197 protein-coding genes, 1 pseudogene and 2 riboswitches (2 of these 200 running past the window's edge) are annotated in these 230686 nt (G+C 70.2%); of the genes and pseudogenes, 100 read left to right on the top strand and 98 right to left on the bottom strand.

Annotation, left to right across the window (positions count from 1 at the left end; genetic code table 11):
- From IM777_RS12635 to IM777_RS12620, 4 genes are all read left to right on the top strand, one after another.
- Positions 1 to 101: the 3' portion of an AlkA N-terminal domain-containing protein gene (locus tag IM777_RS12635; RefSeq protein ID WP_228480799.1), read on the top strand. It extends 1423 nt beyond the left edge of the window; the window shows 101 of its 1524 coding nt (coding positions 1424-1524); the start codon falls outside the window, past its left edge; its stop codon occupies positions 99 to 101.
- Entirely contained in the window at positions 98 to 610 is a 513-nt protein-coding gene (locus tag IM777_RS12630) for a methylated-DNA--[protein]-cysteine S-methyltransferase (RefSeq protein WP_194383612.1), read from the top strand. Before IM777_RS12635 ends, IM777_RS12630 begins: the two co-directional genes overlap by 4 nt.
- Before the next feature lie 354 nt (positions 611 to 964).
- On the top strand, positions 965 to 2800 hold the full coding sequence (locus tag IM777_RS12625) for an ABC transporter ATP-binding protein (protein WP_194383611.1): 1836 nt from the start codon (positions 965 to 967) through the stop codon (positions 2798 to 2800).
- Positions 2797 to 4611 carry an ABC transporter ATP-binding protein gene (locus tag IM777_RS12620; RefSeq protein ID WP_194383610.1) on the top strand — a complete coding sequence of 605 codons (1815 nt, stop codon included), beginning with the start codon at positions 2797 to 2799 and terminating at the stop codon, positions 4609 to 4611. Before IM777_RS12625 ends, IM777_RS12620 begins: the two co-directional genes overlap by 4 nt.
- 155 nt (positions 4612 to 4766) lie before the next feature.
- Here IM777_RS12620 and IM777_RS12615 read toward each other — a convergent pair whose 3' ends face one another.
- The gene (locus IM777_RS12615) at positions 4767 to 5600 is read right to left on the bottom strand and encodes an endonuclease domain-containing protein (protein WP_194383609.1); all 834 of its coding nucleotides are present in this window, start codon (positions 5598 to 5600) and stop codon (positions 4767 to 4769) included.
- A gap of 371 nt (positions 5601 to 5971) precedes the next feature.
- Complete coding sequence (locus IM777_RS12610) at positions 5972 to 6424, bottom strand: GNAT family N-acetyltransferase (RefSeq protein WP_071044621.1); 453 nt, start codon at positions 6422 to 6424, stop codon at positions 5972 to 5974.
- A gap of 131 nt (positions 6425 to 6555) precedes the next feature.
- On the opposite strand from IM777_RS12610, the gene IM777_RS12605 reads away from it, so the two are divergent.
- Complete coding sequence (locus tag IM777_RS12605) at positions 6556 to 8775, top strand: NADP-dependent isocitrate dehydrogenase (RefSeq protein ID WP_194383608.1); 2220 nt, start codon at positions 6556 to 6558, stop codon at positions 8773 to 8775.
- Positions 8776 to 8869: 94 nt separating this feature from the next.
- On the opposite strand, the gene IM777_RS12600 is transcribed toward IM777_RS12605, so the two are convergent.
- Together IM777_RS12600 and IM777_RS12595 are read right to left on the bottom strand one after the other, a co-directional pair.
- Positions 8870 to 10360 (bottom strand): L,D-transpeptidase family protein, encoded by a 1491-nt coding sequence (locus IM777_RS12600; RefSeq protein WP_228480798.1) that lies wholly within the window; start codon positions 10358 to 10360, stop codon positions 8870 to 8872.
- Between the two features lie 105 nt (positions 10361 to 10465).
- The gene (locus tag IM777_RS12595; protein ID WP_194383606.1) at positions 10466 to 10945 is read right to left on the bottom strand and encodes a hypothetical protein; all 480 of its coding nucleotides are present in this window, start codon (positions 10943 to 10945) and stop codon (positions 10466 to 10468) included.
- 162 nt (positions 10946 to 11107) lie between these two features.
- Here IM777_RS12595 and IM777_RS12590 point away from each other — a divergent pair, with 162 nt between their 5' ends.
- The 6 genes from IM777_RS12590 to IM777_RS12565 all read left to right on the top strand — a co-directional run bounded on the left by IM777_RS12590 (position 11108) and on the right by IM777_RS12565 (position 17438).
- Positions 11108 to 12307: an ROK family transcriptional regulator gene (locus tag IM777_RS12590; RefSeq protein WP_194383605.1), complete on the top strand. Its 1200-nt coding sequence runs from the start codon at positions 11108 to 11110 to the stop codon at positions 12305 to 12307.
- Between the two features lie 69 nt (positions 12308 to 12376).
- The gene (locus IM777_RS12585) at positions 12377 to 13660 is read left to right on the top strand and encodes an extracellular solute-binding protein (protein WP_071044626.1); all 1284 of its coding nucleotides are present in this window, start codon (positions 12377 to 12379) and stop codon (positions 13658 to 13660) included.
- Between the two features lie 93 nt (positions 13661 to 13753).
- A complete protein-coding gene (locus IM777_RS12580; RefSeq protein WP_194383604.1) occupies positions 13754 to 14731 on the top strand; it encodes a carbohydrate ABC transporter permease in 978 nt (325 codons plus the stop codon).
- Positions 14728 to 15699, top strand: coding sequence for a carbohydrate ABC transporter permease (locus IM777_RS12575; RefSeq protein ID WP_071044627.1), 972 nt, complete (start codon positions 14728 to 14730; stop codon positions 15697 to 15699). Before IM777_RS12580 ends, IM777_RS12575 begins: the two co-directional genes overlap by 4 nt.
- A 43-nt stretch (positions 15700 to 15742) precedes the next feature.
- A complete protein-coding gene (locus tag IM777_RS12570; RefSeq protein WP_194383603.1) occupies positions 15743 to 16666 on the top strand; it encodes an ROK family protein in 924 nt (307 codons plus the stop codon).
- Complete coding sequence (locus tag IM777_RS12565; protein ID WP_194383602.1) at positions 16659 to 17438, top strand: glucosamine-6-phosphate deaminase; 780 nt, start codon at positions 16659 to 16661, stop codon at positions 17436 to 17438. Before IM777_RS12570 ends, IM777_RS12565 begins: the two co-directional genes overlap by 8 nt.
- A gap of 96 nt (positions 17439 to 17534) precedes the next feature.
- Here the strand turns inward: IM777_RS12565 and IM777_RS12560 are convergent, their stop codons facing one another.
- Genes IM777_RS12560 through IM777_RS12540 form a run of 5 tightly spaced genes read right to left on the bottom strand, consistent with a single transcriptional unit; the run spans position 17535 to position 22391 of the window.
- On the bottom strand, positions 17535 to 17933 hold the full coding sequence (locus tag IM777_RS12560) for an NUDIX hydrolase (RefSeq protein ID WP_228480797.1): 399 nt from the start codon (positions 17931 to 17933) through the stop codon (positions 17535 to 17537).
- Complete coding sequence (locus IM777_RS12555; protein ID WP_194383601.1) at positions 17930 to 19321, bottom strand: FAD-binding oxidoreductase; 1392 nt, start codon at positions 19319 to 19321, stop codon at positions 17930 to 17932. Before IM777_RS12555 ends, IM777_RS12560 begins: the two co-directional genes overlap by 4 nt.
- The gene (locus tag IM777_RS12550) at positions 19318 to 19710 is read right to left on the bottom strand and encodes a YrdB family protein (RefSeq protein WP_194383600.1); all 393 of its coding nucleotides are present in this window, start codon (positions 19708 to 19710) and stop codon (positions 19318 to 19320) included. Before IM777_RS12550 ends, IM777_RS12555 begins: the two co-directional genes overlap by 4 nt.
- Positions 19711 to 19719: 9 nt before the next feature.
- On the bottom strand, positions 19720 to 20898 hold the full coding sequence (gene nagA / locus IM777_RS12545; RefSeq protein WP_194385618.1) for an N-acetylglucosamine-6-phosphate deacetylase: 1179 nt from the start codon (positions 20896 to 20898) through the stop codon (positions 19720 to 19722).
- Positions 20895 to 22391: a beta-N-acetylhexosaminidase gene (locus tag IM777_RS12540; protein ID WP_194383599.1), complete on the bottom strand. Its 1497-nt coding sequence runs from the start codon at positions 22389 to 22391 to the stop codon at positions 20895 to 20897. The genes nagA and IM777_RS12540 overlap by 4 nt, the downstream gene beginning before the upstream one ends.
- Positions 22392 to 22437: 46 nt before the next feature.
- A riboswitch (ZMP/ZTP riboswitch) is annotated at positions 22438 to 22521 on the top strand.
- Positions 22522 to 22559: 38 nt separating this feature from the next.
- Here IM777_RS12540 and glyA point away from each other — a divergent pair.
- Positions 22560 to 23834, top strand: a complete 1275-nt coding sequence (glyA, locus tag IM777_RS12535; protein ID WP_194383598.1) for a serine hydroxymethyltransferase — start codon at positions 22560 to 22562, stop codon at positions 23832 to 23834.
- Positions 23835 to 23933: 99 nt separating this feature from the next.
- Positions 23934 to 24824, top strand: a complete 891-nt coding sequence (locus IM777_RS12530; protein ID WP_194383597.1) for a bifunctional methylenetetrahydrofolate dehydrogenase/methenyltetrahydrofolate cyclohydrolase — start codon at positions 23934 to 23936, stop codon at positions 24822 to 24824.
- A gap of 15 nt (positions 24825 to 24839) precedes the next feature.
- Here the strand turns inward: IM777_RS12530 and IM777_RS12525 are convergent, their stop codons facing one another.
- The 6 genes from IM777_RS12525 to IM777_RS12500 form a co-directional block, all read right to left on the bottom strand.
- Entirely contained in the window at positions 24840 to 26201 is a 1362-nt protein-coding gene (locus IM777_RS12525; protein WP_071044636.1) for an NtaA/DmoA family FMN-dependent monooxygenase, read from the bottom strand.
- 117 nt (positions 26202 to 26318) lie between these two features.
- Positions 26319 to 27338 (bottom strand): LacI family DNA-binding transcriptional regulator, encoded by a 1020-nt coding sequence (locus IM777_RS12520; RefSeq protein ID WP_176759413.1) that lies wholly within the window; start codon positions 27336 to 27338, stop codon positions 26319 to 26321.
- Between the two features lie 42 nt (positions 27339 to 27380).
- The gene (locus IM777_RS12515) at positions 27381 to 28175 is read right to left on the bottom strand and encodes an ABC transporter permease (RefSeq protein ID WP_194383596.1); all 795 of its coding nucleotides are present in this window, start codon (positions 28173 to 28175) and stop codon (positions 27381 to 27383) included.
- Positions 28172 to 28981 (bottom strand): ABC transporter ATP-binding protein, encoded by an 810-nt coding sequence (locus tag IM777_RS12510; RefSeq protein WP_071044755.1) that lies wholly within the window; start codon positions 28979 to 28981, stop codon positions 28172 to 28174. Before IM777_RS12510 ends, IM777_RS12515 begins: the two co-directional genes overlap by 4 nt.
- A gap of 7 nt (positions 28982 to 28988) precedes the next feature.
- Positions 28989 to 30068 (bottom strand): zinc-binding dehydrogenase, encoded by a 1080-nt coding sequence (locus IM777_RS12505; protein WP_071044639.1) that lies wholly within the window; start codon positions 30066 to 30068, stop codon positions 28989 to 28991.
- Complete coding sequence (locus tag IM777_RS12500; RefSeq protein WP_071044640.1) at positions 30068 to 31177, bottom strand: ABC transporter substrate-binding protein; 1110 nt, start codon at positions 31175 to 31177, stop codon at positions 30068 to 30070. The genes IM777_RS12505 and IM777_RS12500 overlap by 1 nt, the downstream gene beginning before the upstream one ends.
- Before the next feature lie 242 nt (positions 31178 to 31419).
- On the opposite strand from IM777_RS12500, the gene IM777_RS12495 reads away from it, so the two are divergent.
- Positions 31420 to 32070: a pyridoxine/pyridoxamine 5'-phosphate oxidase gene (locus IM777_RS12495; protein ID WP_071044641.1), complete on the top strand. Its 651-nt coding sequence runs from the start codon at positions 31420 to 31422 to the stop codon at positions 32068 to 32070.
- Positions 32067 to 32813 (top strand): SDR family NAD(P)-dependent oxidoreductase, encoded by a 747-nt coding sequence (locus tag IM777_RS12490; protein WP_194383595.1) that lies wholly within the window; start codon positions 32067 to 32069, stop codon positions 32811 to 32813. Before IM777_RS12495 ends, IM777_RS12490 begins: the two co-directional genes overlap by 4 nt.
- Here the strand turns inward: IM777_RS12490 and IM777_RS12485 are convergent.
- From IM777_RS12485 to IM777_RS12455, 7 genes are all read right to left on the bottom strand, one after another.
- The gene (locus IM777_RS12485; RefSeq protein WP_194383594.1) at positions 32788 to 34113 is read right to left on the bottom strand and encodes an MFS transporter; all 1326 of its coding nucleotides are present in this window, start codon (positions 34111 to 34113) and stop codon (positions 32788 to 32790) included. The genes IM777_RS12490 and IM777_RS12485 overlap by 26 nt on opposite strands.
- Before the next feature lie 53 nt (positions 34114 to 34166).
- Positions 34167 to 35522 carry an NtaA/DmoA family FMN-dependent monooxygenase gene (locus IM777_RS12480; protein ID WP_228480795.1) on the bottom strand — a complete coding sequence of 452 codons (1356 nt, stop codon included), beginning with the start codon at positions 35520 to 35522 and terminating at the stop codon, positions 34167 to 34169.
- On the bottom strand, positions 35498 to 36166 hold the full coding sequence (locus IM777_RS12475) for a cysteine hydrolase family protein (RefSeq protein WP_228480794.1): 669 nt from the start codon (positions 36164 to 36166) through the stop codon (positions 35498 to 35500). The genes IM777_RS12480 and IM777_RS12475 overlap by 25 nt, the downstream gene beginning before the upstream one ends.
- Positions 36163 to 37227 (bottom strand): LLM class flavin-dependent oxidoreductase, encoded by a 1065-nt coding sequence (locus tag IM777_RS12470; protein WP_071044644.1) that lies wholly within the window; start codon positions 37225 to 37227, stop codon positions 36163 to 36165. The genes IM777_RS12475 and IM777_RS12470 overlap by 4 nt, the downstream gene beginning before the upstream one ends.
- A gap of 184 nt (positions 37228 to 37411) precedes the next feature.
- Positions 37412 to 37873, bottom strand: a complete 462-nt coding sequence (locus IM777_RS12465; RefSeq protein ID WP_071044645.1) for a hypothetical protein — start codon at positions 37871 to 37873, stop codon at positions 37412 to 37414.
- Between the two features lie 155 nt (positions 37874 to 38028).
- Positions 38029 to 38484, bottom strand: coding sequence for a hypothetical protein (locus tag IM777_RS12460; RefSeq protein WP_194383593.1), 456 nt, complete (start codon positions 38482 to 38484; stop codon positions 38029 to 38031).
- A gap of 46 nt (positions 38485 to 38530) precedes the next feature.
- Positions 38531 to 39325 carry a transglutaminase-like domain-containing protein gene (locus tag IM777_RS12455; protein ID WP_194383592.1) on the bottom strand — a complete coding sequence of 265 codons (795 nt, stop codon included), beginning with the start codon at positions 39323 to 39325 and terminating at the stop codon, positions 38531 to 38533.
- A gap of 99 nt (positions 39326 to 39424) precedes the next feature.
- Between IM777_RS12455 and IM777_RS12450 the strand changes: the two genes are divergently transcribed.
- Complete coding sequence (locus IM777_RS12450; protein WP_194383591.1) at positions 39425 to 39724, top strand: hypothetical protein; 300 nt, start codon at positions 39425 to 39427, stop codon at positions 39722 to 39724.
- On the opposite strand, the gene IM777_RS12445 is transcribed toward IM777_RS12450, so the two are convergent.
- On the bottom strand, positions 39718 to 40134 hold the full coding sequence (locus IM777_RS12445; protein WP_194383590.1) for a hotdog fold thioesterase: 417 nt from the start codon (positions 40132 to 40134) through the stop codon (positions 39718 to 39720). The genes IM777_RS12450 and IM777_RS12445 overlap by 7 nt on opposite strands.
- Before the next feature lie 5 nt (positions 40135 to 40139).
- Positions 40140 to 40757: an SIMPL domain-containing protein gene (locus IM777_RS12440; RefSeq protein WP_194383589.1), complete on the bottom strand. Its 618-nt coding sequence runs from the start codon at positions 40755 to 40757 to the stop codon at positions 40140 to 40142.
- A 440-nt stretch (positions 40758 to 41197) separates the two neighbouring features.
- On the opposite strand from IM777_RS12440, the gene IM777_RS12435 reads away from it, so the two are divergent.
- The gene (locus IM777_RS12435; RefSeq protein ID WP_194383588.1) at positions 41198 to 42667 is read left to right on the top strand and encodes an NAD-dependent succinate-semialdehyde dehydrogenase; all 1470 of its coding nucleotides are present in this window, start codon (positions 41198 to 41200) and stop codon (positions 42665 to 42667) included.
- 44 nt (positions 42668 to 42711) lie between these two features.
- Here IM777_RS12435 and IM777_RS12430 read toward each other — a convergent pair whose 3' ends face one another.
- Entirely contained in the window at positions 42712 to 43599 is an 888-nt protein-coding gene (locus tag IM777_RS12430; RefSeq protein ID WP_194383587.1) for an LLM class flavin-dependent oxidoreductase, read from the bottom strand.
- A 60-nt stretch (positions 43600 to 43659) separates the two neighbouring features.
- Between IM777_RS12430 and IM777_RS12425 the strand changes: the two genes are divergently transcribed.
- The gene (locus tag IM777_RS12425) at positions 43660 to 44985 is read left to right on the top strand and encodes an amidohydrolase family protein (RefSeq protein ID WP_194383586.1); all 1326 of its coding nucleotides are present in this window, start codon (positions 43660 to 43662) and stop codon (positions 44983 to 44985) included.
- 11 nt (positions 44986 to 44996) lie between these two features.
- Here the strand turns inward: IM777_RS12425 and IM777_RS12420 are convergent, their stop codons facing one another.
- On the bottom strand, positions 44997 to 45983 hold the full coding sequence (locus IM777_RS12420) for a PDR/VanB family oxidoreductase (RefSeq protein ID WP_228480793.1): 987 nt from the start codon (positions 45981 to 45983) through the stop codon (positions 44997 to 44999).
- Positions 45984 to 46173: 190 nt separating this feature from the next.
- Between IM777_RS12420 and IM777_RS12415 the strand changes: the two genes are divergently transcribed.
- From IM777_RS12415 to IM777_RS12400, 4 genes are all read left to right on the top strand, one after another.
- Positions 46174 to 47433 carry an amidohydrolase family protein gene (locus IM777_RS12415; RefSeq protein WP_194383584.1) on the top strand — a complete coding sequence of 420 codons (1260 nt, stop codon included), beginning with the start codon at positions 46174 to 46176 and terminating at the stop codon, positions 47431 to 47433.
- Entirely contained in the window at positions 47430 to 48191 is a 762-nt protein-coding gene (locus IM777_RS12410) for an ABC transporter ATP-binding protein (protein WP_194383583.1), read from the top strand. Before IM777_RS12415 ends, IM777_RS12410 begins: the two co-directional genes overlap by 4 nt.
- Complete coding sequence (locus IM777_RS12405; protein WP_194383582.1) at positions 48188 to 49066, top strand: ABC transporter permease; 879 nt, start codon at positions 48188 to 48190, stop codon at positions 49064 to 49066. The genes IM777_RS12410 and IM777_RS12405 overlap by 4 nt, the downstream gene beginning before the upstream one ends.
- 92 nt (positions 49067 to 49158) lie before the next feature.
- Positions 49159 to 50358: a substrate-binding domain-containing protein gene (locus IM777_RS12400; RefSeq protein ID WP_194383581.1), complete on the top strand. Its 1200-nt coding sequence runs from the start codon at positions 49159 to 49161 to the stop codon at positions 50356 to 50358.
- Between the two features lie 8 nt (positions 50359 to 50366).
- On the opposite strand, the gene IM777_RS12395 is transcribed toward IM777_RS12400, so the two are convergent.
- Entirely contained in the window at positions 50367 to 50960 is a 594-nt protein-coding gene (locus tag IM777_RS12395; protein ID WP_194383580.1) for a cyclodeaminase/cyclohydrolase family protein, read from the bottom strand.
- Positions 50961 to 50992: 32 nt separating this feature from the next.
- Here IM777_RS12395 and IM777_RS12390 point away from each other — a divergent pair, with 32 nt between their 5' ends.
- Positions 50993 to 52048, top strand: a complete 1056-nt coding sequence (locus IM777_RS12390; protein WP_228480792.1) for a methylenetetrahydrofolate reductase C-terminal domain-containing protein — start codon at positions 50993 to 50995, stop codon at positions 52046 to 52048.
- 14 nt (positions 52049 to 52062) lie between these two features.
- On the opposite strand, the gene IM777_RS12385 is transcribed toward IM777_RS12390, so the two are convergent.
- A complete protein-coding gene (locus tag IM777_RS12385) occupies positions 52063 to 52662 on the bottom strand; it encodes a helix-turn-helix domain-containing protein (RefSeq protein WP_083336501.1) in 600 nt (199 codons plus the stop codon).
- A gap of 119 nt (positions 52663 to 52781) precedes the next feature.
- Between IM777_RS12385 and IM777_RS12380 the strand changes: the two genes are divergently transcribed.
- Genes IM777_RS12380 through IM777_RS12370 form a run of 3 tightly spaced genes read left to right on the top strand, consistent with a single transcriptional unit; the run spans position 52782 to position 55542 of the window.
- The gene (locus tag IM777_RS12380; RefSeq protein ID WP_194383579.1) at positions 52782 to 54104 is read left to right on the top strand and encodes an FAD-binding oxidoreductase; all 1323 of its coding nucleotides are present in this window, start codon (positions 52782 to 52784) and stop codon (positions 54102 to 54104) included.
- Positions 54101 to 54895 carry a creatininase family protein gene (locus tag IM777_RS12375; protein WP_071044663.1) on the top strand — a complete coding sequence of 265 codons (795 nt, stop codon included), beginning with the start codon at positions 54101 to 54103 and terminating at the stop codon, positions 54893 to 54895. Before IM777_RS12380 ends, IM777_RS12375 begins: the two co-directional genes overlap by 4 nt.
- Positions 54892 to 55542, top strand: coding sequence for a pyridoxamine 5'-phosphate oxidase family protein (locus IM777_RS12370; RefSeq protein ID WP_194383578.1), 651 nt, complete (start codon positions 54892 to 54894; stop codon positions 55540 to 55542). The genes IM777_RS12375 and IM777_RS12370 overlap by 4 nt, the downstream gene beginning before the upstream one ends.
- A 115-nt stretch (positions 55543 to 55657) precedes the next feature.
- Here the strand turns inward: IM777_RS12370 and IM777_RS12365 are convergent, their stop codons facing one another.
- Positions 55658 to 57094 (bottom strand): helix-turn-helix domain-containing protein, encoded by a 1437-nt coding sequence (locus tag IM777_RS12365; RefSeq protein WP_071044665.1) that lies wholly within the window; start codon positions 57092 to 57094, stop codon positions 55658 to 55660.
- Positions 57095 to 57232: 138 nt separating this feature from the next.
- Here IM777_RS12365 and IM777_RS12360 point away from each other — a divergent pair, with 138 nt between their 5' ends.
- Positions 57233 to 59101 carry a phosphoenolpyruvate carboxykinase (GTP) gene (locus IM777_RS12360; protein ID WP_194383577.1) on the top strand — a complete coding sequence of 623 codons (1869 nt, stop codon included), beginning with the start codon at positions 57233 to 57235 and terminating at the stop codon, positions 59099 to 59101.
- Between the two features lie 295 nt (positions 59102 to 59396).
- Here IM777_RS12360 and IM777_RS12355 read toward each other — a convergent pair whose 3' ends face one another.
- Both IM777_RS12355 and IM777_RS12350 read right to left on the bottom strand, forming a co-directional pair.
- The gene (locus tag IM777_RS12355; RefSeq protein ID WP_071044667.1) at positions 59397 to 61328 is read right to left on the bottom strand and encodes an ABC transporter ATP-binding protein; all 1932 of its coding nucleotides are present in this window, start codon (positions 61326 to 61328) and stop codon (positions 59397 to 59399) included.
- 113 nt (positions 61329 to 61441) lie between these two features.
- The gene (locus IM777_RS12350) at positions 61442 to 62785 is read right to left on the bottom strand and encodes an ion channel protein (protein WP_194383576.1); all 1344 of its coding nucleotides are present in this window, start codon (positions 62783 to 62785) and stop codon (positions 61442 to 61444) included.
- A 95-nt stretch (positions 62786 to 62880) separates the two neighbouring features.
- On the opposite strand from IM777_RS12350, the gene IM777_RS12345 reads away from it, so the two are divergent.
- The 3 genes from IM777_RS12345 to IM777_RS12335 are packed head-to-tail and all read left to right on the top strand — an operon-like array spanning position 62881 to position 65518.
- A complete protein-coding gene (locus tag IM777_RS12345; protein WP_194383575.1) occupies positions 62881 to 63822 on the top strand; it encodes an ABC transporter ATP-binding protein in 942 nt (313 codons plus the stop codon).
- Entirely contained in the window at positions 63819 to 64691 is an 873-nt protein-coding gene (locus tag IM777_RS12340) for an ABC transporter permease (RefSeq protein WP_194383574.1), read from the top strand. The genes IM777_RS12345 and IM777_RS12340 overlap by 4 nt, the downstream gene beginning before the upstream one ends.
- Positions 64688 to 65518 carry an ABC transporter permease gene (locus IM777_RS12335; RefSeq protein ID WP_194383573.1) on the top strand — a complete coding sequence of 277 codons (831 nt, stop codon included), beginning with the start codon at positions 64688 to 64690 and terminating at the stop codon, positions 65516 to 65518. Before IM777_RS12340 ends, IM777_RS12335 begins: the two co-directional genes overlap by 4 nt.
- 22 nt (positions 65519 to 65540) lie before the next feature.
- Here IM777_RS12335 and IM777_RS12330 read toward each other — a convergent pair whose 3' ends face one another.
- The 7 genes from IM777_RS12330 to IM777_RS12300 form a co-directional block, all read right to left on the bottom strand.
- A complete protein-coding gene (locus tag IM777_RS12330) occupies positions 65541 to 67004 on the bottom strand; it encodes an MFS transporter (protein ID WP_176759416.1) in 1464 nt (487 codons plus the stop codon).
- A 40-nt stretch (positions 67005 to 67044) separates the two neighbouring features.
- Positions 67045 to 67398 carry a Fe-S protein gene (locus IM777_RS12325; protein WP_194383572.1) on the bottom strand — a complete coding sequence of 118 codons (354 nt, stop codon included), beginning with the start codon at positions 67396 to 67398 and terminating at the stop codon, positions 67045 to 67047.
- Between the two features lie 62 nt (positions 67399 to 67460).
- Positions 67461 to 67937, bottom strand: a complete 477-nt coding sequence (ribH, locus tag IM777_RS12320) for a 6,7-dimethyl-8-ribityllumazine synthase (protein WP_071044673.1) — start codon at positions 67935 to 67937, stop codon at positions 67461 to 67463.
- Positions 67934 to 69211 carry a GTP cyclohydrolase II gene (gene ribA, locus IM777_RS12315; RefSeq protein ID WP_194383571.1) on the bottom strand — a complete coding sequence of 426 codons (1278 nt, stop codon included), beginning with the start codon at positions 69209 to 69211 and terminating at the stop codon, positions 67934 to 67936. Before ribA ends, ribH begins: the two co-directional genes overlap by 4 nt.
- Positions 69208 to 69849 carry a riboflavin synthase gene (locus IM777_RS12310; RefSeq protein WP_071044675.1) on the bottom strand — a complete coding sequence of 214 codons (642 nt, stop codon included), beginning with the start codon at positions 69847 to 69849 and terminating at the stop codon, positions 69208 to 69210. The genes ribA and IM777_RS12310 overlap by 4 nt, the downstream gene beginning before the upstream one ends.
- The gene (ribD, locus tag IM777_RS12305; protein WP_194383570.1) at positions 69850 to 70893 is read right to left on the bottom strand and encodes a bifunctional diaminohydroxyphosphoribosylaminopyrimidine deaminase/5-amino-6-(5-phosphoribosylamino)uracil reductase RibD; all 1044 of its coding nucleotides are present in this window, start codon (positions 70891 to 70893) and stop codon (positions 69850 to 69852) included.
- Positions 70894 to 70978: 85 nt separating this feature from the next.
- Positions 70979 to 71139, bottom strand: a riboswitch (FMN riboswitch).
- A 69-nt stretch (positions 71140 to 71208) separates the two neighbouring features.
- Positions 71209 to 72186, bottom strand: a complete 978-nt coding sequence (locus IM777_RS12300; protein ID WP_228480791.1) for a sugar-binding transcriptional regulator — start codon at positions 72184 to 72186, stop codon at positions 71209 to 71211.
- A gap of 83 nt (positions 72187 to 72269) precedes the next feature.
- Here IM777_RS12300 and IM777_RS12295 point away from each other — a divergent pair, with 83 nt between their 5' ends.
- The 3 genes from IM777_RS12295 to glpK all read left to right on the top strand — a co-directional run bounded on the left by IM777_RS12295 (position 72270) and on the right by glpK (position 77567).
- Positions 72270 to 73991, top strand: coding sequence for a glycerol-3-phosphate dehydrogenase/oxidase (locus IM777_RS12295; RefSeq protein WP_194383568.1), 1722 nt, complete (start codon positions 72270 to 72272; stop codon positions 73989 to 73991).
- A gap of 125 nt (positions 73992 to 74116) precedes the next feature.
- A complete protein-coding gene (locus IM777_RS12290) occupies positions 74117 to 75955 on the top strand; it encodes a dienelactone hydrolase family protein (protein WP_228480790.1) in 1839 nt (612 codons plus the stop codon).
- A gap of 61 nt (positions 75956 to 76016) precedes the next feature.
- A complete protein-coding gene (gene glpK, locus IM777_RS12285) occupies positions 76017 to 77567 on the top strand; it encodes a glycerol kinase GlpK (RefSeq protein ID WP_194383567.1) in 1551 nt (516 codons plus the stop codon).
- Here the strand turns inward: glpK and IM777_RS12280 are convergent.
- The gene (locus IM777_RS12280; RefSeq protein WP_194383566.1) at positions 77550 to 78485 is read right to left on the bottom strand and encodes a DNA-formamidopyrimidine glycosylase family protein; all 936 of its coding nucleotides are present in this window, start codon (positions 78483 to 78485) and stop codon (positions 77550 to 77552) included. The two genes, glpK and IM777_RS12280, sit on opposite strands and share 18 nt — an antisense overlap.
- A gap of 218 nt (positions 78486 to 78703) precedes the next feature.
- Positions 78704 to 79282: a GNAT family N-acetyltransferase gene (locus IM777_RS12275; protein ID WP_194383565.1), complete on the bottom strand. Its 579-nt coding sequence runs from the start codon at positions 79280 to 79282 to the stop codon at positions 78704 to 78706.
- 757 nt (positions 79283 to 80039) lie between these two features.
- Between IM777_RS12275 and IM777_RS12270 the strand changes: the two genes are divergently transcribed.
- The gene (locus IM777_RS12270) at positions 80040 to 80921 is read left to right on the top strand and encodes an endonuclease domain-containing protein (protein WP_228480789.1); all 882 of its coding nucleotides are present in this window, start codon (positions 80040 to 80042) and stop codon (positions 80919 to 80921) included.
- A gap of 549 nt (positions 80922 to 81470) precedes the next feature.
- Here IM777_RS12270 and trpS read toward each other — a convergent pair.
- The 8 genes from trpS to sdhC all read right to left on the bottom strand — a co-directional run bounded on the left by trpS (position 81471) and on the right by sdhC (position 90252).
- On the bottom strand, positions 81471 to 82475 hold the full coding sequence (trpS, locus tag IM777_RS12265; protein ID WP_075807111.1) for a tryptophan--tRNA ligase: 1005 nt from the start codon (positions 82473 to 82475) through the stop codon (positions 81471 to 81473).
- Positions 82476 to 82504: 29 nt separating this feature from the next.
- The gene (locus IM777_RS12260) at positions 82505 to 84424 is read right to left on the bottom strand and encodes an NHL repeat-containing protein (RefSeq protein WP_194383564.1); all 1920 of its coding nucleotides are present in this window, start codon (positions 84422 to 84424) and stop codon (positions 82505 to 82507) included.
- A gap of 139 nt (positions 84425 to 84563) precedes the next feature.
- Positions 84564 to 85415 carry an exodeoxyribonuclease III gene (locus IM777_RS12255; RefSeq protein ID WP_228480788.1) on the bottom strand — a complete coding sequence of 284 codons (852 nt, stop codon included), beginning with the start codon at positions 85413 to 85415 and terminating at the stop codon, positions 84564 to 84566.
- Between the two features lie 46 nt (positions 85416 to 85461).
- Complete coding sequence (locus IM777_RS12250) at positions 85462 to 86718, bottom strand: YihY/virulence factor BrkB family protein (RefSeq protein ID WP_336510674.1); 1257 nt, start codon at positions 86716 to 86718, stop codon at positions 85462 to 85464.
- Between the two features lie 32 nt (positions 86719 to 86750).
- A complete protein-coding gene (locus IM777_RS12245; protein WP_071044685.1) occupies positions 86751 to 87530 on the bottom strand; it encodes a succinate dehydrogenase iron-sulfur subunit in 780 nt (259 codons plus the stop codon).
- Complete coding sequence (gene sdhA / locus IM777_RS12240; protein ID WP_194383563.1) at positions 87530 to 89335, bottom strand: succinate dehydrogenase flavoprotein subunit; 1806 nt, start codon at positions 89333 to 89335, stop codon at positions 87530 to 87532. Before sdhA ends, IM777_RS12245 begins: the two co-directional genes overlap by 1 nt.
- A 36-nt stretch (positions 89336 to 89371) precedes the next feature.
- Positions 89372 to 89818, bottom strand: coding sequence for a succinate dehydrogenase hydrophobic membrane anchor subunit (locus IM777_RS12235; RefSeq protein ID WP_071044687.1), 447 nt, complete (start codon positions 89816 to 89818; stop codon positions 89372 to 89374).
- On the bottom strand, positions 89818 to 90252 hold the full coding sequence (gene sdhC, locus IM777_RS12230) for a succinate dehydrogenase, cytochrome b556 subunit (protein WP_194383562.1): 435 nt from the start codon (positions 90250 to 90252) through the stop codon (positions 89818 to 89820). Before sdhC ends, IM777_RS12235 begins: the two co-directional genes overlap by 1 nt.
- A gap of 206 nt (positions 90253 to 90458) precedes the next feature.
- Between sdhC and IM777_RS12225 the strand changes: the two genes are divergently transcribed.
- The 8 genes from IM777_RS12225 (at position 90459) to IM777_RS12190 (ending at position 99946) form a co-directional block, all read left to right on the top strand.
- Positions 90459 to 91574 carry a mannose-1-phosphate guanylyltransferase gene (locus IM777_RS12225; RefSeq protein ID WP_194383561.1) on the top strand — a complete coding sequence of 372 codons (1116 nt, stop codon included), beginning with the start codon at positions 90459 to 90461 and terminating at the stop codon, positions 91572 to 91574.
- A gap of 135 nt (positions 91575 to 91709) precedes the next feature.
- A complete protein-coding gene (locus tag IM777_RS12220) occupies positions 91710 to 92813 on the top strand; it encodes a BMP family lipoprotein (protein ID WP_194383560.1) in 1104 nt (367 codons plus the stop codon).
- A 78-nt stretch (positions 92814 to 92891) separates the two neighbouring features.
- Positions 92892 to 94424 carry an ABC transporter ATP-binding protein gene (locus tag IM777_RS12215; RefSeq protein WP_194383559.1) on the top strand — a complete coding sequence of 511 codons (1533 nt, stop codon included), beginning with the start codon at positions 92892 to 92894 and terminating at the stop codon, positions 94422 to 94424.
- Positions 94421 to 95746 carry an ABC transporter permease gene (locus IM777_RS12210; protein ID WP_228480787.1) on the top strand — a complete coding sequence of 442 codons (1326 nt, stop codon included), beginning with the start codon at positions 94421 to 94423 and terminating at the stop codon, positions 95744 to 95746. The genes IM777_RS12215 and IM777_RS12210 overlap by 4 nt, the downstream gene beginning before the upstream one ends.
- Positions 95743 to 97035 carry an ABC transporter permease gene (locus IM777_RS12205; protein WP_194383558.1) on the top strand — a complete coding sequence of 431 codons (1293 nt, stop codon included), beginning with the start codon at positions 95743 to 95745 and terminating at the stop codon, positions 97033 to 97035. Before IM777_RS12210 ends, IM777_RS12205 begins: the two co-directional genes overlap by 4 nt.
- 4 nt (positions 97036 to 97039) lie before the next feature.
- The gene (locus IM777_RS12200; protein WP_194383557.1) at positions 97040 to 97453 is read left to right on the top strand and encodes a cytidine deaminase; all 414 of its coding nucleotides are present in this window, start codon (positions 97040 to 97042) and stop codon (positions 97451 to 97453) included.
- Positions 97450 to 98760: a thymidine phosphorylase gene (locus IM777_RS12195; RefSeq protein ID WP_194383556.1), complete on the top strand. Its 1311-nt coding sequence runs from the start codon at positions 97450 to 97452 to the stop codon at positions 98758 to 98760. The genes IM777_RS12200 and IM777_RS12195 overlap by 4 nt, the downstream gene beginning before the upstream one ends.
- Positions 98761 to 98830: 70 nt before the next feature.
- On the top strand, positions 98831 to 99946 hold the full coding sequence (locus tag IM777_RS12190) for an adenosine deaminase (protein ID WP_071044696.1): 1116 nt from the start codon (positions 98831 to 98833) through the stop codon (positions 99944 to 99946).
- 447 nt (positions 99947 to 100393) lie between these two features.
- Here IM777_RS12190 and IM777_RS12185 read toward each other — a convergent pair whose 3' ends face one another.
- The 7 genes from IM777_RS12185 to IM777_RS12155 form a co-directional block, all read right to left on the bottom strand.
- Positions 100394 to 101236 (bottom strand): DUF559 domain-containing protein, encoded by an 843-nt coding sequence (locus IM777_RS12185; protein WP_228480786.1) that lies wholly within the window; start codon positions 101234 to 101236, stop codon positions 100394 to 100396.
- Positions 101237 to 101563: 327 nt separating this feature from the next.
- Positions 101564 to 102718 carry a mannitol-1-phosphate 5-dehydrogenase gene (locus IM777_RS12180; protein WP_194383555.1) on the bottom strand — a complete coding sequence of 385 codons (1155 nt, stop codon included), beginning with the start codon at positions 102716 to 102718 and terminating at the stop codon, positions 101564 to 101566.
- Positions 102715 to 103155, bottom strand: coding sequence for a PTS mannitol transporter subunit IIA (locus IM777_RS12175; RefSeq protein ID WP_194383554.1), 441 nt, complete (start codon positions 103153 to 103155; stop codon positions 102715 to 102717). Before IM777_RS12175 ends, IM777_RS12180 begins: the two co-directional genes overlap by 4 nt.
- A gap of 130 nt (positions 103156 to 103285) precedes the next feature.
- The gene (locus IM777_RS12170) at positions 103286 to 104845 is read right to left on the bottom strand and encodes a PTS mannitol transporter subunit IIBC (RefSeq protein WP_194383553.1); all 1560 of its coding nucleotides are present in this window, start codon (positions 104843 to 104845) and stop codon (positions 103286 to 103288) included.
- Positions 104842 to 106533: a phosphoenolpyruvate--protein phosphotransferase gene (ptsP, locus tag IM777_RS12165; protein ID WP_194383552.1), complete on the bottom strand. Its 1692-nt coding sequence runs from the start codon at positions 106531 to 106533 to the stop codon at positions 104842 to 104844. Before ptsP ends, IM777_RS12170 begins: the two co-directional genes overlap by 4 nt.
- A gap of 15 nt (positions 106534 to 106548) precedes the next feature.
- The gene (locus IM777_RS12160; protein ID WP_071044701.1) at positions 106549 to 106821 is read right to left on the bottom strand and encodes an HPr family phosphocarrier protein; all 273 of its coding nucleotides are present in this window, start codon (positions 106819 to 106821) and stop codon (positions 106549 to 106551) included.
- Positions 106818 to 107174 (bottom strand): PTS sugar transporter subunit IIB, encoded by a 357-nt coding sequence (locus IM777_RS12155; RefSeq protein WP_071044702.1) that lies wholly within the window; start codon positions 107172 to 107174, stop codon positions 106818 to 106820. The genes IM777_RS12160 and IM777_RS12155 overlap by 4 nt, the downstream gene beginning before the upstream one ends.
- 150 nt (positions 107175 to 107324) lie before the next feature.
- Here IM777_RS12155 and IM777_RS12150 point away from each other — a divergent pair, with 150 nt between their 5' ends.
- Positions 107325 to 109247, top strand: a complete 1923-nt coding sequence (locus tag IM777_RS12150) for a BglG family transcription antiterminator (RefSeq protein ID WP_228480785.1) — start codon at positions 107325 to 107327, stop codon at positions 109245 to 109247.
- A gap of 920 nt (positions 109248 to 110167) precedes the next feature.
- Here the strand turns inward: IM777_RS12150 and IM777_RS12145 are convergent.
- Both IM777_RS12145 and IM777_RS12140 read right to left on the bottom strand, forming a co-directional pair.
- Positions 110168 to 111916, bottom strand: coding sequence for a phospho-sugar mutase (locus IM777_RS12145; protein WP_194383550.1), 1749 nt, complete (start codon positions 111914 to 111916; stop codon positions 110168 to 110170).
- Positions 111917 to 111957: 41 nt separating this feature from the next.
- On the bottom strand, positions 111958 to 112791 hold the full coding sequence (locus IM777_RS12140) for a purine-nucleoside phosphorylase (protein WP_194383549.1): 834 nt from the start codon (positions 112789 to 112791) through the stop codon (positions 111958 to 111960).
- A gap of 82 nt (positions 112792 to 112873) precedes the next feature.
- On the opposite strand from IM777_RS12140, the gene IM777_RS12135 reads away from it, so the two are divergent.
- Both IM777_RS12135 and IM777_RS12130 read left to right on the top strand, forming a co-directional pair.
- On the top strand, positions 112874 to 114322 hold the full coding sequence (locus IM777_RS12135; RefSeq protein ID WP_194383548.1) for an NAD(P)H-quinone dehydrogenase: 1449 nt from the start codon (positions 112874 to 112876) through the stop codon (positions 114320 to 114322).
- Positions 114323 to 114547: 225 nt separating this feature from the next.
- Positions 114548 to 115597, top strand: coding sequence for an alpha/beta hydrolase (locus IM777_RS12130; RefSeq protein WP_194383547.1), 1050 nt, complete (start codon positions 114548 to 114550; stop codon positions 115595 to 115597).
- Positions 115598 to 115601: 4 nt separating this feature from the next.
- Here the strand turns inward: IM777_RS12130 and IM777_RS12125 are convergent, their stop codons facing one another.
- Both IM777_RS12125 and IM777_RS12120 read right to left on the bottom strand, forming a co-directional pair.
- Positions 115602 to 117371, bottom strand: a complete 1770-nt coding sequence (locus tag IM777_RS12125; RefSeq protein ID WP_194383546.1) for an acetyl/propionyl/methylcrotonyl-CoA carboxylase subunit alpha — start codon at positions 117369 to 117371, stop codon at positions 115602 to 115604.
- Between the two features lie 122 nt (positions 117372 to 117493).
- Positions 117494 to 118147 (bottom strand): Maf family protein, encoded by a 654-nt coding sequence (locus IM777_RS12120; protein ID WP_194383545.1) that lies wholly within the window; start codon positions 118145 to 118147, stop codon positions 117494 to 117496.
- Between the two features lie 31 nt (positions 118148 to 118178).
- On the opposite strand from IM777_RS12120, the gene IM777_RS12115 reads away from it, so the two are divergent.
- From IM777_RS12115 to IM777_RS12100, 4 genes are read left to right on the top strand one after another with little or no spacing between them, the layout of a single operon-like run.
- A complete protein-coding gene (locus IM777_RS12115; protein WP_194383544.1) occupies positions 118179 to 119465 on the top strand; it encodes a class I SAM-dependent RNA methyltransferase in 1287 nt (428 codons plus the stop codon).
- A 56-nt stretch (positions 119466 to 119521) separates the two neighbouring features.
- Complete coding sequence (locus IM777_RS12110; protein ID WP_194383543.1) at positions 119522 to 120187, top strand: response regulator transcription factor; 666 nt, start codon at positions 119522 to 119524, stop codon at positions 120185 to 120187.
- Complete coding sequence (locus IM777_RS12105; protein WP_194383542.1) at positions 120184 to 121452, top strand: sensor histidine kinase; 1269 nt, start codon at positions 120184 to 120186, stop codon at positions 121450 to 121452. The genes IM777_RS12110 and IM777_RS12105 overlap by 4 nt, the downstream gene beginning before the upstream one ends.
- Positions 121452 to 122531 carry a hypothetical protein gene (locus tag IM777_RS12100; protein WP_194383541.1) on the top strand — a complete coding sequence of 360 codons (1080 nt, stop codon included), beginning with the start codon at positions 121452 to 121454 and terminating at the stop codon, positions 122529 to 122531. Before IM777_RS12105 ends, IM777_RS12100 begins: the two co-directional genes overlap by 1 nt.
- 655 nt (positions 122532 to 123186) lie before the next feature.
- Here the strand turns inward: IM777_RS12100 and IM777_RS12095 are convergent.
- Positions 123187 to 123426 carry an acyl-CoA carboxylase subunit epsilon gene (locus tag IM777_RS12095; protein WP_228480784.1) on the bottom strand — a complete coding sequence of 80 codons (240 nt, stop codon included), beginning with the start codon at positions 123424 to 123426 and terminating at the stop codon, positions 123187 to 123189.
- Positions 123423 to 125012 (bottom strand): acyl-CoA carboxylase subunit beta, encoded by a 1590-nt coding sequence (locus IM777_RS12090; RefSeq protein ID WP_194383540.1) that lies wholly within the window; start codon positions 125010 to 125012, stop codon positions 123423 to 123425. Before IM777_RS12090 ends, IM777_RS12095 begins: the two co-directional genes overlap by 4 nt.
- A gap of 165 nt (positions 125013 to 125177) precedes the next feature.
- On the opposite strand from IM777_RS12090, the gene IM777_RS12085 reads away from it, so the two are divergent.
- The 10 genes from IM777_RS12085 (at position 125178) to IM777_RS12040 (ending at position 137470) form a co-directional block, all read left to right on the top strand.
- Positions 125178 to 125972, top strand: a complete 795-nt coding sequence (locus IM777_RS12085; RefSeq protein ID WP_194383539.1) for a biotin--[acetyl-CoA-carboxylase] ligase — start codon at positions 125178 to 125180, stop codon at positions 125970 to 125972.
- Positions 125973 to 126023: 51 nt separating this feature from the next.
- Positions 126024 to 126608, top strand: coding sequence for a PH domain-containing protein (locus IM777_RS12080; RefSeq protein ID WP_194383538.1), 585 nt, complete (start codon positions 126024 to 126026; stop codon positions 126606 to 126608).
- A 61-nt stretch (positions 126609 to 126669) separates the two neighbouring features.
- Positions 126670 to 127806, top strand: coding sequence for a 5-(carboxyamino)imidazole ribonucleotide synthase (locus IM777_RS12075; protein WP_194383537.1), 1137 nt, complete (start codon positions 126670 to 126672; stop codon positions 127804 to 127806).
- Between the two features lie 307 nt (positions 127807 to 128113).
- A complete protein-coding gene (purE, locus tag IM777_RS12070; protein WP_071044769.1) occupies positions 128114 to 128581 on the top strand; it encodes a 5-(carboxyamino)imidazole ribonucleotide mutase in 468 nt (155 codons plus the stop codon).
- On the top strand, positions 128578 to 130017 hold the full coding sequence (locus IM777_RS12065; protein WP_194383536.1) for an LCP family protein: 1440 nt from the start codon (positions 128578 to 128580) through the stop codon (positions 130015 to 130017). Before purE ends, IM777_RS12065 begins: the two co-directional genes overlap by 4 nt.
- Positions 130014 to 131141 (top strand): glycosyltransferase, encoded by a 1128-nt coding sequence (locus tag IM777_RS12060; protein WP_194383535.1) that lies wholly within the window; start codon positions 130014 to 130016, stop codon positions 131139 to 131141. The genes IM777_RS12065 and IM777_RS12060 overlap by 4 nt, the downstream gene beginning before the upstream one ends.
- Before the next feature lie 101 nt (positions 131142 to 131242).
- Positions 131243 to 133963 carry an SH3 domain-containing protein gene (locus tag IM777_RS12055; RefSeq protein ID WP_194383534.1) on the top strand — a complete coding sequence of 907 codons (2721 nt, stop codon included), beginning with the start codon at positions 131243 to 131245 and terminating at the stop codon, positions 133961 to 133963.
- 162 nt (positions 133964 to 134125) lie between these two features.
- The gene (locus tag IM777_RS12050) at positions 134126 to 135001 is read left to right on the top strand and encodes an ABC transporter permease (protein WP_194383533.1); all 876 of its coding nucleotides are present in this window, start codon (positions 134126 to 134128) and stop codon (positions 134999 to 135001) included.
- Positions 135001 to 135750: an ABC transporter ATP-binding protein gene (locus IM777_RS12045; protein WP_194383532.1), complete on the top strand. Its 750-nt coding sequence runs from the start codon at positions 135001 to 135003 to the stop codon at positions 135748 to 135750. Before IM777_RS12050 ends, IM777_RS12045 begins: the two co-directional genes overlap by 1 nt.
- The gene (locus IM777_RS12040) at positions 135740 to 137470 is read left to right on the top strand and encodes a glycosyltransferase family 2 protein (RefSeq protein ID WP_194383531.1); all 1731 of its coding nucleotides are present in this window, start codon (positions 135740 to 135742) and stop codon (positions 137468 to 137470) included. Before IM777_RS12045 ends, IM777_RS12040 begins: the two co-directional genes overlap by 11 nt.
- Here the strand turns inward: IM777_RS12040 and IM777_RS12035 are convergent.
- A complete protein-coding gene (locus tag IM777_RS12035; protein ID WP_194383530.1) occupies positions 137439 to 138530 on the bottom strand; it encodes a glycosyltransferase in 1092 nt (363 codons plus the stop codon). The genes IM777_RS12040 and IM777_RS12035 overlap by 32 nt on opposite strands.
- A 29-nt stretch (positions 138531 to 138559) precedes the next feature.
- Positions 138560 to 139492: a glycosyltransferase family 2 protein gene (locus tag IM777_RS12030; protein WP_194383529.1), complete on the bottom strand. Its 933-nt coding sequence runs from the start codon at positions 139490 to 139492 to the stop codon at positions 138560 to 138562.
- An 86-nt stretch (positions 139493 to 139578) separates the two neighbouring features.
- Here IM777_RS12030 and IM777_RS12025 point away from each other — a divergent pair, with 86 nt between their 5' ends.
- A complete protein-coding gene (locus tag IM777_RS12025; RefSeq protein WP_194383528.1) occupies positions 139579 to 141195 on the top strand; it encodes a DUF2142 domain-containing protein in 1617 nt (538 codons plus the stop codon).
- 20 nt (positions 141196 to 141215) lie between these two features.
- Here the strand turns inward: IM777_RS12025 and IM777_RS12020 are convergent, their stop codons facing one another.
- From IM777_RS12020 to IM777_RS11965, 12 genes are read right to left on the bottom strand one after another with little or no spacing between them, the layout of a single operon-like run.
- The gene (locus IM777_RS12020; protein WP_194383527.1) at positions 141216 to 143273 is read right to left on the bottom strand and encodes an acyltransferase family protein; all 2058 of its coding nucleotides are present in this window, start codon (positions 143271 to 143273) and stop codon (positions 141216 to 141218) included.
- 49 nt (positions 143274 to 143322) lie between these two features.
- Entirely contained in the window at positions 143323 to 144786 is a 1464-nt protein-coding gene (locus IM777_RS12015; RefSeq protein ID WP_194383526.1) for a sugar nucleotide-binding protein, read from the bottom strand.
- Positions 144787 to 144788: 2 nt separating this feature from the next.
- On the bottom strand, positions 144789 to 145787 hold the full coding sequence (gene rfbB / locus IM777_RS12010; protein WP_194383525.1) for a dTDP-glucose 4,6-dehydratase: 999 nt from the start codon (positions 145785 to 145787) through the stop codon (positions 144789 to 144791).
- Complete coding sequence (gene rfbA / locus IM777_RS12005) at positions 145787 to 146656, bottom strand: glucose-1-phosphate thymidylyltransferase RfbA (protein ID WP_194383524.1); 870 nt, start codon at positions 146654 to 146656, stop codon at positions 145787 to 145789. The genes rfbB and rfbA overlap by 1 nt, the downstream gene beginning before the upstream one ends.
- 25 nt (positions 146657 to 146681) lie before the next feature.
- On the bottom strand, positions 146682 to 147623 hold the full coding sequence (locus tag IM777_RS12000; protein WP_194383523.1) for a UDP-glucuronic acid decarboxylase family protein: 942 nt from the start codon (positions 147621 to 147623) through the stop codon (positions 146682 to 146684).
- Between the two features lie 31 nt (positions 147624 to 147654).
- Complete coding sequence (locus IM777_RS11995) at positions 147655 to 148536, bottom strand: glycosyltransferase family 2 protein (RefSeq protein ID WP_194383522.1); 882 nt, start codon at positions 148534 to 148536, stop codon at positions 147655 to 147657.
- A gap of 37 nt (positions 148537 to 148573) precedes the next feature.
- Positions 148574 to 149464, bottom strand: coding sequence for a glycosyltransferase (locus IM777_RS11990; RefSeq protein WP_194383521.1), 891 nt, complete (start codon positions 149462 to 149464; stop codon positions 148574 to 148576).
- Positions 149454 to 150725 carry a lipopolysaccharide biosynthesis protein gene (locus IM777_RS11985; RefSeq protein ID WP_194383520.1) on the bottom strand — a complete coding sequence of 424 codons (1272 nt, stop codon included), beginning with the start codon at positions 150723 to 150725 and terminating at the stop codon, positions 149454 to 149456. Before IM777_RS11985 ends, IM777_RS11990 begins: the two co-directional genes overlap by 11 nt.
- On the bottom strand, positions 150722 to 151861 hold the full coding sequence (locus IM777_RS11980; protein WP_194383519.1) for a glycosyltransferase family 4 protein: 1140 nt from the start codon (positions 151859 to 151861) through the stop codon (positions 150722 to 150724). Before IM777_RS11980 ends, IM777_RS11985 begins: the two co-directional genes overlap by 4 nt.
- A gap of 3 nt (positions 151862 to 151864) precedes the next feature.
- Positions 151865 to 153064, bottom strand: a complete 1200-nt coding sequence (locus IM777_RS11975; RefSeq protein ID WP_228480783.1) for a glycosyltransferase family 2 protein — start codon at positions 153062 to 153064, stop codon at positions 151865 to 151867.
- Entirely contained in the window at positions 153061 to 154266 is a 1206-nt protein-coding gene (locus tag IM777_RS11970) for a glycosyltransferase family 4 protein (protein ID WP_194383518.1), read from the bottom strand. Before IM777_RS11970 ends, IM777_RS11975 begins: the two co-directional genes overlap by 4 nt.
- Positions 154266 to 156218, bottom strand: coding sequence for a DUF6541 family protein (locus tag IM777_RS11965; RefSeq protein WP_194383517.1), 1953 nt, complete (start codon positions 156216 to 156218; stop codon positions 154266 to 154268). Before IM777_RS11965 ends, IM777_RS11970 begins: the two co-directional genes overlap by 1 nt.
- Positions 156219 to 156350: 132 nt before the next feature.
- Between IM777_RS11965 and glf the strand changes: the two genes are divergently transcribed.
- From glf to IM777_RS11930, 7 genes are all read left to right on the top strand, one after another.
- Entirely contained in the window at positions 156351 to 157487 is a 1137-nt protein-coding gene (gene glf, locus IM777_RS11960) for a UDP-galactopyranose mutase (protein WP_194383516.1), read from the top strand.
- Between the two features lie 129 nt (positions 157488 to 157616).
- A complete protein-coding gene (locus IM777_RS11955) occupies positions 157617 to 158741 on the top strand; it encodes a glycosyltransferase family 2 protein (protein ID WP_194383515.1) in 1125 nt (374 codons plus the stop codon).
- Positions 158742 to 158775: 34 nt separating this feature from the next.
- The gene (locus tag IM777_RS11950) at positions 158776 to 159849 is read left to right on the top strand and encodes a nitroreductase family protein (RefSeq protein WP_194383514.1); all 1074 of its coding nucleotides are present in this window, start codon (positions 158776 to 158778) and stop codon (positions 159847 to 159849) included.
- A 3-nt stretch (positions 159850 to 159852) separates the two neighbouring features.
- Entirely contained in the window at positions 159853 to 160827 is a 975-nt protein-coding gene (locus IM777_RS11945) for a lysylphosphatidylglycerol synthase domain-containing protein (RefSeq protein ID WP_194383513.1), read from the top strand.
- Positions 160824 to 162053 (top strand): polysaccharide pyruvyl transferase family protein, encoded by a 1230-nt coding sequence (locus tag IM777_RS11940; protein ID WP_194383512.1) that lies wholly within the window; start codon positions 160824 to 160826, stop codon positions 162051 to 162053. Before IM777_RS11945 ends, IM777_RS11940 begins: the two co-directional genes overlap by 4 nt.
- Positions 162050 to 163639 carry a DUF2142 domain-containing protein gene (locus IM777_RS11935; RefSeq protein WP_194383511.1) on the top strand — a complete coding sequence of 530 codons (1590 nt, stop codon included), beginning with the start codon at positions 162050 to 162052 and terminating at the stop codon, positions 163637 to 163639. The genes IM777_RS11940 and IM777_RS11935 overlap by 4 nt, the downstream gene beginning before the upstream one ends.
- A 173-nt stretch (positions 163640 to 163812) precedes the next feature.
- Positions 163813 to 165435 carry a hypothetical protein gene (locus IM777_RS11930; protein ID WP_194383510.1) on the top strand — a complete coding sequence of 541 codons (1623 nt, stop codon included), beginning with the start codon at positions 163813 to 163815 and terminating at the stop codon, positions 165433 to 165435.
- A 13-nt stretch (positions 165436 to 165448) separates the two neighbouring features.
- Here the strand turns inward: IM777_RS11930 and IM777_RS11925 are convergent, their stop codons facing one another.
- Both IM777_RS11925 and IM777_RS11920 read right to left on the bottom strand, forming a co-directional pair.
- Complete coding sequence (locus tag IM777_RS11925; protein ID WP_194385547.1) at positions 165449 to 166426, bottom strand: glycosyltransferase; 978 nt, start codon at positions 166424 to 166426, stop codon at positions 165449 to 165451.
- 2 nt (positions 166427 to 166428) lie between these two features.
- A complete protein-coding gene (locus IM777_RS11920) occupies positions 166429 to 168339 on the bottom strand; it encodes a glycosyltransferase (RefSeq protein ID WP_194383509.1) in 1911 nt (636 codons plus the stop codon).
- 128 nt (positions 168340 to 168467) lie between these two features.
- Between IM777_RS11920 and IM777_RS11915 the strand changes: the two genes are divergently transcribed.
- Positions 168468 to 169256: an ABC transporter permease gene (locus IM777_RS11915; protein WP_194385546.1), complete on the top strand. Its 789-nt coding sequence runs from the start codon at positions 168468 to 168470 to the stop codon at positions 169254 to 169256.
- Positions 169257 to 169258: 2 nt separating this feature from the next.
- The gene (locus IM777_RS11910; protein WP_194383508.1) at positions 169259 to 169999 is read left to right on the top strand and encodes an ABC transporter ATP-binding protein; all 741 of its coding nucleotides are present in this window, start codon (positions 169259 to 169261) and stop codon (positions 169997 to 169999) included.
- Here IM777_RS11910 and IM777_RS11905 read toward each other — a convergent pair.
- The gene (locus IM777_RS11905; protein ID WP_194383507.1) at positions 169987 to 171336 is read right to left on the bottom strand and encodes an O-antigen ligase family protein; all 1350 of its coding nucleotides are present in this window, start codon (positions 171334 to 171336) and stop codon (positions 169987 to 169989) included. The two genes, IM777_RS11910 and IM777_RS11905, sit on opposite strands and share 13 nt — an antisense overlap.
- Positions 171333 to 172733, bottom strand: a complete 1401-nt coding sequence (locus IM777_RS11900; RefSeq protein ID WP_194383506.1) for an O-antigen ligase family protein — start codon at positions 172731 to 172733, stop codon at positions 171333 to 171335. Before IM777_RS11900 ends, IM777_RS11905 begins: the two co-directional genes overlap by 4 nt.
- A 63-nt stretch (positions 172734 to 172796) precedes the next feature.
- Between IM777_RS11900 and manA the strand changes: the two genes are divergently transcribed.
- From manA to IM777_RS11880, 4 genes are all read left to right on the top strand, one after another.
- Entirely contained in the window at positions 172797 to 173960 is a 1164-nt protein-coding gene (manA, locus tag IM777_RS11895) for a mannose-6-phosphate isomerase, class I (RefSeq protein ID WP_194383505.1), read from the top strand.
- 224 nt (positions 173961 to 174184) lie between these two features.
- Positions 174185 to 174505 carry a WhiB family transcriptional regulator gene (locus IM777_RS11890; RefSeq protein ID WP_075807113.1) on the top strand — a complete coding sequence of 107 codons (321 nt, stop codon included), beginning with the start codon at positions 174185 to 174187 and terminating at the stop codon, positions 174503 to 174505.
- Between the two features lie 83 nt (positions 174506 to 174588).
- Entirely contained in the window at positions 174589 to 177438 is a 2850-nt protein-coding gene (locus tag IM777_RS11885; protein ID WP_194383504.1) for a glycosyltransferase family 2 protein, read from the top strand.
- A complete protein-coding gene (locus tag IM777_RS11880; RefSeq protein ID WP_194383503.1) occupies positions 177435 to 178844 on the top strand; it encodes a DUF5719 family protein in 1410 nt (469 codons plus the stop codon). The genes IM777_RS11885 and IM777_RS11880 overlap by 4 nt, the downstream gene beginning before the upstream one ends.
- A 16-nt stretch (positions 178845 to 178860) precedes the next feature.
- Here IM777_RS11880 and IM777_RS11875 read toward each other — a convergent pair whose 3' ends face one another.
- Positions 178861 to 179301, bottom strand: coding sequence for a metallopeptidase family protein (locus tag IM777_RS11875; RefSeq protein WP_071044746.1), 441 nt, complete (start codon positions 179299 to 179301; stop codon positions 178861 to 178863).
- A gap of 66 nt (positions 179302 to 179367) precedes the next feature.
- Here IM777_RS11875 and IM777_RS11870 point away from each other — a divergent pair, with 66 nt between their 5' ends.
- Both IM777_RS11870 and ahcY read left to right on the top strand, forming a co-directional pair.
- Positions 179368 to 179574 carry a DUF3499 family protein gene (locus IM777_RS11870; protein WP_194383502.1) on the top strand — a complete coding sequence of 69 codons (207 nt, stop codon included), beginning with the start codon at positions 179368 to 179370 and terminating at the stop codon, positions 179572 to 179574.
- Between the two features lie 57 nt (positions 179575 to 179631).
- Positions 179632 to 181104, top strand: a complete 1473-nt coding sequence (gene ahcY, locus IM777_RS11865; protein WP_194383501.1) for an adenosylhomocysteinase — start codon at positions 179632 to 179634, stop codon at positions 181102 to 181104.
- Positions 181105 to 181457: 353 nt separating this feature from the next.
- On the opposite strand, the gene IM777_RS11860 is transcribed toward ahcY, so the two are convergent.
- Positions 181458 to 182279, bottom strand: coding sequence for an RDD family protein (locus tag IM777_RS11860; RefSeq protein ID WP_194383500.1), 822 nt, complete (start codon positions 182277 to 182279; stop codon positions 181458 to 181460).
- A gap of 16 nt (positions 182280 to 182295) precedes the next feature.
- Between IM777_RS11860 and IM777_RS11855 the strand changes: the two genes are divergently transcribed.
- Positions 182296 to 183291, top strand: coding sequence for a stage II sporulation protein M (locus IM777_RS11855; protein WP_194383499.1), 996 nt, complete (start codon positions 182296 to 182298; stop codon positions 183289 to 183291).
- On the opposite strand, the gene IM777_RS11850 is transcribed toward IM777_RS11855, so the two are convergent.
- Entirely contained in the window at positions 183288 to 184097 is an 810-nt protein-coding gene (locus tag IM777_RS11850) for an aquaporin (protein ID WP_194383498.1), read from the bottom strand. The genes IM777_RS11855 and IM777_RS11850 overlap by 4 nt on opposite strands.
- 122 nt (positions 184098 to 184219) lie before the next feature.
- Between IM777_RS11850 and IM777_RS11845 the strand changes: the two genes are divergently transcribed.
- Positions 184220 to 184654 (top strand): Fur family transcriptional regulator, encoded by a 435-nt coding sequence (locus IM777_RS11845; protein WP_194383497.1) that lies wholly within the window; start codon positions 184220 to 184222, stop codon positions 184652 to 184654.
- Between the two features lie 51 nt (positions 184655 to 184705).
- On the top strand, positions 184706 to 187018 hold the full coding sequence (gene katG, locus IM777_RS11840; protein WP_228480782.1) for a catalase/peroxidase HPI: 2313 nt from the start codon (positions 184706 to 184708) through the stop codon (positions 187016 to 187018).
- Positions 187019 to 187106: 88 nt separating this feature from the next.
- Here the strand turns inward: katG and IM777_RS11835 are convergent, their stop codons facing one another.
- The 5 genes from IM777_RS11835 to IM777_RS11815 are packed head-to-tail and all read right to left on the bottom strand — an operon-like array spanning position 187107 to position 192622.
- A complete protein-coding gene (locus IM777_RS11835; RefSeq protein WP_194383496.1) occupies positions 187107 to 188411 on the bottom strand; it encodes a DUF58 domain-containing protein in 1305 nt (434 codons plus the stop codon).
- Between the two features lie 2 nt (positions 188412 to 188413).
- Complete coding sequence (locus tag IM777_RS11830) at positions 188414 to 189343, bottom strand: AAA family ATPase (protein ID WP_194385543.1); 930 nt, start codon at positions 189341 to 189343, stop codon at positions 188414 to 188416.
- Between the two features lie 38 nt (positions 189344 to 189381).
- Entirely contained in the window at positions 189382 to 190572 is a 1191-nt protein-coding gene (locus IM777_RS11825) for a DUF4350 domain-containing protein (RefSeq protein WP_228480781.1), read from the bottom strand.
- Positions 190569 to 191249 (bottom strand): DUF4129 domain-containing protein, encoded by a 681-nt coding sequence (locus IM777_RS11820; protein WP_194383495.1) that lies wholly within the window; start codon positions 191247 to 191249, stop codon positions 190569 to 190571. The genes IM777_RS11825 and IM777_RS11820 overlap by 4 nt, the downstream gene beginning before the upstream one ends.
- Positions 191246 to 192622: a glycerophosphoryl diester phosphodiesterase membrane domain-containing protein gene (locus tag IM777_RS11815; protein ID WP_194383494.1), complete on the bottom strand. Its 1377-nt coding sequence runs from the start codon at positions 192620 to 192622 to the stop codon at positions 191246 to 191248. Before IM777_RS11815 ends, IM777_RS11820 begins: the two co-directional genes overlap by 4 nt.
- A gap of 175 nt (positions 192623 to 192797) precedes the next feature.
- On the opposite strand from IM777_RS11815, the gene mtrA reads away from it, so the two are divergent.
- The 5 genes from mtrA to hpf all read left to right on the top strand — a co-directional run bounded on the left by mtrA (position 192798) and on the right by hpf (position 198393).
- Positions 192798 to 193478, top strand: coding sequence for an MtrAB system response regulator MtrA (gene mtrA / locus IM777_RS11810; protein ID WP_194383493.1), 681 nt, complete (start codon positions 192798 to 192800; stop codon positions 193476 to 193478).
- Positions 193479 to 193483: 5 nt separating this feature from the next.
- Positions 193484 to 195175, top strand: coding sequence for an MtrAB system histidine kinase MtrB (mtrB, locus tag IM777_RS11805; RefSeq protein WP_194383492.1), 1692 nt, complete (start codon positions 193484 to 193486; stop codon positions 195173 to 195175).
- Between the two features lie 5 nt (positions 195176 to 195180).
- Positions 195181 to 196860, top strand: coding sequence for an LpqB family beta-propeller domain-containing protein (locus tag IM777_RS11800; protein WP_194383491.1), 1680 nt, complete (start codon positions 195181 to 195183; stop codon positions 196858 to 196860).
- Between the two features lie 91 nt (positions 196861 to 196951).
- Positions 196952 to 197641 carry a ComF family protein gene (locus IM777_RS11795; RefSeq protein ID WP_228480780.1) on the top strand — a complete coding sequence of 230 codons (690 nt, stop codon included), beginning with the start codon at positions 196952 to 196954 and terminating at the stop codon, positions 197639 to 197641.
- Between the two features lie 89 nt (positions 197642 to 197730).
- The gene (hpf, locus tag IM777_RS11790; protein ID WP_194383490.1) at positions 197731 to 198393 is read left to right on the top strand and encodes a ribosome hibernation-promoting factor, HPF/YfiA family; all 663 of its coding nucleotides are present in this window, start codon (positions 197731 to 197733) and stop codon (positions 198391 to 198393) included.
- Positions 198394 to 198463: 70 nt separating this feature from the next.
- Here hpf and IM777_RS11785 read toward each other — a convergent pair whose 3' ends face one another.
- From IM777_RS11785 to IM777_RS11775, 3 genes and pseudogenes are all read right to left on the bottom strand, one after another.
- Positions 198464 to 199816 carry a hypothetical protein gene (locus IM777_RS11785; RefSeq protein WP_194383489.1) on the bottom strand — a complete coding sequence of 451 codons (1353 nt, stop codon included), beginning with the start codon at positions 199814 to 199816 and terminating at the stop codon, positions 198464 to 198466.
- Positions 199817 to 199909: 93 nt separating this feature from the next.
- Positions 199910 to 201709 (bottom strand): DEAD/DEAH box helicase, encoded by a 1800-nt coding sequence (locus IM777_RS11780; RefSeq protein WP_194383488.1) that lies wholly within the window; start codon positions 201707 to 201709, stop codon positions 199910 to 199912.
- 138 nt (positions 201710 to 201847) lie between these two features.
- A pseudogene (locus IM777_RS11775) lies at positions 201848 to 202429 on the bottom strand (PadR family transcriptional regulator); the annotation flags it as partial.
- Between the two features lie 188 nt (positions 202430 to 202617).
- On the opposite strand from IM777_RS11775, the gene secA reads away from it, so the two are divergent.
- On the top strand, positions 202618 to 205422 hold the full coding sequence (secA, locus tag IM777_RS11770) for a preprotein translocase subunit SecA (RefSeq protein ID WP_194383486.1): 2805 nt from the start codon (positions 202618 to 202620) through the stop codon (positions 205420 to 205422).
- Between the two features lie 80 nt (positions 205423 to 205502).
- A complete protein-coding gene (locus IM777_RS11765; RefSeq protein WP_194383485.1) occupies positions 205503 to 206729 on the top strand; it encodes a pyridoxal phosphate-dependent aminotransferase in 1227 nt (408 codons plus the stop codon).
- 4 nt (positions 206730 to 206733) lie between these two features.
- Here the strand turns inward: IM777_RS11765 and IM777_RS11760 are convergent, their stop codons facing one another.
- Complete coding sequence (locus IM777_RS11760) at positions 206734 to 207174, bottom strand: Rv3235 family protein (RefSeq protein WP_071045396.1); 441 nt, start codon at positions 207172 to 207174, stop codon at positions 206734 to 206736.
- Positions 207175 to 207301: 127 nt separating this feature from the next.
- Between IM777_RS11760 and IM777_RS11755 the strand changes: the two genes are divergently transcribed.
- Positions 207302 to 207901, top strand: a complete 600-nt coding sequence (locus IM777_RS11755; protein ID WP_194383484.1) for a hypothetical protein — start codon at positions 207302 to 207304, stop codon at positions 207899 to 207901.
- A gap of 8 nt (positions 207902 to 207909) precedes the next feature.
- Here the strand turns inward: IM777_RS11755 and IM777_RS11750 are convergent, their stop codons facing one another.
- Positions 207910 to 208191 (bottom strand): helix-turn-helix domain-containing protein, encoded by a 282-nt coding sequence (locus IM777_RS11750; RefSeq protein WP_194383483.1) that lies wholly within the window; start codon positions 208189 to 208191, stop codon positions 207910 to 207912.
- Between the two features lie 101 nt (positions 208192 to 208292).
- On the opposite strand from IM777_RS11750, the gene IM777_RS11745 reads away from it, so the two are divergent.
- From IM777_RS11745 to IM777_RS11735, 3 genes are read left to right on the top strand one after another with little or no spacing between them, the layout of a single operon-like run.
- On the top strand, positions 208293 to 208922 hold the full coding sequence (locus IM777_RS11745) for an SAF domain-containing protein (protein WP_194383482.1): 630 nt from the start codon (positions 208293 to 208295) through the stop codon (positions 208920 to 208922).
- A complete protein-coding gene (locus tag IM777_RS11740; RefSeq protein WP_194383481.1) occupies positions 208919 to 210202 on the top strand; it encodes a CpaE/TadZ family protein in 1284 nt (427 codons plus the stop codon). The genes IM777_RS11745 and IM777_RS11740 overlap by 4 nt, the downstream gene beginning before the upstream one ends.
- A 9-nt stretch (positions 210203 to 210211) precedes the next feature.
- Positions 210212 to 211696 (top strand): sensor histidine kinase, encoded by a 1485-nt coding sequence (locus tag IM777_RS11735; protein ID WP_194383480.1) that lies wholly within the window; start codon positions 210212 to 210214, stop codon positions 211694 to 211696.
- A gap of 9 nt (positions 211697 to 211705) precedes the next feature.
- Here IM777_RS11735 and IM777_RS11730 read toward each other — a convergent pair whose 3' ends face one another.
- Complete coding sequence (locus IM777_RS11730; protein WP_036295594.1) at positions 211706 to 211954, bottom strand: WhiB family transcriptional regulator; 249 nt, start codon at positions 211952 to 211954, stop codon at positions 211706 to 211708.
- A gap of 273 nt (positions 211955 to 212227) precedes the next feature.
- Here IM777_RS11730 and IM777_RS11725 point away from each other — a divergent pair, with 273 nt between their 5' ends.
- The gene (locus tag IM777_RS11725; protein ID WP_194383479.1) at positions 212228 to 212641 is read left to right on the top strand and encodes a histidine kinase; all 414 of its coding nucleotides are present in this window, start codon (positions 212228 to 212230) and stop codon (positions 212639 to 212641) included.
- 18 nt (positions 212642 to 212659) lie between these two features.
- Here the strand turns inward: IM777_RS11725 and bcp are convergent, their stop codons facing one another.
- From bcp to aroA, 3 genes are read right to left on the bottom strand one after another with little or no spacing between them, the layout of a single operon-like run.
- Positions 212660 to 213133, bottom strand: coding sequence for a thioredoxin-dependent thiol peroxidase (gene bcp / locus IM777_RS11720; protein ID WP_194383478.1), 474 nt, complete (start codon positions 213131 to 213133; stop codon positions 212660 to 212662).
- Between the two features lie 18 nt (positions 213134 to 213151).
- The gene (rsgA, locus tag IM777_RS11715) at positions 213152 to 214198 is read right to left on the bottom strand and encodes a ribosome small subunit-dependent GTPase A (RefSeq protein ID WP_194383477.1); all 1047 of its coding nucleotides are present in this window, start codon (positions 214196 to 214198) and stop codon (positions 213152 to 213154) included.
- Positions 214199 to 214211: 13 nt separating this feature from the next.
- Positions 214212 to 215567, bottom strand: a complete 1356-nt coding sequence (aroA, locus tag IM777_RS11710) for a 3-phosphoshikimate 1-carboxyvinyltransferase (RefSeq protein WP_194383476.1) — start codon at positions 215565 to 215567, stop codon at positions 214212 to 214214.
- Positions 215568 to 215687: 120 nt separating this feature from the next.
- Between aroA and IM777_RS11705 the strand changes: the two genes are divergently transcribed.
- Both IM777_RS11705 and IM777_RS11700 read left to right on the top strand, forming a co-directional pair.
- Positions 215688 to 216287 carry a sigma-70 family RNA polymerase sigma factor gene (locus IM777_RS11705; RefSeq protein WP_194385541.1) on the top strand — a complete coding sequence of 200 codons (600 nt, stop codon included), beginning with the start codon at positions 215688 to 215690 and terminating at the stop codon, positions 216285 to 216287.
- Positions 216284 to 216526, top strand: coding sequence for a zf-HC2 domain-containing protein (locus IM777_RS11700; protein ID WP_194383475.1), 243 nt, complete (start codon positions 216284 to 216286; stop codon positions 216524 to 216526). Before IM777_RS11705 ends, IM777_RS11700 begins: the two co-directional genes overlap by 4 nt.
- A 91-nt stretch (positions 216527 to 216617) precedes the next feature.
- Here the strand turns inward: IM777_RS11700 and IM777_RS11695 are convergent, their stop codons facing one another.
- Positions 216618 to 220289 (bottom strand): multifunctional oxoglutarate decarboxylase/oxoglutarate dehydrogenase thiamine pyrophosphate-binding subunit/dihydrolipoyllysine-residue succinyltransferase subunit, encoded by a 3672-nt coding sequence (locus tag IM777_RS11695; protein ID WP_194383474.1) that lies wholly within the window; start codon positions 220287 to 220289, stop codon positions 216618 to 216620.
- A 180-nt stretch (positions 220290 to 220469) separates the two neighbouring features.
- On the opposite strand from IM777_RS11695, the gene guaB1 reads away from it, so the two are divergent.
- The 6 genes from guaB1 to IM777_RS11665 all read left to right on the top strand — a co-directional run bounded on the left by guaB1 (position 220470) and on the right by IM777_RS11665 (position 227003).
- On the top strand, positions 220470 to 221927 hold the full coding sequence (gene guaB1 / locus IM777_RS11690; RefSeq protein WP_194383473.1) for a GMP reductase: 1458 nt from the start codon (positions 220470 to 220472) through the stop codon (positions 221925 to 221927).
- 241 nt (positions 221928 to 222168) lie between these two features.
- Positions 222169 to 223497, top strand: a complete 1329-nt coding sequence (locus IM777_RS11685; protein WP_194385540.1) for a hemolysin family protein — start codon at positions 222169 to 222171, stop codon at positions 223495 to 223497.
- Positions 223494 to 224549, top strand: a complete 1056-nt coding sequence (locus tag IM777_RS11680) for a hemolysin family protein (protein WP_194383472.1) — start codon at positions 223494 to 223496, stop codon at positions 224547 to 224549. Before IM777_RS11685 ends, IM777_RS11680 begins: the two co-directional genes overlap by 4 nt.
- A 50-nt stretch (positions 224550 to 224599) precedes the next feature.
- Positions 224600 to 225442, top strand: a complete 843-nt coding sequence (locus tag IM777_RS11675; RefSeq protein ID WP_194383471.1) for an ADP-dependent NAD(P)H-hydrate dehydratase — start codon at positions 224600 to 224602, stop codon at positions 225440 to 225442.
- Positions 225443 to 225469: 27 nt separating this feature from the next.
- Positions 225470 to 226678 (top strand): glycosyltransferase 87 family protein, encoded by a 1209-nt coding sequence (locus IM777_RS11670; protein ID WP_194383470.1) that lies wholly within the window; start codon positions 225470 to 225472, stop codon positions 226676 to 226678.
- A 16-nt stretch (positions 226679 to 226694) separates the two neighbouring features.
- Complete coding sequence (locus IM777_RS11665; RefSeq protein WP_194383469.1) at positions 226695 to 227003, top strand: thiamine-binding protein; 309 nt, start codon at positions 226695 to 226697, stop codon at positions 227001 to 227003.
- 64 nt (positions 227004 to 227067) lie between these two features.
- Here the strand turns inward: IM777_RS11665 and metX are convergent, their stop codons facing one another.
- Positions 227068 to 228270, bottom strand: a complete 1203-nt coding sequence (gene metX, locus IM777_RS11660) for a homoserine O-acetyltransferase MetX (protein WP_194383468.1) — start codon at positions 228268 to 228270, stop codon at positions 227068 to 227070.
- 186 nt (positions 228271 to 228456) lie between these two features.
- Between metX and IM777_RS11655 the strand changes: the two genes are divergently transcribed.
- Together IM777_RS11655 and IM777_RS11650 are read left to right on the top strand one after the other, a co-directional pair.
- Positions 228457 to 229494: a 3-oxoacyl-ACP synthase III gene (locus tag IM777_RS11655; RefSeq protein ID WP_194385538.1), complete on the top strand. Its 1038-nt coding sequence runs from the start codon at positions 228457 to 228459 to the stop codon at positions 229492 to 229494.
- Positions 229488 to 230686, top strand: partial view of an alpha/beta fold hydrolase gene (locus IM777_RS11650; protein ID WP_194385539.1) — the beginning only. It continues 1456 nt past the right edge of the window; 1199 of the gene's 2655 nt are visible here — the first part of the coding sequence; the start codon lies at positions 229488 to 229490; the stop codon falls past the right edge of the window. The genes IM777_RS11655 and IM777_RS11650 overlap by 7 nt, the downstream gene beginning before the upstream one ends.

Here is a 230686-nt window from a genome sequence, read left to right as displayed (position 1 = left end):
CGCCGTGGCGCAGCTACCTCACCGCGCACCTCTGGGCCGCCGCGCCGACTTCGCGGCGCGCATCCGTACCGACCGACAGCCCGCTCCAGGAGGCATCATGACCGCCACGCTGCAGACCCTCGACACCCCGGACGGCGCCTTCACGATCCTCGCCGACGACGGAGGGCGCGTGATCGCATCCGGCTGGACCGCAGATGCCGAGACGATCCTCGCGCGGCTGCGGCCGGTCCAGCGCCCCACCGACGTGCGCACCGTGGCGGGCGAGAGCCCCGCATCCGATGCCGCGGTCGCCGCCGCTGCCTACTACGACGGCGACGTGCACGCGATCGATGCGGTGCCGGTGTCGCAGACCGGCACGACCCTGCAGCGCGCGGGATGGGCGGCGCTGCGCGGGATCGCGCCCGGCCGTCCGCTCACGTACACGGAATTCGCCGAGGCTCTCGGCTCTCCCAGTGCCGTGCGCGCCGCCGCGGCGATCTGCGCCCGCAACGCGCCGGCGCTGTTCGTTCCCTGCCACCGCGTGCTGCGCTCGGACGGGACACTCGGCGGCTTCGCGTGGGGACTGGACGTCAAGCGCAGCCTCCTCGCCCGCGAGGCCGTCGCCGGCTGATCGCCGCACTCCGTGCACGCGGCGCCGCGATCGGCGGTCGAAGGAAAGCGCTTGCGGACGTCGCGCCGATCCCGATATTCTGAACGGCTGTCGCCGATCGCGACATTCCCGTGAACCCTAGGAGGATGCCATGTCCCACGCCGCCGTTGTGAAGAGCGCATCCGTCCTCGTCGCCGGGTTCGGGATCCTTCCCGACCGCGCCCGCTGAGTCTCCTCGCGCGCGCCCGGTGCATTCCGGGCATCTTCTGTCCCGTCCGTGCGTTCACCTGATCGCACGCCCTCCGATCTCTGCGCCATCCGGCGCCGCCCCACCGCTTCATCTGCGCGGTCCGCTCCACCACTCCCACAAGGATCATGACCACCACCGCTCCTGATCAGACCGATCCGACTCCGCACCGCCTCTCGACGCCGCGCGCGCTCGCGCGCCTCATCCCGTTCGCCAAGCCCGTCCTGCCGCGACTGGCGCTCGGCGCCGTGAGCGCTCTCGGCGCGAGCATCCTCGCCCTCATGATCCCGCTCATCCTCGAGGAGGTCGTGCGCGGCCCGATCGCCTCGGGCTCGACGGTTCTCATCGCGTGGGGAGCCGCCGCGATCCTCGGCCTCGGCCTGGCCGAGGCCCTCATGGTGTGGCTGCGGCGGTGGTTCGTGCTGGCACCGGCGACGCTCATGGAGTACGACATCCGGCAGACGTTCTACTCGCGTCTGCAGCGCCTGCCTGTCGCGTTCCACGACCGGTGGCAGTCGGGTCAGCTGCTCAGCCGCATGATGCAGGACATCAGCATGCTGCGTCGCTGGATCGCGTTCGGACTCGTGCTCCTCGTCGTGAACGTGCTGACGATCCTCGTCGGTGCGGCGCTGCTGTTCCGCTGGCACTGGGTGCTCGGCACGATCTTCCTCGTGACCTCGGCACCGCTGTGGTACGCCGGGTACCGGTTCGAGAAGACCTACGGGGTGCTCGCACGGCAGAGCCAGGATCAGGCAGGCGACCTGGCGACGAGCGTGGAGGAGAGCGTCCACGGCATCCGGGTGCTCAAAGCATTCGGCCGCGGCTCGCACGCGCTCAAGAAGTTCACCCGTCAGGCCGAGACCCTCCGCGAGACCGAGCTCGACAAGGCGCGCGCGGTGGGGTGGATCTGGTTCTGGCTCGTGCTGCTGCCCGACATCGCGTTCGCGCTCTGCCTCGGCGCGGGAATCTACCTGGTCGCCCTGGGGCAGCTCGGCGTCGGGGAGCTGGTGGCATTCTTCGCGATGACGACCATCCTGCGGTGGCCGGTCGAGTCGATCGGGTTCCTGTTCTCGTTCCTGCTGGATGCGCGCACCGCGACCGACCGCATCTTCGAGGTCTTCGACGAGCAGAACCCCATCGTCGATCCGGACGAGCCGAAGACGATCGCCGAGCCCCGCGGCGAGCTCGCGTTCGAGGGGGTCCATTTCCGCTACCAGGATGCGCGCGACCACGAGCGAGATCTGCTCGACGGCGTCGACCTCGTGCTGCGTCCGGGGGAGACGATGGCCCTCGTCGGCCTGACCGGTTCGGGGAAGACGACCCTCACGACCCTTCCCGGGCGCCTGTACGACGTCACCGCGGGGCGTGTCACCGTCGACGGCGTCGACGTGCGCGACCTCACGCTCGCGGAGCTGCGCACGCACGTGGGCATGGCGTTCGAGGACGCCACCCTGTTCTCGCAGACCGTGCGGGAGAACGTGCTGCTGGGGCGCGAAGACCTCGAGCCGGGCAGCGAGGAGGCCGAGCGCATCCTGCGCGAAGCGCTGCAGGTGGCGCAGGCGCACTTCGTCGACGATCTGCCGAACGGCGTGGACACCGTGATCGGCGAGGAGGGCCTGAGCCTGTCCGGCGGGCAGCGTCAGCGTCTCGCGCTGGCCCGCGCCGTTGCCGCACGGCCGTCGATCCTCGTGCTCGACGACCCGCTGTCCGCCCTCGACGTCGACACCGAGGCGCTCGTGGAGGATGCGCTGCGCGAGGTGCTGCACGACACCACGGCGATGATCGTCGCGCACCGCCCGTCGACGGTGATGCTCGCCGATCGGGTCGCCCTGCTCGAGGCCGGAAAGGTCACCGCGGTCGGGGCGCACTCCGATCTGCTGCGCGAGAGCGCCCACTACCGGCATGTGATCTCGAGCCTCGAAGACGACGAAGCGCGTGCGCGCGAGACGGAGGTGAACCTGTGAGCACCGGCATCATCGGAACCCGCGGCGAGGACCGCTCCGATTACACCCGCGAGGAGAGCCGGGCGATCCGGCGGCGCTCGCTGCGCCTGCTCGGCTCGCTCGTGAGCACCCTTCGCTGGCAGCTCGTGCTGGCCGCAGCCGTGCTCATCGTGTCGACGGTGCTGCGCGTGGCCGGCCCCGCTCTGATCACCTACGGCATCAACACGGCCCTCCCCGCAGCCGTCGATCGGATGGATTGGATGCCGACGGTGGGTGTCGTCGCCGTCTACCTGCTCACGGCGTTCGGAGGTGCCGGTCTCGTCGGCTGGTACGCCGTCGTCGCGGCGCGGCTGACCCAGGCGATCATGCTCGACCTGCGCAAGCGGATCTTCCTGCACACCCAGCGCCTGAGCCTGGAGTTCCACGAGTCCTACACCTCCGGCCGCATCATCTCGCGGCAGACGAGTGACCTCGACACCATCCGCGAGCTGCTCGACGGCGGTCTCAACGAGCTCGTCTCGGGGCTCCTCTACGGCGTGTTCACGCTCGCCGCGCTGCTGCTGCTCGATTGGCAGTCCGGCGTCATCATCGTGCTGATGGGCATCCCCCTCTTCTTCCTCATGCGGTGGTTCTACCTGCGCTCCCAGCTGGTCTACCGGGAGTCGCGTGTGATCAGCGCCCAGGTGATCGTGAAGTTCGTCGAGACGATGACGGGTGTGCGGGCGGTGAAGGCGTTCCGAAAGGAGCCGCGCAACGACGACGAGTTCGGCGGCCTCGCGATGCGGTACCGCGACGTCAACATGCGCTCGATCCGCCTCTTCGGCACGTTCGAGCCGGGACTCATGGCCATCGCGTCGGTGTCGCTCGCCCTCATCGTCTTCTGGGGCGGCGTGCGCGTGGCCGAGGGTGCGATGGCGATCGGAACCCTCGTGGGGGCGGTCCTCTACGTTCGGAACTTCTTCTCGCCGCTGCAGGAGGTGGCGTTCTTCCTCAACTCCTACCAGTCGGCCACCGCCGCGCTCGAGAAGGTCTCGGGCGTGCTCGAGGAGGAGCCGACGGTGCCCGACCCGGCGAAGCCGGTCGACCTGTGGCGGGCGCGCGGTCACGTGCGCTTCGACGACGTGCGCTTCGGATACTCCGAGGACCGGGTGATCCTGCCCGACTTCACGCTGGACATCCCCGCCGGACAGACCATCGCGCTGGTGGGAACGACGGGTGCGGGCAAGTCGACCCTGGCCAAGCTCGTCTCGCGGTTCTACGACCCCACCCGCGGCGCCATCACCCTGGACGACGTCGACCTGCGTCAGCTGCATCCGAAAGACCTGCGACGGGCCATCGTCATGGTCACGCAGGAGGCGTACCTGTTCAGCGGCACGGTTGCCGACAACATCGCGCTGGGCAAGCCCGACGCGACGATCGAGGAGATCCAGGATGCCGCGCGCGCCGTCGGCGCGCACGAGTTCATCGAGGCGCTTCCCGACGGCTACGCGACCGATGTGAACAAGCGCGGCGGCCGGGTGTCGGCGGGGCAGCGGCAGCTGATCTCGTTCGCCCGGGCGTTCCTGGCGAATCCGGCCGTGCTCATCCTCGACGAGGCGACCGCCTCGCTCGACATCCCGAGCGAGCGTCTGATCCAGGAGGCGCTCCAGACCCTGCTCGCGGATCGCACCGCGATCATCATCGCGCACCGGCTGTCCACCGTCGCGATCGCGGACCGCGTGCTCGTCATGGAGCACGGACGCATCATCGAGGATGACGCTCCCGCGGCCCTGATCGCCGGTGACGGCAAGTTCGCTCAGCTCCACAGTGCTTGGCAGCAGTCCCTGGTCTGACGCCCAGGGACGCCGGGCTTGGCAGCAGTCCCTGGTCTGATGCCCAGGGACGCCGGGCCCTCGCGGCCGCGCGGAGGTCGGAGAATCGGTCGGATGTCGGAGGATTCACGTCGGATTCCCCGACATCGGCTCGATTCTCCGACATCCGGAGTGGGTCATGCGAGGTGGGCGCCGGCGGCCATGGCTCGCCCGATCGTCCGCTCGACGGCCGGCCAGTCGTGGATCACCTGTGCGTAGCTGAATCGCAGCACCGTGTATCCGCGCAGACGAAGCTCGGCGTCGTGCCGCAGGTCGCGCGTGCGGTCCTTCGACGTCGAGTGATGCGCGAACCCGTCGAGCTGAACGACCAGGCGGTCACCGATCAGGAGATCGACCGGGTGCCCGGCGAGGTAGAGCTGCTGGCGGATCGGCACACCCCAGCGCGACAGGCGCACGATCGCGATCGTCTCGAGGCCCGAGTCGGAGAGCCCGTTGACCTCGGCGGCGCACTCGGCCGACGCGCGTGAGCGCCACCGCACCGAGCGGAGCGCGTCTGTCGAGAGGTTCTCGGAGCGGATGGCTGATTCCCACACCACGAGGGCCGCCTCGCGGTCGAGGCACGATGCGATGTGGGCCAGTGCATCCTCGACGGATTCGAGCAGCGATGACGGCGACACCGGGGAGAGCGGCTTCGTCCAGTGCGAGACGCCGTCGAACGGCACCGCTCGACCGTTGGGGCGGAAGTGCAGATGCGGCTGCACGTCGACCTGCTCCGGGATCCACCACCCCCGGCGTCGCGCGACCGAGAGGCACGCGACCCGTCCACCGAGTTCTGCGGCCCGGATCAGTTCGCCGTCGCCGCGCGGGAGGGCAATCCACACGCGGCGGATCCGGCGCACGCGCCCGGCCCGGACGGCGGCGGACACGGCACCCGTGGTGAATCCGGCCCGACCCACCTCGTCGCGATGGGCGATTCCCGCGCGCGCGGCCAGCCAGCTCTTCACATCCATGCCGACACGATGCCCGCTCAGCCGTCACTGCGGCTACCGGGCGCCGGAACTGTGGAGCGTGCGTTCCCGCGACCGGCCTGTGGAGGGTGCATCCCGCCGCCTCGTTCCGCCGATGTCGGAGAATCGCGCCGATGTCGGAGAATGACGGCCGAATCCTCCGACATCCGGCCGATTCTCCGACCTTGGGAAGGGGCGGGTGGGGGATGCGCGGCGGGCTCGGATGCGCGGCGGGCGCGGGCGGGCGCGGATGCGCGGCGGGCCGGGGTGATGCGAGGGCGACGGAGCCTCGGTGGGGGAGGGGAATCCGAGGCCCCGCCGCCGGAATGCGGCGACCGGGACCTTGTTTTGAGGGGTGGGCCGATCGCCGCCCGTCAGAGACGGATCTCGGCGATGACCTCACCGTACTCCGTCTCACCCACCGGGGTGAAGCCCATGCGCGTGAAGAACGCCTCGGGTCCGGCTTCGCCCTCTTCGTAGATGACGTTGAGCTTGTCGAGGCCACGGTCGCGCGCCTCGTCGAGCAGCTTCTCGATGGCGAAGCGGCCGATGCCGCGGCCCTGGTCGTCGGCGTCGACGTTGATGCGCCACAGCACGGAGCGGAAGTGCTCCTCGGGCGCTTCGGGATCGAAGCCGGCGCTGACGAAGCCGACGACCTCGTTCGCGTCGAGGACGACCCGCTGCCAGGATGTGCGCGGATCCGCGACCGTCGCGGCGATCCCATAGCTCACCGGAGCGAGGAACTGCTCCTGTCCGGGCTTGAGGGACATGTTGTTGACTGCGACGATCGTCGCGGCGGACAGTTCGACAAGTCGCAGCTCGGCCATACGCACAGGCTAGCCGGTAACCCCGTCGCCACACACGCACGCCGTCACGGGCCGCAACCGATTTATCTTGACGTCAAGATAAACAGGCGCCTGCGTTAGGCTGGAACGACAACCGAGCGAAAGACGAACAGGTGACCGACTCGACCATCATCTACACGTACACCGACGAGGCTCCCGCTCTCGCCACGGCGTCGTTCCTCCCGATCATCAAGGCCGTCACCGGCAAGGCGGGTGTCGACGTCGAGACCCGCGACATCTCGCTGGCCGGACGCATCCTGGCCGCCTTTCCGCAGAAGCTGACCGACGCGCAGCACGTCGGAGACGCGCTCGCTGAACTCGGCGGGCTGGCCACACTCCCCGAGGCGAACATCATCAAGCTGCCGAACATCTCGGCGTCGATCCCGCAGCTGAAGGCCGCCATCGCCGAGCTGCAGGCGCAGGGGTACGACATCCCCGACTATCCCGACGACCCGAAGACGGTCGAAGACAAGGATGTGCGCGCACGCTACGACCGCATCAAGGGCTCCGCGGTGAACCCGGTGCTGCGCGAGGGCAACAGCGACCGTCGCGCTCCCGGGGCGGTGAAGAACTACGCCCGCAAGTACCCGCACACCAACAAGCCGTTCCCGGCCGGCTCGAAGACGCGCGTGGCGACCATGGGCCACGACGACTTCAAGAGCAACGAGAAGTCCTGGGTGGCCGCCCACGACGACACGCTGACGATCCGCCACATCGGCGAAGACGGCGGCGAGACGATCCTCAAGAGCGATTTGAAGGTGCTGCCGCGGGAGGTCATCGACGCGACGTTCCTGTCGGCGGCGGCGCTGGACGCGTTCCTGGCCGACACGCTGAAGCAGGCCCAGGCCGACGACGTGCTCTACTCGGTGCATCTGAAGGCGACGATGATGAAGGTCAGCGACCCGATCATCTTCGGCCACGTCGTCAAGGCCTTCCTGCGGGATGTCTTCGCGACCCACGGTGAGAAGCTCACGGCAGCGGGGCTCACGCCCGACAACGGCCTCGGCTCGATCCTCACCGGGCTCGCGAGCCTCGACGGCGGTGCCGACATCGCCGCCGAGATCACCGCGGCGCTCGAGGCGGGCCCGCGCCTGTCCTACGTCAACTCCGACAAGGGCATCACCAACCTGCACGTGCCGAGCGACGTGATCGTCGACGCGTCGATGCCCGCGCTGATCCGCAACGGCGGCAAGATGTGGGGCGCCGACGGGGGAGAGGCCGACACGCTCGCCGTGATCCCCGACTCGTCGTACGCCGGCGTCTACCAGGCCGTGATCGAGGATGTCGTCGCGAACGGTCCCCTCGACCCGGCGACCATCGGCACGGTGCCCAACGTGGGGCTCATGGCGCAGAAGGCCGAGGAGTACGGAAGCCACGACAAGACGTTCGAGATCGCCGCTCCCGGCGTGGTGCAGATCGTCGACTCGGAGGGGACGGTGCTCATCGAGCACACCGTCGCCGCCGGAGACATCTGGCGTGCCACGCAGACCAAGCACATCCCGATCATGGACTGGGTGAAGCTCGCCGTCACACGGGCGCGCGCCACCGGTGCTCCCGCGGTGTTCTGGCTCGACGTCAACCGCGCCCACGACGCTCAGCTGATCGCGAAGGTGCACCAGGGCCTCGCGCTCCTGGACACCTCCGACGTCGAGATCGTGATCCTGCCGCCGGCCGAGGCGACGCGCTACACGCTGGAGCGGATGCGGCGCGGCGAGGACACCATCTCGGTCACCGGCAACGTGCTTCGCGACTACCTCACCGACCTCTTCCCGATCCTCGAGGTCGGCACGAGCGCCAAGATGCTCTCGATCGTGCCGCTGCTCGCCGGTGGGGGTCTGTTCGAGACCGGCGCGGGCGGCTCCGCCCCGAAGCATGTGCAGCAGCTGGTCGAGCAGAACTACCTGCGGTGGGACTCGCTCGGCGAGTTCTTCGCCCTGGCCGCGTCGCTCGAGCACCTGACCACGACGACCGACAACCCCCGCGCGCAGGTGCTGGCGGACACGCTGGATGCCGCGACCGGAACGTTCCTCGAGAACGACAAGTCGCCCGGCCGCAAGCTCGGTTCGATCGACAACCGCGGCAGCCACTTCTACCTCGCGCTGTACTGGGCGCAGGAGCTGGCCGGTCAGCAGGTCGACGCGGAGCTCGCGGAGATCTTCGCCCCCGTCGCCGCGGCCCTCGCGACGAACGAGCAGAAGATCGTCGACGAGCTCGCCGCCGTGCAGGGATCGCCCGTCGAGATCGGCGGCTATTACCGCCCCGACGGCGACGCGGTCGACAAGGTCATGCGTCCGTCGGCCACACTGAACGGCATCATCGACGCCCTCAGCTGAGTCCGGCTCGCACGAGAACGGCGCCTCACCCTCGCGGGTTGGGGCGCCGTTCTCGTGCGGTCGCGTTGTCAGCGGGCGGCGATGTCGCTCGGGCTCAGGCGTGGATCCACACGTCGGTGCCGTTGGCGGTCCAGTTGAAGATCTGCTCGGCCCGCCACTCGGGCATGCCGACGCATCCGTGGCTCATCGGCGTGCCCCAGTTGGAGTGCCAGTAGACGCCGTGGAAGGCCTGGTCGCCGTTGAAGTACATGACCCACTTGACGTCGGGGGTCGTGTAGGTCACCGGATCGCCGTTGGCATCACGGAGCACGTCGCCGTTGGCGTCGCGCTCGCTGCCGCGCATGGTCTGACTCGTGAGGTGCGCGTGAACCGTGTAGCGACCGGTGTAGGTCGGTGTGTTGCTCTGACCGCTCGAGATCGCCCAGCTGTCGACGACCCGGTCGTTCTCCTTCAGGTACAGCATCTGCGAGCTCAGGTCGACCTCGAGCAGACGCACCACCTCGGCAGTCTCGTAGGGGGTCTCGACCACCGGGAGCTGGTACGCGCCGTTCGCGGTGGCGACCTGCTCGGAGAAACCTGCGGCGATGCCGTCGGTGGTCTCCAGTTCGCGGCCGACGGTGCCCTCGTTCTCTTCCGCGAGGGTCGTGCCGGCCATGTTCACGAGGATCTTGTTGTTCACCGGGTCGCGGTTCACAGCCTCGGGCAGGGTGTCCACGACCTCCTGCACGGCGGACTCGTCGACGGCGATGTCGAGGGTGCCGCGCTCGCCGGGGGACAGCGTGATCCAGGAGGCGAGCGTCGAGGCCTCGATCGGAACGACCCGTTCGTCGCCGACGTAGAACCCGGCCTCGTCGAGCATCGTGTTCAGGCGCGCGGCCGTCGCCTCGGCGACGTAGGTCTCCCGTTCGGGCGAGACCGGCGAGGCGACGGCGTCGACCTCGATCGTGGTCTCGCCGGCCGCGAACGCGGTGGCGAGGCTCTCGCGCACCGCGCCGGCATCGACGCCGGTTCCGTCGACGCCGGGCGTCACGACGTAGGCGGTGCTGTCGGCGTCGAAGGCCACCTCGGCGTCGACGGGATCCGTGTACATCGCCGGGACGGCCGCGGCGAGGGCTTCGGCAGCGACGGCCTCGTCGATCGCCACGGGGGCGTCGAGGGGTTCGGGGAACCACGCCGTGACATTCCAGAGGGGATGCTCGGCGAAGGCGGTCTCGGCGAGAGCCTGTGCCTCGACGGTCGCTCCGAGGTCGGCGCCGGAGACACGGGCGTCGCCCCCGTCACCGGCGAGCACGACGGTCGTCTCGGCGAGTCGGCCGGAGATGGCGTCGGCGGCGGCGCCCTGCGTCATGAAGCCGACATGGACGCCGGCGACCGATGTGCCGGGCGCGATGAGCACGAGCGATGCTGCGGCCGCGCCGAGGGCCACGGCCCCCGCGCCGATACCGATCCACAGGCCGATGCGCCGTTTGCGCGGCTCCGGCTCGACCGGGGCCCACTCGTAGGTGGGATCGGTCGGAACCGTCGCGTCGTCGCCCGAGGTCGGTCCGCCCGCACCCTCGTCGACACCCGCGTCCGGTCGTGTCACGACATCCGTCACGCGCTCACCCCCGCCTGCTCTGCACGTTCATCCATGGTAAAGGAGGCCGGATGCGGGCGTGCTACGGATTGATCACGGTCTGCCGAGAATCGTTCAGCCCGCGCAGAGCTCCTCGAAGGCCGCGCCGGTCTCCTGGAAGCGGGTGCCGATCTCCTCCAGATCCTCGACCCCCGACGCGTCGCCCTCGCCGAGGGCGACGAACACCTCGCCGGCCTCCGCGAACATCTGCTGCAGATCGGGCACCAGCGCGGCGACCTCGTCGTTGGTGATCGCTCCGGCCTCGGTCGCGAGCTCCGCGGCAGCGGCCTCCATGGCCTCCGCGACCGCGGCCAGGTCGTCGGCATCGCCGCCTTCGAACTCGGCGGTCGCGTCGGTGATCGTCTGGGCGATCACGGCGCACGCGTCCTCGACGCTCTGGCCGTCGTCGCCGGGGGCGTCCTGCGACTGTCCGGTGCTCTCGTCCTCGGCCGTGGCTGCCGTGGCTGCGGTGTCGGGCTCTGCGTCGCCGGTGCATCCGACGAGCAGGAGCAGGGCCGCGGCGGTCATCGCGGCGGCGGGGAGGGTGCGGTTCATGAATCTCCTTCGCGGTGCTCCCAGCGTAGGCGAGGGGCATGCGCTCGGATTGTGAGAATGCGCTCACCGCAGCGTCACCGACGTGTAACGGTTTTGTAAATGCGCCGTGCAAAAGCGACGAAAGGGTTGCGGCGGCTTTGTTCGTAAGGTCTACTAACAAACATGTCTGCTCCGGACCTGCGGCCTGGCTCCTTCCTCTCGACGGATGCCACCCCCCTCGAGAACACCGCCCCCTCCGGCGGATTCGTCCGCGCCCGTGCCTCCCGCACCGGTGCGAAGGTGCTGCCCGAGCACGCGCGAGGGCACAACCGCTCGCTCGTCCTGCAGACCCTCTTCCACGGCGGCGCCATGAGTCGCGCCGACCTCGCGCGGGAGACGGGCCTCACGCGTGTGACGATCTCCGATCTCGTCGCGGGCCTCATCACCGACGGTTTCGTCGCCGAGCAGGGTGTCCGGGAATCCTCGCGGCCCGGAAAACCCGCGATCCTCGTCGATCTCGATCGTGACGGTCATCGCATCGTCGGTCTCGACCTGTCGGGCAGTGAAACCTTCCTCGGCGCCGTCCTCACGCTCGACGGCGACATCGTCGTGCGGTCGGAAGTGGCCGTGCCCGCCGACGCCGACGCGGCGCTCGGTGCGGTGATCGCGCTCGCCCGCGACCTCGTCGCCGACGCCCATGCGCCCGTGCTCGGCGTCGGCGTGGGCGCCCCCGGTGTGATCGACGCCCATGGCGTCATTCTCACCGCCCCCAACCTCGGCTGGGACGGCCTCGACCTCGAAGGCGAACTGCGCGAGGCGCTGGGGCTGCCGGTGCTCGTCGCGAACGACGCCAACGCTGCCGTGCTCGCCGAGTACACCTTCGGGGGCGCGAGCGAGGATGTGCTCCTCGTTCGGGTCGGTCGGGGTGTCGGTTCCGGGCTGCTCGCCGGGGGGCAGCCGGTGCGCGGCGCCCGGTTCGCCGCGGGCGAGATCGGTCACGTCACCGTCGGCACCGACGGTGGCCCGCGGTGCGCGTGCGGCAAGATCGGCTGTCTCGAGGCGTGGCTGGCGGTCCCAGCGCTGACCGCCCGGATCGCCGCGACCGCCGAACCCGCCGCCGGCGTGCTGCGCGACGCGGGCGAGCGCCTGGGGATCGCGCTCGCGCCCATCGTGGGCGTCCTCGACCTCCCCGAGATCGTGCTCTCGGGTCCTCGTGAACTTCTCGACGGTGCTCTTGCCGAGCAGGCCGTCGAGACCCTCCGCGCACGAACGCTCGCCACGCACCACGACGGCGTGCGGGTGCGGATGACGGAGCAAGGCCAGGACATCGTCCTGCGCGGCGCCGCCGTCATGGTCCTCTCGGCACAGCTCGGCGTCTCGTAGGGCCACGCTCCACCCTCCCCGGACGGGTCGCCCGGCTCGTCCTCACCAAGAAGAACGAAGGATGACACCATGAAGCACAAGCTCGGAGCGTTCGCGCTCGTGGGCGCCTCGGCTGTCGCTCTCGCCGGCTGCGCCGGTGGCAATGACGCCGCCTCCACGGAGCCCGAGACCGGCGACCTGACGGTCTGGCTCGTCGGCACCGACACCCCGCAGACGGCGCGCGACTACCTGACCGAGACCTTCGAGGCCGAGAACGAGGGCTGGACCCTCACGATCGAGGAGAAGACCTGGGCCGACGTCTCCGACACCTACACCGCGGCACTGTCGTCCAACGACAGCCCCGACGTCGTCGAGGTCGGCAACACCCAGGCGCTCGGCTTCGCCGACGCCGGACTGTTCCTCGACATCTCCGACATCCAGGAGGAGCTCGGCGGCGACGATCTGCTGAGCGGCCTGGTGGACGCCGGCACCTACGACGGCGCGCTGTACGCCGCGCCGTACTACGCCGGTGGTCGCGTCGTCTTCTACAGCCCCATGATGGTCGACGAGGTTCCCGCGACGCTCGAGGACTACGTCGCTCAGGGCGAGGCGCTCACCACCGACAGCGTCTCGGGCATCTACGCCCCCGGCAAGGACTGGTACAACGCGCTTCCCTACGTCTGGGCCTACGGCGGCGAGATCGCGGTGCAGGACGGCGACACGTGGGACGCGCAGTTCTCGAGCCCGGAGAGCATCGAGGGGCTCGAACTGCTGCAGCAGGTCTACCTCAACGCCTCGGTCGCCCCCGCCGATGGCAACGAGCTCATGGCGAACATCGCGTTCTGCGACGGCGAGGCCGGCTTCATCTCCAGTCCCGCATGGGCCGCCGGCAACCTCACCGGCGACTGGCCGTGGGGCGACGAGGCCGCCGGTGAAGAGGTCGAGGAAGGATGCCCCGACACCTACGCGAAGGACCTCGGCGCGTTCGCGCTGCCGGGCCTCGTCGAGGGTGAGACGGCGCCGATCTTCGCCGGCGGGTCCAACGTGGCCGTCGCCACCAAGAGCGCAGCGCCCGAGAAGGCCAAGGCCGCCCTGGAGATCATGCTCTCCGAGGGCTACCAGACGCTGCTCGCCGAGCAGGGCCTGACGCCCGGGATCGTGTCGGCCGCCGCATCGCTGCCGGACACCCCGGTCGCCCAGGCGCAGGCCGCCGCGCTCGCCAACTCCAAGGGCACCCCGGCCAGCCCGAACTGGGCCGAGGTCGAGGCTGCGCAGATCATCCCCGACGCCCTCGTCGGCATCGCCCAGGGCGGGGATGTGACCGAGATCGCGACGTCGCTCGACGAGCAGATCGAGGCCATCCTCAACGACTGACACCCGTCGGTCTTCGCAGGGGGTCCGGCCCCACCGGGCCCCCTGCATCCCTGTCCACACCCCCGCATCCGCACCACCGAGAGAGGAGGCGACATGAGCGAGACCCGTGCCCTCACCGTGGGACGCCCGGCCTCCGGGCGACGCCCGACCACGTCGCTCACCCCGCGCGAGCGCTCCCGGCGGCGCCGCGAAGCCCGCGGCGCGTGGTCGCTGCTCACCCCGTCGCTGATCATCCTCGGCGTCATGGTGGGCTACCCCGCCGTGCTGATGGTGATCCAGTCGTTCACCGACTACACGGTGAAGAACAAGGTGCAGGGCACCCTCCCCGCCTTCGTCGGTCTCGAGAACTACATCGACCTGTTCACCCAGTCCGACTTCCCGGCCGTGCTCATGCGCAGCCTCGGGCTCATGGTCGTGCTCACCGTGCTCAACATGGGTCTCGGCGTGCTGGTCGCGGTGCTCATGACCCGGCTCTCGCGTGCCTGGCGCATCGTCGTGTCGATCGGGCTCCTGCTCGCATGGGCCATGCCGCCCCTGACGGCAACGGTCGTCTGGGGGTGGATCTTCGACACCGAGTACGGCGTCGTGAACTGGGCGATGAACACCCTCACCGGCACGACCGACTGGACCAACCACTCGTGGCTGCTGAACCCGTGGTCGTTCTTCTTCGTCCTCACGATCATCATCGTGTGGCAGTCGGTGCCCTTCGTGGCCTTCACCACCTACGCCGGTCTCGGACAGGTTCCCGGCGAGGTGCTCGAAGCCGCCTCCCTGGACGGCGCGCACCCGTGGAAGCGGTTCTGGTTGGTCGTCTTCCCGTACCTGCGCAGCATCCTCACCGTCGTCCTCGTGCTGCAGATCATCTGGAACCTGCGCATCTTCACCCAGGTCTACGCGCTGCAGAGCCGCGGCGGCCTCGCCTCCGAGACGAACGTGCTCGGCACCTACCTGTTCCGCCAGGGCGTCGGCGAATTCGGGGCCACCGCGGCTATCGGCGTCGTCATGGTCATCCTGCTGCTCGTCCTCTCCTGGGGATACGTGCGCACCACCCTGAAGGAGGAGGAGCTGTGAGCACACAGGTCACCACCGCCACCCAGGTCGGCACCGTCGGCGTCGACGAGGTGCTCGGCGAGCCGGGTTCGCCGAACCGCCCCGCGCCCCGGTCCCTGCAGGCGCGGCGCCCCTCGAGCCGGCGCGTGCTCACCCGCACGCTCCTCAACGTCGCCGCGGCGATCGTCTTCGCCATGAGCGTGTTCCCGGTGTACTGGATGATCAACATGTCGCTGACGCCCAACAGCGAGATCATCACGCGCGAGCCGAGCTTTCTGCCCTTCGATTTCACGCTGCAGAACTACCTCACGGCGTGGACGCGCGAAGCGGCCCCCGGACAGACCGACTTCCCGCACGCGCTCATGACCTCACTCACGGTGACCGCCGGCGTGCTCGTGGCCACCCTGCTGTTCGCCTTCCTCGCCTCGATCGCCGTCGCGCGATTCCACTTCAAGGGACGCCGCGGGTTCATCGTCTCGGTCCTCATCGTGCAGATGATCCCCGGTGAGGCGATGATGTTCACGATCTACGGGATGATCGACGACTGGCAGCTGATGAACACCCTGCTCGGTCTCGGCATCGTCTACACCGCCGCGGTCATCCCCTTCACGATCTGGACGCTTCGCGGATTCGTGGCGGGGGTCCCCGCGGATCTCGAAGAAGCGGCCATGATCGACGGGTGCACGAAGTCGCAGGCGTTCTGGAAGGTCACCTTCCCGCTGCTGGCGCCCGGGCTCATCTCGACCGGCATCTTCGCGTTCATCCAGTCGTGGAACGAGTTCACGATGGCGCTGCTTCTCATGAGCGGCTACAACCTTCCGCTCATGCCGTGGCTGAACGCCTTCCAGTCCTCCAGCGTCGGCGGCTCCGTCGACTGGGGCGCCGTCATGGCCGGCTCGACGCTCATCGCCATCCCGGTGATGATCTTCTTCCTCATCGTGCAGGGCAAGATGACCGGAGGGCTCGTGGCCGGGGCGGTCAAGGGCTGATGGCGCCGCGCACCACCGCCGCCTTCGAACGGGAGCGCGGCCGATGAGGGTCGGGCTCGACGTCGGGGGCACCAAGACCGACGCCGTGGTCGTCGACGACGCCGCTCGCGTGCTCGCCCGCACGCGGCTGGCCACCGGCTGGGGCGTCGACGCGGTCGGCGCGACCATCGTGCGCGCCGTCGACCTGGTCGCCGCCGAAGCCGGCGTCGGCCGCGACGGGATCCGGTCGGTCGGGATCGGGATGCCGGGGCAGGTCGCCCCGGGCTCCACCCGCGTCGTGCACGCGGTGAACCTCGGCGTGCACGACCTCGACGTCGCCAGCACCGTCGAGCCGATGCTCGGCCTTCCCGTGCGGGTCGAGAACGACGTGAAGGCGGCTGCGCTCGGCGCGCACGCCCTGCACGGTGCTGGAACCGGGACCATGGCCTATCTCAACCTCGGCACCGGCGTCGCCGCCGGCATCGTGGTCGACGGGCAGCTGTGGCGCGGCGCCGGCGGAAGCGCCGGCGAGGTCGGGCACATCTCCGTCGACCCGGCGGGTCCACCGTGCCGGTGCGGACAGCGCGGATGCATCGAGGCGCTCGCGGGCGGGGGAGCCGTCGCGGAGCGGTGGGGGCGCCCCGGAGCGCTTCCCGTGCGCGACGTCTTCGACGCCGCCGACGCCGGAGACCCCCGGGCCGTCGCGCTGCGCGCGGACCTCGCACGCGGCGTGGCCTCGGCGATCCGCGTGCTCGTGCTCACCGCCGACGTCGACACCGTCGTGATCGGCGGCGGGCTCAGCGCCCTCGGCGAGCGGCTCACCGGCCCGGTGGTCGACGAGCTCGACGCCGGCGCCGCCGCGTCGGCGTTCATCCGCTCCCTCCACCTGCGCGATCGGGCGACCCTGCTGCCGCCGGCATCACCGGCCGCAGCGCTCGGCGCCGCTCTGGTCGGCCGGGCCAGCGAGGAGGTGCTTGCGCATGGCTGAAGTCGTCATCGTGCCCGACGCCCGCGCGGCCGGTGCGCTCGTGGCCGACGCGATCGCGCGGGTGATCGAGGCGCGGCCCGACACGGTGCTGGGACTTGCGACCGGTTCGACTCCGCTCCCGGTGTACGAAGCGCTGCGCGGGCGGCTGGCGGGCACCGACCTGTCGCTTGTGCGCGGCTTCGCGCTCGATGAGTACGTGGGGATCGATCCCGCCCATCCACAGAGCTACCGGTCGGTGATCTCGCGCGAGGTGGTCGACCCGCTCGGGCTCGACCCCGCGCGCGTGCACGTTCCCGACGGGAGCCCCGCGGGCATCGAGCACGCCGGGTCGGACTACGAGGCGGCGATCGAAGCCGCGGGCGGTGTCGACCTGCAGATCCTCGGCATCGGCACCGACGGGCACATCGGATTCAACGAGCCGGGGTCGTCGTTCGCGTCGGTCACGCGCGTGAAGACGCTGACGGAGCAGACCCGCCGCGACAATGCCCGCTTCTTCGACACGATCGACGATGTGCCGATGCACTGCATCACGCAGGGGCTCGGCACGATCCTCCGCGCCCGGCACCTGATGCTCCTGGCCTTCGGCGAGGGCAAGGCGGCCGCGGTGGCCGCGGCGGTCGAAGGCCCGCTGTCGGCGTCGTCGCCGGGCTCGGCCATCCAGCTGCATCCCCACGCCACGGTGGTCCTCGACGAGGCGGCGGCGACGGACCTCGCCCACGCGGACTACTACCGCTACGCCTACGCGAACAAGCCGGCCTGGCAGCGCCTCTGACGCCGCGTCGAGCCGGCCCCTTCCCGCCGAGCCGGCCCGTTCTTCGCGTCGCGAGAGGGCCGGCTCGACGCGAACGGGGTGGATCGGCGAAGGCGGTCAGCGCCAGGCAAAGCGGATGAGGTGGTTGCGGCTCAGGTTCGCCAGCGGTGTGTCGGGCACCTCGGCCGGCGTCAGCCAGCGGAGCTCCTCGATCTCTCCCGACGCGGTCGCCTCAGCCGGGCCGACCCGCAGGAGGAACGCGTCGCCGACGACGCGGTGGCCGGGCTCGTTCGCGGCGTCGTCGGCGAAGCGCCCGAGCGGCACGTAGTCGCCCGGGTCGGCGGCGATGCCGGTCTCCTCGGCCACCTCGCGCACGACGGCCGCCAGGGCGTCTTCACCCGCGTCGGGCTTGCCGCCCGGCTGCTGGAAGACCCGCGCGCCGCGCTTTCGCACCACGAGGGTGCGACCGTCGTCGGCGACGACCACCGCGGCCGCCACGTGGATCGTGCCGCTCACCGGGCGAACACCTTCCCCGGGTTCAGGATGCCGTCCGGATCGAACACGCGGGTGATCTGGCGCTGGATCTCCCACTGGTCGTCGCCGAGCTCGTCGGCGAGCCATCGGCTCTTCAGCACGCCGACGCCGTGCTCACCGGTGAGGGTGCCGCCGAGGGCGAGCGCGGCGCGGAAGAGCGCGTCGGCCGCGCGCCACACGACCGGGGGCACCTCGACGACGCCCGACGCGTCGGGGGAGGCGTCGAACACGAAGTTCGGATGCAGGTTGCCGTCGCCGGCGTGGGCGACGGTGGGGATGGGCAGTCCGTACTCGCGCTCGACGCGGGCGATTTCGTCGAACATCGCCGGGAGGGCGCTGCGGGGCACCGAGACGTCTTCGATGAGGGTCGTGCCGAGGCGTTCCATGGCCGGATGCATCGCGCGGCGCACCGCGAGCAGTCGTTCGCCCTCCATCGGGTCGCGCGTGACGGCGACCGTGCCGCCGGCGTCGGCGAGCATCCGCCCGATCGCCTCGGCGTCGGCTGCCGCCGAGATGCCGTCGGTCTGGATGGTCAGCTGCGAGGCGCCCGGTGTCGGCGCGGTCAGCCCGAGGTGAGCGTGCACGGCGGCGAGGGAAGCCGCATCCATGAGCTCCATGATCGCCGGCTGCACCCCGGACGCGGTGACGGCGGCGGATGCGGTCGCCGCGTCGCGCACCGCCGGGAAGGTCGCGGCGATCGTGCACACCTCGCCCGGCACGGTGCGCCGGAGCTTGAGGGTCGCCCCGACGATCACTCCGAGCGTCCCCTCGGAGCCGATCATGAGCGACGTGAGGTCGAGACCGGTGACGCCCTTGACGGTGCGATGGCCCAGGCGCAGCAGGCGGCCGTCGGCGAGCACGACGTCGACGCCGAGCACCGCATCGCGCACGACGCCGTACTTTGCGCACAGCAGGCCTCCCGCTCCGGTGGCGATGTTGCCGCCCACCGTCGAGATGGCGCGGCTGGCCGGATCGGGGGCCCACCAGAGGCCCTGCGGCGCGAGGGCCGCGTTGAGGTCGGCGTTGAGGATGCCCGGTTCGACGACGGCGATCAGGTCGTCGGGGCGCACCTCGAGGATGCGGTCCATCCCGCGCACCGAGAGGGCGATCTCGCCGTCGCCGGCGTTCGCGGCACCCGCGAGGCCCGTACCGGCGCCGCGGGTCACGACGGGCGTGCCGGTGGCGGTGGCGACGCGAAGGGTCGCCTGCACGTCCTCGACCGAGCCGGCGTGCACGACCGCGACGGGGATGCCCGCTGCGGCGTGCCCGGACTTGTCGGCCCGAGCGGCACGACGGGCGTCGAAGGAGACGTCGACGCGATCGCCGAGCTCGGCGGCGAGACGGGCGACGACCTCGACGGCGTCGGTCACGACAGGCGGCGCCGTCCGACCAGCACGCCGCACGTCACGGCGATCACGGCGAAGACGACGCCGATCCACGCGTAGCCGAGGTCCCACCAGGCGATCGTGGCCGACAGGTAGACCAGCAGCTCGACGAGACCCCGGATGAACGGGTGCACGGCGAAGACCGCGCGCGGGGAGACGAACAGTGCCCACACGACCAGGGCGAGGGTCGGTGCCCCGACGCCGACGACGATGTTCCACGGCAGGTCGAACGCGAGGAACCCCCACAGCGCCAACGAGCCGAGCGCGAACAGCTCGCATACGAAGGCGAGGATGTCGAGGCCGGTGAGCGGTGCGCGCATGCCGGGCGCGGGGGAAGCGGGCGCGGCCGAGGAGGGTGAGGCGTTCTCGGGCATGCTCCGATTCTACGCCGCGCCCTCTTCGGGGCCCGCGGACGCGCGTCCGCCCGTCCACACGCGGCGCACCTCGAGGTCACGGGTGAGCAGGACCGCGTCGGCGAGCATGCCGGGGGCCAGAGCGCCGAGGTCGTCTCGCCCGATCGCGCGAGCCGGGGCGGCCGTGAGGGCGTGGACGGCGTCGGGGAGCGATACGCCCGCCTCGATCGTGCGCCGGAGGGCGGCATCCTGCGTGAGCGTCGACCCGGCGATCGCACGCGTCCCCTCCGCGAGTCGGGCGACACCCCCCTCGACGTCGACCCGCTGGCTGCCGAGCTCGTACGCGCCGTCGGGGCGTCCGGTCGCCGCCATGGCGTCGGTGATCAGGGCGATGCGGTGCGGCGCGGCCGCGAATGCGATGCGCACGGTCTCGGGATGCAGGTGCACGCCGTCGGCGATGATCTCCAGCGTCACGCGGGAATCGGCCGCGGCGGCCGCCATCGGACCCGGGTGCCGGTGGTGCAGCCCGGGCATCGCGTTGAAGGCGTGCGTGAGGATGCCGGCGCCGGCGTCGAACGCCGCGCGAGCGAGGTCGAAGCCGGCAGCGGTGTGACCGACGGCCGGCACGACGCCCGCCTCTCGCAGGCGGGCGATGGCAGCCAGGGCGCCGGGGCGCTCCGGCGCGAGGGTGACCTGCCGCACGGTGCCGCGTCCGGCCTCGAGCAGGCGGTCGACCGCGTCGGGGGTCGGATCGAGGAGCGCGCGCTCGTCGTGCGCGCCTCGGCGGCCGCGGTCGAGGAAAGGTCCCTCCAGGTGCGTCCCCAGCACATCGGGATCGGTGCCGGCGACGTCGGCGACGACGCCGGCGCGCGCGGCGAGCACCTCGATCGGTGCCGACACGAGCGAGATCAGGCCGCGGGTCGTGCCGTGGCCGCGGTGCAGGGCGCGCGCGGTGCGGATGGCGTCGGCGCCCTCGTCGAACGACGCGCCCGCGCCGCCGTGGGCGTGCAGGTCGATGAAGCCGGCAGTGAGCACGGCGCCGTCACCCGCGACGGCCGACGCATCGACGACGTCGACCCCGGCATCCGTCGTCGCAGCCCACCCCGACCCGGTGCCGACGGCCGCCACCCGGTCGCCGTCGAAGCGCACCCACGCGTCGGCGGTCACCGCGCCGCCGGTGACCAGGCGCGCGGAGTGGATGACGGTCACGCCCACGGGATCTCCCCACTGGCGTGGAAGCGGATGCCCCGCGCGGCCCAGCGCGGGCCCTGCGCGCCGACCCGGTGCCGGAACGAGTCCCACGTGCGCTCCGGGGAAGCGTCGGTCGGCGGAGACCACGCGGCTTCGGCGGCCGCCGCGATGCGCGGGAAGGCGAGGGCGTCGATGTCGGCGGCGGTGCGCACCGTCTCCGTCCACAGCGGCGCCTCCACGCCGAGGATGTCGTCCTCGTCGAGACCGCCGATCACCGTGGACGGCTCCCATTCGTAGGCCCGCCGCACGCTCGTGGGGCCGTTCGCCCACGTGAGCCCGAGGGGGAAGTCGGCGTCCGGCTTCATATCGAGGTAGACCGCGTCGGCGGGGGAGAGGATGATGCGGCCGCCTCGCGCGACGAAGCTCCGTATCGTCTCGGCGGACCCGTCCACCGGCGTGGTGAACCCCCAGTACTGGCCGGTCGTGCCGGCGGCGAGGTGGTCCGCGGCGCCGGCCTCGTGCCAGGCGACGGGGGTCTTGCCGAGCCCCGTGATGATCTCGGTGACGCGGGCGACGAACGAGGCATAGCGCGCCGGGTCGGTGCCGAGGGCCTCGTCGCCGCCGAGGTGCAGGTACGGCCCCGGGGTGAGGGCGGCGAGATCGGTGAACACGTCGGTGACGAACCGGTCGACCTCGTCGTCGCCGATGCGCAGGGACGAGAAGCCGACCGCCAGCCCGCGGTAGGGCTCCCCGGTGCGGGGGAGGCCGCCGCCGAACGCGTCGGCGGCCGCGCGCACCTCGTCGGTGATCACCGGCTCCGCCGCGAGGGCGGGGTAGGCGAGGGACACCGCGTGGGTGTGCCCGGGCATGTCGAGCTCGGGCACGACGGTCATGTGACGGGAGGCCGCGTGGGCGACGATGCGGGCGTAGTCCGCCGCCGAGTACCAGCCGCCATCGTCGGCGCCGATAGCCGTCGCCGAGGCGCGCTGGGCGAGCTCGGGTCGCGACGGGAGGGCGATCCGCCATCCCTGGTCGTCGCTCAGGTGCAGGTGCAGGTGGTTGGCCTTCAGGGAGGCGGCCCGGTCGATCCATCTGCACACCGTGTCGACGTCGAAGAAGTGGCGTGCGACGTCGAGCATGACCCCGCGGTAGGCGAACCGGGGGCGGTCGGTGATCCGGACGGCGGGGATCAGCCATCCATTTTCATCGCGGGCGACGAGCTGCAGGAGGGTCTGCACGCCGTAGAACAGGCCGGCGGGGTCCGCCCCGGTGACCACCACGCCGTGCGCCGACGCATCCAGCGTGTACGACTCGGGGGCTCCGTCCGTCGCGACATCGAGTCGGATGCCCTCATCCGACCCGATGGTGGTGCCCGTGACCGCCTCGAGCTCGCGGCGCAGCAGCGCCGCGCAGGTCTCGTCGCCGGTGACGCCGGCGCTCGCGTCGAGCCGGAAGGCGGGCTCGTCGAGGGCGGTGGTGGACGCCGGGTAAGGCACCAGCGGAAGGCTCATGTAAGGCAACCTAACAAACTCCGGCCGAGACGGCATCCGTTATGATCGGGGATGTCGCGACTGGCGTTGAGGTGGATGACCACCGGGAAGCGACCGCATGGCACGTCGACCGCACGCCTGGGCCGATCGAACACTCGGAATCCCGATCCCGTCTGCAAGGAGAACGCCATGACCGACTCTTTCTTCACGGCCCCGCTGGCCGAGGTCGACCCCGAGATCGCGCAGGTGCTCGAGCGCGAGCTCGACCGCCAGCGCGGCTACCTCGAGATGATCGCCTCGGAGAACTTCGTTCCCGTCTCGGTGCTGCAGTCGCAGGGCTCGGTGCTCACCAACAAGTACGCCGAGGGATACCCCGGTCGCCGCTACTACGGCGGCTGCGAAGAGGTCGATGTGGCCGAGGAGCTCGCGATCGCGCGCGCCAAGGAGCTGTTCGGTGCGGAGTTCGCCAACGTGCAGCCCCACTCCGGCGCCACCGCGAACGCGGCCGTGCTGCACGCGATCGCCCGGCCGGGCGACACCATCCTGGGCCTCGCGCTCGACCAGGGCGGCCACCTCACCCACGGCATGAAGATCAACTTCTCGGGCCGCCTCTACGACATCGTCGCTTACGGCGTCGACCCCGAGACGAGTCTGATCGACATGGACGAGGTGCACCGCCTCGCCGTCGAGCACGAGCCCAGGGTCATCATCGCCGGCTGGTCGGCGTATCCGCGTCAGCTCGACTTCGCCCGCTTCCGCGAGATCGCCGACGAGGTCGGCGCGTACCTGTGGGTGGACATGGCCCACTTCGCGGGCCTTGTCGCAGCCGGCGTGCACCCGTCGCCGGTTCCCCACGCCCACGTGGTCTCCTCCACGGTGCACAAGACCATCGGCGGACCTCGCTCGGGCTTCATCCTCACCAACGACGCCGACCTCGCCAAGAAGATCAACACCGCCGTCTTCCCGGGTCAGCAGGGTGGCCCCCTCATGCACGTGATCGCCGCCAAGGCGACCGCCTTCAAGCTCGCCGGCACCCCGGAGTTCCGCGACCGTCAGGAGCGCACCGTGCGCGGTGCCGCGATCCTCGCCGAGCGTCTCCAGCGCGAAGACGTCGCCGGCGCCGGCGTGACCGTGCGCTCCGGCGGCACCGACGTGCACCTCGTGCTCGTCGACCTGCGCGACGCCGAGATCGACGGCAAGCAGGCCGAAGACCTCCTGCACGAGATCCACATCACCGTCAACCGCAACGCCGTGCCGAACGACCCGCGTCCGCCGATGGTCACCTCTGGTCTGCGCGTCGGCACGCCCGCCCTCGCCACCCGCGGCTTCGGTGACGACGAGTTCGCCGAGGTCGCCGACATCATCGCCCTGGCCCTGCTGCCCGGCGCCGACGTCGAGGCTCTGCGGGCCCGCGTGGCTGCGCTCACCGGCGCCTTCCCGCTCTACCCCGAGCTGCAGCAGTAACGCCGGGACGACATCCGAAAAACCACTTCTGCCCCGAGACATCACGCAATGCCCGATGTCTCGGGGCGGGATGTGTTTATCGATCCGAGAGGGAGCGTCATGACCGCGCAGAAGCTGGACGGAAAGGCCGCGTCGGCGGCGATCAAAGACGAGTTGCGCGCGCGGGTCGCCGCGCTCGCCGAGAAGGGGGTCGTGCCCGGGATCGCGACGGTGCTCGTCGGCGCCGATCCGGCATCGCAGCTGTACGTCGGCATGAAGCACCGCGCCAGCGAGGCGATCGGGATGAACTCCATCCAGCGCGAGCTGCCCGCCGACGCCACGCAGACGGACGTCGAGGCGCTCATCGACGAGCTCAACGCCGATCCGAGCTGCCACGGCTACATCGTGCAGCTGCCGCTGCCGAAGCACATCGACACCGACGCGGTCCTCGAGCGGATCGATCCCGCCAAGGACGCGGACGGGCTGCATCCGACGAACCTCGGTCGGCTCGTGCTGAACGTGAACGCCCCGATCACGACGCCGCTGCCGTGCACGCCGCGCGGTGTCATCGAGCTGCTGCAGCGCAACGGCTACGACCTGAACGGCAAGCACGTGGTGGTCGTCGGGCGCGGTGTCACCATCGGCCGCTCGATCGGCCTGCTGCTGACCCGGCGCGAGATCAACGCGACGGTGACGCTCACGCACACCGGCACGGCCGACCTGTCGCAGCACCTGAAGCAGGCGGATGTCATCGTGGCCGCCGCGGGCGTGAAGCACATCGTGCGCGCGGCGGACGTCAAACCCGGCGCGGCGGTGCTCGACGTCGGTGTGACGCGCGAGACCGACCCCGAGACCGGCAAGAGCGCGGTCTATGGTGACGTGGACCCGGATGTGGCGGATGTCGCCGGCTGTCTCTCCCCGAATCCCGGCGGCGTCGGCCCGATGACCGTCGCGCTGCTCATGACGAACGTCGTCGAGGCCGCCGAGCGCGGTTGTCCGGCTGAGAGGTGAAAGGGCGGGAGGGGGTCAGGATGCCCTCGTGTTGCGGGATAGCGGGCGGAACGACGGGGTACGTGTCGCGAATCCCATCCGCTGGCGGAGCGTGGCGGAGCGGTCGGGCTCTGGCCACGCGCCCATCCGCTGAAGCTCCGGCACCACGAGCTCGATGAACTCCTCGTAGGCCTGCGCGTCGCCGAAGGTCGGCTCGAGCATGAACCCGTCGATGTCGGCGTAGGCGGCCGTCTCCACGAGTTCCTCGGCGACCTCGCATGGATTGCCGGTGACGATGAAGCCGCGCTCCTGCACACGGAAGGCCTCCAGGACGTCGCCGACGGTGTCCACGCCCTCCACCGTGCGATACCGGTCCAGTGGGGTCTGCCCCTGGTCGTTGCCCGGGATGTCCTCGATGCGCATCGAAGGGTCAAGGCTTCGCAGGTCGATACCGGTGAACCCGGCGAACAGGACGGCGGCGTCGTCCATCGAGAACAGGCTCTCGAGCTCCTCGCGCTTTCGTTGCGCCTCCGCGCTCGTCGGGGCGACGGTGACAGTGACGCCGCTGAGCAGCTTGAGGCTGTGCGGGTCACGGCCTGCCGCGGCGACGCGGGCGCGGATGTCGCGCGTGGCTTTCAACGCCTGTTCCTTGTCCTGCCCCTGGATGAACATCGCTTCCGCGTTGCGGGCACCGAAGTCGCGTCCGCGGGCCGAGGCGCCTGCCTGGAACAGCATGGGGGTGCGCTGCGGCCCCGGCGGCACCTTGAACATCCCGTGGCTGGCGAAGTACTCGCCGCGGTAGTCGACCTCGCGCACGCGTTCAGGGTCGATCAGTACGCCGGCACCGCGGTCGAGGACGACCGCGTCGTCGTCCCACGCGTCTTCCCAGAGTGTGCGGCAGAGGTCGACGAACTCGTCGGCGACGTCGTAGCGGGTGTCGTGGTCGTAGTGCGTGATGCCGAACAGGCCCTCGGTGACCTGCGCGGTCGATCCGGTCACGATGTTCCACCCGATCCGGCCGCCGGTGAACGCATCGAGCGTCGCGAAGCGTCGGGCGGTGGGGAAGGGCTGTTCGAGCGAGGTCGAGGAGGTGATGACGATGCCCAGGCTCGGTGCCGCCTGCGCGACCGCACTCACCAGCAGCATCGGGTCGTAGCCGGGGAAGAGAATGCCATGGGAGAGCACTTCGTCGGGGACGGCGCCGTCTACGAGGGGGTAGCCGTAGCTGTCGGCGAAAAAGAGAAAGTCGAAGCCGGCGTCATCGAGCGTTCGCGCGAGAGTCGTCCAGTACGCGACGTCGCCGTATACGTCGGCGCGACCGTGCGGGTGGCGCCAGGTGGGGACGCCATTGGAGGGGGTGAGGATCTCAAACACCCCGAAGTGCAGCGGTTCGGCCATGCGTACCCCTTCGATGATTCACGCGGCCGTCGATGTCATGGCCCACGCGGCGCACGACGGTGCGCCATCCCAGCTTGCCGTGTGGCGACATCCGATCCGCGCCAAATATAAAACGTTTTACACAGTCGTAACCGAGGTCGTCCACGCGCCCTGACGGCGCGTGGAATCGCGCGCGACGAGTTCGACGGGGAACACCTCGACGCGCGGTTCGCCGCCCACCGTGATCATCTCCAGAAGCATCAGCGCGGCACACGTGGCCATTCCCTCGGCATCCTGGCGCAGCGTGGTGAGCGAGGGTGCCAGGCGCGACGACCAGCTGATGTCATCGAACCCGCACACCAGCAGATCGTCGGGGATCGAACGGCCCAGATCGATCGCCTCGAAGATGCCGCCGATCGCCTGATTGTCGGTGCACGCAAAGACCGCGTCGACGTCGCGATGCTCTTCGAGCAGGCGCCGAATGCCGGCGCGGCCACCCTCGAAGGAGTACTCCGCGACGGCGGTGTGGATATGGGAGGGTGAGATCCCTCGATCGACCAGTCCCTGCCGGAAACCACGGGCCCGCTGCTGCGCGGTCGTGAGGCTGACCGGGCCCTCCAGCATGCCGAACACCCGCCCGCCGACATCCACGAGGTGGTGCGCGGCCGCGCGCGCGCCGGCCTCGTTGTCCGAATACACCCCGCCCAGGCCGTCGAGATCGAACACCTCGTCGCATGCCACCATGGGAATGCCCATCTCCAGCAGCGGACGCACGGCCGGTCCGGTCGGCTGCGTGGAGAAGAGCAGGATACCGTCCACCCGCGAGACCAGTCGTGCCAGTGCTGCCGTCTCGCGCTGCGGATCGAACTCCGTGTTCGTCAGCGCTACCTGGAACCCCGATTCGGCGGCGATTCGATCGATCGTGCCGATCATGCCGCCCCAGAACGGGTTGGTGACATCGGGCACCACGAGGCCGATCGCGCTGCGCAACCCCGTGCGCAGGGTGCGGGCGGCCTCGTTCTTCTGATAACCGAGCTCGGCGGCCGCCTGCAGCACACGCTGTACCGAGCTCGCGCTGACGGCGCGTGACCCGGTCAGCGCGTTGCTCGCGGTGGAGATGCTCACGCCGGCACGCGCCGCGACGTCCTTGAGTGTCACGGGCCCATGGCCCTGCGGGACGAGAGGCATGGCGCAGAAAGCCTACCAGCGCACGATCACGCGCTCGATGAGCCCGATAATGCCCAACAGGCACAATGTTGTGACGGCCGAGAAGAGAATCGCTGCCCACATCTGGGGCAGGTTCAGATAGGTCGTCGCGGTCACGATGACGGCGCCGATGCCCTTGCTGGAGCCAGTGAACTCGGAGACCACGGCGCCGATCATCGCGGCCGTCACCGACAGCCGGGCACCGGCAAACAGGTAGGGCAGGCTCGAGGGGATGCGCAGGCGGAAGAAGATCTCCCGCCTGCTCGCGGCCATGGCGTTGAACACCTCGAGCGCCTGCGGGTCGACGGACCGCAGACCCGTGATGGCGTTGATGAGCATCGGGAAGAACGCCGAGATGGCGGCGATGATGATCCGCGGCACGTCGCTGAACCCGAAGGCGACCACCAGAGCGGGTGCGATCGCGACGATGGGTGTGACGTTCAACAACAACGCGACGGGCATGATGGCCGAGCGGAGGAACGTGAAATGAACGACCGTGGCCGCCAGCAGGAGCGCGACGACGACGCCGATGAGCAGACCGGTCATCGCGGAGCGGATCGTGACCATCAGGTTCTCGACGTAGAACTCAGGGCGCTCCGCGATGTCCGCGGCGATGTCCTGCAGCGGGGGCAGGACGCTCGTGAAGGTCGCCGCCGTCCATTGCCACAGCACGGCGAGGACGACGAACAGGACCAGCGGCGCCCCGACTGTGAGCGCCGCGTTTCCCGTGCGAACGCCGAGGCGGCGGCGCGTCCGGCGGCGCTCGGCGGGGGTGTCGATCGTGCTCATTCGTCGCCCTTCCACGCGCTCCAGAGGATCTGTTTGACCTCGGCGACCTTCGCCGTGAATTCGGGGGTCTCGGTCAGCTCCCACCCGCGAGGGCGTGGGAAGTCGACTCTGACGATGTCGCTGATGCGACCAGGGCGCGGGCTCATGACCACGACGCGGTCGCTGAGCAGCACCGCCTCCTGTGCCGAGTGGGTGACGAACACGATCGTTTTCTTGTGGTGCTCCCACAGCTCCAACAGCCGGATGCGCAGCGCATCGCGGGTCAATTCGTCCAGCGCGGAAAACGGTTCGTCCATCAGCATCACAGGGGCGCCCTGCGCGAAGCCGCGTGCGATCGAGGCGCGCTGCCGCATCCCGCCGGAGAGCTGATCGGGTCGCGAGCGCTGGAAGTCCCCGAGCCCGACTTCGGCGAGAATCGCCTCGGCATCCTCGGGGCGGCGCGTGCTGACCCCCTTGCGGTCCGCCTTCTTGTTGATCACGGCGGACAACGCCGCGTTCGCGCGGATGTCGAGCCAGGGCAGCAGCGCGGAGGACTGCGGGATCCACGCGATGTCCTTGCGTGCGGACGCCTTGCGAGGCGTCGACCCGAAAATGGAGATCTCGCCGGTGGTCTGCTCGTCCAGTCCTGCCAGCAGGCGCAGGAGCGTCGACTTGCCGCATCCGGACGGGCCGAACAGGGTCACGAACTCGCCCTGCCGGATCGACAGGTCGATGCCTGAGAGGGCCTGGACCGATTTCTTGCCGCGCACGTAGGTGCGCCCGACCCCGCTGACCTCGATCGTCGCGTCGCTCTGGTTCTGACTCATCGTCATCTCACTCCGGAATCGGGGTCGGGGAAGGGGAACGCTCGGGGCCGAGTACGACGATCTTGCCGAAGAAGTCGTTGGATTCGAGTCTGCGTTCCGCGTCTGGCAGCTCCTCGAAGTCGAAGACCGAGTCGATCACGACGGTGAACTCGCCGCTCGTGAACGCATGGATCGCCGCCGCCATGTCCGCGCGGCTGTAACTGCCGTGCCCGAGGATGTTCCGCCCCGGCTGATACAAGTCGGGCAGGTGGAGGTGAGTATCCAGGCCCGCCGTCGTTCCCGAGAGCACTACCCGGCCGGCCGGACGCGTCGCGCGCAGAGCGGCTCCCAGGAACTCGCCGCCGACGTGGTCCCACACGAGATCCGCTCCGCGGCCATCGGTCAGGCGGTACACCTCGGCGACCCAGTCGGGGGTCGCGGCACGGTCGATGACCTCGTGCGCACCCGAGCGCAAGGCGCGCTTGCGCTTGCGCTCACCCGAAACGAGGGTGATCACCCGTGCGCCGCGGGAGAGGGCGATCTGCACGCCGGCGGCGCCGAGGCCCGATCCGGCACCGGGGATGACCACGGTCTCTCCGGCCGTGAGCGCACCGGCGCTGAGAAGGCCACGCCACGCGGTCGCACCGGCGACCGGGACGGCGGCGAGGGCCGCCAGACGTTCGGTGTCCTCGGGGGCGACGGAGACGACGGTGCAGTTGCGCGCGGGTACCGCCACCAACTCGGCCATGCCGCCCGCCCGCGTGGATCCGATCGTGGCGAACTGCGCGCAGTAGGTCGGTGTCTCACCCAGGCAGTATTCGCACGATCCGCAGCTGACGACGGGATCGATCAGCACCACCTCGCCGGCGGCGGGAGAGGTGGCACCCGCTGCCACGGTCTCCACCTGGCCGACGATGTCCATTCCCGCGATGTGGGGGATCGACATCGCCGGGATGACGGGGGCGACTCGTTGGAGCACGTCGAGACGGTTCAACGCGATCGCCAGCACGCGCACGATGACTTCGTCGGGTGCGGCCGCGGGTGCGGCGACGTCGAGTCGTCGCCGCACCCGCGGGCCGCCGAAGTCCGTTTGGACCCAGGCCTTCATTACGGCGCGGGCCAGACCAGTTCGCCGTCGCCGTAGATCGCCTCGACGAAGCTCGTGTCGATTTCACTCTCGATGTCGGGCTCTGCACTGATGAGGTCGTTCTCCATCAGCATGTCCGCCTCGGGCGTCCACTGGTCGACCGCCTGGTATCCCAGCACCGTGCCTTCCGGCTGGCTCTCCTCGACCAGGCCCACCTCGGTCTTCCAACGCTGCGCGCTCAGATCGAGGTCGTAGCCGGCTTCCGAGAGCGACTCGGCGTATGCGAGGGCCGCGTCGAGGTTCTCGTCCGACTCATTGATCCACGCGTAGGCGGCGAAGCTCGCGCGCAGGAAGTCCTCGACGGCGGTGGGGTGCTCCTCGGCGAACGTGGAATTGACGATCTGCGTGTTGAAGGCGGACTCGATGCCGTAGTCGGCGGGGTCCCACTCGGTCACGTCGTAGCCCTGTGAGGCCAATACCAGGGGCTCATTGGACTTGTAGCCGGTGAGTGCGTCGACCTGCCCCTGCGGCAGGATCGTCGGGTCGTAGCCCACCGATACCCATTCAATGCTCGCCGTGTCCACGCCGTCGGCGGTGAGCATGGCGGAGATCTGCGGCGGGATGGCGCCTTTGTAGCCGGCAGTCGTGCCCTCCAGCTGGGAGAGGTCGGAGATGTCGGTGTTGGTCATCAACATGATGGCGGGGGTGTTGCCGTAGGTGGCGATCGCGGAGACATCCGCGCCGTTGTCGATGGCGACCATGACGTCGGAGGGGCTGCCGACACCGGCGAACTGCGCCGTGCCGGCCGAGACCAGCTGAGTGTTGTTCGATCCGGGCTCGATGGTGACATCGAGGCACATGTCCTCGAACATGCCCTGGTCCTTCGCGGTGAGGACGTCGAGCAGTCCGACGGATGCCACGTAGGCGTATGAGGTGAGGAAGGTGATGGGTCCGGCGGCTTCGTTCTCGGCGCAGCGGTCCGCGCTGATCATGTCGCTGACACCGGTCGACGCCGAAGCGTCGTCGGTGGCGTCTGCGTCGCCGGAGCAGCCGGCGAGCAGGAGGGCGCTGGCCGATGCGAGGGTCAGCGCCGTGAGGGCCTTTCGGGTGAATCGGGTGTCGAGAGTCATGGTGACCTTCCATGCGATGCCGGGGGCCGGCGAGCGGGTGAGGGAGGGGTGGAGTCGTCGTGCTCGGTGGGGCCGGGGTTGCAGTGAGCGCGTGTCCGGCACGCTAACAACGAATGTGTTCCCGATGTAAATCGTTTTATTACGGCCATGTAAAAGGTTTTGGATGGGTGCCGTTTCCGGGTCCGTGAGGCTGCAATCCTGGACTCTCCGCGCACGAATGATGCGCCGACAGGAAGAGGACGATGTCGCGATCCACCCCCGACTCCCACCTGGTCTTTCCGGCGACGCCCGCCGACGGGCCACGCCTGGATGTCGCGACGGCCCCGGCCAACCCGCTCGTCCTGCTGCGCGCCTGGTGGCACGCGGTCGCCGAGCGTGGCGGGCTCGACCCGCAATACGTCACGCTCGCGACGGCGTCGGCCGACGGCATCCCCTCGAGCCGGACCGTCCAACTGCTCGCCGTCGAAGACGACGCCCTGCTGTTCACGACCAATGCCGGCAGTCGCAAGGGCGTCGAGATCGAGCAGACCGGGCGCGCGGCCGTCTCTGCCTTCTGGCGCGAGAGTGCGCAGTCGGTCAACGTGACCGGGTCGGTCGTATGGGCGGATGACGCGGAATCGGACGAACGCTTCGCGGCCGAGACGCGTTCCGTGCGGGCCTCGCGCAGCGTCTCGTTTCATGGGTTGCCCCTGACCGACGAACACGAGCAGCTGGAGCGCTTCACGAGGCTACGCGACAGCGGGGAGCCCATCGAGCGACCCGCCTACTGGCGATGGCTGCGTGTGCTCCCGGACGCCATGACCTTCTGGGAGGGGCATCCCGAGGCCCTCAACCGGCGTGTGCACTATCGCCGCGCGGACAGCCGGTGGACGCGAGAGGCGATCCAGGCATGAGCACGCCCGACCGGTTCGCCGGCACCCGCGTGATCGTCACCGGCGGAGCACGCGGCATCGGTGGACGCATCGCGGAGCGCTTCGGACAGGAAGGGGCCCATGTCGCGATCCTCGACCGCATGGCCGATGCCGGTCGTGCGCATGCCGAATGCATCGGCGCACGGTTCATCGAGACTGACCTCGCTGACAATGACGACGCGCGTCGCGCCATGCGCGAAGCGATCGATCGGCTTTCGGGCGTCGATGTACTCGTGAACAACGCGGGGATGCTGCGCTTCGCGAGCGTTCTGGAGACGGATCCCGACGAATGGGACGCGATGTTCGCGGTCAACACCCGGGCGATGCTCGTGACCACACAGGTCGCGGCCACCGCCATGATCGAGGCCGGTGCGGGCGGTGCCGTCGTCAACCTCGCTTCGATGGCGGCCAAGACCGGCGGTGAAGGACAGGTGGCGTACGCCGCGTCGAAGGCGGCCGTCGTCGCCCTCACTCGCGTTTCAGCGCTCGAACTTGGCGCCCATGGCATCCGTGTCAACGCGATGTGCCCGGGGTACGTGCTCACCGAGATGGGCGCCGACACGCGCACCCCGGAGAAGGTTGCGCTGTGGTCGAGCTACTCCCCGCTCGGGCGCCTCGGTACCACCGATGACGTTGCGGGTCTGGCGTTGTTCCTCGCCTCCGACGAGGGTAGCTACTTCACAGGCCAAGCTGTCAATGTCACCGGCGGAATGGTGATGCACTGACCGCCCCCGATGGGGCGGATGCACGTCGCGGCAGCCCCGTGACGACGACCAGCGACAGAGCGGCGGTCGCGCCCAGTACCCACAGGGAGGCCGCGGTCCCCGCCGTCGCGATCACAGCTGCGACCGTTGCGCTGCCCAGGACCGCGCCCAGCTGGCGGGTGGCGTTGTACGCGCCGGAGGCCGCACCGGCGAACTCCGGCTCGATCGCGGTCATGGCCGCTGTCGCCAGCGGAGACCAGACGAAGGAGTTGGCCAGACCGAACAGACCCATCGCCGCCGCCGTCGTCCACACCGGCGCCCCCAGCTGGACCGACGCCGCCGTCGCGCACGTGGAGACCGCCAGTGCCGTCACTCCGACGAGCGCGACCGGCCGCGGGCCCCACCGGGCAACGCTCGTGCCCGCAAACGGAGCGGTCGCAGCCGAGACGACTCCCAGCGGCAGGATCGCGAGGGTCGCTTGGGCCACCGACAGTCCGCGGTCGTCCTGAAGCTCCAGCATCACCGGGATCAGAGCGGAACCCACAACGAAGCTCGCGCCGGTCGCTCCGAGGGTCGCGCGCACGAAGCCACGGCTCTGCAGCAGCCGGGCTGGCATGAGAGCGCGGCGCGGATCGTGCGGCTGTATCCGGATCGCGAGGACGACCAGCGCGGCACCGACCACCGCGACGGGAACCGTCAGGAACACCGGTGCGCTCGCCGCCTCATGCACGGCGACGATCACCGCGAGTACCCCGAGGGCGCCGAGTGCGACCGGTGCAACCGGGATCGTCGCACCCGAGCGCGGAGACGACGGTACCCACATCAGGGCCAGGGCGAAAGCGACCGCGCCCAGCGGCACGTTGACCAGGAAGATCGAGGGCCACCCGGCGAGTCCGACCAGCAGCCCCCCGAGAAGCGGGCCGGCCGCCGCGGCGAGACCCCCTACACTGCCCCACACTCCGAGAGCCACCGGCATGGTGGCTGCGGGGAAGACGCGGCGGATGATCGCGAGGGTCTGCGGCGTCATGAGCGCGGCCCCCAGGCCCTGCGCGACGCGCGCCAGCGTGAGCGCCGGCAGCGTGGCGGACAGACCGCACGCTGCCGATGCCGCGACGAAAAGCACGAGTCCGATCAGATACACGCGTCGCGCGCCGATGCGATCGCCCCACCGGCCGGCGAACAACAGAGGAACGGCGTACGCGAACAGGTATCCGCTGTTGACCCACACCGTCGCGGCGGCGGGCGCCGACATCTCGCGCGAGATCGCGGGGATCGCGACCGCCACGATGGTGCTGTCCAGCAGCATGAGGAAGAACCCCAAGCACAGTGCTACGAGTGTCAGCCATGGTGACCTGGCGCGGGCTCCCCTCGTGATCATCCGCGCAAATTCTCCCGGAGCGTACGTCCGGGGTAGCGCGGCGCTAGCGCACCGCGGCGGCGCAGCTCCGGCAGCAGAAGTTCCGCGATGTCCGCAAGTCCGGAGGGGGTCGCCAGTGGTGAGCTGAACATGTAGCCGCCGCGCGCTCCCGTTGCGGCGAAGTTCTCCTCGAGAGCATCCGCCACCTGCTCGGCAGAACCCACGAGGGTGTGGTCCATGCCTGTCGCATGGCGCCACCCGTGCTCGAAGAACTCCGCTCTGGTCATCGTGTGGTCGGGGCCGAGTTCTGACACGAGCATCCCCACCAGGCCGCCGGGACTTGCCTCTGCGGCTCGGATCCAATCAGCCAGATCGCCCAGGTGGAACCGCGCCGGTAGCGTCGAGAAGTCGAAGCCGGCGTTGTGAGAGATGTGCGCACCCACCGCCTCCTCGTTCCAGAACGAGAGCACCGAACGACGGCGCTCGTCGGCTTCCGCGGCCGTGCGCCCGACGATCAGCTGCGTCGCCCACAGGACACCGACACTCAGGGGATCGCGCCCGGCCGCGGCCACGGCGGCATCGAGACTCTCGCGGTACTTCTGCTGCGCCGCGACCGACCCCCCGAAACCGAAGGCGAGCTCGACGAACTGTGCAGAGGTCTGGATGCCGGCGGGAGAGCCGCCGGCCTGCACCAGCACCGGCTCGATCTGCGGGCTCGGCACGGCACTGAGCGGTCCCTTCACGGTGAAATGGGTGCCGCGGTGATCGATCGCGTGCACCTTCTTCGGGTCCGCGAAGCGTCCCCGCTCGCGCTCGCGCACGATCGCGTCGGGGGCGACGGAGTGCCACAGGGCCTTGCAGACGGCCACGAACTCCGCCATCCGCTCATAGCGTTCGGCATGGGGCATGAGTTCGTCGAAGCCGTAATTGGCAGCGTCCGCGCCGCGCGAGGAGGCGACGACGTTGAAGGCGAGGCGTCCGTCCGTGACGTGGTCGAGCGAATTGAGCAGGCGCGCCGTCGTGAACGGATGCGTGTACGTCGACGAGTAGGTCAGTCCGAAGCCGATGTGCTCGGTCACGGTCGACATCGCGGCGACGACCGGACTCATGTCCTGCCGTGGCCACTGGATGCCCCATTCCACGGCGGGGGCGATCGAGCCGCGCCAGGTGTCGGGGATGCCGCTGCCGTCGCCGAAGAAGAGCATGTCGATGCCGGCGCGCTCGGCTGTCACCGCGATCTCCTGGAACATCCGCACATCGGGGAAGTCGCGTCCCACCCACGAACCTGGCCGTGCCCAGCGGCCTTCTGTGTGCGTGAACGACAGGTCGAGGGCGGTGTGGATGCCGCTCATGCCGCGCGCCGTGCTGTCCACAGCGCCGCCACCTCGTCGGTGCTCATCACGAGCCCGGCATTCAAGCCCAGCGCCGTGAGTGCGCTATCGTGCAGGTCCGCGGAATAGGCGGCCGTGGCATCCGAGAGCACGACGACGGAGAAGTCGTGCTGGAACGCGTCGAACGCGGTCGCGGCGACGCAGCATTCCGTGGTCAGTCCGGCGACCGAGACCCACTCGACACCCGCTTCCCTCAGCTTCGCCGCCAGCGGTGTGCCGGCGAAGCCGCTGTAGCGGCGCTTGACAATGCGGATCTCCTCCGGTTCAGGAGAGAGGGCGAACCACTCCGCCCCCGCCGTTCCGCTCACACACGGCGCATTCAGCAGAGGCGCCGCCGGATCACCGAGATTCAGCCAGGAACTCGCCCGCCAGTGCGAGTCGGGGGCGCTCTCCAGTTCGACCCACACGACCGGGATGCCCGCCTCCCGTGCGCGAGTGACCGCCAGAGCGCATTGCTCGACGGCGCCGGCGAGGCTCGCCAACTCCCGGCGGCTCAGCCCGTACTCGGCGAGGAACTCCGGATCGGCGAACGAGCGCTGCACGTCGACGACGAGCAGCGCTCCACGCTCCGCACGTGCGCGGAGGGCATTCTCTTGCCGCTCCCGCAGCGAGGGGCCGGCGCTCACGATCCGGCTCCTGACTCCGCGGCGCGCAGCGCAGGCAGGACGTGTGTGCCGAAGGCAGCCAGATCCTCGAGATAGTCCGGGAAGATCAGCATCAGGCCGTCCAGCTCGGCGGCGTCCACGACGTGCCGGATGCGCTCGATGACGGTTTCCGGTGCGCCCGTTACGTACGGCGTCTGGAACGCCTCTGAGCCCTCGGCCTCCTGCGCCCACGACAGTGCTCGCTGAGCATCCCAGCCCCACGAACGGCGCATGTTCGCCAGTGCCTCCCTGTCGAGTCCTTCCGCGTACCGCGCCGCCCGCTCCTCCGCGGCCCGGTCGGTGTCGGCCATGACGACGGTCAGCATCGAGTAGGTGCGCACTTCGCGGCCCTCGGCGGCGGCGCGCTCGTGCACGTCGCGCGAGAACCCGGCCATCTCTTCGAGGCTCTCCGCGCCGAGGAATGCGCCGTCGGCGTAGCGCGCCTGGAAAGCGCGCCCGCTCTCGGAACGGCCGGCGCTGATGAGAGTGGGTCGGGTGGTGGGGCGCGGTCGCGACTGGCAGTCGGTGAGCGTGAAGAACTCGCCGCGCTCGGTGACGCTGTCCTCGCTCCATAGGCGCAGAACGAGGCGGGTCCACTCCTCGGTCATTCGGTACCGCTCATCGTGGGACATATCGGGGTCCCACAGGCCCATCTGCTCGAACTCATCGGCATACGAGCCGTTCACGATGTTGAGCCCGGCACGCCCGCCGCTGATCTGCTGAAGCGTCGCGAAGACCTTGGCGGCGAAGGCAGGGTTCTGCATGTTCGCATGGATCGTCGCCCAGATCTTGACACGCTCGGTCGCCTCGGCGATCCCGGCCATCATCGTGACCGACTCGATCGTTTCGCCCCAGTGGTCGGTCGCACCCCCGAAGCCGCGCCACTTGGCCATTGCCATGACGAAGTCCAAGCCGATCTGTTCGCCGAGCCGGGCGACGCGCTTGTTGTAGTCGTAGTCGGCGGGCGGGTAGGGCGCCGTGTCGGAGATGAGCCAGCCGCCGGCCGCATTGGGGAGGAAGAGCCCGTACTCGGTGCCGCTCATGCGCTGTTCCTGACGGGGTGCGGGGCAAGCGGCGAACGCGTGTGGACCATGAGGCCTCCCAGGGGTGTGGACATCATCGATGACCATGGAAAGCGTGCCGAGCGAACGCGAGTGCGGTGTTCCGGCGGAGGTCCATGCAGACGTGGAAACGATAGTGGAAGAGCGCTGGGCCCGGCAACTGGCTTCAGGGGCGAGATGCGAGCCCGACGATGCGCTCGCCGTCCCAGACCCAGACCTCGATGTGCATGTCGGGTGCGGCGCGGGGCAGCCAGCCGCCGGGCCGAAATGCGGCCGCTGCGTTGACCCCTACGCAGAGAATGGCCCGCGCCCCCGGCGCGGCCGCGGTGCGCAGCCAACTGAGCTTGAACATGTCGGCCATGATCTTGTTCCGGTGCTGGGACGTGAAGTCGCCGCGACGCAGCGAAACCTGGACAAAAACGCTTCCGTCAGAGGCGGCCCCGTCGACTTCGACACGGCTGCCTTCCTGAGTGCGCACGCGCATCCGCAGCGGACGCAGGGGGATTGCCAGTTCACGGCTCAGTTCCATCAGGGCGGCACGCTCCGGGGCATCGTCCGGGAACCGCCCCCACTCGCCCTGCCGGTCGGTCTCGAGGGCGATGTCGTCGCTGAAGCCGGCGGCGGTCATGGACGAAGAACTCCTGCGTGCGTGGGCGGAGCCGCGGGCGGGCATCCGTCGTGAGGGGACGGGCCCAGCCTATGCGCGCATTGCGTGCACAGCCTAGCTGGGGTCCTTCGGCGAGCCCAGCAGCCTGACGTGACGGAATCCAGCTCTTCCCTTGCTCATCGCTCGGGGTTGGGGGAGGCGGGGCCGCCGAGGGCCTTCACGTAGAGCTCCTGGCCCTTCGCCTCGACGCGGGCGGCGATGGCGTCCCAGATCGCCCACGCGATCGCGAGGATGATCGGCGGGAACACCCACCACGAGATCCACCCGGTCGTGTTCACGCCGGACAGCAGCACGACCGCGACCCACACGATGAGGGCGACCAGGAGCACGATGCCCAACTGCAGCACCTTCTCTCCCACCTTGGTGCGTCGGTGCACCGAGCCCGCAGCGCGCTTCTGGAAGAACTTCCGGATGACCGGACGCAGCCACACCGTGGCGACGGTGAGGAGAAGCGCCGCCCAGGGGGCGCTCCATCCGACCGCGACGACCTGACCCATCACGAGGGCGATCACGAGCAGCACGATGACGTTGAACGCCCACAGGGTGAGAAGGCGCACGACCCAGGTCTTCATGCCCTCAGCCTGGCACGCCGCGTGGCCCGGCGCACGCGGAAACGGGTCAGCGGAGGGCGACGAGGCGGTCGAGGTCGTCGTCCGGCAGCGCGTCGGCCGTGGCGGTGACCTCCATCGACGCCAGCGCAGCGCCGCCGCGCGTGACGGTGAGGAAGGCCGTGTCGGCGGCATCCCGTCCGGTCGCGATGCGCAGCAGCGTCGATCGGGGCGCGAGCGTCGTGGCGTCGACGACGTGCCAGGCGCCGTCGACCCACGCCTCGGCGACGGCGTGGAAGTCCATCGGATCCAGGCCGGGAGCGTAGACGGCGACGAGCCGGGCGGGAACCCCCAGCGCGCGAAGCAGGGCCACGCACGTGTGCGCGTAGTCGCGGCAGACGCCGCGGCGGGCCAGCAGCGTGCGCACCGCGCCGTCGGTCGGCAGGCTCGATCCCGGCTCGTAGGCCAGCCGCGTTCCCACCCACGACGACACGGCCGTGAGCAGCGGGGCGCCGGCCGCGACGCCGGCGAACTCCGCGACGGCGGTGGGGGCGAGCGCGTCCGATTCGGCATAGCGACTCGGGCGCAGGTAGGTCACGAGGTCGGTGTCGGTCGCGACATCGGGGTCTCCCGTTCCGGAGACGGATGCCTCGTAAAACAGCTCGAGGTGCCCGGTCTCGCACCGCACGCGGTGCAGCCGGGTGCCGTGCGCGTCGGGCAGCTCGTCGACGGGGACCGACGCTCCGTCGACGGTGACCTTCAGCGTCTCGTCGGGGGCGTGATGACGCGAGACGGCGATCGCGAACACCAGTTCTGCGGGACCGGTGACATCCAGGGCGACGTGGGCGGAGACATCCCTCTGCATACTTCGAGTGTGCCGTGGCCGCCGTTTGCGTGTCGAGGCTTGACATCGGGTGCGTTCCGGTGGGCGCCCCGAGCATCGGGGAGCGGGCAGGATGGGGGGATGAGGACTGTGCAGCTGCGCCGGTACACGCTCGTCGACGGAGAATACGACGCGTTCGTCGAGTGGTGGCAGAAGTGGATGCCGGCCGTGCGGCCGGCCGCCGGGTTCGCGATTGAGTTCGCGTACGGCATCCGAGAGACGAACGAGTTCGTGTGGGCCGTGAGCGCCGAAGGCGATGAGCAGGCCTTCCTGCGCCTGGAGGAGACCTACCTCGCGTCGGACGCGCGGGCGAAGGCGTTCGACGGCGTTCCGCAGCGGGTCGCCGAGTACAACGTGCGGCTGGTCTCCGAGACCTACTGACCGGGGACCGGCCGAGGGAGGCGGACGCGGCCGCGCACCTCGGCGATCACCCGCCCGTCGGTGAGGACACGCGCGTCGTAGAGCGCTGTCCGACCGGTGACCGTGCGCTGTTCGGCGACGGCGACGAGCTCGTCGCCCTCGTGCGAGGGCGTGAGGAAGACGATGTCGGCGCCGGCGACGAGCGCGGCATCCGGTGTGTGGTTGCTCGCGAGGGCGATCGCGGCGTCGGCGAGGGTGAAGATCATGCCGCCGTGCGTCACGCCCGCGCCGTTGACCATGTCCTCGCGCACGCGCATGCGCACCACGGCAGAGCCGGGTTCCGCGCGGTCGACGCCGATGCCGAGCGCGACCAGCACCGCGTCCGACGCGGCGATGCGCCGGGAGTGCTCCGTCGCGTGGGTGTCGTCCATGCCCGTCAGGAGGTCTCGAACTCCGCGGTCACCTCGACGCGCACGGTGATGTCGGGGATGGAGACCTCGGCGCTCTCGCCGGATGCCATCGCGGCGCTGCGCAGTCCCACGGGGCCGGGCCCGGCCTCGCCCGCGCGGAGCGTGACCACCCGGGCGATGGTCGTGCCGAGGGCCGAGGCGAAGTCGTCGGCCTCGACGCGGGCGTCGCTGACGGCAGCCGCGCGGATCTCTCTCGTCACGCGGGTTCGCGTGACCTCGCTGAGGGCCCACGAGGCGTGCACCGACGCGCCCATCGCGCTCAGCTGCTCGACGGTGTCCGCCACGCGATCCAGATTCGACAGCTTCACCTGCACGGAGCTGGTGGTCACGTGCTCGCGGTGGAGCGATCCGTCGTTGTCGACCCACTGGTGCACGCCGGTGGAGAGTGCCGACGCGTGATGCCAGGTGGCGTCCCCGGCGGCGTGGAGTTCGCCCGCCCGCGCCGCCAGTCGGTTGTGCAGCGCGGTCGCCGCGGCGATCGCGGTGGCGCGGTCGGCATCGGAGACCGACACGCGCGCGACGAGCGTGGCACGCTCGGCGGGAAGATGCCGTTCGGCGGTGCCGACGGTGGTGATGACGGTCATACGTGCCTCCCGGGCCGCGCCTCGAGGCGGCGCTGCCTCGCTTCATGCAACCACGCGACCGTCGGGTCCGCCAGGATCGGTTCGTTCGCCGCTGCGGCGCGGCTTGTCGCGCCCGGTGTGAACACCACAGGAGATTCGGGTTAAATGCCCGCGGGAAGCCTCCCACAGCGGCTGATCCCACCGAATCTCCTGTCTTGTTCACGGTGCACCCGCGGGGTGGGCGAGGCAGCGTCTCCGGCTCAGCTGCCGCGCTCGTTCCGGGCGTGACCGCCGGGTCCGCCAGGATCGGTTCCTTCGCCGTTGCGGCGAAGGCCGAGCTCGCCGTTGTACGCGGTGGAGGGCGCGGGTGCTCCGCCGGCGCGGCAGAATGGCACCGACATGCGTTTCGCGATCGAGCACGATCGAGAGGATGCCGCGGCATCCGACACAGGGAGTCATCGATGACAGAGAACCGAGAGACCGCACTTCTGGCCCACGTCCCCGACGGGCTGTTCATCGGCGGGCAGTGGCGCGCCGCCGAGGGCGGCGCCACCCTGCCGGTGTTCGATCCGGCGACCGGGGAACGCCTGCTGACCATCGCCGACGCGTCGGTCGCCGACGGCGCCGCCGCCATGGACGCCGCCGTCGAGGCCTTCCCGTCGTGGGCGCAGACGCCCGCGCGCGAACGCGCCGAGCTGCTCCGTCGCGCCTTCGACCTCCTGCAGGAGCGCAAGGAGGACATCGCCCTCCTGATGACGCTCGAGATGGGCAAGCCGCTCGCCGAGGCGCGCGGCGAGGTCGCGTACGGCGGGGAGTTCCTCCGCTGGTTCAGCGAAGAGGCGGTGCGTGCCTCGGGACGCTACGGGGCGAACCCCGAGGGCACCGGCCGCATGATCGTCACGCAGCACCCGGTCGGCCCGTGCTACCTCATCACCCCCTGGAACTTCCCGCTGGCGATGGCCACGCGCAAGATCGCACCGGCCCTCGCCGCCGGCTGCACCGTCGTGGTCAAGCCCGCCGAGCTCACCCCGCTCACGACGCTCTTCTTCGTCAAGCTGCTGCAGGATGCCGGGCTTCCCGACGGTGTCGTGAACGTCATCACGACATCGTCGAGCGGCGCCGTCTCGGAGCCCATCATCCGCGACCCGCGGCTGCGCAAGCTCTCCTTCACCGGATCCACCCCGGTCGGGCGGAAGCTCCTCGAGCAGGCGGCCGGGGGAGTGCTGCGCACGTCGATGGAGCTCGGCGGCAATGCTCCGTTCGTCGTCTTCGACGACGCCGACCTCGACAAGGCGGTCGACGGCGCGATGCTGGCGAAGTTCCGCAACATCGGGCAGGCGTGCACCGCGGCGAACCGGTTCATCGTGCACCGCTCGGTCGCCGACGAGTTCGCCCGCCGCGTGACCGAGCGCGTGCAGGGCATGCGCATCGGTCGCGGCACCGAGGAGGGCGTGGCGATCGGTCCGCTCATCGACGATCGCGCCGTCGAGAAGGCGCGCTCGCTCGTGGCCGACGCCGTCGACCGCGGGGCTCAGGTGCGCACGGGCGGGTCGCCGGTGGCCGGAGCGGGAACGTTCTTCGAGCCGACGGTCGTCACCGACGTCGCGGCGGGCAGTGACATCCTTCGCGAGGAGATCTTCGGACCCGTGCTGGCGATCGTGCCCTTTGACGACGAAGACGACGCGGTGCGGCTGGCGAACGACACCGAGTACGGCCTGGTCTCGTACGTCTTCACCGAGAACCTCGCGCGCGGCCAGCGCATGATCGAGCGTCTCGAGACGGGGATGATGGGTCTCAACGTCGGCGTGGTCTCCAACGCCGCCGCCCCGTTCGGCGGCTGGAAGATGTCGGGTCTCGGCCGCGAGGGCGGCGCCGAGGGCATCCACGAGTACCTCCAGACGAAGTACACCCTCACCCCGAACCCGTTCTGACGCGAGGTGCCGGGCTGCCCGCGGCCGGGCCGCCCGGCCACTCGTCAGGGGCGGGGCGGCTCGGCGGAGCGGACGGTCGCGGTCACCCGTGCCGTCGCATCGGCATAAGGGGCGAGGTCGGCATCGTGCGACAGCGGCTGCAGGATGACGCTCGTCGCGCCGGCGTCGGTGAGCGCGGCGATCGCCTCGGCCACCGCGGCATCGTCGCCGGATGCGGCGAAGCGGCGCTCACCGTTGAAGCCCCACGCGTCGAACTCCGCCTCGAGCGCTGAGGCCGTGTCGCCGAACGCGCACATGAGGAACACCACGATCTCGTGGGGTCCCGTCCGGCCCGCCGCTTCACAGGCGGCATGGATGCGCGCGACGGCGGAGCGCACCATGGCGGGGCTGGATCCCGCGGTGAGGACGGTGCCGTCGGCGACCTCGCCCGTGAGAGACAGCGTCTTCGGACCCTCGCCGGCCGCGAGCACCGGCACGGTGCGCTCGGGCGGCCAGGCGAGCTTCACCCGGTCGAGGCGCACGTACCGGCCCGACGTCGTCACCTCGTCCCCGGCGAGCAGCCGGCGCAGCGCCGGCACGTATTCGCGCATGAGCGTCAACGGTGAGGCGACCCGTGCGCCGGCCTGTCCCATCCAGTCGAGCACCCCGTGTCCGAACCCGAAGATCGCACGCCCCGGGTACAGCCGTTCCACGGTCGCGATCTCCATCGCCGCGAGGGCGGGATTGCGCAGAGGCATCGGCAGGATGCCCACGCCGACGCGCAGGCGCTCGGTCGAGGCGAGAGCCGCGACCAGCGGGGCGAGGCCACTCTGCTTAAAGCAGTCCTCCCACACCCACACCTCCTCGACGCCGGCGGCTTCCGCGTGACGGGCGACGTCGGGAAGCGTTTCGGGCGGCAGGGTCGGCTGATGGATCATTCCGATGCGGGGCATGCCCCCATGCTCTCGCAGGGCGAAACATTCCGGAACGTTCCGCGTGATATCAACGGGACCATGCAGAGACTCCGAGGTGCCGTGCGGGTGTTCGTGGATGCGACGACCGAGCACGCCGGAGACCTCTGGATCGACGCGGGCCGGGTCGTCGATGCGCCGGCCGAGGTCGACCTCGCCGGTGTCCGCGTCGACGAGGTCGACGTGTCGGGATGCGTCGTGACACCCGGGCTCGTGAACGCTCACCATCATCTGCTGCAGTCGGGTTTCCGCACCCTGCCCGCCACCCGCGGGGTGCCGATGCGGGAGTGGCTGCCGGCGATGGCGTCGGCGTATGCCGCCGTCGGCATCGATCCGTCCCTCACGGCGCGCACCGCCGCCGTAGGCATGGCCGAGTCGCTGCTGTCGGGGGTGACGACGGTGGCCGACCACCAGTTGAACTGGCCTCGGCCCGGCAGCGACCCCGCCGGCGAGGTGGCGGAGATCGCTGCAGCGATCGCGGCCGTGTCACGTGAGCTCGGCGCTCGACTCGCCTTCGTCCGCGGCACCGCGCGCGACGATGCCGGCATCGCCGCCGAGGGAGCGGAGGCGATCGTGGAGACGCTGCTGCGCGACGGCCACGAGCGCGGCGTCACGGATGACGGGATGCTGCAGATCGCGGTGGGGCCGGCTGGTGTGCACTCCGACGGGGAGGCCACCTTCCGGCGCCTGGGTGAGGTCGCCGCGCGCCACGGGCTGCGCCGCCGCACGCAGGCGAACGAGCAGGTGGACACCGAGATCGCGCTGGAGCGCTACGGCCGTCGTCCGCTGGATCTCCTCGAAGAATGGGGGTGGCTCGACGTGGGCGTGACGATCGCGCACCTCTGCGATGTCACGGCGGGGGAGATCGACCGCCTGGCGGCCGCGGGCGTCACCGCGACCCACGCGCCCGGCTGCGACGTGCCGATGGGATGGGGCGTCGCACCCGTCGCCGCTCTGCGGGCCGCGGGTGTCGTCGTCGGACTCGGCACCTCGGGTGGGGGGTCGAACGACGCCGGCCACCTGCTCGCGGATGCACGCCTGGCGATGCAGGTGTCGGGACTGGTCGGCGCACAGCTCTCCGCCCGGACGGTTCTCGCGATGGCGACCGAGGGTGGCGCCACGGGCCTCGGCCGAGACGACATCGGGCACCTTCGCGCCGGCGCCCGAGCCGACGTGTGCGTGTGGGATGTCTCGGGGGTTGCCGATGCCGGCGTCGCGGACCCGGTCGCCGGGCTCCTGTGGGCCTCGCCCGGGCGACGACCGCGCGACGTCTTCGTCGGGGGATCCGCGGTGGTGCGCGACGGACGGCTGCTCACCGCCGACGAGGCGACGCTGGTCGCCGGCCTCCGTGCGCGCATCGCCGGCTGAACCGGGAGGTCTCAGAGGTCGAGCACGATCCGGGGGCAGGCCGCGCGGGAGACGCACACCATCATGACGGTGCTGTCCTGTCGCTCCAGCGGCGTGAGAACCGAGTCGCGGTGCTCGATCTCGCCCTCCAGAACGGGCGCTTCGCACGTGCCGCAGGTTCCGCGCCGGCAGCTCGAGAGCACCACGGTCTCGGGGGACTGCTCGGTGATCGCATCCAGGACCGATTGTCCGGGGGAGACCGTCACCACATCGCCCGAGAGGGCGAGCTCCACCTCGAACGGATCGGGCCACACCGGTTCGCCGAACTCGCGCGCCTCGAACCGCTCGAGGTGCAGGCGTGTGCCGTCCTCGCCCGGGAAGGCCGCGTCGAGGGCTTCGAGCAGCCGCGCGGGGCCGCACGCGTAGATGCGCGTGTGCTCGTCGGCGGATGCGGCGAGGCCGGAGACGTCGAACCGCCCGCCCTCATCGGCGGCGTGCAGGGCCACGCGATCCGGATGCGCCGCGGCGAGCTCGCTCGCGAAGGCCATCGTTCGGCGCGAGCGGCCGGCGTAGTCGAGGTGCCAATCCGCTCCTGCCGCGGCCGCCGCGGCGACCATGGCGATCAGGGGGGTGATGCCGATCCCGCCCGCGACGAACCGGTACGAAAGGCCCGGCTCGGGGACGAACGGAAAGTGGTTGCGAGGTCCGCGCACCCGGATGCGCGCTCCGACCGCGGCGCTCTCGTGCACGCGCACCGACCCGCCGCGGCCGGCGTCCTCGCGGAGCACCGCGACCCGCCACGATCCGCGTTCGGCCGGGTCGGAGCACAGGGAGTACTGCCGCTCGACGACCTCGTCCCGCGAGGACCCCGGCAGCACGAGGTCGATGTGCGAACCGGGGCTCCAGGCGGGTAGGTCGCGGCCGTTGGGCGAGACGAGGTCGAGCGCGACGACGCCGTCGGCGACGTCGGTGCGGGCGGCGATGACGAGGTCTCGTTCGACGTCGCTGAAGTAGCTCACGGGTGCTCCTCGGGGTGGTTCTGCGGGACGACCGTAATCGACGTTTTCAGGGCGATCCGGCGCCTGTCGCGAGTCGTAACAGGCTCGCAACACGTGGCGTGGGTGGTCGAAACAGGGTCGGCGTTCAATGGCCATTGTTGGTCAAGCCAACACCGATCCCCAAACCGTCACGATCGAGAAAGCGAGCGCCATGGTCCTCCCGACGCCCGAATCTCTCGCCCCCGGCGCCGCGCTCGACGTGCTCCGCAACGTCACCACCATCGACGGCGCCGTCGGCGACCTCGCCGTCGTCGACGGTCACCTGTCGACCTCCATCGGAGACGTCGCGGGCCCGGCCGGCGTGGACGCGACCGGATGGATGCTGCTGCCGCCCCTGGCGGACATGCACGCCCACATCGACAAGGCCTACACGTGGGAGATGGCCGGTCGCCCCGCCGGCTCCCTGGAAGACGCCGTGGCCTGCTGGCAGCGTTTCGGTACCGCCCTCACCGAGGAGCAGATCCAGCACAACGGCCGCCGCGCGCTGCTGGCGGCGCTGCGCGCCGGCGTGACGACGATGCGCACGCACGTGAACTTCCACGAGGGGGCCGACCCGCTTCGCGGCCTGCGCGCGATCGTCGCACTGCGCGACGAGTTCGCCGGCCTCGTCGACCTTCAGATCGTCGCCATGCACGGCTACCTGCACGCGGCGGATCTCGTGCGCGAGGCCATCGGGATCGGAGCGGACCTCCTCGGCGGCGCGCCCCATCTGTCGCCGGATCCGGCGGGGGAGATGGACCGCACGATCGCGCTCGCCGACGAGGCGGGGATCGGCGTGGACTTCCACACCGACGAGACGCTGAACCCCGCGTCGCTGGATGTCGTCCACCTCGCGAACGCGACCGCGCACTGGGCGCCCGAGCGCACGCGTTCGGCCGGTCACTGCGTGAGCCTCGCGGTGCAGCCCCGCGATCGGCTCACCGAGGTGCTCTCCACCGTCGCGGCCGCCGAGCTGAGCATCGTCACCAACCCGCTCACCAACCTCTATCTCCAGGGGTGGGACCACCCCGTCTCGACGCCGCGCGCCGTCCCGCCGCTGCGGGCGATCCGCGCGGCCGGCGTCGTGCTCGCCGCCGGTGGCGACAACGTGCAGGACCCGTTCAACCCCCTCGGCAACGGCGACATGGTCGACGTGGCCGCGGCGCTCGTGATCGCGGGGCACCTGTCACCCGATGAGGCGTGGCGCGTCGCGTCGGCCGGTCGAACGCTCATGGGGATGCCCGCCGCCGGCGGCGCCCACGGCGACGTGGCCGACCTGCTCCTCGTGCGCGCGTCCTCCGTCGCCGAGGCGCTCGCCGAACGCGCACCCGATCGGGTCGTCGTGCGCGACGGCCGCGTCGTGGCCACGCGGCACCTGTCCACCGCCACCGTCGACATCCGCACGCCCGCTCCGAAGGAGATCACGGTATGACCGCTGCCGCCCCCGCGCCCGTCACGACGGCGCCCACGCTCGCCCTCCGTGATGTCACCAAGGACTTCGCCACCGGCACCCGAGCGCTCACCGGCGTCTCCATGGACATCTCCCGCGGCGAGTTCGTGTCGGTCGTCGGACCCTCCGGATGCGGCAAGTCGACTCTTCTGCGCCTGGCCGCCGGTCTCGACACCGTCAGCCACGGCAGTCTCGACGTCGATGCGGCCGTGACGAGCTTCGTCTTCCAGGACGCGACACTGCTGGAGTGGCGGAGCGCGCAGAAGAACGTCGAACTGGTCGGCGAACTCGCCGGCGTTCCTTCGGCCGAACGAGCACGCCGGGCTCGCGACGCGCTCGCGCTCGTGGGGCTCGACGGCTTCGAGAAGCAGCATCCGCGCGAGCTCTCCGGGGGCATGCGGATGCGCGTGTCGATCGCGCGGGCTCTCGTGGCCGAACCGCAGCTGGCCCTCTTCGACGAGCCGTTCGGCGCGCTCGATGAGATCACCCGGCTGAAGATGCAGACGGAGCTGCAGCGCCTGTTCCAGCTCAAGCGGTTCGCGGCGATGTTCATCACCCACTCGATCTCCGAGGCGGTGTATCTGTCCAGCCGCGTGCTCGTGATGAGCGGGCGTCCCGGCCGCATCGTGGCGGACATCGAGATCCCGTGGGAGTATCCGCGCCCGCCGGAGCTGCGGTACTCACCGGAATTCGGCCGCATCGCCGGTCATCTCTCGCAGACGCTGGAGGCGCACGCATGACCGAGCAGACCCTCATCGCCCCGGCCGCGGCGGCGACCCCGCAGGCCACCGTCCCGCCGTCGCAGGCCCGACCCCAGCGTACGTCGGCGCTGCGTCGCGCCGGTTCCAGCGCCGTGCCGATCGTGCTCGCGATCGTCGGCATCCTCGTGATCTGGTACGCCGTCTCGTACCTGCTGCTCTCCGAGAGCCGTCGGTTCCTGCTGCCCCCGCCGCACGAGGTCGTCCTCGAGACGATCGGCAACCCGCAGATCATCAGCCCCATGCTCGCCGCGCTCGGGCAGACGACGATGGTCGCCCTGGTGGGTCTCGCGATCGCCGTGGTCATCGGCATGTCCTGGGCGATCTTCATGTCGCAGTCCCACCTGGCGGAGCGGGTGCTGTACCCCTATGCGGTGATCCTGCAGACCATCCCGATCCTCGCGCTCACGCCGCTCATCGGCATCTGGATGGGCTACGGCATCCCCGCCCGCGTCGTGGTGTGCGTCATCATCGCGGTGTTCCCGATGATCTCCAACACCCTGTTCGGCCTGCAGTCGGCGGACCCCTCGGCGCACGATCTGTTCACCTTGAACAAGTCCTCGCGCTGGCAGCGGCTCACCAAGCTGCAGCTTCCCGCCGCCATCCCGTCGATCTTCACCGGCCTGCGCAACGCCGCCGGCCTGTCGGTCATCGGCGCGATCGTCGGGGACTTCTTCTTCCAGCAGGGCTCGCAGGGCATCGGCGGACTTCTGCGCACCTACACGCTGCGCCTGAACATGGAGCCGCTGTTCCTCGCCATCATCTTCACGGCCCTCTTCGGCGTCGCCGTGTTCTCGGTCTTCGCCGCCCTCGATCGTGCCGTCGTGGGCCGGCTGTTCGGCTGGAAGAATCGCTGACCCCCGAAGCCCCGCACCTCGCTCACCCCGTTCGTCCCACGCACCATCCATCTGTCCGGCGCATCACCCACTCGTCCTGGAGGACTCTCGAGATGACACCCCCCACCCGCATCATCCGACGCTCCGTCGCCGCCGGTCTCGCCCTGTCGGTCGCCACCCTCGGGCTGGCCGCCTGTTCGAGCGAAGAGACCGAACCCGCCGCGGACACGACACCGGCCGCCCCGACCGCCGAGGCCGGCGGCGCCCTCGACCTGTCCGACGTATGCCCCGCGACCGTGGTCATGCAGCAGGACTGGCAGCCGGAGGCCGAGCACGGTGCGATGTATTCGCTCGTCGGCGCCGACTACACGATCGACAACGACGTCAAGAGCGTCACCGGATCCCTCGTCGCCCAGGGCGTCGACACCGGGGTCGACATCGAGGTTCGCCCCGGCGGCCCGAACGTCAACTTCCAGCCGGTGCCGGCGCTGATGTACCTCGACGAGGACATCCTGCTGGGTGCGGTCAACACGGATGCGGCGATCGTCGCCGCCGCCGATCAGCCGACGGTCGCCGTGACGTCGCAGATGACCTGGAGCCCGCAGATCCTCATGTGGGACCCGGAGAGCCACGATGGCGCCACCACGATCGCCGAGGCGACCGCCGACGGTGCGCCCGTGGTCACCTCCGGCGATGTCATCCCCAACATGCTCCTGGCGCAGGGCATCATCGACAGTTCGCAGATCGACCTCAGCTACGAGGGCACGGCGCAGCGCTTCGTCTCCGACCCGACGATCCTTCAGCAGGGCTTCGCGACGGCCGAGCCCTACATCTACGAGAACGAGATCGCCGAATGGGGCAAGCCCGTCGGCTTCCAGCTGCTGAGCGAGGTCGGCTACACGATCTATCCCGAGCCGCTCGCCGTGCGCGCCGACGCGATCGAGGAGTACGGCGACTGCCTCGCCAAGCTCGTCCCGATCATGCAGCAGTCGCAGCTCGACTATCTCGCCGACCCGGCCGACACCAACGCGCTGATCGTCGAACTCGTCGACACCTACCAGACCGGCTGGACCTACTCCGAGGGCGTCGCCGACTTCTCGGTCGAGCAGCAGGTCGCGCTCGGCATCGTGCAGAACGATGAGGCTTCGGGTGTGTTCGGGCAGTTCGATCCCGAGCGCATGCAGTCGATCCTCGATGACTTCGTGCCGTTCCTCATCGAAGCCGGCAGCATCAGCGCGGCCGATGCGGAGGAGATCTCGATCGACGACCTCTACACGAACGAATTCATCGACACGTCCATCTCGATGGACTGACCGCAGTGTCAGAGCGTGTCGGTCACCTCGGCGGCCAGGCGATCGAGGGCGTCGGCGGCGGCGATCGCGTCCTGCTCCTTCGCTCGGAGATCCGCGACGAACTCGGCGCTGCTGCCCGCGTCTGCGCTCGCGGTCGCGTTGACCCGCACGTTGACCGCTCCGGCCCGGGCGCCGGCGGCGAGCAGACGGGCCGCGACCGCCACGTCGGCGCGCACCGGCTCGGGGCACCGCTCCGCCAGCGGCTCGAGGGCGGAGGCGAGCTCGACGACGACGTCGGCCACCGCGGCGGACGACACCGCGGCGTGTTCCAGGATGCGACGGGTGCGGTCGGCGTCCCGGTCTTCGGGCGCGGCATGGAAGACGACGGCGAGATCGGCGGACGCCCGGGCGTCGCCGTCGGCGACCTCCCACGCCCGCTCGCGCGCCGCGACGAAACGTCGGGTGTCGGGATGATCGTCGCCGTAGCCGTCGGCCATGGCGGCGACGGCGGCGCCGATGGCGGCCACGACCGCCGCCGCGGCGCCGCCGCCCGGGGCGGGGGCGGGCTCCGCGAGTCGCTCGGTCCATTCGGTGAGGGCTGCGGTGCGGGTGGAGATCTCCATCGCCGCAGTCTAGACATCCTGCGGAGCGGCCGGTGACCATCCCTCCTGCGACGATGCACCGTGCCGCTCCGCTCGACGCGTGTCCGAAGAACATGACCTACGGCCCGTGCGGGGGTGTCAACCCCGACGGATCGTGCGAAGCGCATCCCGACCCGTGCGTCTTCCTTCAGCGAGAGCTGCCGATACGGTGGCCGGATGCGGCGACGACCCCGGTGCCCGCTCCGACCGCGGCGGCCACGGAGGTCGCCGACATCCTCGCCCGGCGCGCTCTCGTGATGACGGGATTCCCCGCGCGTCCGATGGTCGCCGACGATGTCTCCCGCGTGGCGGAGGTGCTCGCTCCCCACACCGATGCCGCGCTGTCGGGAGACGCCGCCACCTCGCGCACGCAGTTCCCGCCGTCCTACCGCGGTCACCTCATGACGGCCGCCGGCATGCGCGCCTGGATCGGTGTCAACGCTCGCGATCGCAACCGCGTCGCGCTCGAGGGGGAACTCGCCGCTCTGCGCCACGCGGGTGTCGCCGGCGTGCACTGCGTCACCGGAGACCACACCGAGACGGGCGACCGGCCCGACGCGGCGCCGGTGTTCGACCTGGAGGCGACCACGATTCTTCCCCGTGCCCGGGCCCACGGGCTTCTCCCGTCCTTCGCCGAATCGCCGGCGGCGCCGCCGCACCGGCTGCGCGGCCCGCGCGTCGCCGAGAAACAACGTGCCGGCGGTCGCCTGTGCCTGACGCAGTACTGCGGGGGCGTCGACGAGGTCGCCGCCTTCATCGAGCGGTGCCGCGGTGCGGGCGCGACCGCGCCCGTCCTCCCCGGCGTGCCGGTGATCGTCGACGACGACGGAGCCGCGCTCCTGGCCTCCTTCCACGCCGCGCTCCTTCCGCCCGGATACGCCGAGCGGCTGCGCACCGCGCGCGACATGCGCTCGGAGGGGATCCGGCTCGCGATCGAGTACGGCTCGGCCCTCCTCGAAATTCCGGGGGTCGCCGGTGTCGTCGTCGCCGGCGGCGCGCGGCGCGGCGATGAGATCGCCTACGCACGAGTGCTCGCCACGATCGCCCGCGAGCTGGGAGGGGGAGCGTGACCGGTCGCGCCGGCTCAGCTGCGGCGCTGCTCCTTGACGACGACCACCCGGCTCGTCTCGCCCTCCGGGGTGCGCCACTTGTGGCGCACCCATCCCTCGTAGTACGTCGCGTCGCCGGCGCGCAGCTCGTGCTCGCCCTCGTCCAGCACGACGACCAGCACGCCGTCGAGCACGTAGACGAACTCGTCCTCGCCGTGTTCCCACCAGGGCCCCTCGTCGCCGAACGGTCCGATCATGATCATCGGCACGAAGTGCCCGGTCGGGGGCGCCATCACGTGCACGGGGCCGCTCTCGGTGTCCACCGCCGAGTCATCCTGACGGCGGAACAGGTGGAACCCGCCTTCCGAGCGCTCCCGCGGCTGCTCGGTCAGCAGCGCCTGCTGCGTCGTACCGAGCGCCTGCGCGACACGGAAGAGCGAGGTCATGCTCAAGCGCTCCAGCCCGCGCTCGACCTGACTGAGGAACGAGTGCGACAGCTGCGCCTCGGCGGCCACCTCGGTGAGGGTCGCCCCGCGCGCCGTGCGGAGCGCCCGGATGCGCGCTCCGAGCGCGCGTGCGGCCTCGTCGGGGTCCGCCGGACCGTCCGGCGCCCGGCGCCCCATCGTTTCCGCCATGCCAGCAGGCTACCGGGCGGTCGTGCCGACCCCCGGCATCCCGCACCCCGCGCGACGAGTGACTCATCACCCGGCTCGCCGCGCACCGCCTTCGGGAGATGCGATGAAGGAGGACATCCATGACCACCCCCGACTACGCCGCCCTCGAGCGCGAGATCGCCGATCTGCTCGGCCCACGCGGCGTCAGCTCAGACATGCGTCAGCGCGAGAAGGCGTCGGTCGACGGCGCGCGCATGTCGCCGATCATCGCCGAGCAGCTCCCGCTCGGGGTCGCCGACCTCGTGGCGTTCCCGGCCACCGCCGCCGAGATCGCCGCGGTCGTCGGCATCGCCTCACGCCACGGGGCCCCGATCACGCCGCGCGGCAAGGGCACCGGCAACTACGGTCAGGCGATCCCGATGCCCGGCGGGCTCGTGCTCGACATGTCGCGCGCCCGGTCGGTCATCGAGGTGACCGACGAGACGATCACCGCCGACGCCGGAGCCCCGATGACCGCGCTCGAGCAGGCGGCGCGCGCCGCGGGGCGACAGCTGTGGATGTATCCGTCGACGGTGCACTCCAGCCTCGGCGGCTTCCTCAGCGGCGGATCCGGCGGCACCGGGACCATCGCGCACGGGTCCAACGATCGCGGCTTCGTCGTCGCCCTCGACGTCGTCACGCCCGCCTCCGCCGGCGAACTTGTGCACCTCGAGGGCGAAGCGGCGCAAGGATTCGTTCACAACTACGGCACCGCCGGCATCATCGCCCGGGCCACCGTGCGGCTGGAGCCGCTGCAGGACTGGCGCGGGCTGTATGCATCCTTCCCCGACTTCTCCGGCGCCCTGTCGGTGCTGCGCTCGCTCGGACGGCTCACACCCCTGCCCCGGCTCGTGTCGGCGGACACCCCGCACGTGACGGCGCAGCTGCCGCCCGACGACGCCTTCCCCGAGGGGCGCAGCTCCCTGCGGATGATCGCCGACATCGCGACCGTGTCCGAGGCGACGGCGCTGATCGAAGCGGCCGGTGGCCGCATCGAAGACGTGCGGGAGGGGGCGAACGTCTCGTCGGCGATCTCGGTGCTCAGCTACAACCATCCGATCGAGTGGCTGCAGAAGTCCGAACCGGGCGTCTACTTCCACGTCGAGGTCTCGGGTGACGCCCTCGTCGAGCGCATCGACGCGGTGCACGCGGTGTATCCCGGCGGCCAGCTGCACATCGAGGCCGGTCACACCGTGCCGATCGGGATGCTCGCCGGCGTCTACGAGAGTCCCGAGGCGGTCTACGCCGGCATCGAGGCCCTCCACGACCTGGGCGTGTCGACCCACAACCCGCACCAGTGGAACGTCGACTTCCGCCTCGCCGAGACGGTCGCCCTCGCGCGCGAGACCGACCCCGCCGGGCTGCTGAACCCCGGAAAGCTCAATCCCGACTACGCCGGCCCCACGAAGGGAGCCATCCGATGACCACCCCGTTCACTCCGTCCAGCCGGGCGTGGGCCGATCTCTCCGGCCCCGCGATCACCGCCGCCACGAGCGACCGGTCGATCGCCGTCGTGCCGATCGGGGCGATCGAGCACCACGGCCCGCACCTTCCGCTGCGCACCGACGCGCTCATCGCCGAGGCCGTCGCGACGGCGGCCGTCGATCGCGCGGTCGCCGCCGGGATCGACGCGTGGCTGCTGCCGACGGTCGCCTACGCGAAATCCGACGAGCACCACTGGGCACCCGGCACGCTGTGGATCGAGGGCACGACGCTGCTCGACGAGCTCGTGCAGATCGGCGCGGCGATCGCGCAGACCACGGTGCGCACGGTCGCCTTCGTCAACGGCCACGGGGGCAACGTCATGCTGCTCGGATGGCTCAACCGGGAGCTGCGCCGCCGGTACGGCCTGCGATCCTTCTCCATGCCGTCGGGCGCGGGGGCGGCGGGAGACGGCGTCGACGGCCCGGACGAGAAGGGGCAGGGCATCCACGCCGGCTTCGGGGAGACCTCGCTCGTCATGCATCTCGCACCGCACCTCGTCGCGCCCGAGATGCCGCCGCGGAACGTGCCCGAGAAGATCGCCGGACACACGCACATCGGCTTCAACCGCAAGCCGGTGATGTTCGGCTGGACCAGTGACGACTTCGGTCCCACCGGCGTCATCGGGGATGCGACCGGCGCCAACGCGGCCTTCGGCAAGGTGCTCTTCGAGCGCGGGGTCGACTTCGTCGCCGAAGCGCTCGCCGAGATCGATGGATTCGAGTTCGCATGAGCGGCGCCGCGCATCCGGCGTCGATCTCGATCGCGGTCGAGGTGCCGGTCATCGACCACGCCAGCGATCCCGTGCACGCCGCCGATCCTCCCGCGGACCCGGCGGCGCTCGCGGCGAGCTGGCTGCCGGGGCCGGATGAGGACCGCATCCTGATGACGCTGTCGACCGTGTCGCCGGAGGGCGTCCCGCACGCGAGGACCGTGATGCTGAGCGACTTCGACGGCGCATCCTTCTCGTTCCACACCGACGCGAGCAGCCGCAAGGTCGCCGACCTCGCGGTGAACCCCCGGGTGGCGCTGACGATCCTCTGGCCGGGCTTCACCCGGCAGCTGGTTGTGGAAGGGCTCGCCACGCGAGTCTCCGACGCCAGCGCCGCCCGAGCGTACGCACGCCGGTCGCCGTACCTGCGTCAGTTGGCCTGGGTGAACACGCCGGAGGTCGCCGCCCAGCCGCTGGCCGCGCGGGAGGAGGGATGGGCGCGCTTCGCCGCCGCGCATCCCGACCCGGAGCCCCCCGCCGGGTGGGTCGGTTTCGCCGTGCGGCCCGAACGCTGGCTGTTCTGGGTGTCGCATCCCGGGGCCCCGAGCCGTCGCATCGAGTACACCCCGTCCGCGACCGGCTGGTCCGCCCGCCCCCTCCCCGGCTGACGCGCGCATCCACCCCGCCCCGAGCCACCCCTTTTTCTGCGAGCGACCCCCGTGTCGACGCAACGAAGGGGGTGGCTCGGCGCGAAGGGGGTGGCTCGGCGGGCTCGGATGCGGGTCAGACGTGGCGGTCGAGGAAGGCGTACACCTCGTTCTCGTCCACCCCGGGGAAGGCGCCGCGGGGGAGCGGCGAGAACATCTGCATGTGCACGCGTGCGCTCGGCCACGCCTTCCCCCGCCAGCGCGCCGTCGCCTCGACCGCCGGACGACGGCAGCACGATTCGTCGGGGCACGTCGAGGCGGCGCGCGTGGTCGTCTCGCGGCCGCGGAACCAGCGGGCGTCGTCGAAGGGCACACCGACGGTGATGGAGAATTCGCCCTCCGCGGTGGTCCCCGTCTGCGTCGAGCACCAGTAGGTGCCGTTGGGCGTATCGGTGTACTGGTAGTGCTCGGTGGTGCGGTTCTGCTCCGAGAACGCCGCCCGTGCGGAGAACTTCGCGCACGCGACCTGTCCGTCCACCGCACCGGTGACATCGGCCGGAAGCGGAAGGTCGTCGTTCTCGTACACGCGTGAGATGGCGCCGTCGCCGTCGACGCGCAGGAAGTGCAGGCGCATGCCGAGGTGGTGCGTCATGAGGTTCGTCATGCGCATGCCTGCCGCCTCGTGCGTGACGCCGAACGCATCGCGGAAATCCTCGACGGCGAGATTGCGGTCCTTCTTGGCCTGTTGCAGGAATCCCACGGCGGTGGACTCGGGCATGAGACAGCACGCCGCGTAGTAGTTGATCTCGAGCCGCTGCCGCAGGAAGTCCGCGTAATCGGCGGGTCTCTCGTGCTCCAGGAGCCGGTGCGCCATGGCCTGCAGGGCCATCGACCGCAGACCGTGGCCGCCGGGGATCGACGCCGGCGGCAGATAGATGCGACCGTTCTCGAGATCGGTGATCGAACGCGTGGAGGAGGGGAGGTCGTTGACGTAGATCAGCTCGAAGCCGATCTGCTCGGCCATGATGCTCACCGTGCGATGCGTGAGGGCGCCGGTGGAGTGGCCCGCCGCCTTCAGCTGCTTCTCGGCGAGCCGCTCGATGTCGGGCAGGTAGTTGTCCAGCGCCCGCATGCGCAGGCGCTGCTCGGTGTTCGCGCGCCGGGCCTCTTCGGGGGTCGCGATCGCCTCCCGCTCGCGGCGCTGCAGCTCGCGGTGCAGGCCCAGGACCGACTCGATCGTCTCGTCGCTCATGCCCTTGGTCACGCGCACGGGTTCGATGCCGAGACTGCGGAAGACCGACCCGCTCTGCGCACGTTCGAGTTCGATCTCGAGCGCCGCGCGCCGGTTCGGTGGTTCCGGGGAGAGGAGCTCACCGACATCCACCCCGGTCGCCGCCGCGATCGCCTGCAGCAGCGACAGCTTCGGCTCCCGCTTGCCGTTCTCGATGAGGCTCAGGTGGCTTCCGGCCACACCGACCTTCTCGCCCAGTTCGTCCAGGGTCATCCCGTGGCTCACCCGCTGGTGTCGGATGCGGTGGCCCAGGGTCGACAGTTCCAGCGGCGTCGCGTGCATTCCTTGAGCATAGCGAAAGAAATGCAGAAAATACGATCCTGATTCTTGGTAAGACGCCGCTGATTCCTCCGATAGTGGGTACAGATCGACGTTCTCCCCGTCGTACACCGCACGCCACCCATCGCACCGAGGAGCGACATGGCCATCGCAGACATCTCCCCCCGCGTCACCGACGATGCCCCGCAGCAGCGACGCTTCGGCATCCGACCCCGCCTCGACGGCGACGGCATGGCCGAGCTCGTCGCGTGGGTGGATGAGATCGCCGAGCTGACGCAGCCCGACCGCATCCACTGGGTCGACGGCTCGCGCGCCGAGAACGACGCCCTCCTGCGAGCGATGGTCGAGCAGGGAAAGCTCATCAAGCTCAACCCCGAGTGGCGTCCGGGCTCCTACCTCGCCCGCTCCCACCCGAGCGACGTCGCCCGCACGGAGGGGCGCACCTTCATCGCCTCCGAGCGCGAGATCGACGCGGGCCCCACCAACAACTGGGCGGCGCCCGACGAGATGCGCGCGACTCTGACGCCGCTGTTCGAGGGATCCATGCGAGGACGCACGATGTACGTCGTGCCCTTCTCGATGGGTGCCGTCGGCGGCCCGCTGTCCCACATCGGTGTGCAGGTCACCGACAGCGAGTACGCCGTCGCCTCGATCGAGATCATGACGCGGGTGGGGACCGACGTGCTGCGCGAGATCGCGCAGGGGGCGCCGTGGGTCAAGACCGTGCACTCGGTGGGAGCCCCGCTCGCGCCCGGCGAGACGGACGTGGCCTGGCCGTGCAACGACGAGAAGTACATCGTGCACTACCCCGAGACGCTCGAGGTGTGGTCGTACGGCTCGGGCTACGGCGGGAACGCCATCCTCGCCAAAAAGTGCTTCGCGCTGCGGATCGCCTCGGTGATCGGCCGCGATGAGGGGTGGCTGGCCGAGCACATGCTCCTCATCCGCGTCATCGATCCGGCCGGCCGGGCGTACCACGTCGCGGCGGCGTTCCCGTCGGCGTGCGGCAAGACGAACCTCGCGATGCTCAAGCCCACGATCCCGGGGTGGCGCGTCGAGACGCTCGGTGACGACATCGCGTGGCTGCGTCCGGGCGAAGACGGGCGGCTGTGGGCGATCAACCCGGAGGCCGGCTTCTTCGGCGTCGCTCCCGGCACCGGCGAGTCGACGAACGTGACGGCGGTCGAGACCCTGTGGGGTAACACGATCTTCACGAACGTCGCCCTCCGTCCCGACGGAGACGTGTGGTGGGAAGGGCTGACCGACACGCCCCCCGCCGAGCTCACCGACTGGCAGGGCCAGCCGTGGACGCCGGCGTCGGGCCGGCCGGCGGCGCACCCCAACTCCCGCTTCACCGTCGGCGCGGCGCAGTGCCCGCAGATCGCCCCCGACTGGGATGCGCCGCAGGGCGTGCCGCTGGATGCGATCCTGTTCGGCGGGCGCCGTGCGACGAACGTGCCGCTGGTCGTCGAGGCGACCGACTGGACCCACGGCGTCTTCATGGGCTCGACCATCTCATCCGAGCGCACCGCCGCCGCCGAGGGGACCGTCGGAGAGCTCCGCCGCGATCCGTTCGCGATGCTGCCGTTCTGCGGCTACAACATGGCCGACTACTTCGGACACTGGCTCCGGATCGGGCAGAAGCTGCGGTTCGACCGCGCTCCGCGCATCTTCCAGGTCAACTGGTTCCGCAAGGGCGACGACGGCCGCTTCCTGTGGCCCGGGTTCGGCGACAACGCCCGCGTGATCGACTGGATCATCCGCCGCATCGACGGCGAGGTGCCCGCGGTCGACAGCCCGATCGGCCGGCTGCCGGAGACATCCGACATCGACCTCGAGGGGATCGACGTGCCGCAGGACGACCTCGACGCGCTCTTCGCGATCGACCGCGACTCGTGGCTGCGCGAGGCCGATCTCACGGAGGAGTTCTACGACACCTTCGACGGCCGCGTGCCGGCGGCCCTGCGCGCGGAGCTCGACGCCCTGCGTTACCGCCTGACCCGCTCCTGAGGCGGTTCCACGCGCGCGCCGAGTGCACGCTGCCGCGTGCGCGCTGCCGCGTGCGCGCCGCCGCGCGTGGCCGCATGACCGCTCGGCAGTCAGATTGTGCGGGTGCTCCGCTGTCAGATGCGCAGATGGTGACTGCGGAGCGAGCGGGATGCGCGGAAGGTGACTGCGGAGCGGGAGGGATGCGCGGAAGGTGACTGCGGAGCGAGCGGGAAGGATGCGCAGAAAGTGACTGCGGAGCGGGAAGGGATGTGCGCGCGCGGCGGCTGCGGGATGTGCGGGCAGCGCGGCTGCCGGGTCACACCAGCAGCTGATGCTTGGCGAGGTCGCGGTAGAGCGGCGTGGACTGCACGAGCTCGGAGTGGGTGCCCGATCCGACGACGCGGCCGTTCTCCATCACGACGATGAGATCGCTGTCGACCACGGTCGACAGGCGGTGGGCGATCACGATGAGCGTGCGCCCCGCGGCGACGGCGTCGATCGCCTCGCGCATGCGCTGCTCGTTCAGGCCGTCCAACGACGAGGTCGACTCGTCCAGGAGCAGGATGGGGGGTGCGGCCAGCAGGGCGCGGGCGATCGCGAGGCGCTGGCGCTCACCGCCGGAGAGCATGACCCCGCTCTCGCCCACGGCGGCGTCGAGCCCGTCGGGGCTCCGGTCGAGCACGTCGCCGAGGTTCACCGCGCGCAGCACACTCTCGCACTCGGCGTCGGTGGCGTCGGGGGAGGCCAGGCGCAGGTTCTCGGCGATCGTGCCGGCGAGGGTCGGCGCGTCCTGTTCGACGTAGCCGAGGCGGCTGCGCAGGTCGTCGCGGTCGAGGGTGCGCACGTCCTGTCCGTCGAGCAGGATGGCGCCGCCGGTCGGATCGTAGAACCGCTCGATGAGCGACAGGGTCGTGCTCTTTCCCGCACCCGACGGGCCCACCAGGGCCACGCGGGCGCCGCGCGGGACGCGGAACGAGACGCCGCGGAGCACATCCTTCGTCTCGTCCACGGTCTCGGCGGGCTGCGCGTCGTCCGCCTCGTCGGGCAGGGTGACGGCCGACGTGTCGACGTGGGCGCTCTCGAGCACCGCGCGTGCCTCGGTCTCCGCCCGACGGCGAGCGGCGACGACGTGCTCGGGATACCCGAACCGCACGTTCCGGAACTCCACGGCCGCGGCGTCTCCGGCCGTGCCGTCGGGCTCGGGAGCGACGGTCGCGGCGATCCGCGCGTCATCCTGGGTCTCCGTGGGGAGATCGAGCACCTCCTGGATGCGGCCCAGGGCGCCGAGCGCCTGGTTGACGGAGGTGATGGCGCCGAAGAACGACCCGAGCGGCCCGACGAGAAGGAAGAGGAACATCACGAAGGTGACGAGGTCGGCCACCCCGATGGCACCGTCCGCGACGCGGTATCCGCCGAGTCCGAGCACGGCCAGCAGCGACACCTGCAGGGCGATGCCGGCGATGGGCACCACGAGGGCCGACACCTTCGCGATCCGCACCCCCACGCCGTAGGCCTCGCCGGCCGTGGCGGTGAGGGCCGACTGCTCGCGCTCGCCGGCGCCCGATGCCCGCACCGTGCGGATGGAGCCGATGGCGCGCTCGACGCCGGAGGCGAGTTCGCCCACCTTGACCTGCTGCTCCGCCGTCGCCTTGCGGATGCGACCGCTGAGGGTCACGACCCCCAGGATCGACACGCCGAGAACGATCACGATGGCGCCGAGCAGCAGCGGGTCGATGAGCGCCATGGCGATGATGGCGCCGACGAAGATCAGGGCGTTGCCGACCGCGTCCGCGAGGCCCTGCGTGAGCACGGCGTACAGGAGGGTGGTGTCGGTGCCCACGCGCGAGACGAGGTCGCCGGTGCGGCGCGCGTCGAACTCGCTGATCGGCAGGTGGAGGATGCGCGCGATGAGCCGCCGCCGGCTCGAGTAGACCACCGCGGTGCCGGTGCGCTGCAGGAGGTAGTGCTGATAGCCGGAGATGACCGACGACACGATCACGAGCGCGACGATCGCCCACACGAGCATCCCGAGCGCCTGCTCGGCCTGCACCGCCTCGATGACCTGCCCGACCAGCACCGGCTGCGCGAGCGTGGTGACGGCGCCGAAGACACTGAGGATCGCGACGACGACGAGCACGGTGCGGTGCTCCAGGAGGAAGGGCAGCAGCTGCCGCATGCTCGCGCGCGGCCCGTCGTCCGGGGCACCCCGGCCGAATCGGGCGCGGGAGGGGCGGGTGTCAGTGGACATGCGGGTACCTCGGAACAGGGGATGACGGTTGTCTTCGACCGTACTTCGCTTCGCACCGCGACGGTGACGCCCCGGTGACGCCGTGGGCGAACGAACGCGCGGCGCCGCCGGTCTCAGGCCGGTCTGGCGGGGGTCGCGGCGTCGTTCTCGCGGTGGCCCTCGGGGGGTGTGATCCGCATCTCGGGCAGACGAGCGACGGCGAGCCATCCGGGAAGCACCACCATGCACAGGATGGGCACCATCGCGGCGTCGCCGGAGACGACGGCGGCGATGAACAGCGAGAGCCAGCCGTCGCGGATGACGACGAGGCAGATGCCCAGCACACCGGCCGAGATCGCCAGGGTGAGCGGGATGCCGGGGAAGAGGGCATAGGCGAGCACGCCGACGGCCGCGCCGATGAAGACGGCCGGGAACACGCGGCCACCGCGGAAGCCGGCGGCGCCGGCGATGAGGAGAGCGGCGAGCTTCACCAGCACGATGAGCGCGAGCTGCCCCGGCGTGAAGTCGTCGGCCTGCTCGGCCAGCTGGGCCATCTGGTCGAGGCCCTTGAAGAGCGTGATGGGACCGCCGATCGCACCGAGGATGCCCAGCAGCAGCCCCGCGACGGTGAGCGGCAGGATCGGGTCGCGCCACCGGTGGAAGAGACGGTGCGCGAGCGGGAAGGCGTAGAGCAGCCCGAGGCCGACGACGATCGCGACGGCGGCGACGACGATCGCGATGCCGAGATCGGGGAGGATGTCCAGCTCGACCGCCGGCAGCGGGAGGGCGAGGCTGCCGTGGTGGGACAGCAGCATCACGATCGACCCGGCGGCGGCCGAGACGAGCGGCGCGAACAGCCGATCCCACAGCAGTTCCTTCGACGCGATCGTCGCGGCGACCGACGTGACCAGCAGCGCGGCCCCGACCGGCGAGCCGAACAGGGCGCCGAAGGTGCCGGTGACGACCATCAGCACGACGAGCCGCGTGGGGATCTTCGGCACCAGGCGGCGGCAGATCCATACCGCGACGGCGACGTTGATCGTGATGATCGGCGCCTCAGGTCCGAGGCTCACGCCCGTGGCGAGGGTGAGGATCGCGGCTGCGGCGAGGCCGGGGAGGGTCGACAGCGGCATGGGCGGCGGGAAGAACGACTCCGTCGCGGGGTCGGGCCCGGCGTGTCCGGGCGCGAAGCGCACGATGAGGCCGGTGGCGAGCCCGGCGCCGGTGAGGATGCCGATGATCCAGCCCGCCCCGTCGGGGTCGATGCCGGCCGCGGCAGGCAGCACCTCCCACAGCAGGTCCTCCAGCGCCAGCGCGGCGAGGTCGAGGACGATCAGGCCGAGAGCGCTGCCGACCCCGATGAGAAGCGCCGGCAGTGACAGCGCGAGGAGGCGCTTGGTCGGGGAGGGCCGTGCGGCCACGGCGTGATCGTGCTCGCGCCCGAACTCCGGAACCGGGCGGGCGGGTTGCTCTGCCATGGGATCCCCCGAGATCTTCGTGCCGCGCCGAGCCGATCTGGGCGCGCTGCCAGGATAGGGGAACGGATGTCGCCGCCGGGGACTACTCTCAGACGGTGCCCGAACCCGTGATCTCCGCGAAGAACCTCCGGAAGACCTACCGGGTGGCGGGCAAACCCGCGTTCGTCGCCGTCGACGACCTCTCGTTCGAGGTGGCGGCCGGGGAGTCTTTCGGGCTGCTGGGTCCGAACGGGGCGGGCAAGTCGACGACCATGAAGATGATCGGCGCGGTCTCCGCCCGCTCCGGCGGCGACCTGTCGATCCTCGGACTCGATCCCGACCGCAACGGCCCCGAGATCCGGTCGCGACTGGGCGTGGTCCCGCAGCAGGACAACCTCGACGGGGAGTTGAACGCGCGCGAGAACCTGTACATCTACGGCCGGTACTTCGGGCTGCCGGGCCGCGAGTGCCATCGCCGCGCCGACGAGCTCCTCGTGTTCGCGCAGCTGGAGGAGAAGGCCAGGAACAAGGTCGATCAGCTCTCCGGCGGCATGAAGCGGCGTCTCACGATCGCCCGTGGCCTGATCAACGACCCGCGCATCCTGCTGCTCGACGAGCCGACAACGGGGCTGGATCCGCAGGCGCGCCACGTGCTGTGGGACCGGCTGTTCCGGTTGAAGGAGCGGGGGACGACCCTGGTGCTCACCACGCACTACATGGATGAGGCCGAACAGCTCTGCGATCGACTGATCGTCGTCGACAAGGGCCGCATCATGGCCGAAGGGTCGCCCGCGTCGCTCATCCGCGAACACTCCAGCCGCGAGGTGCTCGAGGTGCGCTTCGGGTCGGATCGCAACGAGCAGGTCGCGGCGCAGCTGGCGGGCGTCGGCGACCGCATCGAGGTGCTGCCGGACCGGGTCCTCGTGTACGCGCACGACGGCGAGCGGGCGCTGGAGGAGGTCACCGCGCGCGATCTGCACCCGCGCACGTCGCTCGTGCGGCGCTCCAGCCTCGAAGACGTCTTCCTGCGACTGACCGGACGGTCGCTGATCGAATGACGACCGAGCAGACGCACGCGCCCACGCTCGACGAGCTCCGCGAGGAGGCCCTCGCGTGGGGGCGCCGACCGCGCGCCCGCGGCGCGCTGTACGTCACCGAGCACATGGTGCGCGCCATGCGCGCCTACGGATGGACGATCGTGGTCGGGGCCCTGGGGCAGCCGATGCTCTACCTGCTCGGCCTCGCCGTCGGGCTGGCCGCGCTCATCCAGGCGCCCATCGACGACGGCTCTCAGCAGGTGCCGTACCTCGTCTTCGTGGCCCCGGCGCTGCTGATGACCTCGGCGATCGCCGTCGCCAGCGAGGAGTTCACCTACCCCGTGATGGCGGGCTTCAAGTGGCGGCGGTACTTCTTCGGATTCTCGGCCTCGCCGCTGTCGCCGGGGCAGATCGCCGGCGGCGTGGTGGCCGGTGCCGCCGCGCGCATGACGATGACCGTCGTGCTCTACTTCGCCTTCATCGCCCTGTTCTTCGCCGTTCTCCAGCCTGGCGCCCTGGTGCCGGCCACGGCGTGGCTGTCGATGCCCATCGGCATCCTCGCGGGGCTCTCCTTCGGCGTGCCGCTGATGGCGTATGCGGCGTCGATCGTGGACGACAAGGGTCAGTTCGCGCTGGTGCAGCGCTTCGTGTTCATGCCCATGTTCCTCTTCTCGGGAACGTTCTACCCTCTGACGAACCTCCCGATCGGCCTGCAGTGGATCGGATGGATCTCGCCGCTGTGGCACGCCACCGAGCTCGGCCGTGTCGTCACGTACGGAGCCGAGGTGGCGCCCGGGATGATCGCGGTGCACCTGATCTATCTCCTCGCGCTCACCGCCGGCGGACTCGTCGTCGCGCGGCGCCTGTTCGCCAGGAGGCTCGCGGCATGAGCGCCGTCACGACGCAGCACCCGGTCGGCCGAGCCCGCGCCGGCGGGGTGCGGGCCCTCTGGTCCGGCAATCCGCAGGCCGTGGTGCAGCGCGGCCTGATCGCGGCGCGATCCTCCAGCTGGGTCGTGGTCGCCTCGGGCTTCTTCGAGCCGGTGTTCTACCTGCTGTCGATGGGGATCGGACTCGGCGTCATCATCGGCGAGGTCGAGGCGGCGCCGGGCGTCGAGGTGAGCTACGCCGCGTTCATCGCCCCGGCGCTGCTGGCGGTCTCGGCGATGAACGGCGCGATCTACGACTCGACGTGGAACGTCTTCTTCAAGCTCAACTACGGCAAGCTCTACGAGGGCATGCTGGCGACCTCGCTCGGTCCGCTCGATGTCGCGCTCGGCGAGATCCTGTACGCACTGCTGCGCGGCCTCGTCTATGCGTCGGGGTTCATGATCGTCATGCAGATCGCCGGCCTCAACCTCGCGTGGACCGCGATCCTGGCGCTTCCGGCGGTGCTCCTGATCGCGTTCGGCTTCGCGGCGGTGGGGATGGCGGTGACGAGCTTCATGAAGACCTTCCAGCACATGGACTGGATCAACTTCGTGCTGCTGCCGATGTTCCTGTTCTCGGCGACCCTCTACCCGATCTCGGTCTACCCGGAGTGGGTGCAGCAGATCATCATGGCGTTCCCGCTGTGGCACGCCGTCGACCTCATCCGCGGCCTCACGACCGGCATCCTCTCCGCCGGGATGCTGTGGCACGTGCTCTACTTCGTGGTCATGATCGCCCTCGGGCTGGTGTTCACCACGCGGCGGCTGCGCGCCCTGTTCCTGGACTGAACGAACCGCCGCCCGCAGACGGTCAGAGCGAGCCGCTGGCGGCCACGCCGATGTTGTCGTCGTAGTCGACGTCCTTCGTCTCCGGGGCGAGGATGAGGGCGACGAAGGTGAGCACCGCCATCGCGGACAGGTAGACGCCCACCAGCCACGGGGCGCCGCCGGTCGCGGCCCACAGGGCCACCGCCACGATCGGGGCGAGAGCGGCGCCGAGGATCGAGGAGAGGTTGTAGGCGATCGCCGATCCCGAGTAGCGCACGTTCGTCGGGAACAGCTCGGGGAGGACGGCGCCCATCGGCCCGAACGTGGCACCCATGAGCATGAACCCGAACACGAGGAACGCCTGCACCATCGCCCCGGTGAACTTCGGGTCGGCCTGCGGCAGCAGGAACACGTTGAAGGTCAGTCCGAACACGATGATCAGCCCCGTGATCCACAGCAGCAGGCGCCGTCGGCCGATCGCGTCGGCGACGGGACCGGCCAGCAGGGTGAAGATGCCGAAGAAGACCACGCCGATGATCTGCATCAGCACGAAGTCGGTGTAGCCGAAGCCGAGCCCGGGGTAGAACTGGTCGGCGAACGCGGCCGCGTCGAAGCTCTGGCCGGATGCCTCCGCGGCCGTGCGGGCCGCCGCCGTGGCGGTATCGAGGTCGGCCGCCTTGGTGCCGTAGGAGAGCGTGAAGTTTGTCATCAGGTAGAACAGCACGTAGGTGGCCAGCATGATGAACGTGCCGAGCACGATCTGCCAGCCGTTGCGGCGGACCACCGTGACCAGGGGGAACTTGCGCAGCGCGCCGTGCGCTCCGGCCTTCACGAACGTCTCCGACTCCACCAGGCGCAGGCGCACCCACAGTCCGATGATCACCATGACGGCCGAGAACAGGAACGGCACGCGCCATCCCCACGCGAGGAACGCCTCGGACTGCTGCGTGGGGCCGTCGGGGTGCGGGAGGGCCCAGCTGATCGCGAGGAAAACGCTGTTGGCGATGATGAACCCGAGCGGAGCGCCGAGCTGCGGGAAGGTGCCGTACCAGGCGCGCTTGCCCTTCGGCGCGTTCTCCGTCGCCACGAGCGCCGCGCCGGACCACTCGCCGCCCAGCGCGAAGCCCTGGGCGAGGCGCAGGACGAGCAGGAGCACCGCGGCAGCGGCGCCGATGTCCTGGAAGGTGGGGAGGCACCCGATGAGGATCGTGGCGACGCCCATGGTGAGCAGGGACCACACCAGCGTGATCTTGCGGCCGAACCGGTCGCCGAAATGGCCGAAGACGATGGCCCCCAGCGGGCGGGCGATCATCGCCGCGCCGAAGACGCTGAACGACAGCAGCAGAGCGGTCGTGTCGTTCCCGGTGGGGAAGAAGAGCGCCGGGAAGACCAGCACGGCAGCGGTGGCGTAGACGTAGAAGTCGTAGAACTCGATCGTCGTGCCGACGAGGCTCGCGGTGATGACGCGAGAGCGGGGATTCGCCGGAGCGGTTCGGGGGGAAGTCATAGCGAGCGACAAGCTTACTCTCGGCGCCCGCCGATCCGGATCACGTCCAGAGCACCGCGATGGCCGCGTTCGCGAGCGTCAGCGCGCCGATCGACCAGAAGACGCCGGTCGGCACCGAGCCGCGCTTGCGCTGCCGTGCGGAGCCGATCCCGAGCAGCGCTCCGATGACGAGGAGGATGACGAGCTTGACGCCGATCTTGATGTAGTTCAGCTCGTACGACACTCCCCACGGAGCGGCGAGGGCGAGGCCCGCGGCGGCGGCGACGGCGAGGCCCCAGTTCATCAGCCGTGTCACGTTCCGACGGCCACCGATGGCCTCGACCGCCCATGCGCCGAAGAGCAGGGCGAACCCGACGAGATGGACGAGCACGACGAGGTGGCGAAGGAACTCCATGCGACACAACCTACGGCGCCGGATGCGAGGCCGCCAGCAAGGACGACCTCACCGTCGCCCCGTCAGCCGCGCAGCGCGCGGGTGACCAGAGCGGTGCGCACCGCGGCGTCCGCCGCTTCCGCACCCTTGTCCTCTTTCGAGCCCTCCAGGCCCGCCCGGTCGAGTCCCTGCTGTTCGTCGTCGAGGGTGAGCACGCCGAACCCGACGGGTCTGCCGGCGTCGAGCGACACGCGGGTGAGTCCGTCGGTGGCGGCGGCGGCGACGAAGTCGAAGTGCGGCGTGCCGCCGCGGATGATCACGCCCAGTGCCACGACCGCGTCGGCCCCGCCCGCGAAGGCGGCCTGCGCCGCCAGGGCGAGCTCGAACGAGCCGGGCACGCGCACGAGGCGGTGGTCGGCGCCGCTGGCATCCAGCACGCGTCGAGCGCCGGCGACGAGCCCGTCGGTGATGGTGTCGTGCCACGTGCCGGCGATCACGACGACGGAGAGCCCCGTCGCGTCGACGGGGGCGGGGGTCTGGGGTGCTCCGGTGCCGCTCATGCGCCGGCTCCTTCCTTCATCTGCGCGACCGCGTCGGCGAGGTCCTCCTCGGCGATGATGTGTCCCATGCGGTCGCGCTTGGTGGCGAGGTACTGGTGGTTGTTGGGTCCGACGCCGACCAGCAGCGGCACCTGCTCGACGATGTCGAGTCCGAGTTCGCGCAGCTGGCTGACCTTGTCGGTGTTGTTGGTGAGCAGGCGCACGCGCTCGACGCCGAGGTCGGCGAGGATGCCCGCGGCCGCGGCGTAGTCGCGCGCATCGGCCGGCAGCCCGAGCTCGAGGTTGGCGTCGACGGTGTCGTAGCCGCGCTCCTGCAGCCCGTAGGCGCGGAGCTTGTTGATGAGGCCGATGCCGCGTCCTTCGTGACCGCGCATGTAGACCACGACGCCGCCGTCCTGCTCGATCGCGTCGAGGGCGGCATCCAGCTGCGATCCGCACTCGCACTTCAGCGATCCGAACGCCTCACCGGTGAGGCACTCCGAGTGCACCCGCACGAGCGGGGCGTCGGAGGAGAGGTCGCCGGAGACGACGGCGATGTGGTCGGTGCCGGTCACGCGGTCCTTGTAGGCGAGGAAGCGGAACTCGCCGTGGGAGGTGGGAACGCGCGACTCCGCGCGCAGGCTCACGCGGCGGCGATGCGCGTGGCCGGACCGGGTGCCGTCGGGGTCGACCTCCCCGAGGTGCGCGATGAGCTGCTCGATCGTGATCACCGGCACGCCGTCGCGTCGACCGAGCTCGATCAGACCGGGAAGGCGCATCATCGACCCGTCCTCCGCGACGATCTCGGCGATCGCTCCCACCGGTTCCAGCCCCGCGAGCCGCATGAGCTCGACGGCGGCCTCGGTGTGTCCGCCGCGCTCCCGCACGCCGCCGTCAACGGCGCGCAGCGGCAGGATGTGTCCGGGGCGGATCACGCTCGACGGCGTCGACGCGGGGTTCGCCAGCACGTTGAGGGTGTGCGCGCGGTCGGCGGCGCTGATGCCCGTGGTGATGCCGTCGGCCGCGTCGACGCTCACGGTGTACGCGGTGCCGCGGGCGTCCTGGTTGGTCTCCACCATCGGCGGCAGGTCGAGGGCGTCGGCGCGATCGGCGGGCATCGGCGCGCAGATGAAGCCGCTGGACCATCGGACGGTCCACGCGATCCATTCCGGCGTCGCCAGCTGCGCGGACAGGATGACGTCGCCTTCGTTCTCGCGGTTCTCGTCGTCGGCGACGATGACCGGGCGTCCCGCGCGTAGGGCGTCGAGGGCGTCGGAGATGGGGGAAAGGCTCATCGGGAGCCTCCTTCCGGATCTGCGCCGGCGGTCGGCGCGAAGGCGAGGAGTCGCTGCACGTGGCGCGCGAGGATGTCGGTCTCGAGGTTCACGCGGTCACCGGCCGCGCGCTCGCCGAGGGTGGTGGCCGTGAGGGTCTCGGGGATGAGGGAGACCTCGAACCACGGCGCGTCGGCGTCGGCGGCACTCGCGGAGCTGACGGTGAGGGAGACCCCGTCGACGGCGATGGAGCCCTTGTCGACGACGAGGGGCGCGAGGTGAGCGGGCAGGCCGATCCGCAGCACGAGCCACTGCGCACCGGGCCGCACCTCGAGCACCTCGCCGGTGCCGTCGATGTGTCCCTGCACGATGTGGCCGCCGAGGCGCCCGCCGGTCGCGGTGGCCCGCTCGATGTTCACCCGGCGACCCGGCGCCGCCCCGGCGAGGGTGGACATGTCGAGCGTCTGCTTCATGACGTCGGCGGTGAACCCGTCGGCGGCCTGCTCGACGACGGTGAGGCAGACGCCGGAGACGGCGATGGAGTCGCCGTGGGAGGCGTCGGAGACCGCGATCGGCGCGCGCACCGTCAGGCGGACGCCGTCGCCGGAAAGCGCCACGTCGGTGATCTCGCCGAGTTCTTCGATGATTCCGGTGAACATTCACGCGCCTTTCGTCGGATCCGCCGTGGCGGAGGAGGGGTGGGCGATGATCCGCACGTCGTCGCCGAGTCGGTCGATCGAGACGGTGTCGAGCCGCAGGGCCGACCCGATGGTCGGCACGCCGATCTCGCCCAGGGCGAGCCGTGCACCGCCGAGCAGCACCGGGGCGACGTAGACGATCACGTCGTCGACGAGGCCGGCGCGCAGGAACGCCGAGGCGACGGCGGGCCCGCCCTCGACGAACACCCGATGGAAGCCGAGGCCGCGCAGCTCCGCCAGCACCGCGGGCAGGTCGTCGCCCGCGCGCTGGAGGAACGGGCGGGGATGCCGGCGCACGGCCGCATCGTGCGGGATGTCGCGGCGCCCGAGCACGAGCGGCACCGGCTGGGAGTCGTGCAGCGCGCCGGAGGGGGTGCGGGCGGTGAGGGCGGGGTCGTCGGCGAGCACCGTGCCGATGCCGGCGACGATGACGTCGGCCGCCGCGCGGCGGCGGTGCACGTCTTCGCGTGCCGCGGAGCCCGTGATCCACTGGCTCGTGCCGTCGGCGGCGGCGGCTCGTCCGTCGAGTGACTGCGCCCACTTCACCGTCACGTGCGGACGCCCGAGGCGCTGCACGGCGAGCCATGACCCGAGCAGGTCGGTGCCGTCGGCGGCGAACACGGCCGGCTCGACGTCGATGCCGGCGGCGCGGAGCCGATCGGCTCCGCCGGAGGATGCCTCTCCCGGGTCGTCGACGGCGAACACGACGCGGGCGATGCCCGCCGCGATGAGCGCTTCGCTGCAGGGACCGGTGCGGCCGGTGTGATTGCAGGGCTCGAGGGTGACCACGGCCGTGGCGCCCCGCGCGGCGCCGTCGGACAGGTGCGACAGGGCGTCGACCTCGGCGTGCGCGGTTCCGGCGCCTCGATGCCACCCCTCGGCGAGGATCTCGCCGTCGGGGGAGAGGATGACCGCGCCGACCTGGGGGTTCGCGCCTCGCGGACCGCGCAGCGCGAGGTCGAAGGCGCGTCGCATCGCGCCCTGCTCCGCCGCGGTGGCCGGCATCCGTCATCTCCTCGTCCGTCTGACCTCTGCTGCTGCAGATCATCGCGCACACGGAAGACGGGAAGCGGCGACGCGTCAGCGTCGCTCGTGCCACCTCCCATCCGGACTCGCGTCGGGTTTCCCCGTCGCATCACCGTCGGTTCCGGAATTCCACCGGATCAACCCGCATCGTCGTCCGTTCGGATCTCGAGGCGGGGTCGCGGACTTTCACCGCCGGTTCGGATTCTCACCGACCCCGGAGCACGTCGACACTCATTCTAGGTCAACCGCACGCGCGGGCATTCATTCCCGATGCGCGAGGTAACACCCCGGCCGTCAGTCGTCCTCGACCAGGGCGCGGGCCGTTCCCTCGTCGATCACGAGGTCGGTCACCAGGCCCGCCGCGATCGCACCGCGCAGGCTCGCGAGTTTCGACTCGCCCGCCACAATGCAGCAGCGCCGCGGAACCTGCCGCAGCGCCGCGAAGTCGGGGCCCGTCGCACGTTCGTTCAGCGCGATGCCGTCGCTGGACCCGTCGGCCCGGAAGAAGACCGTGGCGACGTCGCCGACCACCCCGTCCCGGGCGAGGGCGCCGAGATCGGACGGGTCGAGGAATCCGCCGGAGTATACGTGGCTGCGTACCCGCGCCGACGCGGACCCCACGCTGAAGAGCACGAGGCCCATCTTGTCCTGCGTCTCGAGGATGCGCCGAGTGCTGCGCTCGCGCCACAGCAGGCGCTTGGTCTCCGGGTCGTCGAAGAACGCCGGGACCGGGAACTGCTGGACGCTCCCGCGGTACGCCTCGCCGAAGCGGCTGAGGATCTCGCTGGCGTAGAGCAGACCGGTCGTATGCGTGTTCCCCGAGCCGTTCAGCTGCACGAAGGTGGTGTCGTGCACGGGTTTCGGAATGAGGTGCGTGCTGACCGCGGCCAGCGTCGACCCCCATGCGACGCCGACGGTGAGCTCCGAGTGCACGAAGTCGTGGATCACGTGGGCGGCGCCGAGGGCGACGCGCGCCAGACGTTCCGCTTCGGGCAGGTCGCCGGGCATCGGCACCACGTGCGCGGTGACGCCGAGGCGCGTCGCGATGCGCGACTCCAGCGTATGAGGGGCCTCGTGCGGCGAGCGGATCCTGATGTCGACGATGCCCTGGGCGCGCGCGTAGGAGAGCAGCCGAGAGACCGTCGAGCGCGAGGTGCGCAATTCCCGGGCGATCGCATCCATGGTGCGGTTCTGCACGTAGTACAGGTGCGCCGCGGTGTGCGCGCGGTCTACACGGAATGCGCCTTCGCGCCCGTCGTCGATATCGTCCATGACGACATGGTTGCACATGTGTGCAGACCCGCTGAAATATCGCGCAGCGGTGTGATGATGGATACCGGATCGAAAGGACGACCATGACGGATCGAAACGCGCCCTCCCTCCGCACCGACCTCGCTGCCCGGCCTCACGCCGAGGTTCTGATCATCGGCGGCGGCATCAACGGTGTCGCCACCTTCCGCGACCTCGCGCTGCAGGGGGTGGATGTCGCCCTCGTCGAGAAGAACGACTTCATCAGCGGCGCCTCGGCCGGGTCGTCCCACATGATCCACGGCGGGGTGCGCTACCTCGAGAACGGGGAATTCCGCCTCGTCCACGAGGCCGTCCGCGAGCGCAACGACCTCATCGGCACGGCGCCGCACTACGTCAAGCCGCTGCAGACGACCATCCCGATTCACTCGGCCTTCTCGGGGCTGTTCAATGCCCCGCTGCGCATGCTCACGCATCGGTCGGGAAAGCCGAAGGAGCGCGGTGCGCTGCTGATCAAGGTCGGACTGACGATCTACGACGCCTTCTCCCGCAACGGCGGACGCGTTCCCCGGCACGAGTTCCACGGGCGCAAGCGTTCGCTTCGCGTGCTGCCGGATCTCGGTCCCGGCGTGAAGTACACCGCGACGTACTGGGACGCCGCGATCCGGGACCCGGAGCGCCTCGGGCAGGACCTCGTTCGCGACGCACGCGCCGCCGGGGGCGACCGCGCCCGCGCGGTCAACTACACGGCCGCTGTTGCCATCGACGGCGACCAGGTGGTGCTCGAAGACGGGCCGACCGGGCGGCGGATCCCCTTCTCCGCCCAGATCGTCATCAACGCGGCGGGTCCCTGGGCCGACCTCGTCAACGACGCACTGGGTCGAGAGACCCGCTACATGGCCGGGACGAAGGGGTCGCACATCGTCCTCGATCACCCCGAGCTGCTGGACGCGACCGGCGGGCGCGAGCTGTTCTTCGAGAACAGCGACGGACGCATCGTGCTCATCCACCCCCTCAAGGGCCGCGTGCTGGTGGGCACGAGCGACCTCGAGCACGACATCACGGAGCCGGCGGTGTGCACGGAGGATGAGGTCGACTACTTCATCGACCTCATCGCGCAGGTGCTGCCCGACATCGCCGTCGACCGATCTCAGATCGTCTACCGCTTCAGCGGTGTGCGGCCGCTGCCCAGCCACGAGGACCTGCCGCCCGGGTTCGTCTCGCGCGACTACCGCGTCGAGCACGGCGTGCTCGTGACGGGTGGGCCGCGCCTGATCACGCTCGTGGGCGGCAAGTGGACGACCTTCCGCGCGTCGGCGGAGCACCTCGCCGATGACGCGCTGAAAGAGCTCGGCCGCGAGCGCTCGGTGACCACGCGAGGCCTCGCGATCGGTGGCGGCAAGGGATACCCGGTCGACGAGCGCTCGCGCCAGGCGTGGGTGGAACGCCACGCCGACGGCGTCGGGCGCGAGCGCGCGGCCGTCCTGCTTGCGCGCTACGGCACGATCGCGCGCGAGGTGATCGACGCGATCGTCGAGGACGACGACGATCGCGCGCTCGAGACCCTCCCGGACTTCTCGACGGGGGAACTGCGATTCCTTGCGGTCAACGAGGATGTCGAGCGCCTCGCCGACCTCCTCCAGCGGCGCTCCGACCTTGCCTTCACCGGGCGGCTGTCTCGTGAGATCTTCACCGAGGTCGCGGAGGCCGTCGCCTCGGTCCTGGAGTGGGATGAGGCCCGCGTCGGTTCCGAGATCGCGCGCACGATGGATCAGTTGGCCGCCCTCCACGGGTGGCAGGCGACGGCCGACGCGGACACTCCGGCATGAGAATGCACATATGTGCACGGCGGTTGCGACGGTGTTCACCCGCTGGTTAGGGTTCCGGAGTCGCAGGATCTCACGGTGACGTGATCGATCACGCGGCTCCACCCGACTCACGAAGGAGTGTCCACGTGAAACCGCAGCTGTACCGCCGGAATGCCTTCTGGCTGGTGCTCTCCCTGATCCTCGTCGCCGTGTCCGGCGTCGGGGCCTCGCTTGTCCAGTCCGACGCCGGAAGCGTCGAGATCGAGGATCTGCGCTGGGAGACGCCCACCGGAAAGACGATGAGCGCCTTGCTCTATGTCCCCGAGAGCGCCACCCCCGACAACCCCGCCCCGGGTGTCGTCGCCAGCCATGGATGGTTCAACAACCGGGAGATGCAGGACCTGAACTACGTCGAGCTTGCGCGGCGCGGGTTCGTGGTCATGTCGATCGACATGTACGGCCACGGCGACAGCGATTGGCTCGTCCCCGGCGAGGAGGCCGTGGCCGGGACCGGCATGTACGACGCCGTCAAGCTCATGCACGACCTGCCATACGTCGACCCGCAGGAGATCGGCGTGACCGGCCACTCGAACGGCGCCCGTGCCGCGAATTTCTCCGTGCTCGAGGACAACGAAGCCGCCGAGCCGCTCATCGCCGCCGTGCTGCTGGTCGACAACGACCCGATCTACAAGAACCCCGAGACGGGGGAGTGGGTCAACGTCTACGGGGCCCGCGACACCGGTCTCATCCAAGCGAAGTACGACGAGTTCTTCTTCCGCACCTATGACGAGAACGGCGTCGTGCTCACCGCCCCTCGGGACTACGTCTCGACCGACAACGCGCAGTCCTTCCTGCACTTCGGGGCCGATCCGTCGTCGTTCACCGACGAGCGCGAGGCCGGGGTCTACTACGACGAGTCGATCGACGGCGCCGACAGCTCCCGCGTGATCTACAGCCTCGACCAGACCCACCCGTGGTCCCACACCTCCGCGACGGCGGCAGGCGACCTGGTCGAATTCTTCGACACCGTGTTCGAGTCGCCGAATCCGATCGACGCCGCCAATCAGGTGTGGCAGTGGAAGGTCTTCTTCAACACTCTCGGACTCATCGGATTCGGAATCTTCCTCGTGGCGTTCGCCCGTGCTCTGGTGACGACGAAGATGTTCGCAGCAGCTCGCCTCCCCGCCCCTGACGCGCAACCACTGGCCGGACGCGCTGCGAAGCTGTGGTTCTGGGGTGGCCTGGCGGTGTCCGCCGTCGTCAGCGCCGTCACGTACGTGTGGCTGAGCCAGCAGGCCTTCACCGGTCTCGTGCCGGCGTTCATCCCGCAGACCCCGCCGTACTTCATCGGGTTCTGGGCCGCCGTCAACGGCGTCTTCACCCTCCTGGTGCTGTTGGCCGCGTGGTGGTTCACGATGCGTGGCTCGAACTCCGGCCTCGCCGCCCGCGGTCTCTGGCAGGGATGGCGGCCGTTCGGCGCCGGTGTCGCCGTCGCGCTGCTGACCGTCGTCGCGGCGTTTGGACTCGTGTTCGTCGTGGATTACTTCTTCCAGACCGACTTCCGCCTGTGGGTCCTCGCGGTGCGGGCGTTCACTCCCGACAAGATCGGCCTCGCGCTGATCGTTCTGCCGCTATTCGTGATCTACTTTGTCGCGAACTCCGTCGCCGTGAACGTCTTCAACCGTGTGACCATCGGTGGTCGCGAGTGGATCAACACTGCCCTGTTGGCGTTCTTCAACGCGCTGGGTCCGCTCGTCCTGGTCATCGCGCAGTACGTGACCTTCGCGGCAAGCGGTCACCTCATCCCGGGCTTCGGAGGCATCTTCAGCATCTGGCTGTTCCCGGTCCTGGTGATCCTCCCCGTCGCGGCGATCGTGTCGCGGAAGATCTACCGAGAGACGTCCAACCCGTACATCGGCGGGCTGATCATGGCGGCCGCCGTCGCCATGGTCTCCGCGTCGAATACGCTGACGTACGTCGTATGACCCGATGCGGGGCACCCGGTCCACGGGTGCTCCGCATCCCATCCGAGAAGAAAGAGGCGACGTGGCCGAACACGTGATCGCGATCGATCAGGGGACCACCTCGACCCGGGCGATCGTGTTCGATGCCCGAGGATCCGTCGTCACGAGCGCACAGCGCGAGCACGAGCAGATCTTCCCCAAAGCGGGTTGGGTCGAGCACGACCCCGAGGAGATCTGGACCAACACGTCGTGGGTCCTCGAAGCGGTGCTGGAGCAGTCCGGCCTCTCCGCGGGCGACATCGCCGGCATCGGCGTGACCAACCAACGCGAGACCGCTGTGGTGTGGGACCGTCGCACCGGACGCCCGATCGCCAACGCGATCGTGTGGCAGGACACCCGAACCCAGCCGCGCGTCGACCGTCTCGCCGCCGACGGCGGCGTGGACCGCTTCGCCGGGACGACCGGGCTTCCGCTGGCCACCTACTTCTCCGCCTCGAAGATCGCTTGGATCCTCGACAACGTCGAGGGCGCCCGCGGGGCCGCCGAGGGCGGTGACCTGCTGTTCGGAACGCCTGACTCGTGGGTGATCTGGAAGCTCACCGACGGGCGCGAGCACATCACCGATGTCACCAACGCCAGCCGCACGCTGTTGATGGATCTCGAGACCCTCGATTGGTCGGACGAGATGCTGCGGATGTGGGACATCCCCCGTTCGATGCTGCCCGGCATCCGCCCGTCTTCCGCCGTCGTGGGCGAGGTGGTCGAGCCCGCCCCGGCCGCCGGGATCCCGATCGCGGGGATCCTCGGCGATCAGCAGGCGGCGACGTTCGGCCAGGCCGCCTTCGAACCGGGGGAGTCGAAGAACACGTACGGCACCGGGAACTTCCTGCTCGTGGGCACCGGCACCGACATCGTCCGTTCGGGCAACGGTCTCATCACCACCGTCGCCTACCGGATCGGTGAGGAGCCGGCGCGCTACGCCCTCGAGGGGTCGATCGCGGTGACGGGATCGCTCGTGCAGTGGCTGCGGGACAACCTCGGCCTCATCCGCTCCTCCGACGAGGTCGAGGAGCTCGCCGGAGGCGTCGACGACGCCGGCGGCGCATACTTCGTGCCGGCCTTCAGCGGGTTGTTCGCCCCGCACTGGCGTCCGGATGCGCGCGGGGCCATCGTCGGGCTCACCCGCTACGTCAACCGGCATCACATCGCTCGCGCGGCCCTCGAGTCGACCGCCTTCCAGTCGTGGGATGTCATCGAGGCCGTCGAGGCCGACACCGGCCACCCGCTCGAGGAGCTGCGGGTGGACGGCGGCATGACGAAGAACGACCTCCTCATGCAGTTCCAGGCCGACATCCTCGGCATCCCGGTCGTGCGCCCGCAGGTGGTCGAGACCACGGCGCTCGGCGCGGCCTACGCGGCCGGCCTTGCCACCGGAGTGTGGGCCGACCACGACGAGCTGCGGGCGCATTGGCGCGAGGACCGCCGGTTCGAGCCGCGCATGAGCACCGACGAGCGCGACCGGCGACGTCGGCTGTGGCGCAAGGCCGTGTCGAAGTCCCTGGACTGGGTCGACGACGACGCGCGCGTGCTCATGGGCACGACCGACGACGGCGGGTCACTTCAGCAGTCGTGACAGGCGGCGATCGGCGAGGATCTTGCCGCCGGTCTGGCACGTCGGGCAGTACTCGAGGGAGTTGTCGGCGAAGAAGACGCTGCGCACCTCGTCGCCGCAGACCGGACACGCCTCGCCGCGCCGGGCGTGCACCTTCATGCCGCGGCGCTTGGCGTCCTTGAGGTCGGCCGGTGGCTTCCCCGACGCGGCGGCGAGGGCCTCCGCGATCGTCGCCTGCATCGCCTCGTACAGGTGCGAGACGGTGTCGGCGTCGAGCGACGACGCCAGCGCGTAGGGCGACATCCGCGCGGCGTGCAGGATCTCATCCGAGTAGGCGTTGCCGATCCCGGCGATGAGGCTCTGGTCGCGCAGCACGCCCTTGATCTGCGTGCGACGACCGGCGAGCACGCCCGCGAGGGTGTCGACGGTGAAGGCCGGATCGAGCGGGTCGGGCCCGAGACGGGCGACGCCGGGCACATCCGCCGGGTTCCGCACGACCGACACCGACAGCGACTTCTTGGTGCCCGCCTCGGTGAGGTCGAAGCCGGACCCGTCCGACAGGGCGACGCGCGCGGCGATGGGGGACTTGCCCGGGCGGAGAGCCGTCGCCGGCAGGGCGTCGTACCAGCGGAGCCATCCGGCCTTGGCGAGGTGGAAGACCAGGTGCAGGACGGCGTCATCCGTCGTTGCGGTGGGGGTGGCTGTGGCAACGTCGGTTGTGGCTGGGGCGGTTGGGGCGGTTGCGGTGGTTGCGGCGACGTCGAGGAACTTGCCGTGTCGACTCACGCCCGTGATCTCCGCGCCGTGCAGCGACTGCACCGGCGGGTCGTAGGTCTTCAGGGCCGCGATGTTCGTGACGGTGACTTTGGTGACGGTCAGTCCGGTGATCCGCCCGTCGAGGTAGTCGACGAGTCCCTGCACCTCCGGCATCTCGGGCATGCCCTCATCCTGGCACGGCGGGGCGGCCGCTGGGCGGGCAGGGGTCGGCGGCGGGGCGCAGGCTGGTGCCGGCCGCCGGATCGCGGGAGGGATCCGTCAGTCGGGCGTCGGCCGGTTGGCGCGTGGCGCGACGAGGTCAGTCGGGCGTCGGCCGGGTTGACGCGTGGCGCGACGAGGTCAGTCGGGCGTCGGCCGGGTCGACGCGTGGCGCGATACGGTCAGGACGCGGTCGCCGACGGCTCCAGGATCGGCCACGGCTGCGGGGAGCGGTCATCGCCCGGCAGCAGGCCGGCGAGCCATGCATCTTCCCGGCCGCGGTGGCTGGGGAGCGCCATCCGCGACATGCCTTCGAAGTGGAATCCGAGTGCGCGAGCGGCACGTGCCGAGGCGAGGTTGCCGACTGCGGCGCGCCATCCGATCCGTGCGTAGGCGCCACCTGCCGGGTCCAGCCCCCAGTCGAGCGCGGCCCAAGCGGCTTCGACGAGCACGCCGCGGCCGCGCGCGGTGGGCGCGACCCAGTATCCGAGCTCGGCGGAGTCCGCGGACGTGCGGTTCAGCCCCACGACGCCGAGCAGTGCCGTGCCCTCGCGTATCGCCCACGTCTGCTCGACGCCGGTGCGCCAGCGATCGTCGGCACCGGTGCAGAACTCCTCGGCGTGGTGTCGCTCGTACGGCGCGGGCACCGTCGTCCACCGTTGGATCTCCGGATCCTGGCATGCGGCGAACACGGCGTCGACGTCGGCCGCCTCCGGCGCCGTCAGCACGAAGCGTTCGGTGGCCAGGTCGACGGCGCGCATCTCCCCACCCTACGTCGCCCTCCCATTCCTCCGCCCTGCGTCGCTCTCCCATTCCTCCGCCCTGCGTCGCTCTCCCATTCCTCCGCCCCGCGTCGCTCTCCCGTTCCTCCGCCCCGCCTCCCTGCCCAGTTGCCCCGTCCGTCTCCTGCCCAGTTGCCCCGTTCGTCTCCTGCCCGGAACCCCGTCCGTCTCCTGCCTGGCTGTCCCGTCCGTCTCTCGCTACGTTGGTGCCCCAACTCAGGCTGTGAGGCGCCAGACGGTGCCAACACGCCGCTAGCGGTGATTCTCAGCCTGAGTTGGTGCTCAGGAGTGCGGGGAAGGTGATGCCAGGGCGGCACGCTGCGACGCTGCCCTGCCGTCCCGCTGCCCGGTTCCCGCCTCGTGTCTCCCGCCCGGTTCAATTGCCGACCCGGCACGTCTCTCCGTGCGGCTCCCCGACCGTCAGCCCTCTTGTTCGTGACCCAACTCAGGTTGGGAGGTGCGGGACGGCGCCGACACGCCGCTGGCGGTGGCCCTGGACCTGAATTCCAATTCGTGCACGCCGCACCGCCCGTTCCCCCGTCCGGGCTCCATGCGCCCCCGCACCCGGTCCGGTGTCCCAACTCAGGCTGAGACGGACGGGGACGGGGTGACACGCCGACGGCCGTGGCGCGCAGCCTGCGTTCGGGCACGTGTTCCCCTGCACAGGCGCCGTCGTGATGCAGGTCATCCCCAGGCGAAGGCGGCATGGCGTGAGCGGGCGCGAGGGGCCGCGACGATGCTGGTCATGCACACGGACTGGCGGATATGGACACGCGCGGAGCTCACGGCGGAGGGGATGACGCGACGCGGTATCCGCGCCGCGGTCGATGGTGGTGTGCTCGTCCGCGCCCGTCGAGACCGCTATCTGCCGTCGTCTGCTCCGGCCGAGCTCATCCGAGCCGTGCGGGTCGGTGGGCGGCTGACCTGCCTCGCTCTCTTGCGGCTCCTCGAGGTCTTCGTGGTCACCGGCGAGGGACTCCACGTGCACCTTCCGGGGAACGCGAGTCGCATGCGCTCGCCCCACGACCGATTCACTCCGCTCGGGGGCCGCGCATCGGCGGGCGTCGTGCTCCATTGGCTGCCGCTCCTTCGTCCACTCGACACAGGTGACGCTTGCGTGGATGTGATGGATGCGCTCGTCCACGCCGTGCTCTGCCAACCTGCCCGTCACGCTGTCGCCACGCTCGACAGTGCGCTTCATCGCGGCCTTGTCGGAGCGTCTGATATCGCTGAGATCTTCGCCGCGCTTCCGGCGAAATACGGCATCGTCCGCGATCTCCTCGATGGGCGGGCCGAGTCCGGCAGCGAGACACTCATGCGGTTGATGGTGCGGGCGACAGGAGCGACCTATGAGCTGCAGGTGGTGATGCGCGGGGTCGGGCGGGTCGACCTCGTCGTCGACGGCTGGCTCGTGATCGAGTGCGACAGCGAGGAGTTCCACTCGTCATGGCGTCAGCAGCTGAAGGATCGGCGCCGCGACCTGGCGCTCGCGCAACGTGGATACGTGACCTGGCGCGTGACCGCCGCTCAGATCATGTACCAGCCCGACGAAGTCGCCGAAGGCCTGCGTGGACTGCTCGCCTCACGCCGCGACGGTCGCATCAGCACCGGGGCGTGAGGTCCCATCGTCCCGGTTGCGGCGCCAGCTGCGGTGGCGGTGCCTGCATGGCACGTACTCAGGCCGTGGCGCGCGCCGCTGATCGGCCGCCGCGTCATGACGCAGGAAACGTCGAGCGGCGATGAGTTCAGCCTGAGTCCGGGCACGTGGCGGGTGGGTCGAGGCGGGCCGGTTCCCATCAGGGAGCGACGGCCGGGCGGCGGGGTCGCTCGGCGGGCAGTCCGGTGGAAATGCCGGCCGCGAGGCACGTACTCAGGCTGTGCGACGCGGGCGCGGGGCACAGCCGCGTCACGACGCGGTGACGCCGGAAGCTGGCGCTCGCTCAGCCTGAGTTCGTGCACGAGGCGAGGTGGCACGTGGCGAGGTAGCACGTGGCGAGGTGGCACGTGGCGAGGCGACGCGGCGCGATCCACCACCCTGGCGGCCCGTGCACGAGGCGGGGCGGCACGAGGCGAGGTGGCACGAGGCGGGGTGGGATCGAACCGAGCCGCATCGCACCGGCGCCGCCGCCCACGGCGGGCCGCACCGCACCACGCCGCTACCCGCGGCTCAGACGCGGCGGAGGAGGCCGATCTTGTCGTAGACCGCGGCCAGCGTGCGGTCGGCGACCTCCTCGGCCTTCGCGGCGTTGGCCGCCAGGACCCGATCGAGCTCGGCCGGGTCATCGAGCAGGGCCAGCGCGCGCTCGCGGACCGGTCCGAACTCCGTCACGACGACTTCGGCGAGGGCCTTCTTGAAGTCGCCGTAACCGCGGCCGGAGAATTCGTCTTCGATCGCCGGAATCTGTCGCCCCGTGAGCGCCGCGAAGATCACCAGCAGGTTGGAGACGCCGGGCTTGTTCTCGCGGTCGTACCGCACAGCACCCTCGGAGTCGGTGACGGCGCGCATGATCTTCTTCGCCGATGCCGCCGGGTCGTCGAGCAGCCACAGAACCCCGGCGTCGGACTCGGCAGACTTCGACATCTTGGCGGTCGGGTTCTGCAGATCGTAGATGCGCGCGGTGTCCTGCTGGATGACCGGCATCGGCACCTGGAAGGTCTTCCCGAAGCGCGAGTTGAAACGCTCCGCGAGGTCGCGGGTGAGCTCGACGTGCTGCTTCTGGTCGTCGCCGACCGGCACGATGTCGGTCTGGTAGAGCAGGATGTCGGCGGCCATCAGCACCGGGTAGGTGAACAGCCCGACCGACGTCGCGTCGCTGCCGTAGCGGGAGGACTTGTCCTTGAACTGGGTCATGCGGCCCGCCTCGCCGAAACCGGTGACGGTGGAGAGCACCCAGGCGAGTTCAGCGTGGGCGGGCACGTGCGACTGCACGTACAGGGTCGACTTGGCGGGCTCGATGCCGGCGGCGATGTACTGCGCCGCCGTGCGACGGGTCTTCGCGCGCAGTTCGGCCGGGTCGTTCGGCTGGGTGAGCGCGTGGAGGTCGACGACGGAGAAGAAGGCCTGATACGACTCCTGCAGGTCGCGCCACTGCATGAGAGCCCCGATGTAGTTGCCGATCTGGAGGGAGTCGGCCGAGGGCTGCATTCCGGAGTAGAGCCGCGGTTTGTTCACCCGACAATCCTATGGGCGCGCTCGCCGGCTCATTCGCCGGGCCCGGTGAACGGCGCCACCGGGAGCGGCGCGGCAGCACCGACGAACGCGACGATCTGGTGCGCGCCGGGGTTGGTCTGCACCGGGACGTTCTCCCAGTTGTTGGCGACCCATACGTTTCCGGATGGATCGACGGCGAGGCCGGTGTTGCGGGTGAATCCGTCGAAGGCGTAGCCGGTGTCGTCGGGCGAGATCGCCTCGCCGGTCTCCAGGCCGCGAGGGCAGGTCTCCGCCTGCGCCCCGCAGAAGGCCGAAAGGCGCTGGTCGGCGAAGTTCGCGACCCAGACGTTTCCGTCGCCGTCGGTCGTGACGCCCCACGGACGGGTCACACCGCCGCCCGTGAACGCGGATGACACGGTCGACCCGTCGGCACTGATCATCGACACCGAGGGGGTGCCTTCCGCGTCGGCCGGACGCTCCGGGCACGGCAGGGTCGTCGTGCCGGAGTTGGCCACCCAGACGTTGCCGTCGGCATCGGTGGCCAGCCCCATCGGGTTCTGGAGGCCGGGGTCGGTCAGCGGCGAGCCGTCGACCGGAGTGCCGTCGCGATCGAGCACGGCGACGGTGTTGTTCGCGATCCCGCTGACGAAGATGTGCTCGCCGTTGTCGACGACGTCGAACGGCTGCTCGAGTCCGAGATCGGCGAAGTTCTCGGCGGACTCGGGATCGCCGCCGGGATACACCGAGACGGAGTCGTTCCCGCAGCTGGCGATCCATACATCTCCGTTGTCGGACACCTCGATGCCCTGCGGCCAGCTGAGGTCGCCCGCCGTGAATCCCGTATCGGGGGAGAGTGCCTCACCGTCGTACGTGAACAGCGACATGCTGTTGTGCGGCGGCTGCTCGTCTTCGGGGCACCCGGGTGAGGCGGCGGCGAACCCGAAGTTGCTGAACCAGAGCAGACCGTCCGCGGTGAACTCGATGCCGTATCCCGAGCCCGACAGGCCGCCGCCCTCGTACGTCTCCAGGAGAGCACCGGTCGGCGAGAATTTGAACATCTGGTCGCTGCCGCAGACCGGGGTCTGCGGGTCGGCGTTGTACTCGTAGTTGTTGTTGATCCAGATGTTGCCGTCGGGATCGATGGCGAAGTTCCCTGGTCCGGCGAGGTCGGTGCCGTCGCCGTCGAAGCGCAGCGCGAGCGTCCACGCCGCGGGGGCCGCATCCAGCCCGGGGCGGTCTCCCTGCTCGAGCTGCGAAAGCTCGAAGAGCTCCTCGGCCGCGGCAGACGGATCGCGGGCGATGGTGGCGATCGCGGATGCCATCGAGGCGGTGTCGTCGACGCCCGCCGCCGCGTACACGTCGTGACAAACCTCGCGATCGACGAGGCAGGCGCCGACGATGTTCGACAGCGACGTGAAGGCGGGCAGCGTCTGCGTCTCGTACGCGTTCGGCGAGGTCATCAGCACCTCGCCGTAGGCGCCGGTCGCGGGGTCGGCGAGGTTGCCGGCCATCGCGGTCGCGTTGGCGAGGCCCGGGTTCTCGCCCGAGGGGAGCTCGCGTCCGAAGAACTGGGCGAGACCGTAGGCGGCCGCCACGGTGGTGCGTTCGTTGAGGGTCAGCTCGGTGAGGTCATCGGATGCGCTCACCGCGACCAGGTCGGCCCGCTCGGCCCCGCCGTGCGCGGCTTCGACGAGCAGGATGCGGTCCTCGGGGAGCGTGAACGGATCGAGGTGGAAGGCCCCGTCCTCGTCGGTCGTGGTCCGGCCGAGCTCGATCGGCTCACCGGCGCCGACGGCCCACGCCGTCAGCGCCCAGTCGCCGGTGTCAGCGCCCTCGACGACGGGCGCGACGTGCCCGTGAAGACCGTCGGCGGACGGTTCGGATTCCACCGCGGTGCACGCGGTGAGTGCGACGGCCGTCGCGGCCAGCAATGCGGTGGCGACGCGCGCGTGCGCACTCCGATGACCCATCCGTACCTCCCAGTGGTCGTCATGGTCCGGGCCCACCCTATCGAGGCCCACCACCCCGACGACGTGCGAACATAGCAAGCCGTGATGCCATAGTTATCGATCCCATCGGCCGTCCCATCGGGTCCCTGTCAGGGCGCGGTCAGACGGATCCGATCCGATAGTCCGCGATCACCGGCGCGTGGTCGCTCCACCGGGTGTCCCACGTGGATGCGCGATCGATGCGGTAGCCCTCGACCCGGTCGGCGAGTTCCGGGGTGGCGAGGTGGTAGTCGATGCGCCATCCGGTGTCGTTGTCGAACGCTCGACCGCGCATGGACCACCACGTGTAGGGCCCCTCCACGTCGCCGTGGTGGCGGCGGCCGACGTCGACCCAGCCGAGGCCGGTGCCGCGTGTGCCGTCGACGGCCTCGACCTCGGTACCCTCGGCTGCGAGCCAACGGTCGAAGTAGGCGCGCTCGCGGGGGAGGAATCCGCTCTTCTTCCTATTGCCTCGCCAGTTCTTGATGTCGAGTTCCCGGTGACCGACGTTGAGATCGCCCATGACGAGGGAGAGCGGGGATGCGGCGCGGAGCGCCGGGAGACGCTCGTCCATCGCGTCGAGGAAGGCCCACTTCTCGTCTTGGCGGGGAGTTTCGGCCTCGCCGGTGTGCACGTAGGCGCTGACGACCGTGAGGCTCTCCCCGGCGACGACGAGGTCGGCCTCGATCCAGCGGCCGGCGGAATCGAACTCGGGCGCGCCCAGCTCGGTGCGCACGGCGGCCACGGGGGTGCGGGTGAGGATGGCGACGCCGGCGCGCCCCTTCGCCGTCGCCTCGTCAGCGACGATCTCCCACCCGGGCAGCGCGTGCGCGAGCTGGTCGGCGTCGGCGCGCACCTCTTGCAGCGCGAGCACGTCGACCTCGGTGGCGTCGAGCCATTCGATCATCCCCTTGCGGACGGCGGCCCGGATGCCGTTGACGTTGACGGAGGCGATGCGAAGGAGCTCAGACACGCCCGCCAGCCTAACGGCGCCATCCGACATGCCCGCGGCGACGGCGTTACTCGAAGAGGGAGCCGCGCTTCGGCGGCGGGGGAGCGGAGCGCTCGACCTCGGCCAGCTCCTTCTCGGCATCGGCCACCGCGCGGCGCGCGGCGATGCGCCGGTACCAGGGCGCCGAGGCGGCCCCCGCACGCGCGCTGCGCAGGCGTACGTGCGCCGCCGTGAGGAGCGCCGCATGCTCCGCTGCGAGTCGTTCCTCCTCGGTGCGCTGAAGAATCGGCAGGTCCTCGTCGGTGGCGGCCACCGCCATCCACGAGGACGCCACGAGGATGATGACCCCGATGATGCGGAACCACAGCAGCAGCCCGACGAAGATCGCGAACGTCGCCAGCAGCGGGTTGGAAGGCGTGTAGATCAGCAGCCAGCCGGCTCCGATCTGCAGCACCGTGATCGCGGCGCCCCCGAGCACCGCGCCGGGGATGATCTGCCGCCACCGCAGCGAGGTGCCGGTGAGGAACTTCACCAGCGACGCGAGTGCCGCCGAGAACAGCAGGAACGACACCAGCAGCGCCGCAGCCTGACCGAGCACGTTGTAGATCGTCGACGTCGTCGGCCACCCGAGCAGGTCGAACAGCAGCCCGAGCGCCCACGTGCCCACGAACCCGAGGCCCGATCCCACCAGGAGCGCGGCCCCGAAGATCGCCGAAGCCAGCAGATCCCTCGCCTTGAGCAGGAAATAGCTGCGGCGATCCGGGGGAATGCCGAAGATGTCCCGCACGGCGCGGCGGGCGAACGTGATGAACCCGATCGCCGTCCAGATCAGGGTGACCAGTGCGACGATGCCGGTGATGCCGAGCACGCCGGTGCTGCTGGTGGCGATCTCGGTCACCTGCGCCGTGGTGAACAGGCCCTCGCCGTCGTCGCTGATGAGGTCGGGGATGTAGCTGTTGATCGCGCGGATCATCGCGTCGATCGCCTCGGGACTGCCCCCGAGCCACAGGCCCGCGACCGCGAAGGCGACGTAGATGGTGGCGAAGATCGCGAACAGCGCCTGGTAGCTCACGCCCGCGGCGAGGAGGAACCCGTTGTGCTGCAGGAAGTGCCGCCACACCCGGACGGGGAACCACGCGAGCGTCTTGCGCGTGAGGGTGGTCGCGCGCCCGATCGGCTCTTCGAACCTCTCGCGCAGCACCTCCTGCGTGGATTCCCACCGCGCCCGCAGCGTCTGCTCCTCGTGGGTCGCCTCGGCGACGGTCATCTCACGCGGATCCCCGGTGCCGGGGGTCTCCGGATGACCGTGCCGCGAGCGTCTCACACCCTCAGACTATGACGCGACGAGGGCGCCCCTCACGCGCCACCGCGCAGGACCGCCTGCTTGACCTCGGCGATCGCCTTGGTCACCTCGATGCCGCGCGGGCACGCCTCGGTGCAGTTGAAGGTCGTGCGGCAGCGCCACACGCCTTCCTTGTCGTTGAGGATGTCCAGCCGCACGTCGCCCGCGTCGTCGCGCGAATCGAAGATGAATCGGTGGGCGTTGACGATCGCGGCCGGCCCGAAGTACTGGCCGTCGGTCCAGAACACCGGGCACGACGACGTGCACGCGGCGCACAGGATGCACTTGGTGGTGTCGTCGAAGATCGCGCGGTCCTTGATGGACTGCACGCGCTCCTTGCCGGGCTCCGGGGCCGAGTTCGAGATGAGGAAGGGCTGCACCTCGCGGTACGAGGCGAAGAAGGGCTCCATGTCGACCACGAGGTCCTTCTCCAGCGGCAGGCCCTTGATCGCCTCGACGTAGATCGGCTGCGAGATGTCGAGGTCCTTGATGAGCGTCTTGCACGCCAGCCGGTTGCGACCGTTGATGCGCATCGCGTCGGAGCCGCAGATGCCGTGGGCGCACGAGCGGCGGAAGGTCAGCGAACCGTCGACCTCCCACTTGATCTTGTGCAGCGCATCCAGGACACGGTCGGTCGAGAACAGCTCGACGTCGTAGTCGACCCAGCGCGGCTCGGCGTCGACCTCGGGGTCGAACCGGCGGATGATGAAGGTGACGAGGAACGCCTGCACCCCGGTGTCGTCGTCCGCCTCGATGTCGGCGATGGCGTCGGGGTCGACCAGTGCGGTTGACATCAGTACTTCCTCTCCATCGGCTGGTAGCGGGTGATCACGACGGGCTTCCAGCCCAGCGAGATGTGATCGTCGGCGTGCGACGAGTGGGGGTCGCCGGTGAGGTACGACATGGTGTGCTGCATGTAGTTCTCGTCGTCGCGCTTGGGGAAGTCGTCGCGCATGTGCCCGCCGCGGCTCTCCTTGCGGTTGCGGGCCGCGACCACGACGACCTCGGCGATGTCGAGGAGGAACCCGAGCTCGACGGCCTCGAGAAGGTCGGTGTTGAACCGCTTGCCCTTGTCGTCGACGTGGATGTTCTTGAACCGCTCGCGGAGCTCCTCGATCGTCTCGAGCATCTCGCCGAGCGACTCGTCGGTGCGGAAGACCTGGGCCTTCTTGTCCATCTCGTCCTGCAGGGTCTTGCGCAGCACCGCGATGCGCTCCGTGCCGGTGCCCGCGCGCAGGCCCTCGATCAGGTCGCGCACGGCGCCGGCGGGATCCTCGGGGAGCGGCACGAACTCCGCGTCCTGCACGTAGGCGACGGCGTTGCGCCCGGCGCGCTTGCCGAAGACGTTGATGTCGAGCAGCGAGTTGGTGCCCAGGCGGTTCGAGCCGTGCACCGACACGCACGCGCATTCTCCCGCGGCGTACAGGCCCGGAACGACGGTGTCGTTGTCGCTGAGCACTTCGGCGGCGACATTGGTCGGGATGCCGCCCATCGCGTAGTGCGCGGTCGGCATCACCGGCACCGGCTCGACGACCGGGTCGACGCCGAGGTACGTGCGGGCGAACTCGGTGATGTCGGGGAGCTTGGTCTCGAGCACCTCGGCGCCCAGGTGCGTGCAGTCCAGGAGCACGTAGTCCTTATGGGGCCCGGCGCCGCGGCCCTCCGCGACCTCCTGCACCATGCAGCGGGCGACGATGTCGCGCGGCGCGAGGTCCTTGATCGTCGGGGCGTAGCGCTCCATGAAGCGCTCACCAGACGCGTTGCGCAGGATCGCGCCCTCGCCGCGGGCGCCCTCGGTGAGCAGGATGCCGAGGCCGGCAAGGCCCGTCGGGTGGAACTGGAAGAACTCCATGTCCTCCAGCGGCAGGCCCTTGCGCCACACGATGCCGACGCCGTCGCCGGTGAGCGTGTGGGCGTTGGAGGTCGTCTTGAAGATCTTGCCGAACCCGCCGGTGGCGAAGACGACCGCCTTGGACTGGAACACGTGCAGGTCGCCGGTGGCGAGCTCGTACGCGACGACGCCGGAGACCTTGGTCGCGCCGTCGGCATCCTTCACCGTGAGCAGGTCGAGCACGTAGAACTCGTTGAAGAAGTTGATGCCGAGCTTGACGCAGTTCTGGAACAGCGTCTGCAGGATCATGTGACCGGTGCGGTCGGCCGCGTAGCACGCGCGGCGCACCGGGTTCTTGCCATGCTCGGCGGTGTGCCCGCCGAAACGGCGCTGGTCGATCTTGCCCTCGGGGGTGCGGTTGAACGGAAGCCCCATGTTCTCGAGGTCGATGACCGCGTCGATGGCCTCCTTCGCGAGGATCTCGGCCGCGTCCTGGTCGACGAGGTAGTCGCCGCCCTTGACGGTGTCGAACGTGTGCCACTCCCACGAGTCCTCTTCGACGTTCGCGAGGGCCGCGGCCATGCCGCCCTGCGCCGCGCCGGTGTGGGATCGCGTGGGGTAGAGCTTGGAGATGACCGCGGTCTTCGCACCCGGTCCGGCCTCGATCGCCGCCCGCATGCCGGCGCCGCCGGCGCCGACGATCACGATGTCGAACTGGTGGTAGTGGACGCCGTCCTTGACGTAGCTGTCCGCTGTCTCAGTGGTCACAGGCTTGTTGTTCCGTCTCTGAAGGGTTCTCGTCGCTCACGCGGCCTGGCACATCGCCCACAGCGAGCTGTCGGGGGTCACGCCGAGGCACGGGTCGAAGGTGAAGACGACCAGGGTGCCGAGGACGATGAGGAAGCCCGCGGCGAGCCACACCGCCCACACCAGCACGCTTCGCGTGGTCTTGTGGGTCACGTAGTCGTTCACGATCGTGCGCATGCCGTTCGCGCCGTGGATGAGGGCGAGCCACAGCATGAGCACGTCCCACCACTGCCAGAACGGGCTGGCGAGCTTTCCGGCCACGAACGCGAAGTCGATCTGGTGGATGCCGTCGCCGGTCATGAGGTTGACGAACAGGTGGCCGAAGATGAGCACCACCAGCAGCACGCCCGAGGCGCGCATGTACATCCAGCCCCACTTCTCGAGGTTGCCGCGACGGCGGCTGGCCGGGCGGGCCGAGCGGGGGTCGGCGATGGTCGCGGACATCAGTGGCCCCCTCCCAGATCGGAGAAGACGTTGATGAGGTGACGCGGAACGAACCCGGCCATCGTGACCGCCCAGAGCCCCAGGACTCCCCACCACAGCTGCCGCTGGTAGCGCGCGCCCTTGGACCAGAAGTCGACGAGGATGATGCGCAGCCCGTTGTAGGCGTGGTACGCGATGGCGCCGACGAGGGCGACCTCGCCAATGCCCATCAGCGGGTTCTTGTAGGCGCCGATGACGATGTCGTAGGCCTCCGGCGACACGCGGATCAGCGACGTGTCGAGCACGTGCACGAGCAGGAAGAAGAAGATCGCGACACCGGTGATGCGGTGCAGAACCCAGGACCACATCCCCTCGTTGCCGCGATAGAGGGTTCCTCGGGGCACTCGCGATGTCGTCTGCGACACCGTCGGTACCTCGCGTGCTGGAGCAGACACGGTCGTCCTCCCTGGACTCGTACACGGTGAGGGCGGTATGCCCCTTCGGGGACCACGGTCCCCTGCGTCACGCGGGCGCTTTCCCAGCTTATTCGGCGCCGCGGGATTCCGGCGATTAGGGCGACCTAACTCTCTCGACGTCGAGAGATCTGTCCGGTCGGGCGGGGCGACACATCCCCGACACCCGCGGCCGCTACCCTTGCCGCATGCCTGAGCCGATCGCCGACTTCTACGCCGTCATCCCCGCCGGAGGGATCGGCAGCCGCCTGTGGCCGCTCTCGCGCGCCGACGCGCCGAAGTTCCTGCACGACCTGAGTGGCTCGGGGCAGACGCTGCTGCGCGACACGTGGGACCGCCTGGAACCGCTCGCCGGCGCCGAGCGCATCTCGGTGGTGACCGGTCGTGCGCACCGCGCCGCGGTCGAGCAGCAGCTGCCGGGGATCCCGGACAAGAACGTCTTCCTCGAGTCCGAGCCCCGTGACTCGGCCGCCGCGATCGGGCTGGCCGCCGCCATCCTGCACCGTCGGGAGCCCGACGTGATCATCGGATCGTTCGCGGCCGACCACGTCATCCGCGTGCCGCACCTGTTCGACTGGGCGGTGAGGCAGGCCGTCGAGACGGCTCGCAAGGGCTACGTCTGCACGATCGGCATCCAGCCCTCGGAGGCGTCGATCGGATTCGGCTACATCAAGAAGGGCGACGGCATCGTCATCGACGGCGCGCCCGAGGCGGCCCTTGTGCAGAGCTTCGTGGAGAAGCCCGACCTCGACACGGCCCGGGCCTACTTCGCCGACCGCTCCTACCTGTGGAACGCCGGCATGTTCATCTCGCGTGCGGATGTGCTGCTCGCCGAGATCGAGGCCAATCAGCCGGATCTGCACGCCGGGCTCATGGAACTCGCCGAGGCATGGGACGACCGCGAGCGCCGGGGGCCCGTCGTCGACCGCGTGTGGCCGTCGCTGACGAAGATCGCGATCGACTACGCCGTGGCCGAGCCGGCGGCCGCCAAGGGTGCACTCGCGGTCATCCCGGGGCACTTCGATTGGGACGACGTGGGCGATTTCGCCAGCCTCGCCAAGCTCAACTCGCACGGCCGCCACAACGACCTCGCGATCCTCGGGGAGAACGCGCGCATTCTGTCGGATGCCGCGAGCGGCATCGTGGTGAGCCAGACGTCTCGGGTGATCAGCCTCATCGGCGTGCGCGACATCGTGGTCGTCGACACCGAGGATGCGCTGCTGGTCACCACGAGCGAGAACGCGCAGCGAGTGAAGGGTGTCGTCGACGCGCTCAAACTGTCCGGTCGGGGCGACGTGCTGTGACCGGCGCTTCAGCGCTTATTGCAGGTTTGTAACCATTCGTCGGTGACTGTGCCCGCTCTCTGTCGATTCTCCTTCGCACTGTGTAACTTGATGCAGTCCCCGTGAGAGTCACGGGACCTGTATGTGGAGGCTGAGTTGACCATCTCACGCACCAAGAAGCTCGTCGGCGCCACAGCCGCCGCGGGCCTGCTCGTCGCCCTCGCCGGCTGCGGCTCGGCCCCCGAGGACGACACCACCGACACCGCCGCCGAGGGCATGTCCGACTTCAAGGCCTGCATGGTCTCTGACGAGGGCGGCTTCAACGACAAGTCCTTCAACCAGCTGGGCCTGGCCGGCCTCGAGCAGGCGAGTGAGGAACTGGGCTTCGAGATCGCCACGACCGAGTCCGCCTCGGCCAGCGACTACGAGGCGAACCTCGACAACCTCGTGGCCGAGGGCTGCGACTTCATCGTCTCGGTCGGCTTCCTGCTGAGCGCGCCGACGGTCACCGCGGCCCAGGCCAACCCCGACGTCGAGTTCGCCATCATCGACGACTGGGCCGACAACGACTTCGACGGCGAGACCGACGCCCCGAACATCAAGCCGCTGGTCTTCGACACCGCGCAGGCCGCCTTCCTCGGCGGATACGCCGCAGCCTCGTACACCGAGTCGGGCAAGGTCGGCACCTTCGGTGGGGCGAAGATTCCGCCGGTGACGATCTTCATGGACGGCTTCCAGCTCGGCGTGGAGTACTACAACGAGCAGAACGACACCGAGGTCGAGGTCGTCGGCTGGGACATCGAGTCCCAGGAGGGCCAGTTCACCGAGGAGTTCGCCGCGAACGACCGCGCCAAGCAGGTCGCCCAGGGCATCATCGACCAGGACGTCGACGTGCTCCTGCCCGTCGGCGGCCCGATCTACCAGTCGGCCGCTGAGGCGATCCGCGACTCCGGTGGCGACATCGCCCTGATGGGGGTCGACGCCGACGTCTACGAGACCGACCCGTCGGTCGCCGATCTGCTGCTGCTGTCGATCCTCAAGGGGATGGACGTCGCCGTGTACGAGGCCGCTGTGCAGGCAGCGAACGACGAGTTCGACGTCACCCCGTTCGTCGGAACCCTCGAGAACGACGGTGTCGGCATCTCGTCGTTCCACGACTTCGAGGACATGGTCGACCCCGACCTGGCCGCAGAGCTCGAGGAGATCCGCGCGGGCATCATCGACGGTTCGATCGACGCCACGTCGCCCGCTTCCCCGTAAGCGGCGCGGAAACACCCCGGCGGCCGGGCAGATGCGTGCATCTGTCCGGCCGCCTGTCGAATCGATAGATTGGCGGATATGACGCTCGAGCTTCGAGGGATCACCAAACGCTTCGGCTCACTGGTGGCCAACGACCACATCGATCTGGTGGTCGAGCCGGGAGAGATCCATTGCCTCCTGGGCGAGAACGGCGCCGGCAAGAGCACGCTGATGAACGTGCTGTACGGCCTCTACACCGCGGAGGAGGGCGACATCGTCATCGACGGCGAGGTGCAGCACTTCGCCGGACCGGGCGATGCGATGGCCGCGGGCATCGGCATGGTTCACCAGCACTTCATGCTCATCCCGGTCTTCACCGTCGCCGAGAACGTCATGCTCGGACACGAGGACACCACGGGCATCGGAGCTCTGGACCTCGACAAGGCACGTTCCCACGTGAACGAGGTGGCCGCCCGCTTCGGCTTCCACATCGACCCCGACGCGCTCGTCGGCGACCTGCCGGTCGGGGCGCAGCAGCGCGTCGAGATCATCAAAGCGCTCTCGCGCGACGCGAAGGTGCTCGTGTTCGACGAACCCACCGCCGTCCTCACGCCCCAGGAGACCGACGAGCTGATGGGCATCATGCGTCAGCTGCGCGACGAGGGCACATCCATCGTCTTCATCACCCACAAGCTGCGGGAGGTCCGCGAAGTGGCGGACCGCATCACCGTCATCCGCCTCGGATCGGTCGTCGGCGAGGCCGCGCCGACCGCTTCGAACGCCGAGCTCGCCTCGCTCATGGTCGGCCGTGCCGTCGAGCTGACGGTGCAGAAGGATGCGCCGCAGCTGCGCGAAGGAGGACTCGTCGTCGAGAACCTCCGCGTGGTCGACGACACCGACCAGATCGTCGTCGACGACATCTCCTTCACCGTGCGACCGGGCGAGGTGCTCGCGATCGCGGGGGTGCAGGGCAACGGTCAGACCGAGCTCACCGAGGCCATCATCGGTCTGCAGCGCAAGCTCACCGGCTCGATCTCCCTCGACGGCGAGGAGCTGGTCGGCAAGACCGTCAAGCAGATCGTCGACGAGGGCGTCGGGTTCGTGCCGGAGGATCGCAAGGTCGAAGGGCTCGTCGGCGAGTTCAGCGTCGCCGACAACCTCATCCTCAACCGCTCCAGCGGAGCGCCGTTCTTCGCCGCCGCGACGCTCAAGCGCGGGGTGCTGCGGGAGTTCGCTGAGGAGAAGATCGCCGAGTTCGACATCCGCACCCAGGGCCCGGATCTCGCCGCCGGCCGGCTGTCCGGCGGAAACCAGCAGAAGGTCGTGCTCGCACGAGAGCTCAGCCGCGACCTGAAGCTGTTCGTCGCCTCGCAGCCGACTCGCGGCATCGACGTCGGGTCGATCGAGTTCGTCCACAAGCGCATCGTCGCCACCCGCGACGCCGGCGTTCCGGTGATCGTCGTCTCCACCGAGCTGGATGAGGTCTCCGCGCTCGCCGACCGCATCGCGGTCATGTACCGCGGACGCATCGTGGGCATCGTGCCCGGCGACGCGCCGCGCGAAGTCCTCGGCCTCATGATGGCCGGAGAGAAGCCGCCCGTCGCGGCGGCCGATGAGGAGGTCACCGCGTGAGCGGCCAGAGCCCCGAGAGCAGCAGCCTCGGCCCCGGTGGGAGCGACCCGGTCCTCACCCGCACCGCCGCGGGTGAATCCGCCAGCCAGACACCCGCTGGCGACACGCCGCCGCCGCGCCAGAACCAGGTGATCCGGGAGATCCTGCGCGGCAACATCGTCACCACGATCCTCGCGATCGTGCTGGCGATGCTGATCGGCGGCATCCTCGTCGCCCTCACCGACCCCGAGGTGCAGTCCGCGGCCGGCTACTTCTTCGCGCGGCCGCAGGACACCGTCATCGCCGTGTGGCAGTCGTTCGCGGGCGCGTACTCGTCGCTCTTCCGCGGTGCGATCTGGAACTACGAGGCGGACACGTTCGTGCGCGCGGTCAAGCCGATCACCGACACCCTGAACTTCGCCACACCGCTCATCGCGGCCGGTCTCGGCGTGGGCCTGGCGTTCCGGGTCGGCCTGTTCAACATCGGTGCGCGCGGTCAGATGCTCATCGGCATCGCCGCCGCCGCGACCGTGGCGACCACGGTGCAGGCGCCGCTGCTGATCCACCTGCCGCTGACCATCGCTGCGGGTCTGCTCGGCGGCGCGCTGTGGGGCGGTCTCGTCGGATTCCTCAAAGCCCGCACCGGCGCGCACGAGGTGATCCTCACGATCATGCTGAACTTCGTGGCGTTCTACTTCGTCGCGTGGCTGCTGGCCACTCCCGGGCTGCTCCAGCGGCCCGGCGGCACGCAGCCGATCTCGTCGCCGACTCCGGTGACCGCGCAGTTCCCGTCACTGTTCCCGGCGCCGCTGTCGGTCAACTGGGGCTTCATCGTCGCCATCGCCGCAACGGCCTTCGTGTGGTGGCTGGTCGAACGGTCCAGTCTCGGGTTCCGGATGCGCGCGGTCGGCGAGAACCCGTTCGCCGCGCGTGCCGCCGGCGTGAACGTCGAGCGGATCATCTTCTACGCCATGGCCTTCGCCGGTGCCCTCGCCGGCCTCGCGGGCGTCAACCAGATCTCCGGAACGATCACGAGTGGCTTCGGCAGCGGCATCGACGCGGGCATCGGCTTCGACGCGATCACGGTCGCGCTCCTCGGCCGCAGCAAGGCCTGGGGCGTCTTCGCCGCGGGCATCCTGTTCGGTGCGCTGAAGGCCGGCAGCTTCACGATGCAGGTGGCGCAGGACATCCCCGTCGACATCGTGGTGGTCGTGCAGGCGCTCATCGTGCTGTTCATCGCGGCGCCGCCGCTGATCCGCACCATCTTCTTCCTGCCCCAGGACGACAGCGAGCTCTCCGCGAAGCGACGAGCCCGTCGCGCGGCGAAGGCGGGTGCGGCATGAGCATCGACACGAGCCTTCCGACCTCCGCCTCCGGTGGCGCGATCGTGCGAGAACGCGTGAGGAAGCGTCACTTCAAGCTGCCGATCTCCCTCGCCGTGGCGACCGCCCTGATCTGGCTCATGGCGTTCGTCTTCGGTCGCGACGGCGTCAGCACCTATCGCCTCGGCGACCGCACCGCATCCATCGACCTGGGCGACATCGGCATCCCGACCGCGCCGGCGGTCACCATCTGCGCGATCGTCCTCGCGCTGCTCACCGCGTACGCGTTCTGGGCGGTGGCGACCTTCCGAAAGGTCGGGCTGTGGGTGCCGATCGTCTTCGCGCTGCTGGCCGTGTTCGCGTTCCTCACGTGGTCTGCCGCGGGCGGGCTGGTGCCGGTCACCGGGCTCCTGTTCGGCGCGGTGTCGCTGTCGGTTCCCCTCGTGTTCGGCGCACTGGGCGGTGTCATCGGCGAGCGGGTCGGCGTGGTCAACGTCGCGATCGAGGCGCAGTTCCTCTTCGCGGCCTTCAGCTCGGCGGTCATCGCCTCGATCACCGGATCGGTGCTGCTGGGACTCGTCGGCGCCCTCGTCGCGGGCGCCCTCGTCGGAGCCGTGCTCGCCGTGTTCTCCATCAAGTACCTCGTCGAGCAGGTCATCGTCGGCGTCGTGCTGAACGTGCTCATCACCGGACTCACCAGCTTCCTGCACGGCGCGCTGCTGAACCCGAACTCCGAGGCGCTCAACTCGCCGCCGCGCTTCCCGCGGGTGCCGATCCCGTTCCTGTCGGAGATCCCCATCCTCGGTCCGGTCGTGTTCAACCAGACCCTGATCGTCTACATCATGTACGTCGCGGTGCCGCTGGTCGCGTGGGGGCTGTACAAGACCCGCTGGGGACTGCGGCTGCGGGCGGTCGGCGAGCACCCTCAGGCGGCGGACACCGTCGGGATCAAGGTGAACCCGACCCGGTTCTGGAACGTGCTGCTCGCCGGTGCCATCGCCGGCATCGGTGGGGCGTACTTCACGCTCGGCTCGGTCGGCTCCTTCGACAAGGAGATGACCGGCGGCCTCGGATTCATTGCGCTCGCGGCGGTCATCTTCGGAGGATGGGACCCGGTGCGGGCGACCCTCGCCGCCCTGCTGTTCGGGTTCACCACGAACCTCGAGACGCTCCTGACGAACCTGGGCTCGCCCATCCCGTCGGAGTTCATGGCGATGCTGCCGTACATCGTGACCGTGCTGGCCGTGGTCGGCTTCGCCGGGCAGGTGCGGGCACCCGCCGCCGCGGGCAAGCCGTACATCAAGGGATGAGGACATGACCGACATCGATTGGGACGTGCTGCGCGCGGCCGCGACCGAGGCGATGCAGCGCGCCTATGCGCCGTATTCGCGCTTCAAGGTGGGGGCGGCGGCCCTCGTCACCGACGGGCGCATCGTCGCCGGCTGCAACGTCGAGAACGCGTCGTACGGGGTCACCCTGTGCGCGGAGTGCGGGCTCGTGTCCGAGCTCCACATGTCCGGCGGAGGCCAGCTCGTGGCGTTCGTGTGCGTCGACGGCGAGGGGCAGACCCTCATGCCGTGCGGCCGCTGCCGCCAGCTGCTCTACGAACATGCCATCCCCGGCATGCTTCTCGAGACCGTCTCCGGCATCCGCACCATCGACGACGTCCTGCCCGACGCGTTCGGGCCGCGCGACCTCGCCCCCGAGCGCACCTCGGAGATGCATTGAGCGACCACACCTCCCACGCCGCCGTCGAGCCCCATGACGCCGTGGATGTCATCCGCGCCAAGCGCGACGGGGGCGCGGTCGACGAAGATGCGCTGCGGTGGATGATCGACGCGTACACGCGCGGCTACGTCTCCGACGCGCAGATGTCGGCTTTCACGATGGCGATCCTTCTGAACGGCATGGAGCGCGATGAGATCCGCGTCATGACCGACGCGATGATCGCATCCGGCGAGCGGATGAGCTTCTCCGGCCTCGGCAAGCCGACCGTCGACAAGCACTCGACCGGGGGAGTCGGCGACAAGATCACCCTGCCGCTGGCGCCGCTGGTCGCTTCGTTCGGCGTCGCCGTGCCGCAGCTGTCGGGCCGCGGACTCGGTCACACCGGAGGGACCCTCGACAAGCTCGAATCGATCCCGGGTTGGCGCGCGGCGCTGTCGAACGATGAGCTGTTCGCCCAGCTGGCCGGTGTCGGCGCGGTCATCTGCGCCGCGGGCTCGGGGCTCGCGCCGGCCGACAAGAAGCTCTACGCGCTGCGCGATGTCACCGGCACCGTCGAGGCGATCCCGCTCATCGCGTCGAGCATCATGTCGAAGAAGATCGCCGAGGGCACCGACTCCCTCGTGCTCGATGTGAAGTTCGGCTCCGGGGCGTTCATGCGCGACATCGACCGCGCACGCGAGCTCGCCCGCACGATGGTCGCCCTCGGCACCGACTCGGGCGTGTCGACCACCGCGCTGCTGACCGACATGAACATCCCGCTGGGCCTCGCGATCGGCAACGCGAACGAGGTGCGCGAATCCGTCGAGGTGCTCGCCGGGGGAGGACCCGCCGACGTCGTGGACCTGACCGTCGCGCTGGCCCGCGAGATGCTTGCCCTGGCCGGTCAGCCGGATGCCGACGTCGAGAAGGCGCTCGCGGACGGCCGGGCGATGGATGCCTGGCGCGACATGATCCGTGCGCAGGACGGCGATCCCGACGCGGCGCTGCCGTCGCCGAAGGAGACGCACGTCGTCACTGCGCCGGAGGACGGCTTTGTGGCGAGGCTCGACGCGATGTCGTTCGGTGTCGCCGCGTGGCGGCTGGGTGCCGGGCGCGCTCGGGCTGAGGATCCGGTCGTGCATGCGGCCGGCATCGACCTGCATGCCAAGCCGGGTGATCGGGTGCGCCGAGGTCAGCCGCTGTTCACGCTGCTCGCCGATGACGCCGCCCGCTTCGACCGCGCTCTCGCGGCCGTGGACGGCGCGTGGGACATCGCCGCGGAGGCCCCCGCGGCCTCGCCGATCGTGCGTGAGCGCATCACGGCCTGATCCACCCTCCCACCGCGCCTGCGCAGGCACTACTGTCGATACCGCCCACCCCCAGTCGAGGAGAACGTCCATGCCCATCGAACCCGACGGCGACGCGCGCCTGCAGGGCGTCTCTCTGCGCGGACTCCCCAAGGTCTCGCTGCACGATCACCTCGACGGCGCTCTGCGCCCGGCGACGATCGTCGAGCTCGCCGACGACATCGACCTCGACCTGCCCGCCGACGACGCCGACGAGCTCGCCGACTGGTTCGCCGATAAGAGCGATTCGGGCTCGCTCGTCGACTACCTCAAGACGTTCGATGTGACCACGGCGGTGATGCAGACCCGGGAGGGGCTCACCCGGGTGGCGCGCGAGTTCGTCGAGGATCTCGCCGCAGACGGCGTGATCTACGGCGAGGTGCGCTGGGCACCCGAGCAGCACCTGGCCCGCGGTCTCTCGCTTGACGAGGTCGTCGAGGCCGTGCAGGAGGGCATCGAAGAGGGCGAAGATGCCGCCGAGAGCGCCGGTCGCGACATCCGTGTCGGGCAGCTGATCACGGCGATGCGCCACGCCGATCGTTCGCTGGAGATCGCCGAGCTCGCCGTTCAGTGGCGCGGGCGCGGGGTCGTCGGCTTCGACATCGCCGGTGCCGAAGACGGCTTCCCGCCGTCGAAGCATCGCGAGGCGTTCGACTTCCTCGCGTCGCGATTCTTCCCCACGACGGTGCACGCGGGCGAGGCGGCCGGGCTCGATTCCATCCGCTCGGCCCTCATCGACGGGCGCGCGCTGCGGCTCGGGCACGGCGTGCGGCTGGCCGAGGACCTGCGGGTCGTCTCGCGCGAGGGCGACGAGGTGCAGGTGCAGTTCGGCGAGCTGGCGCGCTGGGTGCGCGACCGGGAGATCCCGCTCGAGCTGTCGCCGTCGTCGAACCTGCAGACCGGCGCGATCGCGCAGTGGGGCGAGGAGATCGAGGACCACCCCTTCGACCTGCTGTACCAGCTCGGGTTCGCGGTGACCGTCAACGTCGACAACCGCCTGATGAGCCGCACTTCGCTCACGCGGGAGCTGCAGGTGCTCGCGGAGACCTTCGACTACGACCTCGCCGACCTCGAGGCGTTCCAGCTGAACGCCGCCGCGGGCGCCTTCTTGACCGTGGAGGAGCGCGAGGAGCTCATCGAGCTGATCGCCGAGGGCTTCGAGCGCTGACCCGCCACCCGCGCGCGGTGTAGCTTCGAGCGCGCTGCCGCGCCGCGGCCGTCCCTCCGCTCCGCCCCGCCGCGCCGCTCCGCCCCGCCGTGCCGCGGTGCCACGGCCGTTCCCCGCGCCGCCGTGCCGCGGTGCTCCGCTCCGTCAACCCCGCGGCCGACGCCGTTCACAACTCCTCAAGAACGCGGCCCCACAGCCTGATCCCGGGCGCTGCGGGGTGCGCCAGTCGCGCGGTTGCGGAGTTGTGAACGCATCCGGCCGATGAGCGAAGCTCGCCGCGTCACGCGGCCCGACCGTTCACAACTCCTCAACGGCGGGTGCGTCAGCGCCGACCGCGCCACATTTGTGTCTTCCGACGCGGATTCTTGAGGAGTTGTGAACAGCGCGGAGCGGCCGTCGGACAGCACGGGGCGTCGACGCGCGGGTGTGACGCGTCCGTGCGGGTGATCAGCGGCGAGGCGGATGCGCGAGGACGGCGGCGACCTGGCGCCGCACCGTGTCCCGCCGATACATGATGTCTTCCGCGAGCGGCCGGATCGTCGTATAGCCGAGGGCTGCCGCGGCGAGGTCGCGTCGCCGGTCCCGCTTCTGCGCCGCCCAGTCCTCGTGGTGCTCCTTGCTGTCGCACTCGATGATCAGCCAGCCGTCGACCACGAAGTCCACGCGGCCCACACCCTCGATCGGCACCTGCAGGTCGATCCGGCATCCGAGCGTGCGCAGAAGGAGGCGCATGAGCGACTCGGGCCCCGATTCACACCGCCGGTCGAGCAGACCGCGCAGCCGCCGGTACCGGCGCGGCAGGCGGGCGAAGATCTCGGCGAGGTCGTCGACGTCGATGAGCCGGTGGTGCCATGCGCTGTCGAGCGTCGCCACCGCCGCGCGCGGCGATTGGCAGCGGCAGGCCTGCGCCAGGGCCTCGATGAGGTCGGCTGCGACAGTGTCCCGCCCCCCGCAGCGCGGGCGCCAGTGCGCTACGACGGGAGCGGGGCGGACGGGAAGCCGACTTGCACCGTGATCCAGTTGCACGTGGAGCCGAGAATCGTCCAGGACGAAGACACCGAGAGCGGAAAGCAGCGACACGCAATCGAGGCGGCCGCCGAGCGTCGCCGCGTCGACGAGCGCCGCGTCGGTCGTGGTCGCCAGGTAGCGTCCGCGGCGCGGCCGCAGAATCCACCCGCGGCGCACGGCCTCGGTGATCTCGCGCCCGGTCATCCCTTCGCGGCGCAGGCTCGCCCGCGACATGAAGGTCGCACTGAGGAACTCGGCGGCGCGCTCGCGAGGTGTCGGCATGCCCGAACTCAACTCGCCTCAGCGCGTTACGCCCGGCGCTCGCCCCCGATCCGGGGATGCCGGCGTTGCCGGTGCGGTTGGGGAGGGCGAGTGGCGTCCGGACGGCGCGTCCGAGGTCGAATGCTGCCGCGGCAACGCCGTTCACAACTCCGCAACGACGGGGCATCCGGCGGCGCGAGGCGCCGCAGACGCGCCTGTCGCTTCGGATATGAGGAGTTGTGAACGGCGCGCCCGGGAGACCAGCGCGGGCAATGCCGCGCCACCGGACCGCGCCGTACAGGCGCTGCCGCGGGCGCGCTGCCGCGGCCGCGGGCGGGTGCGGCCCGCTCAGGCGGCCGGGGTGGCCTGACGCGTCTCCACGAGCGCCCGGATGCGGTCGAAGAGCGCATGCTCCGGGTCCAGGCCCGTGACCTCGACGGTGAAGGTCGCGGCGTCACGCTCGGCGAGCAACCGCTGCATGTCGACGGACTGCGCATCTTCCGGGTCGTGGAACGCGAGGGCGGCGGCGATCGCCGTCTCGAGGCCGGCCGTGGGCAGCCCACGTTCGGCCGCCTCGGCCGCGGGGCCGATGAAGCGCTCGTTCCGCGACAGCTTTCGCAGCGGCTGGCGTCCCACCCGCCACACGGTGTCGGGGAGGGCCGGGTTCCGGAAGCGGCCGATGATCGTCGCGCGGTAGTCGGCGAGATCCGCCGCGTCGAACTCGTGCTTGGCGAGCAGAATGCCCGACGTCTCCTCCAGCGCCTTCGCGACGGCCGCTTCGATCGAGGGGTCGGCGAGGGCGTCGGAGATCTTCTCGATGCCGGCCTGCGCGCCGAGATACGCCGTGGCGGCGTGTCCGGTGTTGACGGTGAAGAGCTTCCGCTCGATGTAGGGCGCGAGGTCGTCGACGAAGTGGGCGCCGGGGATCTCCGGCACCGCGTCGCCGAACGGCCCGCGCTCGATCGCCCACTCGAAGAACGGCTCGACGGTCACATCGATGCCGGCGTCCTCGGGCTGGCCGGGCACGATCCGATCGACGGCGGTGTTGGCGAAGACGGCGCGACCAGCGATCCGCGGCCACGCGTCGCCGGCCGCGGCGGCGACCTCGTCGCGCAGCAGGTGGGTGGCGTTGATCGCGTTCTCGCACGCCATCACCTGCAACGGCGGCAGGCTCGCATCGCGCGCGGTGAGCGCCGCGACGATGTGCGGGGCGACGAAGCGGAGGATCGTCGGTCCCACGGCGGTGGTGACCACGTCGGCATCGGCGATCTCGGCGACGACCTTCTCGGGGTCGGTCTGACTGTTCACCGCACGGAAGCCGGTGACGGTCAGGTCGCGCCCGCCGTCACCGACCTCGTGCACCGTGTACTCCGAGGCGGCGTTGATCGCGTCGACGAGCGGAGCGGCGACGTCGGAGAACACGACCTCGTAGCCGGCCTCGTGCAGCAGCAGTCCGACGAACCCGCGGCCGATGTTGCCGGCGCCGAAGTGGACGGCCTTCATGACCCGGTCGCCTCGCTCACCACGGCGTAGATCTCCTCCGGGGTCTGCAGGGTCTTCAGGCCCGCGACGTCGTCCTCCTCGGAGAAGAGGATGGCGATCTGCGACAGGATCTCCAGGTGCTCGTCGCCCTTGCCGGCGATGCCGATGACGAACGTGACCTGCTCGCCGTCCCAGTCGACGCCGCCGTCGTAGCGCACCACCGACAGCGCGGATTCGAGGATCGTGTCCTTCGTCTCGTTCGTGCCGTGGGGGATCGCGAGCTCGTTGCCCATGAAGGTCGACACCGTCTGCTCGCGCTGCTGCATCGCGTCGTAGTAGTCCGCGGTGACGGCGCCGGCCGCCTGCAGGATGTCGGCCGCCTCCTTCATCGCCTCGTCGCGCGTCGCGCTTCCGGAGTGGATGCGCACCTGGCCCAGGCTCAGGACGTCACGTGCCATGGTGGCCCGCCTTTCGTTCATGTCGGATGCTTGCCGCATCCACTGTTCCATCTGTGTCCGTCCTCGACCAGGGCCGAGGAAAAGCTGCGGGGCCGGGGGCGTCGCGCCGGCCCGGCCCCGCAGCGGTCGCTCAGGAGTCCTTCTCGTGCTGGTCGCGGACCAGCTCGACGACCTCGTCGTATCGCGGCGAGTTCATGAAGTTATCCACGGAGACGTGAACCGCGTCGGGCGTCTGGTGACGCGCACGGTCGGTGAGCTGGTTCTGCGTGATGACCAGGTCGGCGCTGGGGTCGAGGGCGGCGATGGCCTTGTTGGTCACCGTGACCCCCTCGATGCCGGCCTTCTTGATCTTGTTGCGCAGCACGCTCGCGCCCATCGCCGACGAGCCCATGCCCGCGTCGCACGCGAACACGATGTTGCTGATCTGGCGCTCGGTCACGGTGGCGGCACCGCCGTCGCCGTCGGCCTGGGTCGCCGCTCCGCCGCGCAGGTTGCGCAGCGCATCCGAGCTCTTGCCCTTGGCAGCCTCGGTCTGGGTGATCGCGGCGCCGAACGCGTCGTCGGTCGAGGCCATCGCGGCGAGGTCGCGCTTGCGCGATGCCCGCAGGATCACCGCCGCGATGAGGAAGGTCACCGCCGCCGACAGCACGACGGACAGGATCACCGCGAAGTATGCGCCGGTGGCGGTCTGCAGCAGCACCGCGATGATGCTGCCGGGGGCCGCCGGGGCGCGCAGGGCGCCGCCGAGGAGCATGTTCGTCGTGACACCGGTCATACCGCCGGCGATCAGCGCGACGATCAGCACCGGCTTCATCAGCGCGTACGGGAAGTACACCTCGTGGATGCCGCCGAAGAACTGGATGATCGCCGCACCGGGGGCCGATGCCCGCGCCGCGCCGAGTCCGAAGAACGTGAACGCCAGCAGCAGACCGACACCGGGACCGGGGTTGGCCTCGAGCAGGAACAGGATCGACGACCCGGTCTCGGATGCCTCCGTGACGCCCAGCGGGGTCAGCACGCCGTGGTTGATGGCGTTGTTCAGGAAGAACACCTTCGCCGGCTCGATGATGATGCTCGTCAGCGGCAGCAGGTTCATGTCGACCAGCCAGCTCACCGCGTTGCCCAGTGCCTGCATGAGCCCGTTGACCAGCCAGGCGATCGGGTAGAACCCGACGACGGCCATCACGAAGCCCCAGATGCCCGCGGAGAACATGTTCACGAGCATCTCGAAGCCGGCGCGGATCTTGCCGTCCCACAGGCTGTCGAGCCACTTCATCGTGTATGCCGCGAGCGGGCCGAGGATCATGGCGCCGATGAACATGTGCACCTGGCCGAGCTGGCTCTCGCCCTCGGGCAGCGTGGCGTTGAAGTTGGCCACGAGCAGGTCTGAGCCGGCGATCGCGCCCATCGTCGCGATGACGCCGACGACGCCGCCGCGCACGTTGTAGACCATCGAGCCGCCCGTGTAGGCGATCAGCAGCGGGAGGGCGTAGTGGATGAACGGACCGACGATGGTCGCGAGGTCGGCGTTCGGGGTCCAGCCGACCTCGATGAAGAACGCCGTGAAGATGCCCCACGCGATCAGCGCAGGGATGTTCGGCATGATCATGCCGGACAGGAACGTGCCGAAGCGCTGAACTCCGACGCGCGCCTTGCTGCCCGTGCTCGCGGGCGATGACGCCATTGTCATGGCTGTGTCTCCTTCTCTCGGTCCGCCGCGGTCTGCGCGGCGGTTCGTGCCGAGGCCGCGTCATCGGCGGCCAGGGCGGCTTCGGCGATGCGCACCGCATCGTCCAGGGTGTGCTCGAGCAGGGTCGCTCGAACGTCGGCAAGGGCTGTGGGCGCCATCGACAGGCTCGTCGCGCCGAGGCCCACGAGGACGGCGGCCAGGAGCGGGTCCGCCGCCGCCTCGCCGCAGATGCCGACGGGCTTGCGGTTGGCCTTCCCCGCCATGCCGACTTCGCGCACGAGGCGCAGGACGGCGGGGTGCCAGGGGTCCTGATACGAGGCGACCGATCCGAGCAGGCGGTCGGCGGCCATCGTGTACTGCGTCAGGTCGTTGGTGCCGATCGAGGCGAAGTCCGCGTGGCGCAGCACGCGGTCGGCCAGCAGCGCCGACGAGGGCACCTCCACCATCACCCCGGCGGTCTTGATGTCGTACTCACGGGCGAGGGTGACGAAGTACTCCGTCTCCTCGACGGTCGCCACCATCGGGGCCATGACCCACAGGTCGGCGGGGCCCTCGGGGGTGCGCCGGGTCGACTCGTGGGCTTCGGAGAGAGCCGTGAGCTGTTCGCGCAGGATGTCCTCGCTCTGGCGCAGCGCGCGCAGACCCCGCAGGCCGAGGGCGGGGTTGTCCTCGTGCGCGTCGTTGAGGAACGGCAGCGGCTTGTCGGCGCCGGCGTCGAGCATGCGCACGACGACCTTCTTGCCGGGGAACGCCTTCAGCAGCTCCGTGTACGACGCGCGCTGCTGCTCGACGGTCGGCGCCTGGCTGGCGCTGAGGAAGAGGAACTCGGTGCGGAACAGGCCCACGCCCTCGGCGCCGAGCTCCACGGCTTCGGCCGCCGCAGCGGGGCTGCCGAGGTTCGCCAGCAGCGGCACAGCGGTGCCGTCGGCGAGAGCGCCGGGGGTCAGCGGCGCGTTCGCGGCCTCCGCCCGCGCGCGGGCGCGGGTCGCGGCGCGGTCGAGCTCATCCGTGGTCGGCTCGGTGGTCACGACGCCGGAGGCGGCATCCACGATCACCGGCTCGCCGTCGACGAGGTTCTTCGCTCCGGATGCGCCCACGATCGCGACGATCGACTTCTCGCGGGCGAGGATCGCCGTGTGCGAGGTCGGTCCGCCTTCGGTGGTCACGAGGGCGAGCACCTTGTCGAGGTCGAGCAGAGCCGTGTCGGCGGGGGCGAGGTCCTTCGCGACCAGCACGAAGGGGTGCCCCGGATCCGGAACACCCGGCGCCGGCTCGCCGCGCAGCTGCGCGATGACGCGCTGGGCGACGTCGTCGAGGTCGGCCGCGCGCTCGCCGAGGTAGCCGCCGAGGGCGGTGAGCTGCTGCCGGAACGAAGCGAACGCGTCGTGCACCGCCCACTCGGCTGTCTTGCCCCGGGAGAGCCGGTTGTCGATCTCTTCTTCGAGGGTCGGGTCCTCGGCCATCATGGCCTGGGCTTCGAGCACCTCTTGAGCGGCACCGCCGGCCTCCATTCCGCGGGCCTCGAGCTCTCGGGCGACCGCGCCGACGGCGTCCCGGGCCCGGGTGGTCTCCTCTTCGACGCTGAGGGTGCTGGGCGCATCGTCGGGGGCGGGCAGCGGCGGCGCCATGCGGGCCACGGGCCCCTGGGCGACGCCGAGTCCGATGCCGACTCCTCGCAACTGTGTCATCCGGAATCGCCTCGCTTACGCGTCGTGATCGGTCGTGAGCAGTTCCGAGAGCGAGTCGAGCGCCGCTTCGGCGTTGTCGCCCTCGGCGGTGAGGGTCACGTAGTCGCCCTGCTCGACGCCCAGGGCGATGACGCCGAGGATGCTCGCGGCGTTCACGGGAGCGCCGGAGTCCTTCGCGATCGTGATCGGCAGACCGGTCTGCTTCGCCGCCTGCGCGAACAGCTTGACGGGGCGGGCGTGCAGCCCGTGCGCGGAAGCGACGCGGACGGTGCGGCTGATGGCGGTCATGAGTGATCCTCTCTGATGCGCGTGTGCGCGAACACGGTGTCGTGAGGAGTCCCGGCGACCGCCTCGCGCACGAGCGCGAGGGTGCGGCTGGCGTCCTTGTCGGCGTAGACATCGGGCGGCATGAGCGCGACGATGCTCCCCACGTGGGCGGCTTCCGCCCGGATGCGGTCGAGGTCGTCGTGCAGGTGGGGTCCCACCATCACGAGATCGGCCGTCTCCAGATCGATCGGGAGGGACTGTGCGGTCGCCGCCGTGGCGGTGACATCCACGCCCTGCTCCCGCGCCGCCTGGCGCAGACGCTGAACGATGAACGTGCTCGACGCGCCCGCGCCGCACACCACCACGATCCTCATCGACCACACTCCTCGCTGATTCTTCGATTCTGAGGATTCCCTGAGCGCGTGACAACCAGTCCTTCTTCCGCCCGGCAGGAAAGGCGCCGCCTTCCGCCCGGGAGGAAGGCGGGCATGGAAGACTTGCCGGTGACGAGGCGAGGAGCGACGTTGACCAAGGCACGACAGGATCGCCTGCTCGGCATCCTGGTGCGGGACGGCCAGTGGGCCACCGCGGCGACCCTCGCCGACGCTCTCGGGGTCACTCCGCGCAGTGTCCGCAGCTACGTCACCGCGGTCAATGCGCGGGTGCGTGGCGGAACCGCGATCGAGTCGGGGCCGCAGGGGTACCGCGCCGGACCGGATGCGGTGGCCGCGCAGCGAGCGGGGGCGGGCTCCGATTCCGGCACCCCCCGAGATCGCCTTCATCGCCTGGTGCGGCTGCTGCTCGACGACCCCGACGGCGTCGACGTCTTCCAGACCGCGGACGACCTGCACGTGAGCCCGGCGACGCTCGAGGCGGACCTCGCGCGAGTGCGATCCCTGCTGGGCGGTACCGAGTTGACGCTGGAGCGTTCCGCCTCGACCGCACGACTGCGCGGCACCGAGATGGCCCAGCGGCGACTGCTCAGTCGCCTCGCACACGACGAGATGGACGCCGGCGCGTTCGACCTCGAGGCGCTGCGGCGCACGCTCGGCGACGAGTCCGTCGGAGCGCGGGCGTTCGGTCCGTTCAAGGACGATCTCGTCGGAGAGCTCGGCACTCTCGGCTACTACGTCAACGAATTCGGGATCGCCGACGTCGTGATGCACATCGCCATCGCGGCCGACCGCGTGGCGCAGGACCGCGGGCTGGATGCGATCGCCCACGATGCGCAGGAGTCGCATGAGGCGGTCGAGGCGCTGATCGGACGCCTGGCGGAGCAGCATCTCGGCGTGACGCTCGGTGCGGGAGACCGGTTCCACCTTGCGACCCTCGTTCTCACCCGCGTCGTGGCGCCCGGTGCATCGGCGCCGTCGGTGCGCGGGCGCCTGGACCCCGAGGTGGAGCGGGCGGTCCGCGAGATCGTCGAGCGGGCCGCCGCCCAGTTCCTCGTCGACATCGCGCACGACGACTTCATCCTTCGCCTGGCGCTGCACGTGCAGAACCTGCGGGCGCGGGCGAAGGAGCAGGCGTGGTCGCGCAATCCGCTCACCCGATCGCTCAAGTCGACCTACCCGATGATCTTCGACGTCGCCGTCTTCATCGCGAGCGGCCTGAACACCTCTCTCGGAATCCCGCTGCTCGACGACGAGATCGCCTACATCGCGATGCACGTCGGAGGACGACTCGAACGGAGTCGCCGCGCCGACCAGCTGCTGACCGCGACGATCGTGTGCCCCGGGTACTACGAGCTGCACGAGCTGCTCCGATCGAGCGTCGACCGATCGCTCGGACGTGCGATCGAGGTCGTCGGGGTCGAGACGCGCGCCGATCCGGACTGGCGCTCGATCGACACCGATCTCGTGCTCACCACGATCGATCCGCCGACGCCGAACGACCGGGTCGTCCGCGTGCAGCCGTTCCTCACCGAGAGCGACGTGGAACGCGTGCAGGCCGCAGCCGGTCGCGTGCGCCGGGGGCGGCGCCTGGCCCGACTGCGCGCCGACATCGAGCGGTACTTCGATCCGTCGGCTTTCGTGCGCGGGCTCGACGCCGGCGCGGGGGAGGAGGGTGTCATCCGGGCCCTGGGCGGGCGGCTCGTCGAGCTCGGCGTCATCGACCCGGAGTACGTCGACCGGGCGATCGAGCGCGAGCAGCTCTCGTCGACCGCCTTCACCGACGCCCTCGCCGTGCCGCACGCGATGGGCATGACCGCGTCGCGCACCGCCATCGCGATCGGCATCGCGGACCCGTCGATCCCGTGGGGCGACGGGCGCGTGCAGGTCGTTGCCCTCGTGGCCTTCTCGGAGAACGATCGAGAGGCCTTCCAGACCGTCTTCGAGCAGTTCGTCGAGGTCTTCAGCGAGCGTGAGAGCGTGCACCGCATCGTGCGGCGCGGCACCGACTTCACGCCGTTCCTCGACGAGCTCGTCGCCGTCATCGACGGCTGATCCACCCATCTCCGCCGCTCGGGCCCCGCTCCGGCCGCCGCCGCCCTTCCTCACGGGCCGCGGCCGCCCTGCTCCCGCATCCGCCGCCCGGTCTCGGCCGTGCAGCCGGCATCGGCCGCGCCGCGCCGGCCGCCCTGGCATCGGCCGAGCCGCTTCGCACCCCTGCCAGCTGTGCCCTAACTCAGGCTGCGCGGCCGTCATCCAGGCCGACACGCCGTCGGAGGAGTTCCTGAGCCTGAGTCGCGGCACGGCCGACGGCAAACGCCGCGCGACGCCGGGCGCTCCCGCTGCCGGGCTTGTTCGGCCAGGGTCCCGCGCCCGGTTCGTTCTGTCCGCCGCGCATCCCCTGCCAGCTGTGCCCTAACTCAGGCTGCGTGGCCGTCGATCCGGTCGACACGCCGTCGAGAGCGCCTCTGAGCATGAGTCGCGGCACGTGGTCGACGGTGAACGCCGCGCGACGCCGGGCGCTCCCCGCTTCCGGGCCTCTCCGCCCGGGACCCCGCTCGCCCGACTTGTCCCGTGCCGCAACTCAGGCTGCGCGGGCTTCACCGAGGGCGACACGCCGATGGCCTGGGCGCTGAGCCTGAGTTAGGGCCCGACCGGCCGATCGGTAGTGCGTCTGAAGTTGCGAGGCCTTCAGCCCTACCTGCCCCTCACGACCCACCGCCGGGCTTGCCCGGTTGTCCCGCGTTCTGCGCCGGGGCGGCCTGTGACGCAGCTCAGGCTGCCGCGGCCGTCACGGGCTCGACACGCCGACGGCGGAGCCGCTGAGCCTGAATCAGGGCACGTGGATGCGGGCGAGCGTCTCAAGCGCGCCGCGACGCAGGGCGCCTCAGGCCGCATCGCGGCACCACCGTCTCAAGCGCCCCACCGCCCCAGGTCGCCCCACCGCCCCAGGTCGCCCCAGGCGCCGGGGCGGCTCAGGCGAGGCTGTCGAGCAGCGCGCGGGCGCCGTCGGCCAGCGCGCGAAGGCGCGACTGCGCGTCGGCGGATGACTCGGCGCGCACATCGAGGTAGACCTTCAGCTTCGGCTCGGTGCCGCTCGGCCGCACGATCACGCGGGATCCGTCGTCGAGCCACAGCCGCAGCACGTCGCCCGGCGGCAGGCCGTCGACGCCCTCGAGCAGATCGTCCACCTGCTCGATCGGCACGTCTCCCACGGTGTGCGGATGCTGCTTCCGCAGCGCCGACATCATCGCGCCGACCGCCGCGACGTCGTCGGTGCGCACGGAGACCTGATCGCTCGCGAACACCCCGAAGGTCTCGTCGAACTCCGCCAGCAGGTCGCCGAGCGTGCGGCCTTCGCGGCGCGCATCGGCGGCCAGCCCGAGCACCGCGATGGCGGCGGAGATGCCGTCCTTGTCGCGCACCGTCTCCGGATTGACGAGGTAGCCGAGCGCCTCCTCGAATCCGTAGACGATTCCGGGTGCCCGCGAGATCCACTTGAAGCCCGTCAGCGTGGCGTGGAAGTCCAGCCCGTGCGCGTCGGCGATCGCCTTCAGACCAGGCGAGGAGACGAGCGAGCACGCCAGAGACGGCCGCGCGGCCGCTGCCCCACCCTCGCCCTCGCCGCGTGCCGTGACCAGGCGGGCGGCGCGCCAACCGAGCAGCAGCCCGATCTCATTCCCCGTCAGCCGCCGCCACCCGCCGTCGGGGTCGGGCAGTGCGACGGCCAGTCGATCGGCGTCGGGGTCGTTCGCGATCACGAACTCGGCGCGCGCCTCGTCGGCCGCGGCGAACGACAGGTCCATCGCCCCCGGCTCCTCCGGGTTGGGGAAGGAGACGGTGGGGAAGGATCCGTCCGGCTCGATCTGCTCGCTCACGACCACCGGCGCCGGGTATCCGGCGCGGTCGAGGATCGCCGACAGCGTCTCCCATCCCACGCCGTGCATGGCGGTATACACCCAGGTCATCCCGTCCGCGCCCGCCGGTGCGGGAGCGACAGCGGCCGTCGCTTCGATGTACGCGTCGACGACGTCTTCGGATGCCGTTTCGAATGCCAGCGAGCGGGGGAGGGCGGCGATGTCACCGGCGTCGGCGACGCGCTGGATGTGCGCGGCGATCTCGGTGTCCGCGGGGCTGACGATCTGCGACCCCTCGTCGTCGCCGCCGAGATAGACCTTGTAGCCGTTGTCGTTCGGCGGGTTGTGGCTGGCGGTGACCATCACCCCGGCCGCGGCGTCCAGATGGCGCACGGCGAAGGCGAGCACCGGCGTCGGCAGCAGCCGCGGGAGCAGCACGGCCCGGAGGCCTGCGCCCGCGAAGATCTCCACGGAGTCGCGCGCGAAGACGTCGGAGTTGCGACGCCCGTCGTACCCGACGACCACGAGCGGAGCGTCGGGCCGGAGTGGTGCCGGCTCAGCGACGTCGTCGGCCGCGGCATCCACACCCGCCCGCTCGGCGAGGTAGGCGGCCAGCCCCGCGGCCGCCTGGACGACGAGCACGCGGTTCATGCGGTTCGTGCCCGCCCCGAGCTCGCCGCGCAGGCCCGCCGTGCCGAACGCCAGCCGTGTCGCGAACCGGTCGTGCAGCGCATCGAGCGCATCGGCATCGCCCACCTCGGCGCCCTCGAGCAGTGCGCGCAGCTCCGCCCGGGTGTCGGGGTCGGGGTCCTGGGCGAGCCACGCGCGGGCGCGCTCGAGCAGATCTTCGTGTGCGGTGCTGTCCATGGCGGCCTCCTCGTCGCTGGGAACAGAGCTCTCGTTCGGCGTCACAGGGCCGCCACGACCCGCGCCAGCAGGTCGCTGATGACGGGCTCGGCCTCGCGGCCCGCTTCGATGACCTCGGCATGGCTGAGCGGGGTGGTCTGGATGCCGGCGGCCATGTTGGTGATCAGCGAGAACCCGAGGATCTCCATGCCCGCCTGACGCGCCGCGATGGCTTCGAGGGCAGTGGACATGCCCACGATGTGCCCGCCGATGGCCTTCGCCATCTGCACCTCGGCGGGCGTCTCGTATTGGGGGCCGCGGAATTGGCAGTAGACGCCTTCGTCGAGGCTCGGGTCGATGCGGCGCGCGACATCGCGGAGCCGCGTCGCATACAGATCGGTGAGGTCGATGAACGTCGCCCCCTCGAGCGGGGAGGCACCGGTGAGGTTGATGTGGTCGCTGATCAGCACCGGCTGCCCGGGGTTCCAGGTATGACGGATGCCGCCCGCGCCGTTGGTGAGCACCATGGTCTTCGCGCCGGTCGCCGCGGCCGTGCGCACGCTGTGGACGACGCGCCGCACGCCGTGGCCTTCGTAGAAGTGGGTGCGGGCGCCGATGACCAGCACTCGGCGCCCGTCGGCGGTGAGGATGCTGCGGAGGGTGCCGACGTGGCCTTCCAAGGCGGGCTTGCTGAATCCGGTGACCTCGGGCGCGGGGATGGTCGCGGTGGTCTCGCCGATGAGGTCGGCGGCTTTGCCCCACCCGCTGCCGAGGGTGAGGGCGATGTCGTGCGAGTCGACACCGGTGAGCCGAGCGATGTCGGCGGCGGCGGCCGCGGCGACCTCGAACGGGTCGGTGTCCGGGTCGTCGAGAGGATTCAGGGGCTCATCGTGCATGCCCCCACTCTAGGAACGTGCCCACGGTCCCGCCAGGAACCGGCGTTCGTGGCGCGTCCTCGGGACTGGAACAATGGGTGGCATGTCGTTGAGCTTCGAGCAGACCCAGAGCGTGGCGATCATCGGCGGCGGCCCCGGCGGGTATGAGGCGGCGCTGTCCGCTGCCCAGCTCGGCGCCGACGTCACCCTCGTGGAACGGGCCGGTGTCGGCGGGTCGGCGGTGATCACCGATGTCGTCCCGTCGAAGTCGCTGATCGCGACCGCGGATGCGGCGGTGGCGATCTCCGAGGCCGGTGATCTGGGCGTGCAGCTGTTCGCCAAGGGCGCCGACGGCAAGCCGCTCAAGCCCGAGATCGCGATCAACCTCGCGGCGGTCAACCGGCGCCTCCTCTCTCTCGCCCGTCAGCAGTCCGACGACATGCGTGCGCAGCTCGCCGAGGCGGGCGTGCGCATCATCAACGGTCACGGTCGCCTCGAGGGCGATTCCGCCGTGGTCGTCTCGACGGGCCCCGGCGGCACCGACTTCGACCGCGTCGAGGCGGACACGCTCGTCGTGTCGGTGGGAGCGTCGCCGCGCGAACTGCCCACCGCCCGCCCCGACGGCGCGCGCATCCTCACCTGGACGCAGCTGTACGACATGAAGGAGCTGCCCGAGCACCTGATCGTCGTCGGCTCCGGCGTGACCGGCGCCGAGTTCGCCTCGGCCTACATGAACCTGGGGTCGAAGGTCACGCTCGTGTCGTCCCGCGATCAGGTGCTTCCCGGTGAGGATGAGGATGCGGCGGCCGTGCTCGAGAAGGTCTTCAAGCGCGGCGGGATGACCGTGCTGTCGAAGACCCGTGCCGAGAAGGTCGAGAACACCGGCGACGGCGTGCGCGTGACCGTCTCGGGCGGGCAGGTCGTCGAGGGAAGCCACTGCCTGCTCGCGGTCGGATCCATCCCGAACACGAAGGACATCGGTCTCGAGGGCGCGGGGGTGCAGATGACCTCGTCCGGCCACATCCGCGTGAACCGCGTCGCCCGCACCTCGGTGCCCAACATCTACGCCGCCGGCGACTGCACGACGTTCGTCCCCCTCGCATCCGTCGCCTCGATGCAGGGGCGGCAGGCCGTCTTCCACGCGCTCGGCGACGTGGTGATCCCGCTGGAGCAGCGGCGCATCACGGCGAACATCTTCACCGCCCCCGAGATCGCCACGGTCGGCTACTCGGAGCAGGACATCGAGAACGGCGTGATGCGCGGCGTGGTGCACAAGCTGCCGCTCGCGGCGAACCCGCGCGCGAAGATGCAGGGCATCAAGGACGGCTTCGTGAAGATCATCGCCCGGCAGGGCAGCGGCACGGTGATCGGCGGTGTGATCGTCGCGCCGAAGGCATCGGAGCTGATCTATCCGCTGGCGATCGCGGTGGAACGGCGCCTCACCGTCGACCAGGTCTCGCGGGTGTTCGCGGTGTATCCGTCGCTGTCGACGAGCATCACGGATGCGACGCGTGCGATGCACATCGTCGACCGCAGCGAAGACGAGGACTGACCCTTCCCGCGAGTCCCGTCCTCCGGTCGTTGAGCCCGCGAACCCCTTCCTCCGGTCGTTGAGCGAGCGCAGCGAGACGAAACGTCGCCACGTTTCAACGTCGGAGATTCGGCCCGACGTCGGAGAATATCGGACGATTCATCCGACATCGGCGTGATTCTCCGACGTCCAGGGTGGTCAGGCCACGTCGGTGGCGATAGGCTCCGGGCGTCGGAGGGGGACCGGGTGATCGACGCCGCGCTGCTGCAGCTTCCGGAGGGGGCGCACGATGTCACCGTCGTGCGCGAAATTGACGGCCTGAGCTACATCGATCCGGATGATCCGGCGATGCCGTCGTACCGGGTCATCGCGAACAATCGCCAGCCGGTCGCGCTGCGCGACATGATGATCCTCCCCGTCCGCACGGGGTACATCGGTGCCGACCGGCTGAAGCCCGACCCGGCGCTCATCCCGCCCACCGGTGAGCAGGCAGTGCCCGACGTCGACGAGACGACCGTCTACCTGCCGGTGCGTGATGGTCACGTCAGCGCGCAGGTGTACCGGCCGCAGGCGGCGGCTTCGGATGCGGTCCTGCCGGTGATCCTCTATGCGCACGGTGGCGGGTTCACCGTCGGCTCCGACTTCGACACGGCGTACATCACCCGCCGGCTGGCGCGGGACAACACGGCGGTCGTCGTCTCGACGAACTATCGGATGGCGCCGGAGTACCCGTACCCGACGCCGCTCGACGATGTCGCCGACGTCTATGCGTGGCTCGTTCGCGAAGCCGGACGTGTGGGCGGCGACCCCGCGCGCGTGGTCGTGGCCGGCGATTCGGCGGGGTCGAACTTCGCCGCCGCGCTTGCGCTGTACGCCGGCGCGCACGACCTGCCCGCGCCGGCCGCGGTCATCATGCTCGGTGCGTTCGCCGACTTCACGCAGGAGCGCTGGCCCTCGTTCCAGGCGCAGGCGCCGCGGGGCATCGTGTACGACAGCGCCTTCTTCGCGTTCATCCGGAGCGCCTACCTGCCGACGACGGCGTGGACGGATCCGCTGGCGAGCCCGATCTACGGCGACCTGCACGGCTATCCGCCGCTGTTCCTGGCCACCGGAACGCACGACCCGATCATCGATTCCGCCCGCGCTTTCGCGTCGCTCGTCGCAGACGCGGGGTCACCGGTCGATGGATACTGGCCCGACGGCATGCCGCACGGCTTCTACTTCTTCCCCGGCGTGCATTCCGAGGGCGATGTCGCGTTCGAGCGCTGCGCCGCGTTCCTCGCCGAGCACCTGTAGCGCGTCAGGCGATGGTCATCAGCTGGTGACCGGCTGACACGGTGGTGCCGGGGTCGGCGTTGACGGCGCCGATGACGCCGTCCTTGTGGGCCTGGATGGGCTGCTCCATCTTCATCGCCTCGAGCACGACGATCAGGTCGCCCTTGACGACCTCCTGGCCTTCAGCGACGGCGACCTTGACGATGGTCGCCTGCATGGGTGCCTTCACCGCGTCGCCGCTGGCGCCTCCGCCGGAGACGGTCGCGGCGTGCGAGCGGCGCGAGGGCGGGGCGACGGCCGGGCGGCCCGTCTGCGGGGCGGATGACACGACCCGGTCGGGCAGGCTCACCTCGAGGCGCTTGCCACCCACCTCCACGACGACGGTATGGCGCCTTTCGTCGGGCTTCGGTGCATCCGGTTCGCCGTCCCACGCGGGGATGTCGTTGACGAACTCGGTCTCGATCCACCGGGTGAACACGCCGAACTCCCCGTCCTCGGCGGTGAAGGCGGGGTCGCTCACGACCTTGCGGTGGAAGGGCAGCACCGTGGGCATGCCCGCGACCTCGAACTCCTCGAGCGCGCGGCGGGACCTCTCGAGGGCCTCGGCGCGGTCGCGGCCGCTCACGATGATCTTGCCCAGCAGCGAATCGAACGCACCCGACACGGCGTCGCCGGCGGTGACGCCGGAGTCGAGCCGGATGCCCGGACCGCCGAAGGTCTTGAAGACGTGGATGGGACCGGGCTGCGGCAGGAAGTTGCGGCCGGGGTCTTCGCCGTTGATGCGGAACTCGATCGCGTGACCGACCGGCTGCGGGTCGTCGTATCCGATCTGCTCGCCCTCGGCGATGCGGAACTGCTCCCGCACCAGGTCGATGCCGGTGACCTCTTCGGAGACCGGATGCTCCACCTGCAGGCGCGTGTTCACCTCGAGGAACGAGATCGTGCCGTCGGCACCGATGAGGAACTCGCACGTGCCGGCGCCGAGGTAGCCCACCTCGCGCAGGATCTTCTTCGACGCGTCGTAGAGGATGCGGTTCTGCTCCTCGGTGAGGAACGGTGCCGGAGCCTCTTCGACGAGCTTCTGGTGGCGGCGCTGCAGGGAGCAGTCGCGCGTGGAGACGACCACGACGTTGCCGGCGGAGTCGGCGAGGCACTGGGTCTCGACGTGGCGCGGCTTGTCGAGGTACTTCTCCACGAAGCACTCGCCGCGGCCGAACGCGGCGATGGCCTCGCGCGTCGCGGACTCGAACAGCTCCGCGACCTCGTCGAACTCGCGCGCGACCTTCAGGCCGCGCCCGCCGCCGCCGTAGGCGGCCTTGATGGCGATCGGCAGCCCGTGCTCGCGGGCGAAGTCGATCACCTGCTCGGCACCGTCGACGGGTCCGGGGGTTCCCGGCGCGAGGGGAGCGCCGACCTTCTCGGCGACGTGACGGGCGGTGACCTTGTCGCCGAGGGCCTCGATGGCCTCCGGCGACGGGCCGATCCAGGTGAGGCCCGCCCCGATGACGGCGCGGGCGAAGTCGGCGTTCTCCGCGAGGAAGCCGTAGCCGGGGTGCACCGCGTCGGCACCGGAGCGTCGTGCGACGGAGAGGATCTTGTCGATGGAGAGGTAGGTCTCCGCGCTGGTGGATCCGTCGAGGGCGTATGCCTCGTCGGCGAGGCGCGCGTGCAGGGCGTCGCGATCCTGGTCGGCGTAGACGGCGACGGAGGACTTTCCGGCGTCGCGCGCGGCGCGGATGACACGGACGGCGATCTCGCCGCGGTTCGCGATGAGGACCTTGGCGATACGAGGCATGGATTTCAGCCTACCGACGGCCTCCGTGGTGGTTTTGACCGGTTCGTACAAATCCCACGAAGAAACGTGGTCTTCCTCGTACAACGTTCGTCGGGCATCCGTCGCGCCAGGATGCCCCCGCGTCACTGCGCGGCCGGGGCCCAGAGGTCGGGCCACGCCACGTCGAGCTCGCGCACGAGGTGCCGCAGGGTCGACAGCGACATCCCCACCACCGTCGACGGGTCGCCCGCCACGCGCGTGATGAACGGCGCGCCGAGGCTGTCGACCGTGAACGCGCCGGCGACCAGCAGCGGCTCCCCGGTCGCGACGTAGGCGTCGATCTCGGCGTCGGTGACGTCGTCGGCGAAGGTGACGGATGCCTCGGCGACGGCGTGGGCCTCCCGCGGCGCGATACCGGGCGCGAGCCGGAACACCGCGTGACCGGAGTGCAGCACACCGGTGCGTCCGCGCATCCCGCGCCACCTCGCCGTGGCGTTCTCAGGCGTGTAGGGCTTGCCGAGGATCTCGCCGTCGAGCTCGAACATGGAGTCGCCGCCGATGACGATGCCGTCGAAGTCGGGCTGCTCGGCGGTGAGCCGGGCTGCGACGTCGGCCGCTTTGCGGCGCGCGAGGAGGAGCACGTGCTCGTCGGGGGAGAGGGTGCGATCCTCGCCGGCCTCCACGGCGGCGACCACGGCCTCCTCGTCGACGTCCGGCGCCGCCGTCTCCGGCGAGATGCCCGCCTGGCGCAGCAGCATGAGGCGGGCGGGCGAGGTCGAGGCGAGGCACACGCGCATGCCACGACGATAGCTGTGACAGGCTCGAGGCATGGACGTCGGCAGCATCCTCGACCTCGACATCACCGGCGTCGCGCACGGCGGCGTGTTCGTCGCCCGCCACGAGGGCCGCGTGGTGTTCGTGCCCGACGCCATCCCGGGAGAGCGCATGAGGGCGCGCCTGACCGAGACGTCGAAGAAGTCCTTCTGGCGTGCCGAGGCGCTCGAGGTCCTGGATGCGGCGCCGTCCCGCCGGCCGCACGTGTGGGGGCCGGCCGACATCGACGTGCCGCCCGACGAGCGCCCCGGCGGCGCCGACTTCGGCCACATCGAGCTGGATGCGCAGCGCGCGCTCAAGCTCGACGTCGTGCGCGACGCGCTCGCGCGCATCGGCCGCCTCGACATCCCGGCGACGATGTCCGCGGCCGCGCCGCTCCACGACGATGCCGGCGCGGTGCTCGCCGAGGAGACGCCCGACGGCACCGGATGGCGCACGCGCGTGAGCCTGCACGTCGGCGACGACGGACGGGTCGGGCCCTACGCACAGCGCAGCCATCGCATCGTTCACGTCGACTCGCTGCCGCTGGTGACGCCGGCACTCGAGCGCGCCCTCGAGGGCGTCCGGTCCGCACAGCCGGGCCGCATCGACCTCGTCCAGCCCGCCGACGGCCGGGTGCGCGTCGTGCCGCGACCGGCCGGACAGCGCTCCGACGCGGCGCGCGAGGTGATCCTGGAGCAGGCGGCAGGGCGATCGTTCCGGGTGGATGCCGGCGGCTTCTGGCAGGTGCATCGCCTCGCCGCCCACACCCTCACCGAGGTCGTCTCGCAGCGCCTTCGCGAGGTCGCCGGCGACGAACCGGCCGTGGACCCCGACGGGTGGCACCTCGACCTCTATGGCGGCGTGGGGCTCTTCGCCGCGACCCTGGGCGGCTTGGGGGGAGAGGGCGCCCGCATCACGTCGGTGGAATCGGACGAACGGGCGACCGAGCACGCCGGTCGGAACCTCGCCGACTGGGTGGGAGCCCGGCCCGAGACGGCCAGGGTGGACCGGTGGGTGTCGGCACTGCGCGCATCCGCGACCGAGCGTGAGCGCCAGCGCCTGGCCCGAGGCGTGGTGCTGCTGGATCCGCCGCGATCGGGGGCCGGACGCCAGGTCGCCGAAGACGTCGCGGCGCTCGGACCGCGCACGATCGTGTACGTCGCCTGCGATCCCGTCGCCCTCGCCCGTGACCTCGCGACCTTCCGCGAGACCGGGTACGTCACGGACCGTGTCGACGCGCTCGACCTGTTCCCGAACTCGCACCACGTCGAGGCCGTCGCTGTACTGCGACACGAGTGAGGGCGAGCGGCCGCCCCGACCCCGCGATGGAGCGTTCTCACAGGTAAGGTGATCGCATGACACGGGTGGCGCTCATCGACGATCACGAGTCGGTGCGGCTCGGTCTCGAGGCCGGCTGCGCGCGCGAGGGATCGGCGAGCGTGGTGTTCTCCGGCAGCACCGTCACCGATTACCTCTCGTGGCGGCAGGAACAGCAGGTCTCACCCGCCGACGTCGTGGTGCTCGACCTCACCCTCGGCGACGGGGCGACCGTGACCGAGAACGTCACGCGACTGGTCGCCGACGGCTCGAGCGTCATCATCCACAGCGTCGCGGATCGCCCGGCTTCCGTGCGCGAGGCGCTCGCCGCCGGGGCGGCCGGAATCGTCAGCAAGTCCTCCCGCATCGACGATGTGCTCCACGCGGTCTCCAGCGTCGCGCAGGGCGAGCCTCTCAACAACGTCGAGTGGGCGAGCGCCGTCGAGGGCGATCGCGCCTTCGCCGACGCTCAGCTCTCGGCCCGCGAGCGCGACGTGCTGCGCCTGTATGCGGCGGGTCTGCCGCTGAAGGTCGTCGCCGAACGGCTCGGGGTCGCCTACTCGACGGCCAAGGAGAACATCACCCGAGTTCGCATGAAGTACGTCGACGTCGGACGCCCCGCGCCGACGAAGATCGACCTGCTCCACCGCGCCGTCGAAGACGGGCTGCTCGACCGCCACGCCGACCGCGAGACCTCGCCGTGACCTCACCTCGCCTCCGCACCGACACCCCTGTCGCCGTCGACGAAGCCTGGGGACAGCTCCCGCGCCTGCGGGGGACCGATCCCGATCTGGGGTCGTTCACGCGCCACCGCATCGAGCGGGTGCTGCAGATCGCCATCGCGCTCGGCTCGGTCTTCCTGGGTCTGCAGGGATTCGTCACCGCCATCGGGACCCTCGCCACGGGCACCGTCGCGCAGAACGCCCTCGTCGTCGTCACCTTCGGCAGCCTCGTCGCCATGCTCGTGGCGTGCGTGCTCGACCGAGCGGTGAGGATCACCGCCGGCGTGTTCATCGGCGTGTTCGCCGTGGTGCTCATCGCCTTCCCGATCGTCAACGTCGGTCTCTACACATCCCCGACCGAGCAGCCGTGGATCTGGTTCCTCATCAACGTCGCCACCGTGTCCAGCGTGCTGGTCTTCCCGCTGCCGGCGCAGATCGCCTGGACGATCCTCGCGCCCCTGATGTTCGGTGTCATCCGCCTCATCGGGGGAGCGTTCGACCCGTCGTTCTGGCTGTCGCTCGGGCTCGACGTGTCGTTCGCGCTCATCCTCGGCGGGGTGCTGCTCACCCTGGGGTGGCTGCTGCGATCGATCGCGACGAACGTCGACGAGACGCGTGCTCGTGCCGTCGACTCCTACGCGCGGGCCGCGGCCGCCGACGCGGCCGAAGACGAGCGCGTGGCCGTCGCGGCCCTCATGCACGACAGCGTGCTCGCCGCCCTCATCGCCGCGGAACGCGCCGACACCCCGCGTGAGCAGGCGCTCGCGGTGTCGATGGCGCGCGAGGCGCTGACGCGTCTGGCCAACACCGACCGTGACGCGAGCGAGGGCAGCGACGCCGCGCGCACGCCCGACAGCATCGCCGATGAGATCGAGGCCGGTGCGCACGAGATGGGGGCGGATGTCACCGTGCGCCGTCGAGTCGCGACAGACGCCGGCGAGATGCCCGGCCGCGTTGCCCGCTCGATCGTGCTGGCCGCGACGCAGGCGATCTCCAATTCGCTCCAGCACGCCTCGGCGTCGGGCCTGGAGGTCGTGCTCGAGGCCTCGGGAGACCCCGCCGGGATCGTCGTGGAGATCCGGGACGAGGGGGCCGGTTTCGACGTCGGCGCCGTGCCGGATGACCGTCTCGGCATCCGCGCGTCGATCATCGCCCGCATGGCCGCTGTCAGCGGAAGCGGCGTGGTCAGCTCGGGTGCCGACGGCACCCGCGTGCGGCTCGAGTGGGCGGGGCTGGTGTCGGCGTGATGAGCGTGCGGAACATCCTCGTCGGCCTCGCGCTGGCCTTCACTGCGTACCTCGCGGCGCGCGGCCTGTGGTGGACCGAGCCTGTGCCGCTGCCGTGGCTGCTGGTGGTCGCGCTGTTCGTCTATCTCGGCACGACGTGGCTGGTGGTGCTGTGGGAGCCGCGCAAGGTCGAGGCCGTGGGAACCGAGCCGATCCCCGAGGTCGACGGCGATGGCGTGGACGAGGCGCTGAGCGCCGCCCGTCGCACCGGTCGCCTTCCCGCCTGGGCCGCCGGCCTCGCGCTCGGGGCCGCGATCGTGGTGCCGAACGCGCTGTCGGTGGCCGTCGGCCCCGATCATGTCACCGCCCCGTACGCCACGTGGTACCTCGGCGGGATCGGCGCCCTGATGGTCGTGGTCATGGTCCGTCGACGCCCGTGGGTCGCGTGGCTCGGCGTCATCGCGCTCGGCGTGACGGCCTCGGTGTGGATGGGGCCGGTGACGGCGCTCGGCCTCGGACTCGTGGGCTCGGTGGTGTGGGTCGCCGTGGCGCAGATGCTCATGCTGTCCTTGGACCGCGCGGCGCGCGACACGGCTCAGCTGACCACGCTGCAGCGGGCGGCATCGGGTGTGGAGGCTTCGCAGAGCGTGCGGCAGCGCGAGCGTCGCACGAAGGTGCAGCGCGCGCTCGCGATCGCGGGCCCGGTGCTGATGCGTGTGGTCGCCGAGCGCGGCCGTCTCACGGAGGACGAACGGCTCGGCGCGCGCATCGCCGAGGGCAGCCTCCGCGACGAGCTGCGGGGACCACGGCTCCTCGACGACGACGTGCGGGCCGAGCTCGAGCGACTCCGGCGCCGCGGCTCGACGGTGACGGTGCTCGACGAGGGAGGCCTCGACCGCGTCGACGAGGTGACGCTCTCCGTCATCCGCGGCCAGCTCGCCGAGACGCTGCGGGAGGCCACGTCGGAGCGCCTGTACGTGCGCACCTCGCCGCACGAGAGCGTGGCCGTGACGGTCGTCGGCCGTTCCGGCGCCGGCGCCGCGCTCTCCGACGAAGACGCCGTGGACCTCTGGCGCGAGATCGCCCACCCCCGCCGCTGACTCCACCGCGCGCCACGGACGCCCACCGCTGACCCCTACCGCGCCGCGACCACCGCGCGGCGGCCGAACCGGTCGCGTCTGTGCCCGCGCCGCCGTGAACAACGCAGGAGATATCCGCGTCGCGGGAGCCTGGGGGCCCGGATCTAGGGCAGCCGCGCCCGAATCTCCTGTGTTGTTGACCGGCGGTCGGCGATGCGCGTCACGCGGGTGGTCGTCACGGCGGACCGGCGCGACGCCAGACCAACGTCGGAGCCGCCGCGGCGCGGTGTGAACAACACAGGAGATATCCGCGTCGCGGGAGCCTGGGGGACCGGATTTAGCGCAACCGCACCCGAATCTCCTGTGTTGTTGACCGATGGCGGTGCGGCCGCCGGTGGCGGCGCGGCCGCGTGCGGCGGTGCCGCGCGGGCGAAGGCACCGCGGACCGAGAAGAGGCGGGGAGCGGCGTTTCCGCCAGCTCCCCGCCTGGGCGGACGATTACCCGAAAACCGTCCGCAGGGGCCGACCCGACGAGTCCGCGAAGCGGAGGCGGGACAGCCGAACGCCGCAGCGTTCCAGCTCCTCCAGTATGCGCCGCGCGCAACACGCCGTCTGTAGGTATTTCGGGGGACACGCCGGCAGGCGCCCTGCCCAGCGCACGTGAACGGCCGGAGCCTCAGCAGCCGTGCTGCCAGCCGCCTTGGCGCCACCCGAGGTCGCGGCGCAGCGGCGTGCGCAGGCCTCGCTGCGTCAGCTCCCACGCGGACCGCTGCGGCGTCGGGTCGGCCGTGGCGTCTTCGACCTCGGTGCGGTACGCCTCGGACAGCACGGCGATGAGCGCGGCGAGTTCGTCGTCGGTCGGATTGCCGCGGCGCACGTCGATCATGACGCGGGGCTCGGCGTCGTCCTCGGTCACAGCGGGATGTTCCCGTGCTTCTTCGGCGGCAGGCTCGCGCGCTTGCCGCGCAGCGCGCGAAGCGCCTTGGCGATCGACACGCGCGTCTGCGCGGGCTCGATGATCCCGTCGAGCTCGCCGCGCTCGGCGGCGAGGAAGGGCGACGCGACGTTGTACGTGTACTCGGTGGCGAGCTTGGTGCGCACCGCGGCGACGTCTTCGCCCGCTTCGGCCGCGCGCTTGATCTCACCGCGGTAGAGGATGTTCACCGCACCCTGGCCGCCCATCACGGCGATCTCCGCGGTCGGCCAGGCGAGGTTCACGTCGGCGCCCAGCTGCTTGGAGCCCATGACGATGTAGGCCCCGCCGTAGGCCTTGCGGAGGATCACGGTCACCAGCGGCACGGTCGCCTCGGCGTAGGCGTAGAGGAGCTTCGCGCCGCGCCGGATGACGCCGGTCCACTCCTGGTCGGTGCCGGGGAGGTATCCGGGCACGTCGACGAGCGTGACGATCGGGATCGAGAAGGCGTCGCAGAACCGCACGAAGCGGCTGGCTTTCTCGCCGGCGTCGATGTTGAGGGTGCCGGCCATCTGCGACGGCTGATTGGCGATGATGCCCACCGAGCGACCCTCGATGCGTCCGAACCCGATGACGATGTTCGGCGCGAACAGCGGCTGCACTTCGAGGAACTCGCCGTGATCGACGAGGCCCTCGATGACGGTGTGGATGTCGTAGGGCTGGTTGGGGGAGTCGGGGATGACGGCGTTGAGTGCGCGGTCGGCGTCGGTCGTCTCGAACTCGAACTCCGTCTCGTAGACCGGCAGCTCCGCCATGTTGTTGTCGGGCAGATAGCCGAGCATGGTGCGCACGTAGTCGATCGCGTCGTCCTCGTCGTCGGCGAGATAGTGCGCGACGCCGGAGCGGGTGTTGTGCGTGTGCGCGCCCCCGAGCTCCTCCATGCCCACGTCTTCGCCCGTGACGGTCTTGATCACGTCGGGCCCGGTGACGAACATCTGGCTGGTCTTGTCGACCATCACGACGAAGTCTGTGAGGGCGGGGGAGTAGACGGCGCCGCCGGCGGCCGGCCCCATGATGATCGAGATCTGCGGGATGACGCCCGACGCGCGGGTGTTGAGGCGGAAGATCTCGCCGTACTTCCCGAGCGCGACCACGCCCTCCTGGATGCGGGCGCCGCCGGAGTCGAGGATGCCGATGATCGGGATGCCGCTGCGCAGCGCGAGCTCCATGACCTTGATGATCTTCTCGCCGGCGACCTCGCCGAGCGATCCGCCAAAGGTCGAGAAGTCCTGGGCGTAGACCGCGACGGCGCGACCGTGGATCGTGCCGGTGCCGGTGACGACCGAGTCGCCGTAGGGGCGGGCGCGGTCCATCCCGAAAGCGGTGGTGCGGTGACGCACGTACTCGTCGATCTCGACGAAGGAGCCGGTGTCGAGGAGCATTTCGACGCGTTCGCGGGCGGTGAGCTTGCCCTTGGCGTGTTGCTTGTCGTGTGCGGTCTTCTCCGCGTCGACGACCGCCTCCTGATACCGCGCGCGCAGGTCGGCGATCTTTCCGGCGGTGGTCGAGAGGTCGATGTCGTCGGTCACGGATTCCACCCTATCGGCGCGGGCCTGCGATCCCTTGGAGGGTCTGCACAACCGATCGGCGCTGCCTTGGTGCGAGTCCACACCGCGGACGCGGGACCGTAGCGGATGCGCCGGACCGCCGGAAGGGCGGGGCGCCGACCGGCGCCACGGCGTACCGTGGGCGCCATGACGATCCCCGCCGCCGGATACCCCCGTGCCGCCGCCCGCAGCCCTCGCGTGCAGCTGACGGAGTCGACCGACTCCACCAACGCGGACGTGATCGAGGGGGTGCGCGACGCGCCGGGCCTGTGGCCGCACCTGTCGGTGCTGGTGACGACCGACCAACGGGCGGGTCGTGGCCGCCTCGACCGCTCCTGGGTCGCCCCGCCCGGAACCGCGCTGGCCGTGTCCACCCTCGTGCGGGTGCCCGATCTTCCGGTGTCGGCACGTGGATGGATCCCGCTCGCGGCCGGCGCCGCGCTCGTGCGGGCGGTGCGCGGGCAGCTGGGCTCGTCGGGGCACGAGGCGGCGCTGAAGTGGCCGAACGACGTGCTGCTCGACGGAGCGAAGCTGTGCGGCATCCTCGCCGAGGTCGTGCCCAGTCATCCCGACTGCGTCGTGATCGGCACCGGCATCAACACGCGCATGTCGCAGGCCGAGCTGCCGGTCGAGACCGCCACGTCGTTCCTGGCCGCCGGTATCGATGTCGACGACGATCGCCTCATCGCCGACTACCTCGACGTGCTGGACCGCTACCTCGCGGACCTCGCGGCCGCGAACGGTGACGCCTCGGTCGCCGGCCTCCACGCCGACGTGGCGAAGAACTGTGCAACCATCGGCAAGGGCGTCACGGTGTCGCTTCCGGACGGCACCTCGCTCGAGGGCGAGGCGACCGGCATCGACGCCGACGGCCGGCTCGTCGTCGACTCCGGCGGCGACCCGATCGCGGTCTCGGCCGGCGACGTGGTGCACGTGCGCTGAGGCTGGGCGCGGCATCCGCTCGATGTCGGCCGCTCCCGGCATGATGGGGGCATGACACAGCCGATCGGAACGGGCGCGCGGCCGCTCCTTCCTGCGCCCGGGGCACCGACCCCGGAGCTGCGCATCGCGCGGGTGCGTCCGCACGCGCGCCGGCTGTTCTGGTCGGTGCTGGTCCTGCTGGCGGTCGCCGGCGCGGTCGGCTTCTTCTACGGCAACCTTCCCGCGCCGTTCGAGAACTGGATGCTGCTGACGGCCGCGGCGGTCGTTGTGTTCGTTCTCGTGCTGTTGCCCTTCCTCGCCTGGTGGTCGCACACCTACGTGATCACCACGCGCCGGGTGATCGAGCGGCACGGCGTCTTCGTGCGACGCCGTCGCGAGCTCAGCCACGTGCGCGGCTACTCCATCGGCGTGCGTCGCGGCATCCTGCAGCGGCTGTGGGGAGCGGGAACCCTCACGCTGTCGAACGGCGTCGATGAGCCGCTGCGGCTGCGGAACATCCCGAACGTCGCCCTCGTGCACGAGGCGCTCGTCGACCAGGTGGAGGTCAATCAGATCCTCGCCCACCGCGATGCGCAGTCCATGACGCCGACGAGCGGGGCGTTCGCTGCTCCGCCGGCGCCTCCGGCTCCCGTGTGATCCGTCGCCGCATGCCTCGACGGCGGCGGTGAGACAGAATGGAGCGGTCGGAAGGAGCGGGATGACCCTGCGTGTCGGTGTGGTCGGTGGCGGACAGTTGGCGCGGATGATGATCGCGCCCGCGGTGGAGCTGGGGATCGAGCTGCAGGTGCTCGCCGAGTCCGAGGGGATGGCGGCGAAGCTCGCCGCGACCGCGGTCGGGGACTACCGCGACGCCGAGACCGTGCTGGCCTTCGCCCGCGAGGTCGATGTGATCACCTTCGACCACGAGCACGTGCCGCAGGACGTTCTCGGTGCTCTCGTCGATGCCGGCGTGGCCGTGCGTCCGGGTCCGCACGCTCTGCGATTCGCGCAGGACAAGATCGAGATGCGCACGCGGCTGGCCGAGCTCGGCATGCCGCAGCCCGAGTGGGCGGCGGTGACCGGCCGCGAGGAGCTGCAGGCTTTCCTCGACGGCCATGGCGGCCGCGCCGTCGTGAAGACACCGCGCGGCGGGTACGACGGCAAGGGCGTGCGCGTCGTGTCGGCCGCCGCCGAAGCGGATGACTGGTTCGCGACGCTCGCCGAAGATGCCCACGGCGGGGCGCTCCTCGTCGAGGAGCTCGTGGACTTCTCGCGCGAGCTCGCGCAGCAGGTGGCGCGCCGGCCGTCTGGCCAGGTGCGCGCGTATCCGGTGGTCGAGACGGTGCAGAAAGACGGCGTGTGCGCCGAGGTCGTCGCGCCGGCGCCGCATCAGGACGCGCGCCTGCAGGAAGTGACCGCGCGGATCGGCGTCGGGATCGCAGAGGGACTGGATGTCACCGGCATGCTCGCCGTCGAGCTGTTCGAGACCGTCGATGAGCGGGTGCTCGTGAACGAGCTCGCGATGCGTCCGCACAACAGCGGTCACTGGACGCAGGACGGCGCGGCGACGAGCCAGTTCGAGCAGCACCTGCGCGCGGTTCTCGATCTGCCGCTCGGCGATGCCGATGCGATGGCGGACTGGTCGGTGATGATCAACATCCTCGGTGGTCCGGTGTCAGATTCCCTCGACGCGCGCTTCGCCGCGGCGATGGAGGCGCATCCGGTCGCGAAGATCCACACGTACGGCAAGGCGCCGCGTCCGGGCCGCAAGGTGGGTCACGTGAACGTCGCGGGCGCGGATCTCGACGACGTCGCCTACCAGGCCCGCGCCGCCGCCGCCTTCTTCCAGGACTGACGCCGCCGCCTTCCGGTCGTTGAGCGAGGAGCGCAGCGTCCCCTCCCAGGTCGTTGAGCGAGGAGCGTAGCGACGAGACGAAACGCCCGCCGGCCGAGACCCGCGTTTCGTCTCGCTCCGCTCGCTCAACGACCGGTGCCCGCGTCCCCTCCCTGGTCGTTGAGCGAGGAGCGTAGCGACGAGACGAAACGCACCCCGGGCCCGAAACGCCCCCGTGCCGTTGCGGGGTTCTTCCAGCCGCCGCGCCTAGCCTGGACGGGTGACCCGACCGCTGCATTCTTCCGACGCGCCCTTGGTCGGCGTGGTGATGGGTTCCGATTCGGACTGGCGCGTGATGAGCGACGCCTCGCAGGCGCTCACCGACTTCGGCGTGCCGCACGAGGTCGAGGTCGTCTCGGCCCACCGCACGCCCGACAAGCTGCTGCGCTACGGCCGCGAGGCGCGGGCGCGCGGCCTGAAGGCGATCATCGCCGGCGCCGGTGGTGCCGCGCACCTGCCGGGCATGCTCGCCTCGCTCACCTCGCTTCCCGTGATCGGCGTGCCGGTGCAGCTGGCGACGCTCGACGGCATGGATTCGCTGCTCAGCATCGTGCAGATGCCTGCGGGCATTCCGGTGGCAACCGTGTCGATCAACGGCGCGAAGAACGCCGGGATCCTCGCCGCCCGCATGCTCGGTTCCTCGGATGCCGCCCTCGGCGACCGTGTCGAGGCGTATGCCCGTGATCTCGAGGCGCAGGTCGAGGAGAAGAACCGGCGGCTCAAGGACGCCCTGTGAGCGTCGCGGCGCCGCACCGACCGGTCACCTCGTCCCGGTCGCGCACGATCGAGGAGCGGCCGCTGCGCTACCCCGACGTGTCCTCAGGCTCGGTCATGAGCCGGCGCGGATGGTGGCTGGTGGGCCTGAACTTCCTGCTGCCCGGTTCCGCCCAGGTGCTCGCCGGCAGTAGGCGGCTGGGGCGCATCGGGCTGGCGGCGACCATCCTCATGTGGATGCTCGTGATCGCGGGCGTGCTCATCGCCCTGTTCGCGCAGGGTCTGCTCATCTCCCTCGGCACGAACTGGTTCGTGCTGCTGCTCGCGCAGGGGATCCTCATCGCGTACGCCGCGCTGTGGGTCGTCCTCACGATCGACACGCTTCGTCTGGTGCGGCTGGTGAAGACCGCGGGCATCGCTCGTGTCGGCATCCCGGCGCTCGCGATCGCGCTGGTGATCGCCGCGAGCGGCGGTGCCGCCTACGCGGCGCAGTCGGTCGGTGCGGCGCGCACCGCGCTCGGCGCGATCTTCGGCGCGAGCGGACCGCCGGTGGAGCCCTCCGACGGGTACTACAACATCCTGCTTCTCGGCGCTGACAGTGGCGAAGGCCGTGACAGCATGCGCTTCGACTCGATCTCGGTGGTGTCGGTGAACGCCGAGACCGGCGCGACGACGATCACCGGCATCCCGCGCGATATGCCCAACTTCCCCTTCTCGGAGGGGCCGATGCAGGAGAAGTACCCGAACGGTCACGAGGGGTTCGCCGACCCGACGTGCGGGTGGGGGAGCGGCGTCAACCAGCTGCGCACCGAGGTCGAGGTGTGTCAGGACGGCACGGCGCTGTATCCCGACGCGTACGACAACGGCTCGTCGCCCGGCGTCGAGGCGACAAAGGATGCTGCCGAGGGGATCCTCGGCATCGAGATCCCGTACTACGTCTTCGTCGACATGAAGGGCTTCGCCGACCTCGTCGATGCGCTCGGCGGGGTGACGATCACCGTCGATGAGAGGCTGCCTGAGGGTGGCGGTCCGACGTACGACGGTCAGCCGGCCGAGGAGTGGGCGACCGGGTGGATCGAGGTCGGCGAGCAGCACATGGACGGCGACACCGCCCAGTGGTACGCCCGTTCGCGCTACACCACCAGCGACTTCGACCGCATGGAGCGTCAGCGCGAGCTGCAGCAGGCCATGCTCGACCAGTTCACGCCGCAGACCGTGCTCACCCGGTTCCAGGATCTGGCGGCGGCCGGGGCCGATCTGGTCGAGACCGACATCCCGAACTCGATGCTCCCGTTCCTCGTCGACCTCGCGGCCAAGGCGAAGGATCAGCCGGTCACGACGATCGAACTGACGCCCGAGGGCGGCATCGACGAGTACGACCCCGACTACGACTACATCCGCGAGCTCGTGCAGCAGACGCTGCACCCGCCGACCCCCACGCCGGAGCCCGAGTCGTGACCGCCGTCCTGCGGGTGATGCTCGATCAGCTCGTCGCCCCCACCGACAACGATCTGAAGGTCGCTTCCGGAGAGCTCGTGCGTGCCCTCATCGCCCACGCGCCGCAGGGGTGCGAGGTGGAGGGGATCGCACCCGCGGCCGGGGGTGACGGCGTCGCGGCGCTGTCCATCCCGGGCATGGCCGGAGTGCGCCGCACGTCGCTGCCCCGTCGCGAGCTCGCGGGAGCGCTGCAGCTCGGCGTCGCGACCGGCATCGGTGGGGGGATGATCCACGCCCCGAGTCTGTTCGCGCCGCTGGTGAAGCACGACCGCGTGCACAACCACGATCAGACGAGCGTGACCGTGTGGGATCTTCGCCCGTGGGAGGCGCCCGACGAGCTCTCCCGATCGAGCGTCGCGTGGCATAAGGCAATGCTGAAGCGCGCCGTCAAGCACGCCGACGCCGTGGTGGTCCCTACGCACGCAATGGCGCGCAGGCTCGGCGAGATCGCTCGGCTCGGGGATCGCATCCGGGTCATCTCGGGCGCTGCTCCCGAGGGCTTCCGCGTGCCGACGGATGATGTCGGACGTCGGCGCGAGCTCGACCTCCCTGAGGGGTACGTCGTGCTCGCCGGTACGTCAGCGGAATCGGATGCGCTCGCCGCCGGGTTCGGCGCGGTCGCCCGCAGCGGCCACGACGTGCCCGTCGTCGTGATGGATGCCGGCGAAGGCGAAGAGCCGGCGATCGCCGAGATCGCCGCGGCCGCCGGGGTTCCCGCGCGACTCGTGCACGTGCGCGGCGCGCTCGCCGACGCCGACCGCGGCGCGGTGTTCGGTGCCGCCGTCGCGTACGTGGCGCCGTCGACGCGCGCGGTGTTCCCCTGGCGGACCGTCGAGGCGATGGCCCTCGGGGTTCCCGTCATCGCGGCGGATTCGGATGTCTTGCGCGAGGTCGTCGTCGACGGCGGCACGCTGGTGCCGACATCCGGCGTGGATGCGGCTGACGCCCTGGGCGCGGCGCTCGCGGACGCGCTCGGATCGACGTCCGCTGCTGAGCGTCTGGCGGTCATGGCCGCCGATCGCGGCCGCGTCTTCTCGTGGCTCGAGGCTGCAGACAAGATCTGGGCCTTGCACGCCGAACTCTAGTAACAATTGTGTTCAGGTGTAACTTTCGCCACACTAGTCACAGAATCCCCTGTGAATAAGGAGTCGGGTAGATGAGGCGATTGATTGCGCCGACACTCGCTGTGATCGCCATGCTCGCCGGCCTCCTCGTCGCCCCCGCCGCGTCAGCGGTGGAGCAGACCGTGGTCGCCGATGCTGCGACGACGGTGGACGTCGAGGCAGCCCTCGACGCGGAGACCGCGATCGGCGACTCCATCCAGACCGCCGACCTGTCGAAGTTCCAGGCCGGCAACATCATCAGCGACGCCGTCTTCTTCGACAAGTCCACGATGACCGAAGCGCAGATCCAGGCCTTCCTGGAGAAGATGGTGCCCACCTGCCAGTCCGGATACACCTGCTTGAAGGACTGGTATGACACGTCGCGGAACGTTTCCGCCGACGCCATGTGCGGTGCCTATTCGGGCGGCACTCGGGAGCGTGCCTCGCGCATCATCTATAAGGTGTCGCAAGCGTGTGGCATCAACCCCCAGGTCATCCTCGCGACGCTCCAGAAGGAACAGGGGCTCGTCAACCACGTGTGGCCGAGCGACTGGCGGTACCGCATCGCGATGGGACAGGGTTGCCCGGACACCGCGGCGTGCGACACGCGCTACTACGGTTTCTTCAACCAGGTCTACGGTGCCGCGTGGCAGTTCAAGCGCTACGCCAACCCCGCCGGGACGAGTCAGTACTTCACCTGGTACGCGCCGGGGAAGACGTGGAACATCCTGTGGAACCCCAACCACGACTGCGGCTCATCGCCGGTCTACGTGCAGAACCAGGCGACAGCGAACCTGTACTACTACACGCCCTACCAGCCCAACGCTGCGGCGATCCGCGCCGGGTATGGCACGGGTGACGGGTGCTCGTCCTACGGCAATCGGAACTTCTACCAGTACTTCACCGACTGGTTCGGCTCCACCACGACGCCGGTGAACGCGTGCGCTCAGCCATCATCACCCAAGACTGCGGTCAAGACGTACGTCGTGACGGCCAGCAGCCTAAATGCACGGTCGGCGCCGAGCCTTGCGTGTAATGAGAACATCTCCGCATTGGCGCAGGACACGGTCTTGCAGGCGACTGCTGTGGTCGACGGCTGGTTACGTGTCAACACGGAGGCCGGCGCACGATGGGTCGCTCGTGAGCATCTGCGCTATGCAACCGCGGACGAGTCGGCATGTGCTCTCCCGGCGAAGACGGGATCAGCGCAGTACGCCTATGTGCTCGTGGCTCAGGCAACAGGACGTGCCGTCCCCAGTTCAGGCTGCGCGTCTGATGCGACTGAAATTGCGGCTGGGACGATCGTGCAGGCATTCGCGGTGAGCGCGGATAAGGACTGGGTCAAGGTCGACTACTACGACCGGTCGTATTGGATTGACCGGTCGAACCTTCGACGCGCGTCTGACACCGAGACGGCGTGCGCCGCACCGGGTGGCACCAGTCCGGCGAAGCTCTTCTATGTGGTCCGCGATGCGGGGACGTCAGCGCGAACAGCGCCGGAAGCCACGTGTGGCATCGGACGCGCGAGCATTTCCGGGGGAGTGGTCGTCCAAGCGCTGGAGGCCAACACTGCCCGCGACTGGCTCAAGGTCGCCACAGGGCGGGGGGAGATGTGGATCGACCGAGATCACCTCACGAACATCGCGTCGTCTGCCGTGTGCTCTGTCACCCCTGGTACACGGGACGCCCAGATGACCTACCTGGTCACGTCGGACTCTGCCGCATCGTATTCCGCTGCGACTCGTGCATGCGCAAGTGATGCGGAACCGATGTCGATCGGGACAGTCTTGCGTCCGCACTCCAGCACCGATAAGGGTGATTGGCTCGTCGTCACAACAGAATTCGGCGACCGGTGGGTTCCCCGAGATGCCGTCCAAAAGGTTACGGCGGAGGAACTCTGTCAACAGGCTTCGCTAGGCACCCGCCCTGCAAAGCTAACCTACGCAGTCATCGAGGAGAGCTCGACATTCACCGCGCCGTACGCCGAATGTTCTGACGGCGCACAGCTGGCCGTCGGAGCGGTCGCCAAGGCTATTGAAGTTACCGACGATGGTGCGTGGCTGAAGCTGGCGTTGCCGGACGGGGATCGCTGGATCGACAGAAGCACGGTGCGCTACGCCACCAGCCAGGAGTCATGCGCCGCGCCTGAGGACACCCGCGCGGCAAGGCTGACGTATACGGCAAAATCCGCGACCACCGGCCGAATCGCGCCCTACGACGAATGCGGTCTGGACACCATCGATGTTGCGGCGGGTACCGTTGCGACCGCGAGCCAAGTCACTGCGGACGGGAGCTGGCTAAAGATGAAGCTGGCCGAGGGTGAGTATTGGGTTGCGCGATCCGACGTCGACTATGCGACCGCCGCCGATCGCTGCATCGAGCCCGCGGATTCGCGTACGGCGAAGCTGACGTATGTGTTGACGAGCGGCGTCGCCGGCCGGGTAGCCCCCTACGACCACTGTTCGGGAGGCTCGGTTGACTTGGCGGCCGACACGATCGCCACCGCGGTCAAGGTGTCCGCAGATCGTCAGTGGCTGAAGCTGAGCGTCTCGGAAGGTGACTTCTGGGTACCTCGTTCCTCGGTGCGCTATGCGACGAATCTGGAGTCTTGTGTCGAACCCACAAGCACGAGCTCTGCGAGGTTGACCTATGTCGTGACCACGGACACGATTGCTCGCTCCGCGCCGTACACGGAGTGCACAATTGGAAGCATGACGCTGGTCGCGGGCACGGTGGCGGTTGCGGTGGAGGTGAACGAGGCTCGGGACTGGCTGAAGCTGCGCCTGCCGGGCGGGGAGTACTAGGTTGTGCGGTCCGACACCGAGCGCTTGACGGGTGGCTGACCGTTCACCGGTGGGGTGCCCGGGCGTCGCCCCGCGGCATTGGCTTCGGTCGGCGTCCCCGGACACGTCGAGTAGGATCTTCTGTGGCCCGAGCGGGCCTCACACGGGAGAGAGTGATGCGCCTTGTCGGTAGGAACCCGTCTCGACGTCTCTGAATACGACGTCCCCGGTCGCGGTCGCGGCCTGCTCGATGTCTTCCAGTGGCGCTACCTCCTCCGCCTGCTGGTGAGGAAGGGCACCGCCACCCGCTACCGCAACTCGGTGCTCGGGTGGGTCTGGTCGTACGTCAAGCCGGCGTCACAGTTCCTCATCTACTACTTCGTGATGGGGATCATCCTCCAGTTCCATCGCGACGTGCAGAACTTCGCGATCTACCTGTTCGCCGGCGTCGTTGTGGTCAACCTCTTCAATGAGGCGTTCGGCAACGCCACCAACGCGATTGTCGACAACCGCGCCCTGGTCAAGAAGATCTACCTGCCCCGGGAGCTGTTCCCGATCGCCGCGATCATCGTGGCCTTCGTCCACTTCCTGCCCCAGCTGGTCATCCTGCTCCTCGTCTGCCTGCTCGTCGGCTGGACGCCGACGCTGCTCGGCCTGGGAGGTGCCCTTCTGGGCATCCTCCTCGTGGTGGCCTTCGCGCTCGGCCTGGGCCTGTTCTTCAGCGGACTCAACGTCCGCTTCCGCGATGCGCAGAACTTCGTCGATCTCATTAAGATGTTCTCGACGTGGACCTCGCCGGTGCTGTACACCTGGGCGCTGGTGGCCGACGCCCTCCGGGATCACGACTGGCTGCTCTTCCTGTACATGTCCAACCCGCTCACGGTGGCCGTGGAACTGTTCCACGTCGGCTTCTGGGAGCCGACGACCACCCAGTCCTACGTCCTTCCCGAGTGGTTCGGCTACGCCTCTCTGGTCGCCGTGGGGGTCACGCTCGTCGCCCTCGTGGCGGGACAGTGGACGTTCCGCCGCTTCGAACGCACCTTCGCCCAGGACCTCTGATGTCACAGATCATCGTCGAGACCACGACCTCGCCCTGCATCGTCGTCGACCACGTCTCCAAGCGCTTCCTGCGCCGCAACACGCACTCCTTCAAAGAGGCCTTCGTCAGCTGGATCAAGCGGCGCAAGGTCCGCGCCGACACCTTCACCGCGCTCGACGACATCTCCTTCCAGATCGGGCAGGGTGAGGCGGTCGGCATCCTCGGGCTGAACGGCTCGGGCAAGTCGACGACGCTCAAGCTGATCTCCGGCGTGCTCGAGCCCGACTCCGGCGGCGTCTTCACGCGTGGACGCGTGGCCGGGCTCATCGAGGTCGGCGCCGGCTTCCATCCCGACCTCTCGGGGCGCGAGAACGTCTACCTGAACGCCGCCATCCTCGGGATGGGGCGGAAGGAGATCGACGAGCGGTTCGACGACATCGTCGCATTCAGCGAGATCGGCGAGTTCATCGACCAGGAGGTCAAGCACTACTCGTCCGGCATGTTCATGCGGCTGGCCTTCTCGGTCGCGATCCACGTCGACGTGGACATCCTGCTCGTGGACGAGGTGCTGTCCGTCGGCGACGCACCGTTCCGCGCGAAGTGCTACGCGAAGATCCGCGAGCTGACCGCCCGCGGCGTGACGATGGTCGTCGTCAGCCACGACACGAAGATGATCAAGGAGCTGTGCGCCCGGGGCATCGTGATCCGCAAGGGGCGCAAGATCTTCGACGGAGCCATCGACGAGGCGGTGGATCAGGTTGCCCGCTGACTCGTCGACGGCTGTGCTGCTGTCGGTGGTGATCCCCACCCACGACGTCGGCGCCTGGATCGCCGAGACCCTCGTCTCCGTCCTGGCACAGGACGTCGCGGACATGGAGGTGGTCGTCGTCGACGACGCGTCGACCGACGACACGGCGGCGATCGTCTCGCGCTTCGCCGAAAGCGACGACCGGGTCCGTCTCATCCACGCGGAACAGCGCGGGGGCGGGTCGGCGCGCAACCGGGGGGTCGCGGAGGCCTCCGGCCGCTACCTGGTCTTCTGCGACGGCGACGACCTCGTCCCGCTCGGCGCCTACCGCGCGATGGTCGAGTCGCTGGAGCGGACCGACTCGGACATCGCATTCGGCGACTTCCTGAAGTTCTCGCCGACGGACACGTGGCGACCGACCGCGAGCATGTCCGCGTACGCCCGCCCCGCCCAGGGCATCCGGCTGGTCGACGAGCCCACTCTCATCCTCGCGCGCCCGTGCTGGAACAAGGTCTTCCGGCGCGACTTCTGGACCTCGTCCGAGATCACCTTCCCCGACGTCCCGCGCTCGAACGACATCGTGCCGATGGTCACCGCCTACGCGCGCGCCGAGAAGGTCGACATCCTCTCGGACGTCGTGTACCTGTACCGCGAGCGACCCGGCGCGACCTCGATGACCGCCCGGGCGGATTCCGCGGACTCGGTGCTCAGCTACCTGACGCAGGAGCGCGAGTGCGCGCGCGTGATCGCCGACCTCGGCGACGACGCACTCACCGCCGCGTACCGCCGGCTCATCTGGGACCGCGACGGCTTCGTGCACGTCGCGAAGTTCGCGGCCTCCCCGACGCGCGGTGCCCGTGAGGCGGAGATCGCGGCGATGCTGTCCGATCTGCTCGACCTGGTCGGCCCGGCGCCCAGCGGCATCGCGCCGTTCAAGGTGCTGGCGCTCACCCTGGCGGCGCGCTCCCAGTGGGTGGCGGCGAAGGTCGCCGCGGGATGGGAGCAGCGCTACGACACCCCGGACCTGCACGAGCTCGCCGAGCTCCTGGATGCGCTGTCGTCGCGAGGCGAGCGCCTCGCCCCGGAGGACCGCATCTCGTGGCTGTCGGTCCGCGCGCTGCAGTCCTGGATGCCCGACCGCACCGACGAATCGGGCTGGGCGGCCGCCGCCGCGGCCCTGGCCGCGCACTGCGGGGACGGGATCCTCGCGCGCGTCGCCGAGATCGGCAGCGCCGACCTCGATCCGGCTGAGGTCGTGCCCGCGCGCCGGACGGCGGCGGCGCTGGTCACCGAGCTGCGCGGGGGCATGACGCTGCGCATCACCGGCCAGTCCGATCTCGGCGCCGAAGACTGCGTCCCGGTCCTCTGGCCGGTCGACGGTCTGACCGACGTCATCGAGCCCACGTCCGTCAGGTGGCAGAGCGTCGAGGCGGACGCCGCCGATGCTGCGGGCGACTCGGCGTCGGCGCACCGGGTGTGGACCGCGGAGTACCCGCGCAAGACCCTGCCGACGCACGTCCTGCTCCAGCCGGCGCTGCGGCTGACGTCCGGGACGGTCGTGACGGCCGACTCGCGCCCGCCGCTGCCGGACTACTCGGTGATGGATTCGTTCATCTACGAGCGTCACCGTGATGTCGTGGTGCTCTACCGGCGACGGGGGCGCATCGTGCGCGCGGTGCGCCGGGCGTTCATCATCGCGGGGACCGCGGTTACGAGGCTTCTGCGACGGCGCGGCCGCTGAGCTCCTCGAGCAGGCTGCCGTACAGGCGCGACACGCGCCACGGTGAGACCGCCTCGAGGAACGCGCGCACGTCGGCGGGATCGACCCCCTCGAGCAGCGACGAGTCGCTCAGCATGCCCGTCAGGGACTCCTCGGGGGACGCGGTGTCGAAGAACGACACCCACGACTGTCCCGCGTACTGATCCCGCAGGTGGGGCTCGTCGGGGAGCACGGCCGGGACGCCGAACGTCGCGGCCAGGTGGACGCTGCCCGAGTTCAGGATGCGGAGGTAGGGGAACACGGCGACATCGGCCGCGGCGAACCAGCGTGCGATGTCGCCGTCGGGGACGAAGTCGAAGAACGTCACGGTGCGCACCGAGGACGGCATGTCCGGCTCCAGTTCCGCGAGGGATCCGGGAGGCGTGTGCCCGGCGAGCAGGAGCGCCAGCGGCCGGCCGTCGTCGCGGGCGGCTCGGTCGGCGGCGCGCATGAGCGTCGTCACGCCCTTGTAGGGGCGGATCTGGCCCAGGAACAGGACCGCCACCTCGTCGGGCGCGAGCCCGAACGACTCCCGCGCCTCCGTGCGCGTGATTCCGGTGTCGTAGATCCCCTGGTAGCTCGGGTGCGGGATCACCCGCACCTTCTCGGAGGGCACGACGCACACGTCGGCGATGACGGACGGCGTGTCCGCCGTCATGACGTGGACCGCGTCGGCCGCGTCGGCGAGAGCGCGGTAGATCGCCTGCTCCTGCCGTCGGTAGGTGAGCTCGTGGGGGAGCCGGTTGTGGACCGTCCACACGATCCGCACCCCGCGTCGCCGCATCCCGGAGAGCGCGCGCTCGAACTGACGCACGCGGCTGTCCGCATCGCGCTCGCTCAGCGCCGACTGGGCGATCGGCGACGTCCAGTGGATGTGGGCGACGTCACCGCGGCGCAGCCGCCGCGCGGCGCGCAGGAATCCATAGAAGTCCGTTTCGCCGGCGAACTGGAACCCCTGGGACCGCGGCGCGAGACTCAGGATGTTGAGGTAGGGGTTCGATCGCCAGGCCGGGAAGACGAGGACGGTCGGGCCAGCTTTCACCTCATGATCATAACGTCGTGAGAACCGGGCTACCGCTGGCGCGCGTCTCCGCCGGGATTGCGCAGGCGTCGCCACATGCGCCGGGCCGCGACGTAGAGCGGGTTCGTCATCTCGTGCTGGAGCCGCGCGACCTCGGTGCGCACGATGTCCTCGGCCTCGCGCAGGCGCCGGTCGACGTAGGCGGTCAGGTAGAGGGGGAGGCCGGGGCCGTCGCGGTCGATGCTGCCGCGCAGGGCCTGATCGCGGACGAGCGCGTCGTGCAGGGCATGGTCGTCGCGGGCCTCGATCACGCTGTTCCCGTCGACTCCGGACGCACTGGGTCGCTGGTGCCAGAAGACGAGCGGAGTCGGACCGAGGTAGTCGAGAGGCCCGCGCAGCAGGATCTGGGTGTTGAAGAGCCAATCGCCGACGACGGGAACGCTTTCGTCGTAGGGCCCGACGAGGTCGTGCGCGGTCCTGCGGTACAGGAACGCGATCGGGATGAAGCGGTTGAACTGCAGCTGGTCCATCAGCAGCGGCGCGAGCGAATCCGGCAGGAACTGCTCCTCGCCGATCGGCTGGATGTCGTCGCCGACACGGCGCTCCCACACGATCTGGATGCGCGAGACGACGCCGAGGCGGTCGGGGTGCGCGTCGAGGTACTCGACGGCGGCGTCGAGGAAGGCCGGTGCCCACGAGTCGTCGTCGTCGTGCAGAATGAGGAACTCGCCGCTCGTCGCGCGCACGCCGGCGTTCGCGGCGGGCCAGCGTCCGGTCGCGGTCGGGTGGTCGATGACGGCGACCTTCGAGGTGTCGATGCCGGAGTCGGCCAGCGCGCGATCCACGGCGGCGCGGGCGCCGCCGTCGTTGACGATGACGACCTCCCAGTCGGCGAACGACTGCGAGGCGATGCTGCGCAGCGCGCGCGTGAGGAACAGCGGGCGGTCCTTCGTGCGGGTGACGATCGAGACGCGTGGGGGCATGGGTGTGGCGACTCCGGGGTGGGGGCTTCTGATGAAGGCTACACGGCCGTCAGAGCGCTCTCGGCGGGCGTGCCTACGATGGTCGGGTGACCTCCGACGTGCCGCCCCCCGCCGAGATGACGTCCGCGACCGCGTCGACCGACCGGCCGCCGCTCCTGCGCGGGCTGCCGCTTCTCGTGTGGGGCCTGTGCGCGCTCATGCTCATGACGATGCTGGTGTGGTCGTTCACCCGGGCGACCTTCAGCGCGCAGGACGAGCGGGCCCACGTCGGCGCCGTGCTGTACGCCGAGGAGTTCCGGGAGTGGCCCGGATTCCAGGAGATGCCGCTGATGCTCAGCGCCATGCGCGCCGCGGAGATCGTGGGAACCTCGCCGTTCTCGGCGGACGAGCCGTGGCCGCGCCCCGATCGGCCGTCGTGGGCGGAGCTGACCACGCCCGACAACCTCGTCAGCGGATCGACCGTCAACCAGATGTCGCAGCATCCGCCCCTCTACTACGCGGGCCTGGCCGCGGTCCACCGGGTGCTGGCCGATGCAGGGCTGAACTTCGATCTCGAGGTCTGGATCTGGCGGGCCCTGTCCGCCATCATGCTCGCCCCGCTGCCCCTGCTCGCCGCAGCCCTCGCCCGGCGACTCGGCGCGGGGCGCCGCATGATCGTGCTGGCCGCCGCCGCCATGGCGCTCCTTCCCGCTCTGCAGCTGCTGGGCGGCTCGGTGAACAACGACAATCTGCTCATCGCCTCGTCTGCGTGGGTGTTCCTCGGAATGGGATGCGTGCTCACCGGCGATCTGCGCGTGCGCACCGCTCTGTGGATCGGGCTGGCGGCGGCGGTCGCGCTTCTGACCAAAGCCTTCGCCCTGCCGATCGCGGCGGCGGCCTTCGCCGCCTACGTCGTGGCCGCCGTGCGCACGCGGCGGGTCCGGCAGGCCGCCGTGTCGGCATCCGTCCTGGTCGCTGCGGGCTCGCTCGGCGGATGGTGGTGGGTGCGCAACCTGCTGCTGTACGGCACTCTTCAGCCCTCGGGGCACGGGGACGAGCTCGCGTCCGGTCCGCTGTCCTTCGCGGAGGCGTGGCCGGTGTTCTTCGACACCTTCGTGGATCGGTTCTTCCCGCGGTACTGGATCGGCGCCAACGGCGGCATCATCGGCGATCTCGGCGTGGCGGTCTCGGTCGCGCTCACGGCTCTCTTCGTCGTGGTGCTCGTGGCGATGCTCATCCGCGGCCGCGCCACGTGGCGCGACATCGTCGACGACGCCGTGCTGGCCGGGCCCGTCATCCTGATGGCGCTGATCGTCGCCTACCAGTCGTACCGGTTCACGGTCGAGACGGGCATCGCCGCGGGCGCCCAGGGACGCTACCTCTTCCCGGCGGCGATCGGCGCCGCTGCCGTGTTCGCGGTCGCCGCCCATCGCGCGTTCGGCGACCTGGGGCGACGCATCCTGCTCGGCGGCACGCTCGCGATCGGCCTCGGTGGGACCGTGTGGCGTCTCGCGCTCGCACGCGGATCGTGGGAACCCGACGCGACCTCGCTCTGGGCGAAGCTGGACGCGGTCTTCGCGTGGTCGCCGTTGCCCTACGCCGCCTCGGTGGGCGTGTACGTCCTGTTCGCGGTGGCGCTGCTGGCCGTCGTGGCGCTGTCGGTGCGCGAGCTCGCTCGCGCGGGCGACGACGCCGTCGAATCCGCCGCCGCGGTCGCCCGCTGAGCCGTGCCGGTTCGGGCGCCTCAGCCCATCGCCGCGGCGATCTCGTCGGCAAGGTACGGGGCGAGCGTCTTGCTGAACGTCCCGGTGATGTGGTGGAGGTCGCGGTATGCGACCACGCCGCCCATGACCATGGGGCAGACCCCGTCCGTCGTGCAGTAGGCGTCCGCGAGATCGACGATCGGGGCGCCGGTCGCCCGGCCCGCCGCGCGGATGGCGTCCTCCTCGGCGAGCTGCGGATCCGCGGGGAACGCGCACGTGTCGAGGGAGAACTCCGATGACTGCGCGAGGCACTCGGTCGAGCTCTCGGGCACCGCAGGGTTGTCGGCGAGGCCGATCACGGTGACGCCGCGGTCGATCGCCCGCTGCCACGCGGACGCCATGCGCTCCGAGGTCTGCTCCTTCGTCGCCGCATCGACGTCGACCCGGTTCCAGGCGGTCACCAGCACGGCGTCGTAGTCGCCGGACAGGATGATGTCGTCGACGGCCGCACGCCGGTCTGCGCACTCGGAGTCCGCCGCCTCGACCTCCTGCCAGACGCAGCCCCGTCCCACGATCGCGTCGATCCGCCAGTTGCGCTCCTCGGCCTGCTCGCGCAGGCCCGGGATGAGCATCGCGGCGTGAGAGTCGCCCGTGAGGGCGATCCTGAGTGCGTCGGGGTCCTCGGACCCGATGGCGCACACGGAGGGGTCGCCGGTGGGTTCCTGGTCATAGCAGGCGAACGCGCCGCCGGTGTCCTCATAGAGATTCGCCAGTGGGGGTGCGAGCTCGTCGGCGGCCGTCGTCGCGTCCCTCAGCGGAGCGCAGGCATCCTCGAGGAGCAGTGAGGCGCCGCGACATGCGGCGGGGTCGGCGAGCTCGCCCGCGATCGCGTCTTGCCGCTCGCCGGCGTCGCGCGCGGCCAGCGCGATGGGGGCCGCGGCCAGGGCGACGACGACCGCCATCGCTGCGAGGGTGGTCGCGCCGATGGCGCGCGGTCGCGCCTGCCGCGTCGCGCGGGAGAACCGGATGGGGTCTTCGATGAAGCGCTTCGTGAGCGCCGCCGCGAGGATCGTGAGGACGAGCAGACCGACGCGGGTGGCGAAGTCGGGCACCTGGCCGATGACGGCCGGGGCGATCACGATGAGCGGCCAATGCCACAGGTAGATGCCGTACGACTGATCGCCGAGCCATTGCACCGGTCGCCAGGAGACGAGCGCCGACAGCCAGCGCAGCGGGATGTCGGGTCCACTCGCGATGACGATCGCGGCACCCAGAGTGGGCAGAAGCGCCGCGATCCCCGGGAACGGGGTCTGCGGGCCGTAGACGAGCGCGGACGCGGCCATTGCGGCCCATCCCGCGAACCAGGCCGCAAGGCGCACCGCGGCGGGGAGGGCCGGGAGCCGCACGAGCGCGACGAGTGCGCCGAGGCCGAACTCCCACACGCGCAGGGGAGTGGCGAAGTACGCGTAGGGAGGGTTGGTGGTGGTCAGCAGCAGCCCGGCGACCAGGCTGAGCGCGCTCGCGCCTGCGATGACCCAGATCAGGTGGCGTCGGCGGACGGCGGCGACCGTGGCGCCGGCCGTCGCCGCGATGATGAGCAGCGGCCACACGATGTAGAACTGCTCCTCGACCGAGAGCGACCAGTAGTGCTGAGCGATCGGCGGCGCGTTCTCGGCGGCGAGGTAGTCCACCGCGTCGGCAGCCAGCATCCAGTTCTCGATGTAGAGCGCGCTCCCGATGATCGACCGCAGGTACTGCGTCTGCAGTGTCGCGGGCGCCCACAGGACCGTGAGCGCGATGCTCACAGCCAGCACGACCAGGCTCGCAGGCAGCAGTCGGCGGGCGCGGGCCGCCCAGAACGATGCCAGACCGATGCGTCCGGCTTCGCGTCGCCGCACCAGCTGGGCGGTGATCAGGAAGCCCGAGATGACGAAGAAGACATCGACGCCGATGTAGCCGCCGGGAAGCGCCCCCGGCCAGAAGTGGAAGAGCACGACCGCGAGGACCGCGAAGGCGCGCAGCGCCTGGATGTCTGCGCGGACCGCCACCCGGGTTCCCGAGGCCTTCGGCGCGCGCGTGACCGCGGTCGTCCCCACCATGCGTCAGTGCCCTCCGATCGCGCCGACCCGGCGGTGACGCCTGAAGATTCTACCCGCGGGCCCCGTGAGTACCCGACGTCGGCGAGACCTCGCGGAGGTAGGTCGCGAGCTCCTCTTCCGCGGGCGTCGGGCTGTATCCGGTGTTCTGGATCTTGGTGGTGTCGAGGGTGCTGTGGTGGGGGCGGGGGGCGATGGGTGTGGTGGTGGTGGCGTAGTAGTCGGTGGTGGTGACGCCGGTGATGCGGGCGGGGTCGTGTCCGGTGAGGTGGTAGACGGTGCGGGCGATGTCGGCCCAGGTGGTGGGCTGTCCGGTGTTGGTGAGGTTGTAGGTGCCGTGGGGGGCGTGGGTGGTGAGGAGGTGGTGGATGCCGTCGGCGAGGGTGGGGGTGAAGGTGAGGCGTCCGGTCTGGTCGTCGACGACGCGGGGGTCGATGCCGCGTTGGGCGAGGTTCTGCATGGTGCGGACGAAGTTGTGGCCGTCGCCGATGACCCAGCTGGTGCGGAGGATGTAGTGGCGGGGGACGGTGGTGATGATCGCGTCGCCGGCGGCTTTGGTCTGTCCGTAGACGCTGAGGGGGTTGACGGGGTCGGTTTCGGTGTAGGGGCGGTCGCTGGTGCCGTCGTAGACGTAGTCGCTGGAGATGTGGACGAGGGTGATGCCGTGGGCGGTCGCGATGCGGGCGAGGGCGGCGACGGCGGTGACGTTGGCGGCCCAGGCGTCGGTGCGGCCGTGGCGGGTTTCGGCGGTGTCGACGGCGGTGTGGGCGGCGGCGTTGACGATGGTGTCGTAGTCGCGCCAGCGGCGTGCGGTGGGCAGGTCGGGGCGGGTGAGGTCGAGGTCGGCGCGGGTGGCGTACTCGATGTGGGGCTGGTCTCCCCAGAGGGTGTGGAGGGCGCGGCCGAGCTGTCCGTTCGCGCCGAGCACGAGGGTCTTCCGGGGGGCCATGGGGGTGACGTCCGCCAGGCGGGGGTGGGCTTTGTCCTTGTCGCTGATCTCGACCTGGTCGAGGGGGATGGGCCAGTCGATGGCGGCGGTCTCGTCGGCGAGGTTGAGGAAGGTGTATTCGGCGGTGGGGGACCAGTGGTCGTTGACGAGGTAGGTGTAGGCGGTGTCGGGGGCGAGGGTCTGGTAGGAGTTCCCGACGCCGCGGGGCACGAAGATCGCCTTCGAGGGGTCGAGTTCGGTGGTGAACACGGTCCCGAAGGTGGGGCCCTCGCGCAGGTCGACCCAGGCGCCGAAGATGCGGCCGGTCGCGACGGACACCCATTTGTCCCAGGGTTCGGCGTGGATGCCGCGGGTGGTGCCTGCGGCGTCGTTGAAGGAGATGTTGTTCTGCACGGGCCCGAAGTCGGGGAGGCCCGCGGCGGTCATCTTCTCCCGCTGCCAGTTCTCCTTGAACCAGCCGCGGGCGTCGCCGTGGACGGGCAGGTCCCACACCACCAGCCCCGGGATCGGGGTCGGGGTGGCGGTCAGCTTCTTGCCGAACGCGGTCGGGTCGGACGCGTCGGTCACCGTCACTGTCCCTTCGTGGCGTAGAACGCTTCGGTGGCGTCTTTGGTCGGTGCCCACCAGTCCTCGTGGGTGCGGTACCAGTCGATGGTCGCGGCCAGGCCCGCGTCGAAGTCGGCGTACCGGGGCTGCCAGCCCAGTTCGGTGCGCAGCCGGGTGGAGTCGATCGCGTAGCGCAGGTCGTGGCCTGCCCGGTCGGTGACGTGGTCGTACGCGTCGGCGGGCTGTCCCATCAGGGTGAGGATCATCTCCACGACGGTCTTGTTGTCCTTCTCGCCGTCCGCGCCGATCAGGTAGGTCTCCCCGATCGTGCCGCCCTCGAGGATGGTGAGGACGGCGGAGGAGTGGTCGTCGGCGTGGATCCAGTCCCGCACGTTCTGTCCCGCCCCGTACAGTTTCGGGCGGATCCCGCGGATCACGTTGGTGATCTGCCGGGGAATGAACTTCTCCACGTGCTGGTAGGGGCCGTAGTTGTTCGAGCAGTTGCTGATCGTGGCCTGCACCCCGAACGAGCGCACCCACGCCCGCACCAGCAGGTCCGACCCGGCCTTCGTCGACGAGTACGGCGACGACGGGTTGTAGGGGGTGGTCTCGGTGAACTTCGCCGGGTCGTCCAGCTCCAGGTCCCCGTACACCTCGTCGGTGGAGATGTGATGGAACCGGCGGTCGTGGCGACGGGCGGCTTCCAGCAGCGTGTACGTGCCGATGATGTTGGTGTCCAGGAACGGGCGCGGGTCGTGGAGGGAGTTGTCGTTATGGGACTCCGCGGCATAGTGCACCACCGCGTCCACCCGCCCGAACAGGTCATCCACCAGACCCGCATCGGCGATGTCACCGTGGACGAACTCCACCCGGTCCTCGCTCAGCCCGGCCAGCGAGGCCCGGTTGCCGGCGTAGGTGAGCTTGTCCAGCACGGTGACGTGATCGTCGGTGTGGGACACGACATGGTGGACGAAGTTCGACCCGATGAAACCGGCACCACCGGTCACGAGCAGCCTGCGCATCAGCGTCCCCTCTCCAGCAGCCCCAGCAGGTACCGGCCGTACCCGGACTTCACCAGCGGACGCGCCCGCTCGGCGAGCTGCTCATCCGACAGGAACCCCTGCCGCCACGCGACCTCCTCCGGCGCACCGATCTTCATCCCCGTGCGCCGCTCCATCGTGCGGACGTACTCCGCCGCGTCGAGCATGTCGTCCACCGTCCCGGTGTCCAACCACGCCGTCCCCCGCGGCAGCACCTCCACCTGCAGCTTCCCCCGCTCCAGATACGCCCGGTTCACATCCGTGATCTCGTACTCGCCCCGCGCCGACGGCCGAAGCCCCCGCGCGATCTCCACCACATCGTTGTCGTAGAAATACAGCCCCGGGACCGCATAGTTCGACTTCGGCTCGGCCGGCTTCTCCTCCAAAGACACCGCCCGCCCGTCTCCGTCGAACTCCACCACCCCGTACGCCCGCGGCTCGGCGACCCAGTACGCGAACACCGCCCCACCATCCACATCCGAGAACCGCTTCAGCTGCGTTCCCAGACCCGGCCCGTACAGCAGGTTGTCACCCAGCACCAACGCCACCGGATCATCACCGATGAAGTCCGCACCGATCGTGAACGCCTGCGCCAACCCGTCCGGCGACGGCTGCACCGCGAACGACAACCGCACCCCGAACTGCGACCCATCACCCAGCAGCCGCTCGAACGCGGCCGCGTCATGCGGCGTCGTGATCACCAGGATCTCGTCGATCCCCGCCAGCATCAACGTCGACAACGGGTAATACACCATCGGCTTGTCGAACACCGGAACCAGCTGCTTCGACACCCCCAACGTGATCGGATGCAGACGCGTCCCGGAACCCCCGGCCAGAATGATGCCCTTCACGGCGTCCTATCCTGCCACTCCGGAGTCAGTCGGCGAGTGCGCGGCGGAAGTAGTCGACGGTGCGACGCAGTCCGTCGGTGAGCGGGACGGACGGCTCCCACCCGAGCTCGCTCCGCGCGAGCGAGATGTCGGGCTGGCGCTGCTTGGGGTCGTCCTGCGGGAGAGGACGGTGCTCGATCGCGGAGCCGCTGCCGGTGATCTCCAGGACCGCCTGGGCGAGCTCGAGCATGGTGAACTCGCCGGGGTTGCCCACGTTGATCGGGCCGGTGACCTCGTGCCCGGTGTCCATGAGGCGCACCATGCCGTCGACGAGATCATCGACGTAGCAGAACGAGCGCGTCTGCGAGCCGTCGCCGTAGATCGTGATCGGCTCGCCGCGGAGCGCCTGGACGATGAAGTTCGACACGACCCGGCCGTCGTTGGGGTGCATGCGCGGACCGTAGGTGTTGAAGATCCGGATCACCTTGATGTCGAGGTCGTGCTGGCGCCGGTAGTCGAAGAAGAGGGTCTCGGCCGCGCGCTTGCCCTCGTCGTAGCAGCTGCGCGGACCGATCGGGTTGACGTTGCCCCAGTACTGCTCGGTCTGCGGGTGCACCGCGGGGTCGCCGTAGACCTCGGAGGTCGACGCCTGGAGGATCGGAACGCGCAGGCGCTTGGCAAGCCCCAGCATGTTGATCGCACCGACCACACTGGTCTTGGTCGTCTGAACCGGATCGTGCTGGTAGTGCACCGGCGAGGCGGGGCAGGCGAGGTTGTAGATCTGGTCCACCTCGACGTAGAGGGGGAAGGTCACGTCGTGACGCAGCACCTCGAAGCGCGGGTTGCCGAACAGATGCTCGATGTTGCGCCGTGATCCGGTGAAGAAGTTGTCGACGCAGATGACGTCGTGACCCTCGGCGAGGAGTCGCTCGGACAGATGCGAGCCGATGAAGCCCGCGCCGCCGGTGATCAGAACCCTGGATGACACCTCGGTAGCGTAGCACCGGGGCACGTGCCGCTCAGCGGGTGGTGGACACCATATTCCGCTGCCCGAATGTGCGCCCGATCCCGCCTTCGAGGCGGCCGAGGAACATGGGCCAGCCGTCGAGCGCGGTGATGGGGCGCGCGTTGCGCACCCCGTAGAGCAGCCCTGCCGCGGTGAACGCCGCGCGCCACCACCACGGGTAGCGGTGGATCCTGAGCGCGTGCCCCGTGCCGCGGCCGTATGCCCGCAGCTTGCGACGGCGCTCCGCCGTCGTCAGCCCGAACGCCGTCGAGATGCCCTCGACGTAGACGTCGTGGGGGAGCCAGGCGAAGCCCTCGGCCATCTCGGGGTGCGCTCGCAGGGCGCGCAGGAGCAGGTCGGTCCCCTCGGCGACCTGCCACGGGGTCGCCGCCCCCGGACCCATCCGCTCGTCGAACCCGCCGATCTGCTCGAAGACGGAGCGCCGCAGCAGGATCCCCATCTCGATCACGCTCCAGACGTTCCACCGGTCGAGGGGAGTGCCGGCCGGCGGCAGCGTGGTCTTCGGGCCGCGTTCGTCCCACGAGGTGAAGCCGCCCGCGAGGAAGGCGGGATCGGCGACGGCCTCGCGGACCCGCCCGAGCACGCCGGCGGGGAAGACGGTGTTGTCGTTGGGGAAGAGCAGCACGGCGTCTCCCGCCGGAAGCGCGGCGACACCGGCGTTGCGTCCGCGCGACGCCCCGCGCGCCGAGTCGGTCGCCACGACCGGCACGCCCCGGTCGGCGAACTCCGCCGCCAGAGCGACGACCTCGTCACCGCGTCCCTGCGCCACCAGGACCACGCGGTCTCCGGCCTCCAGCTGGCCTTCCACAGACTCGAGGAGTGCGCGAAGCGGGTCGAGGCGTCCGAGCGTCGTGATTACCAGGGCGAGATCCACCCGCCCATTCTGCCCGACGCGGCCGCGATCGCCTCGATCAGGGAAGGCGGTCGAAGGCCGGGTAGGCGGGATCGGGGGCGTCGCGGCCGAGGCGCCAGCCCGCGAGCACGTAGCGGGCGCCACGGAGATCGCCGGTGATCGCGGTGATCAGGGTCTTCGCGGCGAGGCGCGCGTAGCCCGTCACCCGGGTGCGTCCGCCGTGCAGCCGCAGGAAGTGCCGGAACGCCTGGCTGGAGTAGGCGAGGATGCGCGACCCTGCGCGCGCGTGCGACGACGACACGGCGTGCACCAGGCGGGCGTCCCCGACCTCGGCGAAGGCGATTCCGCGGCCGCTCAGCCGCAGCCCGTACTCGACGTCCTCCCAGTACATGAAGAAGCGTTCGTCGAGGAGCCCCGCCGACTCCAGCGTCTCTCGCCGGAGCAGCACGCACGCCCACGTGAGGAAGTCCGGCTGTTCGCCGGGCCGGGGCTGGCGGATGCTCCATGTGACGCGGGAGAGCACGCCCCCCGCCGAGAACTGCTGCCCCTCGGGAGTGATGATGCGCGGTCCGACGACGCCGAGGGCGGGCGAGCGGTCGAGCTCCGCACGCAGCAGCTCGAGGTCGGCCGCGGTCAGGGTGGCGTCGTTGTTGATCACGAGCAGCTGATCGATCGACGCGTCCGCGAGCAGCTCCCGCATCCCGGCGTTCACGCCGACCGCGAAGCCGGTGTTCGCGTCCAGCTCGCGGAACGACAGGCGCGGATCGGCCGGGATCGCCGAGGCGATGGTGCCGTCGGCCTCGTTGTCGACCACGACGACGCGCGACACCGCGTCGCCGTCGAGCAGGTGCGCCACGCAGGCCGCCGTCTGGTCGCGGTCGCGCCACGTGAGCACGACCGCGCCGACCGTGGGGCGGGCCTGCGGGGCGGGAGAGGTCTCAGTCGTCATGGTGCTCCCGGTCTCGATCGAGCAGGTGTGCGGCGTCGGCCGCGTCGAGCGCGCGCACGGCCGCCGCGCAGGGCCGCCACAGCAGCAGGGTCGCCGCACCCTCGGTGACCGCGTAGCCGATCGCCGCGCCGAGCGGGCCGATCGCGATCGCGAGGGCGATCATGACCGGCACGCCCACCGCCGTGGCGATCAGGCTGGCGCGCATCACGACAGCCGCCTGGCCGGCGGGGAAGAGCGCGTGACGGGTCATGGACGTACGGATGCTCAGGAACACGAACACCAGGCCCATCGCGATCAGTAGGTCGACGCCGGCGGCGGCGTCGGCGCCGAACAGGACCAGGCTCACCCAGTGGCCCAGGGCCGCCAGCACGATCCCGCCCAGCACTCCGAAACCTGTGTGGGCGAGGAGAGCCAGGCGCACCCGGCGTCCGCGTGCCGGGCCGGTGACCTCTCCCACCCAGCTCTGCAGTGCGCTCGCGAGCGTGAAGGGCAGCACGCTGCCCAGCTTGAACATCTTGTCGGCGGAGGCGAAGCCGGCTGCGGCATCCGGCGCGGCGGTCACGTTGACCAGCGGTGCGGGCACGCTCGAGTACGCGCTGAGCGCGGCGTCGTTGAGCGCCACGGGGAGGCCGGTGCGGAGCAGGCCCGGCAGGTCGCGCGTGCCGGGCCACGGCCCGGGGTGACGGCGCAGCAGGCGGGCGGTGAACAGGCCGGTGCCCACCAGCGTGACCGCGATGCCGGCGAGCGGGAACAGCTCGACGATGCCGGTCGCGGCGATCGCCGCGGCCGAAGCCGCGGTGGCCACGACGCGGGGCACCGCGTCGTAGAAGATGATCGTGCGCGGCTGTCCGACTCCGGCGCAGTACCACGTGAACGACAGGGCGATGAGCGCGCCCTGCACGCCCATCAGGACCGTGAGCCATTCCGCACCCGGCGACGCGACCAGCCAGCACACGACGCCGAGCACGGGGATCGACACGGCGGCCAGGAGCAGCCGCACGACGAGCGATTCGCGGTAGAGGCGCGCGCGCTCGTCGATCCCCGAGGCGATGGAGATGAGCGCTGGACCGATGGCCGGCCAGCCGTAGCCGATCACGATGGCGGCGAACGTGCCGATCGACTCGCCGGCGATCGCGCTGGCCCAGCCGCCCGGCCCGGCCTCGCGCGAGATGAGCGGGAGGACGATCAACGGCGACACGGCGGCGATCGCCGGCAGCAGCATGAAGCCGACGAGGCGGCGGCGCAGGGGATCGGCCGTCATGCGCCCGCCTCCGGTCGCTCTCCGTGAAGAGTGTCGCGAAGGACTCCGGCGGTGGCGGTGGCGGCTCGCTCCCATGTGAAGCGCTCAGCCCACTCCCTCGCGGTCGTGCGCGCCGCCTCGGCGGGCGGGTCCGACAGCGCCGAGCGCAGTGCGCGCCCGAACTGCGCCGCGTCCGTGGCGTCGGCGTAGCGGGCGGCATCGCCGCCGACTTCGCGCAGCACCTCGATGTCGTTGGCGAGCACAGGGACCTCTCGGCGGAGTGCATCGACGACGGGCAGCCCGAACCCCTCCGCCAGCGACGGACAGACGTACAGGTCCGCGACGGCGTAGAGCGCTTCGAGCTGCTCGGCGCCGACCCATCCCGGCAGCACGACGTCGGCGTCCAGCCCGAGCTCGGAGCGGAGCCCCGTCAGCGGATCGGTGGACCCGCCGCCCGTGATCACCGCGAGCGGCCGGTCTTCGGCGGCGACGGACGCCAGCGCGCGCAGGAGGCCGGCGAAGTTCTTGTGGGGGAGCCGGTTGCCCGTGCTCATCACGATCGGGCGACCGCGGTGCACACCGAGGGGGGCGACGGCCGCCCACGGATCGGCGGGCGCAGAGCCGGCGTTCGCGCCGTTGGGGACCACGGTGATGAGGTCTGCGGGCACACCCATGTGGGTCCCGATCGCACGCGCGGCGGCATGCGAGACGGTGACGACGGCATCGGCGGTGCGGGCCGAGCGGGTCATCAGCCACGAGGTGATCGCGCTCACCGCACGGGCGATGGGCGAGCCGTGCGCCTCGTGGTAGATCGCGTCGTGCACCGTGACCACCCGGCGGCTCGGCCCGCGGCGTATCGGGCCGAAGTTCGCGGGGCACCAGACCAGGTCGGCACCCGCCGCGCGGGCGGCGCGGGTCGTGCCGAACACCGCGCCCAGGGCCCAGCTGACGCGATCGGCGCCGACCGTCCGCAGCGTCCGCACCTGTCCCGGGAAGAACGCGCGCACACGATCCGCGCCGACGCGGTTCGCCAGGGCGATCAGCTCCACACCGGGCAGCGCGTCGGGCAGGCGGGGAGCGATCTCGCGGACGTACGTCTCGGTGCCACCGCGCGTGCCGGTGTACGAGAGGAGGTCCACGAGGATCCGGTCGGGCATGGATCAGCTCTCGATGACGGCGTCGGGCCGGACCTCGCGCCGAGGGGTGGAGAGCACGCCCGAGAAGAAGCTCATCATGACGGTCTGGAACCCCAGCATGATCCCGAGCGCGCTCGGGATCGCGATCCGCACGACCTCGGTCGCGTCCTGCGGCCCGAAGTCGAGGCTGCCCCATCGGAGCACCTGGACGACGCCGATCCCCACGCCCACCACGAACAGGCCGAGGCCGATGAGCAGGCCGCGTTCGGCGCTCCACCTCGCGACGATCGAGCGATACCGCGGACTCGCCGGCAGGAATCCCTCCTGGGTGGCGTAGAGCTTGGTGAGCCAGAAGAACAGCAGCGACTGGTAGCCCATCACGCACAGGGCGCTGGCGTACACCATGGTCGTCACGTCGAACCCGACGGCGCCGATCTGCACGCCGCCGAACGACAGGACCCCGACCGCGATGGCACCGACGAGGAACGCGACGAGTCCGGGGTAGACGAACAGCCAGCGTGGCGCGAAGATCAGCAGGAACCGCAGGTGGCGCCAGCCGTCGTGCCAGCTGCGCAGGTGCGGCGGGCGCGAGCGGCCGTCCTTCTTGAGCGTGGTCGGCACCTCTTCGATGCGGTAGCGGGCGAGCGAGGCCTTGACCACCATCTCCGAGGCGAACTCCATGCCGGTCGTCTGGAGGTCGAGGCTCAGGATCCGCTCGCGGTTGAAGCCGCGCAGTCCGCAGTGGAAGTCGTCGATGCCGGGCCGGAAGAACAGCTGCCCGATGCCGGAGAGCACGGGGTTTCCGAGGTACTTGTGCAGCGGGGGCATGGCGCCGGGGGCGATCCCGCCGCGGAAGCGGTTGCCCATCACGAGGTCGGCTCCTGCCCGGAGCTTCTCGACGAACGGCTCGAGGTTCTCGAAGTCGTAGCTGTCGTCGGCGTCGGCCATGATCACGAACCTGCCGCGGGCCTGCTCGATACCGTTGATGAGGGCGGCGCCGTATCCGCGGCGCGGGGCGTGCGAGACCCGTGCGCCGAGGTCTGCGGCGATCTGCTGGGAGCCGTCGGTGCTGCCGTTGTCGGAGATCAGCACCTCACCGCGCACACCGCTGCGCGCGAGGAAGCCCTGGGCCTTCTGGATGCAGACGGCCAGCGTCTCGGCCTCGTTGAGGCACGGCATCAGGATGGTCAGCTCGACGGGATCCGTCTCGACGGGTCGGTTCACTTGTTCTCTGCTCTCTCGGCGCGGGGGCGATTGTCGCCCGCGCCGCGGATGTCTCGCACGGTGTCGACGATCGCGTCGATGGTGCGGCGGATCGTGCGCGTCGCCAGGGCTTCGCGGTACCAGTCTGACGTGGATCGCCGCAGCGCACCGGCACCGGCCACGGTGCGGCCGATCGCATCACCGAGGTCGCGCGGCGCGGCGCTCGCGGCGACGTGGCCGTTGCGTCCCGCCTCGATCAGCTCGGTCGACGCGTTGCCCTCGTCGGCGACGAGCACGACGGGCGTCCCGTGTGCGGCGGATTCGACGACCACGAGGCCGTAGCCCTCGCGGCGTGAGGGGTTCACCAGGCACGCCGCGGTCGCCATGAGCTCGTCGAGGCGCTCCTGGGGGACGAAGCCCGGGAGGTCCGTCCATGCGTCCCCGTCGGCGGCCCGGATCGCGGCGCGCACTTCGGGGGCGCTCGGTCCGTCCCCCAGGATGACGAGGCGCAGGTCCGGGATGCGCTCGCGTGCGACGGCGACGGCCGCAGGGAGGCACTCCACGCGCTTGTCGGGGATATGGCGTCCGACGTACAGCACGAACGGCGGCGACGCCGCATCGCGCGTCTCGGGCTCCGGGTTGCCGCCTTCGATCAGGCCGGGGCTGACCAGCAGCCTCCCGCGCAGGCCCTCCGCGCGCAGCCGCCGGGCGCTCAGCTGCGAGTGGGCGGTCGCGACCGGTGTGAGCGCGATCGCGACGCGCTGCAGGAACCACGCGACGGTGCCGGTGGCCCGGCCGGCGTACCGGCTCCACTGCGGGCGCCGCCACACCTCGAGGTAGTCGGCGATCAGCGTCGTGCGGGTTCCGGCCAGCGCGGCCCTCGCGGCGAGGACGTTCAACACGGGGAGTGCGCTGACGATCACCGCGTCGTACCGGTGGCGGCGACGGCGGAGGGTGCGGAACAGTCCCCAGGCGAACGCCGCGGCGGCGGCGGATCGGCGGACACCGTCCGCGGAATACAGACGGAGCGGGCCCGTGGCCGCGACCACCCGGAACCCGGGCTCCTCGGGCGCGGCCCCCGTCCATTGGCGGGCGGTGAGATAGTCCACCGCGAGGCCGCGGCCGGCGAGCTCGGTGGCGAAGGCGCGGTACTGCCGCTCGCCGCCGCCCGTGGTGTACGGGAAGAGGCAGTCGTAGGCGATCGCGACGGATGTCACGGGCATCAGCACCCCTCGATGCGGAAGAGCCGCGCGTCGTCGCCCTCGGCGTCGACGAGGACGAGGCGATCGGACGGCTCGAGGTCGTTGATCCCGCTGCGCTCGGTGCCCGAGTTCTTGCTGTCGAAGACGTTCTGGGATCCGAAGTCGAGCACGTACTCCGCCCCCAGGCGGTCCACGGCCTCGCACACGCGCGGGTCGTCGTCGATGTCGGCCAGGTGGGCGTCGACGTACTCCTCGTCGTCCGTGCGCGTGCCGAAGACGTGGAGCTCCAGCACCTCGCGCCCCGCGAGCGCATACGCGAGCGAGCCGCCCGTCCACGGATTGACGATGAGCACGGCATCCGCGGGCAGCGTCTCATCCAGTCGGTCCAGCAGGATCTGCTCGTCCTCCGTGAGCAGCGCCGCGGACCCGTCCAGTCGGTAGGCGCCCTGTGCGGCGTGCATCGTCGCGGTGACATTGGGGCCGACGGCCACGCTGAACGCCGCGGCCGCGGCGAGCGCGACGACGCCCATCCGGACGGGCTCCGTCCACCGCGCACGACGCGCGGCCCGGTTCAGCAGGTCGATCAGGACGAGGGCGCCGAGGACGGCGACGGGGATCGCCGCGATCGGCAGGAGCGCCGCGAGCCGGTACGAGTCGTTGTACCAGGGATTGGTCAGCAGGTCGCGGATCTGCGTGCCGACGGGGAGGCCGCTGACGACGATGAACAGGAGCGCGGCGGCGGCGAACGGGATTCCCGCGAGGGCCCAGCGAGCCGGACGGCGGACGACGACGACGATTCCCAGAATCAGCAGGAGGGCGGTGGTCACCGTGATCGGGTACCCGCGTGGGGCGACGAGGGCGGCTTCGCCGAAGGCCTGCGCCGAGCTCTGCCACGCGCCCCACCCGGACATCTCCTCGTTGGTGCGGCCGAAGCGCCACAGGCCGACCCCGACCAGGGCGAGGGCGGGAATGGTCACGGCGGCGACGGTGACCGCGGCGCGCGTGCGCTCTGTGAAGGCCGCCGCGCCGAGGATCCAGGCGATGCCCGCGACGGTGAGGGCGTAGAGCGCCAGGAACGCGTTCGGGTGCGAGATCCCGATGGCCGCGCACACGGTGACCAGCAGCAGCGCGGTGCGCAGCCGGTCGCGCCCGCGGGTGCGCAGGAGCAGCCACACCGCGGCGATCCCGGCCGGGAGCACCGCGTACGCGGTGTAGTTCGGGTACAGCACGCCGAAGTCGAGCAGCAGCAGCGGGAACGCACCGAAACCGGTCGTGAGCGCCGCCGTCAGCGCGAGCGCCGCGGGGCGCGCCGCGAAGACCGCGGCTGCGAGTGCGAGCGCGGAGGCCGGCCACACCACGGCGCCGATGGCGATGTTCGCGGCGTTGACCGCGAGCGCCACGCCGCCCCCGCCGAGCTGCGCGACCAGGGTGACGACGCTGTGCCACCCGTTCGGGTAGAAGTCGATGTCGGAGGCGCTGCCGACCGTGAAGATCGAGGCGTCGCCGGTGTCGAGGATCAGGCGGACCGCGTTGAGGTGCACGATCGCGTCGAACGTCTGCGAGATGTTCTCGGGGTCGCCGAACACGATGGCGAGCTGGGTCGCGATCGTCGCGGCCGCCGCGACGAGTCCGACCGCGGCCGCGATCGGGGCGGCCGTGCGTCGGGACGGCGCCGCGGGCGCGTCCCACGGCACGGGAGCTTCGGTGCAGCCGACCCAGCGTCGCACCGCGAACGCGACCGCCGCGGTGGTGGCGGCGACGATCGCGACGGGCAGCGGCGACCAGCTCAGGCCCGCCAGCGGGGCGGCGGTCGCCGCGACGGCGACGACCGCGAGCGACACGGCCGGCGCGAACAGCCAGGCCGTGACCGATCGCAGGCCCCATCCTGCGGCGATCACCGCGGCGCCCGGCAGAAGGACCACGCCGATGGCGATCAGCACCGATGGTGCGGCGGCAAGCCAAGCCTCATTCATCTCGACTCCCGGCCGGTGGACAACAGTGAGATATCGTAGTAGACCGTCTGCTGGACAGGTGCTCAACGCCCCGGCGACCCCCGTCCGAGGCGCGCGGATCGCGTCGTCGCACCGATTCAGAAAGCGCACCATATGGATCTTCTCGTTGTCGGCTCCGGCTTCTTCGGCCTGACGATCGCCGAGAGGGCGGCCGCGGCGGGGCGCAGGGTCACCGTCATCGACCGCCGCCCCCACATCGGCGGAAACGCCTACAGCGAGCCCGAGCCGTCGACGGGCATCGAGGTGCACCGGTACGGCGCGCACCTCTTCCACACCTCGAACCCCGGTGTGTGGGAGTACGTGAACCGCTTCACGTCCTTCACCTCCTACGTGCACCGGGTCTACACGAACCATCGCGGTGTCGTGTACCCGCTGCCGATCAACCTCGGCACCGTCAACCAGTTCTTCCAGGCGGCCTACTCGCCCGACGAGGCCCGTGCGCTGGTGCAGGAGCAGGCGGGGGAGTTCGACGTGAAGAGCGCGGCGAACCTCGAGGAGAAGGGGATCGCGCTCATCGGGCGTCCCCTCTACGAGGCGTTCATCCGCGATTACACCGCGAAGCAGTGGCAGACGGATCCGAAGGATCTGCCGGCCGAGATCATCAGCCGGCTGCCGGTGCGCTACACCTACGACAACCGCTACTTCAACGACACGTGGGAGGGGCTGCCGACGGACGGGTACACCGCCTGGCTCGAGCGCATGGCCGACCACCCGAACATCGAGGTGCGCCTCGACACGGACTTCTTCGATGAGTCCCAGCCGCTGAACAGGGCCGACACCGTGGGCCGGCTCCCGATCGTCTACACCGGTCCGGTCGACCGCTACTTCGACTACGCCGAAGGCGCGCTGTCGTGGCGGACGCTGGACTTCGAGCAGGAGGTGCTCGAGGTCGGCGACTTCCAGGGCACGAGCGTCATGAACTACGCCGATGCGGACGTGCCGTACACGCGCATCCACGAGTTCAAGCACTTCCACCCTGAGCGCGCAGACCGTCACCCGGCCGACCGGACGGTCATCATGCGCGAGTTCTCCCGATTCGCCGAGCGCGCGGACGAGCCGTACTACCCGGTCAACACCCCGAAGGACCGCAGTGGCCTCCTCGCGTACCGCGAGCTCACCAAGGGGGAGAAGGACGTCCACTTCGGCGGGCGTCTGGGCACCTATCAGTACCTCGACATGCACATGGCGATCGGTTCGGCTCTGTCGCTGTGGACCAACAGGCTCGCCTGAGTGACCGGCGGCGCGTGTCGCCTCGGAGGAGGCGTCGGGTAGAATTGTTGCCGCGGCGGGTCGGCTCGGATCCGGACTCGTCATGCGGCGGAAAATCCGCCGCCGCCTCGCGAAAGCTTCCTCAGACACATGCGCATCTTCATCCAAATTCCTTGCCTCAACGAGGAGACGACCCTCCCGCTCGTGCTCGCGGGGATCCCGAAGCAGATCGACGGTGTCGACGAGATCCACGTGCTGGTGGTCGACGATGGCTCATCCGACCGAACCGTCGAGGTAGCACGGCAGCTGGGGGTCGAGCACTTCGTCTTCCACACCCGCAACATGGGCCTCGCCCGGTCGTTCCGCGACGGTGTCGACTACGCCCTCCAGCACGGCGCGGACATCGTCATCAACACCGACGGCGACAACCAATACCCGCAGGAGCGAATCGCCGACCTGGTTCAGCCCATCCTGCGAGGTGAGGCGGACATCGTCATCGGGGACAGGCAAACCAAGACGATCGCGCATTTCTCTGGTTTCAAAAAGATCATGCAGGGGGTGGGTAGCAGTGTGGTGAACTTCGCCGCCGAGACCGACCTGCCCGACGCGGCGAGCGGCTTCCGAGCGTACTCGCGCGAGGCCCTCATCCGACTGAACGTCGTCACTCAGTTCAGCTACTGCATGGAGACGATCATTCAGGCCGGAAACAAGCGCCTGCGTATCGCGAGTGTTCCCATCAAGACCAACCCGAAGACGCGCGAATCGCGTCTGTTCTCGAACATCTTCCAGCACATGGGGCGCTCCGCGCAGGCGATCATGCGCAGCTATGTGATGTTCAAACCACACGCGGTGTTCCTGACCCTGGCAGTGGTGTTCCTGGTCGGTGCGGCGATACCGTTTGGTCGGTTCCTCGTGCTGAGCTTGATGGGGGTCGCCGGGGACCACATTCAATCGCTCATCCTCGGTTCGGCGCTGCTGGTCGGTGCGCTTCTGAGCATCGCGCTCCTCGTCATCTCCGACATGCTGCGCACTAACCGCACCCTGGTCGAGGACGCCCTCGAGCGCATCAAGCAGCTGCAGTATGCGCCGGAGCGCATCGCGGACCCGAACGCGGTGCGTCCTGACGACGCCGCGCAGCATCCGTCGCTGGCCATCAGTCCCCTAGCGGTCGAGACGGTGCTCTCAGGTGCCGAACCGGTCGCCACCATCGCGCCCGAGCACGAACGTGCCGATGACGCCGGGGCGCGCGCCGCGCGCGCCGCGCGCGGCGCCTGACCACTCCCCGCCCCTCCCGCCGACAGGAGTCTGCGTGCTCAACACGCTCAAGCGCATCGCCAAGGATCTGCTCGCGATCACCTGGATCCGCCGGGTCTACGAGTTCGTCAACCGTGTGGTGCTCGAGACGTTCGGCTCGAGCCGCATCCTGACCCACCTGTGGTTCTTCGTCAGCGCGATCACGTTCAACCGCGAGCAGTCCGCCGTGCTGCGCGGTCGCCGCGACTACTACCGCAACAAGCATCGTGACCGCCTCTCGCATGTCGAGCTGCGCCGCAACGTGCACCGTCTCGAGAAGGGCCTCATCATGCGCCCCCGTCGGGATGTCTTCGCACGCGACTACATCACCGAGACCATCGAGTTCTACGAGGAGGCCGTCGCGCAGTTCGCCGCGGCCCCTGGGACCATGGAACAGAGCGAGATGGACTGGGCGCATGACGTGCTCACCGAGTACTTCCGCTCGGTTACGGGCGAGGACGCCACCGTCGACGCCGCACGTGCGCGGTTCGTGGCCGCCGGCTACGCGGGGGAGTTCACGGGCAAGGTGCCGCATCCGAAGGAGCAGCTCTCGAACCTGTCGTACGACGACCTCGAGCGCCTGGTCTCCCAGCGACGCAGCGTGCGCTGGTTCGACCAGCGCCCCGTGCCGCGGGAGGAGATCGACCGGGCGCTCCTGGTCGGACGGCAGGCGCCAACGGCGTGCAACCGGCTGCCGTACGAGTTCCGTGTCTTCGACGACCCCGAATCCGTTCGCCGGGTGTCGTCGATACCGTTCGGGGCCGCCGGCTATGGACACAACATCCCGGCCATCATCGTCGTCGTCGGCAAACTCGAGTCGTATTTCAGCCCCCGCGATCGTCACGCCATCTACGTCGACAGCTCCCTCGCAGCGATGCAGTTCATGCTGGCCCTGGAGACCCTGGGGCTGAGCTCCTCGGTCATCAACTGGCCTGACTTCGAGCCTCTCGAGCGCAAGATGCAGAAGACGCTCGGACTGTCCATGACCGACCGCGTCGTCATGCTGATCGCGGTGGGCTATGCGCACCCGGAGGGGATGGTGCCCTACTCGCAGAAGAAGGAGCTGGACACCTTCCGCCGCTTCAACTGACGCATGACCGAGGAATCCGCTCCGCGCTGGCGACGTCGCGCGCTCCGCTGGGCGCTGACGGTCCTCGTCGTCGGCGTCGTCGGGTACTTCTTCGCCGTCGCGCTGTGGGACAACTGGGATGCGATCGCCGCCGAGCAGCTCGCCTTCAGCCCCTGGTGGATCGTAGCGACGGTGGTATTCGCCCTCGCCGTCCCGCTGACGGGCCTGCTGTGGGGGCACATAGTGCGCGTGCTCGACACCGACCTCGACGGGCGCGTGAGCGTGGCCGAGGCGATCGCGGTGCAGTGCGCCTCGTGGCTGCTCAAGTACATTCCCGGCCAGGTTGGGTCTGTGGTGAACAAGGTCGTCTGGGCGGGTAAGAAGGGCGTCAGTCGTTCGCTCGTGCTCATCACGTTCGTGTACGAGAATGTGTTCCTGCAGTTCGCCTCGATCGTCCCCAGCGCCTTGATCCTGCTGCTGAGCCTGGGACCCGAGATCTTCGGTGAGAACGCGACGCTGCTGGTCGTGCCGGTCCTGGTGCTTGTGCCGCTCGCGGCAGTGCTGTACCCGCCGATTTTCCACCGCCTCGTGAGCATCCCCGCCCGGCGCGCGCTCAAGCGTGAGGTGCCGAAGGAGTACTTCCTGTCCACCGGGCGCACGCTCGCGTACATCGTCGGGTTCCTCGGGCCGCGTGCGCTCAACGGCATCGGCTTCGTGATGATCGCCGCGACCGTCAGCACGGTCCCGCCCGCGCAGTGGCTGCCCTTCGCGGCCGCCTACGTGCTCGCGGGCGCGATCGGGATCCTCGCGTTCTTCGTGCCCAGCGGTCTCGGGGTACGCGAGGCGGTCATCGTCCTCGTCCTGAGCCAGTACATCCCCGTCGCGGAGGCGATCGTCATCAGCCTCCTCGCGCGACTCCTCAGCACCGTCGGCGACGGCCTCGTCGCCCTCATCTACATCGGCATCCGCCGCACCATCCCCAAGGAGTACCGACCATGACCGGTCCGCGGATCACCATCATTGGCTCAGCCCTGTCGGGCAACAAGGGGGCCTCGGCTATGCTCGAAGCGGCGATCCAGTCGCTCGGCGAGCGACTCGACGACCCCCGGTTCACGCTGCTGAGCATGTATCCGCGCGAAGACGCCGCGCAGAACCCGTATCCGAACCTCGAGATCCTGCCAGCGAATCCGCGACAGCTCGGCGTGACGATCAACACGCTCGCGCTTATGTACAGCGTTCTGCCGTTCCTGCGCGGGACGCTGCGTCGCCATTCGCGTGTGATCCGCGCTCTCGCAGAGTCGTCGGTGCTGCTCGATCAGGGCGGCATCACCTTCACCGACGGGCGCGAGAAGTTCTTGCTGTACAACGTCGCATCGATTCTGCCGGCCCTAAACACCCGCACACCCGTCTTCAAGTGCGCCCAGGCGGTCGGCCCCTTCCAGAACCCGATCAACCGCTGGGCGTCACGCACCTTTCTGCCCAAGGCGGCCACGATCGTCACGCGCGGACGCATCACGCACGAGTACGCCGAGGGACTGAGACTGACCAACCTCGTCGCAGGCGCGGACTACGCCTTCTCGCTCGCGCTCGATGGCACCGAATGCCAGCAGGTGTCACGTCATCTCGATCTGTCCTTCTTCGACGAAGACGTGGTGGGCGTGTGCCCGAGCGTGGTGCTGCAGAAGAAGGTCGACGAGTGCGGCGGAGACTACGTCGGGCAGATTGTCGACTTCATCGGGCACGTGCGCGCACAGGGCAAGCGCGTGCTCCTCCTGCCCCACAGCGTGCGCACCGGGACGGACAAGACCCACAACAACGACCTGCCGCTGTGCCGTGAGATCCACGCGCGGCTCACGCTGGGCGACGATCTCCTCTTCGTCGATCGAGAGCTCAGCTCGCAGCAGCTGCGCTATCTGATCGGGCGTTGCTCGTTCTTCGTTGCCAGCCGCTTCCACGCGATGGTCTCCTCGCTGGCGATGGCGGTGCCGACGCTCGTGATCGGGTGGAGCCACAAGTACCGCGAGGTGCTCGAAATGTTCGATCTGGAGGAGTGGGCCTTCGGCCATGACACGCTGACCCCCTCGCATCTCGCCGAGCGCTTCGCCGCCCTCGAAGGGGCGCGCGAAGAGGTCAAAGCGAAGCTCGATGAGCACCTGCCCGGTGTGCGTGCTCGCTCCATCGAACAGGCAGACCTCATCGCGCGACTCGTGAGCACCGATCGATGAGCTCCGCGGCGGAGGCCGCGCACGCCGGTCGCGTCCGTTCGACGTCGGGGGTGGCGGCCTACCGCTGGGCTACGGGGCTGCTCGCTGCGGTGGTGTTCCTGGCGTGCATGTCGTGGGCGCTGGTGTCGGCTCCGTTCACGGGCCCTGACGAGCGTGCGCACTACAACTCCGTCACCCGCATCATGTCAGGGGGTGGCTGGCCTCTCCCGTACGAGGCGCAGATGGAGAGCTGGACCGTCACGGCGGTCACCGAGGCGGGTTGGGGTTATCGGGGACAGCGCGATGAGAGCCCGCCGCTGCCCACCGCGCGGTCGACGATCTTCGCGGGCGGGAACTGGGAGAATCTAGGTAAGGACCAGATGGTTCAGCACCCGCCCCTCTACTACGGAGTCGTCGCGGCAGCTGCGAGCATGATTGGCGATCACGAGACCCAATGGGATGCGGCACAGCTGATGATGCGGATATCCTCAGCAGCCATGCTCGCTGGTGCCATTCCATTTCTGGTTTCTGTCGGCCGACACGTGAGTGGCTCACCGCGAGCCGGCGTTATAGGAGGCACCAGCGTCTTGCTGATGCCGTTCTTCACGAACGTCGGCGGTTTCATCAACAACGACCCGATGCTTGTCCTTACGTGCTCGGCGGCCATCTGCTTCGCGGTACGGGCGCTCTATCGAGAAAAGAAGGCGCGGACGTCGTTGGCTCTGGCCGGCGTCGCGCTCGGCCTGGCGCTGCTCACGAAAGGACTCGCGCTTCTGCTTGTACCGGTCGTCGCGGTGTTCGCTGCAATGGTGGCTTGGCGCTGGCGATCTTGGCCCACACGCATCTGGGTCTTCTTGCTCCCCCTCGTGATTGCGTTCGCCGTCGGCGGCTGGTGGTGGCTTCGTAATCTGCTGCTCCTTGGTCGCATACAGCCGAGCACTCTCGGCGACCGCGAGCGGTCAGCAATCGCACATGAAGGATATGATCTTGGCGATTTCATCATCGGCGCCATTGTGCGCTTCAACCGGACCCTTTGGGGGCGTGGCGCGCGTGACGACATCGCACTCCCGACTCACATCGTGGACGTCGCGGGGCTAGTACTCGTCGGCCTTGTCCTTGTCGCGGTGATCGTCGGTTCCGAACGGCGCGTTCTGGCGCTCCTGTGGACGTTTCCGGTGTTGATAGTCGCAGTCATCTTCGTAAATGCGCACGGAATCTATTGGGACCTCGGGTCCCCTGACAGGGGTATCCAGGGCAGGTACGTGTATGCAGGAATAGCTGCTTTCTGTGCAACATTTGCAAGCCTTGCCGTCATCGTCACGAAACGGTTGAGGGCTGCTATCCGACGGATCCTCGCCTCGATATTCTGTGCGTTCGCGGTTGTCGCCACGGCGTCAGCCCTTGGTTGGGTCCTCAAGCGCTCTTGGGGCGCTGACAGGGCCGCTGCCCTCGCCTCGATCGCGACATCACACGGTGTGGCTCTGACGCTGCCTATCTCAGTGATGGGCGTCGGCTTGGCGGCTTCCGCCGCTCTTGTGACTTTGTTCCTTCTGCCCTGGCCCGTGCGGACAGGCCCGGGGAGAACGACCACCCGCGTGACGAACTAACAGTACGCTCCAATACTGTGTCGAACTACCTTGCCGTCCTAGTAGCGCCCACACAGGAGCGCCGGGTACGGCGCTGGTTGCAGACTCGATCGACGTCGTCCGAGGTTCAGATCATTCGCTTGCGTGCGCGGCGGTCGCTCGTTCTAGTCGGGCGCGGGATGTCTGATTCGGTCGTGGACAATGAGTACTTTCGCGGACACCTCATCGACCACGCGCACGGGCGGATCGTTTTCGGTATCAAGGGCTGGCGCGATGCACCGTCATCGACTCGTGAACGCATCGAGGACGGCGTCGGCGAGTTTGTCGCATGCAGATGGTCACGTGACCGGGTTCGTATCGACCGCGACTACTTCGGGAACGCGCGACTCATGCATACGAGCGCGAAGGGAGTCGTAGCTGTATCCGACTCGCTCTTGTTGCTGACAAGTCTCCGGCGTGTTCTTAGCGCGTCAGTAACGCCCGACGAGGAGGTCCTTGCCGCCCGGGCAGCTCCCAGTCAGATCGCGGGCCAGCAAATCTCACCCCGGACGATGGTTCGAGAGGTGTCGTTTGTGCCGCCTTGGGTCAGAATCGAGCTTTGTGTCGACAGGCTCGCCGTTCAGGAGGTGACACGGAGCGCGGCAAGTATGCTTTCGGCCGGTGAGTCATCGGTGGGTGCGGACCGAGAAGTCCTGAGAGCAACGGCGATCTCGATGACGCGCACGGCTGCTTCGCTGGCGGACTTCGGAAGTTGGCGATCGGTAATCCACCTCTCTGGCGGCCTCGACTCGCGGGCAGTCTTCGCGGCGGTGCACGCAGCGTCCGGGATAGGTGAAGCAGCGTACATCAGTCGGACCAGGTGTGGTGAGGCCACTGAGCGAGACAACGCGGTAGCCCGTCGGCTCGCTTTCGAGTTCGGATTGGTTCCGACCGATATTGATGAAGCGACCGCCTGGCCTATGTTGCGCCCTGCCGATGGCTTTAGGCTGTGGGCAGCCGGACTTGCTGGCGTCTACGATGGTTTCGGCCCGCTTGGCCCGCGTCGGCGGGCGGCTCATGACTTCGAACTCTTCGGACTAGGCGCGGGGGCGCACAAGGGTGCGTGGGGCTGGCGCTCCTTAGATGCTATCCGAGACGCCGCAACCCACACGGGCCCAGTGAGAGACGCTTTGGATGCTCAACTCAAGGTGTCCGCAGCGGGGCTTGGGGTGGACGCGGGCGCGCGCAACGCGAGCGAACTGTATTACTTCGGGTACAGGAACGGCCTGCACTCGGGTGCGGAACACATCGGCCTTCACATGACGGGCATATCGCCCCTTCAGAATGTCGCCTTCGCGCAGCTGGGCCACTCTCTCGGCCCGGACGGCCGATTCTATGGCGAATGCGGCGAGGGCATTCTCTCGCTCACCGCACTGCTCTCTCCTCCTGCGGCGGTCTTCGACTACGACACCCCCCGGCACTCATGGACACTCAATGACGCGGTCAATCGTCAGCGTGACCTTGGCGGCCCACTCAGCGGGCCCGAGACGTCGCCGTATGCGCAATTCGGCGATCCCGAGCGCATTCCGCAGGGCCCATCCCAGTTAGCGCTTGCGATGGCCCGGGCGGCAGGATTTCCGGACGAATACTCGAGCGCCGCGGCGTTGAGATACTCGCAGGAGAACCTCGAGCTTATTGCCGGCCCTTTGGTAGACATTTATCGTGAGGTGATCGCAAACGCTCGTTGGCGGCTTTCTCGCTCTCAGGGAGACTTATTCGCAGCGGAATTGCCACTGGCGCGATCGATGATGCTCGGCCTCTTCCGCGCGGTCAGCTAGAACGCACCTGCACTCAGATCAACGACGGCATGGTCTCGAAGGAACGGTCGCGTGTGATCGATCGTCCGTCGCGCAGTCCTCGCCAGAGGTTGCTCGTGCCGCGAATCGTACGCTCGACAAAGAGGAGTCGAATCAGTTCCTTGCCGAAGGTGAGCGCCGTGCCCACCCCGAACAGGACCGGGTTATACACGCCTTCGGCGCGGTAGTACTTCTTGATGATCGCCCGGTTCCGCATGATGTAGTACCGGTATGCGTCACTTGATGCGTTCATATGCCGCACGCCCATGTCCCACTGCTTGATCTCGCGCGTGCGACGCAGAACGAATTCGTCCACGATCACGGACGTGGTGACCCGTGACGCAAGCCAGCCGTAGAGCTGATCATCCCAGTAGATGAAGAAGCGTGGGTCCGGCAGGCCGATCTGTCGGACGACATCGCGGTGGATGAACATGCCCTCGAAGCATCCCGAGTTCATTTCCTTGAAACCCGAGTCATCGAAGCCCGCGGGCGCGAACGGGATCGGGATGCCCATTCGCTCCGCGATTCGATACTGCCAATAGAACTCGCTGCCGTCATAGTCGTAACGACGGCCCTGGATGCTCTTGAAGCGCGGTGTCCAGTGCCCCATACGCGCGAGCCCATCCGGAATGACCTCGACGTCGTCGTCCATGAGCCATATCCAGGTCGATCCCAGTTCGTATGCGACTCGAACCCCCTCGCTGAAGCCGCCAGAGCCGCCGGTGTTGGTGTCAAGGCGTCGATACACGAGCTCCGTTCCGAGACGCCCCTGGAACGATTCCACGACCTGACTGGTGTCGTCGGTGGAGGCGTTGTCCACGACCACGACATGGCCGGGCTTCGGTTCCATCCTCGCGATGCTCTCGAGTAAGCGGGAGAGAAGTCGTGAGCGGTTGAACGTCACCAGCGCGATCGTCGCGGTCGAAGGGTCGAAATCTGAGATGGGATTGCCGAGCCCATGCGGTGCGGCCATGGTCACTTCTTCTCCTCGAAGGCCGCCCGCCAGGCATCCGGTGAGGTCAACGACGGCAGAGCAGATCGGTAGTCCTCCGCGAGACGCGCCCACTCGCGCCTGAGGCGTCGATGGAGTCGCATGCTCTCGAGGAGCATCCTTCTGTACTTGGCGCGGTCACGGGTGTAGATGGTCTTGCCGGAACCGTCAGCGGTCGTGACGAGTGCGCTGTCCACGGACGGCACGCGCCACCAGTGTGCATCGAGCTTGCTGAACTCGACTTCCGGTTGGTCGATGTTCTCCGGCGCGGGACGATGCAGCCAGTGCCGAAGGAGCGTCGAGGCTGTGAACCAGCGCAGACGCATGCCGCGCGGGCTGTCGAACTCATGACGGCGACCGCGAGTGAAGACCTGGCGCCCTCGACGTGAACGGAGCGGGTCGCCCGTGTCGCGGTGGACCTCGGTCTCCGGGAAGTCCTTGGCGAGGGCGCGCGCGGCGGGCATAGCGGTCGGGAGACTCGGCCACAGGTGTGCAGGACCGGAGAGCACATCCCGCAGTGCGCGATGTCGAAGTGCGACCGGGTAGTACTGCATCATCATCAAGTGCTTCAGGTCCAAACGGCGGCTGTGGCGCAACAGCGTTCCGCCTTCCGGGACGCGGGAGTGCAGCAGACCTGCGACGATGCGGTTGCGCGCGTGAAAGTAGGCCTGCCAATCTATCGAGTCGTCTTTGCCGACCCACGACACGTGCCACAGGGCTACACCGGGCACGGACACGGTGGGTATCCCCGCCGCGCGCGCCCGCAGCGAGTACTCGGCGTCATCCCACTTGATGAAGGCCGGCAGTGCGAGTCCGATCTCACGCAACACCTCGACCGGGATCAGGCACATCCACCAGCCGTTGTAGTCGGAGTCCAGGCGCATGTGCAGCGTCGGCGTCTGGCGAATGTTGCCCTCAGCGAAGTCGTGCGGCATACGCTCCTGGAAGAGCGTGCGCCACATGAACGGCTTCTCGTCGACGACTTCGGCCCAGGCATGAAGCTTCGGGCGGTCAAGAAGGTCGAACATGTGCGCGCCGACGATCGTCGGCACGGCAGCGTACTGGCCGAAGACAATCGATCGTCGCACTGATTCCGGCTCGATGCGCACATCGTCGTCGAGGAGTTGGACGAATCCGCTCTCGGGTCTGTCCAGAGTCTCAGTCATCGCGCGCGCAAAACCGCCCGAACCGCCGAGATTCGCCTGGCGGATGATCTGCAGCGTCTCGCCCAGGCGCTCCGCGAGAGTGGGATACTCGGGCCTGTCGGCGACGAGTTCGGTCCCCTGGTCGACGACGAACACGCGGTCGACGTACTCGAGGACGTCGGGGGCGTCGGCCAGCGCGGTCAGGGTTTCGACGCAGAAATCCGGCTTGTTGTATGTCGTGATGCCGAGGGATGCCTTGCCGGCGCGAATCGCCGCCTGCTCCGTTGTCCACTCTGCGCCCTCGAAGACGACATCCTCGGCGTCGGCGAAGATGTCGAACCAGATCCACCCGCCGTCACCGTACTTGTCGAGAGTCAGGTCGACGTGCGTCGTTGCCGCCCCTTCGACCTCGTTGGTGATGATTCGCTGCTTAATGCCCTCTCCGTTGGAGCGGTATACGAGCACGGTCGCACGGCCGCTCGTTCGCACGGTGAGCGTGATCTCCCGCACGTTCGTCCAGTGCTGCCAATACGACGCGGGGAAGGCATTGAAGTACGAGGCGAAGGACACGCGGCGGCCGGCCGGAATTCGAGCGCGACGTCGATCCAGAACATTCGCTAGGTGTGCGACGCTTGTGACACGCACGGGCTCCTCGTCGATGGTCGCCCAGGTCTCCGGGTCCGCGTAGAGCGGAAGGATGTCGGGATCCCGCTCGGTGGGGAAGACGACGTTCTGCAGAACCTGCGGCAAGATATCTCCGATCGCGCTGGGCTGGACGCTGCGGCGAAGCCGCCGTCGATCCTACCCGGGCATGCTCACGGATCCCTGCAGGTCGCACTCAGTCGAGTGTCCGCGTGCGCCATAGGATCGTGCCTGTGATGACTCGAACCGTCGGTGCGCCGGGGAGCGCACGCCGGTACTTCCATTCCCTCTGGCTGCTGTCGGCGCGGGATTTGAGAGTCCGCTACTCGACGAGCGCGTTGGGATACCTGTGGTCGATCCTCGATCCCCTCGTGATGAGCCTCATCTACTGGTTCGTCTTCACGCAGGTGTTCGAACGGCCCGTGGGCACGGAGCCGTACATCGTCTTCCTCATCACGGCGCTCCTGCCGTGGGTGTGGTTCAACGCGTCGATCACCGACTTCACCAAGGCTTTCTCGAAGGACGCGCGGCTGGTCCGGTCGACGTCCATCCCTCGGTCGATCTGGGTCACGCGGATCATCCTCAGCAAGGGGATCGAGTTCCTCTTCTCCCTTCCGGTGATCGTCTTCTTCGCGGTCCTCGGCGGCGCGACCCTCACGTGGGGCGTGCTGCTCTTCCCGATCGCCGTCATCATGCAGCTTGTGCTCCTGGTCGGACTCGGACTTCTCGTCGCTCCCCTGTGCATGCTGTGGGGGGATCTGGAGCGAACGACGCGGCTCATCCTGCGCGCCCTGTTCTACGCCTCGCCGATCATCTACGGCATCTACGATCTGCCGGGGGTTTTCCCCACCGTCGCGGCGTTCAATCCGCTGGCGGGAATCTTCTCGCTGTACCGGGTCGCGTTCTTCCCCGACCAGTGGGACCCTCTCGCGTTCATCGTCTCGGCCATCATGTGCCTCGCGTTCCTCGTCGCAGGTCTGCTGGTCTTCCGCCGCCTCGAGCCGGCCGTGTTGAAGGAGCTGTGACGATGAGCGAGCAGTCCGCGATCCGCGTCGACGGGCTCGGCGTGCGGTTCCGCCGGAATCGTCGGGGTCGCCGGAGCCTGAAGGATCTGTTCGGTGGTGCTTCGCGGCGCAGCCGCCCCAACGAGTTCTGGGCTCTGCGCGATGTGTCCTTCCATGTGCGCCCCGGCGAGTCGATCGGAGTCGTCGGCCGGAACGGGCAGGGGAAGTCCACGCTCTTGAAGCTCGTCGCCGGAGTGCTGCTTCCGGACGAGGGATCTGTCAGCGTCTACGGAGGAGTGGCGCCCCTCATCGAGATCACGGGTGGTTTCGTCGGCGACCTCACCGTTCGCGAGAACGTGCGACTGACAGCCGGACTCCACGGTATGCCGCGCGCTGAGGTGAACCGCCGGTTCGACGGCATCATCGAGTTCGCGGAACTCGAGGACTTCATCGACACGCCCTACAAGCACCTCTCGAACGGGATGAAGGTCCGCTTGGCCTTCGCGGTGGTCTCCGAACTCGACGAGCCGATCCTGCTCGTCGACGAGGTTCTCGCCGTCGGCGATAAGGCGTTCCGGGAGAAGTGCTACGCGCGGATCGACGAACTCTTGGCCGGAGGACGGACGCTCTTCTTCGTCAGCCACAACGAGCGCGACCTTCGGCGCTTCTGCGAGCGCGGGCTGTACCTCAAGAAGGGGCGCCTCGAGCTGGATGCGAGCCTCGACGAGGTGCTCGACCGATACAACGCCGACTACCCGGCCTGACCCCTGGAAGGGCCGGGTTCGGGCCCGAGATCCGGAAGACCCTCCGGGTCGAGCCCGGGCGATTCCTCACCGCTGCGGAGGCGGGCGCGCCACGACCGGGACTGGCCGGCGCGCACCGCGCACAGCACGAGCATCAGCCACCCGAGGCCCGAGAGGGTGAACGATTCGAACATCGAGTCGATGAGCAGCGTCACGAGCATCAGCGGCGTCCAGGCGTAGACCACCGAGCGTCGCTCGCTCGCGTCGAGCCACGAGCGCACCAGCGCTGTGCTGCACAGCGCGAGGAAGATCAGCAGCCCCACCCAGCCCAATTGCAGCAGCACGTCGAGGTACGCGTTGAGGCCGCTCGCGTGGTCGGCGTTCAGCACGTAGTTGAGCGCGTTGAAGGGCCATTCGGTGTCATCCCACGGCCCGTACCACCCCTGACCTTCGATGGGGGCGAACCGCACGTAGTCGACCATCGTGTTCCAGAGCGTCACGCGGGTGGAGAAGTCGGTGCCCGCGCCGAGGAACGCGACGATCGGATGCCGCGCGACGTATCCGATCACGAGCCCGATGATGACGACGCCACCGAGGAACCACTGCACCGCGCCGCGACGCTCGGCTCGTGTGTGCCGAACCCACGCGAGGGCGGCGACGGCGGCTCCCACGCCGACGGCGAGCACGAGCACGGTGGGGGAGTCGCTGAAGAACCCCAGCGCCCCCGCGAGCACCACCGACACGACCGACACGCCGACCCGCACCGACTGCGTGCGGTACTCGATGAGGAACGTCACAAGCGCCATGACGGCCACGAACCCCAGCAGGTTGCGCGTGCCGAAGATGCCCTGGATCGACCCCTCGGTGGCGATGTTGCCCTGCACGCCGAGGAACCGGAAGGGTACATCGAGAAGGATGCCGGAGAGGATCTCCACGACGAGGGAGGCGCCCAGCAGCACGCGGAGCACATCGCCGAGCGCCCGCACGGTCTGCAGCGTGTCGCGCACGTGGCCGATCACGATCGCGAGGAACGCGATGCCGGCGAGCGCCACCCAGTTCCACCAGGTCTCCGAGGAATCCGAACTCCAGAACGTGCTGGCGAGCGCCCACGCCACGAAGAGCACCACCGAGACCGGCACCAGTCGCAGGAGCGAGATCTCACGGCGCCGCGCCAGCAGCATCCCGAGCCCGAGCACGCACAGGCCCACGATGATCGTCACGTACGAGACGAGACCGGCGGTGCGCTCGATCGCGAAGGAGGAGAAGACCGCCCCGAGGGCGGCCAGGGTATAGGCGCGCGCGAACGGCGCCGAGGCCAGCAGGCCGGTCAGCCACGCGGTGCGCGCGGCCGGTGTCACGGCTCCTGCTTCATCAGTTCGCCCCGCTCGATCGCGAGGCGCTGCTCGATCGGCCCCTCGCCGATGTGCGGCGACTGCTTGATCTTGAACGCGAACATGACCACGAACATCCAGCCCCACAGCATGAGCGGATTCGACTCCGAGAAGCCCTGCACCAATAGCACCGCCCCGGTGAGGGTCGGCAGCAGCGACAGCGCCGAGTAGGGCCGGTCGGCCCGCAGATCCCAGCGCGGACGGTCGACGGCGAAGAACCACGACCGCCACACGAAGGCGAAGGAGGCGAGGCCGATGAGCACGAGTCCGATCACGCCGAGCTGGAAGAACACATCCACCCACATGCTGTGCGCCTGCATCACCGTCTGGTCGTGATCGATGATCCACCCGTCGATGCGCGCCTCCCACGGCACCCACGGCGTGGAGTAGCCCCACCCGGCCCACGGGCGCTCGCCCGCACGCGTCAGCACCGCATCCCAGATCATCTCGCGGCCGGTCAGGTCGGAGTCGCGCCCCAGCGCGGAGAAGATCAGGTCGCGGCCGAACCACAGCGTGAGCCCGCCGCTCAGGCCGATCACCGCGTAGGCGACGTAGTACTTGGTGCGCTCACCCGGTCGCTTCGCGGTGCGCATCAGCAGCACGGTCGCCAGCACCAATGCTGCGCCGGCGAGGCAGAGGTAGGCGGTCGCCGAGCCGGCACGGAGAAGCAGGTAGCCCGCGAGCACGATCCAGAACAGCTGCCCGTGCCGCTTGGGGCTCTGCGACGCATAGCGCACGGCGAACACGATGATCGCGAGCGCGGCGACGATCCCGAGCAGGTTCGCGTTTCCGAAGACCCCCTGGATGCGCCCGCCGTCGAACAGGTTGTCGCGCGACCAGTAGACGATCGGATCGACCCCCTCCGGCGCCTCCGCGAACTGCGGCATGACCGGATGCTGCAGCACGACCGACACGAACAGCTCGAACAGCAGCGACACCGACAGCACCCACTGCAGCGCCGACGAGATCGCGCGGACGAGCTCCTGCCAGGTGAGCACGCCCCCGACGAACAGGGCCTGGAAGGTCGTGAGAGCCAGGAGCGACCACGTGATCGCCGTCGCCGCGGGCCACGCCGACCACAGCACCGACGCCGCCGCGAATGCGACGTAGACCAGCGCATACCAGGGGAGGCGCCGCCACTGCACCGGCGGGCGGATCGTGAACCACAGCGCAACCGACACCAGGGCGGCGAGCACGGTGATCGTCGAGGCGATGGGCACGCCGAACGCGTTCGCCCACGAGACGCCGCCGATGGCGAGGGTCAGCACGAAGATGCACCACGCGCGCAGCAGCAGGTGACCGGTCTTCTCGCGGGCGGGGGCGGCCGGCGGCGCCGACACCGGGTGTTTCGTGTGGACGGCCATCAGGTGTTCAGGGTACCGGGATCCCGGGTGAAGACGCGGTGTGCGTCGCCCTAGTCTGGAGACGTGCTGGTTCCCCTGACGAACGCCCCCCGCGACTACGCCTGGGGCTCGACCGATCTCATCGCCCGCCTCGAGGGTCGCGAGCCCACCGGGCGGCCCGAGGCCGAGGTCTGGCTCGGCGACCACCCCGGCAACCCGGCGGTCACCGCCGACGGCCGCACCCTCGACGCGTGGCTCGCCGAAGAAGCCGGCGCCGCGGGAGCCCCGGCGAAGCTGACGTTCCTGATGAAGCTGCTCGCGGCCGGATCGCCGCTGTCGATCCAGGCGCACCCGTCGAAGGAGCAGGCCGAGGCGGGCTTCGCGCGGGAGGAGCAGGCCGGCATCCCGCGCGACGCGGGCCACCGCACCTACCGCGACGACAACCACAAGCCCGAGCTGATCGTCGCCGTCAGCGACGAGTTCCTGGCGCTCGCCGGCCTGCGCGCACTCACCGACACCCGCCGGCTGCTCGCGCTGCTCGGCCCCGCGGGCGCGGTGCTCTCCGCCCGCCTCGACGACACCGATGCGGAGGCGTCCCTTTCCGCCGTCATCGCGTGGCTGCTCTCCGGCGAAGCGCAGGATGAGGTCGACGCGCTGATCCGCGCCGCCCTCGACGCACCCCGCGGCGCCGGCTTCGACGCCGAGCTCGATCTCGTTGCGCACCTGGCGCACGCCTACCCGTCCGACCCGGGTGTGATCGTGGCGATGCTCATGAACCTCGTCTCGCTCGCACCGGGAGAGGGGCTCTACGTGCCCGCCGGCGTGCTGCACGCTTACGTCGCGGGGCTCGGGGTCGAACTCATGGCCGCCAGCGACAACGTGCTGCGCGGGGGTCTCACCCCGAAGCACATCGACGTCGGCGAACTCGTCTCGGTGCTGACGCCGTCGCCTGGCCCGGCGCCCCGCGTCGAGGCGGAAGAGGTCGGCGAGGGCCTGTGGCGCTATCCGACCCCCGCGCCCGACTTCACGCTGCGCCGGGCGGATGTGGCGGCCGACACCCCGGTGCGGGTGCCCGTCGCCGACACCGCGATCCTGCTCGCGACGGCCGGCGAGGTCACGGTCGAGTCCGCGGGAGACGACCTCGCCCTCACGCCCGGTCGGGCCGTGCTCGTCACCCCCGACGCCGAAGGCGCGGTGCTGCGCGGCACCGGCACGGTGTTCATCGCGTCAACGGGGTTCATCGCGTAGACCCGATCTCGCCGCACCCGAGGGCTCGGCCGCGTAGCCGCATCCGACCGCCCGGCTTCGTGGCCGCATCGTGATCTGCCGCGACATGCCGACGGCGCGTCGCGAAGCTTCAACCCGGGGGTGAGGCTTTACGATCTGCGACTTGACCGTGAGGAACTACACCTGTGTAATTATTCCCAACACGCGGACCGGCGTGGGGGGAAACCACGAGGTGGGAGAGCAAGATGACGGGTTACCGTTCCGGCGTTCCCGAGAATTGGTTCGTCGATCCCGTACAGCTCGGCGTGCCGGGCGTGCGACGTCCAGCCGAGACCGACGACGAGAATGCACTCGCGTGGCAGACAGACGCGCTGTGCGCCCAGACCGACCCGGAGGCGTTCTTCCCGGAGAAGGGCGGCTCGACGCGCGACGCCAAGCGCATCTGCACCTCGTGCGATGTGCGTGACGAATGCCTCGAGTACGCGCTCCAGAACGACGAGCGGTTCGGCATCTGGGGTGGCCTGTCCGAACGAGAACGGCGCAAGCTCAAGCGCCGCGCGAGCTGATCCGCCACTGCCGCCGCGGGATGCGGCGCTCCCGGCGCGTGCGCGCGACCCTCGTCGCGCAGCCCGCATAGGCTTACCTGGCCATGCCCGCCCGTGTCCATGCCCTTCTCGTGGTGCGCCCCGACGGTCGTCCGTCGGCCGCGTTCCACCTGCGGCGCACCCTCGCGGCGCTGAAGGAGCAGCGGCGCCCCGTCGACGCGCTGACGATCGTGATCTGCGGCGAAGACGCCGCCGTTCGTGAACTCGCGGCCTCATCCGGTGCGGAGTCGGTCATCACCGCCTCCGCCGGCACCTCCTTCGCCGCCGCCACCACCCTGGGCACCCACCGCCTCGACGGCGACGCGGTCTGGCTGCTCGCGCAGGACACCGCCCCCGAGCCCGACGCGCTCACCCGCCTCGCCGGCGCCCTCGAGCTGGCGCCCTCCGTCGCCTTCGTCGCTCCGAAACTCGTGCGGTGGGAGGACCGCTCCGAGATCGTCTCGCTCGGAGTGTCGATGACGGCCACCGGGCGCTCGGTGGGCCTCGCCGACGACGAGCTCGACCAGGGGCAGCACGACGTGACCCACGACGTGCTCGGCTCCGACGTGCGCGGCGTGCTGGTGCGATCCGACGCGTGGCGTGCCCTCGAGGGGATCGATCCGGCCCTCGGCGGCGCCGACGAGGGGCTCGATCTCGCGGTGCGCGCGCGACTGGCCGGCTCGCGCATCTCGCTCGTTCCGACCGCGCTCGTGGCCGTCGCCGGCGACGGGGTCGCGGGCCTGCCCGCCCCGCGCAACGGCCGAGCCCGGCGCCGCGGGGCGCGCGCGGTGCGCACCGCCCAGCTGCATCGACGCCTCGCCTACGCGCCCGCTCCGGCGGTGTTCCTGCACTGGCTCTCGCTGCTGCCGCTGGCCCTGTGGCTGTCGGCGGTGTTCCTCGTGCGCAAGCAGCCGGGCCTGGTCTGGCCGCAGTGGGCCGCGGCGGTCGTCGTCGCCCTGCGCGTGCCCGCGATCGCACGGTCACGCGGCCGCATCCGTCGCACCCGCCGGGCGTCGTGGGCGCAGATCGCCCCGCTGCGGTTCACCGGACATCAGTTGCGCCAGCGCCTGGACGAAGACCGCGGCGTGGTCGATTCCGCGCCGGTGCGCGGCGAGCTGGGCTTCTTCACCAAGGGCGGCGCGTGGCTCGTGCTCGCCGCTCTCGTGGTCTCGGTCGCCTCGTTCGCGAGCCTGCTGGCGTGGCCCGTGCTCGGCGGGGGAGCGCTGCAGCCCCTCCGTGCCACCGTCGCGCAGCTGTGGGCGGATGCGACCTTCGGCCTGCGCCCCCTCGGCTGGGAGACCATCGGCGCCGCCGACCCGTTCTCGGCCGTCATCGCCGTCATCGGCTCGCTGTCGCCGTTCGAGCCGTCGCACGCGATCGTCGTGCTGTGGATCCTCGCGCTGCCGCTCGCCGCCCTCGGCGGCTGGTTCGCGGCGGTGCGCGTGACCGATCGCGGTTCGCTGCGGGTGATGGTGGGGGCACTGTGGACGCTCGCGCCGATGTTCCTCGTGGCCCTCGTCGACGGCCGGCCGACCGCCGTCCTCGTGCACCTGCTGCTGCCGTGGCTGTTCTACGCCGGCTCCATCGCGCATCGCACCTGGGTCGCCTCCGGGGTGGCCTCGCTGCTGCTGGCCGCGGTGGTCGCGTGCGCTCCGTCGCTCGCCCCCGCCTTCGCCGTGGTGTGGACGGGCGCGATCATCCTGTCGGTCGTGATGCGCGGCGGAAACGGCGTCGCGCGGCTCATCTGGCTCGTCATCCCGACCGTCGTGCTCTTCGCGCCGTTGATCGTCGACCAGGTGCGCACCGGCGACGTGTTCGCCCTGTTCGCCGACCCCGGGGTGCCGTGGGCGGGCCCACAGGTGGCGGCCGATCCGGCCGGTCGGGGCTTGCTTGCCGCCGGCATCCCGACCCCGGACATGGCGGGGTGGCAGGAGTTCCTCCCCGGCGTCGCCACCTGGTGGGTGCCGCTGCTGTCGGCGCCGGTGGCGGTGCTCGCGCTCTTCGCCCCGCTCACCCAGCGCTGGGCCGCCGGCGTGACGCTGCTGGTGATCTCTGCGCTCGGATTCGGCACCGCCTTCGTCGCGGTCGGCATCGTCGTCATCTTCGACCAGGCGCTCACGATCGCCGTGTGGCCGGGGAGCGGGCTCAGTCTGGCGTGGATCGGCGCGGTCGGCGCGGCGGCGGTCGCCCTCGACGCCGGGCTCGCGCCACGGCTGTCGTCCGCCCGCGGATCGATCGCGATCGCGGCTGCGCTCGCGCTCGTGCTGCTGGCCGTGCCGTCGCTGACCGCCCTCGCCCGTGAGGCCAGCCTGCTCACCAACGGCCCCGAGAGCACCCTGCCGGCATACGTCGCCGCCGAGGGCCGCGACGACCCCGACGTCGGAACCATCCTGCTCACCCCGCAGTCCGACGGCGGACTGTCGGCCGAGATCGTGTGGGGCGGCAGCGAGACGCTCGGCGGACAGACGACCCTCCTGTCCACCCGCGCCGTGCCGACGGCGGCCGATCGCGAACTCGCCGACATCGCCGTCGATCTCGTGACCTCCACCGCCGACGACGCCGTCGACCGGCTCGCCGCGCACGGCGTCGGCTTCGTGCTGCTGGCGCCCCCGGCCGACCCCGACGCATCCGGCGCTCGCGAACTGCAGCTGTCGGCGACAACCGCGCTCGACCAGCGCAACGGCCTCGACCCGGTGGGCGACACCAGCAAGGGCGTGCTGTGGCGCGTCGCCGACGAAGTCGCGCCGCGCGCAGCCGCACCGGCGTGGGTCGCGCAGATCGCCGTCGTCGTCGGTGCCGCGCAGCTGCTCGTCGTCGTCATCGCGCTGCTTCTCGCGCTGCCGACCGCCGCATCCCGCCGTGGCGCGCGACGCACCTCGCGCATCGTCGGCCCGTACTGGCAGGAGGGCACATGAGCGACAAGCGCACCTTCCGCTGGGCGACCACCAGCGCCCGGATGCTCGTGGGCACCCTGGTCGGGATCGGCTTCGTCGTGGCCGTCGTCACCGCGGTGTCGGTGCCGTGGCCGCAGATCGACCGCACGGCGCCGTCGATCCAGGAGCGTCCCGCGGCGGAGGAGAGCATCGCCGCGTGCACGGGCGATCTGCTGGCCACCGGGCGCGACGTCGAGGATGCGGCCGGCATCGTCTCCGCCGCGGACTCCACCTTCACGCTGGGCACGAGCGAAGCCGACGCCGATCCCGAACTCACCGCGCTTCCCGCCCCCACCCTGGGCGAGGAGGAGAGCGCCGTCGCCCTGGTCGCGGAGCCCGACGGCGAGGACCGCGTCGACGTCGCAGCCGCCGGCTCCGCGACCGTCGCCGACGAAGACCTGCGCGGCTACGCCGCTTCCCCCTGCCGGCCGGCGCTGATGGAATCCTGGCTCGTTGCGGGATCCACCGCCACCGGCTCCGCCGACCTCGTGCTGCTCTCCAACCCCGGCGATGTCGCGGCGACCGTGCAGCTGACCGTCTACGGCGCACAGGGCGCGATCGAACCCCCCGGCGGCGCCGACGTCGTCGTGGCAGCCGGCAGCCAGCGGATCATCCCCCTCGCCGGGCTCATCCTCGGCGAAGCCAGCCCCGTCGTTCGCGTGACCGCCGTAGGCGCGCCCGTGCACGCATCCGTACAGTCCAGCATCACGCGGGGCCTCATCGCCGGAGGGGTCGAGCAGACATCCGCCGTCTCCGCACCGCAGACGAGCCAGGTCATCACCGGTGTGGGCGTCGCCGACGAGCCGGAGGACGACGAGCCCGGCACCGTGCTCCGCCTGCTCGCGCCCGTCACCGACACGACCGCGACGGTGCGGGTCACCGCATCCGACGCCCTGCAGTCGGTCGTGGTCGAGCGCACCATCGAGCTGACGGCGGGCATCCCGACCGAGGCGGAACTGGGCGGCCTCGAGGTCGGTCAGTACACCGTCGAGGTGACCGGTGAGGTCGAGCTGCTCGCCTCGGTGTGGCAGGCGACGGGATCGGGTGAGGCGGCCGACTTCGCGTGGTACATGCCGGCGCCCGAACTCGGCACGCCGAGCACGTTCGCCACGCCGGCGGGTCCCGAGCCGCAGCTCACCCTCGCGAACGTCACCGACACGGAGATGACCGTCGCGATCGCCGCGATCGACGGCTCGGACGAGCAGGAGGTCGTCGTCGCCGCGCGCACGTCGACCACGCTCCGGCTGACCGCGCGCATGGTCTACAGCATCGACGACGGCGGCGACGGCATCCACGCCGGCCTGTCTTTCAGCGGCGACGGCGCGCTCGCCGGTTACCCGGTGTGGCCGTCCGAAGCGGCCTCCGACGCGATCACCGTCTACCCGTGAGCCCGCAGGCGGAGGCTCAGAAGTAGCGGAACCGCTCGGGGCCGAGATCCCACGGATCCATGTCGAGATACTCCGCGGCCGCGCGGAACACGCAGCTCTCGATCATCATGCGCCGGTGCAGGTCGTCGTCGCGGTGCAGGTGGCTCAGCCGCTCGATGGGCAGTCGCCACACGATGATGCGCTTGCGGGTGGTGTCCACCGTCCACCGCGGAATGCCGCGATCACCGGTCTCCCCGGGCATGTCGCCGATCTCGAAGCTCACGTCGCGCAGGTCGTCCCACGCCGAGCGCAGGAATTCCGCCGCCGCACCGACGGCGAGGTCGAAACGCTCGATGCGGGTGTCGATGGGAGGCAGCGGCGGGCGCACGATCGGGCTGCGGCCCACGCGCCCGTGGCGGCCGTGGCGGGCGGGCCGGCGGGCCGGTGTCGCCGAGGGCTTCGCACGTCTCCACGCCATGGCCCCATCCTAGGTGCGCGGCGCGGCATCCGGATGCTGTCGGAACCGCTCACTAGGGTGAGACCGATGCGCGACAGACTCTGCTCCAAAGTGGGATGCGCCCGCGAGGCGGTGTCGACCCTGACCTACGACTACGGCGACCAGATGGCCGCCCTGGGACCCCTGGGTCGCGCGAACGATCCGCACGCGCACGATCTGTGCGCCGCCCACACCGATCGGCTGTCCGTGCCGCGCGGGTGGGTCGTCATCCGCCACGAGACCCTGCAGGTGTGACCTGACCGCCGGTCCGCGTCGGCATGTGCCCGCAGGCGACGTGGGATGATGGAAGGCATGTCCTCCGACACCGCCGCGCCGACCCGCACCGTTCCCGATCACGCCGTCCGCGACCTCTCGCTCGCCGACGCCGGTCGCCACCAGCTGCGGCTGGCGGAGAACGAGATGCCGGGCCTGATGGCCCTTCGCGACGAGTTCGGCGCGTCGCAGCCGTTGAAGGGTGCGCGCATCGCCGGCTCCCTGCACATGACGGTGCAGACCGGGGTGCTCATCGAGACGCTCGTCGCGCTGGGTGCGCAGGTGCGGTGGGCCAGCTGCAACATCTTCTCCACCCAGGACGAAGCCGCCGCCGCCGTCGTCGTCGGCCCCGACGGCACGGTCGACGAGCCGCGCGGGGTTCCGGTGTTCGCCTGGAAGGGCGAGACGCTGGCGGAGTACTGGGACCTCGCCGACCGCATCTTCGACTGGTCGGCGGAGGGCTTCGACGGCCCGAACCTCATCCTCGACGACGGTGGCGACGCGACCCTGCTCGTGCACAAGGGCGTCGAATTCGAGAAGGCGGGTGCGGTGCCCGACGCCGTCGCGGGCGACTCCGAGGAGTACCGCGTCGTGCTCGAGACGCTTCGTCGCAGCCTCGCCCGCGACCCGCAGCGCTTCACGCGTATGGCCGACGGAATCCTCGGCGTGACCGAGGAGACGACCACCGGGGTGCACCGTCTCTACGAGCTGGCCGCATCCGATCGTCTGCTGTTCCCCGCGATCAACGTCAACGACTCCGTCACGAAGTCGAAGTTCGACAACGTCTACGGCATCCGCCACTCGCTGCCCGACGGCATCAACCGGGCGACGGATGTGCTCATGGGCGGCAAGGTCGCGTTCGTCGCCGGTTACGGCGACGTCGGCAAGGGCGCCGCCGAGGCCCTCCGTGGTCAGGGCGCCCGCGTCATCATCGGCGAGGTCGACCCCATCTGCGCGCTCCAGGCCGCCATGGACGGGTACCAGGTCGCGCGCCTGGACACCGTCCTCGGCGACGTCGACATCGTGATCACCGGCACCGGCAACCGCGACGTCGTGACGGCGGAGCACCTCCTCGGCCTCAAGCACCTCGCCGTCGTCGGCAACGTCGGTCACTTCGACAACGAGATCGACATGGCCGGGCTCGAGGCTCTCGAGGGCGTCGAGAAGGTCGAGATCAAGCCGCAGGTGCACGAGTGGCGTCTGCCGAACGGCCGCAGCGTGCTGGTGCTGAGCGAAGGGCGCCTGCTGAACCTCGGCAATGCCACCGGGCATCCCTCGTTCGTCATGAGCGCCTCGTTCACCAACCAGGTTCTCGCGCAGATCGAGCTCTACCTGCGCCCGGAGCAGTACCCCCTCGGCGTCTACGTGCTGCCGAAGGTGCTCGATGAGAAGGTCGCCCGCCTGCACCTCGACGCACTCGGTGTCGAGCTCACCGAGCTGACCGAGGCGCAGGCCGCCTACCTCGGGGTCCCGGTCGAGGGCCCCTACAAGCTGGGCCACTACCGCTACTGACCCACCCCCCGGGGTGGTGCCGCAGGCCGAGCCCGCGCGGGTGCCGTTGCCGTGGTGCGCGCGGCCAGGGTGTTTCCCGCGGGCCGGGCCCACGCCGGGTGCGCGCCGCTGCCGTGCACGCGGCCCCGGCCTCTACGCCGCTTCCGCTGCATGTCCCACTTCCTGTCGGTTTGACGCCGAATGAGCACAGATAGTGGGACATGGATGCGGTGCGGCCCGGAGCGTGTCCCAGTTTCTGATGGTCTGGCGCCGAATGAGCGCAGAAAGTGGGACATGGGGGAGGGGCGGATGGGGGACGGACGGATGGGGCCCGGGGCCCGGGGGCCGGGACGCGGGGGCGGGCGCCGGAGCCGTCAGGCGCCGAGGCCGCGGGTGAGGCGGGCCACGCGCTGCGACTGCAGCTCCAGCGCGCGCAGCTCGCGGTCGCGGCGGACGGCGACGACGGCGCGCACGAACGTCTCCGGGTCGGCATGCGGCACGGGGGAGACGTGCGAGGCGGCCTCCTCGGCGAGTGACAGGGCGACGCGGCTGCGCGCGCCCGGCATCATGTGATCGGCCTGCCGCACGAACTGCGCCATGCGCCGGGAGAGGCCGGCCGGGAGGTGCGCCACGTCGGCGGTCTCGGCCCACGACAGGAGCGAGGATGGCACACCCGGTGCGGGCGCAGGCAGCGCCGGCGTGCGCGTGCGCTCCGCATAGGTGCCGGCCAGCAGGTCGCCCAGGCGCTGGGAGCGCGGGGTGAACGCGCCGACGACGGCGGCGAGCGCACCGAGGGTGAGCCAGATCTCCAGCACTCCGGTGAGGGCGCGGATGAAGGCCTGCCGGAATCCGGATGCGCCGCCGTCGATGCGCACGACCCGCGCGCCGACGGCGAGTCGGCCGAGACTGCGACCCCGCGTGGCCGTCTCGACCGTGGTCGGGATGACAACCATCACCAGCACGGCGACGACGATCGTCACGATGGGGAGCACGTCGGTGTCGAGCATCCCGAGGCTCCCGAGCCATCCGACGATCGCCACGAACAGCAGGAGCACCGCGATGCCGACGAGCACGTCGATCAGGGCGCTGAGGGCCCGCAGGAAGAAGCCGACCGGCTGCACGTCGAGAGCGACGGCCTCACCGGTGAGCACCTCGTCCTGGTGGATCTCGACCACGGTCGGCGCCGGCGTGCTCATGGGTACAGTTAACCAGGTGGACCTCGACGCCCTGACTGCCGCCCGGCGCGAGGAATGGGACCGTCTGGATGCGCTCAGCCGCACGCGCCGGCCCACCGGCGACGAGGTGGACGAGCTCGTCACGCGATACCGGTCGGCGAGCGCGGACCTCGCCGACATCAAGACCTCGGCCGGTCGCACCCCGCACGGCGACCACGTCTCGACGATGCTCTCCCGGGCGCGTCTGCGCCTGACCGGTGCTCCCGAGAACGTGCTGCGGCAGATCCCGCGCTTCTTCGCCCTGCAGCTGCCGGCGGCGCTCCACCGGCTGCGATGGACGACGCTGGTCATCGCGGTCGCCTTCGTCGCCGTGGGCGCGATCGTGGCGGCATGGGTCGCCGCCGACCCGGCGCTCGTCGCGAGTCTCGGACCTCAGGCGGCGCTGGAGCAGTACGCCGAGAACGACTTCGCCGAGTACTACTCCGAGAATCCCGCGGCGGTCTTCGCCGGCACCGTCTGGACCAACAACGCGTGGATCGCCGCGCAGTGCGTGATGTTCGGCATCACCGGCATCTGGCCGATCATGGTGCTCGTGCAGAACGCGGTGGGCGTGGGCACGGCCGCCGCGATCATGTTCGCTTTCGGCCGTGGTGACGTGTTCGTGCTCTACATCCTCCCGCACGGCCTGCTGGAGCTGACCTGCATCTTCGTCGCGGGGGCGGCCGGGCTGCACATCTTCTGGGCCTGGGTCGCGCCCGGACGGCGTTCCCGTGGGCAGGCGCTCGCCGAGGCGGGGCGCTCGCTGGCGACCGTCGCGCTCGGGCTCGTTCTGGCGCTCGCCGTCGCCGGTCTCATCGAGGGCTTCGTCACCGCGCAGCCCTGGCCGTGGCCGGTCAAGATCGGCATCGGAGCGCTCGCGCTCGGCGCCTTCGTGTTCTACATGGTCGTCGTGGGAGGGCGGGCCCGCCGTGCCGGGGAGACCGGTGACCTCACCGAGTACGAGGCCGGCACGCCCACCCTCTACGCGGGCTAGGAGCCGCCGACCTCGCTGTCGAAGAGCGCGCGATAGGCGAAGCCGGCGAGCACGGCACCCACCACGGGGAACAGAAGGAACACCCACAGCTGCACGAGCGCCTCGCCGCCGCCGTACACCGCCGTCGCCAGGGACCGCGCCGGGTTGACCGAGGTGTTGTCCACGGGGATGCTCACCAAGTGGATGAGGGTGAGCGACAGCCCGATCGCGAGGCCCGCGAATGTCGTGCCGCGGGTGGGGTGCGTGACACCGAGGATCACGAGCAGGAACAGCCCCGTGAGGATGATCTCGATGATGATCGCCGCCGGCATGCCGAACCCACCGGGCGAGAGCGCATCCCATCCGTTGCTGGCGAATCCGCTGTCCTGCGCGGCGGGCAGCCAGCCCGCCGGGCCGAAGAGGCCGATGAGCACCAGCACGGTGGTGGCGACGAGGCCGCCGACGATCTGAGCGCCGATGTAGGCGAGTGTGCCGCGCCACGGGAACCTGCCGGCGGCGGCCAGGCCCAGGGTGACGGCGGGGTTGAAGTGCCCGCCCGAGATCGGACCGAACGCGTAGGCGCCGATGATCACCGCGAGTCCGACGGCGAACGAGGCGGCGATATAGACGATCCCGGGGGCGAAGACGCGCTCGGCATCGGCGAAGTGGTTCGCGAACAGCGCTGTTCCGATGAGTCCGAAGACGAGCAGGAAGGTTCCGAACCCTTCCGCGGCGAGCTTGGCGCCGAGGGTCGGTCCGCCCGGCGGCGGGGTGTGTTCGAGGTCGGTGGGTGGGATGGATTTCTCAGGACGCGGATCGTTGCTCATCGCGCGCCTCCTTTCCGATGCGCTCAGGGTACTGGCAGGCCCCGGCGCCGACCAGAGCGCGCCACCTGCGCGACAGCCGCTCGTTGTTTTGAATATGTCAAAAGAACGGTAAGGTGGGCGGTATGACCAACCCGGATGCGCACGACGTCGACGCGTCCCTGCGCGGTGCCGGGCTGCGGGTGACCGACACGCGGCGCGCCGTGTTCTCCGCCCTCCACGGCGCCGCGCACATCGCGGCTGAACCGCTCTTCGATCGCGTGCGCGAGAGTCTCCCCGGTACGAGCAAGCAGTCCGTCTACAACGCTCTCGGCGACTTCGTCGAGGCGGGCATCGCGCGTCGGATCGAGCCGGCGGGCCACGCCGGGCTCTACGAACTGCGCGTCGGTGACAACCATCACCATCTCGTCTGCTCCCAGTGCGGACGCGTCGAAGACGTCGACTGCGTGACCGGCGCAGCGCCGTGCCTGCACCCGTCCGACACGCGGGGCTTCGCGGTGCACACCGCCGAAGTCACGTTCTGGGGTGTGTGCGCCCCGTGCTCCGCCGCAGCCGCATGACCAACGAAGACTTCCCCTCTCCGTCCACCCTCGTCCCCAGGAAGGAACCCCATGACGAACGCTGACGAGAACCCCGCCGGCATCGGCTCCGACACCGAGATCGACCAGTCGGTCACCGACATCGACACCCCCGAGAGCGAGCGCGCCGACGGCGAGACCCGACCGAGCCCGAACGACGCCGCCGCGGGTACGTGCCCCGTCCTCCACGGCGACCAGCCGCATCCGACCACGGGCGACGCGAACCGCGTGTGGTGGCCCAACCAGCTCAACCTCAAGGTGCTCGCGAAGAACCCGGCCGTTGCCAACCCGCTGGGCGAGGACTTCGACTACAAGGCCGCCTTCGAGAGCCTCGACCTCGCCGCAGTGAAGGCCGACATCGCCGAGGTGATGACCACCTCGCAGGATTGGTGGCCCGCCGACTTCGGTCACTACGGACCCCTCATGATCCGCATGGCCTGGCACAGCGCCGGCACCTACCGCATCACGGACGGTCGCGGAGGCGGCGGAGCCGGCCAGCAGCGCTTCGCGCCGCTGAACAGCTGGCCCGACAACGTCTCGCTCGACAAGGCACGCCGCCTGCTGTGGCCGGTGAAGAAGAAGTACGGCCAGAACCTGTCGTGGGCCGACCTCATGATCCTCGCCGGAAACGTCGCCCTCGAAGACATGGGCTTCGAGACCTTCGGCTTCGCCGGCGGCCGTGCCGACGTGTGGGAGCCCGACGCCGACGTGTACTGGGGCCCCGAGACCACGTGGCTCGGCGACGAGCGCTACAGCGGTGACCGCGACCTGGAGAAGCCCCTCGCCGCCGTGCAGATGGGCCTCATCTACGTCAACCCCGAGGGCCCGAACGGCAACCCCGACCCGATGGCCTCGGCGCGCGACATCCGCGAGACCTTCGGTCGCATGGCGATGAACGACGAGGAGACCGTCGCGCTCATCGCCGGCGGGCACACCTTCGGCAAGACCCACGGCGCGGCGCCCGACACCAACATCGAGGACAACCCCGAGGCGGCCGGCCTCGAGCAGCAGGGGCTGGGCTGGAAGAACAACTTCGGCACCGGCAAGGGCGATGACACCATCACCTCCGGGCTCGAGGTCACCTGGACCTACCACCCGACCCGCTGGGACAACGAGTTCTTCCACATCCTGTACGCGTACGAGTGGGAGCTCATGACGAGCCCCGGAGGCGGCCACCAGTGGCGTCCGGTGGACGGCGGCGGAGCCGACATGGTGCCGCTGGCTCACTCCGACGGGCGCCGCGAGCCCCGCATGCTCACGAGCGACCTCGCGCTGCGCACCGACCCCGAGTACGACCGGATCTCGCGTCGCTTCAAGGATGACCCGAAGGCCTTCGCCGACGCGTTCGCGCGGGCGTGGTTCAAGCTGACCCACCGCGACATGGGACCGAAGGTGCGCTACCTCGGCTCCGAGGTGCCCGCCGAGGACCTCATCTGGCAGGACCCTGTTCCGGCCGTCGATCACGAGCTGATCGACGCCGACGACGCGCGGGCCCTCAAGGCTCAGATCATGGATGCCGGGCTCACCGTCGCCGAACTCGTCGGCACCACGTGGGCCGCCGCATCGAGCTTCCGCGGCAGCGACAAGCGCGGTGGTGTCAACGGCGCGCGCATCCGCCTGGCCCCGCAGAAGGACTGGGAGGTCAACAACCCCGCCCAGCTGCAGAAGGTGCTGAGCGTGCTCGAGGGGGTCAAGGCCTCGTTCGAGGACGGCCGCACCGACGGCAAGAAGGTCTCGCTGGCCGACCTCATCGTGCTCGCGGGCAATGCCGCGGTCGAGAAGGCGGCGCGTGACGGCGGCGTCGACGCGGAGGTGCCGTTCCACCCGGGCCGCACCGACGCCAGTGAGGAGCAGACGGATGCGGTGTCGTTCGAGTTCCTCGAGCCGGCCGCCGATGGGTTCCGCAACTACTACGGCCCGAAGGCGACCATGCCCGGTGAGTACCACCTCATCGACAAGGCGAACCTGCTGACCCTGTCGGCACCGGGGATGACGGTGCTCGTCGGCGGGATGCGTGCGCTGGGTGCGAACTGGGACGGCTCGGATCACGGCGTGCTCACCACCCGCAAGGGCGTGCTGTCGAACGACTTCTTCGTGAACCTGCTCGACCTCGGCACGACCTGGAAGCCGCTGGACAAGGGCGGCCACGCGTTCATGGGCACCAAGGACGGCTCCGGCGCACCCGTCGGCGTCGGCACCCGCGCCGACCTGCTGTTCGGCTCGAACTCCGAGCTGCGCGCGGTCGCCGAGGTGTACGCGAGCGACGACGCGAACGAGAAGTTCGTGCGCGACTTCGTCGCCGCCTGGGGCAAGGTCACCGAACTCGACCGGTTCGACCTCGTCTGACACCCGAGTGATTCCAGGGCCCGTCACCGCTTCGCGCGGCGGCGGGCCCTGCTGGTGTGCGGGCTCTGCTGGTGTGCGGGTCCGGCGCCTACAGTCGGCCGGCGGCCTTCAGCGCGAGGTAGCGGTCGGCGATCCGCGGCGGCAGCCCCTCCGGGGTGTCGGCGATCGCATCGCCCCCGGCACGGGCGATGGCCTCCGCGACACGCGACGCCTCGAAGGCGCCGCGTTCCCGCGCCGCGGCCCGGTAGACGTCGACGACGTCCTCTCGATCCGGTCGGTTCCCGGCGCTGTCGGTGACCGTGCCGACGACCACCCGGGTGCGTGCCGTCAGTGCGGGCAGCGAGCCGAGGAACGCCCGCGCGCTGTCGACGTCGTCCTGCGCGGTGAGCAGGACGACCAGCGCCGGGCGATTGGTGAGGGCTCGCACCTGAGCATGCGCGGCGTCCCAGTCCGTGTCGATCAGCTGCGCCTCGACGCCCGCCATCGCCTCGACCATCGTCGCCAGCAGCCCCGGGCCGTCGACGCCGGTCACGCGTGCGCGGGTGACGCGGTCGAACATCACCAGGTGCACGTGGTCGCCCGCCCGGGCCGCGAGCGCCGCGAGCAGGAGCGACGCCTCCATCGCGGCGTCCAGCCGGGTGCCGTCGCCGACACGCGCCGCTGCCGTGCGACCGGTATCGATGACGATGACGACGTGCCGATCGCGCTCCGGCCGCCACGTGCGGAGCATCGTCGTGCCGGCACGCGCGGTCGCCCGCCAGTCGATCGAGCGCACGTCATCGCCGCGCACGTACTCCCGCAGCGAGTCGAACTCGGTGCCCTGCCCCCGCACCTGGATGCTGGTGTTGCCGTCGAGCTCGCGCAGACGGGCCAGCCGCGACGGCAGGTGGCGCCGAGAGGTGAACGGCGGCAGCACGCGAACCTCGCCCCGCGACGGGATCGCGTGCTGGCGTCCGGCGAGTCCGAGCGGCCCGTGCGAGCGCACCACCACCATCTCGCTCGCGAGCGTGCCGCGCCGGCGGGGGAGAAGCGGCACCACGAGGTCACGCCGCTCACCGGGCGGGATCTCCAGCGGCAGACGCTCGGCCGGAGCGCCCGCCGTCGGCTGCCACGCATCGCGCAGCCGTCCGCGGATGCGGCGGGAGCCGGTGTTGGCGATCCGCAGCCGCACCGACGTCTGCGCACCGAGCAGGGTCTTCGCCGGTGCGTCGCGGGAGACGCGCAGCACCCGCGGAGAGGTGGCGGCGGCCACATCCACCACCGCGAGAAGCGCGCACAGCATGACCCACAGCGCCGCCGCGACCCACGCGTCGACGCCGCCCAGAGCCGACGCCGCCACGACCGGCACGACGCCGACGGCGACCAGCAGCGACAGGCGCCAGGTGACGAACACGGTCAGACCGGAACGCGGGTCTGCTGCACGACCGAGGCCAGCACCGAGTCGACCGAGACCCCCTCGAGCTCCGCGTCGGGGCGCAGACGGATGCGGTGCCGCCACGTCGGCACGAGCATCGTCTGCACGTGGTCGGGCGTGATGGCGGGATAGCCGCCGAGCCAGGCCCATACCTTCGCGGCCGCCAGGAGCGCGGTCGTCGCGCGGGGACTGACGCCCAGCTGCACCGACGGACTGCGCCGCGTGGCCTGCGCGAGATCGACCACGTAGCCGAGCACGTCGTCGGCGACGGACACCGCGGCAGCCGCCCGCTGGGCGGCGTGGATCTCGTCCACGGTGACCACCGGTGCGAGACCCGCGGCGTCGAGGTCGCGCGGAGAGAAGCCCTCGGCGTGACGGCGCAGCACGGCCACTTCGGCGTCGCGCTGCGGCAGGTCGACGATGAGCTTGAGCAGGAACCGGTCGAGCTGCGCCTCCGGCAGGGTGTAGGTGCCCTCGTGCTCGACGGGGTTCTGCGTCGCGGCGACGAGGAACGGGTCGGGCAGGGCGCGCGAGACACCGTCGGTGGAGACCTGACGCTCCTCCATGGCCTCCAGCAGGGCCGACTGCGTCTTGGGCGGCGTGCGGTTGATCTCGTCGGCGAGCACGATGTGGGTGAAGACCGGGCCCTCCCGGAACTCGAACTCGCCGGTGCGCGCATCGTAGACGAGCGACCCGGAGACGTCTCCGGGCATGAGGTCGGGGGTGAACTGGATGCGCTTGGTGTCCAGTCCGAGTGCGCGGCTGAAGGCGCGCACGAGCAGCGTCTTGGCGACGCCCGGCACCCCCTCGAGAAGGACGTGCCCACGGCCGAGCAGTGCGATGAGCAGGCCGGTCACGACGCCGTCCTGACCGATCACGGCCTTGCCGACCTCGAGGCGCACGCGGTTCATCGCCGCGCGCAGGTCGTCGTCGCGGGGGGTCTCGTCGGTCACGTGCGGGTCCTTTCGCCAGGGGTGTGCAGCCGTGCGCGCACGGCGGATTCGAGGCCGCGCAGGCGGTCGGAGAGCTCGACGAGCTGCCCGTCCGTGCGCGGAACGTCGTGGATCAGGATGCCGCGCACGGCGCGACGGTCGGCACCGAGCAGGTCGGCGACGGCATCGGCGACGCGATCGGCGGGGTCCCCGGGGCCGAGGCCGACCATGCCGGCGAGGCGGCGGACGGCGCCTCGGCGCAGCTGCGCCGCCGCGTGCGGGGCGTCGTGGGCGGCCGCATACAGCCGCCCGCGGCCCTCGTCGGTCTCGCCGGCCCGCACGGTGACCGGAAGGCGCTCGGCCACGAGGGGTCCGAACCGGCGCCCGCGGGAGATGCCCGCGACCAGGCCGGCAAGCACGAGCAGGGTGATCGCGGGGGTGACCCACGGCGGGGTCAGTTCGCCGAGCGTCGGGTCGGTGACCGGCAGGTCGGTGTCGCCGGCCGACGCGACGTACCAGACGACGCGCTCGTGCGCGCCGAGCAGCCCGATCGCGAGCGCCGCGTTGCCCTCGTCAGCCAGGGCGTCGTTGGTGAAGACGCCGTCGGCGTCGATGGCCGTGACCGAGCCGCTGCCGAGCAGGCCATATGCCTCTCCGTCGGGATAGCACGTCGCCTGCGCGCCACCGGCGCTGAACAATCCGCCGATGGTCGCGTCTCCGGCCCGCGCGGGCGTCGGCAGCGCGCACGCCGGAGCCAGCGTCTCGGTGGCGAAGCCGGTGGGCACGGCGCCGTCGAAGTACGCGCGCAGCACCCGCGATGCGGGGTCGCCGAAGACGGTGGCGGTTGCGGTCTCGACGAGGGACTCGACGGCCTCGTCGGAGAGGTTCGGGGCGTCGGGCAGGAACAGGGTCGCATCCTGTTCCTCGAGCAGATCCCGGGCGTTCCGCCATGAGCGCTCCACCACCACCTCGACACCGTTGTCCCTCAGCACCTCGGCCAGCGCGCGGGTTCCGCCGGGGCCTGCTGATTCGGGGTCGAGCGATCCGCGGGCGGCGCGCTCGCCGATGCCGGCGAGCAGCGAGCCGACGATCCCGACGACGATGAAACCGGCGGCGATCGCGACCCACGTGATCGCGGCGCGGCGCCTGCGGGGAGGTGAGGACGAGCTCACCGATGCGCGTCGGTTCGTCGCTGCGGGTGCGCTCACGCGGGCACCCCCGGAAGCACGGCGGGGCGGGATGCGGCGATCTCGTCGTCGAGGCGGGTCACGCTCGCGTACAGCTCCGCCGTACCGGGCCGGCGCAGATACCGCACGTCGTCGAACCCGTCGGCTGCGGTCTCGAGCGCGGCGGCGAAGCCGGGGAACGCCACGGCGGCCTCCCGCGCAAAGGCGTGCACCGTGGCGCCGGGCGGAGCATCCACGACGCCCCGTTCGGTCAGACTCCGTGCCAGGGCGCGGAAGCGCAGCACCACGGCGTCGTCCCACGCGCCGCGCGCCGCCGCCTCCTCGGCGTCGGTGCGCAGCCGGCGGGCCGTGCGGCTGTCGGCCTCGCCGAAGAGCACGGCAGAGGCGGGCGTGCCGCGGGGAGTCGCGCGGGGCACGCCCCAGATCACGAACGCCACGATGATCAGCACGACGACCACCGCGACGGCGACGATCGCGAAGACCGATTCGAGACCCGCCGGAAGCTCCGGGTTCAGCAGGTCGCCGAGGAACTCCGCGACCGCGCGGGCGAACAGATCGAACGGCGTCGGCTGCGCCTCGGCGTAGACGGGATTCGTCAGCTCCTGTTCCGCCCAGCGGCGCGCCTCATCGTCGTCGGGCGTCAACGGCGGAACTGCCGCCGTGAGGGCCTGCGCGAGGGAGCCGGCGGCGTGGATCACGACGGGCGGGGGCCGGAGGCGGCGCCGTCATCGTCGTCGGCCGCAGGGTCCTGTCCCGGCGCGCCCGGGTTGGGCGCATCGCCGGCGGCGTCGGCGGGAGCCGGCGCGGCCGGGGGGACGTAGGGCGGAGGCGGTGCGACGCCCGGGGCGGGCTGGCCGTACGGCTGCTGGGACGGATGCGCCGCGGGGGCGCCCTGCGGCGGGGGCCCCGCCTGTGCGGGCGTCGCCGGTGCGGCGTACGGCGGCCGTGCGTCGGCCACCGGTGCGTACGCCGGCGGTGCGTAGGCGGGCGGTGCATACGGCTGCGGCGCAATCCATGCCGGGCGGGGTGGGGCCTCGCGTCCGATCCCGATCCGGTACGGGTCGGGCAGATCCTGCTCCCCGGCGTCGCGCTTGTCGACGTAGGCGAGCAGATCGAGGTCGAGGGCCTCGTGCCGCATCCGGCAGTCGATGTAGATGATCGCCGCCGACGTGGACTGCACCACGACCGCCACCGCCTGCACGATCAAGGTCAGGATCTGCGCCGCGATCGAGGTCACGATGATCGTCACGATCGTGGACACGCCGGGGTCGCCCGTGGGGGCGAAGAGGGTGCTCAGCCCGGTGCCGAGGAACGAGAACGGCAGGCTCACCACCTGGGCGATCGCGCCGAAAGTGAAGGAGATGAGCACGATGACCCCGAGTGCCGGCCAGAACCGGCCACGGGTCAGCCGCCACGAGCGTGCGAGCGCGGCACCGATGCCGGCGTTCTCGAGGATGATCGCCGACGGCACCAGCAGCAGCTTCACGCTCAGCCACAGCGCGAGCGGAATCGCGCCGAGGACGACGAGCACGCCGAGGGCGATCGCGATCGGAAGGGCGGCGAAGCCGATCAGCACGAGCACGCCGACGACCACGGCGATCAGCACCGAGACGGCGAGGGTGAGCAGGAACGAGTAGCCGATCACGCGCCAGATCACGGGCTTGACGCGGCGCCACAGCATCCCCAGCGACAGCTTCTCGGCGAGGGCGCCGTGGGCCACCTCGCTCACCACGACCGCCTGCACGATCACGCCGAGCGCCGCAGCGGCGAGCCCCAGCACGAACCCGACGATCGCCGTGATCGCGGTCGAGCCGATGAAGATGGCCTCGAAGGCATCGCTCGACGCCGGCACGTTGTCCAGCCGCGAGAAGGTGAGCACGGCGACCCCGCCGACGCCCAGGAGCACCAGCAGGTAGGCGACGGTCTGCACGACCAGGCCGAAGCCGAGCAGCACCTTGGGATTGTGGCGCAGGGCCGCGAACGAGCGACCCAGGATGGTGCCGAACGTGAGCGGATGCAGCGGGATGATGCCCGGACGCGATGCGGGCGTCCACTGGGGATACGAGGTCACGGTCCTCCTTGAGAGACGCTCCTCCCATCGTGTCACACGGGTCCGGCGGGCGACCCGTGCTGTTCACGGCACGCCGCTCGGCGAATGCACGGCTCATCTCGACTACTCTGGCGGGAGCGCTCGGGGGAGCGCCGACCCGGCATCGCCCCCACGGTGAGCAAAGGACGAACGCGCGATGAGTTCCCGCATCCTGGTGGTCGACGACGACACGGCCCTGGCCGAGATGATCGGCATCGTGCTGCGCACGGAAGGCTTCGACACGGTCTTCTGCGCAGACGGCGCCCAGGCCGTCGAGACGTGGCGCGCCGAGCGTCCCGATCTCGTACTCCTCGATCTCATGCTCCCCGGCATGGACGGCATCGAGGTCTGCACGCGCGTGCGCGCCGAATCCGGGGTCCCGATCATCATGCTCACGGCGCGCACCGACACCGCCGACGTGGTCAAGGGCCTCGAGTCCGGTGCCGACGACTACATGGTCAAGCCCTTCAACCCGAAGGAGCTCGTCGCGCGCATCAAGACGCGGCTCCGCCCGGCCTCGCAGCCGAGCGCGGAGATCATGTGCATCGGCGATCTGTCGGTGGATGTCGCCGCTCACGAGGTGCGACGCGGCGAGACGCCCATCCCGCTGACCCCGCTGGAGTTCGAGCTGCTGGTCGCACTCGCCTCCAAGCCCCAGCAGGTGTTCTCGCGCGAGATGCTGCTCGAGCAGGTGTGGGGATATCACTACAAGGCCGACACCCGCCTCGTGAACGTGCACGTGCAGCGCCTGCGCGCGAAGGTCGAGATCGACCCCGACAACCCCAAGATCGTCACGACGGTGCGCGGCGTCGGCTACCGCGCCGGCGCCCTGGAGTAGGCCGCGTGCCCCCGGCGCGCACGGCTCCGGCGACGGGCCGCATCACCATCGTCGACTGGCGGTCCTGGCCCGACCGCGTCACGGTGCTGTGGCGCCGCTCGCTGCGCTTCCGCACGGTCGTGCTCACCCTCGCCCTGTCGGCGCTCGCGATCGTGATCGCGTGCGTGTGGATGGCCCTGGCCATCCAGTCCGATCTCCTGGAGTCCCGCCAGCAGCAGGTGCTCGAAGACGCGCGGCGCGCGACGTCGGAGGTGCAGCGCACCCTCGACTCGGCCGAGCCGCAGGGGAGCCCCGCGCAGCTGTCGACCCTGATGGACAGCGTGCAGAACGACTTGACACAGCAGTCGGAGAGCGACTCGTTCGCGGTGTTCCGCGTGGGGCCGCCGTCCTCGATCGCCCCGCAGGACTTCACCTCGGGCGTCTTGCGCGACGAGGACATCATCTCCACGGCCCTGCGCGACCGGGTGCAGTCCGACCCCGACCTGCAGTGGTGGCAGTACGCGGGGCTTCCCGGCGCCGAAGGAGAGGTTCCGGGCATCATCGTCGGGCAGCAGTTCGAGATGCCCGCCGTCGGCTACTACGAGCTCTACTTCGCCTACGACCTCGCCGCCGCATCCGAGACCCTGCTGTTCGTGCAGGCGACGCTCTGGATCGTCGGCGTGTTCCTGCTCGTGATGATCGGGGGGATCGCCTGGTTCGTGCTGCGCTCGGTCACCACGCCGATCGCCGAGGCGGCCGACACCAGTGCCAAGCTCGCGGCCGGCGAACTGAACGTGCGGCTCGACGTGCACGGCGAAGACGAGCTGGCGACGCTCGGGCGGTCCTTCAACGCCATGGCCGACAGCATCGAGTCGCAGATCAAGGAGCTCGCCGACCTGTCGCTCGTGCAGCAGCGCTTCGTCTCCGACGTCTCGCACGAATTGCGCACGCCGCTGACGACGATCCGCCTCGCCGCCGACATGATCAACGACCAGCGGGACGAGTTCGATCCCGTCACCGCGCGGGCAGCCGAGCTGCTGAATGCGCAGGTGCAGCGCTTCGAGACCCTGCTGACCGACCTGCTGGAGATCAGCCGCTACGACGCCGGATCGGTGCAGCTCGAACTCGAGCCGACGAGCCTGGCGCACCTCGCCGAAGACGTGATCGCCTCGATGCAGCAGCTCGCCGACCAGCACGGATCCGATGTGCGGCTGGTCGCGCCGGGAGGATATTCCCCGGTCGACATGGACCCGCGGCGGGTGCGCCGGATCGTGCGGAACTTCCTCGGAAACGCCATCGAACACGGAGAGGGGCGACCCATCGTGGTCACCGTCGACAGCGATCAGCACGCCGTCGCGCTGGGAGTTCGGGACTTCGGGCTCGGCATGCGCGCCGAAGACGTGGATCGGGTGTTCGACCGCTTCTGGCGGGCCGACCCGTCGCGCACCCGCACCATCGGCGGCACGGGGCTCGGGCTGTCGATCGCTCTCGGAGACGCGCGCCTGCACGGCGGGGAGCTGGCGGTGTGGTCCGAGCCGGGCCGGGGGTCCCACTTCGTGCTCACGCTGCCGCGGCTGCCCGGTGAGACCGTCACCTCGTCGCCGATTCCCGTGGAAGCCGGTGACGACCAGTCGCCGGCGATGGATGCCCTCGGCCTCACGCAGCCGATCGACCTGCCGATCGCCTCGGGCGCGGATGCGATGGGGGAGCGATCGTGACGCGCATGACCCGATCCCTCGGGGCGGCCGTGGCCGCGCTCCTGCTCTTCGCCCTCGCGGCGTGTTCCGGCCTTCCGATGACCGGACCGGTCAATCCCGGCATCGAGCCCGGCGAGGAGCCGCCGACGCCGGACTTCTTCTACCTTCCCGAAGGGCCTCAGCCGGGGGCCTCGCCCGAGGACATCGTGCGGGGGTTCATCGAGGCGGGAACGGGTCCGGCCGACAACTGGGCGACGGCGAGGCTCTTCCTCTCGACCAGTCTCGCCGAGGCGTGGGATCCCACCGCCGGTGTCACGATCGACGATCGCGGCGATCGCACGTACGCCGACCCGACCACCAATCAGGTGTCGCTCACCGTCGAGGCCGACGCGACCGTGAGCGCCGCGGGTGCGTACGAGACCGGTGGCAGCGGAGTGACGATGCTCGATTTCCGCCTCGCGCAGCGCGATGACGGAGAGTGGCGGATCACGGAAGCGCCCGACGGCATCGTGCTCGGCACGGACCAGTTCCCGAACGTGTACGGCGAGTATTCGCTGATGTATTTCGATCCGAGCTGGACGTACCTCGTGCCCGACGTGCGCTGGTTCCCCACCATCAACGCCCCCACCTGGATCTCCGACGCCCTTGTCGGGGGATCGCCCAGCCCGTGGCTCGCCGAGGCGGTCGTCAGCGCGATCCCCGAGAGCGTGACGCTGTCGCGGCCGTCGGTGCCCGTCAGCGGCGGCGTCGCCGACATCGACCTCTCGCCGTCGGCCCTGGGCCTGGAGCAGGACGGCGTCGACCGCATCTACACCCAGCTGCAGGCGAGTCTCGCCTCCGCCGGAGTGACCGACGTGCGCCTCACGGCGGATTCGACCCCCCTGTCCGCCGACACGGTGTCGGTGCGCTCGACACGCGTCGCCACGAGCCCGCTCGTGCTCACTGCGGAAGGATTCGGCTTCCTCTCGGGAGACGAACTCACCCCGATCGAGGGACTGTCCTCGGCCATGACGCAGGTCGACGCGGCGGCGGTGCAGGTCGCCCCGGACCGGGATGCGGCCGCGGTCCGCACCTCCGGAGGAGCGGTGGTGCGGGTGACCGCCGACGGCGAGGTCCTCCTCGTCGACGAGCGAGCGGGTCTCCTGGACCCGACCATCGATCCGCGCGGGTACGTCTGGAGCGTGCCGGCGCAGAATCCCGGCGCGCTGCAGGCGACCGGCGAAGACGGCGTGCCGCTGGAGATCTCAGAGGCGTTCCCCGAGGCGGCGGAGCTGGCGGCGTTCGCCGTCTCGCGCGACGGTGCGCGCCTCGCCGCGATCGTGTCCTCGAACGGGCGATCCGGCATCTGGGTCGCCGGCATCGTCCGCGACGCCGACGGGGCGCCGCTGCGGCTGACGGACCCGTTCGAACTCGGTCCCATCACCGGTTCCGGCCTCTCGCTCGCCTGGCTCGATGACACCACGGTCGCCGCGGTCACCCGGTCCGGCACCGATCTCACGCTCGTGGAGCAGGTGGTCGGGGGAGCGGCCGTGTCCGGAGCGGCGCCCTCCGGAACGGTCTCGGTCGCCGGCGCCAACACCGATGCGACGGTGCGCCTGCGCTCCGACGAGGGCCTTCTGTACGTGCGACGCGGTGCGAACTGGGAGCAGACCGCGTCCGAGATCCTCGTGCTCGCGACGCAGCAGGGTTCGCCCGCCGGGCCGTGACCTCTCCTCCCCGGCCGGCGCACGCGGCAGCGGCGTCCACAGGCCGGCGGGGAGGGCGGCAGGCCCCACGCAGGCGCGGCACGATGACCGGGTGTCCACGGTGCCGATCGAGATGTTCCGCGAAGCACTCGGCGATGTGCTCGCGCTGGTGTTCCCGGTCGCCTGCGCAGGGTGCGGGGCGTGGGACGTCTCCCTCTGCACGGGCTGTCGTGAGGAGCTGACGGGCGACCCGGTGTCGCGTCGGATCGCCGACGTGCCCGTGTGGAGCGCTCTGCTGTTCGAGGGGGTGGCCGCGCGCGTCATCCGCACCCTGAAGGAGGACGGACGCACCGCGCTCGCCCGGCCGCTCGCGACAGCCGCCACCGGTGCGATCGAGCGGGTGCGTGCGCATTCGCCCGCCGACACGCTGTTCGTGCCGGTGCCGTCGTCTCGGGCCGCGTTCCGCCGCAGGGGCTTCCGGCCCGTCGAGCTCATCATGGGCCGTGCGTCGCTGCCGGTGTCGCGTTCGCTCCGCCTCACCCGGATGACCGCCGATCAGCGCCGGCTCGACGTCGCCGCGCGCGCCGCCAACGTCTCCGGTGCCTTCCACGCGAACCGCGTCGCGGGCCGCGACGTGATCGTCGTCGACGATGTCGTGACCACCGGCGCGACGCTGGATGAGGCGATCACGGCCCTGCGGGTCGCCGGCGCGACCGTCCGCGGCGCGGTCACGGTGGCGGCCACGCCTCGCCGCACGACGCACAGCGGATCCGAATCGGACGCATCCGGAATTCCTGCGTGACACTTCCCGCGCCGGGGTCTACGGTGGGGGGACCAAGGCGACTGATGGTCCGCCCTTGAACCGGGCGGACCGGAACAAGGAGGTCAGGGATGGAAACCAGCATCGTCGGCGTGGGAGTGAACGTGACGGATCGCTTCCGCTCGATCGTCGAAGAGAAGACCACCCGCATCGAGCACCTCGCCACACGCGCGCAGCGCGTCGACGTGAAGGTCACCCACCGGGCGTATCACAACGGTCGGATGGAAGACGACACGGTCGAGCTCACGGTCACCGGCAAGGGACCGATCGTGCGGGCCGAGGCGACCGACGGCGACAAGTTCGCGGCTCTGGATCTCGCGGTCGACAAGCTGTGCGAGCAGCTGCGTCGCGCCAAGGACAAGCGGGTCGACCAGCGCAACCACCCACGCGGTGCGAAGTTCGCCAAGGAAAGCGGCGCACTGCAGGGCATCGACCTGCAGCCGGCGTCGGCGGAGGCCATCCACGCCGTCTCGACCGGTGAGATCCCGACCGTGGGCGGCGCCGCGACCGACGAGGAGGACTACAGCCCCGTCGTCATCCGCACCAAGGAGTTCGAGCCGGAGTGGATGACCGTCGAAGACGCGGTCGACCGCATGGAGCTCGTCGGGCACGACTTCTTCCTGTTCATCGACGCGCGCACGGACCACCCGAGCGTGGTCTACCGCCGCAAGGGCTGGGACTACGGTGTCATCTCGCTGACGACGCAGGCAGCACCCGTGGCGGTCGCGTCCTGACCGAGCGCACGAACGGAAACCCCCGGGCCCTGCGACCCGGGGGTTTGCGTTTGTGATGGAGCGCTGAGGATCAGTCGAACATGCCGTCGAGCAGGCCGCCGATGACGAGGCCGCCGAGGATGCCGCCCATGAGATCGCCGCCACCGCGGCCGCCCCGCTGAGGTCCGCCCCAGCCGCCGTTCCACTGATCGGGTCCGCCCGGCGGGCGGGAGGAGTCGATGTCGCGCTGGGCGAGCTGGAGCGATTCGCCGGCGAGGGTCGCTGCGCGGCGGGACAGGACCATTGCCTGCTCGCGATCGTCCTCCGCGATGTCGCTCGCGGTCGCGGCCGATCCGCCGACGAGGCGGTCCAGGTCCTGCCGCACCCGGTCGGCCTCGGCGAGGCGGGTTCGTGCGTCGGCTCCGATCCATCCGCGGTGACCCGCGATCACGTCGCGGGCCACGTGCAGCTGCCGGTCCGCGTCGTCGATGGCGTGACGCACGTGGGCGAGGTCGGGGATGACGCGCCGTGCCCGCTCCTCAGCGGCGGCGATGGCCGCGTCGAGGCCGGTGTTCGCCTCACGCAGCCGGGACAGGTCGCCGAAGGGGTCGGTCTTGGCGCCGGGTGAGGGGAGGGCTGCCAGCGCGGACTGCAGGGCGGTCATCGCCTCGGCGACCGTCGGCACCTGGGGTGCGGACCGCGCGGCGACCAGGTCGCCGCGGGAGTCCTCCACGATCGCGGCGAGCGTCGACTCGGCCCGCAGCGCCTCGATCTCGAAGGTCTCGACGGCATCGACGAGCGTCGCCGCCCGACGGGCCGCCTCGGTCGCCGTCTCGAGGGCGAGATTGGCCTGTTCGCGCTGTCCCGCATCGCGCCGGCGCTCGGCGACGTCGGCGCTGTGCTCGGCGAAGCGCAGCAGCTGATCGGCCTCGGCCGCGTTGTCGGCGACCTGGCCGAGCGCGGCGGCGCTGTAGCGCTCCGCGAGGCGCGAAACCGTCTCTCGGGCGTGGGGGATCCGGGTGCGCAGGCGCTCCGCATCCCGTCGCACGCCGGCGATGATCTCCGGGGCGCGCCGCGCGCGCTCGATCGGTTCGGCGAGGGCGTCGGTGCGGTCATCCAGCAGCTCGTCGGCCCACGCGCACAGCTGCACGATGCGCGCATTGCGCGTGCGCAGCTCCTCCGGAGTGTCCGGGATCTCGTCGTGGTTCAGCTGGTGCAGGTGGAAGGCTTCGGCGAGGTGCGTGCGCACCGCGTCGAGGGCGTCTCGCAGATCACCGGTGGGTCCTTCGCCCAGCTCCGCCACGGCGAAGGCGAGCTCGTCGGTGGTGACGCGGATGCGCTCGTCCACCTCGACCAGAGCCCGCTGCGCATCGCGCGCGAGGTCGACGTCCTGGGCGTGAAGTTCTTCGCGTTCGCGCTTGCGTCTGCCCCAGAATCCGGCCATGACTCGATCCTACGAGCGCGACGGATGCCCTCGATGCGGGTTCGCTGAGAGCGCTCGTCGTCGCGCCGGCGCCGAGCCGCGGTCGAGACCCGGTCAGCCGTCGCGACGACGCGGCTTGCGGTCGCCGCGCGCGTCGCGCTCGCGGGGAGGGCGCCGCTCGTCGCCACCGCTGCGGCGTCGCGCCGGGCCACCGGTGTCCGGCCGGATCTCGATGAGTCGCCCCGAGATGCGGGTGTCGGACAGCCGGTCGAGCGTGTCGCGCGACATGTCGGCGGGCAGCTCGACCAGCGAGAAGTCGGGACGGATCTGGATGCGTCCGAAGTCGTCGCGTCGCAGTCCACCCTCGTTCGCCAGCGCGCCGACGATCTGGCGCGGCTCGACCCGGTGCCGCTTGCCCACCTCGATGCGGTACATCGCATACTGACCCGCGCGCCGCTCCGGGCGGTCGCCGCGGTCGCTACGGTCGCTCTCGCGCCGGTCGCTGCGGTCGCGTCGGTCGTCGCGGTCACGGGGCGGACGCGCCGGCTCGACGTCGGGGTCCAGCAGCAGCGGTGTCTCGCCCTGGGCGACGATCGCGAGGGCCGCAGCGACGTCCACCTCGGGCACGTCGTGGTGGCGCACGTAGTGAGCGACGATGTCGCGGAACCGGTCCACGCGCTCGCTCTCCGCGAGCGCCGCGGTGATGCGGTCGTCGAAGCGCGACAGGCGCGTCTCATTGACCTCGTCGACGCTCGGCAGGCTCATCTCGGTGAGCTCCTGGCGGGTCGCCTTCTCGATCGCGCGGACGAGCCAGCGCTCCTTGGGCGTGACGAACGAGATCGCGTCGCCGGTGCGTCCCGCGCGCCCGGTCCGGCCGATGCGGTGGACGTAGGACTCGGTGTCGGTCGGGATGTCGTAGTTGACCACGTGCGAGATGCGCTCGACGTCGAGGCCGCGCGCGGCCACATCGGTCGCGACGAGGATGTCGAGCTTGCCCGACTTCAGCTGATTGACCGTCTTCTCGCGCTGCGCCTGCGCGATGTCGCCGTTGATCGCGGCGGCGGAGTAGCCGCGGGCGCGGAGCTTCTCGGCGATCTCCTCCGTGATGCTGCGGGTACGTCCGAAGACGATCATGCCGTCGAAGTTCTCGACCTCGAGGATGCGGGTGAGCGCATCCATCTTCCGCTGCCAGGCCGTGATCAGGTAGCGCTGGGAGATCGTGGCCGAGGTCGTGGTCTTCGTCTTGACCGTGATCTCTTCCGGATCGTGCAGGTACTGCTTCGACATGCGGCGGATCGCCGCGGGCATGGTCGCCGAGAAGAGGGCGACCTGCTTGGTGTCGGGCGTCTCGGCGAGGATCGTCTCGACGTCCTCGGCGAAGCCCATCTTGAGCATCTCGTCGGCTTCGTCGAGCACGAGGTAGCTCAGCTCCGAGAGGTCGAGCGTGCCCTTCTCGAGGTGGTCGATGATGCGGCCGGGCGTTCCGACGACGATGTGCACGCCACGCCGGAGCGCCGACAGCTGCACGCCGTATCCCTGGCCGCCGTAGACCGGGAGCACGTGAACGCCCTTGAGGTGACCGGCGTACTTCTCGAACGCCTCGCACACCTGCAGCGCGAGCTCGCGGGTCGGTGCGAGCACGAGCGCCTGCGGGTTCTTCTGCGCGGGGTCGAGGCGGTCGACGATCGGCAGGGCGAACGCCGCGGTCTTGCCGGTTCCGGTCTGCGCCATGCCGACCACGTCGCGGCCGGACAGCAGGGTCGGGATGGTCGCGGCCTGGATCGCCGACGGCGTCTCGTACCCGATCTCGCGGAGGGCCTTCAGCACCGGATCGCTCAGGCCGAGGTCGGAGAAGGTCGGCGCGGCGGTCTCGGCGGCGGCATCGGATGCGGCGGGAGCGTCGGTTTCGGTCACAGTTCAGGGTAGGCGGCCCGGATGGGTGGGCGCCACCACGCCGAGCTCGGCCGCCGAAGAGGAGATCCCGTCTGCAGAGGATGCATCCGCGCGTTTTGGTCCTCCTGGCGCGGATTCTCCTCTGGAAGCGTCGCGGATCTTCGCGGGGCGACCCCGCTTGGGCCGCTCGGCCGAGACCTCGAGGGACATGGCGTGCTCCGGATGCCGTGCCAGGCGCTGCTCGGTGTGGTCGAGCCACCGAACCTCGGCTTCGGCGGCGAAGATCATCGAGTCGACCACGAGCGACCGGGCGAGCTCCTGCGGCCCCTCGGGGTCGCCCGCGGACTCCTTCGCGCGCTCGAGCGACTGCAGCTGCGCGAGCGATGCTTGTCGCTGCGCGTGGATGACCTCGCCGACGTCCACCCCCGGGAGGGTTGCCGCGACGGCCAGCTTGATCGCCAGCTGGTCCCGAGTGCCCTGTCCGCGATCGACGGGGGAGCCGAGCCATGCGGCGACCTCGGCCGAGCCGGCGCGCGTGATCGACCAGTAGACGTGACCGTGCTCGTCGCTGTCGCCCTTGATCACGAGGCCGTCGCGTTCGAGACGGTCCAGCGTGTTGTAGATCTGGCCGACGTTCAGGGGCCACGTCGATCCGGTGCGGCGCTCGAACTCGGTGCGCAGCTGATATCCGTAGCACGGGCCCTGATCGAGGATCGCGAGCAGGCTCTGACGAACGGACATGTGTCCTCCCACCTCCGGGGCGAACCGGCTCGATGGATACCGAGTATGTACATGTCGAGCATATGCATGTCGAGTATCGGAGTACCCAGCGCACGCGAAGGTCACGGGCCGATAACATGGTCGGGTATGCCCGCCGGGCGCCCGATGGCGTGCGCGGGAGTCGCCCGCCCGAGAGATGGAGACATTCCGTGGCAAACGCCCTCGAGAAACTGCTTCGTGCCGGAGAAGGCCGCATCCTGCGGCGCCTCCAGCAGACGGTGAAGGCCGTCAACGCGCTCGAGGAGGACTACACGCATCTCACCGATGAGCAGCTGCGCGGCGAGACGGCCGAGCTGCGCGAGCGGTTCGAGAAGGGCGAGACGCTCGACCAGCTGCTGCCCGAGGCGTTCGCGGCGGTTCGCGAGGCAGCCAAGCGCACGCTCGGCCAGCGCCCCTACGACGTGCAGATCATGGGCGGCGCGGCGCTTCATCTCGGCAACATCGCCGAGATGAAGACCGGTGAGGGCAAGACCCTGGTGGCGACCCTGCCGGCCTACCTCAACGCGATCGCCGGCCGCGGCGTGCACATCGTCACCGTCAACGACTTCCTCGCGTCGTACCAGTCCGACATCATGGGCCGCGTCTTCCGTGCGCTCGGCATGACCACTGGCACGATCGTGTCGGGTCAGACGCCCGACGTGCGTCGCCAGCAGTACGCCGCCGACATCACCTACGGCACCAACAACGAATTCGGATTCGACTACCTGCGCGACAACATGGCATGGCGCAAGGAGGACATGGTCCAGCGCGACCACTTCTTCGCCATCGTCGACGAGGTCGACTCGATCCTCATCGACGAGGCCCGCACGCCGCTGATCATCTCGGGGCCGTCGTCGGGGGAGGCGAACCGCTGGTTCGTGGAGTTCGCGAAGATCGCCCGCACCCTCGAGTCCGGTGTGGACTACGAGGTCGACGAGAAGAAACGCACCGTCGGTGTGCTCGAACCGGGCATCGAGAAGGTCGAGGACTACCTCGGCATCGACAACCTCTACGAGTCCGCGAACACGCCGCTCATCTCGTTCCTCAACAACTCGATCAAGGCGCTGGCGCTCTTCAAGCGCGACAGCGACTACGTCGTGATGAACGACGAGGTGATGATCGTCGACGAGCACACCGGGCGCATCCTCGTCGGGCGTCGCTACAACGAGGGCATACACCAGGCGATCGAGGCGAAGGAGGGCGTTCCGGTCAAGGCCGAGAACCAGACCCTCGCGACCGTCACGCTGCAGAACTACTTCCGCCTCTACGACAAGCTCGGCGGCATGACCGGTACGGCCGAGACCGAGGCCGCCGAGTTCATGTCGACCTACAAGCTCGGTGTGGTGCCGATCCCCACCAACAAGCCGATGATCCGCAAGGACCAGTCCGACCTCGTGTACAAGAACGAGGAGGCCAAGTTCGTGCAGGTGGCCGAAGACATCGCCGAGCGACACAAGGCCGGCCAGCCCGTCCTCGTCGGAACCGTCAGCGTCGAGAAGAGCGAGTACCTCTCGCGCCTGCTGGCGAAGAAGGGCATCAAGCACGAGGTCCTGAACGCGAAGAACCACGCTCGCGAGGCCGAGATCGTCGCCCGGGCGGGGCGTCCCGGCGCGGTCACCGTCGCGACCAACATGGCCGGTCGTGGTACCGACATCATGCTCGGCGGCAACGCCGAGTTCCTCGCGGTGCAGGAGATGAAGGCGAAGGGGCTCGACCCGCACGAGACCCCCGACGAGTACGAGGCCGCGTGGGACGAGGTCTACGAGGCGACGCGCGAGCGGGTCGCCGAAGAGGGACAGGCCGCGCGCGAGGCCGGCGGTCTCTACGTGCTGGGAACCGAGCGCCACGAGTCGCGCCGCATCGACAACCAGCTGCGCGGACGCTCGGGGCGCCAGGGCGACCCCGGCGAGAGCCGCTTCTACCTGTCGCTGACCGACACGCTCATGCGTCTGTTCCAGTCCGGGGCCGCCGAGGCGATCCTGTCGCGCACGAACTTCCCCGACGACGTCGCCATCGAGTCCGGCATGGTCTCGCGCGCGATCAAGAGCGCGCAGTCCCAGGTCGAGGCGCGCAACGCCGAGGTTCGCAAGAACGTGCTGAAGTACGACGACGTGCTCAACCGCCAGCGCGAGGCGATCTACGCCGACCGCCGTCACATCCTGCACGGCGACGACATCGCCGACCGCGTGCAGCACTTCATCGAAGACGCCGTGGGTGCCGTGATCGACGACCACACCGGCGCCGGTCACAACGAGAGCTGGGACTTCGATGCCCTGTGGACCGAGCTGAAGACGCTCTATCCGGTGGGCGTGACGATCGACGAGGTCGTCGCCGAAGGCGCCGGTCGCAAGGGCGGCATCACCTCGGAGGGCCTCAAGCGCGAGGTGCTCTCGGATGCGCGGATCGCCTACGAGTCCCGCGAAGAGACCCTGGGCTCCGAAGCCATGCGCGAACTGGAGCGGCGGGTGGTGCTGCAGGTGCTGGATCGCCGCTGGCGCGACCACCTCTACGAGATGGACTACCTCAAGGACGGCATCGGCCTGCGTGCGATGGCGCAGCGCGACCCGCTCATCGAGTATCAGCGCGAGGGCTACCAGATGTTCCAGTCGATGATGGGGCAGATCAAGGAGGAGTGCGTCGGCTACCTCTTCAACCTCGAGGTCGAGGTGCGCAAGGCCGCCGACGGGCAGCAGGTCACCCAGGTGGAGGCGAAGGGTTTGTCGGCCACGCCGTCGGACGGGCAGCGCCTGCAGTACTCCGCGGCCAACGACGCCGGCGAGGTCGAGGTGCGCAACGAGCGCGGTCAGGTGCAGCAGGCCGAGACCACCCGTGTGCGCCAGGCAGCTCAGGCGGCGCAGCCCCCCGCTGCCGAGGCCCCGCGCGGAGCCTTCGGGCAGAAGACCGACGGCGCGGATGCGCCCGCGGCCGCCCCGCAGAACCGCGCGCAGCGTCGCGCGGCCGGCAAGAAGAACTGATCGCCCGGCGGTGCCACCGGCATCCGATTGGCCTCACGGCCCGGACGGTGGCGCCGCGAGCGCGGCGATAGAGTGATCCGATGAGTCCGCTTCGCCCCCTCGACCAGTCGAGCAAGCTCAAGAACGTCCTGTATGAGATCCGCGGACAGGCGCTCGTCGAGGCCGACCGGCTCGAGTCCGAGGGTCACACGATCCTCAAGCTCAACACGGGCAACCCCGCCGTCTTCGGATTCGACGCGCCGTATCAGATCGTCCGCGACATGATCGAGGCCGTCCCGCACGCGCACGGCTACAGCGACAGTCGCGGGATCATGTCGGCGCGACGAGCCGTGATGTACCGCTACGAGGAGATCCCCGGATTCCCGGCGTTCGATCCCGATGACGTGTACCTCGGCAACGGCGTCTCGGAGCTCATCACGATGGTGATGCAGGCCCTGCTCGACGAGGGCGACGAGGTGCTGATCCCCGCGCCGGACTACCCGCTGTGGACGGCGATGACGAGCCTCGGCGGGGGGAACCCGGTCCACTACGTGTGCGATGAGCAGAACGGCTGGCAGCCGGATCTCGAGGACATCCGCTCGAAGGTCACCGATCGCACCAAGGCGATCGTGGTCATCAACCCGAACAACCCCACCGGTGCGGTCTACAGCAGGGAGGTGCTGGACGGGATCGCCGAGATCGCCCGGGAGAACTCCCTGCTGCTGCTCGCCGACGAGATCTACGACCGCATCCTGTTCGACGACGCCCAGCACATCCCGATGGCGTCGGTCGCCCCCGATCTCCTGTGCCTGACCTTCAACGGACTGTCCAAGACGTATCGCGTCGCCGGCTACCGCTCGGGCTGGCTGCTCGTGACCGGCCCGAAGACCCACGCCGGCGGGTTCCTCGAGGGGATCACGCTGCTGGCCTCGACCCGCCTGTGCCCCAACGTGCCGGCGCAGCACGCGGTGCAGGCCGCCCTGTCGGGCGTGCAGTCGATCGATGCCCTCATCGCCTCCTCCGGGCGCCTTCACGAGCAGCGGGATGCGGCGTGGAAGACGCTCGAATCGATCCCGGGCGTGACGTGTGTGAAACCGTCGGGCGCGCTCTACGCGTTCCCGCGGCTGGACCCGGAGGTGTACGAGATCCACGACGATCTCAAGCTCGTGTACGACTTCCTCGTCGCCGAGCACGTGCTGCTGGTGCAGGGCACCGGGTTCAACTGGCCGACCCCCGACCACCTGCGGATCGTCACGCTCCCCGAGGCTCGTGTGCTCACGGAGGCGATCGAGCGCCTGGGGAACTTCCTGGCCTCCTACAAGCAGTAGCGCCTCAGAGGAGCGCGAGCGACGTCGCGCGCCAGCGCCCGTCCATGCCTTCGAGGCGGATGGCGATGGCGCGGGTGCGCGCGGGACCGCGGACCACGACGACCGCTTCGACCGCGCCGTCGGCGGGGGAGGTGTGGCGCACCGACAGCACGGTGTGCACCGGCCGCGACGCGGGAACGCCGCGGGCGCTGCGGGCACGCGTGGCGAGGTTGGCGCGGGTGAGGAGCACGCGGAAGACGTCTTCGGTCATCCATCGTGCGAGCTGCTCGATCTCGCGCACGCCCGACATCACCTCGAGCACCCCGACGCTGAGATTGCGCAGCAGCTGCGTGGGCTCGGGAAGGTCGCTCGTCGACGTCGGCTGCGGTGCGAAGTACTCCGAGACCGCCGTGGTGCTCCACGGTCCGGATGCGGCGCGGGCTGCGCCTGAAGAGTTCTGAACCATGGCCCCCCTGCTCTCCTGTCGGTCGATCTGCCAGAAGTAGAGCACACAGCGGATGTTCAGGAACCGCCCGAGAGGCCCCTGTGGATAACTTCTCATCGAACCCTCATGTCGCGGCTAGCCTCGTCTCGTGCGCTGGGATCGCTTCTTCGACGACCTCGAAGATCAGCTCGCCTCCGAGTGGGAGGCCGAGCGCGCCGCGCTGGACACCGAGGCCGAGAGGCTGCGTCTGTCGCGGGTGTCGCTGCGCGAGAGACTGCTCTCCTTCGCCGCTGACCGAGCCTCGGTCACGGTCGCTCTCGTCGACGGTGCGCGTCTTCACGCGACCGTCGCCGGCGTGGGGGCCGACTGGTTCTCCGCGCTTGAGGGCGACGGCGGCGGTGCGGCGCTCGTGCCGCTCGCAGCCATCACGGAGCTGGCGGCTTTCCACGCCGATCTCCTTCGATCGGCGCGCCCGGCTCCCCAGGGCTCCGCCCTGGCCGAGAAGATGACGTTCGGATTCGCGATGCGCGATCTGGTGCGACGACGCGTCGCCGTCGGCGTGCACCTTCATGCCGGTCGCCTGCTTCACGGAACCGTCGATCGCGCGGGCGCCGACCATCTCGATCTGGCGCTGCACGACGCGGGAAGCGCGCGGCGGGCTGCGGCGATCACCGGGTATCGGATCGTGCCGTACGGCACGATCGCGCGCGTGCAGGTCGACGCGACCACTCCCGTCCCCCTCGGCTGACGGGCTCCTCAGTCGGGGTTTCGCACCACGCCGGTGCCCCACAGCTCCGGAAAGCTCGCCGCATTCGACTGACGCCACAGCGCCATGCGTCGGGCCTCCTCAGCCTGATCGTCGAGGTATGCCGCCACGCTGGATTCCTCGATGCGCCACCGGGCGGGAGAGCCCACGCGCATCCCCGACAGTCGGCCCTGCTCGACGAGTGCCAGCACTTCGCCCACCTCGATCTGGAGCACCTCGGCGACCTGGGCCGGCGCGAGAAGGCGGCCTCCGGCGGTGGGCGAATCGGGCATGACCCCATTATCGACCCCGACCGTGTGTCGTCAGCGGGTGTCGCGAGCGTGTTGTGGATAACCTTCGGGCCCGGCCGGCGCGCTGCGACACGATGGTGCACATGACCAGCTCCGAAACCGTGCGCGCCCGCCGTCGCGCACCCTGGGTGGACGTGCGCTTCCTGCTCGGCATCGTCCTCATCCTCGCCTCCGTCGCGGGCGTGTGGTTCGTGGTGAGCGCTGCGCGTCAGACCGCCCCTGCGATCGCGGCCGCGACGACGCTCGTGCCCGGCGACGTGATCTCCGCGACCGACGTGCGCGTGGTCGAGGTGGCACTCGGAACCCTCGACGAGGCGTATCTGTCGCCGGAGGAGCTCGAGCTCGGGGCGGTGACCACCCGCACGGTGGCCGCCGGCGAACTCGTCCCGCACGACGCCGTCGGTGCCGGTGAAGACGCGGCGAGCACGACGATCGTGCTGCACACGGCGACCGACGTTCCGGCCTCGGTGAGCGCCGGGTCGGTCGTGGAGGTGTGGGCCGCTCCGCTGACGGAGGAGGGCGGCTACGACACCCCGCGCATCCTGGTGCCCGACGCGACCGTCGTGTCCGTCGCGCGTGACGATGCGGTCGTCGGCACTGCCGATGTCGCGCTCGAGGTCGTGATCCCGCGAGCGGATGTCTCCGTCGCACTCGCAGCGATGGCGGACCAGTCCGCCCTGTCGGTCGTGCCCGCGGTCGGGGGCGGCCGATGAGGGCGATCCTCGCGGTCGATGACGAGGGGAGCACGGCCGCGTCGCGCCTGCGCGAGGAGGGAGTCGACGTCGTCGCCGTCGTCTCGGCGGACACCCCCGCGCGTGCCGCCGCCGACGGTGCATTCGGCGACGAGGGGGACGCGTTTTTCGGGGCACTCGCCGAGGTGGACGTGCTCATCCTGCGAGTGCGCCGGCGCACCCTCACCGACGGCCTCGTCGGACTGTGCGACCGCCGCGCCGTGAGGATCGTGGCGCTGGTCGGAGATGACGACGACGAGCGCGTCGCGCATTCGTTCGGGCTGCTGACCATCCTGCCCGCCACGGCGGAGGCGTTCGCCGTCGCGGACGCGCTGCCGAGCGTCGCGGTCGCCGCGGGGGAGCAGTCCCGTCCGGCGACGGCAGGGCCCCGGACGATCGTGGTGTGGGGCCCGCACGGGTCGCCCGGGCGCTCCACGGTCGCGATCGAGCTCGCCGTGGAACTTGCACGCGGGGATCGCCGTGTGGCCCTGGTGGACGCCGACTCGCATGCGCCGTCGATCGCGCTCTCCCTCGGCCTCGCCGACGAGGGCCCGGGATTCGCGGCCGCCTGCCGGCAGGCGGCTCTGGGCACCCTCGACGCCCGAGAACTCACCCGCATCGCGCTGCCCCTGGAACGCAGCGGCGTGGAGGTCCTGCCCGGAATCAACCGCCCCTCGCGCTGGCCGGAACTGGCCGAGCCCCGCGTCTCCTCGGCCCTCGAGGTCTGCCGCGATTGGGTCGATCACACCGTCGTCGACGTCTCCGCTTCTCTGGAGCAGGACGAGGAGATCATGAGCGACCTCGATGCGCCGCGCCGCAACGGTGCGACCCTCGCCGCCCTCCGCTCGGCCGATCTCGTCGTCGCAGTGGCGGCGGCGGACCCGGTCGGCGTCGCGAGATTCCTGCGCGGCTACGCGGACCTGCGTGCGGTGGTGGGGGCGACTCCGGTGCTCACGGTGGCGAATCGACTCCGCCCGGGCGCGCTCGGCATCGACGCGCGCGGGCAGGTGCGGCGCACGCTCGATCGATTCGGCGGCATCTCCGACGTGCGCTTCCTGCCGGCCGACGCCCGCTCGGCCGACGCCGCGCTGCTGGCCGCGCGTCCCATCGCCCTCGCCGCGCCGCGCTCGCCGCTGATCGCGGGGATTCGTCGGATCGTGGGGGATGCGGTGCTCCCGCCCACTCCGGCGGCGACCGCGCCGGCTGCGCGCGCGACCCGTCGCGGACGTCGCACGCACAGCGTGGTCGGAGCGACCTCTTAGGCTAGAGGCGTGTCGACCCTCAGCGATCTCGTCTACTCCCAGGGCCTTTCCGACGACGCCGACGTCGAGTGGCTGCATCGTCTGGCCGGCGACGGTCAACTGCTGGCAGACCTCGCCTTCGCCGACATCGTGATCTGGGTTCCGACGGCTGACGACTCTTTCGTCGCGATCGCCCACGCCCGCCCGAGCGGCGCGGCGACCCTGTTCTACCGCGACATCGTCGGTGACCGCGTGCGGCCGCAGTGGCGCACGCAGGTGCGCGACGCGCATCGCACCCGCGAGATCGTCGATTCGGCATCGCCGGACTGGTTCGAGGAGACGCCGACCCGGGTGCGGGCGGTGCCGATCGTGCGCGCGCAGGACGGCGGCTCGGTGTCCATCGGCGTGCTGACCCGCCACACCAACCTGGGCGAGGCGCGAACCCCGTCCCGCCAGCAGATCACCTTCAACGACTGCGCCGACGAACTGTTCGGCATGATCTCGTCGGGAGACTTCCCCGACCTGTCGGCCCCGACCGCTCCGCGGCGAGGGGCGCCACGTGCCTCGGACGGGCTCATCCGACTCGATGTCGACGGCATCGTCAGCTTCGCCAGCCCCAACGCCCTGTCGGCGTTCAATCGGCTCGGTTTCGACGACGAGCTCGAGGGCGAGCCGCTTGTCGAGGTGACAACGCGCATCATTCCGGAGAAGCGACAGTTCGACGAGTCGCTTCCCCTGGTGGTCACCGGCCGGGCGCCGTGGCGGAGCGATGTCGAGGCGCGCGGCGTGACGGTCTCACTGCGCACGATCCCGCTGCGCGACCGCGGCACGCGCATCGGCGCGATCGTGCTCTGCCGCGACGTCACCGAGATCCGTCACCAGGAGCAGGAGCTCATCACCAAAGACGCGACGATCCGCGAGATCCACCACCGCGTCAAGAACAATCTGCAGACGGTGGCGTCCCTGCTGCGCATCCAGGCGCGGCGCTCCCACACCGACGAGGCGCGCGACGCCCTGACGCATGCGATGCGTCGCGTCTCGGCCATCGCCGTCGTCCACGACACCCTGTCGGAGGGTCTCACGCAGGTGGTCGACTTCGACGACGTCTTCGACCGCGTCCTCAAGCTCGTCGCCGAGGTGGCCGCGTCACCCAGCACCCGTGCCCGCACCCGCAAGTCGGGGCGCTTCGGCACGCTTCCCAGCGAGTACGCCACCCCGCTCGCCCTGGCCTTGACCGAATTGGTCACCAACGCCGTCGAGCACGGCCTCGCGGGCCGCGAGGGCGAGGTGGAGATCATCGCCGAGCGCACCGAGGAGCGTCTCGCGGTGCGAGTGCGTGACAGCGGATCCGGACTGCCCGAGGGTCAGGTCGGGCGAGGCCTCGGGACGCAGATCGTCCGCACGCTGATCCAGGGAGAGCTCAGCGGAGCGATCGACTGGCACACGCTCGTGGGAAGCGGGACCGAGGTCACGATCGACATCCCGCTGCGCTACATCGGTCGCGCAGCGAGATGAACCGGAGCGTCAGCTGGCGCGGCGCGCGCGAGCGGCGCGTCGCTTCAGAGCCCGGCGCTCGTCTTCGCTGAGCCCACCCCACACGCCCGAGTCCTGGCCGGATTCCAGGGCGTACTGCAAGCAGATCTCGGTGACGGTGCACCGGGCGCACACGGCCTTGGCCTTCTCGATCTGGTCGACCGCGGGGCCGGTGTTGCCGACCGGGAAGAACAGCTCGGGGTCGACGGTCAAACAGGCGGCCTTGTCACGCCAGTCCATGGTGGTGCTCCTTGCGACGGATGGTGGGGGATGTCCCAGAGCCCGGATCGGGTTCCGATACCCTGTGGAGGGATGCGAGCGGATCGCTCGCCCCACGGCGCTGTGGGAGCACACGGCTCCGAAGATCCTCCCATAGCACACGAGTCGAATCAAGGGTTTACCGTGGGGTTTCGCGGAGGTTTCCTCCAAGACGCCTCGAAGGTCGCCACGGGTGCCGCACGGCGAGCAGATGCGCAGCCGTCAGCGACGAATGAGAAGGAGTGGTGAAGACTGATGTCCCGACTCGCGATGGCGCCGTTCGCCGCGGCCGGTCTCGCGCTCGAAGCGCTGGGTGTCGCCGCGCTGGTCGGCTGGCAGATCGTTGCGCTCGCGACGGGCGACACCGCATCCACGGTGTCGGCCGTCGCTCTGGCCGTGTTGACCGCGGTCGGCGCGGTGGGCCTGGGGGCGTTCGCGGTGGCTGTCCACCGCGGTTCCTCGATGGCGCGATCAGGAGGGATCGTCGCGCAGGTGCTGATCCTGGCCGTCGCGCTCGGCGCGGCCACGGGCGAGTACGCACATCCGCTGACGGCCGCCGCGATCGCGGTGCCGGCGGTGGTGGAACTGGTGCTGCTGATCATCACCGCCGGTCAGGCGGCGCGGCTGGCCGCCGCTGACGACGGCGCTGCTGCGGATGACTCTGTCTGACGGCCGGTCCAGCCGGACTCAGTCGAGCCCGAGCAGCTTGCGGATCCGCGCGACGTGCCCGGTCGCCTTGACGTTGTAGAGGGCGTGTTCGACGATTCCGTCGCCGTCGAGCACGATCGTCGAGCGGATGACCCCCTCGATCTTCTTGCCGTAGTTCACCTTCTCGCCCCACGCGCCGTAGGCCGAGTGGACGGCATGATCCGGATCGCTCAGCAGGTCGTAGGTCAGACCGTCGCGGTCGCGGAACTCGCGCAGCTTCGCGAGATCGTCGCGCGAGACGCCGAGCACGCGGTACCCCGCGGCCTGGATCGGACCGATCGAGTCGCGGAAATCGCACGCCTCGGTCGTGCACCCCGGGGTCATCGCCGCGGGGTAGAAGAACAGGATGGCGCCGGTGCCGCGCAGGTCGGCGAGGGTGACGGTGCTGCCGTCCTGGTCGGTGAGGGAGAAATCGGGTGCGGGCGTGCCGGGTTCGAGGCGCGTGGTCGTCATGCCTCCAGCGTAGGTGTCTCAGGCGCGGTCGGCGAAGGTCGACAGCAGGCGCTGAAGGGAGTCCAGGCGAGCCGCGCCGCGCGCGCCCAGGCGTCCTTCCGCGACGGCCTCGACGATCGCGCAGTCCGGCGCGTCGGGAAGATGCGTGCAGCCGCGTGGGCAGTCGCGCGCGATCTCGGCGAGATCGGTGAAACCCCGGAGAAGGTTCGCGGGGTCCACGTGGCCGAGACCGAACGAGCGCACGCCGGGAGTGTCGATGACCCACCCGTTCCCCGCCGCCGCGCGGTATCTCAGACTCACCGTGGACGACGAGGTGTGCCGGCCACGACCGGTCACCTCGTTGACGTGTCCGGTGGCGCGTCCGGCCGTGGGCACGAGGGCGTTCACGAGGGTCGACTTGCCGACGCCCGAGTGCCCGACGAACACCGTGGAGTGGCCCACGAGAGCGGCACCGACATCGTCGACGGGCATGTGCTCGCGGGCGCTGGTGAACACCCGCAGGTCCAGCCCTTCGAAGTGCTGGAGGAAGCGCGTCGGATCGGCGAGGTCGGTCTTGGTCACGACCATCAGTGGTCTGATGCCCGCGTCGAGGGCCGCGACGAGGTAGCGGTCGACGAGCCGCTCGCGCGGCTCCGGGTCGGCGGCGGCGACCACCACGAGCATCTGATCGGCGTTGGCGACCACGATGCGTTCGACCTGGTCGGTGTCGTCGGCGCTGCGGCGCAGGAGAGACGTGCGCTCCTCGATGCCGACGATGCGGGCGAGGGTACCGGCCGTGCCCGAGGTGTCGCCCACCACGCGAGCGCGGTCGCCCGTGACGATCGCGGTGCGACGCAGCTCCCGCGCGCGTGTGGCCAGTGCGGGATGCTCGTCGGGTCCGTCCTCGTCGACGAGCACCGTGTACCGGCCGCGGTCGACGCCGAGCACGCGGCACACCACGGCATCCTCGTGCGCGGGCCGCCGTTTGGTGCGCGGGCGATTGGCCTTCGGATTCGGTCGCACGCGCACATCGGACTCGTCGAACTTCGGCTCGTCGTCCTCGTCGACGTCGTCGAGCCAACTCACCGCGCCTCCGCTGTCACGAGGCCAGTGACGCGGACACGTCGTCGCCGTGGATCATCGCTCGCCACAGCTGGGGGAACTGCGGCAGGGTCTTGGCGGTCGTGCCGATGTCGTCGACCTCGACGCCCGGTACGGCGAGGCCGATGAGGGCTCCCGTCGTCGCCATGCGGTGGTCGTGGTGCGCCCGCCAGACGCCGGCATGCAGTGGGCGTGGCACGATACGGATGCCGTCCGGGAGTTCGTGCGCCTCACCGCCGAGGGCGCGCAGCTCGCCGATGAGCGCGGCGATGCGATCGGTCTCGTGACCGCGGATGTGTCCGATGCCGTGGAGCACGCTCTCGCCGTCGGCGAAGGCCGCGAGACCGAAGATCGTCGGGGCGAGCTCGCCCGCCGCTGAAAGGTCGAGTTCGACGCCGTGGATGCCATTGCCGGCCCCGACGGTCAATGCACCGCCGCGCCGGCTCACGCGCCCTCCCATGACGGCGAGGATGTCCGCGAGCATGGCGCCCGGCTGCGTGGAGTGCGGCGGCCACCCCTGCACGGTGACCTGGCCACCGGCGACCATCGCCGCGGCCAGGAACGGCGCGGCGTTGGACAGGTCGGGCTCGACGGCGATGTCCTTGCCGCGGATCGGGCCCGCCGGCACGATCCACTCGCCGACGGACGGACGCTCGACGTGCACGCCGCGGTGCGCGAGCGCTTCGACGGTCATGTCGATGTGCGGCATGCTCGGCAGCCGATCGCCCGCGTGCACCAGGTGCAGGCCGACGTCGAAGCGTGGTGCGGCCAGCAGCAGGCCGGAGACGAACTGGCTCGACGCGCTGGCGTCGATTGTGATTTCGCCACCGCGCACGTGCCCGTGACCGCGCACCGAGAACGGCAGTGACCAGCGACCACCGTCGTCGATATCGACACCCACGTCGCGGAGCGCCTTGATCATCGCGCCCATGGGTCGATGCAGCGCGCTCTGGTGCGCGGTGACGGTGATCTCGCCTCCGGTGAAGCCCGCCAACGGCGTGACGAACCGCATCACGGTCCCCGCCTGACCGCAATCCACGACGCCGCCGTGCGACAGCGGCCAGCGCGGCGTGATCACAAGATCGTCTCCGAACGGACTGTCGCCGGCTTCCGTCTCGATCCCGACCCCGAGCGAGCGCAGGGCGTCGACCATGCGGGCGGAGTCGTCGGAATGGAGCGGGGCACGCAGACGACTCGGGCCGTCCGCGAGAGCCGCGAGGACGAGCTCGCGGTTCGTCAGCGACTTCGAGCCGGGCACGGACAACGTCGAATCCAGCGGCCCGTCGGCGACGGGCGCCTGCCAGGCTCCGGTCGCGGCCGAAGTGGACGTGGGGGAATACCCGTCGGTGGTCATCGGTTCCTAGATTACTGAACCCTCGAGAGGAGCCGCATGATCACGACGCTGAGTCGTCCCGTGACGACGCATGTCGGCGCCTCGGAGACCTCGCACGGGGCCGACGTAGACTTCTCCGTGATGAGCGATCAGGCCGAGACGGCGGAAGAGGCCCGCACCCAATTCGAGGCGCAGGCGCTGCCGTTCATGGACCCCCTGTACGCGGCGGCCATGCGCATGACGCGGAACCCCGCCGACGCCGCGGATCTGGTGCAGGAGACGTTCGTGAAGGCGTTCGCCTCGTGGTCGTCGTTCACGCAGGGAACGAACCTCAAGGCGTGGCTCTACCGCATCCTCACCAACACCTACATCAACACCTACCGCAAGAAGCAGCGCGAGCCGTATCAGGGCACCATCGACGAGCTCGAGGACTGGCAGCTCGGCGGCGCCGAGTCCACCACCGCCACGAGCAGCCGGTCGGCAGAGGCCGAGGCGATCGACCACATGCCGGCGTCGGCGGTCAAGGATGCGCTGCAGTCCATCCCGGAGGACTTCCGGATGGCGGTCTACCTGGCAGACGTGGAGGGGTTCGCCTACCAGGAGATCGCCGACATCATGAAGACCCCGATCGGCACGGTCATGAGCCGCCTGCACCGAGGCAGGCGGATGCTGCGTGACCTGCTGGCGGAGTACGCACGCGAGCGCGGCATCGAGACCGCGCCGACGAGGAGTGAGAAATGACCGATTGCGGCTGCGAGAAGGCGCGGCGCGACCTCGAGGAGTACCTGCGCAACGAGGTCTGCAAGACCGAGCACGCCGACATCAAGGAGCACCTGGATCACTGTCCGGCCTGTCGCGATGAGGCGCTCGTCGCAACGACCCTGACCGACGTGGTGGCGCGGGCGTGCCGCGAGACCGCGCCCGAAGACCTGCGCGATCAGGTTCTCGCCCGCGTGAGGGCCATCCAGGCCGGTCACTGATCGTTCACGGCACCACCACGGTCAAGGGCGTGTGACGAAGACCGCGGCATCCATGCGGTGCGGCGGTCTTCGTCACAGCTCCGTGCGCAGCTCAGCGCAGCGTGAGAGCGGTCTTGATGATCTCGGCCTGCTCGAGCGCGTGCACCTTCGGCGAACCGGTCGCGGTCGACGCGGCGGCTTCGCGGGAGACGCGGCGGACGGTGCGGCCATCGAGGTGCTTGGACAGCTCGAGCGCGATGAACGGCCACGCACCCTGGTTCTCCGGCTCGTCCTGCACCCACACGAGCTCCGCGTCGGGGTAGGAGGCCAGCACCGACCGCAGGGCCTCGACCGGTGACGGATAGTACTGCTCGAGGCGCACCAGCGCGACGGCGGGATTCGGGTTCTTATCGAGCTCGGCGCGCAGATCCCAATGGATCTTTCCCGCATGCAGCAGCACGCGGCGCACGGCGCTCTTGTCGATGCCGCGGTCGTCGTCGAGCACGGGTTCGAACCGCCCGGTGAGGAACGCGTCGACGGGGCTGGTCGCGCCGCGCAGGCGCAGCATGGCCTTCGGCGTGAACACGACGAGCGGGCGACGCGGCCGCGCGTAGGCCTGTCGGCGCAGCAGATGGAAGTAGGAAGCCGGCGTCGACGGGCGCGCGATGGTCATGTTGTCCTGCGCGCACATCGCCAGGAAGCGCTCGATGCGGGCCGACGAGTGGTCGGGCCCCTGGCCCTCGTAGCCGTGGGGGAGCAGCAGAACGACGCTCGACTGCTGGCCCCACTTCTGCTCCGCCGACGAGATGAACTCGTCCACCACCGACTGTGCGCCGTTGGCGAAGTCACCGAACTGCGCCTCCCACAGTACGAGCGCCTCGGCGCGCTCGACCGAGTATCCGTACTCGAATGCCATCGCGGCGTACTCGCTGAGCAAGGAGTCATAGGCGAAGAACTTGCCCTGGCTGTCGGACAGGTTCGTCAGCGGCAGCCACTCCTGCCCGTTGGCGCGGTCGTGCAGCACGCTGTGGCGCTGCGCGAAGGTGCCGCGACGGGCATCCTGACCCGCGAGGCGCACCGGCGTGCCCTCGACCAGCAGCGAGCCGAAGGCGAGCAGCTCGCCGAACGCCCAGTCGATCCCGCCGTTGCGGCTCATGTCGTGGCGCTTGTCGAGCAGCTGCTGCAGCTTGCTGTGCACCGTGAAGCCCTCGGGCTTGTTCACGAAGCGGTCGCCGATCATGTGGACGACCTCGCGCGAGACGGCCGTCGACTCGGGCTCGCCGACCGACGCATCCGGTGCCGCATCGGTGTTGACGACCTCGTTGGTGCCCGTCTCGGCGGCGTGCGTCTCGGCGAAGGCGACCTCGAGGCGGCCCTGGAAGTCCTGCTTGGCCTGCTCGTACTCCTCCTGGGTGATGTCACCGCGACCGACCAGCGATTCGGTGTACAGGCGCCGCACGGAGCGCTTGGCCTCGATGAGGTTGGTCATCAGCGGCTGCGTCATCGACGGGTCGTCGCCCTCGTTGTGACCGCGACGGCGGTAGCAGACGAGGTCGATGACGACATCCTTGTGGAACTTCTCGCGGTAGGCGAACGCCAGCTGGGACACGCGCACGACCGCTTCGGGGTCGTCGCCGTTCACGTGGAAGATCGGAGCCTGGATGGTCTTGGCGACGTCGGCGGCGTACACCGAGGTGCGGGCGTCCTGCGGCACGGTGGTGAAGCCGACCTGGTTGTTGACCACCACGTGGATGGTGCCGCCGGTGCGGTAACCGCGCAGCTGCGACATCTGCAGCGTCTCGACGACGACGCCCTGGCCGGAGAAGGCCGCGTCGCCGTGGACCAGGACGGGCAGCCATGAGAACGAGCCGATGGGCTTGAGGTCTTGCTTGGCGCGCACGATGCCCTCGAGCACGCCGTCGACCGTCTCGAGGTGCGACGGGTTCGCGGCCAGATACACCGGGAGCTCCTCGCCGCCGTCGGCGACGAAGGTCCCCGACGTTCCGAGGTGATACTTCACATCGCCGGAACCGCTCTTGGAGCCGATCGCGACGGAACCCTCGAACTCGCGGAACACCTGCCCGTAGGTCTTGCCGGCGATGTTGGTCAGCACGTTGAGGCGACCGCGGTGCGCCATGCCGATCGCGGCGCCGTCGAGCCCCGCCTCGGCCGCACCCTGCAGGATCTCGTCGAGGAGCGGGATCAGCGACTCGCCGCCCTCGAGGCTGAAGCGCTTCTGGCCGACGTACTTCGTCTGCAGGAACGTCTCGAACGCCTCGGCCTGATTCAGCTTCTTCAGGACGCGCAGCTGCTCGTCGTGCGTGGGCTTCTGGTACTTGACTTCGACGTTGTCCTGGAACCAGCGACGCTGATCGGGATCCTGGATGTGCATGTACTCGATGCCGATCGTGCGACAGTACGAGTCGCGCAGCACCCCGAGGATGTCGCGGAGCTTCATCACGCGCTTGCCGCCGAAGCCGCCGGTGACGAACTCGCGGTCGAGGTCCCAGAAGGTCAGACCGTGCTGCTCGATCTCGAGGTCGGGGTGGGTGCGTTGGATGTACTGAAGGGGGTCGATGTCGGCCATGAGGTGCCCGCGCACCCGGAACGAGTTGATCAGTTCCTGGACGCGGGACTGCTTGTCGACGCGCTCGGCCAGGTCGACATTGATGTCGTTGGCCCAATGGATCGCAGCGTAGGGGATGCGCAGTGCGGCGAAGATGTCGTCGTAGAAGCTGCGCTCGCCGATCAGCAGCTCGTGCACGCGCTTGAGGAACTCGCCCGAGCCGGCGCCCTGGATGACCCGGTGGTCATAGGTGCTCGTGAGCGTGATCGTCTTGCCGATCGCCATCTCGTTGAGCGTCTTGGAGCTGGCGCCCTGGAACTCCGCGGGGTAGTCCAGCGCGCCGGCGCCGACGATGCAGCCCTGACCCTTCATGAGTCGCGGTACCGAGTGCACAGTGCCGATGCCGCCGGGGTTGGTCAGCGAGATCGTCGTGCCCTGGAAGTCGGCCGCGGTGAGCTTGTTCTTGCGCGCCCGCCCGACGAGGTCCTCGTAGGAGGCGAGGTACTCGCCGAAGGTGAGGGATTCCGCGCGCTTGATCGAGGGCACCAGGAGGGCGCGCGTGCCGTCGGGCTTGGGGATGTCGATCGCGATGCCCAGGTTGATGTGGGCCGGCGCCACCACCGAGGGCTTGCCGTCGATCTCGGCGTAGAACACGTTCTGGCTCGGGATCTCCTTGAGCGCCCGGATGATCGCCCAGCCGATGAGGTGCGTGAAGCTGACCTTGCCGCCGCGCGTGCGCGACATGTGGTTGTTGATCACGATGCGGTTGTCGATCATGAGCTTCGCAGGGATGGTGCGCACGCTCGTTGCGGTCGGCACCGTAAGCGACTCGTCCATGTTCGCCGCGAGGGTCTTCGGCATGCCGCGCAGCGCGGTGACCGTGTCCTCCTCGGTCGACTCCTCGGCAGAGGAGGGCACGACCTTCGGCGCCTGGGCGGGGATCGGCTGCGCCGCAGCCGGCTTCGCGGTGGTGCGCGCCACCGGCGGAGCGCCGATGACGGGAACCGGCGCGGTCACCGGGTGTGCGGTCGGTGCGGTTCCGTCCGGGACCGGGACCTCGCCCTTGACGGGGCTGTACTCCTCGAGAATCGGCCACCAGGCCTTGTCGACGGAGTTCTTGTCGACCTTGAACTGCTCGTACAGCTCGTCGACGAGCCATTCATTGGCCCCGAACTCCCCTTCGCTCGAAACCCCGACGCCCGTCACCTGGCTCGACACGCCTTATCGCCCGCTTTCGTGAAGATCGTGTGGAATACGACGAACCGTCAGCGGCTCGCACGCTCGAGGATCAAGCGTAGTCCTTTCTGGCTGGGCGTTCGCCACGCGCGCGAAGGTTGCCAGAACGATTCCGAACCACCCGGGCGGCTCTCCTCGGAGGCGGCTCGTTACGCTGGGTCCATGGAGTTCTACGGCGCCCAGCCCGAGGTCGATCTCACCTATTCGGATGTCTTCCTCGTCCCCCGTCGATCGGAGGTGGCGAGCCGCCTCGACGTCGACCTCGCGCCCGACGACGGCACCCCCGCCACGCTCCCGCTGGTGGCGGCGAACATGAACTCCGTCACCGGTCCGCGGCTCGCGGCCACCCTCTCCCGTCGCGGCGGCCTGGGTGTGCTGCCGCAGGACATGCCCCTGCAGGACCTCGACGCGGCCATCCGATGGGTGAAGGCGCAGCCCGTGACGTGGGACACCCCGCTCGTGCTGCCGCCGGACATGAACGTGGCAGAGGCCGCGCAGATCGTGCCGGCCACGGAGGGCCACGGCATCGTCGTCAGCGACGCCGCCGGCGGCGACATCCTCGTCGATGACGTGCAGGGGATCGTGCCGGCGGCTCGGCTCGGCACCGCGCTCCCCGACGCGCGCCTGGGCGATCTCGCCCGTGGCCGCCCCTCGTCGATCGACGCCGACGACGTCGCGGATGCCCGGCACGCGTTCGACCTGATGGTCGCCGCCGACGTCGAGACGGTCTGCGTGCTTCATCACGGCCACCTGGTGGGCACGCTGACGCGGCGCAGCGCGCTGCGCTCGACGCTGTACCGACCCGCCGTCGACGGCGACGGGCGGCTCGGCGTCGCCGCGGCGGTCGGGATCAACGGCGACGTCGCCGCCAAGGCGCGGGCCCTCGCGGCGGCCGGTGTCGACGTGCTCGTCGTCGACACCGCGCACGGGCATCAGGAGGGCATGCTGCGGGCGCTGCGCACGGTCGCCGACCTCGACCTCGGACTTCCCATCGCGGCCGGCAACATCGTCACCGCCGCCGGGGTCGGTGACCTCGTCGACGCCGGCGCGACGATCCTGAAGGTGGGCGTGGGCCCGGGCGCGATGTGCACGACGCGGATGATGACCGCCGTCGGACGCCCGCAGTTCTCCGCGGTGCTCGAGACGGCGGAGGCGGCGCGCGCCGCCGGCGCGCACGTCTGGGCCGACGGGGGAGTGCGCTACCCCCGCGACGTCGCGCTGGCGCTCGCGGCGGGGGCGGCATCCGTCATGATCGGCTCGTGGTTCGCCGGCACCATCGAGGCGCCCGGGCGCCTGCAGACCGACGCCGACGGTCGCGTGTTCAAGGAGTCGTGGGGCATGGCCTCCACGAAGGCCGTGCAGGATCGGTTCGGCCGGCTGGACCCCTACGAGCGCGCGCGCAAGGAGCTGTTCGCCGAGGGGATCTCGTCGTCGAAGATCTACCTCGATCCGCTGCGGCCCGGCCTGGAGGACCTGCTGGACATGATCACGGCGGGCGTGCGCTCCTCGTTCACCTACGCGGGCGCCGCCACCGTGGCGGACTTCCACGCCCGCGCCCGCGTCGGGCTGCAGTCCGCCGCCGGCTACGACGAGGGCAAGGCGCTGCCGGTCAGCTGGTGATGCCGCCTCCCGGCCCGGACGCATCCGTTCGCTTGTCACGGGATGCCCCATCGCGCGGTCTATGCGACATCGAGCGCCAGGTGAACGGCGCGAACGCCAGGTGAGCGGCGCGAGAAGCTGGGAGGAGCCCGCGCGCGGGCGCGCGTGACTGCCGTAAGATCTTCTCCACGATGGACGACCCTCCCAGTTGCAGACGCTCGCCCCACCGACCCGACCACCGCATGAGCGGGGGTGACGCGTGATGGACTACGTCATGCTGGGCGTGGGGCTCCTTCTGACCATCGGCACCGGTCTGTTCGTGGCCAGCGAATTCGCGCTGGTGAACCTCGATCGTGCCGACCTCGAGTCGCGGCAGAAGGCGGGTGAATCCCGGCTGGCGCTGACGATCAGCGCGCTGCGGATCACCTCGACCCACCTCTCCAGCGCGCAGCTGGGCATCACCCTGACGACGCTCCTGACGGGTTACACCATGGAGCCGGCGATCTCGAACCTGCTGCGCCCCGTGCTCACGTCGTGGGGCTGGCCGGATGCGCTGGTCACGCCGCTGTCGGCGACGGTCGGCATCGCGATCGCGACGGTCTTCTCGATGATCATCGGCGAACTCGTGCCCAAGAACTTCGCGCTCGCCGTGCCGCGGCAGACCGCCAAGCTCGTCATGCCGTTCCAGGTGGCCTTCACCACCGTCTTCCGGCCCGCCATCCTCGTGCTCAACGGCAGCGCGAACGGCGTGCTCCGGGCCATCGGCATCGAGCCCAAGGAGGAGCTGTCGGGTGCGCGCACCGCCGAGGAGCTCTCGAGCCTCGTGCGCCGATCGGCCAGTGCCGGCGTGCTCGAAGAGGACACGGCGTCGCTCCTGGATCGGAGCCTGACCTTCTCGCGGTTGAGCGCCGCCGACGTGATGACGCCGCGACCGAGCGTGCACGCCGTCGCCGTCGGCGACGCCGTCGAAGACGTGATCCAGCTGGCGCGCCGCACGGGGCACAGCCGCTTCCCCGTCTACGAGGACTCGATGGACGACATCGTCGGCGTCGTGCACCTCAAGGCGGCCGTCAGCGTTCCGCGGGCCAAGCGCGCCGAGGTGCCGGTGGGGGCGATCAGCAGCGAGCCGCTGCGAGTCCCCGAGGCGGTGCATCTGGATGCGCTGGTCGCCGAACTCCGCACGCGCGGCTACCAGATGGCCGTCGTCGTCGACGAATACGGCGGCACCGCGGGAGTCGTCACGCTCGAGGACATCGTCGAGGAGATCGTCGGCGAGGTGCTCGATGAGCACGACCGGCGTCGCGCGGGCATCGTCCGCGCATCCGGGTCCATCATCTTCCCGGGCGAGCTGCGCCCCGATGAGCTGCTGGATCGCACCGGCATCCGCATCCCCGAGGGCGAGGTCTACGACACCGTCGGCGGGTTCATCATGAGCGTGCTCGAGCGCATCCCCACCGCGGGCGACGCACTTCAGCTGGAGGAGGGCGTCATCGAGGTGCAGCGCATGGAGGGCCGCCGCGTCGATCGCGTACGGTTCACGCCGGTGGCCGTTCCGGTCGCCTCGGCCGCCGAGGGAGGTGAGCGCCGATGAGCGATTGGGCCGGGCTCGCGTGGCTGGGTGTGCTCCTGGTCGCCAACGCCTTCTTCGTCGGTGCCGAGTTCGCCGTGATCTCCGCTCGCCGCTCGCAGATCGAGCCGCTGGCCGAACGCGGTTCGCGCAGCGCCAAGACCGCGCTGTTCGCCATGGAGCACGCGACGCTCATGCTGGCGACCAGCCAGTTGGGCATCACGATCTGCTCGCTGCTCATCCTGAACGTCTCCGAGCCTGCCATCCACCACCTGCTGGCCGTGCCGCTGGGGCTCACCGGGCTGAGCGAAGCGCTCGTGGACACCATCGCGTTCGTCATCGCGCTGCTGGCCGTGTCGTACCTGCACGTCGTGTTCGGCGAGATGGTGCCGAAGAACCTCGCGTTCTCGGTGCCCGACCGGGCCGTGCTGATGCTCGCGACGCCGCTGGTGTGGGTCTCCAAGGTGTTCCACCCCGTGATCGTCACTCTCAACTGGACCGCCAACCACATCGTCCGGCTGGCCCGCGTTGAGCCGAAGGACGAGGCTGCCTCGACCTTCACCCTCGAGGAGGTCGCCACGATCGTGACGCAGTCGCGTATCGAGGGCGTGCTCGACGACTCGGCGGGGACCGTGGCGGCCGTGGTGGAGTTCACCGACAAGAAGGCCAAGGACATCGCCGTGCCCCTCGGCGACCTGGTGACCCTCCCGGAGCGCACCACGCCCCACAAGATCGAGCGGGCGGTCGCCAAGCACGGCTTCTCGCGCTACGTGATCGTCGACGGGGAGGGCGTGCCGACCGGCTACGTGCACCTGAAGGACGTGCTGCGTGCGGCGGAGGGCCCCGACGGGGGTGCCGACGTGACGCGCCCCATCCCGTCCAAGCGCATCCATCACATGGTGCCGGTGACGGAGGAGACGGACCTGGAGGATGCCCTCGCGCTGATGCGCAATGCGGGCCGCCACCTCGCCCAGGTGCGCGACACCTCGGGACAGACGACGGCGGTGCTGTTCCTCGAGGACATCATCGAGGAGCTCATCGGCGAGGTGCAGGACGCCACGAGCCGTCGGCGCTGATCCGCCCGTCGGTCGCCGCCGCGTCGCTTCGCCCGGATAGGGTGTGCGGCATGCGCAGATGGACGGCGACCGACGCGGCGGGAAGCCTTCGGGCCCCGACCTCTCACGACGACAAGTACACGCGCGGGGTGGTGGGCATCCGCACGGGATCACCGTCGTTCAAAGGTGCCGCCGTGCTGGGTGTCGAGGCCGCCTGGCGCACCGGTGTCGGGATGGTGCGCTACGTCGGACCGGCCGGCGCGGAGGTGCTGGCCCGTCGCCCCGAGACCGTGCTGTCCGAAGGCCGTGTCAACGCCTGGGTGATCGGCTCGGGCACCGACCCGGCCCACCGCGACGATGCCGAGACCGCCCTGCTGCGGGAGATCCTCGCCGGGACCGTGCCGGTCGTGGTCGATGCCGGAGCGCTCGACCTCGTCGATCATCCCGCGGCTCCCGTTGTCATCACCCCGCACGCGGGCGAGTTCGGTCGTCTGCGCTCCAGGCTCGGCATGCCGCCGGTGGACCCCGACGCCGACCTCGCGGAGCGCGACGACGCCGCCCTCGAGACCGCGGAGGCGCTCGGCGCCGCCGTGCTGCTCAAGGGTGCGCGCACCGTCTCCGCCGCACCGGGCGGATTCATCGCGGTCGTCGCGGATGCCACGCCGTGGCTTGCGACAGCGGGCACGGGGGATGTGCTCGCCGGAGCGATCGGCGCCCTCGCGGCGGGTGCGCGGGACCTCACCTCGGCGGCCGAGTGGGGACCCGTCGCCGCCACGGGGGCGTGGCTGCACGGGCGTGCCGCCAACGTGGCCGCCGGCCGTTACGGCCTCGCGGGCGGCCCGATCACCGCGCTCGACGTGGCCGACGCCCTGCCGGCCGCCGTCGGCGAGGTCATCGCCGCCGCCCCGGCCTGAGGAGCCGCGGCGCTCTAGGATGGAGCGGTGTCGAGGCGGGGGATGCTGTGGGCGGGCTTCGCGGTCGTCCACGTGCTCGTCGCGACGGCGGGTTTCGTGTTGCCGAACCAGCCGATGGGCGATGTCTATCTCGTCTACGAGCCGTGGTCGCTCCAGGCGCTGTCGGGGGAGTCCATCGTCGGCGTCGACGAGGCGTGGGTGTATCCGCAGCTCGCCCTCCTGCCCATGCTCGCGGCGCACGCCCTCACGTGGATAGCGGGATACGAGGTCGCGTGGGCGGTGCTGGTCACCGCGCTCGACGCGGCCGCCTTCGCGATGCTGGTGGGTGCCGCGCGCTCGCGCGGCCGCACGACCGCAGCGGCGTTCTGGCTCGTCTTCGCCGTCGCGCTCGGCCCGGTGGGCATGTACCGCCTCGACGGCGTCACCGTGCCGATCGCCGTCGCGGGGCTGCTGTGGCTGGTCCGGCGCCCGGTGATCGCGGCGATCCTGCTGACCACCGCGACGTGGATCAAGGTGTGGCCGGCCGCGCTCCTGGCGGCAGCGGTCGTCGCGCTCCGGCGGCGTCTGGTCGTGCTCGCCGCGGCGGCGGCGACCAGCGCGGTCGTGCTGGGGGCGATCGCCGTCCTCGGGGGCGCATCCCACGCCTTCGGGTTCGTCGCCGGACAGACCGGGCGCGGCCTGCAGATCGAGGCGCCGGTGAGCGGATGGTTCCTGTGGCAGGTCGCCACCGGCTCCGCCGACGCGGCGATCGTGTACGACCGCGACATCCTCACCTTCCAGGTGCAGGGCCCGGGAGTCGACGCGATCTCGGCGGCGATGACGCCGCTCCTCGTGCTCGTCGCCGGTGCCGTCGTGATCCTCGGTGCGGTCAAGATGTGGCGCGGCGCGTCGTTCGCGGCGCTCTTCCCGCCGTTGTCGCTCGCCCTCGTCCTCACGCTGATCGTCGTCAACAAGGTCGGATCCCCGCAGTTCCTCGCGTGGCTGATCGCCCCGCTCGTGCTCTGGCTCGTGGTCGATCGGCGCCGAGGGGTGGGGCCCGCCGCGCTCGCCGTCGCCGCGGCCGGTCTCACGCAGGTCGTGTATCCGCTCGTCTACGGCGGCATCCTCGTCGCCGAGCCCGTGTCCGTGGCGCTGCTGACACTGCGCAATGTGCTCCTCGTCGTTCTGCTCGCGTGGGCGGTCACCCGCACCGCCCGCGTCCGCACATCCGTCGCCGTGACCGTCGCGGCGACCTGACCGTCTGGAGACTCCCATGCTCATCGCCTTCTCCGTCGCGCCGAGCGGCACCGGAAACGTCGACGGCTCGGTGCACGACGCCGTCGCCGCGGCGGTCCGGATCGTCCGCGACAGCGGACTGCCTCACCGCACCACCTCGATGTTCACCGAGATCGAGGGGGAGTGGGACGAGGTCATGGGCGTCGTGAAGGCCGCCACCGAAGCCGTCATGCCCTTCGGATCACGGGTCTCGCTCGTGCTGAAGGCCGACATCCGGCCCGGGTACTCCGGCGAGCTCGACGCGAAGATCGAGCGCCTCGAGTCCGCCATCGACGACGCGGAGTAGGACTCACGCCAGCGGATGCCCGCGGCACCGCCGTGCGCGACGCACGCTCGATGGGCCGGAGATGTCAGTCCAGGAGGCGACGCAGGTGCGCGGAGACGACGGGCGTCTCGATGAGGAAGGCGTCGTGGCCGAAGTCGCTCGTGATCACCGCGGCACGATCGCCGTCGAGCGCGTTCGCGATGCCCGCGGCGATACGGTGCTGACCGTCGACGGGGAAGAGGCGGTCGCTGTCGATGCCGAGCACCAGCGTCGTCGCCGTCACGCGCGCGAGCGCCGCGTCGATGCCGCCGCGGTCCCGGCCGACGTCGTGGGAGTTCATCGCCTCGACGAGCGTGATGTAGGTGTTGGCGTCGAAGCGTCGCGTGAACTTGTTGCCGTGGAAGTCGAGATACGACTCGACCGCGAACCGGCCTCCGTGCCCGAGCGGGCTGACTCCGGACTGCCATGATCGCTGGAACCGCTGGTTGAGCTCCGTGGGGGAGCGGTAGTTCAGAAGCGCCATGCGTCGCGCGAGTGACAGCCCACGCGTCGGTCCGTTGCCGTCGCCGGCGTCGTAGTAGTCGCCGCCCGCGAAGCGCGGGTCCATGCGGATGGCCTCCAGCTGCACGGAGTTCAGGGCGACCTGGTCGGCGGTGTTGGCCGGGGGCGCAGCGATGACGGCGAGGCGCTCCACCCGCTCGGGATGCATCACGGCCCACTCGAGTGCGTGCATCCCTCCCATCGAGCCGCCCACGACGCCGGCCCAGCGCTCGATGCCGAGCGCGTCGGCGAGCCGCGTCACCGCGTGAACCTGGTCGCGGACCGTCAGGTACGGGAAGCGTGCCGCCCACTCCGCCCCGTTGGGCGCGATGCTGGCGGGGCCGGTCGACCCCTGGCAGCCGCCGAGCATGTTCGGGGCGATGACGAACCAGCGGTCGGTGTCGATCGCGGCACCGGGCCCCACGATGTCGTCCCACCAGCCGGCGGTCGGGTGCCCCGGTCCGGCGGGCCCTCGAACGTGGCTGTCGCCGGTCACCGAGTGCAGCAGCAGCACCGCATTGTCGCGGGTGGGGGACAGCTCCCCCCAGGACTCGTAGGCCAGCCGGTACCCGGGCAGCTCGTCGCCGCCCTCGGTGCGGAACGGTCCGAACGCCGCGAATCGGCGGTCGCCGACGGGATCGCCGTCCTGCCACGCTCCGGTGGCGGGCGGTCGACCCAGGAGCAGGCGCGCGTCGGCCTCCGTCACCGGTGCCGAGGGCACCGTGTCCTCGGAGGTCTGCCAGTCCATCGCGGCGGTCCTTTCATCGAGCGGTCGGCCGTGTCCTCTCACGGTATCCGCTCCGCCTCGCGGGATCGCGCGTATGACGACGCCGCGACCGTGAGGCTGCGACGCGGGCCGGAGGCCGTACATGCCGGGCACGTTATGTTCCGGAGCTAAACTTGTCCTTCGACCGATCGAGCCGGCGTGCTCGTGATGAGGAGGGTGCCGTTGGCTGGAAACGCGACGACCCGGTTCTCGAACGTCTCCCTGCTGTCGGTGGCGAGCGTGCTGCCGACGCGGGTCACGAGCTCCGACGACATCGAAGCGCGCCTGGGTCCGGCGCTGCAGCGGCTGAAGCTGCGGCCCGGATTGTTACGGCGCGTCGCCGGGGTCCTCGAGCGTCGCAACTGGGCGTCGGGGGAATCGTCCGACGCCGCCACCATCGTCGCGGGCGAGCGCGCACTCCGCGAGGCCGGCGTCGACGCGTCCGAGGTCGGTCTGCTCATTAACACCTCGGTCAGCCGCAAGCATCTCGAGCCCTCCGTCGCCGTCACCCTGCACCACGGCCTCGGGCTGCCGACGTCGGCGGTGAACTTCGACGTCGCCAATGCGTGCCTCGGCTTCGTGAGCGGGATGAACCTCGCCGCGAGCATGATCGAGTCCGGGCAGATCCGCTACGCCATCATCGTCAACGGCGAGGATGCCGACGACATCCAGGTCAACACCATCGAGCGCCTCAAGGGCGAGGGGATCGGGCGCGACGCGTTCATGAGCGAGTTCGCCTCGCTCACGCTCGGCTCCGGAGCGGCGGCGGCGGTGCTCGGACGGGCGGACGAGCATCCCGAGGGCCACCGCATCCTGGGCGGGGTGACCCGTGCGGCGACCCAGTTCCACGAGCTGTGCGTCGGCAGCGTCGACGGCATGTTCACCGACGCGAAGGCCCTGCTGCGCGGGGGCCTCGAGCTCGTGGTGTCGGCGTGGAAGGATGCGGCGTCGGACTGGAACTGGACCGGCATGGACCGCTACATCACCCACCAGGTCTCGTCGGTGCACACCAACGCGATCGTGAAGGCCGCGCGGCTCGACCGCGCCAAGGTGCCCACGACCTTCCCCGAATACGGCAACGTCGGACCCGCGTCCATCCCCATCACCCTCGATCAGGAGAAGCGCAACCTCTCGCGCGGCGACCGGGTGCTCCTGATGGGCGTCGGGTCGGGCCTGAACACGGCGATGATGGAACTCGCCTGGTGATCTCGCCCGCCGAGACCACCCTTCCCCCCGTCCGCGGGCTCGACGACCGCTTCCGGCGCACCCTCGAGGTTCCCGGCGTCCTCGCCGACGCGGGCCGCACGCGCACGTGGCACCATCTGGACACCGCAGACAGGCTGACCGATCTCGGCGCCGTGCCCGTCGGCACCATCCTCGCGGTGCACGGCAACCCGACGTGGTCGTTCCACTGGCGGCGCATCGCCGACGAGTCGGTGCGGCGGGCCGAGCGCGGCGAACCGACGTGGCGCGTGGTCGCCGTCGACCAGCTCGAGATGGGATTCTCCGACCGCACCGACCTCACCCGCACGCTCGAGCAGCGTGTGGCCGACCTCGGCGCCTTCACCGACGCGATCGGCCTCGACGGACCGGTGGTGACCTTGGGGCACGACTGGGGCGGCGTGATCTCGCTCGGGTGGGCGGTCGATCATCCCGACCAGCTCGCCGGGGTGGTCACGCTCAACACCGCCGTCCATCATCCCGACGGCCGCCCGATCCCCGCAGCGCTGCGGGTGGCGGGAGCGCGGGGCGTGCTCGCCGTTTCGACCGTGCAGACGACCGCCTTCCTCGACACGACCCTCGCGCTGGCCGAGTCCCGTCTTCCGATCGACGTGCGAGCGGGGTACCGAGCCCCCTATCTCACCGCCGAGCGCCGCCGCGGCGTCGGCGCCTTCGTCGCCGACATCCCGGTGGGCCCGACGCATCCCAGTCACACCGAGCTCACCCGCATCGCCGCGGGTGTACGCGAGCTGGGGGTTCCCGCGCTGCTGCTCTGGGGACCGCGCGACCCGGTGTTCCAGCAGCGCTATCTCGACGATCTCATCGACCGGATGCCCAACGCCGACGTGCACCGCTTCGAAGGCGCCGGACACCTCGTGGCCGAGGACCGGCCGTACGCGACGGCGGTGCTCGACTGGCTCGACCGGCGTGTCGACGCGTCGCCGCCCGTGCCGACGGCCTCCGAGCCGGCGCCCCGCGCCACCGGGGCTTTCGTGCCGATGTGGCATCGCCTCGACGAGCGCGCCGACGACGACACGGTCGCGGCGATCGACATGACCTGCACGCCGCCGCAGACGGTGAGCTGGCGCCGGCTGCACGACCGGGTCACCGTCCTGGCGACGGGGCTGCACCGCCTGGGGGTGCGCCCGGGCGACCGCGTCTCTTTGCTCGTGCGTCC

Source organism: Microbacterium luteum, assembly GCF_015277875.1.
Classification (GTDB): Bacteria; Actinomycetota; Actinomycetes; order Actinomycetales; family Microbacteriaceae; genus Microbacterium; species Microbacterium luteum.
Note: the sequence above shows the minus strand (reverse complement) of the source record. Positions and strands in the feature narration are given on the sequence as shown.

Excerpts from the sequence above, each read along its gene's own strand:
- IM777_RS12630 (WP_194383612.1), top strand. The coding sequence starts at position 98 with ATGACCGCCACGCTGCAGACCCTCGACACCCCGGACGGCGCCTTCACG.
- IM777_RS12625 (WP_194383611.1), top strand. The coding sequence starts at position 965 with ATGACCACCACCGCTCCTGATCAGACCGATCCGACTCCGCACCGCCTC.
- IM777_RS12615 (WP_194383609.1), bottom strand. The coding sequence starts at position 5,600 with ATGGATGTGAAGAGCTGGCTGGCCGCGCGCGCGGGAATCGCCCATCGC.
- IM777_RS12610 (WP_071044621.1), bottom strand. The coding sequence starts at position 6,424 with ATGGCCGAGCTGCGACTTGTCGAACTGTCCGCCGCGACGATCGTCGCA.
- IM777_RS12595 (WP_194383606.1), bottom strand. The coding sequence starts at position 10,945 with ATGAACCGCACCCTCCCCGCCGCCGCGATGACCGCCGCGGCCCTGCTC.
- IM777_RS12590 (WP_194383605.1), top strand. The coding sequence starts at position 11,108 with ATGTCTGCTCCGGACCTGCGGCCTGGCTCCTTCCTCTCGACGGATGCC.
- IM777_RS12585 (WP_071044626.1), top strand. The coding sequence starts at position 12,377 with ATGAAGCACAAGCTCGGAGCGTTCGCGCTCGTGGGCGCCTCGGCTGTC.
- IM777_RS12580 (WP_194383604.1), top strand. The coding sequence starts at position 13,754 with ATGAGCGAGACCCGTGCCCTCACCGTGGGACGCCCGGCCTCCGGGCGA.
- IM777_RS12570 (WP_194383603.1), top strand. The coding sequence starts at position 15,743 with ATGAGGGTCGGGCTCGACGTCGGGGGCACCAAGACCGACGCCGTGGTC.
- IM777_RS12565 (WP_194383602.1), top strand. The coding sequence starts at position 16,659 with ATGGCTGAAGTCGTCATCGTGCCCGACGCCCGCGCGGCCGGTGCGCTC.
- IM777_RS12550 (WP_194383600.1), bottom strand. The coding sequence starts at position 19,710 with ATGCCCGAGAACGCCTCACCCTCCTCGGCCGCGCCCGCTTCCCCCGCG.
- IM777_RS12540 (WP_194383599.1), bottom strand. The coding sequence starts at position 22,391 with ATGAGCCTTCCGCTGGTGCCTTACCCGGCGTCCACCACCGCCCTCGAC.
- glyA (WP_194383598.1), top strand. The coding sequence starts at position 22,560 with ATGACCGACTCTTTCTTCACGGCCCCGCTGGCCGAGGTCGACCCCGAG.
- IM777_RS12530 (WP_194383597.1), top strand. The coding sequence starts at position 23,934 with ATGACCGCGCAGAAGCTGGACGGAAAGGCCGCGTCGGCGGCGATCAAA.
- IM777_RS12525 (WP_071044636.1), bottom strand. The coding sequence starts at position 26,201 with ATGGCCGAACCGCTGCACTTCGGGGTGTTTGAGATCCTCACCCCCTCC.
- IM777_RS12515 (WP_194383596.1), bottom strand. The coding sequence starts at position 28,175 with ATGAGCACGATCGACACCCCCGCCGAGCGCCGCCGGACGCGCCGCCGC.
- IM777_RS12510 (WP_071044755.1), bottom strand. The coding sequence starts at position 28,981 with ATGAGTCAGAACCAGAGCGACGCGACGATCGAGGTCAGCGGGGTCGGG.
- IM777_RS12505 (WP_071044639.1), bottom strand. The coding sequence starts at position 30,068 with ATGAAGGCCTGGGTCCAAACGGACTTCGGCGGCCCGCGGGTGCGGCGA.
- IM777_RS12500 (WP_071044640.1), bottom strand. The coding sequence starts at position 31,177 with ATGACTCTCGACACCCGATTCACCCGAAAGGCCCTCACGGCGCTGACC.
- IM777_RS12495 (WP_071044641.1), top strand. The coding sequence starts at position 31,420 with ATGTCGCGATCCACCCCCGACTCCCACCTGGTCTTTCCGGCGACGCCC.
- IM777_RS12490 (WP_194383595.1), top strand. The coding sequence starts at position 32,067 with ATGAGCACGCCCGACCGGTTCGCCGGCACCCGCGTGATCGTCACCGGC.
- IM777_RS12470 (WP_071044644.1), bottom strand. The coding sequence starts at position 37,227 with ATGAGCGGCACCGAGTACGGGCTCTTCCTCCCCAATGCGGCCGGCGGC.
- IM777_RS12465 (WP_071044645.1), bottom strand. The coding sequence starts at position 37,873 with ATGACCGCCGCCGGCTTCAGCGACGACATCGCCCTCGAGACCGACCGG.
- IM777_RS12460 (WP_194383593.1), bottom strand. The coding sequence starts at position 38,484 with ATGAAGACCTGGGTCGTGCGCCTTCTCACCCTGTGGGCGTTCAACGTC.
- IM777_RS12455 (WP_194383592.1), bottom strand. The coding sequence starts at position 39,325 with ATGCAGAGGGATGTCTCCGCCCACGTCGCCCTGGATGTCACCGGTCCC.
- IM777_RS12450 (WP_194383591.1), top strand. The coding sequence starts at position 39,425 with ATGAGGACTGTGCAGCTGCGCCGGTACACGCTCGTCGACGGAGAATAC.
- IM777_RS12445 (WP_194383590.1), bottom strand. The coding sequence starts at position 40,134 with ATGGACGACACCCACGCGACGGAGCACTCCCGGCGCATCGCCGCGTCG.
- IM777_RS12440 (WP_194383589.1), bottom strand. The coding sequence starts at position 40,757 with ATGACCGTCATCACCACCGTCGGCACCGCCGAACGGCATCTTCCCGCC.
- IM777_RS12435 (WP_194383588.1), top strand. The coding sequence starts at position 41,198 with ATGACAGAGAACCGAGAGACCGCACTTCTGGCCCACGTCCCCGACGGG.
- IM777_RS12430 (WP_194383587.1), bottom strand. The coding sequence starts at position 43,599 with ATGCCCCGCATCGGAATGATCCATCAGCCGACCCTGCCGCCCGAAACG.
- IM777_RS12425 (WP_194383586.1), top strand. The coding sequence starts at position 43,660 with ATGCAGAGACTCCGAGGTGCCGTGCGGGTGTTCGTGGATGCGACGACC.
- IM777_RS12415 (WP_194383584.1), top strand. The coding sequence starts at position 46,174 with ATGGTCCTCCCGACGCCCGAATCTCTCGCCCCCGGCGCCGCGCTCGAC.
- IM777_RS12410 (WP_194383583.1), top strand. The coding sequence starts at position 47,430 with ATGACCGCTGCCGCCCCCGCGCCCGTCACGACGGCGCCCACGCTCGCC.
- IM777_RS12405 (WP_194383582.1), top strand. The coding sequence starts at position 48,188 with ATGACCGAGCAGACCCTCATCGCCCCGGCCGCGGCGGCGACCCCGCAG.
- IM777_RS12400 (WP_194383581.1), top strand. The coding sequence starts at position 49,159 with ATGACACCCCCCACCCGCATCATCCGACGCTCCGTCGCCGCCGGTCTC.
- IM777_RS12395 (WP_194383580.1), bottom strand. The coding sequence starts at position 50,960 with ATGGAGATCTCCACCCGCACCGCAGCCCTCACCGAATGGACCGAGCGA.
- IM777_RS12385 (WP_083336501.1), bottom strand. The coding sequence starts at position 52,662 with ATGGCGGAAACGATGGGGCGCCGGGCGCCGGACGGTCCGGCGGACCCC.
- IM777_RS12380 (WP_194383579.1), top strand. The coding sequence starts at position 52,782 with ATGACCACCCCCGACTACGCCGCCCTCGAGCGCGAGATCGCCGATCTG.
- IM777_RS12375 (WP_071044663.1), top strand. The coding sequence starts at position 54,101 with ATGACCACCCCGTTCACTCCGTCCAGCCGGGCGTGGGCCGATCTCTCC.
- IM777_RS12370 (WP_194383578.1), top strand. The coding sequence starts at position 54,892 with ATGAGCGGCGCCGCGCATCCGGCGTCGATCTCGATCGCGGTCGAGGTG.
- IM777_RS12365 (WP_071044665.1), bottom strand. The coding sequence starts at position 57,094 with ATGCACGCGACGCCGCTGGAACTGTCGACCCTGGGCCACCGCATCCGA.
- IM777_RS12360 (WP_194383577.1), top strand. The coding sequence starts at position 57,233 with ATGGCCATCGCAGACATCTCCCCCCGCGTCACCGACGATGCCCCGCAG.
- IM777_RS12355 (WP_071044667.1), bottom strand. The coding sequence starts at position 61,328 with ATGTCCACTGACACCCGCCCCTCCCGCGCCCGATTCGGCCGGGGTGCC.
- IM777_RS12350 (WP_194383576.1), bottom strand. The coding sequence starts at position 62,785 with ATGGCAGAGCAACCCGCCCGCCCGGTTCCGGAGTTCGGGCGCGAGCAC.
- IM777_RS12340 (WP_194383574.1), top strand. The coding sequence starts at position 63,819 with ATGACGACCGAGCAGACGCACGCGCCCACGCTCGACGAGCTCCGCGAG.
- IM777_RS12335 (WP_194383573.1), top strand. The coding sequence starts at position 64,688 with ATGAGCGCCGTCACGACGCAGCACCCGGTCGGCCGAGCCCGCGCCGGC.
- IM777_RS12330 (WP_176759416.1), bottom strand. The coding sequence starts at position 67,004 with ATGACTTCCCCCCGAACCGCTCCGGCGAATCCCCGCTCTCGCGTCATC.
- IM777_RS12325 (WP_194383572.1), bottom strand. The coding sequence starts at position 67,398 with ATGGAGTTCCTTCGCCACCTCGTCGTGCTCGTCCATCTCGTCGGGTTC.
- ribH (WP_071044673.1), bottom strand. The coding sequence starts at position 67,937 with ATGAGCGGCACCGGAGCACCCCAGACCCCCGCCCCCGTCGACGCGACG.
- ribA (WP_194383571.1), bottom strand. The coding sequence starts at position 69,211 with ATGAGCCTTTCCCCCATCTCCGACGCCCTCGACGCCCTACGCGCGGGA.
- IM777_RS12310 (WP_071044675.1), bottom strand. The coding sequence starts at position 69,849 with ATGTTCACCGGAATCATCGAAGAACTCGGCGAGATCACCGACGTGGCG.
- ribD (WP_194383570.1), bottom strand. The coding sequence starts at position 70,893 with ATGCCGGCCACCGCGGCGGAGCAGGGCGCGATGCGACGCGCCTTCGAC.
- IM777_RS12300 (WP_228480791.1), bottom strand. The coding sequence starts at position 72,186 with ATGGACGATATCGACGACGGGCGCGAAGGCGCATTCCGTGTAGACCGC.
- IM777_RS12295 (WP_194383568.1), top strand. The coding sequence starts at position 72,270 with ATGACGGATCGAAACGCGCCCTCCCTCCGCACCGACCTCGCTGCCCGG.
- IM777_RS12280 (WP_194383566.1), bottom strand. The coding sequence starts at position 78,485 with ATGCCCGAGATGCCGGAGGTGCAGGGACTCGTCGACTACCTCGACGGG.
- IM777_RS12275 (WP_194383565.1), bottom strand. The coding sequence starts at position 79,282 with ATGCGCGCCGTCGACCTGGCCACCGAACGCTTCGTGCTGACGGCGCCG.
- IM777_RS12270 (WP_228480789.1), top strand. The coding sequence starts at position 80,040 with ATGCTGGTCATGCACACGGACTGGCGGATATGGACACGCGCGGAGCTC.
- IM777_RS12260 (WP_194383564.1), bottom strand. The coding sequence starts at position 84,424 with ATGGGTCATCGGAGTGCGCACGCGCGCGTCGCCACCGCATTGCTGGCC.
- IM777_RS12245 (WP_071044685.1), bottom strand. The coding sequence starts at position 87,530 with ATGTCAACCGCACTGGTCGACCCCGACGCCATCGCCGACATCGAGGCG.
- IM777_RS12235 (WP_071044687.1), bottom strand. The coding sequence starts at position 89,818 with ATGTCCGCGACCATCGCCGACCCCCGCTCGGCCCGCCCGGCCAGCCGC.
- IM777_RS12225 (WP_194383561.1), top strand. The coding sequence starts at position 90,459 with ATGCCTGAGCCGATCGCCGACTTCTACGCCGTCATCCCCGCCGGAGGG.
- IM777_RS12215 (WP_194383559.1), top strand. The coding sequence starts at position 92,892 with ATGACGCTCGAGCTTCGAGGGATCACCAAACGCTTCGGCTCACTGGTG.
- IM777_RS12205 (WP_194383558.1), top strand. The coding sequence starts at position 95,743 with ATGAGCATCGACACGAGCCTTCCGACCTCCGCCTCCGGTGGCGCGATC.
- IM777_RS12200 (WP_194383557.1), top strand. The coding sequence starts at position 97,040 with ATGACCGACATCGATTGGGACGTGCTGCGCGCGGCCGCGACCGAGGCG.
- IM777_RS12190 (WP_071044696.1), top strand. The coding sequence starts at position 98,831 with ATGCCCATCGAACCCGACGGCGACGCGCGCCTGCAGGGCGTCTCTCTG.
- IM777_RS12185 (WP_228480786.1), bottom strand. The coding sequence starts at position 101,236 with ATGCCGACACCTCGCGAGCGCGCCGCCGAGTTCCTCAGTGCGACCTTC.
- IM777_RS12180 (WP_194383555.1), bottom strand. The coding sequence starts at position 102,718 with ATGAAGGCCGTCCACTTCGGCGCCGGCAACATCGGCCGCGGGTTCGTC.
- IM777_RS12175 (WP_194383554.1), bottom strand. The coding sequence starts at position 103,155 with ATGGCACGTGACGTCCTGAGCCTGGGCCAGGTGCGCATCCACTCCGGA.
- IM777_RS12170 (WP_194383553.1), bottom strand. The coding sequence starts at position 104,845 with ATGACAATGGCGTCATCGCCCGCGAGCACGGGCAGCAAGGCGCGCGTC.
- ptsP (WP_194383552.1), bottom strand. The coding sequence starts at position 106,533 with ATGACACAGTTGCGAGGAGTCGGCATCGGACTCGGCGTCGCCCAGGGG.
- IM777_RS12160 (WP_071044701.1), bottom strand. The coding sequence starts at position 106,821 with ATGACCGCCATCAGCCGCACCGTCCGCGTCGCTTCCGCGCACGGGCTG.
- IM777_RS12155 (WP_071044702.1), bottom strand. The coding sequence starts at position 107,174 with ATGAGGATCGTGGTGGTGTGCGGCGCGGGCGCGTCGAGCACGTTCATC.
- IM777_RS12145 (WP_194383550.1), bottom strand. The coding sequence starts at position 111,916 with ATGGACAGCACCGCACACGAAGATCTGCTCGAGCGCGCCCGCGCGTGG.
- IM777_RS12140 (WP_194383549.1), bottom strand. The coding sequence starts at position 112,791 with ATGCACGATGAGCCCCTGAATCCTCTCGACGACCCGGACACCGACCCG.
- IM777_RS12135 (WP_194383548.1), top strand. The coding sequence starts at position 112,874 with ATGTCGTTGAGCTTCGAGCAGACCCAGAGCGTGGCGATCATCGGCGGC.
- IM777_RS12125 (WP_194383546.1), bottom strand. The coding sequence starts at position 117,371 with ATGCCTCGTATCGCCAAGGTCCTCATCGCGAACCGCGGCGAGATCGCC.
- IM777_RS12120 (WP_194383545.1), bottom strand. The coding sequence starts at position 118,147 with ATGCGCGTGTGCCTCGCCTCGACCTCGCCCGCCCGCCTCATGCTGCTG.
- IM777_RS12115 (WP_194383544.1), top strand. The coding sequence starts at position 118,179 with ATGGACGTCGGCAGCATCCTCGACCTCGACATCACCGGCGTCGCGCAC.
- IM777_RS12110 (WP_194383543.1), top strand. The coding sequence starts at position 119,522 with ATGACACGGGTGGCGCTCATCGACGATCACGAGTCGGTGCGGCTCGGT.
- IM777_RS12100 (WP_194383541.1), top strand. The coding sequence starts at position 121,452 with ATGAGCGTGCGGAACATCCTCGTCGGCCTCGCGCTGGCCTTCACTGCG.
- IM777_RS12085 (WP_194383539.1), top strand. The coding sequence starts at position 125,178 with ATGACGATCCCCGCCGCCGGATACCCCCGTGCCGCCGCCCGCAGCCCT.
- IM777_RS12080 (WP_194383538.1), top strand. The coding sequence starts at position 126,024 with ATGACACAGCCGATCGGAACGGGCGCGCGGCCGCTCCTTCCTGCGCCC.
- IM777_RS12075 (WP_194383537.1), top strand. The coding sequence starts at position 126,670 with ATGACCCTGCGTGTCGGTGTGGTCGGTGGCGGACAGTTGGCGCGGATG.
- purE (WP_071044769.1), top strand. The coding sequence starts at position 128,114 with ATGGGTTCCGATTCGGACTGGCGCGTGATGAGCGACGCCTCGCAGGCG.
- IM777_RS12045 (WP_194383532.1), top strand. The coding sequence starts at position 135,001 with ATGTCACAGATCATCGTCGAGACCACGACCTCGCCCTGCATCGTCGTC.
- IM777_RS12030 (WP_194383529.1), bottom strand. The coding sequence starts at position 139,492 with ATGCCCCCACGCGTCTCGATCGTCACCCGCACGAAGGACCGCCCGCTG.
- IM777_RS12020 (WP_194383527.1), bottom strand. The coding sequence starts at position 143,273 with ATGGTGGGGACGACCGCGGTCACGCGCGCGCCGAAGGCCTCGGGAACC.
- rfbB (WP_194383525.1), bottom strand. The coding sequence starts at position 145,787 with ATGCGCAGGCTGCTCGTGACCGGTGGTGCCGGTTTCATCGGGTCGAAC.
- IM777_RS11990 (WP_194383521.1), bottom strand. The coding sequence starts at position 149,464 with ATGACGACTGAGACCTCTCCCGCCCCGCAGGCCCGCCCCACGGTCGGC.
- IM777_RS11985 (WP_194383520.1), bottom strand. The coding sequence starts at position 150,725 with ATGACGGCCGATCCCCTGCGCCGCCGCCTCGTCGGCTTCATGCTGCTG.
- IM777_RS11980 (WP_194383519.1), bottom strand. The coding sequence starts at position 151,861 with ATGCCCGACCGGATCCTCGTGGACCTCCTCTCGTACACCGGCACGCGC.
- IM777_RS11970 (WP_194383518.1), bottom strand. The coding sequence starts at position 154,266 with ATGCCCGTGACATCCGTCGCGATCGCCTACGACTGCCTCTTCCCGTAC.
- IM777_RS11965 (WP_194383517.1), bottom strand. The coding sequence starts at position 156,218 with ATGAATGAGGCTTGGCTTGCCGCCGCACCATCGGTGCTGATCGCCATC.
- glf (WP_194383516.1), top strand. The coding sequence starts at position 156,351 with ATGGATCTTCTCGTTGTCGGCTCCGGCTTCTTCGGCCTGACGATCGCC.
- IM777_RS11955 (WP_194383515.1), top strand. The coding sequence starts at position 157,617 with ATGCGCATCTTCATCCAAATTCCTTGCCTCAACGAGGAGACGACCCTC.
- IM777_RS11945 (WP_194383513.1), top strand. The coding sequence starts at position 159,853 with ATGACCGAGGAATCCGCTCCGCGCTGGCGACGTCGCGCGCTCCGCTGG.
- IM777_RS11940 (WP_194383512.1), top strand. The coding sequence starts at position 160,824 with ATGACCGGTCCGCGGATCACCATCATTGGCTCAGCCCTGTCGGGCAAC.
- IM777_RS11935 (WP_194383511.1), top strand. The coding sequence starts at position 162,050 with ATGAGCTCCGCGGCGGAGGCCGCGCACGCCGGTCGCGTCCGTTCGACG.
- IM777_RS11925 (WP_194385547.1), bottom strand. The coding sequence starts at position 166,426 with ATGGCCGCACCGCATGGGCTCGGCAATCCCATCTCAGATTTCGACCCT.
- IM777_RS11915 (WP_194385546.1), top strand. The coding sequence starts at position 168,468 with ATGACTCGAACCGTCGGTGCGCCGGGGAGCGCACGCCGGTACTTCCAT.
- IM777_RS11910 (WP_194383508.1), top strand. The coding sequence starts at position 169,259 with ATGAGCGAGCAGTCCGCGATCCGCGTCGACGGGCTCGGCGTGCGGTTC.
- IM777_RS11900 (WP_194383506.1), bottom strand. The coding sequence starts at position 172,733 with ATGGCCGTCCACACGAAACACCCGGTGTCGGCGCCGCCGGCCGCCCCC.
- IM777_RS11890 (WP_075807113.1), top strand. The coding sequence starts at position 174,185 with ATGACGGGTTACCGTTCCGGCGTTCCCGAGAATTGGTTCGTCGATCCC.
- IM777_RS11885 (WP_194383504.1), top strand. The coding sequence starts at position 174,589 with ATGCCCGCCCGTGTCCATGCCCTTCTCGTGGTGCGCCCCGACGGTCGT.
- IM777_RS11880 (WP_194383503.1), top strand. The coding sequence starts at position 177,435 with ATGAGCGACAAGCGCACCTTCCGCTGGGCGACCACCAGCGCCCGGATG.
- IM777_RS11875 (WP_071044746.1), bottom strand. The coding sequence starts at position 179,301 with ATGGCGTGGAGACGTGCGAAGCCCTCGGCGACACCGGCCCGCCGGCCC.
- IM777_RS11870 (WP_194383502.1), top strand. The coding sequence starts at position 179,368 with ATGCGCGACAGACTCTGCTCCAAAGTGGGATGCGCCCGCGAGGCGGTG.
- ahcY (WP_194383501.1), top strand. The coding sequence starts at position 179,632 with ATGTCCTCCGACACCGCCGCGCCGACCCGCACCGTTCCCGATCACGCC.
- IM777_RS11860 (WP_194383500.1), bottom strand. The coding sequence starts at position 182,279 with ATGAGCACGCCGGCGCCGACCGTGGTCGAGATCCACCAGGACGAGGTG.
- IM777_RS11850 (WP_194383498.1), bottom strand. The coding sequence starts at position 184,097 with ATGAGCAACGATCCGCGTCCTGAGAAATCCATCCCACCCACCGACCTC.
- IM777_RS11845 (WP_194383497.1), top strand. The coding sequence starts at position 184,220 with ATGACCAACCCGGATGCGCACGACGTCGACGCGTCCCTGCGCGGTGCC.
- katG (WP_228480782.1), top strand. The coding sequence starts at position 184,706 with ATGACGAACGCTGACGAGAACCCCGCCGGCATCGGCTCCGACACCGAG.
- IM777_RS11830 (WP_194385543.1), bottom strand. The coding sequence starts at position 189,343 with ATGAACCGCGTGCGCCTCGAGGTCGGCAAGGCCGTGATCGGTCAGGAC.
- mtrA (WP_194383493.1), top strand. The coding sequence starts at position 192,798 with ATGAGTTCCCGCATCCTGGTGGTCGACGACGACACGGCCCTGGCCGAG.
- IM777_RS11800 (WP_194383491.1), top strand. The coding sequence starts at position 195,181 with ATGACCCGATCCCTCGGGGCGGCCGTGGCCGCGCTCCTGCTCTTCGCC.
- hpf (WP_194383490.1), top strand. The coding sequence starts at position 197,731 with ATGGAAACCAGCATCGTCGGCGTGGGAGTGAACGTGACGGATCGCTTC.
- IM777_RS11785 (WP_194383489.1), bottom strand. The coding sequence starts at position 199,816 with ATGGCCGGATTCTGGGGCAGACGCAAGCGCGAACGCGAAGAACTTCAC.
- IM777_RS11765 (WP_194383485.1), top strand. The coding sequence starts at position 205,503 with ATGAGTCCGCTTCGCCCCCTCGACCAGTCGAGCAAGCTCAAGAACGTC.
- IM777_RS11760 (WP_071045396.1), bottom strand. The coding sequence starts at position 207,174 with ATGGTTCAGAACTCTTCAGGCGCAGCCCGCGCCGCATCCGGACCGTGG.
- IM777_RS11750 (WP_194383483.1), bottom strand. The coding sequence starts at position 208,191 with ATGCCCGATTCGCCCACCGCCGGAGGCCGCCTTCTCGCGCCGGCCCAG.
- IM777_RS11745 (WP_194383482.1), top strand. The coding sequence starts at position 208,293 with ATGACCAGCTCCGAAACCGTGCGCGCCCGCCGTCGCGCACCCTGGGTG.
- IM777_RS11740 (WP_194383481.1), top strand. The coding sequence starts at position 208,919 with ATGAGGGCGATCCTCGCGGTCGATGACGAGGGGAGCACGGCCGCGTCG.
- IM777_RS11730 (WP_036295594.1), bottom strand. The coding sequence starts at position 211,954 with ATGGACTGGCGTGACAAGGCCGCCTGTTTGACCGTCGACCCCGAGCTG.
- IM777_RS11725 (WP_194383479.1), top strand. The coding sequence starts at position 212,228 with ATGTCCCGACTCGCGATGGCGCCGTTCGCCGCGGCCGGTCTCGCGCTC.
- bcp (WP_194383478.1), bottom strand. The coding sequence starts at position 213,133 with ATGACGACCACGCGCCTCGAACCCGGCACGCCCGCACCCGATTTCTCC.
- aroA (WP_194383476.1), bottom strand. The coding sequence starts at position 215,567 with ATGACCACCGACGGGTATTCCCCCACGTCCACTTCGGCCGCGACCGGA.
- IM777_RS11705 (WP_194385541.1), top strand. The coding sequence starts at position 215,688 with ATGAGCGATCAGGCCGAGACGGCGGAAGAGGCCCGCACCCAATTCGAG.
- IM777_RS11700 (WP_194383475.1), top strand. The coding sequence starts at position 216,284 with ATGACCGATTGCGGCTGCGAGAAGGCGCGGCGCGACCTCGAGGAGTAC.
- guaB1 (WP_194383473.1), top strand. The coding sequence starts at position 220,470 with ATGGAGTTCTACGGCGCCCAGCCCGAGGTCGATCTCACCTATTCGGAT.
- IM777_RS11685 (WP_194385540.1), top strand. The coding sequence starts at position 222,169 with ATGGACTACGTCATGCTGGGCGTGGGGCTCCTTCTGACCATCGGCACC.
- IM777_RS11680 (WP_194383472.1), top strand. The coding sequence starts at position 223,494 with ATGAGCGATTGGGCCGGGCTCGCGTGGCTGGGTGTGCTCCTGGTCGCC.
- IM777_RS11675 (WP_194383471.1), top strand. The coding sequence starts at position 224,600 with ATGCGCAGATGGACGGCGACCGACGCGGCGGGAAGCCTTCGGGCCCCG.
- IM777_RS11665 (WP_194383469.1), top strand. The coding sequence starts at position 226,695 with ATGCTCATCGCCTTCTCCGTCGCGCCGAGCGGCACCGGAAACGTCGAC.
- metX (WP_194383468.1), bottom strand. The coding sequence starts at position 228,270 with ATGGACTGGCAGACCTCCGAGGACACGGTGCCCTCGGCACCGGTGACG.
- IM777_RS11655 (WP_194385538.1), top strand. The coding sequence starts at position 228,457 with ATGAGGAGGGTGCCGTTGGCTGGAAACGCGACGACCCGGTTCTCGAAC.